Here is a 230,686-nt window from a genome sequence, read left to right as displayed (position 1 = left end):
TTAGTTTATATTTATTCTTTAAAACCTACTAGTACAATTGAATTCTTAGCTGAAGTTATAAAAGTAAATATACATTCTAAAGATACTTTAAATGATGAAAAATACTGGAGTAATAAAAATGAATATTTGGAAGGAAGAAAAAATGATAAATATGTTAGACTTAAATTATTGCACAAATTTAGAGAAAATAAAATACCATTATATGATCTGCAAAATCATGAACTAGAAGAAAATATTCATGTTCCTAGAAAACTTAGGGATAATTATGGTAATCTTACAAATTTAGGAGAATATATACTAAATTTTAAAAATAGTAATCAAAAAATACTGTTTTGTAATATTGCATATATGAAACATTACGATTCTATTCGTTTTAAAAATGATATTCCTAAAAATGGTGGAAAATATGTTAATGTAAATGGTGACGCATTCAAAAAAATAATTTTCATATTTGTGAAGATGGAATGGTTTATGGCTTTGTAGAAACAAAATACACTGGAGGATACGAGAATAATTTTAACAATCCTAAACAAATACATATAGAGAACATTGATCAAAATTTTAAAAATAGAGAATCAATAGAAGATGTTACAGTTGTATTTTGTACTAATAATTCAACAAAAACAGTAGTTGTTGGATGGTACAATCATGCTACCATATATAGAAATCGTCAAAAATATCATGAAAGACAATATAATATTAAAACGACAGCAACTAATGCACATTTATTATCCTCCAAAAAAAGAGATAAAGAAATCCCTCGTGCAAGAGTTAATACTCAAAATATTGGTTTTGGTCAATCAAATATTTGGTACGCAAATAAACCAGAACATAGAAAACTGGTTAATGATATTTTAAACTATATAAATAATGAAAATTATAAACATCAACAAAATATAAAACTAAATAACTTTGAAGACACCAAATTAAACGATTCTATTAAAAATATTAAAATTAACATTGTGGATTATAAATACTCCCCTTTAATAAAAAAGAAGCAAGAACCTTTGCTAACCACTAAAGGTCAACAATACTTCAAGCGTGATCGACAAGTTGCCATAAATGCTTTGAATCACGCTTCCTTTAAATGTGAAATAAATATGCTCCACCAAACTTTTAACAGAAAAAAAGATGGCTTACCTTATATGGAAGCTCATCACTTAATTCCTATGGCATATCAAGACAATTTTAAATACTCATTAGATATAGAAGAAAACATAGTATCATTATGTAGTCATTGTCATAACGAAATTCATTATGGAGAAAATAGTAAAGAACTCATAACTATTCTCTATAATCAAAGAAAAGATTTATTAAAATCTAAAAATATTAATATTGAATTAAAAGAACTACTTTCATATTATGACATATAGATAAATAAATAGTTAAAATATCTCTTATATATTATTCATTTAATCAAGCTAACTTTTGCTAAATTCTTATTAATGATAACATTTTAATAGCAACACCTTAAACAAATTATTTTTTATTCTCCTCTCAAAAAATTTTAATTCTTTAATGCTGACCTTGTAAATAAAAATATAAATTTAATATTTTATACAAAAAAAGTGCCATCTTTTAATGACACTTCTAAACCACTTGTTACTATTCGAACTTGACAAATACTAATCAATTTTGTTTAGAGATTATTCTCTGCCGAGTATGTAAATCCTTTGATTATTTGATATATCCATATTATCCTGCCTATATGAGCTAATGTTATCATTTTGTTATCGGTGTTGATAACATTTACTCTGTAACTGCGGATAATAGCTATATGTTGTGACCTAAATTATAAGCGATTTTGCTAAGAAAAACAATATATTTCTTTCCCAATGTTTATATTCACTTATCGCAAATGTATCGTTATAGATTTTTTCGATTTCTGCCAATTATTCGTTGTTCCGCTCCATAAGTTTCAGTTTAATAATTGAATTAAATATTTTCTTTTCAACTCAGAGAAACCTAAAACTATTCTGGCTTTGCTACTAATTCATGTAATACTGCTTCGCCTTTTTTGTAAATTGTTTTATTATCTTTATATTCTTCTCATCAAACAAATCGATTTGTTTATTAAAAATATCACAAACGAACCTAAGTATCTTCTTTCTATCACGCATTTCCATATCAACTTTTCCAAAATCAAGTTGTATTGCAGAAACTAATTCAACTATTTTGCTATCATCCAAGAAATAATCACATAATAATATAAGTATTTTTTCAATTTCATCACAATTATCAAGTTTCACCTTTCGACAAATTAGATAGAATTTCTCATACTGTTTAAGATTTGTTTCTTTAAGCAAAGTGATTAATATATTATCTACATTATAAAATTTAGGTTCATATTGATGTTTAACCAATACATCAATTGCTGACTTCAATGAAATATCCGATAAAATTTCAAAAACTAGTTCATCAATCCTTACATCTTTTCTATCAAGCATTTTAGCAAATCCTGTAACATCATCTACAGAATTAAAGACGTTTGTTACATTATAGTCAACAGAAACCTTCTCGAGCAGAGCCAAAATAGAATAATTATCTAGATTATTTACTATATCCCATATTTCAGATCTTGGGAAAATATACTCCAATTCTTCTGTTACAAATAATGCACATACTAAGTCTGCATTAAGCAAATCATCTTCCTCACTAAACGCCTCCAATATGATTTTTTTGAATTCATCCCTTAGTCTTGGACTTCTTATATAAAATGATGTCAATTCCACTTCTGAACCAAGTGCAGAAAAAACAGTAACGATTTGTTTTTTGTTAAAATCATCTGACTCCGAATATAATTTTACAATTCGGCGAACTCCATCATCATCCCCAAATTGATACAAAATAGTTTTAATGAGGGCACTAAAAATTTGTCTATTAGAATTTTTTTCCAACAAAGAATCCATCACTTCCAACAGTTCATCTCTTTCACTATATATATAATAACTACCAAAATATTGCAGACAGGCAATAATAGTATTTTTGCTAGTTGATTTTTCAAGTATATTTATAATCTTAGCCACTATATCTTGATTAGTAACTTTATGTACGACTATTGAATGGATAACTGCATCTAATAATTTTTCATTCTCTGTGTCCAATAGCGATAAATAGCAGGGATTCAGCAAATTATCTTCATTTGTACACCGATCATAAAATTTTAATAATTCAATCAACTCTTCTGTACTTATATCTTCTTTTTGTAAATACTTAATAATAAAAGCCCTAAATTCATCAAGCATAAATATTTGTTTATCAGAGTATGACAAACTTTTCCATACATCTATTCTCAAATTCATTTTTTCGTCAGACAACTTATTAATAATTTCAACCAGAGACAATTTTGATGGTGTAAAAACAAGTTTGTCCTCTGGCAAAATATTCTCTATATTAAATCTTGCTAAAAGTTTGGGTAAGTTTTTTGAAAAATTTCTTGCAGTTGACATATCAACATAAAGCTTACCTTTTAGAAAACCAGGCAAATCACATTTTCCTGCTAAAACAGGCAAAACAATTACTTTTTTTCTTTCAATTTCTTTATTCATTGCTATATCTAGTTCTTTCAGTACCCATTCCGACTCAACTGAATATTTAGAAATTAACGCAATCAAATAATCAACATCATCAATTCCTTTACGAATTTTAGCAATAAGCGAATCTCCAACTTTAATTTCCGATTCATCAATCCAAGTTCTAATACCATAATAATTCAAATTATTGGAAATCTTTCTAGCCAATGGCTTATCCATGTAGTTATGACTAATAAAAACACTTGTCATTTTCATGACTCCTTTCTAATGTATTTTAACCAGCTATCTTAAAAATTTTTCTTTAGCAAAGTTTTTAAACCATTTTACTATTATCCATAGAAAAATGTTTATCTGTTCCGAGCAAAAATTCGTTAAAATTGGTGTGACACCCCTTCCCTAATGACAAAAATAAGCATTGCAATCGTAGTTAAAACATAGTATATGCCGTATTCAAGGGGATGGTTTGCTATTTTGACACAAAATTATCTTTAATATACACACTTAGCGAGCAATTTGATGTGATAAAAATATATTTTCTTCTCCAAACCCAAGTAAAATATTACAAATTTCTAAAATAATTATACTAAAACGCTTCGCGTTAATTCAATTCTTTCTTTATGTTTTCTATATTTTTTTGTTTGCCATCTTTCTTATGATGGCTTTTTTTTATTTATAATTTAGTTGAACTTTATAATTCCAGTAATAATCGTATTATTCTTCGTGATGAACCATATAAATCCCTTATTGAAGAACTTTATTTATTTAAAGGAATGGGTTGTCTATTCAAAGAAGCCTTTAGGAAACAATCAGGCAGTCTTAAACTATATTGGAAGATATTCTCATAGAATCGCTATCTCCAATTCAAAAATCTTGAATTATAATCAAAATAATCATATGGTTACATTCAGATATAAAGACCATAAGGACAATTCCAAACAAAAAAGAAATGACTCTTGATGCATGTGAATTCCTTAGAAGATTTATGCAACACATACTGCCATCTCATTTTATCAAGATTCGACATTATGGTTTCATGTCCAATGGTAACCGAAAGACAAAGATTCCATTATGCCGAACATTACTGAATCAGACCCCACCACAGGTTGATTCACATAGCGGTGACCAAAAGGTTCAGTCTGCGTGCCAATGCCCAAAATGTCACGGAAAACTGATTTTGAAATATAGAATTCCTCACAAAAGTTCTATATTTCCTTTACTGAATTCATCCTGATTAACTCCACAATAGAATACCGCTTCATTTGAGGAGGGGCCACCATGTTCATTTTACCACTAAAACATTAAAGATTAACAGTACTTACTAAAATATTTTGATTATTAATACTCAAACAGTCATTCTTATAAAAAGAAGCCATCATAAGAATTACATACGTTTTAGTACAATGCGTTTATACTATGAAATTCAATGTGGTTATTTTAATTTTCATTAGATTTTGTTATAATTACTATATATTTTATATATTTCAAGAAAGGTTAGTCTATTTATTAAAATAATTAATCTAGGTAAAAAACTACAAACATTGAGAAAAGAAATGAAAATGTCACAAAAGGAATTTGCTTTATTATTAAATATTCCTCAATCATTATTATCTGCTTATGAAAATAATCGTAATTCCCCTACTATGGAAGTTTTAATAAACATTGCTCAAAATGTAAAGTTTCTCTAGATTGGCTATGTAGTATATCTTCATCTAAATACAATATTTCTTCATTAGCTGATATCGATGATATACTCTATGCTTTAATGAAATTGGATTTAAAATTGATATACACGATCAATTAGTAAATGATCTAGAAGCATAAGATGATAAATGATATACAAGTCTTATAGTTTATGGAGATGATCCTAACTATCCTTTTAATGCTGACTTATGTAATCTAATTAAGAAAATTGTTAGTGACTACAGTGATCTAGAATCATATGCTGTTTCCAAAGAAATGTATGAATTTGCCAAAGAAAAAATAAGAACTTACTATACTTTGCCTCTAACACAAAAAAAGTTCCCAGATTTTTCTCAAGAGAAACGTTTAAAAAACATATTGATTTTCTTAAAAAACTTGATAAATAATTATTAACTTCTTAGATTATATTATATGTATAATTATATATTTTATTTTCTAAACATTCATTACATGAGAGGTGAGTTACAAGAAATATGAATTTTGAAACAATCTATACATTGATATTTTTAATAATGCTATTAATAACTAGTATTATTAGTTACAATTTAAGAACTGCATTAATCAACATATTCAAAAGTATGTTCCACATATCAATTATTTTGACATTATTTATTTTTATTATTATTTTTTTCCTTTTTGACAACACATCATTCAAAATATTTGAAACAGGATTTTTGTCACCGTTTTTTTATATTGCTTCATATATTGAATTTGTGTATTCTTTTGATTTATTATATGAAAACGATAAAATAAAGTTAAAAAATATTTTTTCTTATGCAAAATCGATTTTTACAATCTCTATATATTCATTTTTTTTAGATGTTTTATTCACAATGTCAATTAATACGATAGTCATGATCATTACAGCTTTAATTTGTATTTTTCTTTTTATTATAGCAAATTTTACAAATAAAAAAGATTATCCTGATGAAGTTTCAATGGGATATGACGGATTAATTGCATTGGCATATTCCTTGAATTTTTATATTCCATATGGGTTAATTGCTTTCAACTTTAAAATTTATAATTTCAGTTTTTTCTTTTATATTATTATATTAATAATAACAGTTTTCTTTGATTTTTGTGTTTCAATAATAAAAAGTAAAAAAGCAGAAAAACTTGCTAAAACAATAAAAATATTTTACATAGTACTATTTATACTTCATATTCCATCACATATACTTTTAAATGATATTATAGAACCAACTTTTGTTGGTAATATTGCTATTTTTATAGCATCGATGATATCTTTATTTATAATTGATTTGCAAAATAGAATTTATCACTATAAATATAAGAAACAATAATAATTTTTTGTAAGTCCTCTATAATTCACACACTAACAAACCTCACTTTTTTATGGGATAATAATGTTGTCTTAAAAAAAGGAGGTTTTCTATTATGAGTAATGAAATTAACTGGAATCACATACTAGATGAATTTGATCAGCTACCTTGTCATGAATCTATCCAGTCATTCTGTTCAAAAAAACATATAGAAATTAGTGAACTTAAAAAGCGTTTTAATAATCGACATAATAAGCCATTGATTGTTGACTTAAAACACAGTCAAAAAAGAACAGCTCAAAACTATATACTAATTGATGTTAATAGAATGAAACTAAAAGTTGGAAAGGATTTTGATCATAATCATCTTGCAGATGTTTTAAAGGTGATGAAGAGTATATGTTAATTGATACAAAAAATATAGATCATCTTTATTTGATATGTGGTCCAACTGATGGACGTAAATCAATTAATGGTCTAGCCAGTGAAGCCATGAATACCTATCGACTTGATCCCTTCTCCAATTCACTCTTCCTGTTTTGCAATAAGAAGAGAACAGTATTGAAGGTTCTTCACTGGGATGATAATGGTTTTGAATTATTGACAAAGAAATTATCAGAAGATAAGTTTCAATGGCCGAAAGATGAAAATGAAGCAAGAATCATTGATAAAAAACAGCTGAACTGGCTTCTTGATGGTCTGTCAGTCGAGCAGAAATTTCGGATTAACAAAGTGCAAGGAACAGGGTCGCATGATACAGGTAAGTATTCCTGCCACAGTTCCGCTAAAGGAGTTTGACTACAACGCAGAGGTGGAAATCATCAACCCTGTGGCTGATACGGTGGCAACTGCTACTTTTCAAGGAGCAGACGTTGACTGGTATATCAAGGCAGATGATATTGTCTTGAAGAACAAACAGGTTGGAAATAACCATGCTCCAGACAAATCAGAATCGAAAACCAAATAGAACCCGATTGATTGTATAATATGGATTAAAGTGATATAATATGCTATATTTTATAAGGGGGGATAAACGAAGTGGATAGTGCATTAGATAAAGTTGGATTATATGATTTTTTCGGGGTATTTTTATCTGGAATGTTGGTGGTTGTTGTAAGTTTTTATCTTGATTTACCATTGGTGAATTTAATAGAAAATACGGATAATGATATTATCAATGTTATCCTATTTATGTTAGAGAGTTATTTCTTGGGGTTGATTTTACAAGAAGCTAGTTCAGCTATTGATAAAAATTGTTTTAAATTCCGAGAAAAAGCAAGGTCTGATTTTCTAAATGATGATAATAAAATTATTGATAATGAATTAGAATTAAAATCTTTTAGAGAGCTTGCAAACAATATATTAAGTATATAAGTCAATAACCACGTTTATAGTAAAAATGAAAATGAGTATGTATATTATCAGTGCAAAACTTTTTTAGAAACCTGCGGAAAAAATGATAAAGTCAATAGAATAAACTCACTGTATGCTATGAGTCGTAGTTTAATAGTGTCACTTCCTTTATGTCTAATTGCCTATTTTATATGTAATATGAAATCCCTCGGCGTTCAAAATTTTATAGTTATATTTATTATGGTTTTGTTGATTCTTATCTTTTACAGAAGAACCAAAAGATTTTCTACATATAAAGTACGTGTAATTTTACGTCACTATAAAATATTAAATGAGAAAAATACATAAATCATTTTACTATGAAGCAGTAAATCTACAAGGTTTGCTGCTTTTTTCATGTAGAATTTTAAGATTGGAGGACAACATGAAAACGTAAACGTCAAATTATGTTAATATTAACATAATTTGACACTGACACACTCAATGAATTAAAGATTTGGAAAAAGGTTCAGCAGCAGGTTCTTCCAAAATGTGAATTGGTATTAAGCTACAACGGTACACCTACCAGCAAGACCACACTTCCCAGAGCGTTAGAAAAATTGGCTGGACTGGCTGACGTACACCGTATCAAGATTCATGCGTTACGACACCCGTATGTCAATCCCACGACAAAAAAATTTCTATCTTTTTTCAGAGAATTTAGGCATGCCGCAGCGGATTCTCCATTCTAAAGACAGATTGGGCGAGTAATTACAATTATAATTCATTTAATTGCTGAAAATGAAGTATTTGGAATACCTAAGACGAGTATGGGAGGAAGCAGCATATACTAAACGTTTTTCTTCATTATTGATGAAATTACTGTCAGGAAGGAACCTGTCACACTAGCGTGCTGAGCTGTCTGATATGCTCCAGCAGTGTTCTAAGGTGGTACACCTGTGATAAAAGGGTGTGATCCCGGATTGCTCCCTTTTACTCCGGCTTCTGGCCACACTAATCAGAAGCTAGAAAAACTTATTCTGATGTAAATTAAAAACGTTTGTTTTGGTGCCACTCAATAATTCCCCATATTATTCCCAGTACAAAGAAAATCAAAATTACCACACTAAAACTATACTCAAACGGTATGCTTAGCTGATCCTCCAAAGTATCAAGCGTACCAATAGCTCCTATCAGCGAAACAATGTAAAGAAGAATATTGAGAAGTACACCGTTCCTATTTTTCTTTGAGTCATTCTCAGCGGTCATATATGAAATTTTCAACTTTGTTGCTTCCTTTTGATGCTGAAAGGTATTTGTTTTATATATGTAGTTGAGTAAATTATGGGTTTCTATCGGAACATGAGGGGCAAAAAACAAATTTTCTAAATACAGATCGTTGCGCATTACCCTATTTATGCCTGAGGTTATTTCTAAATTAATAATTTGTGTCAAATATACATACATTTTAATAGATTCAAGTATAATTCCATTGTATAAGGGAATATCAACATCATTTGAGTTATATTTTGTAATAACACAACTTCCATCTTGTGGATAGTATTGATAGTTCTCTGTTGTGCTAATATTTACAAGTGGGGATGGTATTTCCTTTGTACCTATGAGTTTACAAAAATAGCCTGCGATATCATCAATATCATTTGATAGTACAAGTGTATTATGGATGAAAGAATAGTTTTCAGGTATGAACTTTTTCCCAGTCATTTCAGAAAAGAAACTGCTAATATTATTATATACGATCTCGGATATTTTGTTGTTGGCTGGTGTTATAGATGCTTCACCAAAATATTGATACCCATTAACAGTCAACAGATTATAATTGCCCAGCTTTCCCAAAACATCATCTTTTTTAAGTGGATTGCCCGTTTCAAAATCTATGACCTCAAAAGCAACAATTAATGCTCTGTTTAATGAGAATATAACTGGATCAATTTGAAAAATATGTTCCCCGATATACACCAGAAATTGCTCCATCAAAATAAAAAAGTCAATGTTAAAATACACCAGATCAGACAGCACAGATTGAGCATGAAGCAATTTAATACATGAACCAGTTTGCTTTACAATTTCTTCAAAACTCCCAATATCACTTTTTTTATTGATAGGAGAGAAAGAAAAGGCGGTGCTTTGTTGAACATAGTCGTACTCAGCACATAATTCTAATGCTCCTTTGGATGATATCAGCTTATCATCTTTCAATATGTAGGAAAGATGATATTTGTCTAATAATGTAGTGTTAAACTGCAAACTCTCCCCACTTTGCAACTGCAAATTAAAATAATCAGATTTTTATACTTTTTGAATTGTAACCGCAAATTATTTTAACTTGTTATCTGTTAAATAAAAAAAGAATGCAATTATGCATTCTCTTGTTTTTTCATATATCGCTTTTATTCCATATGCTATTTTTAAACTTATTTCAATATCTTCAAATACTTCATATATCGCTTTCATATTCCAATAGACATCTCTTGGATGTGCAAGTTCTACATTTTTTCTAATATCAATAAAATGTATGCACCATTCATTTAATAAATGCTCCATCTGACACCATATTATTTTATCTTTTATTTTTATTGAAAAATCATATACTGGTGTTATTACCAGTCCTTCTATTGTTCCTACACACTTTTCTTCTTGTGAATTTCTATATATAATCCATAATCATTACCCAATCATCAATTCCTTGCTTGCTTTCATTATTAATTCACTATCTATTACATCTTTTTGTTGTTTAGCGAATTAATTTAACTAACTTTTTTCAAATTAAATTAGACAGTATTAAATGTAAAATCATCACGATTAATTAAATTTGTTATACTATTTTAGACAATATCCGCACTTTATTTTATACTTTAACAGTAACAAAAATGCAGCTTTACACTGCATTTTCATATATTAATTTTAATCCTTCTGCAATCATTACACCATCAATTATGCTGTGCATGATATTTCCAATCCTTTCACTGTTCCAAAAAATATCATCTAACGTACTTAATGGACTTGATACATTTATCTCTGGTATACCAATCCAACGCTCTTGTCCCAGCTGAATTAAATATATGTCATACCTGCTCTTTCTTCCGCTTATACTGAATGATGTTATTTCATTGATTTTTTTTATATTTCTTATTTCACATTTCCATACCTGCTTTTTATATCTGCAGTTATATCTTATTGTTTTATCCGATTTCATTTGCTGCCTCCATTACTGTTTCATTATCGATTACCATTTTCTCTCTGGCTGCTCCTATTATTAAACAGTGGGTCAATAAATTATTCAGCTTTCTTGATGATCCCTGGCTTGCATTTGATAATGCCTTGAGCGCATCTGGCATTATCAGCGGCTGTGTTCTTCCTGCTTTTTTTAGCTTTTCAACCACATACCTTTCGATATCTTTCTCATTCATTCCAGAAGTTTCATACTGAATTACAATTCGCTGTTTCAATGCTTCATGCACAGCTCTGTTGACAGTGTGATTTAATACTGGTGTTCCTGACAGGATCAAAATTACATAATTATTTGAATCAAAATTAAAATTTAAAAGCATTATAAGATCATTAAGAATATCAGTTTTTAAAAACTGAGCTTCATCCAGTATGATCACTGGTACGATCCTTTTTTCATCGACAGTACTTTTTATATAGCTCTGTATATTTCTGAAATTATCTATTTTTTTATGCTGTGGTTCCAGCCCAAGCTGACTGCTCAGCTCACGATAAAATTCAATCGTTGTCAATGTAGACATTGGCATATAGATAACCTTATACAGTCCTGGGTTTAGTGTCTCACTGAATTTTTTCATGATAAATGTCTTGCCAGTTCCACTGCGTCCTGTGAAAAGTCCAATTCCTCGAACATCTTTCAGATAGTTAAGCCGACCAAGTGCTTCTTTAAAATCATTTGTAGATATTTCTATATCAGGCTGTCCTTTTTCAAACGGATTGAATTCAAGTCCGTAATAAATCTTAAAATCCTTCATCATGAATCCTCCTGTGCAAATAATGGTTTATTTCTTTTTATTCTGGAATTGTCAACCTTTCTGACTTCAAAGATTTCTATATAACTGTCATTTTCATATATATAAACGTTGCTTAAATCCGGTTTGTATTTAACTGTTATTCTTGTGCCGATATATTCCTGTTTTGTTTCATAAATTCTGGTATTGAGTCTGATTGTTGCATCATTGGCTACCTTTCTGGTAACCGTATGATAAAATATCTTTTCAAGTAAATTTGAATCGATTCTCCTGATTAAGTTTGAATCATCCATAAATACATTCAATGGTGTTTGACCGTTTAATGATGCATGTGGAGAATTGTTTTTTTGATTGACATATATACCAAAAGCAGCATCTATATCCTCGATACTTTTAAACTGGCTGAAATCAGTATTGTACATCCACTGTTCCTTTACTGATTTAAAGGCCCGCTCCACCTTTCCTTTCTGGTTGCCATGAAAGATTTTTGCACGACTTATCTGAATCTGCAGCTGAGCACAGATAAGTGGCAGCTGTTCATTCTTGTACGGTGTGCCGTTGTCAGTAAAAATTCTTTTTGGTATGCCGTATTTAGTTACAGCTCTCTTTAATACGGTTTGAACATTTACTGCATTGTCTTCGAGAAAAAATCCATAACCAACAATCATCCTTGAATGATCATCAATAATCATGATCAGATATGTTCTGAGCTTATGCCCGCTGTCATCGTTAATATAGGAACAGTAAGTAGTATCCATCTGCCACATGTCATTGGAATGTTCCATTTCAAAGGCCCGCATATCTTCAACAGGTATTCGGTTAAGTTCGGGTTTTGAGGCAATAAATCTTGATACTGTTGAAAGTGATACATCTTTTTTCAATATATCGCCATCTTCTATCAGTTTTAGATAAATGGAAGTGGCGGTCATCCTGGAGTTGTTTGCTTTCATATCAATGATTTTATTTTTTACATCTTTGGTCAGTTTGCGTGAATGCCCCTTGTCTTCACGTGTTTTTGGCATCAGCCCATTAAATCCCTCCCTGCGGTACAGGTCATACCAGTACCGTACAGTCTGGAAAGAGAATTCTTTAGAAGTGCCGTCAGGATACCGAAACGGAGTAGACGTAATTCTTTTGTAGTACTGCAGCGCAGAACGGTCAGGATATGTTTCATTAAGAACGGGAACGATCAGTTCATACCTGAAAAGTGCAATTTGAATGTTTAAATCTTCTTTTTTACTGTTATTCATATAGAATACACCTCCTGACCTAACCATATAACAGAGTGGAGGCATATTCAAAGGAAGGGGTATGGGAAAAAGAAATCATGTAAAAATGATCATATTTTTAGTTGAAATATGCTGCATAAACATAACATGATATTCTGAAAAATAATTTATTATGAAATCAAAACATTCAAAGTCACACCTACCAAAAAAAGCCAAAAAAGAAGTGAGACGTTCTTTGTGAAATTTAATATAAAAGGCAATAATTTTTTTGACCAGTTCTCTAGAAAAACCAGTTATTTTAGAAATAACAGAAGCAGAATCACTGACATTGCGATAGGACTGGATTATTTTTATTATACAGGGATTGGACAAAATCCGGTAAGGAATGATAATACTGGGCAAAAGAGCATGAGTACAGTTACAGCTTTCGCATTTGATTCTAACGATAGAAATTAAAATAGTATTGTCAGAATCAAGAGTTAAATAACGGGGATAGACAGCATGTCTGTGAAAATGACCAGTAGAACCGCATGTACATTTGATTTTAGTAAGAGCAAGAGATGAAATATCAAGGTCATATGAATCTTGAGAATAATTGTTGAAATTGAAGGTTTGAAATGTTATCATAATCTTGTACAAAACATACGTTTTGTTTTTTGGGAAAAGAAAGGCAGGAAGGCGAACCGATGACCCTTTCTTTTTTCGTATGTTTAACTCCTTTATATAATAATAAAACAGTTAGAATAACTTGCATATAATTTTATCAAATTATTCTAACTGTTTTGTTGCATTTATTAATTTTAATTGACTGGATGGTATTGTTTTTATTTTATATAATGTGCTAATCAACATCTTTTTTATAATGCATTCCCAGTATCAGACTCTTGTTTATTAAAAGGTTGAGTATTCTTACAGAAGTATTCATTAATGAATATAGTGTATGATAACATTCTTCTTTGAAAAGATCGCTTCTGCAGTTAACTGATTTGAGTCTTGAGACAACATAGTTTTTGACCTCTTCTTCATTGAAGCCAGTAAATGTATAATTCATATTGATGCGTTGTCTAAATGGTTCAAGTGATTTGAGTCTTAATGTTCTTAAAAATTCATTCTGCCCTACAAATATAAGTGTGCAGTAATCTTTAGAATCATAATCAAAATTCATAAGCATGATGAATTCTCTGAGTACTTCTTTTCTTAAAAACTGTGCCTCATCAACAGCTATGATGACTTCCATCTTGTTTTCTGATGTCAGTCTTTTGAGTTCTTCCTGTATCTGATTGAACATTTGCGATTTCTTCGTTGTTTCTTCCAGACCAAGTGCATCATTAAGCATACGATAAAAATCAATCGCTGTTATAGTTGTCATGCATATATAGATGACGACATAACGATTTGGATTGAGTGATTCAAGTGTCTTTCTTAAACATGTCGTCTTTCCCATTCCTGGACTGCTTAAAAATACACCAATACCCCTTGAACGTATGATAAAATCCAGTCTATTTGTCATCTGATTGAAATCATTCGATGCATAAAGTGTTGAAACTGTTGCATCCTTGGTAAAAGGATTTTTATCCATTCCATAATATGTTGTCATTTCCATCAGTAAATGATCTCCTCTCTTCTTGTTTTTCCATTTTCAACTCTATCTGTTCTCTTTAGGAATACTTTTTTCTTTTGTGATGTATCATAAAGATATGTTCCTTCAAAAGTACGAGGATTATAACGAATAATAACTCGAATCCCTATATAAACAGAAGGAACATCAAATAATACATTCTCTATAAGAACTGTTGAATCTCCATTAACCTTTCTTGTCGTTTCATGAAGAAATACATCATCAAGCCATGAAGAATAATCAGCCGGTGATTTATTGGAAAGTCTTGATACTTCAATATCTCTCATATCATACATATACCTTTCAAATGGTGTATGATTATCGTGTTCATCATCTTTCATGGATGAATGGACCGTTCTGTTGTATTCATTGATCCATTTATTGAGATCATCATTCAATTGATGGAGTGACTGATAATCACTTCCTTTATGTACATCTAAAAATCTCATTTTCATGGTATGAAAAAATCTTTCAATAACAGCTTTTCCCGTTGGAGAATAAGGGGGATTATAGATAATCTTAGTTCCCAATTTTGCTTCTATTTCTTTTGTGCTCTTATTTTTATAGCTGCTTCCATTATCTAAGATAATGACTTTGCTTCTCCCATACCTTAAAACAGCATCATGCCACACTTTTTGAAAGTTGACTGCATTATCATTGAAAAAGAATTCAGCACCAACGATCATCCTTGAATGATTATCAATAATAGCTATCAGATATGTTTTTCGATATTCTCCATTTTTATCAAAAATATAAAATGTATGACATGTATCAGCTTCATATCCATCACATGAATGGGCAAATTCCCAAGCCCTTCTTTCTTTGGTCAGTGTTTTACCCTGTCCGTTTCTTAAACCACTGTTTTTGATATAACGCTGAACCGTATCTACCGAACAGTCTCCTTGATTTAACACACCATCTTCGATCATTTTTTCATAGATCATAACTCCTGTTATTTTAGGATATTCTTTAATGAGATTAGCGATATATTTCTTATGTTCCTCATCAAGTTTCCTGACTCTCCCAAGATCGAGTCTATCTTTAGGCATAAGTCCTTCAAAGCCAAATTTTCTGTAAATATGGAGCCAGTATTTCATTGTCTGTCCAGAAAAGTGGCGTTTTGTACCATCAGGCCATTCAATTTCACTGTTTCCAATGCGCTTGAAATAGGCAGTTATAGAATCATCAGTAAATGTATGTGAAACAACTGGCGCAATCATCGAAAATTTGACCTGTGCTACAAGCTTTCGATACTCATAGCTGTCTGTTTTTTGTATATTCATATTATTTTACCTCCTGATTTGAGTATAGAACAGACAATCATGAAATGACATTGCCAACATATTTATTTGATTATCTTTCAAGAACGATCAGGATATTGATTGAAACAGCTTGCGACTGTTTTGAAAAAGAGTATGAAGAGTCATACCGAAAATATCACTGATGAGACTTTCGTAGTCATAGATCAAATGAATGAAGAAATGCATATGATATTTATTTTTTAAAAAGCTGAATATCCTTAAATAATATGAATATTTTTTTATCCAGCGGTAAAGTGTTGAAACAGATATCTGAAATATATTGACGATTTTTTCAATGGTCAATGAAGAAAACATCTTCAAAGAGAGGACATGAAGTACAAAAAATATGGAATATGATGAATGAGGTATGATAAAAGAAGCAGGCAAAATAGAATGAAAATGACCGTCATTACGGCAGTACATCACAGGGACTTCAAGCATCTGATCATCAATTTGGCCATTATGAAAAGAGATATAATGTCTCTGATAGGACTGATAATATTTGATATTGGAAGATTTACAGACGATGCCGTTATGAGTATGTAAAGATGACAGCTCCAAATGATTGAGACAGTAGAATTCGAAATCGCGGATTTGTGAAAAAGAAGGTTCATTATAGAATTTAATATTTTGAGAATCAAAAGCTGACTTGATATTGAGTATAAAATCCTGTATCATATAATTTGTATCATCAGTATCAACTGACGATTGAAAAGGGACAGTGTTAGAGGGTGAGAAGCTTTAACGGGCTGTTTCTTTTCTTTTTCCTTTCATAATATTGATCGATAGATATCATACACTATTCTGCAAATAAAAAACAGATTAAGGTTGATGCAGTGCAGTTTGAAACGGCATCTTTCTTAATCCGTTTGTTTTTTTTATTTGCAGTTTTTGTATTATTTTTTTTGTAGAGAATTTGCGGTTTAACAATGTAGACAAGGCTGATGTTTTCCTAAAAATTTGCCTAGACTTTGAGTATTTGGTCGTTTCGTATGCACTCATAAAAATAATTGTATCAGTTTTATTCAAGCAATTATCACCTCTCTATGTTTATAGAGTGTATCATACCTCTTTGTTTAGCACAAGCATTATTGCTCCAGACATCATTGTGCCTAATTTTGAGAAATGGAGGAACGCCCATGGCCACGGCATATATCAAGCCCTACAAATAGGCCGCCAAGCGGACGGCCATCCAAAGTTTGAAATGATAATGTTAATATAAAGATAACCAATTTGGTTAGTTTAATTTTCACCAATTATGGTGAAATATAAATAATCAAATGACGTTATCTTTTTGTTTTGTTAAACTTCCTTTGGAAAGGAGGTGCAACAAAATTGATGGATGATAATTTATTAGGAGAATTAAGAATTATGGATGATTTTCATATAAAACCAAATTATAGTGATTTGGCCAGAAAATATAAAATGGATAGACATACTGTTAAAAAATATCATATAAATGGTAAAATTCCTGACAGAAAAAAGTTAAGCGAAAAAGTAAGTGGGATAAATATTATGATGAGATTCTGTCTTTGATGGCTTTACCATCTATTACAAAAATGGCTGTTTTCAATCTCTGTATTATCAAAATAACGGTGATCTTCCTGGTGATTATTCCAGTTTTAAATCTTATACCTGGCGTAAGAATTTGACATGTAAAAAAACAGATAGTACGCCTCATGTTCTTTATAAAACTGCTCCTGGCGAACAATTACAATGTGACTGGAAAGAAAAGTTACATACACATTCTAAAGATGGCGTATTATATGAATATGATGTATTTTCTGCTACTCTTGGATATTCCAGATAACATGTATTCATTTATTCACGTGGTAAGACTTCTGTAGACTTTATGCGCTGTCTTCTTGAAACTTTTAAAAGGATTGGTGGTAAAACAAAGACTGTTAAGACAGATAATATGAGTGCTGTTGTTTCTTTTCAAGATGGTGAAAGGAATATCCATCCAATCATCAAAAGTTTCTTTGATGATTTGGAAGTTAAACTGAAATTATGTGATGTCAGAACTCCTGAAACCAAAGGTAAACGTGAAAGTGCTAATCGATTTGTCAACTGGATCAGAGCCTTTGATCGTTTGTTTTTGTAAAAAGCAGATGTTGATATATGATTTGTTTTGCAGTAAATGCTTATAGGCAAATTGCTTGCTTCCCAATCATCAAAAACTGCTTTCCAGTTTCTTCTTTGTGTCATTTAAAAAGCCACCTCCATTTATAAGATGACTTTATTTTATTACTGAATTCCATTCACTACAATTGCCTATTGCTTTGACGTTTACATCTATCATAGAGAAGTTGATGAAAAATAATGCAATCGTAATGCAATTCTATAAAGGAAAAGCTGTAAAACCCTTATAAGTAAAGGCTTTACAGCTTAGCTCCGACTATTCGAATTCTATTGTCCCTGGTGGTTTTGAAGTAATATCATACATTACTCTGTTTACCCCACGAACTTCATTTATAATTCTAGACATAACTTTATTTAATATTTCATATGGGATTTGAGCTGCTTCAGCAGTCATGAAATCAATTGTGTTAACTGCACGTAATGCAACAGCATAATCATAAGTTCTTTCATCACCCATAACCCCTACAGAACGCATATTTGTTAAAGCTGCAAAGTATTGACCAATTGATCTATCTAAACCAGCTTTAGCAATTTCTTCTCTATAGATGGCATCGGCATCTTGAACAATTTTAACTTTTTCACCCGTAACTTCACCAATAATTCTAATTCCAAGTCCTGGTCCAGGGAATGGTTGTCTAAAGACTAAATATTCAGGAATACCTAATTCTAACCCAACTTTACGGACTTCATCTTTGAAAAGATCACGTAATGGTTCAATGATTTCCTTGAAATCTACTGCATCAGGTAATCCTCCAACATTATGATGAGATTTAATTACTGCTGATTCTCCGCCTAATCCACTTTCAACAACATCAGGATAAATAGTTCCTTGAACTAAGAAATCTACTGCCCCAATCTTTTTAGCTTCTTCTTCAAAAACACGAATAAATTCTTCACCAATAATTTTTCGTTTAGCTTCTGGCTCAGTAACTCCTTTTAATTTAGCGTAATATCTTTCTTGAGCATTAACACGAATAAAGTTTAAGTCATATTGCCCATCTGGTCCAAACACTGCTTCTACTTCATCACCTTCGTTTTTACGAAGTAATCCATGATCAACAAAGACACAAGTTAATTGATTCCCAATTGCTTTAGATAATAATACTGCAGCAACAGAAGAATCAACTCCACCAGATAAAGCACATAATACTTTACCATTACCAACTCTTTCTCTAATTGCTTTGATTTGTTCTTCAACAAATGAATCCATGCGCCAATCACCACTACAGTTACATACACCTAAAACAAAGTTAGACAAAATATTTTTTCCATATTCAGTATGTAATACCTCTGGATGGAACTGAATTGCATATAACTTTTGATCAGCATTTTCACAAGAAGCTACTGGACAATCTTTTGTATAAGAAGTAATTTTGAAACCTGGTCCAATCTTAGAAATATAATCAAAATGACTCATCCAGCAAATTGATTCTTCAGGAACATCCTTAAATAACTTAGAATCTTTATCACTTACAATTAAATTAGATTTACCATATTCTCTAACATCAGCTCTTTCAACTTTACCACCTAAAATATGCTGCATCAGCTGAGCTCCATAACATAAACCTAATACTGGAACCCCTAATTCAAACAACTCTTTTTTATATGTTGGAGAATCTTCTAAATAACAGCTATTAGGACCACCAGTTAAGATAATTCCTTTAGGATTCATTTCTTTAATCTTTTCAATATCTGTCTTATAAGAATAAATCTCACAATAAACATTACATTCACGAACCCTACGAGCCACTAATTGATTATATTGACCACCAAAATCAATAACAATAACTAACTCTCTTTTCACGCATCTTCCTCCTTAAAATTCAATATCTTTTAAAACAACAGTCTGTTCACGATCAGGCCCTACTGAAAACATAACTACTGGACAATGAACTAACTCTTCAATTCTTTTAATATAATTTTGACAATTAACAGGTAATTCTTCAAATGATTTAACATTAGTAATATCTTCCTGCCATCCTGGCATTTCCTCATATACTGGTTCTACTGATTCAATTCCTTTGACAGTAGCTGGTAAACCATGAATAATTTCACCATTATATTTATAAGCAGTACAAATCTTAAGCGTTTCAAAACCACTTAAAACATCCAATAACATCAAACTAATTCCTGTTAAAGAAGACATTCTTCTTGATTGATTTACTACAACTGCATCAAACCATCCCGTTCTTCTAGCCCTTTGAGTTACTGTCCCATATTCATGACCACGTTCACGAATTAAATCACCAGTTTCATCAAATAATTCAGTTGGAAAAGGTCCTGCTCCAACTCTTGTTGTATAAGATTTAATAATTCCAATTGCCTCTTTAATATATAATGGTCCAATTCCGGCACCCTCACATACACCATTAGCACCTGGATGCGAACTTGTAACATATGGATATGTTCCATAATCAATATCAAGCATTGCTCCTTGAGCTCCTTCAAATAAAACTTTTTTGTCAGCTTGTAAATATTCATCAATCAACATACCAGTATCACAAACCATAGGAGCAATAGTTTTAGCGTATTCTTTATATTCTTCAAAAATACCTTCAACTGTAAATTTACCCTCTAATTCAGGATATTCCATAACTTTCATTGGGAAAGTTTCTTTCAATCTTTCTAAAAATAATTCTTCATCAATAAACTCACCCATACGAATACCAATACGACTATATTTATCAATATATGTAGGTCCAATTCCTCTTTTAGTTGTACCAATGCTATTAGCACCTTTACGTTCCTCTTGAATAGCATCAATTTCCATATGATAAGGTAAAATAACATGACAACGATCACTTATTTTAATTTTACTAGTATCAATTCCAGCATCCTCTAAATACTTCACTTCTTCTAAAAACGCTTTAGGATTAACAACCATTCCATTACCCATAATAACTTCATGACCACTAAAAATACCTGAAGGAATCAATTTCAAAGCAAATTTCTTTCCATCATAAACAATCGTATGACCAGCATTATTCCCACCAGCATATCGAACTACAACATCAGCCTTTTGAGCAAGATAATCGGTAACCTTACCTTTACCTTCATCTCCCCACATACTTCCTACTACGACTACTCCAGCCATTAAATTCACACCTTTCTTATTTACTCTTACATTATATACAATTAAATATAAAATTGCATCAATAATATAATATTTGACTAACTTACGTAATCATTATATTATAGAGTTAGTCATTAGTAAAATTAATATATTATAACTATGATATAAGGAGTACTTATATGTATATCAAACTAGAACAATATAAAATATTTAATGAAGCTGCTACTACCTTATCATTTTCTACAGCTGCTAGAAACTTATTCATTTCACAATCAGCCGTATCCCAAACTATTAGCAGTATCGAAAAAGAATTACAAATCCAATTATTCGTTCGTAACTCTAAAGGGGTTACTTTAACCAAAGAAGGAAAATTACTTCATCAACAAATCGATCAAGCCTTAGCACTGATTACTGGGGTTGAAAACCAGCTTTCTAACTATCATGAACTAAAAGAAGGTGAATTGATCATTGGTGCTGGAGATACATTTAGCGAGTATTTTTTAACTGCTTATATTGTTAAATTTAAACAGTTATATCCTGGGGTTAAAATTAAAGTTATTAATCGTACTAGCTTAGAAACACGAGAATTATTAAAATCTGATCAAATTGATATCGGATTTTTAAACCTGCCTATTAAAGATGATTCACTTGTAATTAAAGAATGTTTTCAAGTTCATGATATCTTTGTTTCTAAAGACATAGATGATCATATCTATTCATTTGATGAATTAGCTAATCAACCATTGATCTTATTAGAAAAATCATCAAATACTAGAAACCGTATCGACAACTATTTTGCAGAAAAAGGACTGCTATTAAAACCAACAATTGAATTAGGAGCTCATAACTTATTACTAGACTTTGCTCGAGCTGGTTTAGGAATTTCTTGTGTTATTAAAGAATTTTCGCAAGATTTACTTGACCAGGGAATTCTTCATGAAATCAAAACTACGCAACCACTCCCTAAACGAAGTATTGGTTATGCTTATCCTAAAAGACGTAGCCAGTCAATTGCTACTAATAAGTTTATTGAATTAATTGCTAAAAATAACGATTAACTATAAGTTCAAAAAAGCCGCATTATTTAATATAATGCGACTCAATAAAAACTATTTTTTAACCCTTTAATCCTCTTGACTGACGATCCATATCCTCAATAACAATATCATAAATTTCTCCAAGAGTAGCACAGTACTCTAAGATCAACCATGGTTCATTAGTATGAAAATGAATTTTAATCAACTCATCATCACCAACCGCTAATAAACAATCACCTTTAAAATTTTTTGTAATATAATCATTAATTACATCTTCATCAAGATTTTCACCTTCAATTAATAATTGAGTATCATATCTAAATTCAAGCATTCATTTCTCCTTAATTATAACTCTGCTGTGTTAAAAACTGATATACCCGACTAATGATCCTTGATTCTAACTTACTGTATGATAAAGTCGGATCTTTTAATAACGGTACTTCAAAATAATCTTTACGACCTAAATATTCAAGTTTGATTTTAACGATCACACCTAAACGATGATCTAAACAATCAATTGTCATTGTCAGTACTTCTTCACTATGATTTTCACCTAAACTAAAACCATCACGTAATTTAAATTTATCACAATTATAAATAATAAAATATGTCGGCATGATCTTAGCCAAAGCCTCTTTTAAATTAGGCTCTCTAATAATATATTTACCAATTACAGCTTCGATCCTTTTTTTAATCGGTAGCATTTTTTCATCAGCAGCTTCCTTTGAACCAGCCTTACAACCAAGACGGATACGCACCGTTTCTTCTGAAGCATACAAAGCAATACTTACTTCGCTTTGCTGATTGATTAAATCTTCTAACACTTCATCAACCTTACTTTCACCAATTCCCATAGTTAAAAAATCATAAGTATAGATAATATCTTTTTTATACTGACTTAAATAAGCTTTTAACACATGATCAACAACATATTTCATCTCTTTAGGGGGACCAGGTAAATTAACGATCATTTTTTCATCTTGAGACATTACACAGCCATTAGCAGTTCCAACTTCATTTTCTAAGACATAGCATCCTTTAGGAAAATAGGCCTGTTTAAAATTGTTTTCAGGAATTTCACCCCATGTAGTTACAAATCGACATTTCTCTGCAACCTTTTTTGCTTCATCTTCTAAATATACTAACTCCAATCCTAAATATTGAGCTGATAGTTCTTTAGTTAAATCATCCTGCGTTGGTCCTAAACCACCTGTTGTAATAACACAATCAGCCCCTCGTTTAAAAGCAATATCTAAACACTGTTTAAAGCGCTCAGGATTATCACCAACAGTAGTTTGAAAATAAACATTAAAACCTAAATCTTTACACATCTTTTGAATATATGCGGCATTGGTATTAACAATTTCACCAAGTAATAATTCTGTACCAACATTAATAATTTCTACATTCATGCATTATTCCTCCTAAAACGATATCTATATTATAAATAATTTTAACCATTTTTCCAATCATATAATCATTTTATATAAGATGATGTTATTTTCAAATACTAATATTACATATCTTTAACCTAAATTTAAATATTTATAACAAAAAAAGAAATGGCGAACCATTTCTTATTTTCTAACTTCTTTAATTCTAGCAGCTTTACCTGATAATCCACGTAAGTAATGTAATTTAGCACGACGTACTTTACCAACTTTAACTACTTCAATATGATCGATGATTGGTGTATGAACTGGGAAAGTTCTTTCAACACCTACTTGGTATGAGATTTTTCTTACTGTAAATGTTTCAGAAATACCGCTACCTTTTCTTGCAATACAAACCCCTTCAAATAATTGGACACGGAATTTGTCACCTTCTTTAATTTTTACAAATACTTTTAATGTATCCCCTGCTTTGAATTGAGGAATATCATTTCTTAATTGTTTTTTAGTAATTTGTTCTACTAATTGTAAATTCATTTCTCTTCTCCTTCTCCAAAAATTGTCTTGAATGTTCATTCGATTAACCAGCGGAACATCTGCAGTCTCACGACTTTTTCATTATAAAGAAAACACTAGTAAAAATCAATCATTTTTTTCAATTTTTTTCATCATTTCTAAACTTTCTTCATCAAATTGATATGATCGTAATAAATCTGGTCTTTTTAAATAAGTTTTTTTAAGAGCCTGATATTTTCGCCATTTACGAATATTTTCATGATGCCCACTTAATAAAACAGCTGGTACTTCATTACCATCATAACATTGTGGTCTAGTATACTGAGGATACTCTAAAAGCCCCTGACTAAAAGAATCATCCTGATGACTATCTTCCTTGATTGCACCATCTAGTAATCTAATAACAGCATCACTTACGACCATGCTGCCAAGCTCGCCTCCGGTTAAAACATAATCACCTATAGATATTTCCATATCAACATAATTTCTAATTCTTTCATCAAAACCTTCATAATGTCCACAAATAATAACTAGATGTTCCTGCTGCGACAAATCAACCGCTAAGCCATGATTTAAAGTTGATCCCTGGGGCGACATTAAAATAACCATACTTTTATCACTGCAAATTGTCTTTAAACACTCAACTATTGGTTCACACATCAACACCATCCCTTGACCACCACCATAAGGGTAGTCATCAACATGTTTGTGTTTATCATTAGAAAATTCTCTAAAATCATGTAACGTTACTTTAACAAGCTCTTTATCAATAGCTCTTTTTATAATTGATGTATTTAGAAAACCTGTAAACATTTCAGGAAACAACGTCAAAATATCAATCTTCATCAATTAACCCTTTAATTAACTGAACTCTAATTATTTGATTATCTAAATCAACATCTTTAATAAAAGCATCGACATAAGGAATAGCCACATTTTTACCATGATGATCAACATTCAATATATCATGACGTCCATTATCATAAATAGAAGTAACATTACCAATTAATTTTCCTTCCAAACTTACTACTTGCAAACCAATCAAATCACTATAAAAATATTCATCCTCATCTAACAATTCATCATCTTTTAATCCATAAACAAATGAACCAACATATTTTTCAACTAAATTTATATCTTGATTATCTTTAAACGCCACCAAATAATTACCTTTATGAATTCTAGATGAAACGATCACAAACTCTAGATCCACACCTTGATAACGAATATAAAGAGAATTACCTTTTTTAAATCTCACCGCACCAAAATCACTATTTGACCTTATTTTCAATTCACCTTTTAAGCCATGTTTTCCAATAATTTTTCCAACCTTAACTTTCTCCATCTTACCTCCAAAAAAATAGATGTGCTCAGCACATCTATCATTATTCATACGATTCAAACTTAATATCTAGTTTCTTATTAGTCTTACGACCAGCAACTGACATTAATTGTCTAATTGAATTAGCCATTGCTCCTTTACGTCCGATTAATCTAGCAATATCACTTTGCGCAGAATAAACATGTAAAACAACAACATTTTCTTCTAACGAAGGCAATTCACGAACTTCTAAATGTTCCTTATCCTCAACTAATTCAATTGCGATATCTTTAAGAATCTTAGCATAATCCATAATTACTTACCTAATTTTGAATCAGCAAATTTTTTCATAATTCCTTGTTTAGATAATAAGTTTCTAACTGTATCAGATGGTTGCGCACCGTTATTTAACCATTTTAATACTTCTTCTTCTTTGATTGTAACTTGTGCAGGATTAGTACAAGGATTATAAGTTCCTAATAATTCAATAAAACGTCCATCTCTTGGAGCTCTTGAATCTGCTGCTACAATTCTATAGAAAGGAGCTTTCTTAGCACCCATTCTGATTAATCTTAATTTTACTGCCATTTATATTTCCTCCTAATTAATTTACTTGTACACTTTAACATAACATTTTAAAGGTGTCAAGCTTTTTTACTTGACACCTTTAGTTTATTTTAATTATATAATTTTTAATCTTTTAAATCTTATATCATTTATTTAGCTCAATTCACATAATTAATAAATAGTGATAAACACACACATGCATAACAACAAAAAACATCATTTCATTCTTTTTATTTAAAACATCTAATTTATAATTATACGCTAAACATTTTTTTATAAATCTAATATATTAATAAAAATAGAATTCTTCTTTTAATAAAAAATCACCTATAAATTGATAGTACAATAAATAACTATTTGTCTTCTAAATTTTCTTTTATGATCTTCTAAAAATATGACCATACTCAACTGTATATACTCCAATTAAGCTATTATCACTAGTTTCAACATTTACTGTAACATCTTAAAATGTAAGATAATAATAAGTTACAAAAAGATTACTTGTTAAAAAGTTAAACGATGCTTTTATTTATCCTGGAAATCATCACACCAATTAATTCATATACAAATACTGCTCCAGCAAAACCAAAGATAATATCATTGACATCAAAATATCCACGCAATGTCAACACTTGTACCAGTTTGATAAAAATAATCAGGATAATAATAAATAGATAAAAGGCTTTTTGCTTATTTAACATATTAAAACTATCTCTTGATAATAAAGCTATTGGTGTATAAATAATTAATGAAATCAAGAGTGATTTTGGGGAACCAAAATTACAAAATGGCACAAAATTTGAACATTTAATTATCTTTTCTGTGTAAGAAAGACCCTCAAGTCCACCTAAATTGCTATGTGCATAAATAAAACTTAATAGTATTAAAATATATGTAAATAACAAACCTCTAAATATTAATTTTTTCATTTAGTTTTCTCCTGTGTTTAATATAATGTATGTAACAAATATGTCATTTTGATAATTGGTAAAATATGAGCCATTATATTTATCCACAATATCTTTAATTATCTCTATTCCGTAACCATGATTTTTTTTATCAGATTTGCTTGTTTTCATTTTCTTTAATAACGGATTAAAATAACACGTATTTTCTACTTTGATAATAAACTGTCCATCTTTTAATACAAAAAATGCACCGACTTTTTTTTCTTCACCAATATTTTCAATAGCATTATTCATTAGATTCATTATTACTAATAATAAATCTGTCGTCATATTATCGAAACCTGATAAATTATTACTTTCAATATTAAAATTAATATCGTTGTGATCTGCAATAACATAATTTATATATGCATCAATAATTAAATTTTTAGTAAAAACCATATTCTTTTTCTCAACTATTCTATTTGTCAAATCATTGATATAATTATGTACTTCAGTATATTTATTTTGTGCGATTAACTGCTGTATCACAATTAATTGATTTTTATAATCATGCCTTATTTTTGATAAATTGTCTTTCTCTTTTTTAAATTGATCAAGATAAATATTTGAAAAAATATTGCTTAAATTTAATTGTTTTTCTTTTTCAAATTTTTTAGCCATTGTTTGTAATGTATTTGAAATTATAATTCCAAATAAACATAATAACCCAAGTAAAATAAATATTGAAAAATTATATATGCTCCAATCTGAAAAATTTGGCATTATACTTAAACAGCACAACTCAATCAATAACATTGATATTGAGAAAAAAATAAAGAGAAGTGCATTACTGCTATTAGGTATGAAAAAACTTTTATTACAAGTATAGTACGTAACGACAAATAATATCAATGTTCCCAGCCAAGAGAATATAATCAGTGAATAATCAGTTATGTCTATACTATCTAGCGGATAACGAGATAACCTGCTAACAATAATGAACATAATATGATATGTAATTATAATTATGGATGAGTTAAAAATAATTAAATATAACTTTTCGAAATTAATAGCATATAATATACCAACTAAAATAATTAATAAAATTATCCCTAAGATAAAAATATTTATAAAAAAATACTTAAAACATATAAAATAAACAATCGATCCAATTAAAGATGAAAATAATATTTTTGGTTTATTAAGCGAGAGATTAAAATTATCCTGAAAACAAAAACAAACAGAAAACAAAATCACTGTCTGCATCAATATATATACGATTATATCAATATTTTTTAACATGTGCTAATTTCCTTTCGATAATTTTTATTTGCAGGTCTTTTGCTCTTCTTCGGCTCACCGGCAGCTTTTTTCCCATTAAATATATATTTCCATTTCTATAATCATCTGCGTATGCTAGATTAATAATGGTACTGCGATTAATTAACATAAAATCACTATTTAGCAGTATTTCAAAATCTTTTAAATTTCTATTTTTAACTACTATATCTCTTTGGTTCAAAAGATGAAAATTAATATCGTGTAAATAATATGAAATATACATAATTTCTTCAAAATAAATTTTTATCTCAGTCTGCTTATTTGGAAGCATTAAATAAGGTTTGTTTGCTTCTATACTTAAATTGTTTAATAATTTAGTTAATCCATTGTTTAGGTTGTCTTTTAAAACAAAACCAACAACATTCTTGCCAAATGCCTGGATCATTTTTTCTTCGTGTGCTGTAACAAATATGATATTAATATTATGTTCGCCGAGTAATTTTGATAACGTAATTCCATCAATATTAGGCATGTCTATATCTAAAAAGACTAATTCATATTCCATTGCTTTCTTTAAGAAAGTAAAACCATCTTCAAAGCAGGTAATATTTAACTGGTTATTTATGCCAATTAGAACATTTTTTATTATTAAAAGGAAGTCTTTGTTATCGTCAACTATTGCTGTTTTCATGAATTTTTCCTTTCAACTTAACTAATAATCTATTAATAAATTTATATAAAAGTCTAGAACAATAGATTTATATGTTCTTTTACTAAACTTCATTATTACAATCACATTATAGCATACTAACTTATTACCATCTATACCACTCATGTTGTTTACATTCCACTTACATTATACTTAATTAATATTTTCTGTTCATATGTATTGCATTGATAAAAGATGCAGACAAAAATATTTATCTCTTGAATCTGCAACAATTCTATCGAAAGAAGCCATTTAACACCCATTTTGATTAATCTTAATTTTACTGCTATTTATATTTCCTTTTAATATAATAATAATTTTAAAGGTGCCAAGCTTTTTTACTTGACACCTTATATATTTAATTATTTTTTAGAAGAAAATATCTAAACGCCCTATTAATCTTCTTTTCTTCTATAGCTTACTAGAGCAGCTGCCATGCTTAACAATCCTACTCCCGCAAAGACACCAATTAAACTATCATCACCAGTAGCTACACTTGTACTTGCTGTTTTATCACCAGTTTTGACTGGATTACTTGCTTCTAATCCGGCCATCGCTTTTGTTAATACATCTTTAGCACTATCTACTTGTTCTTGAGTTGCTTCTGGATCATTTAATACTGCTTTGGCTTCATCTAATGCTTCTGCCACCACTGACCATGTCCTAGCACTATAATTAGCTGCATTTAGTGTCTCAGCTTTATTGATCAATCCTTGTAATAGATCCTTGTTTGGAATCAATCTTAAGTCTAAATAAGCTTCAATTAAAGCTTTATAAGCACTATCTACTTCTGCTTGTGTTGCATCTGGATCATCTAATACCGCTTTAGCATTTGCCATCGGCTCTGTTAAGTTGGCAACACTTCCTTCTGTATATACACTCTTATCTAAGCCATTTACTTTGTCATATGCTTCTTGTAATCTTGTTTTATCTACTTTGATTACTAAGTTTGTCATGGCATCTTTTAAGTTATTTAACGCTTCGTTAACATCAGCTTCTAAAGCATTTTCATCAGCTGCTACTTCTTTTGCAGCTTCTAAAGCTTCTTTGAATACAGCCCATGAATCTGCAGTATAGTCATCTTCTTGATATTTTTCAGCTTCTTCGATCAAAGCATTTAATGCTGTTTTGTCACCTTTAATGAAATCTAACATATGAATTGCATTAGCTAAACGATAGAAAGCAGCATCAACTGCAGTTTGAGTTGCATTATCATCAGCTAAAACATCAGTACCTTCAGCCAATGCAGCATTAAATTCTGTTACTACTAGAGGAATTACATTATCTAAAGCTCCTTGAGCTTTTAATGTATTTGCTGTATCAACAGCTATTTGTAATGCTGTTTTATCTACTTTAACTGCTTTAACTAAACCGTCGATTGCAGATTGTAAATTATTATATGCTTCATCTACAACTTCTTGTAAAGCATTTTCATTTGCCATTACTTCGTTAGCTGTTTCTAACGCTGCTTTAAATGCAGACCATGAATCAGCTGTATAATTTTCTTCTGCATATTTTTCTACAGAATTAATCAATGCTTCTAACTCACTCTTATCGCCTTTTTCAAATCCTAACATTTGCATTACACCTGATAACCGTGCAAAAGAAGCATCAACCGTAGCTTGAGTTGCGTTTTTATCAGCTAAAATATTTGTAGCTTCAGCTAACGCTGCCTTAAATTCTGTTACTACTACTGGAACTACTTTATCTAACTGCTCTTCAGTAATATCATTAGCCATCTCAACAGCAATCGATAATGCTGTTTTATCTGCTTCAGTTTTATCTAAAAGTGAAGCATAAGTTAATCCATATCCTCTAGGATAAACAATATTATCAGTATATGTGTTATTAGAATTATCAAATTCTGGAATATTTACAGGTAATTTTCCTGTTGCTCCAAATGTTCCTAAAGCAACCTCGATTCCTGCGATAATGTTAGGACCATAAGCTGCCTTATCTGAAGTGATTCCACCGACTAATGCTTCAGTTACATCAACAGAAGAACCTTTACATCCATAAACAGCTAATATTGCATCAGCATTTGGATATAACTGCACATCATATGGTTTATCAACAGACATGATAATAGATGTTTTATTATTTTCATGACAATAATTTACATAATTATTAGGAGCTGCAGATAACCAATGATCATAAGCCATTCTCGCCGCTGACGATACTTCAGAATTAATGATAACTGTATCAGCCCAATCTAATAATCCTTGAAGTTCAGCGTTAATTGTTGCATTTGCAAATCGATAAACTTTACATTCAGCACCATCAGGTACTAAACCAGCCTCTTTTGCCCGATTCCATGCCATTACCATCTGTGCTTTTTCATTATCATAAGGACATAACATTAAAACTTTTGAATTTTCAGTAATATTTAAAGGTAATGTATTATTTTCGTTTTTGATAACTGTAACAGCTGCTGCTGAAATTTCTCGTTCTAATTCTCTGTTTGCATCAGAACCAACTGTAGCCAAAGCTTTTTCTAATGAATAATCATTAGCATCATAATCTAAAATTCCTCTGTTTTCTTTAACAGTTAAAATTCTTGTAACAGCATCATCAAGACGTGATTCAGGAATCTCACCGCTTTCAACAGCCGCAACGACACCATCGATTATCGCATCTAAATCTTTTAAATCATCTAAATTGTATAATGTACATGGCATACAAATCATATCAACACCAGCTGCAATTGCAACTTTAACAGCCTGCACTTGATCATAGATAGCTGAAACCCCAGCCATATTCATTGCATCAGTACATACGATTCCGTCAAATCCCATTTCACCTTTTAATAAATCAGTCAAAATCTTTTTAGACATTGTTGCAGGTAGAGATTCTTCTTGACCCGTTTTGTTTGAAAAGACCTTAGTATCATCTAATTGTGGATATAAAATATGGGCTGTCATGATCATTTCAATTCCTTGATCAATAGCAACTTCATATGGTTTTAATTCATTTTCCAATAATTCCTCTTTAGATTTATCAACTACAGGTAATCCGTAATGAGAATCGGTTGCTGTATCACCATGCCCAGGGAAATGTTTGGCACAACCAATAACATTATAATCAGCTAATCCTTTGATCGTTGCTGAAGCCAATGTTCCTACTAGCTCAGCATCATCACTATATGAGCGAAGTCCAATGACAGGATTGTTTGCATTGTTATTAACATCAACAACAGGAGCTAAATTTGTATTGATTCCTAAAACACTCAATTCACTACCAATAATTTCTCCTGCTGCCTGTGCATATTCAACACTTCCAGTTGCTCCTAAAGCCATATTTCCAGGTAAAGCAGTTCCAGAACCTAGACGATAAACAGAACCACCTTCTTGATCCGCACTAATGATTAGTGGGATTCCACCATCTTTAGTAGCAGCTTCTTGTAAAGCCTGTGATAGCTCAAAAGATTGTTCTGTTTCAACAATATTTTGAGCAAAATAAATAACTGCTCCAAAATCATAATCTTCAACAACTTTTTGGACCTGTGAATTCATTTTAGTAAATTCATTACCTGTTGTTTGCTCACCATCAGACAGGTCCGTATCCCAATACCTAAAATCAACCATCAACATTTGCGTCACTTTTTGACGCAATGTCATATTAGCTAGTAACTCTTCTACTCTTGAAGAAGCAGCATTAATTGGTACCACAATGGATAAAATCATTGACAGTGATAGTATACCAGCTAAAAACTTTCCCCTTTTCATCCTTATCTCCTCCATTCTACAAGCAAATTTAAAAGGGCTTGTACATATATTTTAGCAATTCTTCAATCAATAGTCAAAAAAATGCGTTAAATACAAATAAATTTTATCCAACAAAAAATAGCCTTAAAAGGCTATTAACGACAAATATTTTATTTTTTCTTTTTCTTTTTATGACGTACTTTTTTACGATTAGGATTAAACGTATTAGGATTTTTAGGTTTACCATGCATTGGCATTCCAGTATTAGGATCAAAATTACCTAGCATCTTCATCATTTTCTTAGATTCTTCAAACTGTTTCAATAAACGATTGATCGCTGCAACATCTTTACCGCATCCTTTTGCAATTCTTTCTTTACGCGATAAAGTGATAATACTAGGATCGCGACGTTCCTGTTTGGTCATCGAAAAAATAATTGACTCAGTTTCTTTTAATTTACGATCAGAATCTTCATCATTTAATTTAGGAATCTTAGGCATTCCAGGAATCATTTTTAAGACCCCAGAAAGTGGTCCTAGTTTTCTTAACTGCTGCATTTGTGAAAGCATATCATCAAGACCGAATTGACCTGACTGCATTCTTTTATATGCTTTCATTGTATCTTTTTCATCGTATACATCTTGAACTTTTTCTACTAATGAAACGACATCTCCCATCCCTAAAATACGATCTGCCATACGATCAGGATAGAATAAATCGATTGCATCTAACTTTTCACCAGTACCAATAAACTTGATTGGTACATGAGTAATATGTCTAATCGATAAAGCACCCCCACCACGAGAGTCCCCATCTAATTTTGTCAATACTGCCCCAGTAATATTTAACTGTTCATTAAATGAACTAGCAACATTAACGATATCTTGCCCAGTAAGAGCATCAACTACTAATAAAATTTCATGAGGATGAGCAATTTCTTTAATATTTGATAACTCTTTCATTAATGGCTCATCAATATGTAAACGACCAGCCGTATCAATAATAATTACATCATTATTATTTTCTCGCGCAAAACGCATTGCTTCTTGTACGATCGACTCAGCTGACTGTGAAGTTCCTTTTTCATATACGGGAACATTTAGCTGTTCTCCTAATGTTTTCAACTGATCGACAGCTGCAGGACGATAAATATCAGCAGCTACTAATAATGGTTTTTTACCATGCTTTTTACTAATTAAATTAGCGATCTTACCAGCTGTAGTGGTTTTACCAGAACCCTGTAAACCAACCATCATGATAACTGTTGGTTTTTTATTAAAATCAATTGTCGCTACTGTTGTCCCTAACAATTCTACTAATTCATCATGGACGATCTTTACAACAACTTGACCTGGTTTTAATGACCCTAAAACGTCCTGTCCTAAAGCCTTCTCTTTAGTTGAAGCGATAAACTCTTTGACAACTTGAAAGTTAACATCTGCTTCCAATAATGCTAAACGAATCTCGGTTAGCATCTCTTCCATATTTTTTTCTGTTAAACGCCCTTGTCCAGAAACTTTCTTTAAAGTACTCTGCAGACGTTCTGATAATGAATCAAAAGCCATAAATACCCCTTTCTATATCTTCCTTAACAAATCTAAGTATTCTTCTATTTTTTTATGTTCACAAGACATATCATCTTCAATTCTTTGAATTAAGTCAAGTCTTTCTTGATGTTTTTTCAATAATTGTAACTTTTCTTCATAATTTTCTAATAAATGCACTGCTTTTTTCAAATTATCAAAAACCGCATTACGACTAACATTCAAAGCCTCCGCAATCTCCGAAAGTGAATAATCATCATGATAATAGTAATCTAAATACATCTGCTGCTTCTCTGTTAATAAATCACTATAACAATCCATCAACAAATTTACCCGCTGCTTTTTCTCTAAACTAGACTCCATCATTATTCCTCAACTAGATTCTTACATAATCCATAAATATACTGATCTAGATCAAATTCTTGCAAATCATCAACCTTTTCACCTAAACCAATAAATTTAACTGGTATATTTAATTGATCTTTGATCGATAAAACAATTCCACCTTTAGCCGTTCCATCCATCTTTGTTAAAACTAGACCCGTCACATCGGTGATCTTTGAAAACTCAACTGCCTGGCTAACCCCATTTTGTCCTGTCGTAGCATCAATAACTAATAAAGTTTCATGCGGTGCTTCAGGCACTTCACGCTTAATAATACGATTCATTTTCTCTAATTCTTTCATTAAATTGACCTTATTTTGTAAGCGTCCTGCCGTATCGCAGATCAAAACATCGATATTTTTTTCTTTAGCTTGTTTTAAAGCATCAAAAACAACGGCTGAAGGGTCACCACCTTCACGCCCTTTAACGATTTCGACACCAACTCGACTAGCCCATACTGCTAACTGGTCAATAGCTCCTGCTCTAAATGTATCGCCAGCAGCAACCATAACTTTTTTACCTTCATCTTTAACTATCCGATTTGCCAATTTGCCAATCGTTGTCGTCTTTCCAGCACCATTGACACCAACCATTAAAATAACTGTTAAACCATCATTAGCATAGTTTATCTTTGTTGTCATGACACTATCATTAGCATAAATAACAAACATTTTATCGACAATGATCTCATTGATTTCTTTAGGATCCGTAATATTTTGAATGCGGACTTCGTTCTTGATTTCTTCAACAATTTTCATCACCATCGAAACCCCAACGTCTGACATGATCAAAATATTTTCTAATTCTTCAAAATACTCATCGTTGATTTCCCTAAATCTTGCAGCCAACTCATTGATTCGATCGGAAAAAGTTGTATTAGACCGATCTAACCCAGCAACATATTTTTCATTTTGTTTAGCTGATTTTCCGACAAACTTTTCTTTAACTTTACTAAAAAATCCCATTTCAAATCCCTCCTAACTTGGATCAGATAAATCAATCGCTTCTTCTAATTTAACACTAACTAACTTCGTAACTCCTTTTTGCTGCATCGTTGCACCATATAAAAGATCACATTCTTCCATTGTTCCTTCACGATGCGTTACAACAATAAATTGCGTTGTTCCAGAAAATTCTTTTAGATATTTCGCAAATCTTTCAACATTTGCAATATCTAATGCTGCTTCAACCTCATCTAAAATACACATTGGTATTGGTCTAACTCGCAAAATTGCAAATAGACACGAAATAGCGATCAAAGCTTTCTCACCACCTGAAAATAGTGAAATATTTTGGACTGCCTTACCAGGCGGCTGAACATCGATATCAATTCCTGTTTCTAAAATATTAGTCGGATCACTATACTTTATTTTAGCCTTTCCGCCTCCAAATAAACTTCTAAATACAATATTAAATTCTTCATTTATTTTTTCAAAAGTTTCTGAAAAACGTTCGATCATGATCTCATCCATCTCTTTTATAGCCTCTAAAATACTATCTTGAGCCTGTAATAAATCAATTCGCTGACGATTCATATTTTCATAACGTTCACTTACAGTTTTATACTCTTCGATGGCATCAATATTAACATTCCCTAATCTACTGATCTTAGTTCTTAATTCGTATACTTCTAATTTTGCCTGTTCAACATCAATTTCTTCTTGATACTGTTCAACGGCATATTCATAAGTCATTCGATATTCATCATTCAAACGTGTCAAATGACTATTGAGCATTGTTTCCAATTTTGTCGCTTTAATAGCATTAGCGTTAACTTCACTTTGCACCTCTTTTAGATCTTTACGATATTCGCGCAGTTCTACTTCTAAAGCTTCATTTTGATTTACATAAGACATTCTAAGTTCCCGCTTTGATTTGATTTCTTCAGTTAAATCATCACGATATTTAACAGCTTCATTTAACTGATTGATCAATTTACTTTCTGTCTTACCAGTAGCAAAATCTTCTAATTCAACGCTTTGATCAGCTAATGACTCATATTCAGATTTTGCTTTGATCAGCTCTTCGCGCTTACCTTGAACAACTACTTCCAATTTAGCATAAGCCATCTGCTTTTGTAATAAAGCATGTGATATTTCTTTGATTTCATTATCTAAAACATTATACTCATTTCTTTTTTTAGCATAATCTTTTTCTTGATTTTCTAAAGTAACAGCAACTTCTTCAAGTTCCCTTTTTTGCACTAATGATGATTTTTGACGATTAAAACTTCCTCCTGTCAAAGATCCGCCAACATTGACGATATCACCGTCAAGTGACACGATTTTATATCGAGCAAAAGTTGCTTTACTGATTTCATTAGCACAATCAATATCTTTAGCAATAATGATATTACCTAACTGATTTAAAACAACACTTTCAATTTTATCATCATAACTAACAAAATCACTTGCTAGACCAAGATAACCATCCATTGTCTTACTAACGATCAAATGTTCTTCCCGAACACTGCGCGGTTTCATTGTATTTACTGGTAAAAATGTTGCTCGTCCAGCTTTGTTATCACGTAAAAACTTGATTGTATCACGAGCTGTTAGATCATCAGTTGTGACAATGAATTCAATTGCTCCAGCTAATGCTGAAGAAATTGCCAGTTCGTATCCTTCATTTGTAGTAATTAAATCACCTAAAACACCAATAATATTTTTATTGCTTTTGGCAAGTGATAGTACTGTTTTGATGCCGTGATGATAATTAGATTTGTTTTCAACCGCATCGATCAAAATCTCTTTTTTTGATTTGTTTTTGTTGATCTCACTAGTAAGATAATCAATATCTTCCTTTAATTTAGTCAATCGATCATTGCGATTTTCCTGATTTTCAATGATCTCATTTAATTCTTTTTCAGTATTTTCTAATCGTTCCACACGATCGTTATATTCATTGACAATATCACTTAAAATAGCTTTCATATTATCAATGCTTTCTTGGAGATTTTCTTTACTTAATGTTTCTAAAGCATGCTTTCTTTTTTGGTCAATTTCCACTTTAGCTGTTTCTAACTTAGAAACATTAGATACAGCCTCTAACAGTTTTGTTTGTAAAACATTTATTTCTTGATCTAAAACAAACATCTTCTTTTTGATCTTATCATTACTATCTTCTTTTAACTGGATATCTGTTTCTAATGATACTTGTCGTTCATTTAGATCTTTAATACTTTTACTAAATTCATCCAGTGATTTTTTAGCATTACTTATCTCATGGATCAAAACATTTACCTCGATCGAAGTTAAGCGCTCTTTTAAAGTCAAATACTTTTCAGCTTTTTCTTTTTGCCGCTTTAAAGGACCAACCTGCTTTTCCAATTCGACAACAATATCACCAATTCTTTCAAGATTCTCTTTAGTTCTTTCTAATTTACGAATCGATTCTAACTTCCGTTTTTTATATTTAGAAACACCAGCTGCTTCTTCAAAAATACCTCTTCTTTCTTCCGGCTTACTATCTGCAAAACTCGAAATATTTCCTTGCGAAATAATCGATAAAGAATCTCTTCCTAAACCAGTATCCATAATCAAATCAACAATATCTTTTAAACGACACTGCTGTTTGTTGATCAAATATTCAGCTTCATTATTTTGACGATAAAGCCGTCTGGTAATTTCAACTTCATTATAATCATATTTCATAAAACGATCACTATTATCAAAGACTAAAGTTACTTCAGCTAAATTTTGGGCTCGACGATCTTCACTTCCAGCAAAAATAACATCCGCCATATTTGATCCCCGCAATGATTTTACTGACTGTTCGCCCAGTACCCATCTAACGGCATCTGAAATATTTGATTTACCACAGCCATTAGGTCCCACGATTCCGGTGATTCCTGGCTGAAATTCGACGTTAACTTTATCGGCAAATGATTTAAAACCATGCAATTCAATTCTTTTTAAATACATTTATACCCTCTTTTCATTATCTTAAAATTACCGTTCCATCTTTAAAAGCATCAACGATTGCTAAAGATTCTACCCGATATCCTTTTTCTTCAATTAATCTGCGACCATCCTGAAACCCTTTTTCAATTACGATTCCAACTCCAGCAACGTTTGCTTTTGCCTGATCAATAATATTGATCAATCCTAAAACAGCTTGTCCATTTGCCAAGAAATCATCAATGATTAAAATATTATCATCTTCACTAAGATATTTTTTACTAACGATTGCATCATAATCGATTCCTTTGGTAAATGAATGGACTTTCGCTGTGTATAAGTGGGTACTAGTCGTTTTAGCTGTCCCTTTTTTAGCAAAGACTACTGGCACATCATCAAATTCAAAAGCCGTAGCTAAAGCAATTCCAATTCCTGAAGCTTCAATTGTTAAAATTTTATTTATCTTGACATCTTTAAAACGTTCTTTAAACTCTTTAGCAATTTTCCGATATAATGAGCAGTCTATTTGATGATTCAAAAAACTATCAACTCTTAAAATATCCGGCATAATCACATTTCCATCTTTTAAAATTCTCTGTTTTAATAAATCCATCTTTAATCCTTCCTATTTAACGATAATTTTTCTTTTAGATCAAAAGATTTTCTTTCACTTGGCAATTTAACAATAAAAGTAGATCCAACATCAACCTGTGAGATAACATCTATCTTACCTTGATGCAAATCAATTATTGATTTAACGATTGAAAGACCTAAACCATTACCTTCAACAGAACGAGCTTTTTCTTCACGATAAAACCGTTCAAAAATATGCGAAATAACTTCTTTTGACATTCCGTGACCAGTATCTTCAATAGAGACTTCAACATCACGAGATGACTTTTTGATTCCGATCGTAATCAACCCGCCTTTATCAGTATATTTGATAGCATTAGATATAATATTGATCCAAACCTGTTCTAAACGCTGCTCATCACCGTATACCATAATATTTTTCCGCGGTTTTTCAAATACAATTTCAATATCTTTTAAAATAGCCTGATTTTCTTGAGTTGAAATAACTCTTGTCAATTGATCAACAATTGAAAAAGTTGTAAATTCCAAATCAACTTCTTCTCGTTCCAACAACGTCAACTGCAACATATTTTTAGATAATGTCGAAAGTCGTTTAGAATGAAATAAAATAATATCGGCATATTTTTGTCGCTGCTCTTTAGGCAGATCCTCTTCTTTTAAGATATTGGCAAAGCCCTGGATAGCTGTTAAAGGCGTCTGAAATTCATGAGAAATATCTGAAATGAATTTCTGTCGTGTCTCTTCCTGTTTAGCAAGCTGCTGAGCCATTTGATTAAACCCTTGATTTAAACGCGAGATCTCATCATCACCAACATAATTTACCCTAACATTATAATTCCCTTTTGACAATTCTTTAGTCGCTTTAGTTAAACGGGTAATCGGTTTAACAATAATATCAGCAATAGCGATAAAAACAATATTTCCTGATAAAAATACACATCCTAAAATCAATACTGCCGAATTTGCAAAAATTCCCTTTTCATAACTTGTATCTTTTTGGACATATACATATACATCCATATCTTTTATATTAGTTTTACTACCATACGATTGAATATTTTTACGGACATCATAGCAACCATTTTTACTACTATCATAATAATATTTTGTCATCGTTTCTTTAGATGGTGAATATTTACCATCGCCATATGCATAATAGCCATAACTAGGTGAAAACAATGTAATATTGACCTCAGAACTAATCGCATATTGATTCATGATATCATTAATATTATTATCATCTAAATTATTTAAAATTCCAACTACATATTCACTCGTCGCATTAAGTTCACTTTTAGCCATATCCTCAATTTGATCATAATTACTTCTCAAAGCAACATATCCAGCAACTGAAAAACTAAAAACGATCGTAATTAAAAAGCCGCAAATCAACTTCCCATAAATTGATTTCATCATTCAACTTCTACCTTATACCCTAGACCTCTTACCGTAACAACTTTAAATCCCGGTAAATGTCCTAAGTTTTCACGAATCCGCTTAATATGAACATCTACTGTTCGATCAAAGCCATCGTAGTCCATTCCCCATATTTTTTCAATTAACTGCTCTCTACTAAATATTTGATCAGGATGTTTAGCTAATTCAAAAACTAATTCAAATTGTTTCAATGGCAAATGAATCGTTTCATCAAGATAACGAATTTCATATTTTTCACCATCAAATTCGACATCATTCAATTTAATAATATTTGATGTATTGACACTATATCTTTTCAATACCGCTCTTACACGCGCCATCAATTCCGTTGGATCAAATGGTTTAACTACATAATCATCAGCCCCAACTGAAAAGCCTCTCAATTTATCTTTACTTTCACCCTTAGCAGTCAACATAATTACCGGAACATCTTTAAACTCCTTTAAGTTTTCAACTAACTCAAAGCCATCCATTACCGGCATCATCACATCAATAATTCCTAAATCAATATATTCATTTTCAAAGATTTCTAAAGCTTCTTCACCATTACTAGCTTCCAGCATTTCAAAACCTTCTTTATTTAAATAAAAGCCAATTAATTCTCTAATATCTCTTTCATCATCAACTACCAGCACTCTTGGTTTCATCATCAACACCTCAATTCATTGTAAGATTATAACATAATTTATTTTGTAAATATAGTCAAACCCCCAGCAAAAAAGCAGAAAACTACAGTTTTCTGCCTAATTAAATTCAATTGAAGTAATTACTTCACTATCATCTTTACTATTTACAAACTCAATCGTTACGATATCACCTGTTTTAGCAAGAGGAAAACGATTACTTAAACTAATATCACCAATAAAAACGGTCTCACTACCTTCAATCTTAAAATAATACGTACTATTTCCATCAACTACAGCCTCACTGATTGCACTAATAGCACCCGTTAATTTATTTGTTTCAAAATCACCAGTATCGGCTTTTTTTCCATTAGATTCAAGCAAAGCATAATATGCCTGTTCAGCCTGAGCGACACTATCGCCAGTAGCAACGATCTGATAATTTTCAACACTAACAAAAGCATATTTTTTAACTAAATTAGCATCATCTTTTAATGATAAGAAATATGTTGGCTGTCCTCCAGCATTGATCAAGATCGGGAAAGTAGCTTTATACTTAAGATTTTGGACTTGCCCCTCAGCCGATGACATTGCCGAATATTCTTCAGCTCCAGAAATATTATAATATTTACTTTCTTTAGTTCTTAAATTGATCATTGCAAAGCCGACATTTGAAGCATCTTTAGATACTGAAGTCAAGCCTGTATATAAATAAACATCATCATTGATAGCTACATAGTTATACCCATCAGTAGGCTGTAAAACGCCTTTTTGAGAAAGCAAAGTATTAAAATAACCATTAGTATATTTTCCATAATTTTCTAACTGCGTCAATACAAGATCAGCAGGATAAACACGGTCGACCCATTCAGGAACCTTTTTAATATCATAATATTTATGATCGCCATCGATTGCATTAACAAGTACAGCCCCAGTAATATCCTTACCACCAAAAACCCCGATTTTATACTCATATACTGGAGCGATCCAGTATGGTATGCCATCATCATCAATTTCAAAAGCCAGTGTATCGAACATCAAAGTAGGGTAATTAGCTCGTAAATGCCGCTCGATCTTTCTACCAAAATGCTCTGATTTAGAATATTTCATTCCTTCTTTTAACTTAACAACTTCAGATTCCTGACTAACCATATTAACTCTAATATAAGCAGGCAAGCCATCACTGCGATTAGTAAACCACTTGATTAAATCACTATATTCAAGCGGTGTAACCCGATAAGGATTATCCTTGTAATTAATCTGTTCATATGATTCATCGACATCAAATTGGGAAACATAATCTACCATCTCACCCATCTTACGATCTCCTAATTTGATGGCACTATCACGATCAACAACGGGAATCGACTGATAAGAAATCGTCTTATTATCATCGTAAAAATCTGCTTTTTTATCAAGGGTCAACTGTTTTTGATAACTTTTAGCATTAAAGACTGGTGAACTAACAAAGGTTCCCCCAGCTACATAAATTACTAAAATACCCACTAAAATTAAGCTATACTTAATAATTTTATTAAAACCGCGACTTAAAACAGAATAGATTCCATTAAAAATAAGTAATAAAAAACAAAAATAAATAATAAATTGCGGAGAACGAAAATTTAAGGGAATCAATAATAGATATTCACTGATCAATCCTACTATTAATGTTATGATCAAGGCTTTAATAAAAGCTCCTTTACTCGGTTCATTGACAATATTTTGTTGTCGATGAGTTGTAAATCCCTCAACAAAATTGGCAAATATTTCATTTAATTTATTCATTTATAAGCTCCTTTAAATCTTCAATTAATTTTGGCAGCATCTCGATAGAATTTAATTTTGCTCCACTGGCTAGAGCATGACCACCACCATTATACTTTTTAGCTACTTCATTAATAGCAAAATCTCGAGATCGAATACTAACTCGCCAATTATTATCAGCGACATTTTCCGTTATTGCTAGCCAAATTTTATATTCGATAACACCTGATAAAACATTTACAAAATCTGATCCTCGTTCTCTACTGATTCCTAGTTTTTTCAAATCATCATTTGTTAAAACATAATAAGCAACACCGCCATCAAATTTATAATTATTTAAAATAAACTTATTAACTTCTAATTCTTTAGCATTTTTTAAATAAATGCGATTATATAATTCTACAATATCGATTCCCGTCTTTAACAGCGCACTAGCAGCTTCAAAAGTTCTAACATCAGTATTTTGATATAAAAATCTTGCTGTATCGCCAACGATTCCCAAATACAAAGCGGCAGCGCCATCTTGAGATATTTTTAAAACATCATTATCTTTATATAAGCGACTCACTAATTGACTCGCTGAACTAGCTGTACTATCTTCATAGTTTATAACACCATAGCTATCAACAACGATGTGATGATCGATTTTAATAAGTTCTTTACATCTTTGATAATTTTCATCATCGATTCTTTCCCTATTAGCAGTATCTAAAACTATTCCTAATACATCATTATTATAATCAACTTCATTATAATTAACAGCAACTGTGTACTTTCCAACTAATTCTGAGCTAAAATCACCACAAACATAAATTTTTTTATCTGGATATGTGGTTTTAATTATATCATACATACCAAACTGACTTCCAAAAGCATCAAAGTCAGGATTTACATGACGGTAGATAGCAATATAATCATACTCTTCTATCTTCTCAATAATTTCTTTATCCATTTTCTCACTCCTTAATTACATATGACTATAACACATTTTTATATAAAGATAAACAAAAAGGATTTTTTGCCTTATTTTATTATGATGGATGCTTGACTACAATATAATATTATTATCATTCTTTGTTTAAAAATACAGTTAAATAAGAAAGTTATGGGAATTTGGACTTTAGAGTAACAGTAAGATATAAAACTGTTATTTTGCCTTGCAGATCAAAAATCAGATTAGAAAGATAAATAAAATCTTAAAGAAAAATTCAATCAAATAAATCAACTTGTTTCTAATTACTGGATATATTTTTTCAAACCAGCAAACATCCTGCCATTTGTACTAATATTAAAGAAACTGCAAAATTATTACAGATTTTATAAACGAACACTAGTTAGAATTACAAAAAGGAAGCATTGAACTGTTCAATGCCTCTTTTTTCATCTACTTTACTAAATATATTTACTTGCTTCTTTTATACTTAACTTATCCATTTTACCTTCATATTTACTAATAAAATTTCTGACCCAATCAGGATTTGTTTTAGAATAATCCCTTAAACTCCAGCCAATAGCCTTATTAATAAAAAATTCATCACTACCAAAATTATTAACTATTATTTGTTCTAATAATTCTATCTTTGTTTTTTCTTTTCGACACAATTGATGATCGATTGCCAGTCTTCTGATCCAAAAATCCTCATCTTTAGACCATTTTAACATTAAATCATCAACGCGATTATCTCGCAAACCTATTTTTCCAATAACTTTATCTAAAAAGTCTATCGTATCCCACCATTGTTTTGATTTAAGATATTTCTTTATTTTAAAAATATCTTCATAAGTTAAATATTTTATCATAGCATTTAAATAATCACATACAAGATATTGAAATTCGCGATGTTCATCTTCATAACATTTATCTAAAAAATCCCAATCTATTATTTTATTTTTCTTTTCATCTTTGAGAAAACTTTTATATATTTCTTTTCTTTTAGGCGTTGGAAGTCCATAAAACTTGAACTTGTTACGCATATATTTTGCCATTACAAGAGCATTTTCTTTATCTTCCCTATTTTCAAACATTGCCCTTATTTCTAAATATTTATCCATGATCAGCCTCCCTATAAAATATCATCGCTATTATAAAAGGTTATTGAACAATTTCAATAACCTTTATTGACTATAGTCCTAAAATATTTACTGTATCTCGAGCAATCATCACTTCTTCATTAGTTGGAATTACATATACTTCCACCTGAGAAAATTGATTTGAAATCACACGATTTTCTTTGCTTCTTACTTCATTTGCTTTTTCATCCAAGAAAGCTCCTAAAGCACGTGAAATATTATCAATGATCAAACGACGCAAATAAGCTGCATTTTCGCCAACTCCAGCTGTAAATGCAATCGCATCAACACCACCCATTTCTACAAAATAACTTCCAATATATTTTGAAACGATTCTTGCATATAATAAACTAGTTAATAAAGCACGTTCATCACCATCTTTAAATAAAGCATTTTCAATATCCCGTGAATCTGAAGAGATTCCAGAAATACCTAACATTCCTGATTTCTTATTATAAATATCTAATACTTCATCAGGTGTCTTATTTAATTTTTTACATAAATAAGGCATGATTGAAGGATCCACATCACCACAGCGAGTTCCCATCATAACTCCAGCTAAAGGTGTAAAGCCCATTGAAGTATCAATACATACGCCATCTTGAACAGCTGAAATACTAGCGCCATTTCCTAAGTGACAAACAATAATTCTTGAATGTTTAGGATTACCTAACATCTCATTAGCGACTTGAGAAACATATTTATGGCTCGTACCATGAGCTCCATATTTACGCACTTTTAAATCTTCATAATACTCTAAAGGTAAAGGATATAAATATCTTTCTCGATCTAATGTTTGATGGAATGCTGTATCAAAAACAAACACATGTTCTACGCCTGGTAAAGCTTCTTTAAAAGCATTATAACCAATGATATGAGCTGGATTGTGAAGTGGTGCTAATTCAGCTAATTCTTCAACCTTACGAACAACATCATCATCTACTTTTACCGAGTCACTAAAATATTCACCACCGTGAACGATTCGATGTCCACAAGCATCGATTTCATCTAAACTGTTTACTACTTTTTGATCTACTAATGCTTCTAATAATAACTGTACTGCCACACTATGATCTTTGATTGGGCATTCTTTAGTGTATTTTTCACCATTATATTTCATTTCAAAGTTACCTTGTTCTAGACCTATTCTTTCAACTATTCCAGAAGTAATAACTTCTTCACTTGGCATATTAATTAACTGGAATTTCAAAGAAGAACTTCCTGCATTTATAGCCATTACTTTTACCATCTATAATTCCTCCTTAGTTCTGTCATCTTTTATATTGTACCTAAATTATTGAGCAAACTCAACATTTTTTTAGAAGCGCTTTCAAATTTTAAACCGATTTTATTTTTCTTGACAATTTAAAACCCTAGTTAAGCTAGGGTTTTAAAATAATTATTTTGATTGATTGTAATTAGATGAACTCATTTGAGATTGTCCCATGGCAACTAATCTTTTTGTGATTTCGCCACCAACAGAACCATTCGCACGAGCAGTTGTATCAGGACCTAAATTAACGCCAAATTCGTTTGCAATTTCATACTTCATTTGATCAATTGCATTTTGAGCTCCAGGAACAACTAATTTGTTTCTGCTAGAGTTACTTTGTGACATATATTTTCACCTCCTGACACAATTATTTTGTGTCATTAATTTTAAATTATGCATTTTAATTTAAAATTTTTAATAAACTAACTAAAAGCTTAGCTAAATTAACTATAACGATTTTATGAACTCAAATAAGTTCATCAAAAATATTAATTATTAAATACGGATAAAATGTGCAAATTATACATTTTATACCTTTTTGGGAAATTTTTAAAAGTAAATAAATTCTTATATCTTTTATTATATATTATCCTAAAAAAATAAAATTTACTTCTTTTTTATATGTAATATGAATAGAGCATCTAATTTTTAAGCTGCTTATATTTATTAATTTTCCTGATAAATAAAGCTCTCATAGATGACTTATAAGTTATAATATTTCTACTTCCTACCACATAAATTATTTCTATTTTTGTAAATTTGTTAAAAATAAATTTATGAATCTAATGGGTAAAAAAATACCAAAATATGTATTGCTTGACTTTTGTACTTCGTATCAGTATTCTAATAATAGAGAGTACTTTCTTTATAATTTGTTTTGCAAAATAATAAAAGGTGGCAAGTGGAAGTCACGAGATGGAGAAAAATGAAAACTTTAAAACAATTGAATAAGAATTTTTGTAGTACATTATTAATTTTAGTAGTTTTACTTCTATCTATAAGTAGTGTTAATGCAACAAAGCCAGCACCATATGTTTTTCAATCAGTTTCCAAAGAAAGCGGCTGGATTTATAAAATTTTAGAATATAATGGTAGAAAAACAGCAAATGAGTTTGGTGGAAAAGTAAAAGCTGTCTGTACATTTAATGATGCAATCGGACAATATACTAACATTGGTAATCCATATATATCACTTACCTCTGGAAACGTAAGTGATATTAAATTAACATATAGTAAAACTGTTGCAACTAATAAAAGAAAAGTCACTTATAGTAATTTTTCATTTCTAGTTTATGATGAACAATTTGGCAATAACAGTGGAACGGGTCTATATTATGATAAATTCACAATTCCAGATAGTTTAACTTTTAATTGAAAGAGAGTAGTTTATGAAAATATCAAAAGGAACTATTATTGTAGCAATTTTTGTGATTTCAATGGTTTCAGTTATAGTATGTGCGATTATTGATGGAAATTCAAATTCTTATCCTAATACAACCAAATATCTTAAAGATGCTTTTAATAAAAATGAATATGGTGTAAAAATCATCGATTCAGATAAAGGAGAAGATGTTACAGATTCTTTTATTTCAGAAAATAAAGAACTTTATGAAAATGGAGATTGGAATGCAATTATGGAAAATTTCAATCAAAACCATTATCATTTATCAGTTGAAATCAATCCAGATGAAGAATGATTTTAATATAAAATGAAGGTTAAGATATAATGTCTTAACCTTTTTATTAAACGCAAAAAATACGTTAAAACCCTAGCTTAACTAGGGTTTTATCAACTATTTAGATTGATTATAACGATTTGATGAACTCATTTGTTTTTGTCCCATCTCGACTAATCTTTTCGTAATTTCGCCACCGACAGAACCGTTTTCACGAGCAGTTGTATCAGGACCTAAATTAACGCCAAATTCGTTTGCAATTTCGTATTTCATTTGATCGATTGCATTTTGAGCTCCAGGGACAACTAATTTGTTTCTACTAGAGTTTTGTGACATATATCTTCACCTCCTGACACATATATCTTGTGTCAAAGCTAAAAATATATACATCATTTTTTAAAAAATTTCATTATTTTGTTTATAGCTATTATCTACGACAATTTCCTCAACATTATCAACACACTCATCAATTAATTTTTTAAAATCAAAATTTTCTTCAAAAGCTTCTGCTTTATAACTTTTTGGTTTAGTTGCAGGAGCTTTAGGTGTAAAGATCGTACAACAATCTTCATGAGGCCGAATCGATATTTCATAAGTATCGATTTTATTTGCAATATCAATAATTTCCAATTTATCTAAACATAAAACTGGTCTTAATACAGGAATTTTAACAACCTCATTAATAACCTGCATGCTGTTTAAAGTTTGTGAAGCTACTTGCCCAATACTTTCACCATTAACCAAAGCCAGACAATTATTTTTATTAGCGATCATTTCACTAATACGATACATCATTCTACGCATTACTGTCATAGCATAACTTTCATCACAGTTATCATAAACTGCTAATTGCAATTTAGTAAAATTAACAACATGAACTTTGATTTTTCCATGGGTATAATGACGTAATTTATCTACTAAATCAAAAACTTTTTCTCGTGCCAATTCATTTGTATATGGTGGTGCTGCAAAATGAATACATTCAAGATCGACGCCACGTTTTAAAGTCAAATAACCCGCTACTGGCGAATCAATTCCCCCAGACATCATTAACAAGGCTTTACCACCAACGCCAACTGGATATCCACCAGCACCTTTAATAATATTATCCATTACATAAATTGCATCATAACGAATCTCAACCGTAACTAAGATTTCCGGATGATGAACATCAACTTTTAACTTTTTGGTCGTATGATGAAAAACATATCCTGCAATTTCTCGGTTTATTTCTTGAGAAGAACCAGGAAAATTCTTATCAGAACGCTTGGTATTGATCTTAAAAGTATTCCCATCATTTTTTTCAATTATTTGCATTACAGCTTTTTTTGCCATTTCTAGATCTTTATCAATTTTATATGCAACAGAAAAAGAATAGATTCCAAAAACTGTTTTTAACTTATCACAAACAGCTTGATGATCAGCACCATTTAGAATCACATACATGCGATCATGCTGTAAATCATAGCTTAACTGTTTAAAATCATTCAATATTTCTTTTGTATTTTTTAAAAGACGATTTGTAAATAATTTTCGATTTTTACCTTTTGTAGTAAGTTCACCAAAGCGAACTAATATATAATTTGCTTCCATTTTCTACCTCTGTTTCTTTAATTTTCCTAAACTGTCTTGTAAATAATAACAAAACTGGTCAATATCTTCTTTTGTTGTATGTTCACTAAAACTAATTCTAAGTGCACTTGAAGCAATAGCATCATCAAGATGCAATTGCGCCATGATTCTAGAAACATTGCTCGTTTTTGAAGAGCAGGCACTGCGGGTCGATAAATATATTTCTTTAGTCTCTAGATCATGTAAAATAACTTCTGGTTTATACCCAGGACAAGAAAAATTTAATATTGATGAAATACAACACGATTCATCACTATTAATGACAATTCCTGGTATTTGTTGTAAACATTCTCTAGCATATTTGTTAATGATATCAATATGTTTAGTTTTAGCATCAAAATTTTCTAATGCTAAGCGTAAAGTTTTTGCTAAAACAATATTACTGCAGGCATTTGAAGTTCCACCACGAAGTCCAAATTCCTGCTGACCACCGCTTATCAATGGTACGATAGTTGTGGAACGACGTTTAAATAATAATCCGCTTCCTTTTAACCCATAAATTTTATGAGCCGAAAATGAGGCCAAATCTACATCTTCTAAATTGATTGGCAATTTTCCTAAAGCCTGAACCATATCAAAATGAAGTTTAACTTTATCATGTTTTTTTACAATTTTTTTAATTTCTTCAATCGGATTAATTACCCCGATTTCATTATTTACATACATGATCGAAACAAGAATCGTATCATCTCTAATGCTGTCTTGTAACTGTTGTAAAGAAATACAGCCTTTTTGATCAACATCTAAATATGTGACTTCAAAACCAAAAACCTTTTCTAATTCTTTACAAGTTTCATATACCGATGAATGTTCAATTGCCGTTGTAATAATATGCTTACCACGATTTTGATATTGGAACGCTGTCCCTTTAATTGCCATATTATTAGCCTCACTGCCACAGCTGGTAAAAATAACTTCATCTTCTTTAACCTTAAGCATTTCACTTACTAACTTGCGAGAATGTTCCATCAAGCGATTAACTTCGATTCCTTTATCATAAATTGAATCAGCATTATAAAAATATTTTTCTAATAAATTATGGTAAGTCGTTAAAACCTCAGGATTTAACGGTGTCGTTGCTACATAATCTAAATATATCATAAATAACCCCCTATTTTATTATATGCAATTAAAACACAAAGTCCTACACCGACTTTGTGTTTTTATTAATCAACATCTCATATGACCCCGGATTTATCTTTTCAATTATATCAACAGCTGTAGATAAAGCTTTTGTATACTCACCATTTCTAAATAATAACTCCGCTTTAGTCAACTCAGTATTAACTTCTAAAAAAGAACTACGATACCGATTACCATAAATAATTGCCTCTTCAACCATTTCTGCAGTAACGATCAAATTATGAACATTATCATATAATTTATAAATCACATCACGAGCCGCATCAACTTGGAGTGACAATCTTTCTAAGTCAATTGGCCGATGACGAATAAACTTTAAGATTTCATCAGCTTTTTGATAAGAATCATCAATATAATCTTTATACGATTCATTGATCATTGGTAAGTGTTTATTTTTAATTTCTGATTTTATTTCTAAGAGAACGATATTAATATTATCCAATTCATCTAAAGCTCTTTTTTCCTGTAATCTTAATGAATTTTCTAATTCATTGTATTTTACTAACGCATCATCAAATGGCTGACAACGCTTTACTAATTGATCGAATTCTTCAATCAACGTACTATACGAAAAATCTTTAGACTCAATTACTGTCGTTATTTCTTCTAAATCATCTATAATTGGTTTAAAATTCTTATAATCTTCATCAATTGTAATATTATAATCACTCAATAAATAATTACGTTGTAATTCAGCTAAAGAATTTACTGTTCGTTTAAGCCCATCGTCTAAACGACCAATATGTCGATAACAATTATTACGCGCTTCTTCATACTGATTACAAGCAGCCTGTTCTTTTTCCAAATCAGCTCCCAGTCCATTTAATTCATCAGTCATTACTTCAATCGAAGAACCAACGTTCTCTAATCTTAGATCTTTAATAGCTTGAATAGTATTTTCTAAATCAGCATGAATCTTATTATAGCGCACTGAAGCGTTTAATTTTTCAATTGAAAAATCCTTTTCCTTCATATCTTCAATAATTGCATATAACTCTTCTAAACGCTTAGGAATATATTTCCGGACAATTGAAATATAAGTTGGTAAATCTCTAAGATTAGCTGCTAATAAATCAATATCTTTTTCGATTTTAGCAGCAAATGATTCTGCTTCATCAAAACGCTGATTATTCATCATATCTTCCAAAGAAACAAAACGACTATCAATATCATCGAAAATAGCGGGAATCGCTGGAACAAAATCCTCGATCTTAAATCTAACGGCCGCAAAATTATCACTTGCAGCTCGATATTTTTCCTTGATTTTAATAATTGCAACTCGTTGAACATTTTCAATTTCCGTAATAACTTCGATTTTTTTCAACAAATCTTGAGCTTTGTTTTCATAATTATCAATTTCATTTTTCAATTTAACTATTTTCTTACGAGCACCTGTTAATTTACGATAAAACAGCTGTTCATCTATTTCGTTTATTAAAGGCATGATATCATTATTTTGAAAAACATTTAATTTATTAAATTCAGATTCATATAATTCATATTTTTCAAGTACTTCAGGCATGTTTTTTCCAATTCCTTTTACTCTACCTAAACGATACTGAATCGGTAATGTTTTGATTGCATTCATGCGATTTTCAAGTTCAATTATTTCTTTACGATACATCTTTAACTTAATCGCACGATAAACTATCGTACCAATAATTATCACTAACACACAGACACAAGCTATGATTACATTTTGACTACCAAATTTTTTTAATATATTATCTAAAAATTCCATCTGTACATCCCTCTTTACATAAAGCTTACTTATAGAGTATACCACAACATACCAGTCATGTCTAAACAGAATCGACAATTTTTCATAATCATTTACATTATTTTCTTTCTCGATAATATATATTAATAGGAGGTTACATGAATGAATAAAAAAATCTTAGCGCCACTGCGTTCATATAATCCAAACAGAGTTTTTTATATCTATCATGAATATATTAAAATGTTCAAAAAAGCCAATCTTGATATCATTACAATTGCTCCTGCAAGTTTTGCGACCTTACAGTTTTTAGTTGATAATTGTGATGGTCTATTACTTACAGGCGGTCTCGATGTCGACCCTGCTTACTATCACAAAAGTTTACATCCCAAAACTAAAAAAGAGCTTTTCGAACTTGAGGAACTAGAATTTACGTTAATTAAAATGTTTTTCCAGCAAAACAAACCGATTTTAGGAATTTGCCGCGGCATCCAAACTATTAACGTTGCTTTTGGCGGAACCTTGATTCAAGACCTTGACTCAAATTTGCACATGCAAAAAGAAATGCAGGGCTATCGTCATTTAGTTACCACCTGTAAAAATTCTTTACTATCAAAGTATTTAGGTGATAAATTTATGACAAATTCTTTCCATCATCAAGCCCTCGATAAAGTTGCCGATGGTTTTATCATTAGCGCTAAAAGTGTTGATAATATAATTGAAGGGATCGAAAAAGATAAAATTATCGCAGTACAGTGGCATCCAGAAAAGAATAATGATAAAATACAACAAAGACTTTTAAAATTATTTAATGATTTACTGGAGGAAAAATAAATGAAAAAAATTGGATTTATCGGTGTTGGAGTAATGGGTAAAGCGATGGTATTGAATCTATGTAAAGCAGATTATGATATCTCCATATTTACTCGAAGCAAACATAAAGTTGAAGATATTATAAGTGATAAGATCAAATGGTGTGATAGTATTGAAGAATGCTGTAAAGATAAAGATATTATTATGACGATGGTTGGTTTTCCTAATGATGTTGAAGAAGTATATTTTAGTGAAAAAGGAATCATTAATAGTGTAAAAGAAAATACTATTTTAATTGATTTTACGACGTCAAGTCCCCTGTTAGCTAAAAAAATATATACTGAAGCAATAAAAAAAGGCGTTGTTAGCTTAGATTGCCCAGTTTCTGGTGGCGATATTGGAGCCATCAAAGGAACCTTATCTATTATGGTCGGTGGTGACAAAGAAGTTTTTGAAAAAGTAAAACCTGTCTTAAAAGTTTTAGGAACTAATCTCAATTATGTCGGAGCTCCTGGAAACGGTCAGCATACTAAAATGGCTAATCAAATTGCCCTAGCTGGTGCATTAGCCAGTACCTGTGAAGCCATCACATACGCTAAAAGCGTTGACTTGGATCCTGAATTAATGTTACAGTGTATCTCTAGTGGAGCTGCTGGTTCTTGGCAGTTAAGTAACAATGGTCCCAAAATGCTGACAAATGATTTCGACCCTGGTTTTTACATCAAACATTATATCAAAGATATGAAAATAGCCAAGGATGTAAATGATAGCAACAGCCTTGACCTTGAAGTACTTAATGTTGTTTTAAAAATGTTTGAGACTTTACAAGTTAATGGTGATGAAGATCTAGGAACGCAAGCTCTAATTAAATATTATCAAAGATAGCTCAGCTATCTTTTTTTACAAGTAGATTATGTTTATTGGCAATCAACATTGCTATAACCATCAAGATCATCGCCAACATCTTATTAAAAGCAAACTCTTCTTGCAGCAACAAAGAGCCAAGATACGTAAAGATTGGATTTAATCCCAGTAAAAAACTAGTTTTTATACTACCGATTTCATGAACGGCATTAAAATAAATCAACTGGATGATGGCAAATCCAATCCCAGAAAAAAGAATAAAAACGAGCCATAACATTAACGAAATATTTTCGATATCGTTATGTTGCGGAAAAAATAACGATATCAGTAATAACTGGATAAAACCATAACTCAAATACTCTAATGTAAACGACAGATTCTCTTCTTTTTTACAATTATGCTGCATCAATAAATTACCATAACTATAAAAAACAATTCCCCCAAGTAGCATCAAATGCCCCCAAGAAAGCTGATTCAATTTAAAATCAATCGAAACAAAAAAAGCTACAAAAGCTATCATCATAGCAAGCAATTGATTTTTAACGATCTTATTTTTATATATCAATAAAGCTAAAAGAATCGTTACTAACGGAGCCAGTGAATTCATGATTGCATTAGCACTGCCGCTAATTAAATTCAAGCCCTCAAAAGTTAAAATAAAATTTATTGTTATTGAAAACAAGGCAACTTTAAAGCCTAAAAAATCATGACGACGCTTAAATTTCACTTTCTTATATTTCATCACTAAAAAAATCGCTACGATTGAAAGAAAAACCTTAAGTGTCGCCAGATCATATGTCGACATATATTCCAGCATATATCTCATTACTAAAACATTGGTTCCCCATAAAAAACTTGCAAAAATCAACCAGACATACATTATATCACCACTATTAGTATATCCATCTAAAAAACTTTAAAACTAAAAATGTAGATACATTAACTATATCTACAAAATTATTTCATTTTTGATCTGTTGACGATCATGCTTTAACTGTTCAATCAACCCTTCAACACTAGCAAACTTCTTTTCCATTCTAATTTTCTTAATAAAAGCAACTGTTAAAACTTGTCCATAAATATTTTCATCAAAATCAAAAATATTTACTTCTAAAGATAATCCTGGTAATGCTGTAAAAGTAGGATTATAACCAATATTGACCATTCCTAAATAAACTTTATCTTTAAAATAGACTTTTGCGCCATACACCCCATTTTCCGGTAACAAATAATCTTTAGCATCGATATTAGCAGTTGGAAAACCAATCTTACGTCCATTTTGCCGTCCATATATCACTTTACCACTTATACAATAAGGACGACTTAATAATTTAGCTGCCAGCTCGACATCACCCTTAGTTAAAAGCTCTCTTAAGTAACTTGAAGATATTTTATGATGATCGTATTCCAGTTTTTCAATTACGGTTACCTGATAATCATTATGCCCATAAGCTTGTAAAATTTCGCTATTACCACGACCTCGATCGCCAAAATGGAAATCATACCCACAAACAACATGTTTGATTTTAGATTTGATAATAAATTCTTGAATAAATTTTTCTGGCATCAATTTAGCGATATCGTGATTAAAACGTAAAATAAATAAATAATCAAAATCATATGATTTTAATAAATTAATTTTGTCTTCTAAACTCATTAAATACTTAAACGGCTGATTAGTTAAATAAGCTCGAGGCTGAACATCGAATGTCAACAGCACTTTTTTTAAATTATCTCTTTTTGCAACCTTAATAACTTCATTAACTAACTTTAAATGCCCTAAGTGAAAACCATCAAAAAAGCCAAGCGCAACACAACTAGGTTCCATCTTCAAATCATTTTGTTCATTTAAATATATTATTTCCATTACCATAATCCTCTTATATTCTTTAAATAACCATTACCATCAGGGCCATACACTGCTAAAACCTTCTTATTTCTATTTACGATCACGACCTGCTCATTGAGATCAGATTTGATCTTCTTACCATGATAAACGATATTTTCATCTTCTACTTCTAATTGTTTAAAATCACTTAAGGCAGTTTCAATACTCAAACAATTGAACTTACCAGCTTCAATTTCTTCTAAAGTAAAACAGTCATTTAAAGCAAACTTACCTGATTTCGTTCTAATCAGATCTTGCATATGTCCAGGATAGCCTAATTTAGCAGCTATATCAAAACATAATGAACGAATATAAGTTCCTTTAGAACAGCCAACTTTAAATTTAATCAAATTTTCTTTGATTTCTAAAACATCGATATAATCAATTGTAACAACTCTAGTAGGAACTTCTACATTTTCACCACTTCTTGCATATTCATATAATTTTTTGCCCTTAATTTTGATTGCTGAATATAAAGGCGGTTTTTGTTCCTGTTTTCCTATAAAACTCTTTAAACAAGCAATAATTTTATCATCATCTATTTTTTGATATTCTTTAGTTTCTAAAACTTTACCACTAGCATCATACGTATCCGTACTTACACCTAAATTTAAGGTTGCGACATATTCTTTACTTTCACTAGTTAAAAACTGTAATACTTTAGTTGCTTTATTAATACATACAACTAAAACACCAGTTGCATCAGGGTCTAAAGTTCCACAATGCCCTACTTTTTTAGTATGTAATATTTTACGAAGTTTATTAACGACATCATGACTCGTCATCCCTGCAGGTTTATTTATTAATATGATTCCATCCATTTTTATCACCGCTTATCATTTTACAAAGGTTTGTAATAAAATGCAAATATCTTTGCATATATTCATAATTTTGTTAAAATAGAAGACGGTGATTATAAATGACAATGAAAAAAGTATTAGGCTGTATAAGAAAAGCTGATGAAGAATTTGATTTAATTCAAGATGGTGATAAAGTTTGTGTCGGTGTATCAGGCGGAAAAGATTCAACGTTACTTTTATACTGCTTATCGCTGTATCAAAAATTTGCCCGTGTTAAATTCGAGGTAGTTGGTGTTCATATTGAAATGGGCTTTCCAGATATGGATTTTAGTGAAGTAGATGCTTTTTGTAAAAAGAATCAGATCGAATTATATCATGAACCTAGCGATGTTTATGAAATCTTAAAGTTAAATAAAACTGAAGATGGTCGTTTACAATGCTCGCTTTGTTCAAAGTTTAAAAAAGCTTTAGTTATTGATGGCGCAAAAAAGTATGGTTGTAACAAAGTTGCTTTTGCTCATCATGGTGATGATGCTGTAGAAACTTTATTTATGAATATGGTCTACGGTGGTAAAATTGCAACTTTTACCCCTAAAATGTATCTAACGCGAACCGAAATGAATTTCATTCGACCTTTAGTTTATGCTTATGAATCAGATATCATTTCAGCTGTAGAAGAAGCTCATATTCCTGTTGTGACATCAACCTGCCCAGCGGATAAACATACTAAGCGCGAAGAATTTAAACAGTTATTAAATGAGCTGTATCAAAAATATCCTCAAGCTAAAAGTAATTTATTGACTTGTTTATCGAATGAGAAAAATACATTACTTTGGAAAAAAACACCTAAAGAAAAATAAATTCACAATTGTGAATAAAGTGTGAAAAAGTGGACGTTATGTCCACTTTTAAACATGTTTAATTACAAAATAGTTCTTTTTACCACGACGAATTACCGTTGCTTCATTACCAAAAGCATTAGCTTTGCAAACAGTAAATTCAACATCTTTGATTCTTTCACCATTAATTAAAATTGATCCACCATTAACAAATTCACGTGCTTCGCGTTTACTTTTAGCTGCCCCACAAGTAATCAAAGCATCTAAAATATTTAAATCTTCATTTATTTCAACACTTGGCACTCCTTCAAAACATACTTTAACTTGTTCTAAAGTCAAAGATTGAATTTGACCTGAAAATAACATTTTAGAAATATTTACAGCTTCTTCATAAGCCTCTTTACCATGTAAGAATGTGATTACTTCACGAGCTAGCGCCTGGTGGGCTTCTCGTAAATGAGGCTGGGTTTTATTCTTTTCTTCTAATTCCATAATTTCTTCAGGTGTTAAGAAAGTTAAGAATTTTAAATAATCGATTACTTTATCATCCTCTGAGTTAATAAAGAACTGATACATTTCATAAGGTGATGTTTTTTCTTTATCTAGCCAAATAGCTTTGCCATTTGTCTTACCAAACTTTGTTCCATCACTTTTAGTTAAAAGCGGCATTGTAAAACCATAAGCTTCTTTACCATCTTTTTTTCTGATCAATTCAATTCCTGCTGTAATATTGCCCCATTGATCCTGGCCTGCAACCTGCATAACACAGTTTTTATTATTATATAACCATTCAAAATCCATTGCCTGCATGATCATATAAGAAAATTCGGTATATGTAATCCCAGCATCTAGACGCCGTTTAACAATATCTTTATTCAACATATAATTGACATTAAAGTATTTACCATAATCTCTAAGAAAATCAATGAAATTTAAATCTTTAGACCAGTCATAGTTATTAACTACTTCAAATCCAAATAAGTCCTGAGCCTGTTTTTTTAAACAAGCAAAGTTATGTTCAACTGTTTCTTTCGTAATCATTGGTCTTTCAGTATCTGGTTTTGGATCCCCGATCAATCCTGTGGCTCCACCAACTAATAAAATCGGATTATGTCCTGCTTCCTTTAAACGTTTTGAAATTAAAAATGATGAAAAATGTCCAATATGTAAACTGTCTCCAGTTGGATCAGTTCCAATATAAAAAGTCATCCCACCATTATTTAATTTTTCTTCTAGATCCGGCGAACTAACATCTTTGATCAATCCTCGCCATACTAATTCATCATAAATCTTCATCTTCTATCCTCCATCTATAAAATAAAAAAGATTTCATCCTAAAGGACGAAATCTCGCGGTACCACCTTTATTCATGTATTACTACATGCTCTTAAATCGATAACGGGATGACCCGTCTAGACTTTGCATCTAGAAACTCCAGAGTGTATTCATCAGTAGTACATCCTTGTTTTCACCAGCCACAAGGTCTCTTAAATGCCTATTTTGATTACTATTTTCCTTCAACGTCGTAATTGAATTATATTCTAAAACAAAGGATAAGTCAACCTTCATTATTTGATATTATTCTACGACAACAGCTGTACCACTTGCTGTAACCATCATCATATCATTACCAGCACCTAACATTTCATAGTCAATATCAACTCCAATTACAGCATTAGCACCCGCTGCCTTAGCTCTTTCTTCCATTTCTTTTAAAGCTTCCTGACGACAAGCCATTAATTCTTCTTCATATCCAGCACTGCGACCACCAAAAATATTTCTAATTCCAGCTCCAATATCTTTAAACATATTTACTCCAGAAATTACTTCACCAAAAACTATTCCCCTATAGTCAACTACTTTTTTACCTTCAATTTGATTTGTTGTTGTAATGATCATATTATTTTCCTCCATCTATTTGATAATTTAATTTTAACCTATCTATCAAATATATGCTACTTATAGTATAATAATTCTAAAAAAACATTGCCCATTTTAAAAATATTTCCCTTTTAATATACTCAACAAAAAACAGCATAAATAATTATGCTGTAAATACTTTTATTCATTTGTTGAATCACGCTTTATAAACATGTGCTGGACAACGATTTCCTTAGATTCAATCTTTTCTTCATGCAAAAACTTTGTCAATAAACGCACTGCAAGCGCTCCCATATCATAGACAGGAACATTCATCGAAGATAGTGTTGGCTTACACATAATTGAATAACTTGTGTTCAACATTCCTACAACTTCCATCTCTTCAGGAATTTTAATCCCATTTTCCTGAGCTGCATTAATTACAGCCACACCATCTTTATCATACCCGCAAAATACTAAATCATGTTTATGATCTTTAAAATACTCTACAAAATTAGGATATGTATTCTCATAATGGCTTGAGCTGGTTAAAATCTGATTAGTTGTAAAAACTTTTTCATATTTTTTATATGTATCTTTAATACCTTCAATTATTTCATCACTTTTAATTAAATTTTGTTTAGGTAAAATATAAATTATATCATCTTTACCCTCAGCTAGATATTTATCAACAATCTCTTCTGCCGCCTTTTTAACATCAATATAAATAGAACCGATATTGTCACCTGATAACTTCTTACCTATGACAACTATTGGTAATTTATACTTAACGATCGCTTCAATTGTTTCATCAATATTATCATTGTTGAATAAAATAACACCATCCACTCTTGATTTAACCAAGCGTTCTGTTACATCAGCGACTGTATTTTCATCACCAATATCATCAGTAGTATACATATTGATATTATAATCTAAATGTCTTCCTGTATCACCGATACCACCAATCATGTCTTTAACATGGGCAAATAACGACTGGGGAAAAACAATTGCAATAGTTGTTGTTTTACTAGTTGCTAATCCTCTAGCTATATCATTCGGTTTGAAATCTAAACGTTCAATAACATCCAAGACTTTTTGTTTAGTTTTTTCTCGAACAACATTTGAACCATTAATTACTCGAGAAACTGTCGCAAGAGAAACGCCAGCTTCCCTTGCAACATCATATATCGTAACTTTTTTCATTAATCTTTTAGATCTTCAATGATGACATCTAATTCATCTTCAATATCATCCATTGCATCATCTAATTCCTTTAACGCATCAAAATCTTTGTCTTGAATCTTGTCCTTGATTTCATTTAATTTACTTGTCATTTCATCACTAATCTTTGTAACTGATGCTTTAAAATTTGCATATTCATCACTTGATTTAACAGAATTTGCCAACTCTTCTAATTTTCCCTTAACTTCAGATAATTTAGTACTTGTAGTGTCCTTAAATTCTTCCATATCAAATTCATCAATAGCAAGTTTTATTTCTTCAATTGTATTATTAACTAAAGTCTCAACATCTTCTTTTGTGATATTCTGTGCTTTATCATATAATTCCTGTGATTTTTCTTTAAGATCTTCTCTTAACTCACTACCTTTTTTTGGGGCAAATAACATTCCAACTATTGTCCCAATACCAATACCAGCTATAAATTTTCCAAATTTCATAATAATCTCACCTTTCTAAAATTTCTTTTTAAACAAACTAATAATAGCACTAATCGGATTAAACTTAGGTCGATTTGGATCAAAGAAACGGGCAATTGTTTCTACTGGAGCATTTAAAAGATCCAGTTTATAAGTTATATCATCCATAATTTTTTCTGCTTTATTAATCGTAGTTTGAGCCATTTCAACTGTGCTGCCTACCTGCTTTATTGTCGTTGAACTGCGAAGCAGTAAAATTCCTAAACAAACTAAAGCAAATGCTCCTGATAAAATTAAAACACAGTAACAAATATCTATAGCAGTCATAACTTTACCTCGACTTTCTAAAAAATATTATATCACAATTTTAAATACTTACATAGATTTTTTTATCGTGATAACTTTTTCTTCAAGTTTATAAATATCTTTACTTGACATAAACAAGAATACGACACCATCATATTTAGCTAATTCCTTAGCTGCCTCTTCATCTTCTCCAATAACTTTTGCTCTTGATAGATTTTTAGCAATATCGTAAATATCAATATCGATTCCTTCTTCTTTTACAGCATTTTCAGGGAATGGACAAAAATAAGGATAATCAGCTAAATCCATAGCTCGAGCAAATTCAACTGCAAATCTAGCCCCCCGAGAATAGCGATCCGGTTTAAATACCGCAACGATCTTTTTCCCCGGATATTTAACTCGAGTAGCTTCAATAACATATTTGATTGCTGTAGGATGATGGGCATAATCATCAACATAAACATTATTTCCCACCTCAGTAACACTATAACGGCGTTTTGTACCCTCAAAAGTTGCAAGCTTATCTTGAATATATTCACTACTCATATTTTCTAAATAGCCAAGGGTAATAATTGCAAGTGAATTATATAACATATGCATACCAAAGAATGGTAAATTAAAATGTCCAAATAATTCATCATGAATATATACATCAAATGAAAAACCTAAATTGTTTTCAATTACATTTACCGCCCTAACGTCATTATAGTCATTTAAACCAAATCTCATAACTCTTTTTTCAAATTTAATTTTTTTTATGTTCGGATCATCACCCCAAACAATAACCGTATCTTTGACTTGATTAGCAAATTTTTCAAATGATTCTATATAACGGTCTAACGTCTTAAAATAATCAACATGATCTAATTCAATATTATTGATTATTGCATAATCAGGATAATAATGTAAAAAATGATCCTGGAACTCACATGATTCAGCAATAAAATATTTACTATCTTTAGTCGCATGACCAGTTCCATCACCTATCAATACAGAAGTTTTATCAAAATCTTCAAACAAATGATATGCCATTCCTGTCGTCGTTGTTTTACCATGAGTACCGGCAACACTAATAGAAATAAAATTTTTCATAAATTTTCCTAAAAATTCAAAATAACGATAACATTTGACATTAGGATTAGCTAATGCTGCTTTAACTTCGACATGATCATCATTAAAAGCATTACCAATAATAACCGTATAACCATCTTTAATATTATCAGCATTAAATGAGTAAATTGGAATATTTCTCTTTCTTAACTCATCTTCTATAAAAATATATTTATCAATATCACTTCCACATACTTCATTTCCAAGTTCATATAGGATTTCAGCAAGTGGCGCCATCCCTGAACCTTTAATTCCTATAAAATAATACATTTCTGTCACCTCACTCCACCATTTTAGCACAAATTAAGATAAATGTGTTTAACGTATCCCAAAAAGTATAATTTTTTATCGACAAATAAAATGATTAAGAGTAATTCTCTTAATCATTAAATTACTATTAGATCTTTAGAATAACTATTTAACACTTTACAGCCGTCTTTTGTCACCATTACTAAATCTTCAATTCGAACTCCAAATTTGCCTGGTAAATAAACACCTGGCTCGATTGAAAAAATCATTCCTGCTTGAACTTCTAAATCAAAATTTACTGAAACATCTCCATATTCATGAACATCTTTACCAATAAAATGTCCTAAACGATGATTGAATTCCTTTCCATAACCTGCTTCACTAATAATATCCCGAGCCGTTTTATCAATATCACATAATCTAACACCAGGTTTGATCATCGCTTCAGCTGCCTGATTAGCACTTCTTACCAATTCATATACTTTTTTAGCTTCTTCACTAACTTCTTGATAAAAAACAGTTCTCGTCATATCTGAACAATACCCATGGTATTTACACCCCATATCAATAATGACACTATCACCAGGTGCTAAAGTGCTATCATCATTTTCATGATGGGGATTTGCGCCATTAGCACCATAGGCAATGATTGCATCAAAACTATTTCCGTCAGCACCAAGATCACTATAAATATCATTTAACTTAGCAGCCACTTCAACTTCACTTAACCCAAGAGCAACTTGTTTAATCACTTCATCCATTGCCTTATCATTAATAATGCTTGCTTCGATCATTAGTTTTTGTTCATCTTCATCTTTTACCATTCTTTGATAATCAACACATTTTGACCCATTTACTATTTTAACATCCGGTATTCTATTCATTAAATCAAGTAAAAAATTAGCTGTCCAATGTTTATCTACACCAATTTTTTTAGCGTTATCAAGATTATCAACGATCGTTTGGATCGCATCATCGACATCACTATGCCAAACTATTTCAATCCCTAAATCTTTTTCAACAAAGAATAAATCATTGAAAAATAATTTATGATCTCCTTTTGCTGATAACATCAATACATACATTCTTTCCCCAGGATGATTAACGTAATCAATCAAATAATCAATTGATGAAGGTTCACTGATCAGTAAATAATCAAGATCAGCTTCCTTCATTCTCGCAATTACACCATCGATTCGCTTTTTATTCATCTTCGATCACCGCAATTCCTAGTTCATCTAACTGCACTTTATCAACATTTCCAGGTGCTTTTGACATCGGACAAACAGCACTTGCATTTTTAGGAAACGCAATTACTTCACGAATATTATCACTATTAGTAAGCAGCATCGCTAAACGGTCTAATCCTAAGGCAAATCCGCCATGAGGTGGCGTTCCATATTGGAAGGCTTCAACAAACCAGCCAAACTGACTATCGATTCTTTCTTGAGTGAATCCTAACGCTTTAAAAGCTCTTTCTTGTAGATCCTGTTCATAAATACGCTGTGATCCACCACCTAATTCAAATCCATTTAAGACGATATCATAAGCATCCGCTAAACAGTTTGCAGGATCATTTTCAATTTTATCGATATCGCTATCTTTTGGACGCGTAAATGGATGATGAACAGCATAATAACGTTCTGTTTCATCGTCATATTCAAACATTGGGAAATCTACGACCCATAAAAATGCATACTCATCATTATTATATAATTTTAATTCTTTACCTAAATGATTTCTAAGTGCTGCTAAAGCATCACAAACAACATTATATTTAACATCACTTACAAATAACAATAGATCATCATTATTAGCATTCATTGCTGTTAATAGACGACTCATTTGTTCATCGCTAAAGAACTTTGCAATTGGTCCTTCACCTTTACCATCTTTAACTTTTAACCAGGCTAATCCTTTAGCTTTATATGTTTTAACGATATCCGTTAATTTATCGATAGCTTTACGTGAAAAATCATTTGCTTTACCTTTAACATTGATTCCTTTAACATGACCATTAGCTTCTAAAGCACTTTTAAAAACCATAAAATCAACATCTTTAACGACTTCATTTAAATTAACCAATTCTAAACCAAAACGAATATCTGGTTTATCAATTCCATATTTTTCCATAGCTTCATGCCAAGTCATTCTTGGCAGTGGCAATTGCAGATCAATTCCCTTAACATCTTTCATGACTTTAGCGATCAATCCCTCACCGATAGAAATGATTTCATCAGTAGTCATAAAACTCATTTCCACATCAACTTGTGTAAATTCAGGTTGCCGATCCAAACGTAGATCTTCATCTCTAAAACAACGAGCAATTTGATAATAACGTTCAAATCCAGAAACCATTAATAATTGTTTAAACAATTGTGGTGATTGTGGCAAAGCATAAAAAGATCCATTATGAACTCTTGAAGGTACTAAAAAATCTCTTGCCCCTTCAGGTGTTGAACGGTTTAAATATGGCGTTTCAATATCAATAAAATCATGATTATCTAAAAATTCACGAATACTGCGCGTAATTTTATGACGCATAATAAGCTTGTTTTGCATCACTGGTCTTCTAAGATCTAAATAGCGATATTGCATTCTAGCATCTTCACTAGCATCAGTATCATCAGTAGTATAGATCGGTGTTACATTAGCTGTATTAATAATATCGATTTGACTAGCTTCGATTTCAATCTCACCAGTTGGCATATTAGGATTTTTTGAACTTCGTTCAATTACTTTTCCAACAACATGAATCACATATTCATTTTTAATGTCTTTAGCTAAAGCTTCCATACTTTCACTTAAGACGATCTGCGTAATTCCATAGCGATCTCTTAAATCAATAAAAACTAAAGAGCCAAGATTTCTTTTTTTAGCTACCCAGCCTTTTAATTCAACAATTTTATTAACATCACTGATTCTTAATTCTCCATTATTATGAGTTCTATTCATGGCTATGACCCTCCATATGATTTTCAATATATGCAACAATATTTTCAATTGGTACAACATCCTGGGTTTTAGAATGCGTACATTTAATATTTACGACTTCATCTTCTACCTCTTGATCACCAATAATCATCGCAAAATGACTATTCATGCGATCAACAGTTTTAAATTGGGCTTTTAAAGAACGATCTTGATAATCCATATCAACACTAAAACCATTAGCTCTTAACATCGTCGTAATTTGTAACGCTAAATCTTTAGCCTTAGCACCTAAAGGCATAACGTATACATCTAAGCCTTCTGTTTCCTGTAATTCATCATCCATCGCAATCAATAACCGTTCCATTCCAAAAGCAAAACCAACACCTGGAGCTTCTGGACCACCTAATTCACTAATTAAACCGTTATAACGGCCACCACCGCCAACAGTTGCTCCGGCTCCTAAACGTGGATCATCAGAAATAACTTCAAAAACAGTATGACAATAATAATCTAAACCTCTAACTAAGTTAGTATCCAACTCATATTCAATTTCCAAATCATCTAATAACTCACATACTTTAGTAAAGTGGGCTTTAGCTTCATCACTTAAATAATCAATTGTTTTTGGCGCATTCGCCATCGCTGGATGATCATGATCAACTTTACAATCTAAAATACGTAATGGATTAGTTTCAAAACGGCTTTTACAATCGCTGCACAATTCATCTAAATGTGCGCTAAAGTGTTCTTTTAAAGCCTTACGATAAGCATCACGACTTGCTTCATCACCTAAAGTATTGATATGTAATTTAACCCCTTTTAAACCTAATGCTTCAACTAATGTAACTGCCATCGTCATACATTCAACGTCTAAAAATGGTGATTCATAACCAATCATTTCTACTCCAAATTGATGAAATTGACGCTGACGTCCATTTTGGGGACGTTCATATCTAAACATCGGTCCAATATAATATAACTTAGAAATCTTATCAGGACTAGCAAACATCTTATTTTCAACATATGCCCGAGCTACTCCCGCTGTTCCTTCTGGTCTAAGGGTAATTGAGCGTCCTTTTTTATCATTAAAAGTATACATCTCTTTACTAACGACATCAGTTGTATCACCAACTGCGCGGTTAAATAACTCAGTATGCTCAAAAATTGGAGTTCTCACTTCTTTAACATTATAGTTAGCACAAATCGTTCTAATTAATTGTTCCAGCATTTGCCATTTTGCAGTATTTTCTGGCAAAATATCTACTGTTCCACGTGGGGCTTTATACATCATTTTCTCTTCCTCCTTTAAAATATAAAAACGTCCTTAAAATAAGGACGTTAAAAACGCGGTACCACCTTAATTCATGTAATTATACATGCCCTCTTGTCTTAACGCGACGTACGTTTACTCCTACTAATTTCAAAGTAACTCCTCCCAAGTGTCCCACAGCATTTCTTTTTAAATACTTTCACCAACCGTATTCTCTCTATGAAAAGACTTAGCTGTTTAATCTTGTTCATTGGATTAAAATGATTATATTCGATTATTTAAAAAAAATCAATGATTTGATTGGATAAATATTGATTATTTATGAAAAAAGATTTTTTGAAAATCTTATTATTATCTTTACTTTTTCAAAAACACATAGAATATAGATATAAACTAAATATTCCATGGTATAAATTTTGATCTTGGCCCATGAAAATTTACAAATCACATAGGCCTTTCTTCCATTAAAACAACGCTTTTATTAATTAGTTTAAAAAACTTATTACTAAACAACAAAAAAGATCATCGTCTATTATCACTTAATAGAAAACGATCTTTTTATGTCTTTAAATAAATCATTTTTATATTTTATCAATAAATAATAACATTAGTGAATGACTCTTTTAACTTCAAAAATACCCTGAATTCTGTCAATATTATCAATTGCCTGTTGTAAACGAGAGGCATCTTCAACCGAAATCTTAAGCTTAATAATAGCTTTCATATCAACCACATCAGCACGAATATTTAAAATATTGATCTTTGTTTGTCCTAAAACAGTAATAACATCATTCAATAAATTTGTTCGATCTAAACCGGTAATCTCTAGATCAGCCTGGAATTTCATCGTTGAAATTGAAGCAAAATCCCAATAAACATCGATCAATCGGGCTTTGACTTCAGGAACCTGGATATTTGGACAATCTTTACGATGCACTTTAATTCCCTGCCCTTGAGAAACAAAACCTAAAATTTCATCGCCGGGAATAGGATTGCAGCATTTTGATAACTGAATTTTTAAACCATCGATTCCTTTAACAACTACACCAGAGCTGCTCTTTGCTGCCTGTTGACGGTCATTGACCTGATTATTTCTTTGCAGCATTTTTGAAATACTATCGAAAAAACCGCTTTTTTTAGGAACGACACGATCGATCAATGTCATTGCCGGCAAACTTTTTTTCCCAATAAAATACAATATATCATCAAATGAACGTGCGCCAAATGACCCTAAAAAAGTCTTATAAGTATCTGGATCAAGATACTTCTTTTCATTTAACTGTCTTTTTCTAAGCTCATCTCTTAAAATCTTACGACCATCTTCGATTGCATCTTTTTTCGTCTCAGCCTCTCTAGAAGCAATGAACTGTCTAATTTTATTACGAGCACCAGCAGTACGAACAAATTTTAACCAGTCATCACTAGGCCCCTGTGACTGTTTATTTGTCTTGATTTCTACGACATCACCTGTATTTAATTTTGTATCGATCGGAACCATCACATTATTAACTATCGCACCAACGGCCTTATGGCCAACTTCGGTATGGATCCGATAAGCAAAATCAATAGGGGTCGAACCATTGGGTAACTCAACGATCTTCCCTTGTGGTGTCAAAACATAGACATTAGCTTCAAAAATATCTCTTTTTAAAGAATCATAGTATTCTTTAGCATCACCATCTTTTATATCTTCGCTCAAAGAAATAAATTCTCTTAACCACTGTAATTTTTCACCAATTTCCTGTTGTTCTTTTTTCGATGAATAACCTTTATTTTCTTTATAACGCCAGTGCGCAGCTACTCCTAATTCTGCAAGTTCATCCATTTCTTCAGTTCTGATTTGAATTTCAAAAGTATTACCATCTTCACCAATTACCGAAGTATGCAAAGATTGATACATATTAGGTTTAGGCATTGCAATATAATCTTTAAACCGTCCGGGAATTGGGCGATAATGATCATGAATCAATCCTAAAATACTATAACAATCCATCTTATCCTTAGTAATGATCCGTAAAGCATATAGATCATACAATTCATCAAATCGTTTCTTTTTAACAAACATTTTTTTATAAATACTATAAATTGATTTAGCCCGACCTAAGATTCGATACTCATATTTATTTTCATTAAGCATTGTTTCAACCGATGCCATCATTTTTGCAACAGATTCTTTTCTTTCTTCCTGTTTTACTGCCAAAAGATTAGAGATATCGTTAAAAGCAACGGGATCTAGATACGAAAGACTTAAATCTTCTAATTCTGTCTTGATATCATTGATCCCTAAACGATGGGCAATTGGAGTATAGACTTCCAATGTCTCTCTAGCAATTCTTTTTTGTTTATGAGCAGGCATATATTGTAATGTTCGCATATTGTGCAAACGATCAGCAAATTTAATTAATATAACACGAATATCTTTTGCCATCGCAATATAAATTTTACGGTGATTTTCTGCATAAACATCTGCCTCATCTTTAAACGGCATCTTACCGATCTTGGTTACTCCTTCAACTAGTGTTGTGATTTCTTCACCAAAACGTTCTACCATTTCTTCACGACTTACATCACAGTCCTCCATAACATCATGAAGCAAACCAGCAGTAATTGTCGCAGGTCCTGTCTGTAAAGTTGCTAAAATATAAGCAACCCAGATCAAATGATTAGTATATGGTTCCCCACTCTTTCTTTTTTGCCCTTTATGCTTTTCCATAATATAATCATAAGCCTGATTAATCAAAGTAAGACTTTCTTGATTAGTAATATATTTGCCACAAACCTCAAGAACATCTTTTATTGAAACAACATCTCCTGCCCCTTTATATTCAGCCATAAATAACACCTCCCATAATTATTAAAAAAGAGCTTAGCTCTTTTTAATATTTCAATAATGAATAAACATTATAACCTTGTAATCTTTCACGTCCTTTTAATTCTTCCAGTTCAATTAAAAATGCAATTCCAATTACTTTACCACCTAATTTTTCGACCAATTTAACAGTTGCTTCAACAGTTCCACCGGTTGCAAGCAAATCATCAACAATAATAATATTTTGATTTGGCTTGATACTATCAGCATGAATATGAACTTCGTTTGTTCCATACTCTAATGCATATGTTTCACTTATTGTTTCTCGTGGTAATTTACCAGGTTTTCTAACTGGTACAAAGCCTGCATCGATCTTATAAGCTACCGGACAGCCAAATAAAAATCCCCGTGCTTCTGGTCCCGCAACAACATCAACTTTTGTCTCTAAAGTATTAGTCCAGTCAACAAATTTATTGATCGTTTCTTTAAATGCATCTTTATCCTGCATTAAAGGCGTTACATCTCTAAAAATAATTCCTTCTTCTGGAAAATCCTTTATATCAGCTACATATTTAGTTAAATCCATTTTTTATATCTTCTCCTTTACAACCATGCCTTATGATATTCAATTATAACATTTTTATACATTAATTAAAACTATTTAATTCCCTCAATAATTATATTTACAGATTCAAAATTATTAAAAACATTGATACTAAACTTCCCAACCACATTAATCTTTTCAATATCTTTATACTGTTCATACAATTCACCATGATTAAAATATAACGCTTGGCCCCGTACTTTTGGTAATTCAAGATCAAAACGAAGATGTTTCCCATTCGATAAAGGCGTTACTTTTTTAACTGATAAGTTCTTTGCATAGAAACAGACTTCTTCATTGCCATTACCTAAGGGTTCTAAAAGTTCTAACTGTTTTACAGCATTTTTACTAATTTCATCTTCTGAAACTTCTAATACCTCAACTAACGGCGGCTGATAGTTTTCTAACTGTTCTTCTAAATATCTTGTTAGCTTAGATTTAAGAATTTCTACATTATCAACAGATACACTAAAACCACCCGCAAGAGCATGACCGCCATAATTATCCAAAACATCTTCAACCTGCTTAAAAATACTGCTTAAAGATAAGCCTTCGATTCCTCTAGCACTGCCTTTATACATATTTTTTTCCTTATCAAGACTCATGACAAAACTTGGCCGATTATATTGACGAGTGTACTTGCCAGCCACCAAACCGATCAAGCCTTCATGAACTTCATTTTGATAGCTATATAAAAATTTATCATTTACGTCAACTGCGGCAAGAACCTCCTGATACTGCTTATTTGTCAATTCTTGTCTTTTAGCGTTGACTTCAACAGCTTTCGAACTTACTGCTGTTAATAGCCCGATCGATGCGTCTTGGCGAAAATATTTAACTAGATGATTAGGATTAATAATTTCACTAAGGCGTCCAAATGAATTGATTTTAGGGGCTAATATAAAGCCAATACTAGTAACGTTATATTTTTGATTACCACCAAGTAACAATTCTAATTGGGGATATTGATTTTCCTTCATAAATTCTAATGCTCTTTTAACTAATGCCCGGTTTTCATCTAATAAAGGCATCATGTCGGAAATAGTTGTTATTGCCGCTAAACAAAATAAATATTTATCATGTTTTTTTAATAACGCACTAGCTAATTTGTACGCCACGAATCCTCCTGATATTTCTTTATAAGGATAATCAGGGGAAATCTTAGCATGAATGATTGAAAAGGCATCTGGTAATTGATCATCGTAATTATGATGATCAGTGACGATTACATCGATCCCCAGTTCATTGGCTCTTTCAATTGCCTCATAGGCTTTTATTCCATTATCAACAGTAATGATAAGTGTATAACCTTTTGCTGCCATCTGTTCAACGCGCTGTTTATTTAAACCATATCCATCTTGTAAACGATTAGGGATATGAAAACCAACTTCGATGCCTAACTGTCTAAAAGCATCTACTAAAATTGATGTCGCTAGAATACCATCACAGTCATAGTCACCGTAAATACAAATTTTTTCTTTGTTGGCGATTGCTTCATTAATTCTTTCTAATGTCAGCTCTGCTTCTGAAAACAATGAAAAATCATGATATATCAAACGATTTGAAAGCATTGCTTCAATTTGTTGCGAAGAATAATTTTTATAAGCAAAAATCTTCGCTAAAAGTGAATTTATATTATATTCTTGCATATAGTGTTTGTAGTCTAAATTATTTATGATCTGCCACTCCATAAAGTCCTCCTCTCAAACAAAAATAGTTGCATCAGCAACTATTTTGAAATTAAATCTGAAAAATCATTTATACTCAAACGAGATGCTTCTTTTACTACTTGTAAACTTAAATAATCAAATATTTCCGAAAAATCAAGACTCATGATATCATCAATAATTTCACACATTGGAATAGCATCTCTTTGTTTCCATTTTCGTTCAAACAAATAATCTTTTATTTGCTGTTCAGAAATATTGTGAATATTTTGTTGTTTAAAGTCACGGGCTTTTAATTTAATTAAAAAATTAAGATCACGTTTATTAAATTTAAAATCGTTACTCGATTCCACTTACAGCCCTCCATTTCAAAGTCACTTACATATTATATGACAAAATTCATCAGAAAGGAAGTGCTTTATGAAAAGAAAACTAATAAATTCATTTATCATTCTTTCCGCTAGTTCTGCCATCGCAAAATTATTCAGTATTCTTAATAGAATGGTTTTAGCACGTCAATTAAGCAGTGATGCTATGGCGCTATATATCTTAGTTATGCCTACAGTATCTTTATGTATTACTTTAGGACAGTTAGGAATTCCTTCAGCAGTATTCAGATTAGTAGCTAATCCTAAATATAGTAATAAAAAAATTGTTATTTCTGCTTTTACGATCTGTCTTTTTACATGTGTCATTGTAATGAGCACCCTGCTATTTGCTTCAAAATTTATTAGTCATAATTTATTAAAAAATGAGGGTGCCTTTTATCCTTTACTATCATTAGCCCTGTTTATTCCTTTAGTGGGAATAAGCGGTATCATCAAAAATTATTTTTTAGCCCAGCAAAATGTTTATCTTGTTGCAAAAGCTGGTTTTATTGAAGAAATAGCCCGTTTAAGTTTCAGTTATTTAATGATCAAACAATTCTCTTTTTTGGCAGATACTTATTTAGTAAGTTTTGCCACATTAGCTATGTCAGTGGGAGAATTAAGCTCGATTATTTATCTTTCAACTCGTTTAAAAAATCATAAAATCACTACTTTTAGTAAACAAAGCATTATTAATAACTTACAAATAAAAGATATGTTGAATATTGCGATGCCGTTAACTGGTTCCAGACTATATCACTGTATTGTTTCTTTTTTAGAGCCAATTACCCTGGTTTATGTATTAACTAAATTTAATCTAAGTGAAAGTACTATTCATCAACAATATGCGATCATTAGTGGTTATGTTATTTCTTTATTGGTTACCCCGACTTTTTTTAATAATGTTGTCTATCGGCTATTTTTACCAATCATTACTGATGATGTTGTCTATAAAAAAATATTTTTGGCTAGAAAACATATATTTTTAGCTTTACTAGGAAGTTTTTTGATCAGCATCCCTTTTACCTTGATTTTTTATTTTATTCCTGAATTCTGTTTAAAGCTCTTATATAATACGACTAGTGGTGCTAATTATCTTAAATATATGGCTATTCCTTTTACGATCTTTTACCTTCAAACCCCGCTTAGCGCTTTATTACAAGCACTAAATCGTAATAAACTAATGTTTATCAGCAGTATTATTGAATGTACCAGCGAAATAATATTAGTATATGTATTGAGTCATTATTTAGGTGTCTTCAGTATCGCAATCAGTTTACTAGTCGGGTTATTGATTACTTTGATCATTAGTGCTGCTGCCTGTTATAAATATTTATTTATCTCTAATTAAAAACTGCATAATTTAGCTTATATCGATCATTATTTAAAATTAGTTGAGAGCGCTGATAAATGAATAAAATATTGCTTATTTGATCACTATCCTTGCGTCTTGAATTTTATCCCCAATGTTACTTTACCGATTTTTAATCTGATCATCTTTATACTTATAATAAATGATCATATTAAAATATTATTAAGATTTTTCTACCTGCGTAATTGTAAATAAACTACCTATATATATCTTTATTTAATACCATCATATATGTAGTATTTTTAAAAAGGACAAATTTAGCTTTTTTTAATATAAATACTTTTTATCAAAACAGATAGCTATCTATTTCTAGATTACTATCTGTTTTAAATGATACTAGCTGCATAGAACAGTTTCCAATCCAATTTAAATCTTTTATCTTCAATAAATTTTTTACGTGATGGATTACCTTCTACGCGATAAATTTTTTTATTCTTTAAATCATATATTACTGACCAGACTGTATCTTTGTTCATACTACGATCATACTGACAAATAAAACCGTACTTTCCAGACAATAGATCAGCAACATCATCAAATGTTTTAATTTGTTCATTTAATAAAGCATTTCTTATCGTTAAATAACGACGCTCAGCGTCCCAATCATCATTAATATAATTATTATAAAGCTTCATTTTATCATTATGAAATAAATTTGTTGCCCAAACATACTTACTATCGGTAATAATCTCGATTTTTTCAGCGTTACATTCAATTACAGCTATCTTTCCACTGGCATCAGCCAAAGTAAAAGTTTGACTTGAAGCAATGGGTAACGTTTTGATCAATGCAATTACTTCATCTACCGTTTTACACTTTTCTAAAAATAACCGCAATAACATTCCCGCATTCAATCCAGGCTGTTTAACAGTTGGATAAACAGAAGTCAGACCGATTGCTAAAGCATGCTCATTGATACCATCTTCTATTTCCACACATGCTGTGGTATTCCCAGTAAAAGCGTATGAATCACCATTAAATCGATAAATACAATTACTAGATAATTTTTCGATTTCTGGTAAAAAATCACTATTTCGTCCAAATAATAATTCCTGTTCATTTTTTATTACAAAACAAGAACAATGAGCTTCAGGTAAGATACAATACATACTGAACAATACTGCACATACTGCTTCAAACGAACATTGTTGACTAGCGACGATTCCTTTGATTTCTTCAATGATTTCGGGAAAATATTTTTTGATATAATGGCAAGCATTGTAAAGCAAAGTCCCTTCTTTCTTTTGTTATTTCAAATGGAACGTTGTCTAGAAAGCAACGATTATTTTTTAGTAATCTACTACCCCTATTTATACCTATTTCATAATGGGTTCCTTTAAATCTTTCATGATACATAGTTATTCTTCACTCCTTTTTTAGAGTTGCCGGTAACTCATAAATCAAGAATAGATCAATAAAAAATTATTGTCAATCATTTAATTTAAGCACAATAAAACGTAAGAAAATTCTTACGTTTTATCCTCTGTATTTAGAAATTTTTTGATTCCATCAAATACCTCATCACTGATAATGTGTTCGATCTTACAAGCATCACCTTCAGCAATTTCTTTAGTAACACTTGCTGTATTCATCAAAAACTCAGTTAAAATTTGATGCTTTTCATAAATAAAATTAGCTCTGTCTCTTCCTTTGTCTGTTAAATCGATATACCCTTTATCATTAACTGTAATATATCCATCAGTTTTTAAAATTCCAATTCCACGGCTAACACTAGGTTTACTAAAACCTAATTGTCTTGCAATATCGATTGAACGAACATACTCATTTTTATTTTTTAAAATTAGTATTGTTTCTAAATACATTTCTCCTGATTCATGCATGAATAACAACCTCCATTATTAGTATACCAATAAATCGAAAAAAATAAAACCAGATTAATCTGGTTTTATCGATGAACAATTAGGAAATTGATAATTATAATGGCTAAATTATTGATATCAATATATTGGATGTGGACCCTAATTTTGTTCATATTTGACTAAAAATAAATCATAAGACTTGAAGGTTATTTATAAATGATTTATTTTTTACTATTATGTTTTTGAAGGTTAAAACATAATAAGTTAATCAAGAAGCCTACCGATATCACAAATATTTCATACTATTTTCAACGGGAATATATATATCTTTGTGTCAAGAAAAAGGTAAGTTTAGATATTTTAGATATATATTAAAGCTGATTAATATTACTAAGATTTGAAAATTATTGTGTAGGCATTGGGATATTAATCAAACATAGATTTATTATATTATTTAACTAATTCTTTGATTTTTGTAATATCTTCGTCTGTTCCAGCATTCTCGACTTTGTATAGACAAGGAACGTTGTATTGTTCAGCGATGACATCACCTGCTTTACAGTATGCTTCACCATATCCTTGATCACCACTAACAACGACACCTTTAATATTTTGGCCATTGTTTTCTAAGAATGATTCTACTTCTGGAGGTACATCTCCAAAACCATCAGTATAAGTAAATAAAATATATGGTTCTTCTACTACTTCATCACCAGAACTGATTTCTAAAGAATCATTATCTAGTTGATCAATGATACTTTGCACATTTCCTGTTCTTGAGGCATATACTACTTTCATACTCTTCTCCTTTTCTATAGTTAGCATTAACTAACTATCTATATGTTAGCATACGCTAACTAATTATGCAAGTATTTTTTTAAATTATTTATCTAATTGATAAAATCCAGTTAATCCAGAATATTTACTTTCTTTACCTAAACGATCTTCAATTCTGATTAATTGATTATATTTAGCAATACGATCTGTTCTTGATGCAGAACCAGTTTTAATTTGACCAGCATTAGTTGCCACAGCAATATCAGCAATAGTTGTATCTTCTGTTTCTCCAGAACGATGTGAAACAACAGCTGTATAATTAGCTTTTTGAGCCATTTCAATTGCTTCTAATGTTTCTGTTAAAGTACCGATTTGGTTAACTTTGATCAAGATTGAATTAGCAACACCGCGTGCAATTCCTTGTTCTAAACGTTTAGTGTTAGTTACAAAGAAATCATCTCCAACTAATTGTACTTTATCACCTAATTTTTCAGTTAAGTAATCCCAACCTTCCCAATCATCTTGGTCTAAACCATCTTCGATTGAGATAATTGGATATTTAGCACATAATTCAGCATAAAAATCAACTAATTCTTTTGAAGTGAATGATTTGTTATTTTCACCTGGTAATACATATTTACCATCTTTATAGAATTCGCTGCTGGCAACATCCATAGCTAATTTAACATCTTCACCAGGTTTATAACCAGCTTTTTCAATTGCTTCGATGATTGTCTTGATAGCATCTTCATTTGAAGCTAAGTTTGGTGCAAATCCACCTTCATCACCAACAGCTGTATTTAATCCTTTTCCATGTAAAACAGCTTTTAAAGAATGGAAAACTTCTGCACCCATTCTGATTGCTTCTTTAAAAGTTGGTGCACTCACTGGCATGATCATGAATTCTTGGAAATCCACATTGTTATCAGCATGAGCTCCACCATTAATAATATTCATCATTGGGGTTGGAAGAACATGCGCATTAGAACCACCGATATAACGATATAAAGGTACATCTAATTCATTAGCAGCAGCTTTAGCAACAGCTAAAGAAACACCTAAAATAGCATTAGCTCCTAATTTCCCTTTATTATCAGTACCATCTAAATCAATCATCATTTGATCGATCTTTCTTTGTTCAAAAACATCTTCACCTACTAATGCAGGAGCAATAATCTCATTTGCATTTTTTACAGCGTTAGCAACACCTTTACCTAAATAACGAGATTTATCACCGTCTCTTAATTCAACGGCTTCATAAATTCCAGTAGATGCACCACTAGGTACGATTGCACTACCAAATGCACCTTTTTCTGTAGTAACTTCAACCTCTACAGTAGGATTACCACGTGAATCTAATACTTCACGAGCATAAATAGTTTTAATTTTACTCATCTATAATTTCCTCCTCTTTGATTCTTTCTTATAGGGTGACTAAGCCTATAGAAAAAATCATTTATTCACATGAAGTTAGAAAAACCTAACTACTAATAAGTTAGCACAATCTAACCTTCTTTGCAAGCAAAATATTATAAAATTTAATTTCTCCCAAGAATCATATAATAAACTATCTTGTATGTCTTTTATCAAAAAAAAATGTCGAATTTATTTTTTTATCATTGATGTTTCATTGACTTTAACTCTGCTTTATTCTATACTTTACTCAGGTGATTTTAGTTCGCCTTAAATAGTGTGACTAGCTATTTATAATCGAAAACACGAAGGGAGTTAGAAAAAATGATTTATTCACATGAAGTAGAAGAAATGTGTTGTGTCAAACAAGGTGCATCACATGGTTGTGCTCCAATTCCTGAAGAAGGAAAATGGGTATATTCTAGAGAAATTAAAGATATCTCTGGATTAACACACGGTATTGGTTGGTGTGCTCCTCAACAAGGTGCCTGCAAATTAACATTAAACGTTAAAGAAGGGATTATTGAAGAAGCACTAATTGAAACAATTGGGTGTTCAGGAATGACTCATTCTGCAGCAATGGCTTCAGAAGCATTAGTTGGTAAAACTTTATTAGAAGGTTTAAATACTGATTTAGTTTGTGATGCTATTAATACTGCAATGAGAGAATTATTCTTACAAATCGTATATGGACGTACTCAATCTGCATTCTCTGAAAATGGATTACCTGTAGGAGCTGGATTGGAAGATTTAGGAAAAGGTCTAAGAAGTATGACTGGTACTTCTTACTCTACAAAAGCTAAAGGCCCTCGTTACCTAGAATTAACTGAAGGATACATCAATAAGATCGCTTTAGATGAAAATGATGAAATCATCGGTTATGAATTTACAAATTTAGGTAGAATGATGGATATGGTTAAAGCTGGAAAAGATGCTAATGAAGCAATCAAGGAAGCTACTGGTACTTACGGTAGATTTAATGATGCTGCTAAGTACATCGATCCAAGAAAGGAATAATAGGAGGGTACTAAAATGGCATTATTTGAAAGTTATGAAAGAAGAATTGATCAAATTAACGCTGCATTAGCAAAATTTGATATCAAATCAATCGAAGAAGCTAAAGCTATCTGCGATGAAAAAGGTATTGATGTTTACGAAATCGTAAAATCAACACAACCAATTTGTTTTGAAAATGCTTGTTGGGCTTACACTGTAGGTGCAGCAATGGCTATCAAAAATGGAGATACTAAAGCAGTAGAAGCTGCTAAAACAATCGGTATTGGTTTACAATCATTCTGTATTCCAGGATCAGTTGCTGATGATCGTAAAGTTGGATTAGGACATGGTAACTTAGGTTCTATGTTATTAGATGAAAAAACTGAATGTTTTGCTTTCTTAGCAGGTCATGAATCTTTCGCTGCTGCTGAAGGTGCAATCAAAATTGCTGAAAAAGCTAATAAAGTTAGAACAAAACCATTAAGAGTTATCTTAAACGGTTTAGGAAAAGATGCTGCTAAAATTATCTCAAGAATTAACGGATTCACTTACGTGGAAACTCAATTCGATTATTTTACAGGTGAAGTAAAAGAATTATCAAGAACAGCTTACTCAGACGGACCTCGTGCTAAAGTTAACTGCTATGGTGCTGATGATGTTAGAGAAGGTGTTGCAATTATGCATAAAGAAGGTGTAGACGTATCAATTACTGGTAACTCTACTAACCCTACTCGTTTCCAACATCCTGTTGCTGGAACATATAAAAAAGAATGTATTGAACAAGGTAAAAAATATTTCTCAGTTGCTTCTGGTGGAGGAACTGGACGTACTTTACACCCTGATAATATGGCTGCTGGTCCTGCTTCTTATGGTATGACAGATACTATGGGACGTATGCACAGTGATGCACAATTTGCTGGTTCTTCATCAGTTCCTGCACACGTAGAAATGATGGGATTAATCGGTATGGGTAACAACCCAATGGTTGGTGCAACTGTTGCTGTTGCCGTAGCAATCGAAGAAGCTTGTAAATAATTGACTGCAAACACAAATCCTTAAAAAACCTTGATATAATCAAGGTTTTTTTAATTTTCTCATAGTCCCTGATTTTCGGCTTTTCTTAAAAAAACGCCCTGAAACTTTATGAAACTCCGAAGGATTTTTTCGGTTACTAACACGTTACTAACACGTTACTAACACAGTTACTAACAAATTACTAACACGTTACTAACAAATTCGATTTTAAATTATTCCCTGTTTATCAACGCTTTTTCGATTTACGAAAAACCGGTGGGAGCGCAGTGGGAGCGTTTTGGACTTCGTGGGTTGTTTTCGGTTACTAACACGTTACTAACAAATTATTTTGAACTCCTTTTTACATAGTCGGAAAATAACAAATTCAACTATGTGAAAGGAGTTTTTTATTATGCATAAAAACAAAGTTATTGCGATAACAAATCAGAAAGGAGGTGTTGGAAAAACAGTGACTTCAGTCTCTTTAGGAGCATGTCTAGCAAATGACAACAAGAAAGTTTTAATTGTAGACTTTGATCCTCAAGGCAGCCTGACAAAGGGTCTAGGATACAGAGATTCAAGTTCCTATAAGTACAGCATTAAGGATGTTCTGTTCAATGAAATCAATGAAGGAGATATGGATTACAGAGATGCCATTATTCATACAGATGAGAACTTTGACCTATTACCATCAAATATTTCATTATCTGGCGCTGATATTCAGCTATCCAGTGTCATGAGTCGAGAAACAATTTTTAAGCGTGTTCTTGATAAGGTGAAGGAAGATTATGACTACATCCTCATAGACAGCAACCCTGCCCTCAATCTCTTTACGATTAATGGTTTAGTTGCTGCTGACAGTATTATTATTCCAGTTCAGGCTGAGCCTTATGCATGTGATGGTTTAAATGACCTGCTTCATACGATTGCTACTGCAAAAAAGCAGATCAATCCTGACTTAAAGATTGATGGCATCTTAATTACCATGACAGATGCAAGAACCAATCTTTCAAAGCATATTGCAAATGAAGTAAGAGAAATCTATGGTCAGCACATTCATGTCTTTAAAACCGAAATACCACGTGTAGTAAAAACGAGTGAAGCATCATTAACTGGACAGAGTCCAGTAAAGTATGCCCCTACTTCTGAATCTACCCTAGCCTATCAAAGACTCGCAAAGGAGGTTGAACAAATTGGCAAGAACATTACCAAAACTAAACACCAATTCTCTCGATGATCTATTTACAACGGAAGAACAGCGTCAAGATGCAAAGCTTGAAAAAGTCATAAAGATACCTATTCATCAGATTAGTGATTTTAAACAGCATCCATTTAATGTAAGAATGGATGAAGAAATGAACTCATTAATCGAAAGTATACAGGAAAATGGAATTCTTGTACCCGTACTTGTTAGACCTAATAAAGACAATGATGGATATGAAATGGTATCCGGACATAGACGTAAGTTTGCGATGCAACAGCTCGGTAAGATAGAAATTGACGCTATTGTACGTGACTTGGATGATGATCAGGCAACTATTATTATGGTTGATTCCAATATTCAAAGGGAAAATATTTTACCAAGTGAGCGTGGATTTGCCTATAAGATGAAATTAGATGCAATGAAAAGACAAGCAGGTAGACCTACTAAAAATTTGTCCCAAGTTGGGACAAATATTCGTTCAGACCAATTACTAGCCGAACAAGTTGGAGAAAGTCGCAATCAAATACAGCGATATATTAGACTTACCTATCTTGTTAAACCTTTACGAGATATGATAGATGGTGTAAGTGAAGATGGATTCAAAATAGCCATGAATCCTGCCTATGAACTGTCTTTTCTGACAGTAAAAGAACAAAATGATCTGGTTCAATGTATTAATGATACTCTAGCAACCCCTTCTCTTGCTCAAAGTCAGGAACTGAAAAGACTCAGTCAAAGCGAGAAACTTGATATTGACAAGATGATGGATATGCTGCTTACTGACAAGCCAAATCAGAAAGAAAAACTCAGTCTCAAGATGGAGGAAATTAATAAATATTTTCCAAAATCTTACACACCTAAGCAAAAGAAGGATTTAATTATCAAACTGCTAGGTGACTGGGCAAAGAAGAAAGAAAAATCAATGGAAAGATAAAATGTACGATTAAAAATTTTGTACATGTGACTAGGATTTCAGTGATTTTCCGTACATCTGGGGAATGTACGCCCTTTTTCGTCCAAAAACGTGACTGTGTTTTCCCCCTAAAACCCCCTTTCTACTAACCGAAAAGAATGTTTAATATAAGTATAATTATATAGTTATAATTGTTATTTATTTGAGAAGTTATAATTATTCATACATTCGTTATTTAAAATCGATAGAAGTAAAATCAAATTAGAAATTATTTTAAATAAGCATAAAGAATGGAGGTTTTCATATGAGCAAGAAAAAAATAATTCTACTGTTAGTTTTTGCTGGTTTTTTAGTAGGCTGTCATCAGACAAATACAAATAATAAATCAGCAACTAAATCAAAAAATGCAACTGGAGAAACTGTATATGAATATGACATCAAACAAGAAAACTCTACAAGCGCCAAAGACACTTTAGAGAAGAATAAAATTAAAAATGATGATTCTTTAAATGAAAAAGTTAATACTAACAATAAAAGTTCAAAAATAAATGAAATAAATATCACTCAAAAATCAGCTGTAAATCAAGAACAACACACAAACACAAATAAAACTGAAACAAAAAAATCATCAAACACAAATCAGGTCATAGAGGCTGTTGATTCTAAAGCAAACAGTAATCAAAGTACTAATTCTAATTCAGATCAGCAAAGTGTTCCAAAAGAAAATGTTTCAGATAAAAACAGTGGAAATGCTTCTCAAGAAAAACCTAAAGAAGATACTTCTACCTCACAAAAGTATTATTTTGCTAAATGTGACTGTGGTTACATGGTAGAAAGTCATGAATCTTTTGATGATGCAGTCAGTAAATTATTTGCAGCAGGTCATGGAAATTCATATGAACATTCTGGATATGTTGCAGGTGGAGACTTAGATTAAAAAATTATACATTACAAACAAATATCAGCTAACTAGACAGAAAAATATATAATTCTGTCTTTTTTATTTTAGATCAAACTATTTATCAAAATTAAGAAAGGAAAATGATTAAAATGATTAATCAAAATTTTATAAAGCGAATCAGTAAAATATTTCTGGTATTAACGATGGTATTTACAATGTTATTTACTTCTGGAAATAGTAATACCGTTAATGCCTATGATGTTAATGTCCCAAAACAGTTTACAAGGGTCAAAGAAATAACCTATCCTGAATGGTGGCGAAGAAAATGCCCTTCTATTACAAAACAGTGGTCTACATGGATGTGCAAGTATAACGGACAATGGTCCTACTGTCTAGAAGCCAGTAAGAATACACCAGTTGCAGGTTCTTATACTTCTCAGGTTATCGAAAATAACTCAATGGTAAGAAAACTGCTTTACTATGGTTTTGGTGGACCAGGAGCAAGCGATGCTAACGGTGGTTTGGATGGGAATCCAAATGACGGCAAAGGTTGTGGTGCCTTAACTGATGACGGATTGGACTATGAAGAAACAGCCTATCTTTACACACATGTACTTTTAAGTCTGGCTTATAGTGGTGATCTTTGTGGTGCTAATCTAGATGAACTTGAAGACTTAGGTATTGGTCTTAAAGGATTATATAATTTAATTTCTACTTTACCTGAACCAAGCAAAGCAAGTTTCAACGGTCAAACAAGAGCATCTTTTAAAGCTTCTTATGATAAAGCTACTAATTCTCAAAAAACTAATACAGTGACTTTTAATGGAGGAAGTCATTCAACAATCAAGATTCCTTTACAAAACAATGTCACATTACACAATGCAACTACTGGTGATGCACAGACTGGAGGAACTGTTACTGTACGAGGAGGTCAAAGTTTCTATTTCACTGCACCATGTAAAAACAGTCCATCAAACTATCAGACTGGTAACATTGCCGGAGAAAACTGTGCAAGATTTACAGCCCTAGCTATTGTTCCTGGTGGAGATAAACAAACACATGGTTCATGGGCTATGGACCCTGCATATCTTGATTTAAATATCACATGGTTAGATTTTGGAAATATTGAAATCAGTAAAACAAACACAAATAAAGATTTGATTGATGGTGCTGAATTCAATCTAAAATCAACATCATATGAAGGATATAATGAAAATGTTACTGTAAGTAATGGAAAAATAGTTATTGAAGACTTACTGGTTGGAACATATCAGCTAAAGGAATTAAATGCTCCTGATGGATATCTTTTAAATACTGATACTTTTACAATAACAGTTGAAAAAGATAAGACATCTGTGCAGCCAGTTATGGATCAGGAACCTACAGGTCAAATTGAACTGACAAAAGAAATTGATACTTCAAAAACAAATGGTTTACTTGGTGACGCAAATGCAAAAAATGTAACATTCAAATTATATGCAAAAGAAAAAATCATGAATAAAGCAGGTACTATCACCTTTTATGATAAAGATGATGTCGTATATACTTCCAAAACAGATGAAAATGGAAAAATTATCTGGGACAATCTTCCACTAGGAAAATACTATATTCAAGAATCAAAATCCAATGATTCATTAGTCATCAGTGATGAAAAAATCAACGTTTCTATTGACTACGAAGGACAAACTGTTTCAAAAGTAACAAGAAATGCTAAAGGAACAAATCGTGTCAATATGCAAAAGATTCAAGTTTTCAAATCAGGAGAAAAAGATGGAATTTCCGGACTTGTTAAAGGACTTCAAGGAGCTGAGTTTACTTTCCGCTTAAAAAGTGAAGTTGATCATGTTGGCTGGGATAACGCTACGGTATATGCTGTCATCACTACTGATACAAATGGAAAAGCAAATACCCCTTATATTCCATATGGTAAATATATCGTAAGAGAAACAAAAACACCTGAAGATTACATTACTGCTCCTGATTTTACTGTTTCTGTAACTGATGACTACACTGAATATCAGGATGTTGAACAAGTTAAAAGAATTAACATCAACAACAGACCTTTTACTTCTCAGTTAAAGATTATCAAAACTGATAAAGAAACTGGAAAAACTGTGACTTTAAATGGTGCTTCTTTTAAAATTAAAGACAATGAAGGAAACTATGTTGTTCAAAAAGTTGCAGGAAAAAAATATGACACTTTTACAACAAATTCTAAAAATATCGTTACAGTAAAAGATACAGAACTAGGAACAGTTACTCTTCCTCTACAGCTGGACGCTGGAAACTATACAATTGAAGAAATTGAAACTCCAAAAGGCTTTCTAGACTTGGATAGTCCTGTTCAGTTTACAATTACAAATACAAGAGATTACGATATGGACGAAGATGAAGATCCAATTTTAACAGTAAAAGTTAAAAACGAACAGCCAAAAGCTGAAATTAAAATCAGTAAGACAGTGACAGATTTAGATACTGATAAAGATTTAGTGGACAGATCTGATCTTTCACAAATTCAGTTCGAATTAAAAGCAAAAGATAATATCTACAGCTCTATTGATGGTTCTCTTCTATTTAAGAAAGATCAGAACATCTCTATTAAAGAATCAGGAGCGACATTAGTAGCTGGTAAAGAAATTAAAGACGGACTATTCAGCCTATCAGAAGATGGAAAGCTAGAAATCACAAACTTACCAATGAGTTCATCTGATGCTGCCTATTATTTACAGGAAGTTAAAACCATTGACGGATGTATTCTAGATTCTAAAAAATATGATGTAACATTCATACAGACTGATACTAAAACAAAACTTTATAGCAAAACATTCAACATTGAAAACAAAACAACACATTTTGAATTTAACAAAACTGATATTACTGGTGATAAAGAAGTTCCAGGTGCTACTTTAACAGTCAAAGATGAGCTTGGAACAACTATTGATGAATGGATATCAAATGATAAACCTCATTCAATTGAAGGTCTAACTGTTGGAAAAACATATACTTTAACCGAAACAATTAGCGCTGAAGGATATGTTAAAGCTACTGATATTATTTTTACAGTTAAGAATTCAAGCGAATTGGAAACTATCACCATGAAAGATAAGCAGGTATCTTTTACAAAGACTGATATCACTGGTGAAAAGGAAATTGAAGGAGCTACTATTTCTGTAAAGGAAAAAGAAAGTAAAAAAATTGTTGATGAATGGGTATCAACAAAAGACAGTCATTTTATCAGCGGACTTGAAGAAGGAAAAACATATATCCTTACTGAAAAAATTTCTCCTGAAGAATATGTTAAATCAAGTGACATTGAATTTACTGTAACAAAAGAAAAAGTCAATCAAAAAATCACGATGAAAGATAAGCAAGTTGCTATTTCAAAAATGACACTTGGTGGCGAAGAAGTAACTGGCGCTTCAATGCAAATTCTAGATCAAGATGGAAACATCATTGATGAATGGATTTCAGAAGGAAAAGAACATTTCGCAAATAATCTTGAAGAAGGAAAATCTTATATACTTCATGAAGATCTTTCTCCTCTAGGCTTAAATCTAGCAAATGATATAGAATTTGAAGTTACTTTTGATAAGGTTAATCAAAAAGTTGAAATGACTGATACAGTCAATGAAGTTTCAAAAATAAAAGAAGATGGAAAACTTCTAAAGAATGCTGAACTTACAGTTGTTTCTAAAAGAACAAAACAGATAGTAGATAAATGGATAACTGGTCAGCACATCTTTGATGTAACAGATGATATGAAGTCTCAAATCAAGGAAAATCAAAAAGCTGAAGGAATGTATATTGATGAAGATGACTCAACTGTCAGCTACAGCATTTCTAAAAATAAAGATCGTGATGATTACAGACTTTTATTTGTTAAAGATGGAACAACTACCTATACAAATATCGACTTAAATGGTAATGAAACTGCTCATATGATTAGTGGCTTAACCGCTGGAGAAGAATATGTTTTAATGGAAACTAAAACTCCAGATGGCTATGCAACAAGCAAGGAACAAACTTTTAAAGCTGAAAAAGATGAAGATATCACTCTTACAATGATTGATGAAGATATCAAAGTTCAAATAAGTAAACAAGATATTACCAGCAAAAAAGAAATCGAAGGAGCAAAATTAAAAGTTACTGATAAAGATGGTAATACTATCGATGAATGGACATCAAGTAAAGAACCACATTTAATTAAAAACTTACATGTTGGTGAAACCTATACACTTATTGAAGAAACTGCTCCTCAAGGCTATAAGATTGCTGAATCAATTAACTTTACAATCGAAGATACAGGAAATATTCAACATGTTACTATGTATGATGAACATCTTCCAGTTAAGGTAAAAACTGGTGATGACTGCTCATATCAATATTGGGTTGTTACTGGTATTTTAAGTCTAGCAGGACTATTAATAATCAGAATCAAAACTAGAAAAGAATATGAATAGTTTTTTACAAAATAAACTGGAGAATCTTAAAGATAATAGATTCTCCTTTTCTAACTGAATATATTTAATGAAAGGAATGAATGAAATGGAAACTTTAACACTAAAACAGGCAAACAAAATGATTATTAATGAAGTTATGGAATGTAAATTATTTAATCGTCCAGAAGTAGACTTTATCTTATTTAACGATAAAGAGAATTCAAATCAGACATCTATTGGTGTACATGAACATGACACCCCTTCTTTAGCCTATATTTTTTTACTAGAAACTAAAGCTGTGATTTCTGTTCATGACATAGATTTAAATGACGAAGATAAAGCAGTCATGGATCTTTATAATAATAATCTAGAAGGATACTTTCTTTTAAGAATTGAAAGCGAAGAAAACTATATAAATTATGTATCTCTTGATTTTCATATCCGATTATGGAATTATATTTCATCCCTAGAAGGTAATATTTTCTTTAAATATTTTTCGATAAAATATTATATTTCATACTGTAAAGAAAATGGTATCAACTATAAACTGTTAAACACATACAGTAATGATGATCTTGTAGACATCATTGAAGACTTTGATTTTGTTTATAATGAAGATAATTTCTTGGATTTATTAGATAACTTAAACAGGAAAATCTTATGTACACTTTCTGAAACAAACAAATCGGTTATTAATCAGTATTTAACTATGCGTGAACAGTTAATGGGTAAAAATTATGAATAAAAATAAGGTATATAAAATAGCCTTTTCTGCCTTACAGGAAAAAGGTATTTTTGATGGAAAGATAGACTATATTCTTGAAAAAGATTCTGGTATAAATGACAAGAGATATATATGCTATCTATCAAGGAAAAATGAAATAGAAGATATGTATTCAGTAACTATAGATACAAATGAAAAAGTAAATTCATACAACGTACCAAATTGGGATTTTAATATTGATGATTTTCTATTTAATGACTTAGAAAATGATTACAGAATATTAGAAATGAGCGCTGATACTCATTATGGAGTATGGTACCAAATCGATAAACTGAGAGATGAAATAAACAATACCGATGGCTTACAGAAATATCTTGCCTACTGTAAGCAAAATCATATAGACAAGAATTTTATGAAACAGTTTTATAAGGAAATTGATGTTATGGATCTCTATCAGGAAAAAGTTAATAACTATGTCATTATTTCTTCGACTGATGTAGGAACAAACAGTGTTGTCCTTGCCTACAACAAGAATGCTCCCAGTCCATATGTTACATGGGAAACAACTCCAAACAGACAATATGGCTACTCATCAGGTCATTACTTTTCTTCATTAAAGTCTGCTTTTCACGACTATCAGAAAAGAACAAATGATTGTCTTGAATCACATTTTCAATTTGAAAAAACCAAGCTACAAATAAAAGAAAATAAAGAAAAAGCTATTGAGCGATGATTAACAATCAAAATATTATATAATCTCTGGAACTCTTTGTAGTTCCTTTTTTATTACTGTAATAATTAGGAGGTGTTTCAATGCCTAGTAAATACAAATCAATACAAAATTTATGGTTTGAGTACGCTCAAATCATCAGTTCATCCCCTGCTTCATGGATGAACTTTTTAAATACTGCATCATGGTCATTCAAATATCGTTTTGAAGATCAGATTCTCATCTACGCTCAAAAACCGGAAGCAAAGGCATGTGCTGAATATGATACATGGAACAACAAACTTAATCGCTGGATTAAGAAAAATTCTAAAGGTATTGCACTATTAAGCAATGAACCAAACAAACTTCGTTATGTATTTGATATTGAAGATACATGGAGTCCTAAACATCAGCCTATTCATCTATGGTCTATAAACTTACAACATGAAGATGAAATCATAGAAATGATTGATGATAAATATGGTCCACTAAATACGCAGTCATTAAGTGATTCGATTATAGAAATGGCAAAAATTATTGCTGAAGAAAACACTCAGGATTATGTCACATCATTAATAAAATACAATCAAGGAAGTCATCTTGAAAATCTTGAAGAACAAGAAATCAAAAGAGTATTTACTCAACTATGTGCAAACTCTATTGCATACCAAATATTTAGTCGTTGTCAACTGGATACTCAATATGACTTTACCGAGGAAGATTTTAATGACATTACCCTGTTCAATACGTTAGATACAATTGGTCAATTAGGAACTACAGTTCATGATCTGACTGAAATTGGACTAGATGATATTGCTAGACTTGCAAGACAAATTATGATTCGTACATTTGAAGAAAATCAACAAATGATACAAAATAAAAACGTAGAAAACGAAAGGAGCAACCAAAATGAAAGAAATAGCTTATTCACAAGTGGGAGATTATCAAATGCCCAATCTTCGTCCAATGCAGCAGATTCTCAACAGCTACTACGCAAGGTTGAGATACGATTACCTGCAGATGAACCATCCAGGGCACCTGTTCGCACTCAAAGCGAAGAACGAACTCAATCAGCACCTTCAACAAATAGAATCTCAAGCACAAATGAGAATGGATACACTGATGAAGAAAATGCTGAAAAAGTATCCAGCTCCAGACAAACAGACTCATCAGATGGAATGGGTACAACATATGAACAATCTCAAACAGTCAGCCAACGAGATTATTCTCAAGGAGATAATCTACAGTTAGATTTAGACATTGATGAAACAATAGAAAACATTCAATCAGGTGGTAATATAAATCAATTACCGCCTTTTGATTTATTAGACCTGCCACAACTGTTAAGAGAAGATATGTCTTTGCAACATTCAAAAGAAGAAATCGTTCTTTTTTTCAAGGAACATACCGACGAAAAGGAACGAGCTTCCTATTTAGAAGAAGCATATGATGAAACTCTTGTTCAGACATTTAGAAATCCAGAAAAGAATGATTATTCTTATATTGGCTACAAAAAAATCAATCATCAGTTTCATGTATGGCGAGGCAACTATCTTAATAAAAAAAATGAATCAGTTCTGTCATTCTTTGAACTGCAGCAACATGTTGCTAAACTTATAGAAGATGATGAATATCTCCAATCTCCAGTTGACAGAATGACTGGCATACAGCTTGCCTATCAAAAGAAAGTTATCAATCGAAATGTAGACTATCATTTATTTCAATACCGCCCGTCAATGAACTATTCTTCATCTGAAATTATTGAATTTTTTAAAACTCATTCTTTTGAAATGCAGATTGAATATACAAAAACGATTTTCAATGACCATATAGAAGAATGGGAAGTTGATGGTGTTCCTCTTGGATATGATGTTCTAAGTGATGGACTTCATATCTATTTAGGAACTTTTGATAATCAGGTTGCAAGTCAGGATTTACAATGGAGCAATGTTGCCCACTATATAGATGGTATGATACTCAATCGATATTTTGACCCTGCTGTTCAGATTCCAACTTTAGAAGAACAGCAAAATGCAGTCTACGAAAACATACAAAATCTTCAAAATGGCATTTTCTTTTCACAGGAGGAAATCAATCGTGTTCTTGTCAGAGGAAGTGGCGTTGAAAATGGTAAGTATCGTATCTATCAGGAGTTTTTGAAAAATGGTTCATTAAAAGATAAGGCTCGTTTTCTTAAAGATGAATATGGTATGGGCGGAACATATCCGGTTATAGGATCTATCAGTGAATTTCATGACAGTAAGGGACTGCAATTAACAAAAGGAAAAGAAATTGGTCAAAATGAGATTGATATCACTTTAAAATGGGAAGATGTTGCTAAAAGGATTTCTTCACTTATAGCGGCAGACAGATATCTTAACAGTAAAGAAAAGCAGTACTATCCTGAATTTCTTAAAGAACAGATGCAACGTCAGCTTGAACATGAACGCTATCTTAAAGAAAAGAAACTAGGTATTTCAACTGATTTAACAGATAACGTAGAATCTATTAATGAAAAGCCTAAAGAATATCAGTTTGATGTTGGAGATACCATTTATATTGGTGCTGGTCAGTACTGTGTTATTGAAAACAAAGAAGATGTTGTTTTACAGGACAATGACTTCCCTCTTTTGCTTGAAAACTATTCAAAAGAAGAACTTCTCCAGCTCTTAAAAGAGAATCCATTAAATGATCATCTTTTAAAACCAATCGAAAACAGTATTGATGAAAATATCATGGAATCCACTATCGTACAAAATCAGGACACAATACATGAACTTCTAGATAAATATGTACCTCTACTTGAAGAAAAAATAAAACATTCTATGATTTATCCTGCACTTCTAGATCGTGATACTTCTATAGATGAAGCGACTGACTATGTGACTGAATATCTAATCGAAAATGCTTCAAAATATGAAAAAGATGATAAAATTTTTTATGAACAGTATATTCATGATACTGATTTTAGAAATTCTCTTATCCATCATCTTGTGGATAGAACATATCAGGATTATGTATTTACTAATCATCCAAAAGCAAACAAAAAAGATTTTAAAGAAATATATCATCTCATGGAAAAGATAGCACCTAGTATTGTCAGTCATGATGTTGTTTAGCGAATTAATTTAACTAACTTTTTTCAAATTAAATTAGACAGTATTAAATGTAAAATCATCACGATTAATTAAATTTGTTATACTATTTTAGACAATATCCGCACTTTATTTTATACTTTAACAGTAACAAAAATGCAGCTTTACACTGCATTTTCATATATTAATTTTAATCCTTCTGCAATCATTACACCATCAATTATGCTGTGCATGATATTTCCAATCCTTTCACTGTTCCAAAAAATATCATCTAACGTACTTAATGGACTTGATACATTTATCTCTGGTATACCAATCCAACGCTCTTGTCCCAGCTGAATTAAATATATGTCATACCTGCTCTTTCTTCCGCTTATACTGAATGATGTTATTTCATTGATTTTTTTTATATTTCTTATTTCACATTTCCATACCTGCTTTTTATATCTGCAGTTATATCTTATTGTTTTATCCGATTTCATTTGCTGCCTCCATTACTGTTTCATTATCGATTACCATTTTCTCTCTGGCTGCTCCTATTATTAAACAGTGGGTCAATAAATTATTCAGCTTTCTTGATGATCCCTGGCTTGCATTTGATAATGCCTTGAGCGCATCTGGCATTATCAGCGGCTGTGTTCTTCCTGCTTTTTTTAGCTTTTCAACCACATACCTTTCGATATCTTTCTCATTCATTCCAGAAGTTTCATACTGAATTACAATTCGCTGTTTCAATGCTTCATGCACAGCTCTGTTGACAGTGTGATTTAATACTGGTGTTCCTGACAGGATCAAAATTACATAATTATTTGAATCAAAATTAAAATTTAAAAGCATTATAAGATCATTAAGAATATCAGTTTTTAAAAACTGAGCTTCATCCAGTATGATCACTGGTACGATCCTTTTTTCATCGACAGTACTTTTTATATAGCTCTGTATATTTCTGAAATTATCTATTTTTTTATGCTGTGGTTCCAGCCCAAGCTGACTGCTCAGCTCACGATAAAATTCAATCGTTGTCAATGTAGACATTGGCATATAGATAACCTTATACAGTCCTGGGTTTAGTGTCTCACTGAATTTTTTCATGATAAATGTCTTGCCAGTTCCACTGCGTCCTGTGAAAAGTCCAATTCCTCGAACATCTTTCAGATAGTTAAGCCGACCAAGTGCTTCTTTAAAATCATTTGTAGATATTTCTATATCAGGCTGTCCTTTTTCAAACGGATTGAATTCAAGTCCGTAATAAATCTTAAAATCCTTCATCATGAATCCTCCTGTGCAAATAATGGTTTATTTCTTTTTATTCTGGAATTGTCAACCTTTCTGACTTCAAAGATTTCTATATAACTGTCATTTTCATATATATAAACGTTGCTTAAATCCGGTTTGTATTTAACTGTTATTCTTGTGCCGATATATTCCTGTTTTGTTTCATAAATTCTGGTATTGAGTCTGATTGTTGCATCATTGGCTACCTTTCTGGTAACCGTATGATAAAATATCTTTTCAAGTAAATTTGAATCGATTCTCCTGATTAAGTTTGAATCATCCATAAATACATTCAATGGTGTTTGACCGTTTAATGATGCATGTGGAGAATTGTTTTTTTGATTGACATATATACCAAAAGCAGCATCTATATCCTCGATACTTTTAAACTGGCTGAAATCAGTATTGTACATCCACTGTTCCTTTACTGATTTAAAGGCCCGCTCCACCTTTCCTTTCTGGTTGCCATGAAAGATTTTTGCACGACTTATCTGAATCTGCAGCTGAGCACAGATAAGTGGCAGCTGTTCATTCTTGTACGGTGTGCCGTTGTCAGTAAAAATTCTTTTTGGTATGCCGTATTTAGTTACAGCTCTCTTTAATACGGTTTGAACATTTACTGCATTGTCTTCGAGAAAAAATCCATAACCAACAATCATCCTTGAATGATCATCAATAATCATGATCAGATATGTTCTGAGCTTATGCCCGCTGTCATCGTTAATATAGGAACAGTAAGTAGTATCCATCTGCCACATGTCATTGGAATGTTCCATTTCAAAGGCCCGCATATCTTCAACAGGTATTCGGTTAAGTTCGGGTTTTGAGGCAATAAATCTTGATACTGTTGAAAGTGATACATCTTTTTTCAATATATCGCCATCTTCTATCAGTTTTAGATAAATGGAAGTGGCGGTCATCCTGGAGTTGTTTGCTTTCATATCAATGATTTTATTTTTTACATCTTTGGTCAGTTTGCGTGAATGCCCCTTGTCTTCACGTGTTTTTGGCATCAGCCCATTAAATCCCTCCCTGCGGTACAGGTCATACCAGTACCGTACAGTCTGGAAAGAGAATTCTTTAGAAGTGCCGTCAGGATACCGAAACGGAGTAGACGTAATTCTTTTGTAGTACTGCAGCGCAGAACGGTCAGGATATGTTTCATTAAGAACGGGAACGATCAGTTCATACCTGAAAAGTGCAATTTGAATGTTTAAATCTTCTTTTTTACTGTTATTCATATAGAATACACCTCCTGACCTAACCATATAACAGAGTGGAGGCATATTCAAAGGAAGGGGTATGGGAAAAAGAAATCATGTAAAAATGATCATATTTTTAGTTGAAATATGCTGCATAAACATAACATGATATTCTGAAAAATAATTTATTATGAAATCAAAACATTCAAAGTCACACCTACCAAAAAAAGCCAAAAAAGAAGTGAGACGTTCTTTGTGAAATTTAATATAAAAGGCAATAATTTTTTTGACCAGTTCTCTAGAAAAACCAGTTATTTTAGAAATAACAGAAGCAGAATCACTGACATTGCGATAGGACTGGATTATTTTTATTATACAGGGATTGGACAAAATCCGGTAAGGAATGATAATACTGGGCAAAAGAGCATGAGTACAGTTACAGCTTTCGCATTTGATTCTAACGATAGAAATTAAAATAGTATTGTCAGAATCAAGAGTTAAATAACGGGGATAGACAGCATGTCTGTGAAAATGACCAGTAGAACCGCATGTACATTTGATTTTAGTAAGAGCAAGAGATGAAATATCAAGGTCATATGAATCTTGAGAATAATTGTTGAAATTGAAGGTTTGAAATGTTATCATAATCTTGTACAAAACATACGTTTTGTTTTTTGGGAAAAGAAAGGCAGGAAGGCGAACCGATGACCCTTTCTTTTTTCGTATGTTTAACTCCTTTATATAATAATAAAACAGTTAGAATAACTTGCATATAATTTTATCAAATTATTCTAACTGTTTTGTTGCATTTATTAATTTTAATTGACTGGATGGTATTGTTTTTATTTTATATAATGTGCTAATCAACAGTCATGATGCCAGTTACTGTTCATTAAAAACAGCAAATGACTACGAACAGCAGCTCATGATTTCTTTTGATAATGACAATGTCATCAGTATGTTTCATTCAGCAGAATTAAATGGAATGGAATATAATGAACCATACATGTCATTTCAAATAGATATTGAAAACAAAACATTAACACCTGCTGAATATTCAAATGATTCTTTAGGAGTATCAATAGTGCCTGAGAACAATCAAAGCAGCTATAACGAAAATCTTACTGATTTAACAAAATATGCCAAACAGTGGCTGAATAATATCATTGATAAAGGCTATCATATCAAAACAGAACAGCTTACTATGATAAACCCAGGACAGCATCTCAGTTATACTGACTACATTGATTATCATGATGATGGAACGATTGCCTATAGTACTCTTCCTTACAGCGGGCTTGTCGAATACCTGAAAAAGTATCAAAAGGCTGTCACAAAAGAATACAGACAAAATTCAGAAGTTGAACTCCTAGAAAAAATATTAAGTCATCTTCAAATAGACAATATCGACATTACATGGGATGATGAAAATGAAATGATTCTTGCCGGCAATGAAGATTCCATGTGGAGCGGAAAAGAGTTTTATAATTTTCTCAAAAAGGAAGTTTTCAACTATCAGGATGACAAAATTACTGGTATCAATGATGTAGACTATCAGAAGTTTCTTGGCTATGAATCATTACAAAAGGAACTTCCTGAAAGAGAATCTAAACAAGCAGCAAAAATAGACTATCATATTGAAGATGAACACCTTGGTGAAGGAACACCAAAGGAACGATATAAAAACAACATTGCAGCAATCAGGCTGCTTTTTTCTTTGGAAAAGCAAAAAAGAAACGCAACTAAGGAAGAACAGGATGTTCTATCAAAATATGTTGGCTGGGGTGGACTTGCTGATGTTTTTGACGATTCCAAATCAAACTGGGCAAACGAATATCATGAACTCAAAACATTACTATCCGAAGAAGAATACACAAAGGCTAGAGAGTCAACATTAACTGCTTTCTATACTCCACCTGCTGTTATTGAAAGTATTTATAAAGTTTTAAATCAACTGGGTTTCAATTATGGAAACATTCTAGAACCAGCATGTGGAACTGGCAATTTCTTTGGCATGATACCTGAATCAATGAAAGATTCAAAGCTCTATGGAATTGAACTAGATTCCATTAGCGGAAGAATCGCAAAACAGCTTTATCAAAATGCCAGTATTGCTGTAGAAGGCTATGAAAAAACAAATCTTCCTGATTCTTTTTTTGATGTAGCTGTTGGGAACGTCCCTTTCGGTCAGTTTGGCATTCTCGATAAGAAGTACGATAAATATAACTTCAATATTCATGATTACTTCTTTGCAAAAACTATAGATAAAGTCAGACCAGGAGGTATCATTGCCTTTATTACAAGCCGCTATACAATGGATAAAGCCAATTCAACAGTAAGAAAGTATATCAATGAACGTGCTGAACTGTTAGGAGCTATAAGACTTCCTGATGATACATTTTCTAAAGCTGCCAATACAAAAGCAGTCAGCGATATTCTGATTCTTCAAAAACGTGAAAGACCTGTTGTTCATGATGATATATGGCTATCAACTCAAGCTGATGAAAATGGTTTGACCTATAACTCCTATTTCATTGAACATCCGGATATGATTTTAGGAACACCTGAAAAAAACAGAAGCATGTATGGACGTGAAGACTTAACTGTAAGTCCTTTTGAGGATATATCCTTAAAAGAAAGTCTTGATATTGCCATTCAATCCATTCATGGAAATATGGACAGTATTATCTTATCCGACTCCCCTCTCTTACAGGAAAATGAAGATATCACACGTATTCCTGCTGATCCTACAGTAAGGAATTTTTCATACACTCTTGTTGATGGTGACATTTATTTCAGAGAAAACAGTCAGATGTCAAAGATTGAATTATCTAAAACTGCAAAAAATCGTATTACTGGAATGATTGAAATAAGAGACTCTGTTCGTCGACTAATCGACTATCAAAAAGAAGATTATCCGGATGACATGATTCATAATGAACAGGTCAATCTGAATCAGCTCTATGATACATTTACCTCACAGTACGGTCTTATCAACAGTCGAGGAAATGCTATTGCATTTAGAGAAGATAGTGCCTACTACCTGCTCTGTTCACTAGAAAACATTAATGAAGATGGAACTTTAAAATCAAAAGCTGATATCTTTACTAAACGTACAATAAGAAAACATGAATTAAAAAATCATGTTGAAACTTCCAATGAAGCCTTAATGCTATCCTTAAGTGAAAAAGGAAAAATTGACTTTGATTACATGCAGTCTATAACAGATTATGATAAAGATAAAATCATTGATGATTTAAAAGGTGTTATTTATAAGATACCTAACATTAATGATGGATCCATTGAAGAATATGTAACTGCTGATGAATACTTAAGTGGTAATATTCGCAAGAAACTTGAAATAGCTAAACTGTCAGCAAGTATTAATCCTCAATATCAGTATCATGTTGAACAGCTGGAACATGCCATGCCACAAGAACTCACTGCCAGTGAAATAGAAGTAAGAATTGGTGCAACATGGATTGATCCACAAGTTTATGAACAGTTTATGTTTGAACTGCTATCTACTAGTCATTTTGCAAAGGAATATATGCATGTCAACTATTCTCATGTAACTGCTGAATGGAATATTTCAAACAAGAACTATGACAGAAATAATGCCAAGGCTGAAAAAACGTATGGAACGAGTCGAGCTAATGCCTATCGACTTATTGAAGATTGTTTAAATCTTAAAGCAACAAAGATTTATGACTATTCATATGATGAGAATGGTAAAAAAGTTGCTATATTAAATAAAAAGGAAACAATGATTGCTCAACAAAAGCAGGATTCCATCAAAGAAACATTTAAAGACTGGATATGGAAAGATTTTGACCGCAGAGAACAGCTAACAAAGAAATACAATGAGCTGTTTAATTCTACACGACCAAGAGAATATAATGGTGATCATTTAGAATTCCCTAATATGAACAGTGAGATCACTTTAAGAAAGCATCAAAAAGATGCAATTGCACATATACTTTATGGCGGTAATACCCTGCTTGCTCATGTTGTCGGTGCAGGGAAAACTTTTGAAATGGTTGCTGCATGTATGGAATTAAAGCGATTAGGAATATCTCAAAAAAGTATGTTTGTTGTACCTAATCATCTTATTGAACAATGGGGTTCAGAATTTTTACAGCTTTATCCAAGTGCTAATATTCTGGTTGCAAGAAAGCAGGACTTTGAAAAAAGCAATCGCAAAAAATTCTGTTCCAGAATAGCGACTGGTGATTATGATGCCATTATCATTGGTCATTCGATGTTTGAAAAAATACCTATGTCAGTAGAAAGACAAAAAAAGCTCATAGAAAATCAAATAGAAGAAATCACCAAAGGCGTACAAGATTTGAAACAGAATCATGGAGAAAGATATTCCATCAAGCAACTAGAAAAGACGAAAAAGTCGCTCACAAAAAGATTAGAAAAACTTAATGATACTGAAAGAAAAGATGATGTTGTTACATTTGAAGAATTAGGTGTTGACAGGATTTTTGTAGACGAAAGTCATAACTACAAAAATCTTTTTTTATATACGAAAATGAGAAATGTTGCTGGATTATCACAACCCGAAGCACAAAAATCATCAGATCTGTTTATGAAGTGTCAATATCTTGATGAAATAACGAGTGGTAAAGGAATTGTCTTTGCAACAGGAACACCTATCAGTAATTCAATGACAGAAATGTATACGATTCAACGCTATCTTCAGTACAACACTCTTAAGGAACATCATCTGGAGCATTTTGACAGCTGGGCATCAACATTTGGAGAAACAACAACAGCAATTGAACTGGCTCCTGAAGGAACTGGATATCGTATGAAAACAAGATTTGCGAAATTCTACAACCTTCCAGAACTTATAAATATGTTTAAAGAAGTTGCTGATATCAAAACTGCCGATATGCTAAACTTGCCAGTACCTCATGCTCACTATCACAATATTGCAGTGAAACCTAGTAACTTACAGAAAGAAATGGTTGAATCACTTGCTGATCGTGCTCAAAAGGTACGAGATGGAAATGTTGATCCTACAGAAGATAATATGCTGAAGATTACAAACGATGGTCGAAAATTAGCATTAGACCAGAGACTCATCAATCCCCTGCTTTCTGATAATGAAGACAGCAAAGTAAACGCATGTGTTGAAAATGTCTTCAACATCTATCAGGAAAACAGAGATAAAAAAGCTACTCAGCTTATCTTCTGTGATATGTCTACACCTTCAAAATCTTCAAATTCATTAAAGGGAAAAATAGCTAATAATGAACTGAATAATTTTGAATACTCTAATGTCTATGATGATATAACAAAGAAACTGATTCAAAAAGGTATTCCAGCAACTGAAATTGCCTATATTCATGATGCACCTACTGATGCAAAAAAGAAGGAACTATTCAGTAAAGTCCGTTCAGGAAATGTAAGGATTCTTATTGGTTCAACAGCAAAAATGGGTGCTGGAACTAATGTTCAAGACTTATTAATTGCCAGTCATGACTTAGATTGTCCATGGCGTCCATCTGACCTGGAACAGCGAGCTGGTCGTATCATTCGACAAGGAAATACGAATTCAGATGTTCATATTTACAGATATGTAACTGAACAGACATTTGATGCGTATTTATATCAGCTTGTCGAAAACAAGCAAAAATTTATTTCTCAGATCATGACAAGCAAGTCTCCAGTAAGAAGTGCTGAAGATATTGACGAAGCATCGTTAAGTTATGCCGAAATTAAGGCTTTAGCTAGTGGTAATCCTAAGATTAAGGAAAAGATGGATTTAGATATTCAAGTCAGCAAACTGAAACTTGCTAAAGCTAATTATCTTTCTGAAAAGTATGATCTGGAAGATAAAATCATCAAGTACTATCCTATGAAAATATCTTCAATAAATGAAAAAGTGAAAGCATATGAACAAGATATGAAAGAAGTCGTACCAGTTAATGAATTTGCAGGAATGAAATTAAGTGGCAAATTCTATCAGGAAAAGGAATTAGCTGGTAATGCATTATTACTTCTTTGCAAGCAAGTTCAATCACTTCATCCTACACAAATAGGCGAATATAGAGGATTTCAAATGAGCTTGTCATATGATACATTTAGTAACAGTCATATGATTGAACTCAAAAAGAATGCCACATATCTTGTAGAACTGGGTACTGATGTCTATGGAAATATCACTCGTTTAGATAATCAAATTGATAATATTTCTAAAAAACTTCAAGTCGAAAAAGCTTTACTTGATACAGTTGAACATCAGTTTGAAACTGCAAAAGAAGAAGTCAAACGTCCATTTGAAAAGGAAAAAGAACTTCAGGAAAAATCAAAAAGACTGTCAGAATTAAATAAAGAATTAGATATTGGAACCAATGATGAACATTTAGAAGCTGGATTGGATGATGAAGTTGAAGATGTTTCAATAACAAAAAATGAATATTCAAGATAAGGGAGTATGCTCCCTTTTCTTCATGATACAGGAAAGGAAGTCAAACAATGACCCGTAAAAAAAGAATAAGCACAAAAGATTTAAGAGTCGTAAGACAGTTAGATTTATTAACCTATTTTCAAAATTATGAAGCAGAAGAACTCATTAAAAACGGAAGAAATGATTACAAAATTAAAAGTCATAGTTCCCTTCACCTATCCAATGGAATGTGGTGCTACTGGGCTAAAAATATTGGTGGTGTATCTGCTTTAGATTATTTTATTAAAGTTGAAGGATGGGGTTTTCTAGATGCAGCTCTGTATCTTCAGCAATTAATTAAAAATAAAACACCAATTCAATCAAAACAAACTATCAAAATATCTGCCCCTTTTCGCTTGCCCAATAGAAATGAAAATGAAAACGAGCTAATTAAATATCTTACAAAAGAAAGATGTATTGATAAAAAGATTGTTGATTATTGCATAAATAACCACTTAGTCTACGAGACTCAAAAGGATCATTCTGTTATATTTATCGGATATGATGAACACCATTTTCCTCGACATGCAACAAAAAGGTCAACAACTTCCAATTTTAAAATGGACTTAGCCGGAAGTCATAAAGAAAATAGTTTCAATATTGTTAAGGATTCTTCTTCAATATTACATGTTTTTGAATCAGCAATTGACTTACTTTCTTATCTTACCTTATTAAAAAGACAAGGTCGAGATTACTTGAATGATAACTATCTTTCGCTATCAGGAGCAACACTTATCGGTCAGTCAATTGAAGAAAGTTCAATTCCAGTTGCATTAGAATATTTTTTAAATCATCATCCAAATATAAAAACTATTCATCTATATCTTGATAACGATAAAGCAGGAAAAGATACAACATTAAAGATTATTTATCATTTAAAGGATAGATATACAGTCTTTGATAATACTCCTCAAACTGTAAAAGACATGAATGAATTATTAATTAAACGAGTTCGAACTAGGAAATATTTACATGAAAGATGATGAAAATAGATTGTTAAGTATCTTGCTAAATGAGATAATTATAAAAAGTTAAAAACATCAAAATTTAGGAAGAAGGTATATTCATGCTATGGCTTATTGCTGCTAATCCAAAAAAATATAATGTAGAATTAGCATTTAAAGAACTACAATTCGTTGACTGGAAGAAAAACTCAAACTATAAAACTGGAGATACAATTTTCATTTATGTTAGCAAGCCAATTCAAGCAATTAAATATGTCTGTGAAGTGGTAAATGACAATATAAATGGAAAAACATATAGAGATGATAGAAAATATTGGGTAGATCAAATTCAATATGAATCAGGATTAAATGGAAATGGTTATGTAAGACTTAAATTAATAAAAGAATTTGATAATGATGAACTTACATTGGAAAAGCTTGCATCTCATGGATTAAATGGCAGAATACAAGGTCCAAGAAAATTCTATAATGATAATAATAATCTTCATACATGGGCTGAATATATATTAAATTATCAAATAGAAAATACACTTATTCATAATTTAATAACTGATAATTCCTTTGATTATTTTTGGAAAAAATTTGAAGATAAAGCGTTCGCTAATAATATATTTGCTTCATTATTTTTTAAAACAAGAACACACAATAGATCCTATTATGATGTTTCATGGCGAAGTAATGATGTTCATTTGGTCATAAGATACAATTCTCAAAATAAATGGATTGAGATCTATATTAGAAGAAGTAAATCTATATTTCAATATTATCTATCTCATATCAAAGAACTTGAAAATGATTTATCTAACCATCTTGAAATAACCGAAAATTCACTTAACAATTCTACTAAACATAAGAAATTCATCTTAAAATACACACATTACAATATTGTTCAAGAACAATTCATTGATTGGTGTATTAAAGAATGTATTCAAATTAAAAATAATATCGATACTATTGATAGTAATATGAGAAATGAGATAAAAAAAGAAGAAGTAAAAATTGATACTCAGCTTCAACTAGAACTTTCTTGCGAAAAGAAGTCCGATAATGCTTTTGAATATTCAGATGAACCAATAGAAAAACCTGATTCAACAATTGTCAACAATATAATCATTTACCAAAGAGATAAACAAATTGCTTTAAATGCTTTAAATCACGCAAACTACACTTGCGAAATTGATAAAAATCATAGATGTTTCTTGAAGAAAGATGGAGAAACTCCTTATACAGAAGCACATCATTTAATACCTTTATCTTTTCAAGATGAATTTGAATATTCATTAGATGTAGAACAAAATATTGTATCATTATGTAGTAATTGCCATAATGAAATTCATTATGGGTATAACGCTAAAGAACTTATCAAAAAATTATATGAAGAAAGAAAAGATTTATTAAAAGCAAAAAAAATACCAATTACTTTAGAAAAATTATATGAGTATTATGGTTATTAAGACATTAGCAAATTAAGTTAATGTCTTTTCTTTATTATATACTTTTATAAATCTAGGAGAAAATAAATGAAAAATTATACAATAGAAATTACTGAAACTTTACAAAAACAAGTGACAGTTAAAGCAAATTCTCGTGAAGAAGCCATACAAAAAGTCAAAGAACAATATTATGATTGTTCTATCATTTTAGATTCAAATAATTATATTGATACGGAGTTTCAATATATCAAAGAAGAAAAAATCAAAAAAGAAATGGAAAGATAATTTCAAATATCTTTCTTTTTTGTTTACTGAAAAAACAAAGCTAAAGGAGAAAAATTATATGAACTTAAAAGAAAAATATCCAAAAGGCACAAAAATAAGATGCATAAACATGCAAGATTCAATTCACCCTATCCCATCAGGTACTGTCGGAGAAGTAGACCATGTTGATGATGCTGGTCAGATTCATATGCACTGGCAGAATGGTTCTTCACTTGCTTTAATACCTGGCATTGATGAATTTGAAGTTATAGAAAGAAAACCTAAACAAAAAAATAAAGGAGTTGAACGCTAAAATGCTCAAGAAAATTCTTAAAGAAATCCAAAAACAAGAAAAAGAGAAAGAAGCAAAAATTAATTTAAAAAAGCAATTAGAGCTGCAAATCAATGAACATTCTAACAAGTTAAAACAGCTCTACACACTCAAAAATGAATTTGAAAAACTTGAAAATAATCTTGATGATTATTTCAATCCTAAACAGGAAGAATAACTCACTTTTTGAGTGTCTTGTACTGTAGCAAGCACTGAATTTGTACGGACACAAATTCGCATGTTAGGGTTGCACCCTAATACCCCAATCAACAAAAAATACAGAAAAGGAGAATTAAGAAATTATGAGAGGTAATCGCAAAAGAAAGCATCGTGTTGAAGTTGCAATGAATGATCAGGAATATGAAGTATTTTTAAAACATGTTAAAGAATGTGGAATGACCAAACAGACATATTTACTTTTTCTCATTAAAGATAGAATTCCTCAACCAAGACCGTCTGAAGATTTTCAAGAAGTTATTAGACAGTTAAGAAGGATTGGAACTAACATCAATCAGCTGACAACTGTTGCCAATAAAAACGGAAGTATTGATATACTAAAATTTAATAAAGCTTTAGAAGAACTCAATCATCAAATTATTGAAATAAGAAAACAGGTCTATCTTCCAAAGGTGGTTAATAAATAATGGCAACAACAGCTATATGGGATATCAAGGATAATTTAAAAAGAGTTCTTGATTATGCTTCCAATCCAGATAAAACAGAAATTCATGAACATGACTATCAATACAACGGTTTAAATCAGGTGATTTCATATACAACACAAGATATAAAAACGGAAAAACAACTTTATGTAACAGGCATAAACTGTTCTCTCCCTACTGCCTTTGAAGAAATGCAAATTACAAAAGCAGCTTTCAATAAAACTGATGGTATTATTGCCTTTCATGGTTATCAGTCCTTTGTTCCAGGTGAAGTCACTGCTGAAACTGCTCACCAGATTGGAATTGAACTTGCACAAGCCATGTGGGGAAATCGTTTTGAAGTTCTAGTTTCAACACATTTAGATAAAGCTCACTATCATAATCACTTTGTTATTAACTCTGTTAGTTTTGTTGATGGAAAGAAATACTATGACAATAAAGAAAGCTATAAAACAATGAGAAATCTATCTGACAATCTATGTCGTAAATATCATCTGTCAGTTATTGATGAACCACAACAAAAAGGAATGCACTATGCACAATGGAAAGCCGAAAAAAATCAGGAACCAACATGGCGTACACTCATTAAAGAAGATGTTGATTTTGCTATTGGTCATTCTATGAGCATGAAACAGTTCTACAAGCATCTTCAGGAACTGGGCTACGAAATCAAGTATGGTAAACATGTTGCTATCAGACCGAAAAACAAAGAACGTTTTGTAAGACTCAGAAGTTTAGATAAATTCGGTAATTATAAAACCGACAGTATTGAAGAAAGAATATATGAACAATATTATGTTCATTTCCAGTCAATAAAGCAGCCAAAACAAAAATTGAAACATTATCACTATCAGGGATCATTAAAAGATAACAAATGTAAAATAACTGGTTTTAAAGCTCTCTACTTTCGTTATCTTTATTTACTGGGAGTGATACCCAAAAATGCACCTCAAAAAAAAAGAGTGCATTTTTTATTGAGAGATGATTTAAGACAGCTTGATACGATTACTCAGGAAGTTACTTTAATCAACAAAAAAAATATAAACAACATAACAGAATTAGAATCACATCAATATTTTGCTTCAGAAAGATTGGAAAATCTTATTAAAGAGAGACGCTGTGTTTACAACAAAATAAGAAGATGCCGTAGTGATGGTAAAAAAGTTCTGCTTCAACAGGACGTAGAATCTTTATCAGATGAAATCAAAGACTTAAGAAAGGAGGTGATGCTTTATGAGGGTATAAAAGTTCGTTCTGAATCAATCAGACAAAAACTAAAACAGATTCAAGAAGAAGAAAAACAAAAAACTAGAAAAACAAAATATAAAAACAAGGAAGTGAAATAACTATGAATACTGGTGGCGAAACTGCTGATCAAATTGTGAAGATGTCTTTAGAAGGTATAGAAGTTGCAGCCAATATTGCACTTAAAGCTGGTGGCAGTGCTACTCGTTCTCTTGCAGCAATGCTCTATGCTATTATAACCGACCAAAAGAAGGTCAAAGGTAGAACAAGACTTGATTCACTTTTAAAAAGCGGTAAAGAATTAAAAGTCTTCGCTATTAGAAATCAAGATTTAAAACTATTCTGTGAAGAAGCAAAAAGATACGGTGTCCTCTACTCTGTCCTGAAGGAAAAAAACAATACTGATGGTATTTGTGACATCATGGTAAGAGCAGAAGATGCAGCAAAAATTTCCAGAATTGTCGATAAATTTGAACTTGCGACAATTGATACGAAAGCTATTCGTGAATCTATAATTGCTGAACGAGAAAACAAATTAAAAGATTTTCCCGTCATGAATGACAAGGAACATGATGAACTTGTTAAAGCTCTCATGGATTCAACACTTCAAAATAATAAGGAAAAACTGGACGTCAAGATAAACCCGACAGAAGCTCGAACAGAGAAAAAGAGCGACAGAGTGTTCGAGCCTACTTCAAAAAATGTAAAGAACAAAGAGGATACTAAACCTTCAGTTCATAAAAAACTTGAACAATACAAAAAAGAAATTGCCCAGGAACAAAAACAAAAGGAGCAGTCTCTTTCAAAATCAGGTAAACAAGCTCATAAAAAAATCAACAGAAAGAAAACTAAGGTAAGATAATGATGAATAATGTATACGATGCACTTAATCAACAGACTCAATCAAAAAAGAATAATTCTGTACCTGCTCATAAACCACGTATGAGCAAACAGGAATATGCAAAATATATGAAAGATAAAAGAACAAGTCTTTTCCAGATAGCTAATGAAGAAACAATGAAAGTTGTGAGTTCACCTCAATCATTTCTACGCTTTTTAGATATGCAGGCAAAGATGGATTATACAGTCACAAACACCCTTCTTATCATGGCTCAGTATCCTGAAGCAACTTTATTAAAGGATTTTTCTCATTGGCAAGAATCAAAAGCATCAATAGTAAAAGGCTCTAAAGGAATTGAGATACTTGAACCTTCAGGCGAATACACAAGAAGAGATGGCAGTATTGGTATTAGCTACAACCCTAAAACTGTTTTTGATGTCAGTCAGATATTAAATGGTGAACGTTTTCTTGAACATCCACCACAATATACTTCAAACGAACTAGTCAGTGCTATAATCTACAAAACGGATATTAAACCAGAAGTGGTTGCTCAAGATTCAAAACTGCCTTCAGATGTCTTCTTTGACGAACAAAGTCAAACAGTTTTTGTTAAAGAAGGTCAACAACCTTTTAACATGATTAATGGACTATTAAGAGAATATGCATATGTAGAATGCTATCAACAAGGTCAGTCAAGAAGTGATGCCTATTTTGTTGCTGAAAGTGCTGCTTATCTGCTTTCTAAAAAATATCATCTAGAAAACTATGATATTTCATTCTCTCAAGGTTGTATGAATCACTTCAATGATATGGATCAGTTCACAACAAAAAAAGAATTGGAATCTATTAAAAGTATAAGCAGTCAAATCAACGAAAGAATTGAACATGGTCTCTATGCCTTACAACAAGCAAGACAAGATAAAAAAGTTGAAAGAAACACTTATACAAGGTAATAAAGTTTCATGAAAGAACAAAATTACTCTCTTGTTGTAACTGACATAGAAAAAAGACTTGTCATTCAGGGACTGACACTTTTAAAAAATAGACAGATTTCTGAAAACAAAAAATATGACTTTATTGATGATTTAATTATCAAAGCTTGTGATGCTCCTGCTATCCAGTCAAGAAAGAAACATTTCTATGAAGAAAGATAGTCAAAAAGAAGAACTCATATTAATTGCAGTTCTCATTGTTCCTGTTATATGGGCAGCACTGCTTGTTGCTCCTTATATTCAAAATGGACTTTTCAGCAGTATAGAAAAAATAACTCAGGCTTTAAATCATCCATTTTCAATTACTCCATGTAAAGATACACCTCGCACTATTGGCGTGTTCTTACTCATATACCTGATGTGTGTAGCAATCTATTTTTCTACTTTAAGAAACTATCGCAGGCAGGAAGAATATGGTTCTGCCAGATGGGGCAATGCAAAACAGGTCAACAAAAAATATGCAGATTCTTATTACTTTGATAACAAGATTTTATCTCAAAATGTTCGTATAGATCTTGATGGCAAAAAGCATCGTAGAAATTTAAATACGATTGTTATTGGTGGCAGTGGTGCCGGTAAAACACGATTTTATGGAAAACCTAATATCATGCAATGCAATACCTCTTTTGTAATTTTAGATCCTAAGGGAGAAATTTTAAGAGATACAGGATATCTTCTAGAAAAGGAAAGTTATGTTATCAAAATTGTTGATCTGATAAACATGGACAAGTCACACTGCTATAATCCATTTGAATATATCTATGATGACAAGGATGTGTTAAAGCTCATTACCAATCTTATTCGTAATACAACTCCTAAAGGAAGTCAGACAATGGATCCCTTTTGGGAAAAATCTGAAACAGCATTACTGGAAGCATTATGTCTTTTTCTTCTTCATGAAGCTCCAAAGGAAGAACAAAACTTTACTATGGTCATGGAAATGATTGCAGCAGCAGAGGTAAGAGAAGATGATGAGGATTATGTCAGTCCTCTTGATCGTCTGTTTAATGATCTAGAAAGACAGGAACCAATGAGTCTAGCAGTTAAACAATACAATATCTACAAACAAGCAGCAGGAAAAACCGCTAAATCTATATTGATTTCCGTCGGTGTTCGTCTTGCTGCTTTTAATTTAGACAGTATTTCCAGCATGACATCTACCGATGAACTTGAACTAGAAAAAGTTGGAGAAAGAAAAACAGCAATCTTTGCTGTCATCCCCGATAATGACTCAACTTTTAACTTTTTAGTAGGAATGCTCTACACCCAGCTTTTTCAAACACTCTACTATCAGGCAGATATTGTTCATAATGGCGAATTACCGATACCCGTTCATTTTCTAATGGATGAATTTGCCAATGTTGCTTTACCTGATGAATTTGACAAGCTTCTTTCAACAATGCGTTCAAGACAGATATTTGTATCTATCATTATTCAAAATCTTGCTCAAATCAAAGCACTCTATAAAGATGCATGGGAATCCATAGTAGGAAACTGTGATGAACTCTACTATCTTGGTGGTAATGAACAAAGTACACATAAATTTATGAGTGAATATCTTGGTAAAGAAACTCTTGATACAAACACATATGGCAAATCAAGTGGTAAAAGTGGAAGCTATTCAACGAATTATCAGCAGGCAGGACGTGAATTACTGACTGCTGATGAAGTACGTCTATTAGATAATGATTATGCATTACTTTTTATCCGTGGTGAAAGACCTATTTTTGATAAGAAATATGATATTTTAAAGCATCCAAATGTAAGATTTACAAAAGATGGAATAGCTAAAGCTTATCAGCATGGTCAAATACATCACAACATAGAAAACTGGCAGGATATTGAACTTTCTGATTATGAGTATGAACTCTATTCAGAAGAAGATTTACAGGAATATTTTGCCTTACAAGATAAAGAAAAGGAAGAAAATGAAAATGAATAAATGGAATAAAAAACTAAAAATAAAATTTATGCTCTACTCTCTCATGGTCGTGTTAATGAGCCTATCCGTTAATACATGCTATGGAGCAAATGATCCTATTGTAGTTGTCAACAACCTCAGCAACTTTATTTTTTCACTTATTAGAGCAATAGGAATGATTTTATTAGGATTTGGTGTTGTGCAAGTTGGTTTATCATTAAAATCACATGATCCTTCTCAACGTGCCAATGTGCGCCTAGTAGGTGCATTAAGTAAGTAGTTTTAGGTACTACCTTGCAAGACAACGCAAGAGTCAACCTACCTTACTGTGTCGGTGAAAATACGGCGGGACAAGCGCATGGTAGGAAAGCGATAAGTCGATGTATGGCTAACATCGCGACTGAATGAAGTTTACTTCTACAATTCGCAATGACAAGTAGATATGAGGATTAGAGTGTATTTCTCGAACATGAGGTCCCAGTTGCTTTTCGTCTGGAGCCTGAGGAAATAGTCATGATACCTCAGTCATGGAAAACATATTGTACCGTTCGCGCAATATGGGTTGTCAATTATTCTATGAAACAGGCATGAGAACATGTCATAACGGACTGAAAATGAATCCGACAATCTACACTTACCTAACTTAATGTATAAACTAGGGATTACCTAAACAAGACTCATTCGTCTTGCATGGTAACAGAGCCATCATAGTAGTCAGAGAACCTTGAATTGACAAGGAAAGCCGTAAAATCGGATGCAGAAAAAACTGCTTACAAGGCGAAGGGTGGCAGCTAATTATTATCCAAAATGTAAATTTGAAAGGGAGGAGAAACCTCAATGAAACCAACATTGGAAATTTTGGAGCGTATTCAAAAGAATTCGACAGAACACAAAGATGGAGTATATACTCGTCTTTACAGATATCTACTTAGAGAAGATATCTATTATGTAGCCTATCAAAGACTATATTCTAACAAAGGTGCAACAACCAAAGGTATTGATGAAGATACTGCTGATGGATTTGGTAAAGTATATGTAGACCAATTGATTAACGATTTAACCAATGGAACTTACAAACCAAAACCATCACGTCGTGTGTACATCAAAAAAGCAAATGGAAAAATGCGCCCTTTAAGTATTCCTTCATTTAGGGATAAATTACTACAAGAAGTGATAAGAATGTTTTTAGAAGCAATATACGAGCCTACTTTCTCGGATTTTTCGCACGGGTTTAGACCAAATAGAAGCTGTCATACGGCTTTAAAACAAGCAAAAATATATTTTACAGGTTCTAAATGGTTTATTGAAGGAGATATAAAAGGATGTTTTGACAACATTGACCATAATATCCTTATCAATATCCTAGAAAGAAAAATCAAAGACAGTAAATTCATTAATCTTATTCGCTCTTTTCTAAAAGCCGGATATGTTGATGATTTCAAATACAATGAAACATATTCAGGTTGTGGCCAAGGTGGTATTATCTCACCTATTCTTGCAAATATCTATCTTAATGAATTAGACAATAAAATCATGGAGATAAAGCAAAGATTTGATAAACCACATCAAGAAAAGATGACTAAAGAATATAGTCATATGAAAAGCAAACGAGATTACCAAAAAACAAAACTTAAAACTGCAAAAGAAGAAGATAGACCTGAAATATTAGCACTTATTGAAAAGTATACAAAAGAATTATATAAAATCCCTCGTACACCTGATGATGACAAGAATATTTATTTTGTTCGTTATGCAGATGACTTTATTATTGGGGTCAAAGGTAGTAAGAAAGACTGTGAAGAAATCAAACTAGAACTTCATAAATTTCTTAAAGAGGAATTAAAACTGACTTTAAGTGAAGAAAAGACCCTCATCACACATAGTAGTAACAAAGCATTATTCCTAGGTTACAACATATCAGTTAGAAGAAACCAAAGTATTAAACCTGTGAATCAAAACGGTAAAAAGTATAAACAAAGAACTCTTAATAATCATGTTGAATTAACTATCCCATTTGATAGAATTGAAAGATTCATGTTTGATAGAGGAATTGTAACACAGACAAAAGCAAATACTTTTAAACCAATTCATAGAAAAGGATGGTTATATCTTCCTGACTATATCATTGTAGAAAGATATGATGCAGAACTTAGAGGAATACTAAATTATTATAATCTAGCAGTAGATTATAACTATCTAGGATATTTCAGATATCTAATGGAATATAGTTGTCTTGCGACATTGGCAGGAAAACACAATTCAACAACGAGTAAAATCGTTAAACAATATAGAAATGGAAAATATTGGAGTGTTCCATATTTAACACAAAATGGTATTGAAAAAACTAAAATGTTAGCAAGATTAAAAGGCTGTAAAAATGGAACATGCAATGACAGTATTGTGAAACATCAATATATAAAAGCATCCAATGCATCTATTAGAGATAGACTACAAACCGGAAAATGTGAACTATGCGGAAAAGAAACATCTGAACCGTTAGAAGTTCATATCGTCTCAAAACTTAAAACTCTTGAAGATGATAAACCATGGAAAATCATCATGAAATCTAAGAGAAGAAAAACTCTTGTGGTTTGTCCGGAGTGCCACAAGCAAATTCATGTCGAATAAATATGTTAAATAATTAGTGGAGAGCCGTATACATCGAGAGGTGTACGTACGGTTCGGTGGCAGGGCATTCTTAACGGAATGCCCTAGCCTATGGATTTTTGACACTTGCTGGTGGAATCATCATTACATTTGCAAAGGAAATATTAAACCTCATTGTAGGTGGATAAATCAAGAAAGGAGTGATTCATTTTGGACGGAATCATTGACAATCTTCAAAATGCAATTAACACTTGGAATGAGAAGCTAGCTGAAATCTGGCTACTTCTCACTCAATCACCTCAATCCTTTAAAGGAGGTGGTATCTGGAAAGTCATTACAAAAATACATGGTGCATTACTTGCTATAGGACTGGCCTTACTCGTGTTATTCTTTGTTTATGGAGTTGCTAAATCATGTGCTAATCTTACAGAAATTAAAAGACCAGAGGCAGCTTTAAAATACTTCATCAGATTTGCGATAGCCAGAGGATTAGTTGTATACGGTATGAATTTAATGCTTTCGGTATTTGAAATTATACAAGGAATAACCCAGACAATTATGAAAACTGCAGGCATAGGAACAGCAACAAAAACAGTATTACCCAAAGTCATTATAGAAGCAGTGAATGATTGTGGATTTTTGGAAAGCATACCTTTATGGGCAGTTACACTTTTAGGTGGTATCTTCATAACAATACTGTCATTTGTTATGATATTAACTGTCTATGGTCGATTCTTTAAGCTCTATATGTACACAGCTATCTCCCCTATTCCATTAAGCTGTGCTGCAGGAGAATCTACTCAAAACATTTCAGTTACCTTTATGAAATCCTATGCTGGTGTCTGTCTTGAAGGAGCTATCATTGTATTAGCCTGTATTATTTTTTCATCTTTTGCTGCTTCTCCTCCAGTATTTGATACAGAAGCAAGTGCTATCAACATGTTATGGACATATACCGGTGAACTTGTATTTAATATGCTAGTTCTTGTTGGTACTGTCAAAATGAGTGACAGAATTGTAAAAGAAATGATGGGCTTATAATTCTATAAATCATATTGGATACTTTTAATATATAAAGGAAGTGAAATAAAAAATGCAAATTAAAGTCAATAAAGAAGTGAGAGATTACACTGAAAGTATCTTTCTAGGTTTAACAGCAAGACAATTTATATTTTCAGCAGTAGCTTGTATTGTAGCTGTAGGAACATACTTTTTATGTGCTGATACATTAGGTACTGAAACAACCAGCTGGATATGTATGCTTGGAGCTGCTCCCTTTGCAGCACTAGGATTTATAACATTTCAACATATGAACGCCGAACAGATTGCAATAACTGCGTGGCGTTCTTTTTTACTGTCAAAAAGACATCTGATAGATAAACCATATAATCTCTATCATGAGATATTTCAGGATTATTTTGAACAACAAAAAAAGGAGGCGTTAGGAAAACATGATAAAAAGCGTTTCAAGATTAAGAAAACTTAATAAAGAAAAAGTAAAGGTTCCCCATTCTGTTCAGGATACCATACCTGTTGATACCATCTATAAGGATGGTATTTTTCGTATGGGAAATAAGTATTCTAAAAGTTATCGTTTTGTAGATATCAACTTTGCGATTGCTTCAAAGGAAGAAAGAACGAATTTATTATTAAAGTATGGTGATTTGTTAAACAGTTTTGATTCATCAATGATGATAAAAATAACGATCAACAATCGAAAAATAGATTTAAAACAATTTAAAAAGGATATTCTTATACCTTTAAAGGGGAATCATTATGATAAGTACATTCAGGAATACAATGATATGCTACTGGATAAATTAAAGGAATCAGATGACATAGTTCAGGAAAAATATCTAACAATTACAGTATTTAAAAATAATATTGAAGAAGCTCGTTCCTACTTTTCAAGATTGAGTACTGAAATCAATGCGCATTTTAGTTCTCTTGGTTCTGGATGTGTTGAATTAGATGCCAATGAACGATTGCAAATTCTTCACGACTTCTATCGTGGAGATAAAGAAGAGATGATATTTAATATCAATGATTCAGCAAAAAAAGGACATTCTTTTAAGGATGCAATTTGTCCTCATTCTCCTCAATATGAACATAACTATTTTAAGTTTGATGAAAGATTTGGACGTGTACTGTATTTAAAAGAATATCCTCGCTATTTAGATGTCAATTTTGTCTCAAAACTATGTGACTTAAATAAGAATCTTATGTATTCGTTCGACCTTGTCACAGTACCAACCGATGAAGCAGTTAAAGAAATTGAAAAAAAGCTTCTGCAAGTCAATACGAATATAACAAAATGGCAGCAAAAACAAAATGAAAATAACAACTTTTCAGCTGTAATTCCTTATGATATGGAACAGCAACGTGAAGAATGTCGAGAATTCCTTGAAGATTTAACAATTCGTGACCAGAGAATGATTTTGGGCAGTATGACGATAGTCCATCTGGCTGATGATAAAAAAGAACTTGATAATGATACAGAAATATTAAAATCAATCGCAAGAGCATCAACTTGTGAACTAGAAATTTTATACTTTTCGGAAAGACAGCTGTTAGGACTGAATATGACATTACCTATAGGAGTAAAACCTTTAAATATTGAAAGAACACTGTTAACGGAAAGTACTGCTGCCTTTATGCCATTTAGAGCACAAGAAATTAGAGATGTTGGTGGTATATGGTATGGTCAAAGTGCAATTACAAACAACCCAATTCTATGTAATAAAGAACTGCTACAAAACCCAAATGCCTTTGTACTAGGTGTACCAGGAAGCGGTAAGTCTTTTATTACAAAAGAAGAAATTGAATTTATTATTATGAGAACAGATGATGATATATTGATTTGTGACCCTGAAGGTGAGTATGATCCTATCATCAAAGAATTTGGTGGTGAGGTTATTAACATTGCTGCTGGAAGTAAAGATCATATCAATGCAATGGATATGGAGGAAGGATATGGTGATAGTGGTAATCCAGTAGGTGATAAGTCTCAATTTATCATGTCACTATTTGAACAGTTAGATATGAATCATAGCCGTATCACACCAATTGATAGAAGTATCATAGACAGATGTGTTTCTCTCGTTTATTCAGAAAGCTTTCATAATCATACTACCCCTACTCTTAAAACATTGCGTTTAAAGCTGTTAGACCAACCCGAACCAGAAGCACGTTCTTTAGCATTAAAGCTTGAACTTTTTACTGATGGTTCATTAGATGCTTTCGCCTATGAAACAAATGTAGATGTCTCAAACAGAATTATATCCTACAATATCTTTAACCTGGGAAAACAGTTAAAAACAATGGGATTACTTGTTATTACTGATGCCATGATCAATCGTGTAAATTCTAACTGGAAAAAAGGAAAAAGAACTCATGTATTTATTGATGAAATACATGTCATCTTTGAAAATGAAGAAAGTGCAACATTCTTCAGTTCAGCCTGGAGACAGTTCAGAAAACGTGATGCCTACCCTACTGGAATTACACAAAACGTTAAATATCTCTTGTCCAGTCAGCAGGGAACATCAATGCTGTCAAATAGTGAATTTATCGTGATGTTGAACCAGTCTCCAAATGACAGAGAAGATTTAGCTGAACTGTTAAAAATAAGCGAAGAACAGATGAGCTATATTACCAATGCTCCTTCGGGATGTGGATTGATTAAATATGGTGCTTCACTTGTTCCATTTGTTAATAAAATGCCAAAATATATGGAACTCTATAAACTTAATAGTACAAAACCTTCAGATAGAAAAGAAATGCTATTTCAACAGACTTAAATAAAAATGGACAATCTTTGTGTTGTCCATTTATTTTGACTTATTACAGATAATTTGACTAGTCCTTTATTTCAAGTGTTCATAACTAATTCTTGAAACAACTTATTGAGTAACAAGCTAATAATAAGCCCTTATGTAAAATCATGTTGTTAATATATGCGAGAATTAGAATTATATTCATTAAACACTTCTTATATTAAGTTATTAATCACTTTTTCTGATATGTTATGTAACTGATACGTTTTCCTTTATATTTGTATCTAAATTCATCTAATCTTCATTTATGTTCAAACTATATTTTTTCAAATATTTTAAATGTTGTCTATCTTCCATGACTGACACTCTTTTATTTTACTACGATTGAATAAGATTACTGAAGATTTTCGCTTTTATTGACATCATGAAAAATATCCTTACCAGATAGCACAAAATCTATTGCTGCTGCGTTAAGTGATAATCCTAAAATAAATGCATGAACAAAATACTGTATTTTAATCTCAAAAGTAATGCTGTTATATGCTTCATATAAATCTTCAAGTAAGGTATTAATTTCATCTTCTTTTAATGATTGATCAATACAGCATTTTCTTATCTGTTCACTGATTTTTTCAGCTTTATCATTAGCTTTTACAATAGTTTCATTACTAAACTCCAGATTATTTGTTACTGTTTCATGAATGCAGTTCAGGTAAAATTCTTTTAACAGTTCTTCTATCTTGTTTTTCTTTTCCATATATAAACCTCCCTTTTTCTTGATTATATGTAAAAGTTGTAAGTAATTACCAATGTACAAAATTTCATTTTATACATTTGAAAGGACGTGATAAATATGCTATATCAAATTATTTCGAAAGGATTACATGATTAAACACATGCAAGATTTAAAAGAAAAAAACGCTGTAAAAAATATCAAAGAAAAGAAACCCGATGAACACTTTAGTCATTTCATCAAAAATCAAACCATTCATCAAAAGATGGATAATATGAAAGAAAAAAATGAAGAAAAAGAAAATTTAGGATTTAATAACAAATATGCAATTAATAAAGTACAAGAAACGGAAAAAAAAGTTGCCTTAGAAACAATCTATCGTTCTAAAAAATTTGTGAAAAATCAAAGAAAAAAGAAAAACAGGAATCAGACTGTTTCAGCTATTTCTTCTCAAACATTAAAAATGAGAGACAAAGATGATCAATTATCTTTGAACACAAAAGAGTCAGATAAATTGAGTTTAAAAAATAATACTTTATATCAGAAATCTAGGACAAACTCAAAAAATAATGTTATCAATAAGAGAACAGACTTATCTTATCAAAATAATATGAAGTCACTTTTCATGAAAAAACATAGGAAGAAATCATTTGAAAATGCAACTTCAAAATCCTCTTCTAAAATTGCTAATAAATTTGTTGAAGTATTTAAGAAACCACTTGTTGTACTATCAAAAGGAGTCAATACTATATCATCATTATGGGCATACGGGAGCGGTCTTATTCTTCTTGTCGTTTTATCACTTTTTATTGGTATATTTGGAGTTTTATCAAATGATGGAGGCATTAACGAAGAGATATCTCCATTAAGTTCTGAAGTATTAGCTTATGAAGAAATCATTATAGAATACGCAAATCAATATGGTATTGGTGAATATGTAGCAATACTAGAAGCAATTATGATGCAAGAAAGTGGCGGTAAAGGTAGTGATCCTATGCAATCAAGTGAATGCGGATTTAATAAAAAATATCCTAATAAACCAAATGCCATTACTGATGCCAAATACTCAATTGAAGTCGGTGTTCAAGACTTTGCAGACTGCTTAAAAGAAGCAAAAACTGAAAATCCAGGTGATACTGAAAAACTGTATCTCGCTTTACAGGGATATAACTATGGTAAGGCTTATATCAAATGGGCTATTGAATATTTTGGCGGATATTCTAAAGCAAATGCCAAAGTCTATTCAGATAACAAAAAAGCTGAATTGAATGTAAAAGTCTATGGTGATCCCTATTATGTAGAACATGTAATAAGGTATGTAAGTTTTAGTTTCAGAAGTAGCTCTACTCCAAATTTCAGCAACTATGATGCATGGGTAAACAAAAACCCTTATGCCCAAGCAAAATTATATGGACAATGTACTTGGTTTGCCTGGGGACGTTTCTATGAATTATATGGGTATTCACCCGGCTTTATTGGTGATGGTTATAAATGTGTAGATCAGCTATTAAAATCTCATTCTGACAAATTTGAACGTTCATACAGTCCAAAAGCAGGAGCTGTATTTTCCAGTATTGGTAAAAATCATGTTGGTATTGTTATTGCTGTAAAAGATGGAACAATAGTTATTCAGGAAGGAAATCTAGATGGAAAAACAAATACATTTAAAGACGCACAGAAAGACTGGCATACAAAAGAACTAACACTTTCAGAACTATCAAATAGAAATCAAGGTGTCGTATTTGCAAATCCCAAATAAAATAATTAAATTATTGTACTTGTCTCTCTTATTTACGCATCATGTCGATGAAGTAATAACTATATCTTAATGAAAATAGCAATATAAAACCTGCTCAAAAGCAGGTTTTATTTGCTTGTTTATTTTCTATTTATTGATTCTACTCTATTGCCATTTAATATCTTTTTTATATTCCTTTTTTCCTATTTATTCTCCATATAATTTTTTTAATAATAAATAAAATCATTGAATCAATTTAACTATTTAATAACTTATGTAATATTTATCATATAACAATTTCTATATATATTCATTTTAAATGGAAAATTAACGAATATATGATAAAAATGATTTATTGTATGAAACATAAATTATTCATTCAATTAACCATATTATGTTTATAAAGAGGTACTATATGAAAAATCTAGAAGAAGAAAACGAACTACTAAAATCCATAATAGAAGATCTAATTGAAATATTACATGATGTAACACAACCCAATTATAAACAATTTTACTATAATTTTATTGTATTAAAGTATGATATTTTCCCTACATTCAAATCACATATTGCTATAGCATGTGATTCAAAGAAGAAAAGAATGTATAACAGTATTTGTGATTCAAATATTGATCAGGTAATTATGGAAGAAAAAGATTTTATCAAAAATGAAATAATGTACATTTTAAAAAATAGTAATAATTATAATTTATCTGATCAATTAAATGAAGAGGTTAATGATTTGATACTTGAATTTACCGAAATATGCAGACAATTTTCAAAACTTAAAAAAAAGTAATATCAAAATTGATAGTTTAATATTTAGATATGATATTTTCCTTAATATAATATTTTTATTTCTATAAAATCCTATTATTACTTCAAAATGAAATATTTATTATTATTATTGCATATTGATTTAGCACTAATAATTATGCTTGGGAACAGCGTAAGTTAGAAGATGTTGTTGATTTTCTTGACACAATGAGAAAACCATTAGAGGGTGTCAAGCGAATTTCTGGACCATATCCGTATTATGGTGCGTCTGGAATCGTGGATTATGTAGATGGATATTTATTTGATGAAGAACTTGTTTTATTAAGCGAAGATGGAGCTAATATTACAGATAGAAATTATCCAGTTTGCTTCTTGGCATCAGGAAAATACTGGGTTAACAACCATGCTCATGTGTTAAGAACTAAAGATGGAAATGAAAACAATTTCATTTGTAATTCTCTTGAACGAAAAGATTATAAACAATATAACTCTGGAATGGCTATGCCAAAATTAAACCAAGAAGTATGTAGAGGTATTCCGATAAGTTGTCCAAGTTTTGATGAACAAAAGAAAATAGGGGACTATTTTAGAAATCTTGACAACCTTATCACCCTTCATCAGCAATAGTTTAGTCTTTTAATTTAGATTAGACAATGATCTCATAATTAAATCAACATCTTTATTCTCTAATTCTTGAATAATATGTAAATAAGTCTTTTGAGTTGTAGTCATACTTGCATGTCCTAATCTTCTGGCAACACTAGCTATAGTGACTCCAGAAAATAATAATAATGATGCATGAGTATGCCTTAAACCATGAATAGAAATAACTGGTATACTACATCTTTTACAATGTCTCTCTAATATATCATTTACTGTTGAATTATAAACTTTATTTTTAACAAAGATTGGTTCTTCAATTGGTAAATTTTTTATAAGTTCAGAAAATTGACTAACAGTTTTCCAATCAATTTGAACTTTTCTCATTGATGTTTTATTTTTAGTATTAGTAAAACCTCCACCATGTTTATAATCCCATGTTTTATTAATATTTAACAATTGATGTGAAAAATCAAAATCTTTCGGTGTAATTGCTAAAGCCTCAGAAAATCTTATTCCTGTTTTTGCAACTAGCAAAATAAACCAATCCCATGATATTTCACTTCCTAACTCTAAATCATTGATTAGTATATGAAGTTGAAATTGATTTAAATATTTTATTTTCTTTGTCCTAGGCTTTTTTCCTTTTATTATCGCTTTCCTTGTAGGATCTCTATCAATCAACCCTTCATCAACAGCATCTAATATTGCTCCTTTTAATTGATGATGAAAGTCCATTGTAGTTTGCCTTTCATGTGTTTTAGCATATTCATTTAATAATTTTTGATATTCAGTTCTGTCTAATTTTTTTATTTTTAAATCTGGTATAATATTTTCAACCCATTTTAGACTCATATAATACTTATATAGAGTAACATCTCTAACAGCTCCTTTTTTGTAAACATCTATCCATTCCCTATAATACTCTTTAAAAGTTTTATCATTTTCTTTGTCATTCATATATTTCTCCTTCTTTTTTTGATAAAGGGTGATAAGTCTATTAAGTTTAACAAAAGCACAATTCAATTAATTTTTTCAAAAAGTATACCATTACATTATTATCCAAAAGAAATTGAAATCTTGCTAAACGCTTTTGATCAAGTATAACAGCGCCTCCTATTCTTTGAATCAATTTCACAGGTATATCATCGATCACATTTTTTTCGTGATATTTGTTCTACTTATCCATAATTAATTTCTAATACTAATTCATGCCAATTCGTGGTATATTCATGCTTGAAATATTGTAAAAAGGAATATATTCAGTAATCCCCCAATGTTCACTACTAAAGAATCCCACTCCTGACTTACCAAATCCTATTTCTACTAACTAACGGTGTTCCTAAAAATATTATATAAAAATAAAACCAAGAATTTTTCATCAATTCTTGGCATTTATATTTTCTTTACTAATAATTGAAAATCATTTTTCATTTTATTATTTCTATTTATCCTAAAAAAATATACTTCTTCGTCATTTCTATCACTGATGAAGGGTGATAAGGTTATCTAGTTGTAATAAATAACTTCCGATTTTATCCTGTTCTTCTTCTGATGGCATTAAAAAACTGTATGCATTTAATTCATCTCTGTTTATTTTAGGCATACCTGAACGCTTTGAAACTGAAACAGAATATTTGAAGAAATCACTTGTCTGTAATAATGCGAATAAGAATTTTTGTTTTAATCCATTCTTACCATTAAAAACGTAAGCATCTGCACTTGTAAGCCCATTAACAGTAGCATAGAAGTATTTTCCAAGCTGTGGGTTTATCTTTCCATAAACAACATCATCTGGTCTAAATCGAAATTTTCCACTTATTAACTGCTCTTCTTTTACAGTCTTCACATTGTCTAATATTCTTCCTGTAAATGGCTCTATATTCCCCGGTGCAATATGTGGCATATTATCATATTCACCATTTATTGGATTTACCATCTCCGTTGAAATATCAACAACATCAATCCACTTACGCTGTTCCCAAACTTAACACAATTTTTTTAAATAAAAGTAAAATTTATTAATGATTTTGATTATTATTTTAGTAATTTCATAAATTCTTCTAATTCTTTCTTAGACTCTAACGATGTTCCTTCTAACTGATCTAACAATCCAAATAATTCGTTAGATGTCATCTCAATTTCTCGTCTTACATTATTTAATTCTTTCATTACTTCTGGTAAAGGTGTAACTTCTTCCTCTTCAAATGTATCTACATATCGTGGAATATTTAAATTATAATCATTTTTTACTATTTCTTCATGAGTAGCAACATGAGCATATTTATCTACATCCACCCTATTTTTATATGTATCAATTATTTTCTCTATATTTTCAGAATTTAATTTATTTTGATTTTTATCTTTTACAAATTCTTTAGAAGCATCAATAAATAAAATATCCTTTGTTTCTCCTCTTGATTCTCTACCTTTAAAAACTAAAATACATGTAGGTATACTTGTTCCATAAAACAAATTAGCAGGCATTCCTATAACAGCATCTAATAAGTTTTCATCCACAATATTTTTTCGTATTTTACCTTCTGTACTGCCTCTAAATAAAACCCCATGAGGCAAAACAATAGCCATTGTACCTGTTTTGTCTAAGTGATATAGTCCATGTAGAACAAATGCATAATCTGCTTTGGAGGCTGGTGCAACTCCAAAGTTTGAAAATCTCGGATCCTTTTCTCTATTAATACTTTTTATATCCCATTTTTGAGAATATGGAGGATTTGCAACAACAGCATCAAATTTTAAAGGTGTTTGAATTCCATCTTTTTCATCAAATGGCCAATCACTATCAAGAGTATCTGCCCTTCTTAGTTCCATATTACGATAATTAACATGATGCATCATAAGATTCATACGTGCTAAGTTATATGTAGTTGTATTTAATTCTTGGCCATAAAACTTTACACTACCTTTTTTATTATGATAAGGTAACTCTTTTTGTACTGTTAATAATAATGACCCAGAACCCATTGTGGGGTCATATACTCTAAACTGTTCATTTGATTCCTTGACATTATACGAAACTAATTTAGCTAATACTTGACTTACCTCATGGGGTGTATAAAATTCTCCTCCTTTTTTGCCTGCGTTAGCGGCAAATTGTCCAATTAAATATTCATAAACATCTCCCAAAACATCGTGTCCAGAATCATCTTTAAAATTAAAATCATTAATCATTAACACAATATCATTTAATGCTTTAGCACGTTCGTTTGTACTACTTCCTAATCGTGTATCTCCTAAATTTACATCAGAGAATACATTAGCAAAATCATTTTCGGCAACGGGATTACGTTTAGCATTAATGTTAAACGAATCAAACATATCTTGAAAATCACTTGCTTTAATCTTATGGTCATTAATTTTTGCTACAATTGACTCCCATCTATATTTTGGAATAATAGCATACCCTAACCCTTTACTAATTTCCTCGAGATATTCATCTAGTTCTTCTTCATCTGAAATATCATAATATTCTTCCATATAATTATCTTTTAAATAATCATCTTGATTTTTAGAAAGATATCTATAGAACATAAATGGTAATATGTAATTCTTATACTCACTTGCATCCATTGTTCCACGTAGTTTATTAGCCATAGACCATAATTTTGCAGTTATTTCGGTTGTATTACTCATTTTTTATAACTCTCCTTTATACAAACATTCTCTTTAAACACGTTTTCTTCAAATTCTTCAAGATTTCTAACTCACGCTGATGAAGGGTGATAAGGTTATCGAGGTTATTAAAATATGTACCAATTTCTTTTTGTTCTTCGTATGTAGGAACATCAATAATTAACTCTTTTACAATGCTTCCAGATAGGTTCCCTTGACCTCCCTGAAGATATGTGCCAATGATATTATCTTTACTCTTTCTAAGCCATTGCATTAAGAATTGACTATCATAATTCTGATGTGGTTGAATTGATAAAATAGCCTGATTTATCGCTCCTTTTAGCTTAGAAATACTTACTTCTCCACTTGTTGCACCATAAAGTGCATATAAAATATCTCCCTTCTCAACCATCTTCGCAGATGAGCTATTTAATCCTTCATTAGATATAAAAAGTTCTGTTTTGTCACTACTTATTTCACCAGAACGAATAAACGGAATATTGCCATCGTAATACTCTTTCTTTCCTGCTGTTGGAGTCCCTCCAGAGTATGATTCAGTGATATCACCTAACTTACGCTGTTCCCAAGCATCAGTAAATCCAGCAAATCTAATTTCTGGGACACAGCATCCATCATGAGGAAACATTTTTTTCAACATTGTCTTTTTTAATTCTTTTAACTGATCACACTCACGCTGATGAAGGGTGATAAGGTTATCGAGGTTATTAAAATATGTACCAATTTCTTTTTGTTCTTCGTATGTAGGAACATCAATAATTAACTCTTTTACAATGCTTCCAGATAGGTTCCCTTGACCTCCCTGAAGATATGTGCCAATGATATTATCTTTACTCTTTCTAAGCCATTGCATTAAGAATTGACTATCATAATTCTGATGTGGTTGAATTGATAAAATAGCCTGATTTATCGCTCCTTTTAGCTTAGAAATACTTACTTCTCCACTTGTTGCACCATAAAGTGCATATAAAATATCTCCCTTCTCAACCATCTTCGCAGATGAGCTATTTAATCCTTCATTAGATATAAAAAGTTCTGTTTTGTCACTACTTATTTCACCAGAACGAATAAACGGAATATTGCCATCGTAATACTCTTTCTTTCCTGCTGTTGGAGTCCCTCCAGAGTATGATTCAGTGATATCACCTAACTTACGCTGTTCCCAAGTATCAGTAAAACCTTTGAACCTTATGTCTGGTTTTCTTTTATTCTCATTCATTTCAATCCTCCTCATCATTAATCAATCTTTTTAATTTCATCTGCAAGGACATAAACTGCCTTTCTAAATTCTTTACGATATTTAATCCATGATAAAGTCTTTACTTCATCTGCTGCTATTTCTTTATAGTCATCTTTTGATTTTATCATAATATCTGTTATTTCATTTTGATTATCTAAATCGTCCTTACCATAATGATGCTTATTAATTAATACCACTAATTCATTTGGTCTAATAGTATTATCTAATCCCCATTTTCGCACAAAATCAGTTACTAGCTTTAAGTTTGATTCTTTTTGTGATGAATCCATAGCCTTATTCATTAACTCCACATTTCTAGGAGCTGGATATTGATTAAATACAAACTCTTTATTGTATATACGATTAACAAAGTTTTGTATTTTTATTTTTTCTTTTTCATTATCTGATTTAGCTAATTCATTATGTATTTCATCTTTTGTTTGATTTGCTTTTTCCATTTCATTTTCATGAATTTCATCTGCCATTTGAGCAATAAGTTCTGTTAAATAATCATAGTTAATTGTCACATCATGAATATGCACCATTTCTAGATTTACTTGAGAAATATCTATGTTATCACGTCTTGCTCGATTAGCTTTGATTTCATCTGAAATAACTGTTGTAAGAATTACTTCTTGATCTTCTGTAAGACCTATTTTTTCGTAAAATCCTGAAGGATCGTCATAAGCTGAGATTGCATTGCCTTCTTCATCCTCAGTATATTGTTTTAATTGACTTAGTAAATGATTATATTTTTTTAAATTTTCAAATACTTCATCTTGTTTCGTTTCGCTTTGTGGAACTCTGACGAAATCCTCAGTGAGTTCAGCTAAAAGACTAACAACTTGTTTCAGTTCATGAAGAACTTCAGAAAACGGTCTAGAAATAATACCAGCTTTCTTGTTATCTCCTTCCATTCCTGGTAAATCCAATTCTTGTTGCTCATTAGCTGATTCCCTATTGGAATAAAGATAAAACGCTTTATTCATCTCGTATTCATTTTGAACTGGCCATCTATAATTGATTACATTTCCCCATGGTTTATCTACCAAATTATGCATTCTATTTGTTCGTGAGTAAGCTTGTATTAAATTCCCACCCTTTAAAGTTCTATCTACATACAATGTATTTAATTCAGGTGCATCAAATCCAGTAAGTAACTGATCAATAACAATAACCAAGTCTAGATATTTCCTATCATCTGCTGTCTTATTCAATCTTCTCGCTAAATCTTCTGTATATTGTTTTACTGATGTCATATCAAATGTTGTTCCAAACATTCTATTGTATTCCTTTATTGCTCTATGTAGATTATTATTGGTTTGTAATTGATTATTGCCATTTGATGTATCTGTTGAAAAACTAATAGCAACCTTTAGTCTTTCATCTTCTGATTTTGTTTCATTTACTCTTTGAAATTCATCAAAATATTCCATTGCTCTTGGTGTAGAAACTTTATTACCGCCCACATGTACAGTTAGTATAGCATTGTATTTTCTATTGTTTGAACGACTCTTCCAGTTATCAAATATATCTTTAACAACTAATTCTACATGTTCACTGCTTGTATCATAAATGCTGCCTTTAATATTATCATCTATGTCATCTTCTGTTGGATTTTCTGGTGCTTTGATTGTTTCTTTAAACTCAACATTAAATCCTAACACATTTTTATCCGCTATTGCTTCTTTTATCGTATATGCATGTAATAAATCACCAAAGATTTCTCTAGTTTCAGGAAATCTAGGAGTTCCTGTATAACCAATCCAGGCTGAATTTGGGATAGCTTTTCTTATTGATTCCAGCATACCTTGGTCTTCACTTCCATCTCCTGTAGATCTATGTGCCTCATCAACAATAAAGAGAATATTATCTTTTAAAGGCTTAAAATTCTGTTTTGAAACATAACGTGACATTTTTTGAATGCTCGTTACAATAATATTTTTATCGCTTTTTACAGTTAGTTTTCTATGTAGATCAGAAATATTAGCCGTATCACTTATAACTCCTGTTTTACCCTCAAATCCAGCGACAGGATCATATGCTTTATAAGCATCAGCTGTTTGATTGGTTAAAGCAATTCGATCAACTAAAAATATAACTTTATCCACATTTGGCAGCCTACTAGCAAGCCATGCAGTTTTAAAACTTGTAATTGTTTTACCACTTCCTGTAGTATGCCATATATATCCTAATTTTCCATCATCACAACTAAAATCATGTTTTCTAACCTTGTCAAGCACACGTTTTGTGGCATAAACTTGGTATGGTCTCATTACTTTTATACTTTCTTTATTTTTTGTACCATCTAAAACCATATATCTTGTAGCTAAATCATGTGCCATTGGAATAGATAACACTTTATCAGCAAATGTTTTCCAAGATCTTACAGGTTTTGCATCTTCTTCATTTTGCCAATTAAATGCAAAAGCTTTATTAAAATTTTTTAATGTTGTATTAGCCATATATCTAATATCATATGGTGTCATACCTATTAATATCTGTAATGTTGAAAAAATACCAGAATATTGTTTTTCAGCTATATATTGTTCCATTTGATTTAAAGATTCATTTGTAGAATGCATTGCTTTTTTTAATTCGATTTGAATAATTGGTAAACCATTTATCAACAATGTTATATCAAATCTTCTATTTGGTTTACCATCAACAATTTTTGGTCTTTCAATTTGATTAACAATTTGATATACAGTATTTCCTCCACCTACTTGAGCTTGATCAAATACTGTCAAATACACATGTTGACCATTATCCAAATCTAATTCAATCTCTGAAACTCCGTTAACTCCATATAAAAATTGTCCAGCATGATAAGGAGTATCAATATCTGATATTATTTTTTTGACTTGATTAAATTCTGTAACTGTCAATGGTTCTTTTAAACGAGCTCTATTATTCTGTTCTAAAATTGACTTAAAGTTATCCCATAATTGTTCGGTTGTTTTTATTTTTTCCAAATATTCCCATTGTTTGACACCACCTATATTTGTCAAATAGTCAATAACTTCTCTTTCAAAATCTAATTCTGATTTACTTTTATACTCACTCATCTTGTCTACCTCTCTATTGATTCTTTTCGAATTTAATTAATAAATTTTCCATCATTTCCATATATAATCATCATTTATACTCAAAACAACATTGTCTCTCTAATTTTATCATCTTTTTAAATAGAATAATATTACAGGAATTTAAAAATCCATTTAATTTGTATTATTCTTTTATATTCTACATCTAACAATTGCACTATAACTTCTCACTTACCTGCATCTATAATTATATTATTATTTGACATTCATTTGTAAAATAAAGTAAATATAAAAATATTATATTAATATAAGTAATAATCATAAAAGTCAAGACTTATATTATTTATCAATCCGATATATAATTTATATCTATGAGGTGAATATTTAAAAATGGAAACAACATTATATTTTAAAGACATTTCTAACAAGGATCATAATAATTATCCAACTAAAGTATATCGTGTTGAATACTCAAAAATGCTAATAGAAGTTTTAGATAAAAACCATATACAAGGTTCAGCACAATACTTTAACAGTATACGTTCTAGAGATGATTTCATAAAAAGTATGAAAGATCATATTTTACGAATTAATTTAGATGAATTAAAAGAAATACAAAATCATTGGAAATCTAATAAAAACACTTAAATAAAATGACTATCACCACGATAGTCATTTTATTTCTTAACTTCAAAATTTTTGCTAATAATACATCACTTTACTATTAATTAACCTTAGTGGTTGATTCATCAATATAATCTAATAAATCATTAATTTGTTGATTGCATAAAACAATGTTTCCTATTTGATTATACAAAATACTAGAAATATGTTTTGGACAGTCTTTATCAAAATATATCATTTGCAAAGTTTCAGCAATAGACTCAAGCTGTTTATTAATACTTGTTTTGATGAGTTCTTTATTTTCATTAATATTCTTTTTATTCATGATACTTTTCCTTTCTATAGTTAGAAAATAGCATAGTAACAGGAAAATGTATCAAAAAAGAACAAATTGTTCATTATTATAATAATTTATATCAAATCTCTTCTTACAAATCTAGCTAACCCAATAATTCTAACTGGTAGCATTTCTACTTCCTTTTGACTGAAAAACCTTGTTTCATAATTAGGATTTGCAGCTTCTAATATTAAATAATCATTTTTATAGTATACTCTTTTAATAGTGACTTCTTCCCCTATCATAACAATCCCTATCTTTCCAGATGGCACAGAAGACGTTTGTTGAACATAAACAAGATCACCTTCATAAATATTATCATTTATCATAGAGTCACCAATAACACGTAAAAAGTAGTCACCTAATCGTGCATCTTTAACACCCACTTCAATATAACTTTCAATATTTTGGTCAGCCCATAAATCATAACCTGCCTTGACATTACCAATAATTGGTTTAAATGTCGTATCCTCATTCATCATAGCTTCTACATCAATTCCTAAACTTTTAGACACTTTTTCTAAAGTCCCTTTTTTTGGTTTTTCACTTTCACCACTTAGCCAACGAAAATATGTAGATCTTGCTATTCCTATTAAGTCTATCATATCATCATGAGATAAATTATGTTCTACTTCATATTGTATTAATATCTGTCTTAACTTCATTTTCATCACCTATTTTAAATATAAAACAAAGTCCCAAATCTAACAAGTATTTTCGTCTTTTATAATCATAAAGTCCCAAATCCATATTGAAGTCACTGATAAAAGAAATATAATTAAAAGTCACAAGGAGCTGATTTTTAATGAATAAAATTTACTTATGTATCGATTTAAAATCTTTTTATGCAAGTGTAGAATGTGTTGAAAGAGGACTTGATCCTTTTCAAATTAATTTGGTTGTTGCTGATCCTACTCGTGGTGGAGGAGCAATCACTTTAGCTGCATCTCCAGCTATTAAACAACTAGGTATACCTAGCAGAGGTCGTATATACGAAATACCTAAGGATATACAGTACATTATAGCACCACCAAGAATGAAACTTTACATGCAATATTCGGCTAAAATATATAAAATCTTTTTAAAATATATTTCTAGTGAAGATATTCATGTCTATTCTATTGATGAATCATTTATTGATATAACTTCATATTTAAAATTATACAATATGACAGCAAAAGAACTTGCTAAAACCATCTTAGATGATATCTATAATGAGACTGGCATTACCGCAACTGTAGGAATTGGTACAAATCTGTTTCTTACAAAAGTTGCATTAGATATTACCGCAAAACATACACCAGATAATATGGGATATCTTGATGAAGATTTATTTAAACAGTTGATATGGCATCACAAGCCAATTACTGATATATGGATGATTGGTCCAGGAACCGCAAGAAGATTAGCTCAATTTGGCATTGACGATCTATATGGTGTAGCACATTTCCCTGAACAAAAACTTTATAAAATGTTTGGTGTGAATGCTGAATACTTAATTGATCATTCCTGGGGTAGAGAACCTACTGAAATTAAAGACATCAAAGCATATAAGCCATCTTCTAATTCAATTTCCAATTCACAAATCTTATTTGAAGATTATAACTATAAAGATGCCTTTCTGGTGATGAAAGAAATGGTAGAAAGTAATGTATTATCTTTAACAGAAAAACACCTTGTAACTAATCATATAGCTTTATATATCGGCTATTCAAAAAATATAATCAAACCATCGAGAGGTAGCTGTAAAATCACAAACACAACAAATTCATATAAAATTTTATTGCAAGAATTTATTAATCTATATAAACGTATTATTAATCCTGACTATCCTATTAGACAAATAGCTATTTCTTTCGGTAATGTTGTTAATGAATGTTATGAACAATTAGATCTATTTGCTGATTATGAAGATATAGAAAAAGAAAAACATGTACAAGAAGCACTAGTTTCTATAAAAAATAAATATGGGAAAAATGCTGTTCTCAAAGGAATGAATTTGTGTGATAAAGCAACACAAAGAAAACGTAATGGATTGGTAGGTGGTCATAATGCCTAGAACAAGAGCACAACGAGCACAAATATTTCAGTCATTTGATGCACTCAAAGGATTTAGAGAAATATTAAAGGAACAAGAGCGAATCGTTGTTCCTAAAAAAATACTATCCGAAGATGACTTAACAGAACTTGACTACAAAATACATCAAGTCAAGGTAGGCATGATTATTCAAATTATATACTATGACAAAGGTCATTATATAAAATTTGAAGGTGTTGTATCTAAAATCAATTTAGATACCAAAATAATACAAATCGTTAAAACAAAAATACATTTAACGACCATAATAAATATTTCTTTTCCATAAATAAATCAACATAAAAATCAACGTAAGCGTCAAATTATGTTCATATCAACATAATTTGTCTTATGTTTAGAAAATAATTATGTTAAGAAACTATAGAGAAGTCCTCTTTTTTATAAGGTCTTCTCATTTTTTTTACTTCATTTTCTTAACATAATATATTTATAAAATATATGTACAACACATATTATCTCAAGGAAGGCATCAAAATTTAGGAAGTGGAGCCATTGCAGATGCAACATTAGATAGAGTAATAGCTAATTCATATCTCATCCATATTAAAGGATCATAATCAATGGGAATAAGAGAAACTGAATAAAAACAGATAGCATAAAGCAGGAAGATTGTTAGAAAGGCAAACTTCCTTTTTTAGGAGAATATAATGTCGTCAAAATAATTAACATGATGCCGTCACTTAGATTGTGACACAGTCGTCATCTGATTAATATAGTGCGTGCAGTGGACTGAAATATTCAATCAATAGAATAGTATTAAATTTAAAAGTCAAATATCCAGATAAATTTAAGGGAAAGTATCATCCGCATTCATTTCGCCACGCCAAGGCGACTCATTTATATAATAATGGAGTACCATTATTATCAATAAAAGAGTTTCTGGGGCATTCATCAGTAACTACAACAGAAATTTATGCAACACCTGACAATATTAAAATTGGAGAACAAATTATGAGTGGAAATAAAGAATTGGGAATTGATTCGGTATATACGAAAACGAAAAAAAGATTTGAAAGAATGGTTAAATAATTATGTTAAGAAAATGAAGTAAAAAAATGAGAAGTCCTTATAAAAAACGAGGACTTCTCTATAGTTTCTTAACATAATTATTTTCTAAACATAAGTCAAATTATGTTGATATAAACATAATTTGGCGCTTACAGTGGAAGAAACCGTTGTGTATATATAAGAACTTACAAAAGTTAAATAAGAAATTGCCATACCACTTTAGTGATGAGCAAATCTATTCAGTAGCAAGTACTAGATTAGGTTGGCATAAACGAGCAAATGGCAATGTAGTTAATTTTCTATTGAATGCCGATATACTAGCCATAAGAAAAGGAGAAAGACCTGGATTGGTCAATCCCCTTAAATATTATCTAGGATAGTTGTATTAACATATAGATGTAGCGCCGTATACGAGACCCGTACGTACGATGCAAAGAGAGGGGTGAAAATAGTCTTATTTTCCCTCTACTCTATTTGTCGAAAAAATCAATTCATGCAATTAAGTAGTGAACCCATAAAGTTGGACTAAAAGTTACAAGACTTGAAGGAGTAAGCATAAGTGCAATAAGGGACTGCAAAAAGGCAATCATTTGATCAGCTGAGAAATAAACTAAGGTACAATATTCAAGATTTGTAGATTGGAAAAGAGATTAATAACTCAATATAATTTGAATATAAAGGAAAGGAAGAATTAAAAATGAAAAAAGAAATAATGACAATCAGAGAATTTGCTCAAGAAACAGGTATGAAGGAATGTAGTGTAAAAAGATTTGGTGTAAAGACACTAGTAATGTTAATATAAAAACAACCTAAACATTAGAGAGTGTAAAATTAACTGTGTAAGTCAGGAGCGCGCGGCCTGACAAACACAGTTTTTATTATATCTATGATATAATTAGGAGGAAAGAAGGATATGGATATGGCTAGAATTAAACGTGACCCTAAGAAAGTCGCACTTGCGCAAGCCATTCTTGAAGCTTACAACCCTGAATCGGTTGAAGACATGAATGACGCTCTCAAAGATTTATTTGGACCTTTATTTGAATCAATGCTACAAGGTGAAATGAATAATCATCTTGGATATGAATCTAATTATAAGGGTGCTAAAAAAACAAAAAACAGAAGAAACGGTTATACAAAGAAAACTCTTAAAACATCCCAAGGTGAAATTGAAATAGAATCACCTAGAGATAGAGATGGATCATTTGAGCCAATACTGGTTCCTAAAAGAAAAAAAGATGTATCAGCTATTGAAGGAAAAGTACTGGCGATGTATGCAAGAGGAATGTCTCAAAGAGACATCTATCACGACACCATTCTTAATACAACAAACTTTTTAGAGTGAATACAATTTAACATATATAATAAGAAAAGTTTTGTAAGTGAATAGGATTTAAAGGCACAAAAATAAGAGCCTTTCGGCTCCTATTATCTTTACCCTATAAATTGTAATTTGTTGCCCTCTTTATAATTTTGATATCCAATTATTTTATCATCAAATGTTAGAAATGTTTTATCTTTGATATTTTTCTTTTTGTCTTATAACATAATTACTAATATTTTTATCATAATCTGGATATAAATAATTTAAACATTGTGCCACTTCTTTTGATACCATTCTAAAAATTCCCATACATAATTCTAAAGATTTCCACATTTCTGTATATGACCCCATATTATATGTAGCAAGAATTTTCTTCCATAATTCAGGTGAAATATATCGTTCTAAAAATTTATAGTTTTTTCCTAGACTAAAACTATAACCTTGCTCTATTCCAACCTTCCATGAAATCATTCGCAGTAATTCCATACGCACAATATTATTTAAATGGTCGATTGCAAATAAAATTTCCTTTCGACATAATCCTTTCACTACATATGTTACAGTATTCCAAAATTCATTACAGCAATCATCAAAAGAACGTGCTGTCGGATGTTCTATATAATAATCTTCATCTGTAGGTACTGGTATATTAGTAACACGATTATCCTTATCTAATAATAATTTTACTAATTTATCCCAAGTAAAATATTCATCTAAAACTTCTAATGGCAATAATGTCAAATCTATTTTAACTCCGTCCCAAAATAACATAAGATATGAATACCCTTTTTCTTCTTTTGGAAACAATTCCATATCCTCGGGTTTTTGCATAATAAGTCTCTCTCCAAAAACATTAAGCCACTCATCACTATTAATAAAACTCTGCATGTCTGTGACAAAAAAAGTAATATCATAATCTTGAAAATCATCTGGTATAATATTAATATTTGTTCTTGAACCTTCTAAAGTAACCACCCTAATTCTATCATCTGCTTTAGCAAAATTAAGTATAGTATCATATATTTGTTTCTCTGTTCTCATTTTCATATCAACTCACTTTTAAAATTATTATTACTTATATTATAACAGAAAAAAGTAAATTTTCTATTGCCTTAGATTTACCTTAAACATAAAATTATTCTTTAAATTTAACCTTGTATCTATTTTATATTTTTTCCTTTTTGGATTTCCATCAATCCTATAAATGCTATTATTTTTAATATCATAGCTTACAGACCAAATTGTATTAGCATCCTTTCTCTATCATAATCACATCTAAACAGTACAAAAATCTTTTTGATTTCTAAATACTTATCCATATCATCAACTACTTAACAAATTGTAATTTAGCGAATAGTAACTTAATTTTCTTTTTTATTAAACATATGGCGTACTTTATCTATTCGATTATTTGGTCTGCGTGATTGAATAACTGGTTCACAAGTAGCAATTTGATAATCTTTTAATTCTGTCAAAAAAACTGCTTGCCCATTTGTATATAGAGTTAAAGTATTACGATATTCATTAATACAACGTGCAGGAATATGTCCTGTAAAAATAACTTCATCATTTTTTGATTGACTTGTTTCAATTATTGCACAATGTTTTTGTGCATCATTATATGCACGAGAAAGGTATCCCTGTGGTGTAAAAAGTATAAACGAAAGATATGGCTCTAATAATTGCGTTCCCGCTTTTTTCAATGTTTGTTCAAGTACAATTGGGGCAAGAAAACGAAAATCCGAGGGAGTACTAACAGGGCTATAATAAACACCATATTCAAAACATATTTTACAATCTGTTACTTCCCAGCCATACAAACCTTGCTCCAGTCCATAATTAATACCTTCTCTTACTGCATTTTGGAAACTTTGATTTAAATAACCGAGTGAAACTTTGCTTTCGTACTGTATTCCACTGCCAATTGGAAGTGGAGTTATTGATAATCCAATTGATGCCCAAAATGGATTTGGTGGTACTTCAATATGAATAGTATAATCTGCCTTTTGTAATGGCTTTTCCAAATAAATTACGGTTGGATCTTCGATTCTTATGTTTATGTGATATTTTTCAATCAACAGAGAACAGATAACTTCTAACTGCACTGTTCCTAAAAAAGAAATGACGATTTCATGTGTTATCGTATCAACATAATAACGTAAAAGAGGATCAGTATCTGCAATTTCTGTAAGAGCATCCAATAATTTTTCTCTCTCTTCTATTTTTATCGGTTCAATTCTTGTTCGTAGTATTGGTACAGTCTTGTCATTCCATACATTGCATGGCAAAATCTTTTCATTTCCTATAATATCGTTCAATCTTAATGTATTGTTAGGTATAATAAAAATATCTCCAGAACAAACTATTTTTGTCTGTATCATTTCCCCATTTGAAGGAATATATATTTCTGTAAGTTTCACTTTCTTTTTCGATGGCAATATAATTGTATCTCGTAAGTGTAATGTTCCACTGTAAAGACGCAAATAAACTAATCTTTGCTTATGGTCTGTATATTCAATTTTAAAAACTCTTCCACATAGTTCTGAATCATTCTCATTCATTTCAGAACAAAAAAGATTTGAAATAGCTTCGATGAGTTGTTGAGTCCCTATATTATTTCTAGCACTTCCATGGTATATAGGAAACAACGAACCTTTTTTAACACACCTAGATTCTTCATACGTTAATTCTTGTATAGTCAATTTTTCTCCTACAATATATTTTTCTAAAAGTTTATCATTTTTGGAAATTACAGGATCCCAATCATCTAAATCAATGATATTTTTAATTGATATTTCTGGAGTTAATGTTACATTTTGCATAACAATAATATCATTTGAAAGTTTTTCTTTGATATTTTGATAAATATTATTTAAGTTAATTCCATACTGATCTATTTTATTTATAAAAATAATTGTTGGTATATTCATTTTTTGAAGTGCATGGAATAGTATTCGGGTTTGTGCTTGTACACCATCTTTAGCAGAAATTACTAAAATAGCTCCATCAAGAACAGATAAGGAACGATACACTTCTGTTATAAAATCTGTATGTCCAGGAGTATCTACAATATTGATTTTGTAGTCATTCCAATTAAAAGAAGTAACTGCTGCCTGAATTGTGATTCCACGCTGACGTTCTAAAAACATAGTATCTGTCCTTGTTGTTCCCTTATCTACACTGCCTAATTCTAAAATCGCTCCACTTGTATAAAGCAGACTTTCCGTTAAAGTTGTCTTTCCTGCATCTACATGAGCAAGAATACCAATGTTGATTATTTTCATGGAATTTCCCTCCCTACAAATTTATCTTTTAACTTAAAATCAATATTTACTAATTTTGTTCTTTTAAACTATTCTCAAAATCAATTATCCACTTTTCTAATGTTTCTACTAATGCTAATTGTTGTTTAAACATTTGTTTTCCAACATTAGGAATATGTTGTCTATGAGATTGTCTTTCATTTAGTAATTCTTTTAATTCTAATATCTTTGATTTTATATTAGAAACAAGAATCTTTTTTTGTTCATCATCTACTAAATCTAAATTCGTGATAATAACATTAAAATCCAAATATAGACTAACATCAGAATTTGAAATATCATTCATAAGTTTATTAAAATAATCATTACCTTTGTCAGTAATAGTATATACTGCTTTATCTGGCATATTTCTCTCTTTCTCTTTATGGCTAACAATATATTCTTTTGATTCTAATTGTAATACTTTCTTATAAATAGACTGTTCACTAATTTTTACCCATCTTGGTATATTACGATATTCTATATTTTTTTTAATATCATAAGCACTTTGTGATTTTTGTTTAATAAGTCCTAATAATACTAAATCTATATTTGACATAATCTCTACTCCTTACTTAATATTCTGTAACGCCAAGTCTATTTCCAAATGGATCTTCAAACTCGACTGCATTACCAGTTCCAATTTTAAAAGGCTCACTCAAAAACTTTATACCATTGTTCAACATTTCTTTATAGAAGATTGCAACATCTTCTACTTCAAACCATATTGTAGGCTTTAAATTCTCAAATTTATTTTTGTCTTTTAAAATTATTGCAGGTTCTTCATTTCCAATATTATAAGCAACCATTCCCTTATTAGAGAAATCAAATTTCTTTTTAACCCCAATATTTCCTCATAATATCTTTTTGCTTCTTCCATATTATCTACAGGAAGAAAATAGTTGTCATAATTTTTCATATATTTAAGCCCTTCTTTCTACTACAAACTATACTACTATATTTTATAGTAGTTATAATTAAATGTCAATAAATAATAAAAAAATAATGTAAGCGTCAAATAACGAGCATAAAAAGTACTGGATGAAAACCAACCAGATAGGATCATTCTGTTTTTTAATTGATGCTCAAAAAGGACATATCGCTATGCCTTTTTGTCCCTATATAATGTTTTTGGTAATTTCTTTGACCATGGCATGATTTCTTCCAGCATGTTTTCTGTTAATTTATTTCCTGCCATTTTTGTAAGTATGTATTCTATGTAGTCATTAGGTTTTAACTTGTTCATTTTTGCACTTTCAATAATGCTGTATGCCGCACCACTTGCCTTCGCTCCATTGATACTGTTACTGAATAGAAAGTTCTTTCTTCCTATGGCAAAGACTTTACAACATCTTTCCGCTGAGTTGTTAGAAATTTCAACACGTCCATCTTCTATGTAATATCTTAAATATTTTTCATTGTTGATGGCATAGGTCAAAGCAGTATGCAAATGTGTTTTCTCAACTGAATGAGGATAGACAGCTTTGACTTTTTGATAGAACTCATCAAGAACTGGCAATGAATTCTTTTTTCTTTCCTCAGTTATACGATCAAAATCATTTCTGTATTTTTTATCATATACCTTTTCCAGGTGGAACAGTTTGTTAAGCATCTGGTACATTTTATATGTTTCTGTTTCTTTTATTTCTGTTCCTTTTGGTGCTACATCCATGACTTCTACAAACTTCCTTCTAAGATGTGCAAAGCATCCCATGTTTTTTACATCTTCCACATTTGAATATGCCTTATAGCCATCACTTTGTATAATTCCCTGATATCCTTCTAAGAAGTTGCTCGCTCTTTCATGTTTTCTGTCATTTTCAAACTGATAGAGAACCATTTGCTTTTCTTCGCTTCTTCCTGTTTTATAAACCCATACGTAGCTGTCCTGTCTTCCTTCACTTTTTTTAAGTTCCAGTACTTCCAGGGTTGTTTCATCTGCATTGATATAGCTGCATTTGAGAAGTTCCTTATGCATATAGTCAACAAATGTCTGAAAATAAAGATCATAGAGCTTTATGATCCAGTTGGACATTGTCTGTCTTGACAGCGTGATTCCAACTCTTTCAAGTGCCTTTTCCTGTCTGTATAGCGGCAATGACAGATTGAACTTTTTATCCAGAATAGATGCAAGCAGTGATGGTGATGCAAAGCTCTTTGGAATAACAGATGCTGGCACATCACCCTTATACATTGGAGTTGTTTCTATTTCTTCATCATAATCTGCACTGTAGACATACTGAATGTTGATTAGCACATTATATAAAATAAAAACAATACCATCCAGTCAATTAAAATTAATAAATGCAACAAAACAGTTAGAATAATTTGATAAAATTATATGCAAGTTATTCTAACTGTTTTATTATTATATAAAGGAGTTAAACATACGAAAAAAGAAAGGGTCATCGGTTCGCCTTCCTGCCTTTCTTTTCCCAAAAAACAAAACGTATGTTTTGTACAAGATTATGATAACATTTCAAACCTTCAATTTCAACAATTATTCTCAAGATTCATATGACCTTGATATTTCATCTCTTGCTCTTACTAAAATCAAATGTACATGCGGTTCTACTGGTCATTTTCACAGACATGCTGTCTATCCCCGTTATTTAACTCTTGATTCTGACAATACTATTTTAATTTCTATCGTTAGAATCAAATGCGAAAGCTGTAACTGTACTCATGCTCTTTTGCCCAGTATTATCATTCCTTACCGGATTTTGTCCAATCCCTGTATAATAAAAATAATCCAGTCCTATCGCAATGTCAGTGATTCTGCTTCTGTTATTTCTAAAATAACTGGTTTTTCTAGAGAACTGGTCAAAAAAATTATTGCCTTTTATATTAAATTTCACAAAGAACGTCTCACTTCTTTTTTGGCTTTTTTTGGTAGGTGTGACTTTGAATGTTTTGATTTCATAATAAATTATTTTTCAGAATATCATGTTATGTTTATGCAGCATATTTCAACTAAAAATATGATCATTTTTACATGATTTCTTTTTCCCATACCCCTTCCTTTGAATATGCCTCCACTCTGTTATATGGTTAGGTCAGGAGGTGTATTCTATATGAATAACAGTAAAAAAGAAGATTTAAACATTCAAATTGCACTTTTCAGGTATGAACTGATCGTTCCCGTTCTTAATGAAACATATCCTGACCGTTCTGCGCTGCAGTACTACAAAAGAATTACGTCTACTCCGTTTCGGTATCCTGACGGCACTTCTAAAGAATTCTCTTTCCAGACTGTACGGTACTGGTATGACCTGTACCGCAGGGAGGGATTTAATGGGCTGATGCCAAAAACACGTGAAGACAAGGGGCATTCACGCAAACTGACCAAAGATGTAAAAAATAAAATCATTGATATGAAAGCAAACAACTCCAGGATGACCGCCACTTCCATTTATCTAAAACTGATAGAAGATGGCGATATATTGAAAAAAGATGTATCACTTTCAACAGTATCAAGATTTATTGCCTCAAAACCCGAACTTAACCGAATACCTGTTGAAGATATGCGGGCCTTTGAAATGGAACATTCCAATGACATGTGGCAGATGGATACTACTTACTGTTCCTATATTAACGATGACAGCGGGCATAAGCTCAGAACATATCTGATCATGATTATTGATGATCATTCAAGGATGATTGTTGGTTATGGATTTTTTCTCGAAGACAATGCAGTAAATGTTCAAACCGTATTAAAGAGAGCTGTAACTAAATACGGCATACCAAAAAGAATTTTTACTGACAACGGCACACCGTACAAGAATGAACAGCTGCCACTTATCTGTGCTCAGCTGCAGATTCAGATAAGTCGTGCAAAAATCTTTCATGGCAACCAGAAAGGAAAGGTGGAGCGGGCCTTTAAATCAGTAAAGGAACAGTGGATGTACAATACTGATTTCAGCCAGTTTAAAAGTATCGAGGATATAGATGCTGCTTTTGGTATATATGTCAATCAAAAAAACAATTCTCCACATGCATCATTAAACGGTCAAACACCATTGAATGTATTTATGGATGATTCAAACTTAATCAGGAGAATCGATTCAAATTTACTTGAAAAGATATTTTATCATACGGTTACCAGAAAGGTAGCCAATGATGCAACAATCAGACTCAATACCAGAATTTATGAAACAAAACAGGAATATATCGGCACAAGAATAACAGTTAAATACAAACCGGATTTAAGCAACGTTTATATATATGAAAATGACAGTTATATAGAAATCTTTGAAGTCAGAAAGGTTGACAATTCCAGAATAAAAAGAAATAAACCATTATTTGCACAGGAGGATTCATGATGAAGGATTTTAAGATTTATTACGGACTTGAATTCAATCCGTTTGAAAAAGGACAGCCTGATATAGAAATATCTACAAATGATTTTAAAGAAGCACTTGGTCGGCTTAACTATCTGAAAGATGTTCGAGGAATTGGACTTTTCACAGGACGCAGTGGAACTGGCAAGACATTTATCATGAAAAAATTCAGTGAGACACTAAACCCAGGACTGTATAAGGTTATCTATATGCCAATGTCTACATTGACAACGATTGAATTTTATCGTGAGCTGAGCAGTCAGCTTGGGCTGGAACCACAGCATAAAAAAATAGATAATTTCAGAAATATACAGAGCTATATAAAAAGTACTGTCGATGAAAAAAGGATCGTACCAGTGATCATACTGGATGAAGCTCAGTTTTTAAAAACTGATATTCTTAATGATCTTATAATGCTTTTAAATTTTAATTTTGATTCAAATAATTATGTAATTTTGATCCTGTCAGGAACACCAGTATTAAATCACACTGTCAACAGAGCTGTGCATGAAGCATTGAAACAGCGAATTGTAATTCAGTATGAAACTTCTGGAATGAATGAGAAAGATATCGAAAGGTATGTGGTTGAAAAGCTAAAAAAAGCAGGAAGAACACAGCCGCTGATAATGCCAGATGCGCTCAAGGCATTATCAAATGCAAGCCAGGGATCATCAAGAAAGCTGAATAATTTATTGACCCACTGTTTAATAATAGGAGCAGCCAGAGAGAAAATGGTAATCGATAATGAAACAGTAATGGAGGCAGCAAATGAAATCGGATAAAACAATAAGATATAACTGCAGATATAAAAAGCAGGTATGGAAATGTGAAATAAGAAATATAAAAAAAATCAATGAAATAACATCATTCAGTATAAGCGGAAGAAAGAGCAGGTATGACATATATTTAATTCAGCTGGGACAAGAGCGTTGGATTGGTATACCAGAGATAAATGTATCAAGTCCATTAAGTACGTTAGATGATATTTTTTGGAACAGTGAAAGGATTGGAAATATCATGCACAGCATAATTGATGGTGTAATGATTGCAGAAGGATTAAAATTAATATATGAAAATGCAGTGTAAAGCTGCATTTTTGTTACTGTTAAAGTATAAAATAAAGTGCGGATATTGTCTAAAATAGTATAACAAATTTAATTAATCGTGATGATTTTACATTTAATACTGTCTAATTTAATTTGAAAAAAGTTAGTTAAATTAATTCGCTAAACAACATACTGAACATGTCTGATGACTTCATAGTATTCCTTATTGTTAAACCGCAATTTCAATACCGCTAGATTTTTAATAAAACTGCACATTAACTTAACTGTATGATTAAAGATATGACGTTTCAAACCGCATATTTCTAATCTTTTTTTTATTTCTTTTTGGTGTATTATATATTTATACATGCTAAATTTATGAAAGGAAAAAAGAAAAGAAACAGCCCCTTAAAGTATCCTACCCCTTTAATACTGTTTCTTTTCCATCGTCAGTTGATACTGATGATACAAATAGTATGATACAAGATTTTTCATTAATTATCAAGTCTGCCTTAAATTCTCAAAATATCAGATTCTTTAATGAACCGTCCTTTGAACAAATTGAATGGATAGAATCTTACTGTCTCAATCATATTCATTCCTCTTCTGTTCATTGTCACAATAATATTTCCTGTAAATCCTCTAACATTGTTTATTTCCGATGCTATTCAAGACATTATGTTTCTTTTCATCAGTCTGTTCATGATGATTTAATTACGATTCCCGTTTTCTATTGCCAGAATGACAAACATTTTCATGCTGTCCTTCCTGGCTCTATTTTTATTCCTCATTGTTCTTTTTCTGTGTTTTTTGTTTTAAAAATTCTTGCCTTAAAATTTTTTTCCTCTTTTACTGTTGGTAAACTGACTTCCATGTTTGGAATTTCTGTTTCAACTTTATATCGATGGATTAAAAAATATCATACATATCTGCGTATTTTTAATTTCCTCAAAAATAAATATAAAATGTCCTTCTTTGTTCATCTGATTTATAATTACAGTTCTGTCATTCAGGATCTTTTTGACTTTAATCTTCATACTCTTTTTCAGTATGACCGCAGTTTATTTAATCGAACCTCTTAGCCTCTTTCCTGCATTTCACAATTAAATAAGATGGCAATGTTATGTATCTTTCAGTTGTTCTATACTCTGTTTGAGGAGGAATTAATATGAATACACAAAATACTGCCAGCTATGAATACAGAAAACTTGTTAGCCAGATCAAGTTTTCTTTGATTGCACCAGTGATTTCTCATACTTATACTGATACTTCTGCCGGTGCCTATTTTAAACGTGTCGCAAAAAATGAAGTGAACTGGCCTGATGGCACTAAAAGGAAATTTTCTGATCAGACTATCAAGGGCTGGCTTTATATTTACCGGAACTCTGGCTTTGATGGCCTGATGCCAAAAGATCGTCTGGATTCGGGGAGAGTTAGAAAACTTGATGAAGAACACAAACAGTATATTGCATCCTTAATAAAGGAATACCCTAGAATTACTGGTGTCATGGTTTATGAGAAAATGATTGCAGATGGAATCCTGAACAAAGGAGACTGTTCCGTAGATACCATACAGCGTTATATTAAAAACAGCGGTTTAAGGAACAGTCATGGGGAAACACTGACCAGAGAAAGAAGAACATGGGAATTTGCTCATTCCTGTGACGGCTACGAAGCAGATACCTGTCACACATTCTATATTTATGACGAGGAAAATATTTACAGGAAAACCTATCTTATCGCTATGATTGATAATCATTCCAGAATGATCGTTGGTGCAGAATTCTTTTTCAATGACAATGCGGTTAACTTTCAAAAAGTATGGCATGATGCGGTATTAAGATATGGAAGAAGCAAAGTATTAATTTTAGATAATGGAAGCAGCTACAGAAATAAAAGTACTAGGGAAATAGAAGCAAGACTTGGAACCAAGATTATTTATAATCCCCCGTATTCACCGACTGGCAAGGCTCTTATAGAGAGATTCTTTCATACAATGAAGATGCGGTTTATGGATATACATAAAGGCTCAGATTACCATTCCCTCAGTCAGTTGAATAATGATCTGAACAGGTGGATCAATGAATATAACAGAACGATTCATTCATCATTAAAGGAAGATGAAAATGACAATCATACGCCCCTTGAACGCTATCTGTACGATATGAAGGATATAGAAGTAGCGAGACTGTCAAATAAATCACCTGTTGACTATGCTGACTGGCTAGCCGACACATTTCTTCATGAAACAACCAGAAAAGTAAACGGAGATTCTACCGTGCTTGTTGAGAATCAGCTGTTTGATGTACCATCAGTTTATATTGGCATGAGGGTGGTCATCCGCTATAATCCCAGAACCTTTGAAGGAACATATCTTTATGACATATCCCAGAAGAAAAAAGTTCCTTTAAAAAGAACGGATCGAATTGAAAACGGAAAAACAAGAAGAGAGGAGATTATATACTAATGGAAATGACAACTTATTATGGAATGGATAAAAATCCATTTACTAAGGATGCAGCTGTTTCAACACTTTTTACATCCAATGATTTCAATCAGATGACAAACCGACTGGAATTTACAATCAGATCAAGAGGTATTGGAGTATTTTTAAGCAACCCGGGAATGGGCAAGACCACATGCCTCAGAAAAACACTTGAAGCACTCAATCCAAATCGCTATGTCGTTATCTATATATGTATGACAACTATTACAGCTATTGATTTTTACCGTATGCTTAATGATGCACTTGGTCTTGAAGAAACAACTAAAAAATCACAGATGTTTCATCAGATTCAGGAGGAATTAAGAAGACTGACATCTGAAAATAAAACAGAAGTGATCATAGCGATAGATGAAGCACAATTTCTAAGGAAAGAGGTACTCAGAGAATTTATAATGCTTATGAACTTTGACTATGACTCAAAAGATTACTGTACACTTATATTTGTAGGTCAGAATGAATTCCTGAGAACACTGCGTCTGAAAGCACTGGAACCATTCAGACAGCGAATCAATATGAATTATACATTTACTGGTTTCAATGAAGAAGAAGTCAAAAATTATGTCATTTCAAGATTGCAGTCTGTCAACTGTCGAAGTGATCTTTTCAAAGAAGAGTGTTATCATACATTGTATTCTCTGATGAATACATCAGTAAGAATACTTAATTTGCTTATCAACAAGAGTCTTATACTTGGAATGCATTACAATAAGGAAATTATTGACAGTGAACTTATCATGGAGGCAAGCAAAGAACTGATGCTTGGATAGGATTATGGATTATATTTACAAGAACAAGGATGGAGGTAAGCTGGTTGGTGAAATTTCATATCTTCATATCACACCGTTTTATGAATTTGAAGTTGAAGCAGGCAACCGCAAATTGAGATGTTATCTAGAACATCTGTCAAATCAATGGAACATATGCATTGCGAACTATGAAATAAATGTGGAACTGGCACATCCAACAGATATATTTTGGAATTCAGATGCACTCTGTGAAAAGGTGAAAGATGAGGATTTAAGCTTACAGATTGCATATGCCATAAAAGAAGTTTATAAAAGCAAGGACTATAGTCAAGATGTACTGTAACAGGTGCATCTTTTTTTGAATCTGTCTGTAATGGAAAAGTTGAAATAATGTGCGCTCGTTAATAAAAAGCAATAAAATAACAGTTAATATAATTTGCGGTTAAGTGATGTGGAGAATATCCGGTTTAACACTTATGATGAACAAGTTCTTTTCTTTCATTCGTTCCAATAAGTCTTAATGGTTTCCCTGTTCGAGGATCAGTTTTATCTTCTATATCATGTTCAACAACTGTTTCAGGAAGATCATCAATATTTCTTTTTCTTGATTTCTTTCTTGAATGTGATGACACCCTTACCTGAAGTTCAGGTTCTGCTTTTATGGGTGTTTCTTCAGTTTCAGCTTCATTAAAAATATTGAGTGTCAACTGATTAGGAATTTCAGTCTTTTCAGTTCTTGAGCCATAGAGAGTCTTTTTATAAAGTACAAGCTGTTCATGAATATAATTCAGTTCCTGTTTGAGACTTTCTATGACATTGTTTTTAGCTTCAAGTTCTGCTTCTAGCTGACTGATTCTTTCTTCATTTTTCATTGATCATCACATCCTTAAAACACAAAAGATTATACCATAAAATACTAGATAATAATACGATTGGAAACCGTATTTTCACATATCATGTCTTCAAATTCCAACCCTTCAATCAGCCAGTTGAGCTGTTGAGGAGTAATCATCAGAACACCAGATTCTTCATGCATTTTAAGTTTAAATTTTCCATTTTCCAGTCTTCTGGTAAAAAGCCAGAATCCATTGGCTTCATAATAGAGCATCTTGATTCGATTGCGTGAAGCATTGGTAAAGATAAACAGACTGTGATCAAGAACATTCATCTTAAATTCGGATGTGACAATCAATGAAAGACCCGCAATCTGTTTTCTCATATCACAGTATTTTTTGGAAACATAGATATTTTTGATCTCATCGGTATTGATAATCATAGCAGACTCTCCAATATTACTCTGACATGTTGCTTTGAACACGAAATATGATGATGATCAATTTCAAAATCAATCATTTCATCATCTTTATCAACAACGACAGGAAGAAAAGAAGATTCTTCTTTAATAATCCGTGACTTATATTTATAGAAACTGGAAACACAGATATGGCTCTGTTGACAGTATTTTTCTATTGACAGTCCACTTGCTTTTTGATCTTCTATAACTTCTTTCCATTGTTCCCTGGTCTTTTTCATCATAAAGATGCACCTCCTTGTTTAGTACATCCTTATTGTATTGAATTATTCTATTATTTATAAGTGCTTAATTATTTGTCGCTTACAGTATTTTCTAATTTTTTAATAAACTTCTCCATATCAAATTTCTTTAATTTGACATTTGTATCAAATAAAGACATACCACATCCAATATCATTTCCTATGAAAAACGGATAGATCATGTCTTTTGTCTTAATAGTTGTTCCAACAGGTGTTTTCCCCTGATGAAGATCAGGTAATCCAATAATATCCACAACACTATCAAAACAACTGATTTTTACTAATTGTGCACTGGCATCATCTTCCATCCACAACTTCTTATTTTTCATTATTTTAACTTTCATGTTTCCTCCTGTGTCTATTCGTCACAAGAGCATAATAAAAGCACAGTAGATACTGTGCTTGACTAATCGATACACTTGTGACCTACATTTTTTATTTTTATTCTGTTTTTGTTATGAATATTTCTTAACATGTTGATCACATCCTTTCTTAAACAGTATTAGTTTATCATGTTCGTTTTTTATGTACAAGATTTTCTTCTCAAAACCAAAAGTGTTTTATTCATTTGTTGTTTTTTCAACTATACAATTTTTATCCAATTAATATTTATATAATTATAGGTTAATAATTGAAAAAAAGGTTTATAATTAGCTTAATACAAATAGCTAGTTCGACACATCATTTTGGATACTGCCGTGGCAGATGAAAAGTACGCGTATACTCATAAAAACTCCTTTCAAAATGCGCTGTCCTGCTGCCATTTGCAGCGATTTGCGCGGTGTAAATTCTTCTTTATGTATCGGTCATTTCTGTACAAAAAATGCAAAACTTAGCAAAATATTGCAAGATGTGTACAGCAATCGTAGTAGAAACGGAGTAAAAAGCTAGTTAGATTACTACTAAAGATTTAAATTGTACCTATTGGCACATCTATTTTATCCCTTGCAACACACACATTATTTTTTATCAAAAAGCACTCCACATAATGCTCACCTTCAAACTCTGTATTTTCCGTATGATGAGTTCCGCTTTCTTTGCAAATATTACCTCGCACCATATCACGTCTTATTGCCTCTGCTCCCACATTTCTAATTTTCCAATAAACATCATACGGTTTTGGACAATCCGTATCTACAATAAAGAAATCAAGTTTTTTATTTTTTCTTATAGGAATCGCACTGTCAATAAGATATTTTCTTAAAAAGAATGGTCTCCAACCATCCTGTGTCACATTGCAATCAATATCAAGAGTATACCTTATGTCAACAGGAAATCTCTCTTCAATAAATTCCTCTGTTGAAGCTCCTCTATCATAATATCTCTTAGTAACAGAATACTGTGCAGATTTTTCTGTTTTTCCTTCAGCTTTTGGAAATGCATTTCCAAGAACTTGCCTCAATATTTTATTGGCATCCTCTGATTCTATTGTAAGATTATTTATCTTATTATACGCCTTCTTTGCCTTACCAACAAACTTTCCATTATCAGAATTATATACACACTGATTACTTCCCATTGCATACCAATAACTTCTATTTTTATCCTGATTTTTCAAAAATGCAAATAAATCTTTTAGTATTTCTAAATAATTTTTTGACGAATCACCAACAAAAAAATCATTATCTTCGAAAAAGTCATATGTCAATGTGTCAATCAATAATCCTCCCATTTTGAAACCAATATGATTTCTCCAGCTTCTTACAATATGACAAAAATCATAATACTTTCCTTCAGATTCTGATTCGCATTCAGCACATGCACTTTGTTCGCTCAATGGATCTGTATACTTCCATTTTCCTCCATCATGTGTATCAGGATACTTAAACCTATCATCCGACTGTTTAAACCCCGGAACTAATTCGACAGTATATTTATTGAAAGCAATAACTACTACTTGACCATCCCCTCTAATATCTGAATTGGGATATTTTTCTTGAAGTACTTTCTTTACATCTTGTAACAATGCAGACTGTCCGTTTTCCGTATATGCCTCATATTTACTATATATACTAGCTGGCAAATCAAATATAACATCCAGATCACTACTTCCACAAACAGCTGTATTTCTTCCCACAGAGCCAACAATATACATATGCAATTCCGTTTCACCATCTAAATTGTAGTAACTCTTATTAAGTTTTTTCGCAATCTCTCCTGTAGTTTTCTTCATATCAGCTAGATTATCTAATTGAATATTACTACAAAATGTTTCAAAGTCATTTATTAATGCCAATTATTCCTCAATCCTTCCTCTAAGTGCCTGTGGTAAAAAATTATCTATTTCTTCGTCCGTATATGTATACTCCATATTTACCTTAAGTGCTTCTGATGCTCTATCAACTGCCTCTTGAGTGGTAGATGGTGCTTCAATATATAATTCATTTAATTCATCCATAATTTTAACATAATTTTCATTAATTTCATCTACACTACATTTTTTCATATGAATATCACAAACTATATGCAATAACCTATTTCGTATAACCAAAAACTTATTCGCATATTCTTTGTTTTGCTTTTCCATTCCTTTTATATCAAAACTTTTAAAATAAGCAGTAATTGTTAACGTTATAAAAGAAAGAACTGCAGAAATTATTTTTGCCCAAATGTTATCACAAAAAATTGAACTCACAATTCCACATGAAGTTACAGAAGCAACTAAAATATTTACAGTTTCTAATTTTGCATACTTCTCATGATAAATATCCGCTTGTTTTTCTTGTATTTTATGAGTCCACACTACACTTGCATAGTTTTGTCTTACCTCATCTAGCAACATTTGATATTCATTATTCATACTAAATCTTCCTCCTAATTTTAACATTCTTGGATATAAAATTTATGTAAGTTTACACAGCATATTAAACCATATATCTTAATACTTTTCCTAACACTTCCCAACCTTTGTTTACATCAACATCCATTTTGCTACCAGGTGCTTTTATTTGTGGCGCTATATATCCGTTTAATGATATTTCATTATAATATTTCAACAATGCTTCCTCAAATGTTTCATTTCCACCAGAATGTTGTTCTCCTTCACGTAAAAAATGCCACCCTTTAATAGCATCATACATAAAGGAATCTATCAAGATTCCTGATAAATGATAACTTGAAAAATGATTATCTCTCACATATCGAATATGTTTACAAGCATCACACAGTAAACCATTTGAGTGCTCATTTTTTTCTTTAATAGCATCTTGTTCTGCTTTAGGATTCGTCGACATCCAATTTCCACCCATATGTGTATCTGGATATTTATATGTTCCATCCCATCCCCATATAGTATTATTTTTAAAAACTGGTAATATTTCAAATTTCATATCATCTGAAAATTGTACTACAACAACTTGTCCATCACCTTTTATATCTGTCTTAGGATATGTAACCAATAATGCATTTCTTACTGCTTGTAACAATCTTGACTGCCCATTTCCATTAGCAGATGAAAAGTGCTCAAATTCACTATCTGGCAATTCAATTAATACATCCAAATCACTTGTATTAATTGCCGTTCCTCTCCCATATGAACCAACATAAAAGCTATGTGCCGTTTCACTTATACTATCCCAAAAAGTCTGATTCACTGCTTTAGTAATTCTTTTATACCTTGTTGATATCAATGATCGCGTATCTGCGTTAATAATATGTGCATTTTTAGTAACCATAGAACTCATATGCCTTCACCCTTTCTACATATAAATTACAAAATTATCTAACAAAGATATTATATCGTCATCTTACCAATTTTTCCACAAAAAACGCCCTAGTCAAAACCAGAGCGTCATCATTCTTCTATATTATATCGCCTTAAATATCCTCTGCGACACCGGCTTCTCCCCTTGTGTCCGTTCTAGTTCCTTTTTGCATTCTGCAGGTCTTCCAGCCGTTTCAATTCATCTTCTGCGTCCTCAAGGCCAAGATGCGTATAAGTGTTAAGCGTAACCCCTATATCACTATGCCCCATAAGGTACTGCAGCATCTTCGGATTCATTCCGGATTTCGCCATATTGCTGCAATAGGATACTTTAACAGTCTGTTTCTTTTCTTTTTCCTTTCGTAATATTTATATTACTATCATACAATAAATCATAGAAAAAAACAGGTGGAAAATTATGCCGTTACAAAGCGCATACCTTACACCTTTTGATTATTTTATTTTGCAGTTTTATTTTATTGTTTAATGTGTTAAAAATGCGGTTTAACAGTTTCCGTTTTTTTATTTCTGTTTCTTTTGGTGCTTTAACCTATACTTCTAAAAACTTCTATCTATGATGTGCTAAACATTCCATGTTTTTACATCTTGCATGTTTAAATATACCTTGTAACCTTCAATTTATATAATTTCCTAATATCCTTCTAAATAATTGCTTGCTCTTTTATGTTTTAAGTCATTTTTATACTGATACATAATCATTTTCTTTTTTGCATCTTTTATATATTCCTGACTTTCTTTAATATCATAATCTTCCTATATACTTTCTGTTATGTCATCTTTTCCAAAAAGATATCCATTATTTCCTGAATATCCTTCTAGATAATGATATTCAATATAGACATATAAATAATATTCACTTGACTGAACCATTTTATCAATCATATATATCAATCATCATTGTTCCTTTTGATTTTTCTTTTACTTTTAAAGTTTATCTTAATTAACCACATAACACATCTTTTTGTTTAACTACGTTTTTCCCACTTTCAAAGTCAATTATGTAAACTGCCAATTCTTTAAAATATTGTATACTTATTTTAAAAAGGTGGTTACTATGTCTAAAAATCTAAAACCAAGAAAAAATTCTTTAATTGATTTAACTAGAAAATATGTTAACAATCATGATGAATGTGTTCAATTCTTTTTCAGCATGAAATGGCCTGTTAGATTTTACTGTGAAAAATGTGACTGTACACATTACTACGCTATTAAAAGAGGCGATGTTTTTCAATGCAGAGAATGTGGACATCAACATGACCTGCTTTCAAATACTATATTTCAAGATAACAAGCTAGATCTTTATAAGCTGATTTTGGGGATGTACCTCTTTTTTACGGCTAATAAAGGTCTATCAGCAGTTGAATTAGCTAGTGAACTTGAAGTAAACTACAAAACAGCTTTATTGCTTTGCAGAAAATGCAGAATACTCATGTTTCAAAGTAAAAGTGATAAAATTTTGGACAGTTTATTTTATGAAGCGGATATTGCCTATATTGGTTCAAAAATAAAGAAGAACACAAACAAGGAGTTGCTACTGAACAGCAACCCTTTTTAGTAGTGTTATCAACATACAAGGAAAACAAGTATTCAAAATTCATAAAACTGATGCCAGTAGCCGTAGATAGCACAAACAATATAGTTAGATTTATTTCAAAAAAGTAGAACTGTCAGGAGAAAGAGTTCTCAATACTGATGGAAAATCATCATTTCTAGGATTAGCTGACAAAATCACATTAAAGTCAGAAAAAATACTCTATGATGAAGATAATCATTGATTATATTGGATCAACATATTGATTGGTGATATAAAAAATAATATTACCGGTATATATCATGGTGTAACAAAGCGTGACTTGCGATTATTCTTGAAAGAGCAGGAGTGGCGTTTCAATCATAGAAATACTGGAAAAAACTTTATGAGTAAAATACAAAAATATATTTTAAAATCACATCGATGTCCTAAAAAAACAATTATTACTGTACTCAATCTGGTTGAGCCATACTATGCACATGTGTCAGATGGTTAATTAAGAAGTTTATTATAACTTGAATATTTATATAAAATGGTGATTTTTTTATGCAAATAATGATAGTTTAAGACAAATGACTTCACCGATACTGTTTAATATAGCATGATAAAAAAATAATTTTTTTAATGATTAACATGTTAGTTAAACTATCTGTTTTATCAGATTATATACACAATGGTTTGAAGAAGGTTTGCTATGTTACATAATCGATCACCACCCTGTTTTCTTCTTATTAAAAATAAAGGAGGAAACAAAGGTGAAAAATCATTTATACGATTATAAAAAGAATGATTTTAAAATAGAAAACAAATCAGGAAACAAGATTTACTATTTAAGGATAAAAGATGAATATATAGAAGTAGATGAAAAAATTTATAAAATATGCAAAGCAAGTTATAATAAATTATATTATACATATCAACAGGAAGTAGCTAAATCCGTCTTACATTATGGAGACATTGATTTAGCTGCTTCTTTTTCTTTGCCAGACAATAAAAACATAATAGATAAGCTATGGTTAAAAGATGTAGTTAATGCTATTTATCAAGAAATAGATTTATTAGATGATTTAGATAAAAAGATTGCTATTGAGGCTTTTATTTATGAATATTCTGATACACAAATAGCAAAACACTTTCATCTCACACGACAGGCAGTAACTTATAGAAAAAAGAAAATCCAGAAACTTCTTCAAAAAAAGTTAAAAAAACTTTTGCACTTTGATGAGTAATTTCTGCGTATATGCATGAAAGGACAATTTGAAGGAGGAACGTGAATGGAACAAATAAGAGCGTGGATTTATTGTCGTATAAATCCAAATACATCAAGATCATTACTGTACTTTCAAAATGATCAGCTAGAAGAAATTGCTGAAAAATGTAATATGGAAGTCATTGGTCATACACATGTTATTTCAGATGGTAAGTATCTGAATTCTTATGAAATGAAAACACTTATCACAGAAATTAAGCAAAGGAACTTTGATGTGTTATTAATTAACAGTCCAATGAGAATTAGTATTTATCCTGATATTTTTGAAGAATTTGAATTATTATGTCGATTATATAATGTCAGAGTCCTTTCATATATCGACTACATAAACAGTTAAGTCATGAATATCAGATGTAGAAGTCCCCCTCCTTTTCCTATGTTCAGGAAAGGAGAAGGAATGGCCTACAATTATAATAAGGAATATGCTAAATGGAAAAGATGGAAGGAAAAGGAAGAAGAACTGTTGAAACAGCATGATGCTTCAAATAAGATGATTACTGAATTACGTAAGTATGACTGGTCACAATTCAATGCTGATCGTCGCTATAAAAGGCATCAAAATGTTACAAATGATATCTTCTTTACAATATCCCCTCAAGACTTCAGAAAAGATTTTTATACAGTTGATGATATATTAGACTCTATAGAAGATGAGGCTCTTTATGAATATCTCAAGGAGGAAGATCCAAAGCTTCTATCTGTCATATTATTAAAGACTCAAGGTTACAGTATCAAAGAGATTTCTGAAATAATTAAGCTTCCAGTCAGTACAATTTATCAGAAAACTGCAAAAATTAAAAAAATTTTTAAAAATCTTAGAAAATAAGCCGTTTTCAAGGCCTATATAGTGAAGACAAAAAATGTTCTTCATTTGAGACCCTTGAAAACCGAATAACAACTTATCAACACTTTATAATAGATATCCTTATTCAATACGCCATGACCATTTGAATATGAATGAGAGCGAAAACTATTGAATTACCAGGTGAAAGGCAATCACTTTAATAAAGATATTTATTTGACAATGATACACCTGCACGTCAGTTGCATGAGATACCATGCGATGGTGAAATTCCAGTGAGAACTTACGCTACGGTTCTGTTGATAAGTATTCCCTAGTTTCGGGTAATCAGGGATAAATGTGAAACAAAGATTCATACTCTAAAAGCGAATAAACTAACAATAGTTTATTCGTCATACATAGGAGGAGAAAAATGAAGATTAAAAGAGGACAGATCTATTTAGCAGATTTAGGTGAAGGATATGGTAGTGAACAAGGTGGTATTCGTCCTGTTCTTGTCGTACAGAACAATAAAGGAAACAAGCATTCCCCTACCATACTGGTAGCGTGTATTACAAGCAAGGCACATTCCAAACATTATTTACCAACCCATTATGTTATTCCAAAACATGTTGGCTTAAAATATGATTCTATGGTCATGATGGAACAAATCAAGGTGATTGACGAAAAAAGAATCATCAAATACATAGGTAAGCTGTCTCCAAATTTTATGAAAATATTAGATAAAAAAATCAAAATAAGTTTTGGACTCACTTATCCCTATTATAAAAGGAGAAATAAATAAAATGATGAGAACAGACATTCTTCAATTCAGTGGTGCAAATGTACCTATTTCCGTTGTTGCCAGAATAATGAAAAAAGATAAAAATTTTGTACGAATAGGTATTCAAGAAAACTGGCTACCTATTGGTGTTGCCTACAAAAAAGATGGTTCTTCAGAATATTCATATTATGTTTCACCAAAGAAATTATATGAATATACTGGTTATATCTATGAAGAATAATTGTCAAAGGTGCAAATTCAATATTTGCACTTTTTTATTTTATTGAACTTTATCTTATGATTAGTAGCGAAAGGAGTGACAAGTGATGAAATTACCTAATGGATTTGGAAGCATATATAAGTTAAAAGGAAATAGGAGAAATCCCTATATGGTCGTTCTTACAACCGGATATGTTAAGGTTAAGAACAACATGAAAAGAGAAAAAATGATTTTAGGTTACTACTCTACCAAGAAAGAAGCATTAGTTGCCCTGACAGAATATCATGAAAATCCTTATGACATTAAAATACACACTATAACTTTTGCTGAAGTATATGAAAAATGGAGCGAAGACCATTTTAAAACATTAAAGAATAAATCATCAATGAGAACTTATACAGCAGCCTTTAAACACTCTGAACCACTTCATAACATGAGATTCAGGGACATAAGACCCAATCATCTTGAAAAGGTTATTGAAAATGCAAATGTTGGTCAGGCAACAAAATCAAGAATGAAGTCTATGTATAACCTTTTATATAGATATGCATTAAAATACGATATTGTAGAAAAAAACTATGCAGAATTATGTAAGTCTGTGCGTGTTGAGAAATTAAAAGATAGAATTCCTTTTTCTGGAGAAGAAATCGAAAATTTATGGTCACGTTCTGATGATCTGCCTTTCGCTGACATGATTCTGATAGGTATTTATACTGGTTTAAGACCAATTGAATTAATCAGCATTAAAAATGAAAATATTCATTTAAAAGAAGGATACCTGATTGGTGGTACGAAAACAAAAGCCGGAACTAATCGAGTTGTCCCCATACGTCAGGAAATAAAACCTTTAATTGAAAACAGAATAGATATGAATAATGAGTATCTTTTTAATGACTACAATATGTTTACCCATGACAAAACCCCTCTTTCATATGATAAATACAGAGGCAGATTTAGAAAGGTAATGACAGCTTTAGAAATGACACATTCTCCTCATGAAACAAGACACACATATATAACGTGTGCTAAAAAAAGTAAACTTAATGACTATGTATTAAAAAAAATAATTGGACATGAAATAAGTGATGTGACTGAAAAGGTATATACACATAGAACAATAGAAGAACTCATTAAAGAATCAGATAAAATTAAGTTTCTTTAAAAGATAAATCAAATAAAAAAAATAAAATTGAGGTAAAGCAAAATGATTAAAAATTATGAAATAGTTGAATTCCAAAATGGTGAATTCAAACTTGATGTGTCAGTAACTCCTAACAGTGAAACTGTATGGTTAAGTGTCTATCAAATGAGTAAATTATTTAACAAGAATAAATCGACCATTTTAAGACATATCAAAAATATATTAGAAGAAGAACTCGATGAAAAAAAGGTAGTTGCAAAATTTGCAACTACCTTTTCTCATGGAGCAGGAAAAGGAAAAACACAGATTCACAATGTCAAATACTATAACCTTGATGTCATTATATCAGTCGGATATAGAGTCAAATCAAAAGAAGGAATTATTTTTAGAAAATGGGCAAATAATATTCTTAAACAGTATTTGCTGAAAGGTTATGTAATCAATGCAAGAAAATTTGATGTTCCTTCTATCGAAAATATTACCAGTTTACTTGAACAATCCAGATACTCTTCTGGTAATCTTCAACTCAGTGGTGATGATATGCTAGATTTTTTAATAGCATACAACAAAGGATTATCTATTTTAGATGACTATGATCATCAGACCATGGATATAGAATGTTCTTTGGATACTATTTATAGAATCAGCTACGAAGAATGTATTCATATAATTCATGAAACTACATTTTATGAAAAAGGCTGTCTCTTTGGACTAGAAAAAAATGATTCATTTAAGTCAGCAATTGAAAACATTTATCAGACATTTGGAGAAAAAGACTTATACCCTACTCTAGAAGACAAGGCTGCTAACCTTCTTTATCTGATTACCAAGAATCATGCATTTGCTGATGGGAATAAAAGAATTGCTGCAACAGTATTTCTATATTTCTTAGAAAAAAATAAAGTACTTTTTTACGATGGTAAACCAAGGATATCAAATACAACTTTAGCCACTTTGACAATACTTGTTGCATCAAGCCATCCCAATGATAAGGAAAGCATAATCAATCTTATTAAACTGATTTTATTTAAATAGATAGTTATTTTATTAACATCATTGTTGCAACAACAATTATGGTATCCTGCTGTCTTGAGATTTACAAAGACTTACTCAGTTGAAGAAAAACTTTGTGGGTTACTAACACATTACTAACAAAGCTTATAACTATATTTCCTTATTTATTACTTCATAGATGTACTGAGATGTCTTGAAACTTGTTGAGATTTGTTAAAACTCGAATCAAAAAATTACCAAAAAAACAGGCAACTTCAATCGAAGAAGCTTGTAAATAAGCACAAACAAATACAAGATTTTAAAAAGTTCTGATTTTATGATCAGAACTTTTTTATGTGATAACTTATTATCATGTAATTAATCCATAAACTGGAATTTACCACGTATATTGTTTTATTTGACGAATTGCTTTTTGCCGGTCCTTATAGACTAAGTTTTGCATACTATCATCATATATCCTATTGAATTTTTTTAATCTTTCAAGAATAATATCTATAAGTTCTGGCTTATTTTTAGCTATAATAATGGTATCCTTAATACATTGCCTTGCTGTTATTGGTTTTTCATCTTCAATATGTTCAAGCCATTGCTCAATAATAGATTCCATTTTATTGTTAATATCCCATTTTGAATTGTATGCAATGAGGTGAAGTCCTCTAGTACGAATATAAGAATTATCCTGATTGTTCATCATTTCAACAAATGTATCAAAATATTGATATAAATCATTACATTGTTTGCTTACCTCTATTAATTCTTTTAAGACATTATATGCCTTCTTATTATCTGAACACACTAACATATCTATTTGTTTATCAATATCCATTTCAATGACTCCTATACACAATAAATTCCAATTTATCTATGAATATACATTCTTGTCATATTAGGCTCATTATCCCCTTGAACCATACACAAAAATTCCCATCCATATCTTTCATAAAAACCTGTATGATCAGTAATCAAATAGATTGGAGTTATTCCTTTGGACTTTGTATCTTTCACAACTATGTCAAGTAATCGTCCTGCAATTCCTTGACAACGATATTCCTTTTCAATATATACTGCACATACATTGGGGGTAAGGTCTTTCCTGTTATGAAAATCATTTTCGATTACCCCAAGCCCACCTACGATTCGTCCGTTGTCTAAACAAAGATACCAACCATATTCTGTTTCATTATTAAGATAAGTTTCCATACATTCAAGATACGACTCTTGTGGCACATGCCATTTATCATGAAACCATGACACTGCTTCATCTTTCATTTCCGGCTTTTGTCTTAAAGTAACATAGATATACCTGTTAATATTTACCACCTCAATTTCTAATTTAAAAAACCCCTTTATTATACTTCCGTTGTGTTGCAACAATAAATCCTATCCCAATACTAATACCTATTATAAGTACAACAATTGCAATAATCGTCATCATATGACAATCACCTAATAAACCAATAATACCACTAATCAATGGTGTTATACTGACAATAAACATTGACTTTCCAAACGCTTTTCCATAGCCTGACTTATCTGTAACTTTTGTTTGATGGTAAGAATGTATCAAATCAGTGTTTCCTTTATAAATTTTTATACTAATTACTAGCAAAACGAGCGCTGTTATAAACATAATAACAAAATACACAACCATACAAACACCTCCCTAAATTAAAATTTTTATCTTGCAACTTATAAAATCATTCAAAACTCATTTTTATGATTACAGAATACAAAGAAATTCACATAATAATCTCTCATTTCATTATATAGCTAAAATACTAAGTTTGTCATTCCATAAATTACAATACACACATTTTCTTAATTATAACGTATATTATATATAAAATAAATTTATGGAATTTAGCGCTAAAGTACCTTTTGGAAAAGTGCAATATCATTAATTTAATACCTCTTTAAAATATTCTCTATTTCTAAGAGCTTTTGATTATTTACAAAACCTTTTTCATATATCCTTTAATTATATTAGTACCTCAAATTCTAAGTTGAGCACAGCTTGATACCGGCACCAAGATTATAGTAATCATCCATAAAAGTTATTATTTCAAAATTTACAACAACGAATTTCTTTTCAATTCCCTTTTTCAAATACATTTTAATATGTCTAGAAATAATAGACATATTTCTATCATATTGCGTTGTCATTTAATCAACTGTATAATCAAATTATTTCCTCTATATGAAAAATAAAAAATTAAAACTTTACTACTCTCCAAAGATGTTGTTCCTATCTTTTAACTTTCATCAATAATCAAACTATCTGATCCTACACTGATATTTCTTTGAGTTCAATAAAAATAATAACAAGAATACCAACTATTAAAATAACTTTTCCCATTTTAACGTAATTATTATCTTTTTACTGATCATCTCATAGTTTTTAATTATCTACATACTTGTATAAAGCGCTAATAATCAACTACAAAAAGTTAAAATATCTTTTTATTTTCATCTTCCCTATTCCCTATATATAATAACGATATTTACTAAAAATCTCAGTTATCTTTAATTACTCTACTATTTATATTTCAATTTTATAAAAACAGTAAAGAAAAGTACAATATCCATATCTCATTATGATATAATTGTAGTGCATACTAAGACGAGGAGTGAGTTATATGATTGAAATGTACCAATTAGAACAATTGCTTACTATCTATAAAGCAGGTACTATATCAAAAGCTGCTGAAGAAATGCATATTTCCCAACCTGGACTAACACGCTCTATTCAAAGATTGGAAGAAGATCTTGGACTTCAATTATTCAATCGTAAAAAAAATAAAGTTATCTTTAATAATAATGGCATAATGGCTGTAAAATATGCAAAAAAGATACTTCAAACTAAAGAAGAAATGGTTATACAATTACAAAGATATGATCGTAGTCAGCGAATAATCAGCATTGGTTCATGTGCCCCTGCACCAGTATGGGGACTAAATTATATTTTCAATAAAATATACCCTGAAATGCAAATAACAAGTGATATTAATTCTGATGAAAACACATTACGAAAAGGACTTGATGATTTAAAATATTCTATTATTGTCCTTAATCATTCAATCGATGATGAAAAATATATATGCATTGATTTATTTGAAGAGTATTTATATTTGTCTGTACCTCCAGCTCATCCATTAGCATTATTTAAGGAAATTTCTTTTAAAGAATTAGATGGTGAAAGTATATTATTACTGTCACGAATAGGATTTTGGAATGAAATATGTTTAAAAATGATTCCTAATTCTCATTTACTTGTTCAAGAAGATAATGAAGTTTTTAATGAATTAACAAAGTTATCTGCATTGCCTAATTTCAGAAGCAACATTACAATTCAAAGAGAAAATAATGATGGAAACAGAATAGCTATCCCTATTACTGATGATAGTGCTCATATTCGTTATTATGCTGTATTTAAAAAAGAAGATAAAAAAATATTTGAGCCTATTAAAGATGAAATTACAACTATTGATTGGAAACAAACTTATTAACAATAATATTAATTAAAAAAGATACAAACATTTTTTATAGATGAGATAGAACTAAAATTTCTATCTTTTTTCTTTTTATAATAATTTTTACAAAATAATACCTTATACTTAAAACCAAAACTTAACTGATAACAAATTTCCTTGTCAGATTATAAAAAATTAATTAATAGAATAATTTCAAGATTTCTTATACACGCAAAATAAAACCAGCAGCAAATATTTTCATCTTGCTCCTGGTCATATTTTAATATCGATTAATTACTCAGCCACATCATAATATTACTTAAGACAGCCAACTTTTTAATAATTTATCCATCTTTTCTTCTATTTATAATATATTTGTATTCTTCACATAATTAAGCCATAAACCAGAATGATGAAGAATTTGCGTTTTTATCAGATGATAATTAGATAATCTTATAGCAGGATGTTTCAATGTTCCAGATTCAAATGATGTTGGAACATTTGATTCACCATCAATAATCGGTGCAATAATCAAACTTATTTCATCAATCAGCCCCTCATTTGCAAATGATTCATTGACTATGCCACCACCTTGTAATAAAACCTTTTCAATGTGAAATTCATTTCCTAATTTTTCTAAAACAGTTTTCATACTTAAATATTCTTTACCAGCAAAGATATAAGAAACTCCAAGCATCCTTAAATAAGCTAAATACTCATCTGATACTTTTTCACTTAAAACCTCTATTACATTTTTATCTTTCAATCTTTTGTGAGATAATGATTGACTATTCCAGGCAAGACTTCCCATTGGATCAATAACTACTAGCCACTTACTCTTTCCATTGAAAGAGATAAAATCCTTTCTTTCAATCTGCTGATTTGAAAAAGCCCTTAAATCAACAGATTGATCATGAATAAATATTTCATTAGCAGTCACACTGCCATAAACTAATGCATCGGCATTATACTCTTGACTCATTTTTCCATAAAGTTGAGACAATGATCGTATAACCGGTTCTTGAAAAAACTTTCCAGAAATCTTTCCATCTATCGATTGCAACATATGACAAATAACATATGTTTTTTCATTTACGTCAATAATTTTCACTTCCTTTTTCAATCCAGCTAAATAATTTACTCTGTAATTCCTAAATCATTTAACCATTCCTGAACATCTGAACTAGCAGCACTTGAACGAAATCTCTGGCCTTCCTGCCAATCACCTGTACCAGCCATTTCTGCCAAAAGTTCACCACTTTGACCTAAACCAGAAGATGATGATGTACAAAATGGTATAACCATTTTACCTGTAAAATCATTATTCTTTACAAAATTATCAACTGGCCACGCTGCAATGCCCCACCAGATTGGATAGCCGATAAAAACTGTATCATAACTATCCCAGTTATCTGCTGTTGTCGAAACAAGTTCTACATTTCTTTCATCTTCATTTTCATGTTCTTTTGATACACGGCTATTATCATCACTCCAATTCAAATCATCATCACTATATGGTTCTTTTGGTTCGATTTCAAACAATGTACCATCTGTTTGCTCAGCAATCATTTTAGCAACATCTTCCGTGTTTCCTGTTGCTGAGTAATAAACAACTAATGTATTTCCAAATTCTTTTGATGTATCTGTTGTTTGTGATTGTTCATTTTCATTGGTTTTATCTATCTCTTCATTATTCGATTGACACCCAACTAATAAACTTAAAGCAACTACACCACTTAAAATCATAACTAGTCTCTTTTTTAGCTTCATTTTATTACACTCCTGTTAATTTATTTTTTATTAAATAACCAACTCATAATTTTATCATCTTCAATAAATAAACCATTACCAAAATAACCATTTGCATAAACCTACGCTTGGTCGACTGAAGTTACACCCCAATCATTTAATTGCGATGCAACAATGATTATTTGAGAGTTATATTTTTGCGCTGCAAAATCAAAATCTTTTGTTTTAACGTTTTCACCAAGCCAGCCTTTAGCAACTGTATTAGTTCCTAAAGATCTAATCCTTTATATTTACTGTCATATATTAAGCGTCTATAAATAGTTTAATCTACTTTCAATTACACGATTATCAGCAGTATGATTATTTGTTATTGAATTATTGTCTTTTCATTGATCGTTATCTTAATTTCTTTAATGTCCTCCAAAAACATCAAAATCAATCGTATCCAACAATGATTCGATTTCCTTGATTTCAGCTTCAGTCATTTCAATATTTCCAGCTTGAAAATTTTCTTCCAATCGTTTTAACTTTCGGCTTCCTGGAATGGGGATAATAAAATCTTTTTTACATAACATCCAAGCCATTGAAAGTTGAGCCCTCGTGCAGTTTTTCTTTTTCGATAATTCTTCTAATAGATTTAATAATTTTTTAGCTTTACGATAACCTTCTTCTTGATACTGAGGCATTTCACTTCTATAGTCACCTAATTCAAAAGCTGATTGAGGTGTAAACTGACCAGAAAGAAATCCATTAGCAAGCGGCGAAAAAGCAACATACGTGATTTTTAATTCTTGACAAACGTCAAACAAATTTTCATGCCATCTTGCCATCATCGAATATCTGTTTTGGATAGCTGTAACCGGACATATTGCATGAGCACGTCTTAAATATTCTTCATTAGCTTCACTAATGCCTCAGGCTTTGATTTTTCCTTCTTCAATAAGTTCTTTCATTACCATAGCAACAACTTCTGGTTCCACCTTGGGATCAATTCGATGTTGATAATATAAATCAATATAAGAAGTTTGTAATTTCTTTAATGAACCTTCTATTGATTTTCGAATTGTCTCAACTGATGAATCTAATTTTAGCTTCTTTCCTTGATGTTCTACACCAAACTTTGTTGCAATAATCACTTGATCTCTGACATCTTTTAATGCTTCACCAACTAATTCTTCATTATAGGAAATTGTTCCATCTACATTTTGACCAGTATAACATTCAGCAGTATCGAAAAAATTATATCCTAATTTATAAGCTCTTCTTATTGTTTCTATAGCCGTTTGCTTGTCTTGCGGTAATCCATATGCGTGTGAAAAACCCATACATCCTAATCCTATTGGATTTACATACATATCCGTTTTACCAAGTTGTCTTTTTTTCATTACTAACTTCTCCTATTTTGTTATCATGCCTTTGTAATTCATGTTATATAAACGAGCAAATCTTGCCATTGTATAATCACCAGCATCTAATTGCTGTTTTGTCGGCGCATATCCCTGAAAAGCAAAATACATATCTTTTCCTTTCAATAAATTTTCATCAACATGCTGGTAAAAACGATCTAATAAATTACGAATAGCCCCTGACATACTATGCCAATATAATGGGGAACCGATTATAATCGTATCAGCTTTAGCCATCTGTAAGACGATTTCATCAAACTGATCATCATTAAAATGCTGCCCATAGCTATAAATTTTATAATCAACTAAATTTAAAGTGTCATATTCTTTATTCTTTAAAAAATTTTTAACTAACGTTGCGGTATTTCCATTTTTATTCGGACTGCCATTAATAAATAATATTTTCATTTATAACCACCTTTTACCTACATTAAATTATTATCTTTTTAATCCACAGATCATTTCAACTACTGCCGGATCATAATGTGAGAAAAAAGAACTTGTATCTTTATTCATAGCCGCAATTTTTTGCATATCTGCCTGACTTAATACAAAATCAAAAACATCAATATTTTCCAGCATTCGTTCTTTTCTAACTGTCTTTGCTAGCGGTACGATTCCTCTTTGAATTAACCATCTTAAAATAACTTGTCCATTTGATTTATTGTATTTTTTACCAATTTCACTTAATACTTCATTTGTAAAAATACCATTTTTTCCTTCGGCAAATGGCGCCCATGCTTCAAGCTGTACACCATATTTATTATTGTATTCTAATGCTTTGTTTTGTTGGTGAAATGGATTAACTTCTACCTGGTTAACTGCTGGAATAACTTTGGTATCTAAACATAGATCAACTAAACGATCAGGATAAAAATTAGATACCCCAATAGCTTTAATTTTGCCTTCTTGATATAAATCTATCAATGCTTTATAAGCACCGTGATAATCTTTGAATGGTTGATGTAATAATACTAAATCAAGATAATCTAACTGCATTTTTCTTAAAGATTCTTCTACCGACTTTTTAGTATTTTCATATCCATAATTAGAGATCCATACTTTTGTCGTAATAAATAATTCTTCTCTAGGTAATGATGTTTTTTTAATAGCTTCTCCCACTGCTTCTTCATTACCATAAGATTGTGCCGTATCAATTAAACGATAACCACTTTCGATTGCATCTAAAACAACTCTAATACATTCTTCTTTGTCTTCAATTTGAAATACGCCAAACCCCACTGCTGGCATCTTTATTCCATTATTTAAAGTAATATATTCCATTTTTATCTCCTTTTATCTTAATCATGAATTTTCATTTCCATTAATCTTTTTTCATTAATCTGATTATCAGGATCATGAGTTGGTTTCCCTGTATCTAATGCTTCTATTGCTTTCATTTCTTCATCAGTTAATTCAAAATCAAAAATATCAATATTTCCTCTCATTCTTTCTAAATTCGTTGATTTAGGAAGAGAAATTACACCTTCTTGATAGATCCATCTTAAAATGATCTGTCCAGCATTCTTATTATACTTACGGGCTAATGAAACAATTATTTCATTTTCTAATAAATCTTTATTTCCATGTCCTAATGGATACCATGCTTCTAAACGAATATCATTTTCAGCCATAACTTTTCTTAATTCTTTTTGTTGCGTAAATGGATTAAATTCTACCTGATTAACTACTGGCATCATCGTCATCCCATCTTTAAACTTATTCCATGAATTTACGGTAACATTCGAAATACCAATAGATTTAATCTTTCCCTCAGCAACTGCTTCTTCTAACGCTTTCCAAGCACCTAAATAATCACCATATGGTTGATGCAATAAATATAAATCAATATAATCTGTATCTAATGCTTTTAAAGAATTAGCAATTCCTTTTTTAGCATTTTCATATCCATAATCTTGTAACCATAATTTAGATGTAATAAATATTTCATTTCGATTTATTCCACTATCTTTGATTGCTTTACCAACATCTGTTTCGTTCATATAAGCTGCTGCTGTATCAATATGACGATAACCAGCTTTTAAAGCAGCTAGTGTTGCTTCATATGTAGGTCCATTATTAGGAATTAAGAAAACCCCAAAACCTACTGCCGGAATCGTTTGTGTGTTATTAAGTTTAAATACTTCCATTTTTCATCTCTCCTTTTCTTTACAGCTACATTCTATTATTTAATTTCAAAAAAGTACAATATCAATACTTCATCACACTATGCTTTCAAGTTATACTGATTATTTGTGTATTTTATATTGATTCAACCATTTAGCAGTTTTATAATTTTGATGATCAATAATTTCAGAATATCCCAAATTTAAAGTTGCAATAATTGTCAAATCTTCTTCATCAAGTTCAAAATCCCATATATTCATATTTTCCTTCATTCTTTCTTTATGAATCGTTTTAGGAATAGCAATTATATGATTTTGTATATGCCATCTTAAAATAACTTGAGAAATTGTTTTATGATGTTTTTTAGCAATTTTCATTAAGGTCTTATTTTGAAATATTTGTCTTTGCCCTTCAGCCAACGGTCCCCACGCCTGCATTTGACATCCATATTTTTTTAAAACATAATATAATTCTTTTTGTTGGAAAAAAGGATGCATTTCTACCTGATTAATCATTGGTGGGATAGAAGAATTCATATATAGATCAACAAACCGTTCTGCTGAAAAATTACAGACCCCAATTGCTTTAACTTTTCCTTGTCGATATAATTCTTCTAATGCACGCCATGATCCATAATAATCACCATACGGTTGATGAATCAAATAAAGATCAATATAATTTACTTTTAGTTTTTTTAATGATATTTCAAAAGCATTTAATGTTTTTTCATACCCTGAATCTTGAATCCATACTTTTGTCGTAATAAAAAGATCTTGGCGATTGATTTTTGATTCTTTAATGGCTTCACCAATCTCATTTTCATTAAAATAAGATGCTGCCGTATCAATTAATCGATATCCTTCATGCAAAGCATCTAAAATGCACTGCTTTGATAAGCTTGGAGCAATCTGTAATGTTCCATAACCTAAAACTGGCATTTTAACGCCATTTCTCAATTCTATATATTCCATACAAATTCACCTCTTTATTTATTCTAAAATTAGAATTGTTTTTCTAGACATCATAAAAAGAAGAATAACTAATCTAATAACCAAACAATAAAACTTATACTCTCTTTTATCAAAAAATAAATAATTTATGTAATAACATTACTAATCATAACAACCATCAAATCAAAAATATTAGTTTTAACCACTAGTACCAGCGTAGTCCTTGATAAAAGATACATTATAAATCTAAAATATATAAGATTTTTTATTCCATACTTTCTTTTTACAATTTTATTTTAGTAAACATTATTATAGATGTACAATACCAATACTTTATCCTACTATAACTCAAAAGCATAATAAATATAAAAAATGTATGCCTCTACATACATTTTTTAAATCACGATCAACTTTATAAAAGATAATTCATAATAATATCAAATCCTAAATCATTAATTAAATATTTTCACCAATTTCCTGTTTTAATAAAATATATCTATCACATAACTATTCATAAAATTGCTAATTGTTTATAGATATAATTTAAATGCCATATCTGCCCTATTAAATGGGAACTTTTTTCTATCGACTGGCATTTCCATAAATCCAAATTTCTTATAAAGATGTACAGCCGAAGCACATTTATGATTGGTTACAATTATTATTTTTCCACTTTTTCTTTTTTTAGCATATTCAATACATGCTTTTAAACAAGCACTCCCAGCACCAGTTCCAGTATAAATTGTTTTAGCTGCAAATTTCATGATTTCCCAATCACCATCTTCTCTTGGTGCGATCATACAACAAGCCATTACTTGATCATCATCATTAAGTGCAAAAAAATCTGACCACCTTTTTCTATATAAAATTCAATATTTCCTAATTCTCTTATATCCTCTTTTTCATATTTGACAATAATTTTACTTAAATAACTTTTATCAATATTCATCACTTTCGCAACACGTGCTGCATGACACCCTTCATTTTCATATATTTCAAAAAAACTCGAGCTTCCGTTACAGAATATTCTGATCCTAAATAATGATACCAAGTAAATTCATCTTAGGCATATAAAATCTATTAAACTCTCTTACTTTAGATACAATATCTTTATTGTCCATCTTGTCACCTCTAATCAAAATAGTAGATAAATTCCACTATTTATAAAAATTTATGTAAGTTTACCAATTATAATAACTTTTTCATTGTAGATAATAGTTTTAAAAATAAATAATCTATTATTGAAAAAATAAAATATATTTCATATAATTTTTAAAAGAATACATTTATTTAAATTAATTAAAGGAGACAAAACAATGGTTGTATTTTTAACAAGTAGTCCTACAGGACCTTTAGATGGCAGTCGAAAAGTAGATGGTTTAGATGAAAAAAATAATTTTGTTGGACATCTAAAACAATATTGGAAAGAAAATAGCAGATGTTGCCTGATTGCATCTGATCCAGATAATTTTGCTATGAATGATGAAATGACTAATTTCTTTAAAAAAACTTTTTTAAAAGAAAAATTTTCTATTCAGGATTTTAATATTATTGATAGAAGAAATTATAATTTTACTCAAGCTGATCTTCATCAATATGATGTTATTATATTAAGTGGTGGTCATGTTCCAACACAAAATATTTTTTTCAAAGATATTCAATTGAGAAATAAAATTGCTGGTTTTACAGGAATTGTTATTGGCATAAGTGCCGGAAGCATGAATAGTGCAGATATTGTTTATTGTCAGCCCGAAAAAAACGGCGAAGCAATTGATGAAACATTTGAAAAATGGTTACCCGGCTTAAATCTTACAAAAATGAATATTTTACCTCATTATCAAATGATCAAAGATAGTTATTTAGATGGTATGCGATTGTTTGAAGATATTACTTATAAAGATAGTATGAATCATCAATTTATTGCTTTAGTTGATGGAAGTTATGTACTTATTGATAAGTGTGAAACGATTTATGGTGAGAGCTATCTTATTTCTGATGGAAATATAAAATTATTATGTCACGAAGATGAATCTGTGATAATATAGTAATCTCTATAATAAAATATATGATAGATTTTTTGTAAACATCATAGGATCAAAAAAACATGTCATAGTCTCGACTATGACATGTTTTTATATAATATTTATCTTGCCTACAAATTAAGCACAGATGTTTTATTTAGTACCTCATCAATTTTTTTATTTTAATATATTCTTAACCTGTAATGATCATTTATGATATCAAATATTTCTAGTTATTGATCAGTATCAATAACTACTTAAAATATAGATTTTTTGTCTTTAGCATTTTCTAAGTTTTTTTATTGATAATTTGTTTGTATATTTTATCATTAAAACAATAGCATAAATAGCAACCAGTGCTTCTGTTATCGGCATAGCTAGCCATAATGCATTTACATTGATCAATGGTAAAAACATAATACAAATTCCACTAATTACAAGTCCTCGAGCAATTGATACAACAAATGCTGCTTTGGGTTTCAATATTGCTTGAAAATAATATGTTGAAAATATATTCAATGGTAATAAAATAAATGACATTCCATACATTCTAACAATATTTGGAGCAATTGCAACAATTTCTTCTGTTGGTGTCATAAAAATATTAACAAATAACATTGGTTTTACAAGTATTAAAATGACCCACATAATACTAAAAAAAGCAACTGTTTTTAATGCATATTTTAATATTTCTTTAATACGTTCAGCATTATTAGCACCATAATTTACAGATATAATTGGCTGCGATGCTTGCCCTACACTATATGCACAGCACTGTACGAATGTTGAAATATTAACAATCATCCCATAAACCGATAAAGCATTTGCACCTAAATATTTCATGATTTGTCTATTAAACAAAATTGTTAAAATTCCCATAGCTACATCGATAAAAAATGTTGAAAAACCAGTAACAAATATTTTTGCCATTTTTTTTAATATTTGTCGTGGTCTAACGAGTTTTAAAGTATTTTTCTTGCTGATAAAATGTGTCATCATTACCCCAAAAGAGAAATTTGTCCCTAATGCTGTAGCTAAACCGGCTCCAAAAATTCCTGTATCTAAAACAAAGACAAAGAAATAATCACCAAAGATATTAAAAATTCCTCCTGATAAAACAACAATTGTAGCTCGTGTTGGATCATTATCATTTCTTAAATATGCTGCAAACATTTGGTTAAATAAAAATAATGGCAAAACGAACTTGATTGGTAATAAATATCTTTGTCCTAATGAAAGTAGATCGCTTGATGAGCCAAATAAAGTTAATAACTGTTTATCAAAAAATATAATAATAATCCAAGCAAGACCCGCCAAGATAATTGAACCTATAACTGATATTGTAAAAAACTCATTAGCAGAGCGTTCCTCAGAATTTTTTCCTTTAATTGTACTAAAAATAACGGAGCCGCCAATTCCCATTAATAATCCTAAACTATAAATGATATTCCATATTGGTGCAACAACAGCTAATGCTGCTGTTCCATTTGGTCCGTGATATTGGCCTACCATAGCCATATCTACAACCGAATAAATCGATCCGATTAAGGCACTGCCAAAAGCTGCTGTTAAATATTTAAAATATATCGGTCTAATCTTCCCATTTAAAAAATCCATAATTTTCCTCCTTATTTTATCTGAGATTTTTTAATCAAAAATAAAAAAAGTGCCCTCAGTTATAAAACCGAGCGCACTCGACATCTTATCGACATTACAATTCCGATCGTAAGTCCTCCGATGAACTATCTAATATTTTTGTGCTTGTATCATCCCAAAATCATATTTAGAAATTCTAAAAACTATTTTCTTTACTTTGCCACATCATCCTCAAGTTTAGATATATTTTTCAATTATTTAAAAGCAAAATTACCATTTATATACTAATTGTCTATAAATGCTATATTACAAATTAATTTCCAAATATAACATGCTCTTTGTCAAATGTTCTCTTCTTAAAAGATCGTAGATTTTAAAAATTCATTATAGATACTTTAAACAATTAATATTGTATGGAAATTAAAAATAATGTCAAGCCTTTCTTAAAATTTATCGCCATACAAAATTGAATTCCCTTTTTATACTATTTGTAACCACTAAACATAATACTACTTCTTTCAAACCTTAAAATAAATACAAAAAGAGATTTTTTATCCTACTAACAACTACAGTAGTTTATAAAATCTCCTTTTTTAATTCCTCATTATAAGTAAAAACTTAACACTTTCTATTTCAATTAAATTTCTTTTTTCAAACAACAATCATTCCAACTTAATTCAAACTAAATTAGTCTTTAAACATCTCGAGCAAGTCGATATGCTTCACCAATAGCATCTTTAATATTTCCAACCTGATGAGCATCACCGATAAGATGATATGACATCTTTAATTCTTTAAGCATATTTTCAAAAGCTGGATCAGTTTGATATCCGCAGGCAAAAATCAAAGTATCCGCATCATCAATAACACCTTCAACTCCATTTTGCAAATATTTAATTTTATCTTTTTCTACTGCTACTACTTTAGTATTGACTAATATTTTCACACCCTTTTTCATCATCCTTTGCACAAGCAAAGAACGACCTGGTCCTGATTCATTCATCATTACTTCCTGAGCCATTTCTATGACAGTAACATCTCGATTTCGTGGGAAACGATCATTAATTAACGGTGCTAAATAGTCTGCTGTCTCACAACCAACTGAACCGCCACCAATAATCACGATCTTTCTACCAGGAAATGCTCTACCAGCTAAAACATCATCAGCACTCATCCACTGTTTAAATTGGGTAAATGCATTGATTATAAGGGGTTTTGCTCCTGTTGACACGATAACCTCATAATCTTTAAATTTCGTTTTTAATAATTCAAGAGTTACATTCGTATTCGTTTGAATATTAACATTTTCCTTTTCTAAACGATGTCGCATCCATTTTATAACTTGACAAAGATCCTGTTTTCCAATAGGAACACAGGCTACTTTTAAGGCTCCACCTAAATCTGAATCTTTCTCACATAAAACTACATCATGACCACGTTTTTTAGCAATATAGGCAGCTTCCATTCCGGCTGGTCCACCACCGACAACAAGAATCTTTTTCTTGATATCAGCTGGTAAAATCGTATCTTCATTTTCCAACGAAAAAGAAGGATTCATCGTACAAGCAATCGGTTTTCCAAACATAATTCCATTTAAACAGCGTAAACAGCCTATACATGGTCGAATATCTTCCGATTTTCCAGCTTTTGCTTTATTAGAAAATTCAGGATCACAAAGATTAGCCCGCCCAATCATACAGGCATCTGCCATACCATTTGCAATTAATTCCTCAGCTATCCAAGGTTCAATAATCCGCCCTACTGTTGTTACCGGAATAGAAACATATTTTTTTATTTTTGCAGATAATTGAGAATGCGAACCCATTTTAGTTCCCGCAGCCGGAATCGAACTGCCCCTAGCGATTGTGGTTCCACCTGATACATGAATCATATCAACCCCATGGTTTTCTAATTGTTTAGAAACATAGATCATGTCATTAATATTTAAGCCACCATCACTGTACTCATCACCAGATATACGAACATCAATAATAAATTCTTCGCCACATCTTTTACGAACCGCCTCAATAACTTCTAATGTTAATTTTAATCGTGCATCAATATTTCCACCATATTCATCAGTACGTTTATTATATTGGGGTGATAAAAAACCACCAAGTAATCCATGGGCATGGGCCGCATGAATTTCAACACCATCTGCTCCTGATTTTTGTACTCTTTGTGCCGCATCCGCAAATTGTTCAATGATTACTTTTAATTCTTCTTTAGTTACTGATCTTGGAGCTTCTTTAGCATAATATGGTCCAACATTAGATGGCGCAATAAGTCTAGGGGTACCAGGAATCGGAAAAGCCATATATGCTGGATGAAATAACTGGGGTAATATTTTAGCCCCATATTCATGAACAGCAGCAGCCAGCTTTTTCCATCCTTCAATAAATGAATCGTCGTAAATAGACATATCACCTGGTAAATAAACATATGTCGGTTCAATCGTAACAACTTCTGTTACAAATAATCCTACTCCACCTTTAGCACGAGCTCGATAATGTTCGATCAATTCATCAGTTACATAACCTTTATTTCCTAAATTAGTCGATAAAGGTGGCATGAAAATGCGATTTTTAACAACTTGTTTTCCTATCTTTATAGGACTAAATAAATGTGGATATCTATTCATATTTGTTGCCTCCCTTATAATTTAAATATAATTGAAATTATATTTAAATAGCATTAGCTGCTAGATATCCTTCCTCAATTGCTCGATTAATATCAGCGGCTTTTTCATGACAGTCACCAACAACATGAACCTCAATCCCTTTTTCAACTAATGGTGTGATATCAAAAGCATTTGGTTTTGCACCTACAGCTAAAACAACATAATCACAAGGAAGTGAGACTGTTCCTTCTTCGTTTTCAGCTTCTACAGTAGTAGATGTAATTGCTGTCACTTTTGTTTTAGTAAATTGTTGGACATGATGTTTTTCAAAATCAGCCATCATGGTAGGTCTTACTGTTGATGATTCTTCTTTAGCAATCGTATCCATCATTTCAACAATTGACACCTCACAGCCATTTTGAGCCAATAATTCAGCTGTTTCAGCACCAACAAGACCACCACCGATCACAACAATTTTACCACTTGGTAATTGTTCATGATTTAAAACTTTCCAAGCATCATAAACATGAGGTAAATCACAGCCTTTAATAGCAGGAATAACATTAGATGCTCCCACAGCAACAATTACCGCATCAGGATTTTCTGCCATGATACATTTTGAACAAACTTCTTGTCCTACTCTTAAATCAATATCTAAAACTTTCATCTCATTTGTTAAATAATGAATGCCACGATTCATTTCAGATTTTCTTGGTGGTACTGCTGCAATATTCAACTGTCCTCCTAAAGTTGTCTCTTTTTCAAATAAAACAACTTCATGCCCTTTTACTTTTGCAACTCTAGCGGCTTCCATCCCTGCAGGACCGCCACCTACAACAACAACTTTTTTCTTCTTTATAGCAGGAGTAATCACTCTTTCATATTCATAACCATTTTCAGCATTCAAAACACAGCTTAAGAATTTTCTGTTTTGAATAGCATCTGTACATCCTTTATTACACATCATACAATGGCGAATGCGATCTTTTTCACCTAATTCTAATTTTTTAACATAATCAGGATCAGTTAATAATGAACGTCCTAATCCAATAATATCACACACTCCAGTTTCTATTAGCGCTTCTCCATTTTCTGGTGTCAAAATACGTCCGACTGAAGATACTGGAATAGATACAGCTTCTTTAATTTGTTTTGTATATTTTGACATGAAACTATATGAGATCGTACCCATTGCTGGAATTGTATCATTCATATTTCCAGTATGATTAGCTTGTCCAACGTGGATCATATCAACACCAATTTCTTCTAAAATCTTTGCAAATTGTACTGCTTCATCAATTAGTAGACCGCCTTTCCCTCGAAGAGAGCCATCTGGATTAATAGTAATTACTGGCAATTTATAATCGATACAAATATCAGGTGCATTTTCTTTAATTGTTTCTACAACTTTTAAAGCAAATCTAATTCTATTTTCAAAAGCTCCACCGTATCGATCTGTACGAGTATTTAAAATTGTTGAACATAAAGATCCTATTAATCTATCACCATGAACTTCAACAACATCAACTCCAGCTTCATAAGCGCGTTTAACACAAGCACCCATCTTATCTAAGATCGTATTTAATTGTTCTTCTGTAACTTCACCAATGTAATGAAGCATATCATGATGTAATTTTGCTCGAGCTGCCTGCATATCACCTTTTCTAAATAATTCGGCTAAGGCATCAACATCGTATTCAGGATGAAATAATTGGATTCCTAGTTTACAATCATATTCATGTAATGCATCTGCCAAATTTTTATATGCTTCAATCTGACCATCATGAAATAATTTTGGGGTTGGTGAAACTGTGTTGACTGGTGCAACATCACCTAAAACAATGTAAGCTACTCCCCCTTCAGCTATTCTCTTATAAAAATTAAAACTTTGCTTTCCTATTGTTCCATCTCTTTCTTCGTATCCCGTTGTCATTGGTGGAAACATAATTCTGTTTTTTAATGTGATTTTTCCAACTTTAATTGGTTCTAATAATTTCATAACCTTCTCCTTTATATTTTTATCTTAGTTCTTGACACCAATATGATAGCACTTACATATATATAAAACATACTCTTTTAATGAAAAAACATATACTTTTATGTATATGTTTTCAGACTGTTGACAAAATCAGATTTTTTCAAATTAGTATTTAATTAATTTTTGCTTTCCCATTTTAGTATTAAAAATGATGTATTTATAACATCTCTAAACTAAAAACATCTTATTTTAATTACTTTTCTCACTTTTTAATATTAATTTTAAACTTTTAAAATTATAGGGCATTTGTTAATCCCCTAAAACAATTAATAGGATTGTTCATAATATTTCGAGACATCTTATGTTGTTATTAAACTGGGTCCTACTCTACCAATTATCAAAATGCTGGTCGATTTCAATACATCTTATGTTGTTATTAAACTTCAAGACCTAAAAGTTTATACTCCATGGCAACACCATTTCAATACATCTTATGTTGTTATTAAACCGTTTGCCATTCAATTATCTCACCTTTTGTGGTTGCATTTCAATACATCTAATGTTACTATTAAACTTTTAGAATTCTTACAAAGGGTGAAAAGATTTCGTTATTTCAATACATCTAATGTTACTATTAAACAAAAACGACAAGAAAAATTGTTAGCACTTAAACGCAATTTCAATACATCTAATGTTACTATTAAACACGAAATGGAACATTTTAGTGATTTATACAGACTGCAATTTCAATACATCTAATGTTACTATTAAACAAAGCAGAAAGAAGCCATGGTTGAGGCTCAAAAACGATTTCAATACATCTAATGTTACTATTAAACAATTGCTTAAACTCTATGACCACCAACGCTTTTAGCATTTCAATACATCTAATGTTACTATTAAACAATAGCAGAAAGTACATTTTTAGAGTCGTATACAGGATTTCAATACATCTAATGTTACTATTAAACTCGCCCAGAGCAGTAGTAGTATTAGTTCCAGATTATTTCAATACATCTAATGTTACTATTAAACATACATTATTGCAGCAATAAAATTAAGTGTTATGTCATTTCAATACATCTAATGTTACTATTAAACGTACATATTTTGAGTTGGGGTGTATGTGAATGGTTGATTTCAATACATCTAATGTTACTATTAAACTTTCCTCGTCTATTCCGTATCTATCACATAGATATTATTTCAATACATCTAATGTTACTATTAAACTTTTTGCTGAGACAAAAGTAAATCTTTAGGATATATTTCAATACATCTAATGTTACTATTAAACCCTTTACATAACCACCTTGAGCTAACATAGGGATTATTTCAATACATCTAATGTTACTATTAAACTTCTTGTACATTCCTAACAATCTTAGCCGTTTTTGTTATTTCAATACATCTAATGTTACTATTAAACGTTAGATAGAAAACCATCTATATTTGTGCTAATTAAATTTCAATACATCTAATGTTACTATTAAACCTCCTTCAACGTGCGCCTCTTGAGAACTGTCACCGTATTTCAATACATCTAATGTTACTATTAAACCAGGAAGCAGTTGCTAAAAAGGCAGTCGAGACAGCATTTCAATACATCTAATGTTACTATTAAACCCTAGTAAATTAGCCACTTTACATTTTCCATTATACCTCAAAGCTTATATATATCAACAACTTTCTATTTTTTTACCAGCTAAATTCTTCTTTTTATAATTTTCTATCATATTCTCCTGAACCCTTACTCTGACAAGAGGTTTAGACATTTTATTAAAAATTTCACCTGGTAAAATTATATAATTAAACTATCTGTATTCTCTTCTTTTTAACATCCTAATATCTCTTCATCAAAAGAACTTTCACTTTGTGATTTAATTATACTGACACTATCTTCTTTATTTATAGCTTTTTAATTATTTCTTTAATAAAATTAACGATGCTAAGGTTATCTTTCAAAAATTATTTTAATCAATTTATATCCATCATATTTATCGATATTTTACAATTTTATATGCTGGAATTTAGTATCTAAAGAAATCTATATATACTATTTTTATCTTTAAATTCTATTTTTTAAACTCATTACTTTTTTATACTCTCTTGGACTCATCCCAACTACTTGTTTAAAAACTTTTGATAAATGATATGCTGAAGAATATCCCAACTCTTGAGCAACTTCAGTTACTGTCTTATTAAGAAGCAATCTTTTTTGAGCATATTGAATTTTTTGTTGATGAATATATTTTGCTGGTGGAATATTCAACACATTAGTAAAAGCTTTATATAAAACACTATTAGATACTCCAATTACTTGTGACATCGTGCTTAATCTAATTGATTCAAATAAATGATTTTGAATATAAACTATAGCCTCATTAACTACTTGAATGTACGGTGAATCAATTATTTCGATATGATTATCTTGACTACGTTTTAATTGAGCTCTCATCATTTGGACAATCAAACGAATCAGTGCTGAAGTAATAATACTAGAATAACCAATTTCTTTTCTCTGAGCCTCCAAATATAGCCTATCTAGCATTTCTGTATAATCCAACATTTCATGGGCTTCGATCATATGTCCATGTTTTGTTAATAATGAAAGAAACTGATGCTTTAAATAAACAGGTTCAATATCAAAATGAAAGTGATAAAATGAATATTTTTCATAGCCTTCATTAATAGTGGTAATCAGTCGTGATGGCTCTAATACTAAAAAACTTCCTGGTTTACAATGATATTTCTTATTACCGATAATCGTTGTAGAACCACCTTCACGATAACATACGATCTCTATATCATCATAAATATAACTTGCTCTTGTATCATGACTAGATACCCATTTATCAAAACTATGAATTTGAAAAGTCATTTTCCCAAGCATATCTGTCAATTCATCACTTTCAAAAATAATGGATTGATTTTGTGTTTGAATATACATAAAAATCACCTCTTTTTATTTTAACCCAAATTAAAGAAAGTTACAATTAACCTATACTTTTATTAAAAAATGCAGGCTGATACCTGCATTTATATTAATAATTTTTATATTTAAAATTAATTAAGCGATTTTTTCTTCTTTCCATGAATATAAGCCGCAGTAGTTCCTAATGTAACCACAGCCATTATCCATAAAGCAATATTTTGATAATCTCCTGTATTAACTGTATCTGGTGATTTTTTAGAATCATCTGACATTGCTACCCGATCAGGTGTCCCTGGTTTAATAGAATTAGCAGGATCATTAGGATTGATAGAATCACTATTTCTACCTTCGCCTTTCATCCTCCATAACTGAGTACCATAAAATGGGTTTGCTGTTCCTACAACCATCCAATCATCAGATGTTGCAAAAATTCTTAATCCATGATTATATGGATCATTAAAACCATCTGTTGTAATAGTTTCAAAATTAGTTCCATCATCAGTTACGTACATGTCAAATCCTCTTGTAGCTGTTGAAAGATATTCTAAACATTCTTTAAAAGCTTTAAGATTATCTAATGTCATCATATTTAATAATTTATCATATAACTCATCAAGTATATTTGGAAGACCTGAAATCTTGTCTTCAATAGTTTTGTAAATTTGATAAAGCTCTTCATATATATTTATAAATTCTTCACTACCTTTTTTATTTAAATAATCATCACAAAGTGCTAATTTTGCATTTAAGACTGCTAATTCTTCAGCAGTTTTTGCTTCTAATGAATCAGTAGCAATAGTCCCATTAAGAATATCATTAGCAAGCTGCTCTTTTTGTTCATTTGATAAAGCTATACTATTTTGACTTGATTTTTTATTTTGACTATAAGGACTTATAGCCATATTTTTATAACGATCGTTTGCAAGTTCAATAGCTTCTTCTACCATTGCATAAGCTTTTTCTTGAGAATTAGATTCTCTCATTAGTTTAAAATTAGAACCACTATCATTTTTTTGTGCCAACAATTCTAAAAGAACTTTAATATACGCAATTTGTGACTGCCATTCTTCTGGTTCACGATTAATTAAATCACCATTAGTAAACTGCCCAATTGGTTCTAATAAACTACTACTATCAAACGTTCCTAAATAAAGTTTCCCGTCATATACAACTGACTGCCAAATGTATTGATTTTCATGATGTCCAAAACCAGAACTAATACCTGAAACGCCTCCATCAGGAAACATATCTGTAGCATCTCCTACAACAAGTTCAATATTTTCATTTTTATCCATACGATAAAGATTAACTGATTGTTCCAAATTTTTGGCTAAAAACTCAACGTTAGTATTAAATATAGCATCTTCTAAAGCTATTTCAATATCTTCATATTCACCAATGTAAAGATAATCATTATAAATCACCATATTACAAGCACCAGCTCGAGTTCTTTGCGGATCAATACCAAAAGTATATTTAGCATTATCCTTTTCTTTGTCACCAATAACACTTGTCCACTGCCATGTACCATCAGACTTTTCATCACCTCGAACGATTGCAAAAGATTGCATTGTATGTTCATCTGGCTTATTATCTGGGGTCCCTGTACACATTGCAACATAAAGACTTCCATTATATGAAGCTATTTCCCAGATAGAACCGCCATAAATACTATCTTCATAGTGATAAGCAGGATAATTAAATAAATCATCTTTATCTGCAATTACTTTAAAAGAATTGCGATCAGAAGGATTCGATGTAATCATAATATAAGGGCCATTTAAACCAACACAGCTAACAACTAACTGGTTATCATAAACTGTCATCCCACGAATTCCTGTACAAATACCTTCTTTATAAGCTTGACCATATTCCTGCAAAGTTAAACCAGTGTAAACTTCCTGAATTTTATCAGTTTTAGGATCTATTTCATAAATACTAGGTAACCCTACTCCATTTGAACTTACACTACCACAAAAATATAATTTATTATTATATTCAATTGCATTTCTGAATAGCGGTGCTTGTCCAGTAGTATTTTTAGACATCAATAATTCAGTTTCACCAGTATTGATATTAACTTTCACTAAAATCCCTTGAGAATCCACACCATCTTCTTGCCCATAGAAAAATGTACCATTAAAAAGGGTATTTAAAGTAGCTCTCATGACTTCAATATCAAATTTATTACCTAAGATACCATCCATCAATTTTAAAGTATTTCCCATTGCAGCATAACAAGTACCTACATAAACATAATCACCATAAGTAATTGCTGCCCAAGAATAACTTTGACCACGATCACCATAGGACTCATCTTCACTTTGACCAGGTGTATATGTTTTTACATCACCATTACCAACATAATCAACAATTCCATCTGGTGATTGTCTTGGTTTATCAGCATGAGAAAATTTTTCAAATGTATAGTCTCCTGACGTGTACTTATTAAAATCAGGAACAACTAATTCATCATCTTTTGCCCATACAGCTTTATAAGGCAACATACTAATACAAATCATTGCACTTATTATACAAATTATAAACTTTTTTATCCCGTTTTTCTTTTCCATTTCCTTTCCATTATATTATAGATAATTCACTAATTTATTATCATCTACAATATATTTTCTCCTTTCCAAAATATATTCCTGATTATACGCTGATAAATTGTATTATAAAATAGACAAAATAACTAAAATGTCTAAAACAAAAAATCAATAAAAATACTAAGATTAATTTTTAATTATTCGTAATTTTAGAATTAAATATAATATTAGATAAATAAAATAAAAATCCTTCATTTTCAAATAAAGGATTAAGTGCTATTAAAATCATTATATCTAATCAACCATTTTACGCTGATAAACAAAACTAAAAACAGCAATTCCAATTATAATTACATATCCTATAATACTAAATAAATCCGGAATTTGTCCCAAAACAAAGAAACCTAATAACGCAGCAAAAAGAATTTGCGTATAATCATATACAGAAATATCTTTACCTGGCGCATGAGTATAAGCCGCAGTAATTGAAAATTGTCCACCTGCCGCCATTAATCCCGCTCCAATTAATAAAAGCAATTGTTGTAAAGACATTGAAACATAATTTAGTGCAATATAAGGTAAAACTGAAATACATGAAAAACATGAGAAAAAGAAAACGATCTTTGCACTATTTACACCTTGTTTTCCTAATTGTCTAACACAAGTATAGGCAATTCCCGCTCCTAATGCGCCACAAACACCAATTAAAGAATTAATATTATTCATAAAATCAAATGATGGTTTGATAACAAATAAACTCCCAATAAAAGCAACTATAATTGATATCTTTTGAATATAATTAGCTTTTTCTTTAAGAAATAAAGCTGAAAAAATAATTACAAAAAATGGTGATAATTTATTGAGCATCGAAGCATCACTAACCAAAAGATGATCTACTGCATAAAAATTACATAATATTCCCAGTGTTCCAAACATAGAACGCAATAATAGCATCGGAATATCTTTTTTTTGATACTTAAAATCCTCTTTATTTTTAATCAAAACACCTAAAGCAAATATCGCAGCCAATAAATTTCTAAAAAAACTTTTTTGAATTGAGGGAATATCCCCAGATAATTTCACAAAAACATTCATGGCTGCAAAAAAGAAAGCTGCCAAAATAATATATATAATTCCTTTTTTCGTATTATTCATAATATCTCCTCTCTTAAAATGGTAAAAATGCAAATATAACCGCAAAAATAAGTGTTGGAAGCATATTTGCTACTCTAATATTTTTCTTCCAAACAAGATTCACACCGACAATAAAAATCATGATCGAACCAGTTAATGAAAGATTTGATAATGCCTGCATCGTCATAACTGGTTCCACGATTTTAGCAAAGATAGTTATTGCGCCCTGAAAAATCCCCACCGGTATTGCTGCAAAAATACATCCTTTACCTAAGGTTGTTGTCATGATCATAATAATTACCATATCAATGATTCCTTTTGCCATCAAAGTAGAATAATCTTTCATAATACCATCTTGTAAAGCACCAATAACTGCCATTGCACCAACACACACAGTTAAAGAAGCAGTAACAAAACCATTGATAAATGAAGCGTCGTCATCATTATTAGTTTTTTTCTTTAACCAATTTCCAAATTGTTCAATATGTTTTTCAATTCCTAGCCATTCACCTATTAATGATCCTATAAAAAAACTGCTGATCATCATCATTGTCCCTGTAGTATTAATAACACCATTATCAATTATCAGCATTTCTTTTAGTGCTCCAGATATTCCAATGAAAATAACACATACTCCCATTGCCATCATCAAAGTATCTTGATAATGATTTTTCATTCCTTTTCTAACTAAAAAACCAACAGTTCCCCCAATAACAATAGCTATGATATTAAATAATGTACCCAATCCAATCATCTAATTTAAAATCCTCCACACCTACTACAACTCTCATTTTTAATATCCTAGCAAATAATATCTTATATATCAATATTTTAACTTTAAATTCTTTTTTCTAAAAATCTAACCATTAATAATTAGATATTGTATTATTTAAACTTTTTATATTCAAATTTTTTGCTTATTTTACCCTTTTCATCCATTTTATATTATATTTATAAAATAATTCACCACCTATAAAATCAAAAAATAAGCCAGCAAATTAGATTTTCATTGCTGGTAATATATGAAATCATTATAATAGAATATAAAAATAAATAATTTAGTATTTAATGAGGTGAAAAATGAAAAATCCATGGAAAGAAATACCATTAACTGATTATGAGAGTCATATGAAGCTTGATTCAGTTATGCAATTACAAGCTATGAACAAAATGATGAAAGGTCAATTTGATACTTATCCCATTTCTAGTGTAATGATATTTGGTATTGCTGGCGGGAATGGTCTTGAACATATTCAAAAAGACAGATTTGAAAAAGTATATGGAATTGACATCAACTCTACTTATCTGCAAGCGGTTGTTCAAAGATATCCAGAATTAGGTGACCTTCTAAAATGTCTGTGTATTAATTTGATAGACGAAACTGATAAGTTACCAAAAGCAGATATGGTTATTGCAAATCTGTTGATTGAGTATATTGGATATGAATGTTTTCAAAAAGCAATCAAGCAGGTAGATCCAAAATATGTTTCATGCATTATTCAAATCAATATAGAAAATAACTGGGTGTCTGACTCCCCTTATCTTCATGTATTTGACGATTTGGAGCAGATACATCATCAAATGGAAGAACACGTATTAGAAAACACAATGTATGAAATCGGTTATCATCCTATCAAAACTCTGGAGTATCTATTGCCTAATGAAAAAAAACTGGTACAAATAGATTTTGAAAAATAACTCCTGTTAAAAAATAAAATATTTTATGAAATTTTCTAAATATAAAAACAATCATGTTAACTATTATGATTAGTTAAGCATGATTGTTGTATCGATTATTTTGAACGATAAAAACTACTTATAATCAAATTAGTAATAACAAAAACATCCTATAAAAGAATATATTCTACTTTTATAAATTTATCGTAATTAAAATTTATTCTTTTTCTTCATCCGTATCTTACCTGTAACATTTTCAACGACTAGTTTCATTACTGTTGTTTTAGGCATTACTGCCAGATTAAATTGAAAATCTTCTTGATGATAATGTTTCATCAAAATGCATAAAGCCTCATATTTTTCTTCTTCTGAAAGTATCTCTATTTTCCCTTTACCAATAACACTTTCATATTCCATTGTACAATTACCCTGATCTACATCCATCACCAATCTATGTGAGCAATCCATTTCAAAACTCACTCGATTATCTTTGGCAATCAATGCATATTTTCTTCCCTCAGTTGCGCCATGAAAATAAAGAGTGATCTTATCATCTTTTACCTGCATCCCAAAATTAAGTGGCAAAATATAAGGATATCCTTCATCGTTCAACGCTAATCTGCATACATCACATTTTTCCATCACTTTGATTATTTCTTTGATATCTGTTATTTCTCTATCACTTCTTCTCATATCATCTTACCTGCCTTCATTTATTATTTGTTTTCTTATGAGGGATATTATATCATGGATTTAAATTTTAATCATTATTTTCGATTTCAAGAGCTATCTTTATTGATTTTTGGATATTTTTTTATTTTTAAAATATTTCTAAAAATAATATCGATTTTTATTCCTTAATATACAGAGCTAATTCGTTGATTTTAGAATAGTAATGTACTATAATTTTAATGATTATTAAATAAGGTAAGGAGAGAACTATGGAAATTTCAAAAGATATTCGTTATGTAGGTGTTAACGATCATAATGTCGATTTATTTGAAGGACAATATGTTGTTCCTAATGGAATGGCATATAATTCATATGTAATTATGGATGAAAAAATTGCAGTAATGGATACTGTAGATATTAATTTTACTCATGAATGGCTAGATAATCTAGCTGATGTTTTAAATGATAAAACTCCAGATTATTTGATCGTTCAGCATATGGAACCAGATCATTCTGCAAACATTAAAAATTTTATTAAAATATATCCTGATACTACAATTGTTGCTAATGCAAAAACATTTGCTATGATGGATCAGTTTTTTGATTTAGATTCATCTGTAAAAAGACTTGAAGTAAAAAATGGAGCAACTCTATGTTTAGGTGAACATACTTTAACATTTGTATTTGCACCAATGGTACATTGGCCAGAAGTAATGGTTACTTATGATGCAAAAGATAAAGTTTTATTCTCTGCTGATGGATTTGGAAAATTTGGAGCAAATGATGTTAAAGAAGAATGGGCTGATGAAGCACGCCGTTATTATATTGGAATTGTTGGAAAATATGGTGCTCAAGTACAAGCATTATTAAAAAAGGCTGCTGGTCTAGATATTCAAATAATTTGTCCACTTCATGGTCCCGTATTGACTGAAAATTTAGGTTACTATATTAATTTATATGATATCTGGTCTTCATATAATATTGAAAGTGAAGGAATTGTAATTGCCTATACTTCAGTTTATGGAAATACTAAAAAAGCTGTTGAAATTTTAGCTGGAAAATTAGAAGAAAAAGGATGCCCGAAGGTTATTATTCATGATTTAGCACGTGATGATATGGCTAAAGCTGTTGAGAATGCTTTTCGTTATGGTAAATTAGTTTTAGCAACGACTACATATAATGCTGATGTATTCCCTTTTATGAAAGAATATATCCATCACTTAACTGAAAGAAACTTCCAAAATCGTACTGTTGCATTTATTGAAAACGGTTCTTGGTCACCACTTGCAATAAAAGTGATGAAAGAAATGCTATCAGGATGTAAAAAAATTACTTATAGCGATAATTCAGTAACTGTTAAATCTGCAGTTAAAGCTGATACTATCGAAGCAATTGATAAGTTATCCGAAGAATTATGCCGTGACTATATTGCACAATCTGATGAAAAAGCAAATAAACATGATATGAGTGCATTATTTAGAATTGGTTATGGTTTGTATGTAGTTACAAGTAATGATGGAAAAAAAGATAATGGTTTAATTGTTAATACTGTTACTCAAGTTAGTGATTCTCCAAATCGTGTAGCTGTAAATATCAATAAACAAAACTATTCACATCATGTGATCAAACAAACAGGTAAATTAAACGTAAACTGTTTATCAGTGGATGCACCATTTAATGTTTTTGAACGTTTTGGTTTTAAAAGTGGTCGAACAACAGATAAATTTGCTGATTTTAAACCTTTATACTCTGATAACGGACTTGCTTTTTTACCTCGTTATATTAATGCGTTTATGTCACTTGAGGTTGAAAACTATGTTGATTTAGAAACTCATGGTATGTTCATTTGTAAAGTAACTGAAGCACGTGTTATGTCTGATAAAGAAACAATGAGCTATACTTATTATCAAGATAATGTTAAACCTAAACCTAATACTGAAGGTAAAAAAGGATTTGTATGTAAAGTATGTGGTTTTGTTTATGAAGGTGATACATTACCTGATGATTATATTTGCCCATTATGTAAACATGGTGTTGCTGATTTTGAACCAATTGAAAATTAATAATTTGGGACTGTTAATAACAGTTCCTTTTATTTATAAAAATAGACAACTTTACTAGCTGTCTATTTATTTTGATCAATATCAATTAATTCATATTCACGACTACCAATTTTTAAAGCTGCAGCAGCTTCAACTGTATGCACACCATTTCTTGACTCGATTCGTTCTAATAAATGTTGTTTACCAGGATCATTTGATGCATAAACTAAATCTAAACAAGCTTGATCTAACGCCACTGGATCAGTTGAACAAAGGATTCCAATATCAGCAATTGCAGGATCTTCAGCCACTGCACAGCAATCACAATCAACTGACATATTACACATAACATTTATAAAAACAATATTTTCTTGATAATAATTAACAATTGTCTGAGCTGCATCAGCCATTGATTCTAAAAATGAATCATGATCAGCAGTCCAAATTTCTTCAGGAACACCTGCACCATGAATATGAGCTTTACCATGTGACGAAGCAATTCCAATGGAAATATTTTTTAATGCACCACCAAAGCCACCCATTGGATGCCCTTTAAAATGACTTAATACTAACATAGAATCATAATTTTTTAAATGATCACCAACATAATTTACTTTTAAATGATAACCTTTTTTTACTGGTAATTCCATTTCTCCATCTTCATCTAGAATATCAACACTTGCAATATCACACCAGCCATGTAATTTCATCGTTTCCCAATGTTCCTTAGTTGTATTTCTTTTCCCTTCGTACGCTGTATTACATTCAACAATCGTCCCATTTACATATTTAATTATTGGTTCCATAAAATCAGGTTTAATAAAATTTTGGTTACCAACTTCACCAGAATGAACTTTTACAGCCACTTTTCCAGAAAGTTCAACTTTTAATATTTCATACATTTTGATCATTGCCTCAGGGGTAATCTCTTTTGTAAAATATACTTTTGCTTTTTCCACTTTCACCACTCCTCGTATTCTTACTTGTTATATATAATTATTATAATCCTTAAAGTTAACTTTAGGTCAATAATATTTTTCTCAATCTTTTATATTCTCGCTTAAAGATATCAAAAAAATCTATCTAAAAATAGGCTCTTTCTTGTTTTTTAATAAAAATATAAAAGGAAGAGTCAAAATTATCGATAAATTTCAATTCTTCCTTATTTTTAATTATCGAGTAAGAACTAGATAAATCTTTTTATTTTCATTGCTTTTTCTTTCTAGATAAATACGCAATTGCACTTAAGGAAACAGCTGTCCCTAATACTGCTGTTAGATTAGTATTATCACCAGTAGCGACACTTGTTGTATCTCCTGTTTTTACAACTGATGTACTTTCTAACCCTTCGATTGCTTTTGTTAAAGTATCTTTGGCTTTATCTACTTCACTTTGCACTGCTTCAGGATCATTTGCTACTGCTTTAGCTTCTTTTAACGCTTCTTCTACTACTGCCCATGTCTTTGCACTATAATTTACTTTATTTAGCTCCATCGCTTTAGCAATCGTTCCTGTCAACAATTCTTTATTTGGGATCAACCGCAAATCTAAATATGCTTTCAATAATCCATAATATGCATTATCTACCTCATCTTGTGTTACATTTGGATCATCTAATACTGCTTTAGCTTTTGCCATTGGTTCTGCTAAGTTTGTAACACTTGCTTCTGTATATTTACTCTTATCTAATCCTTCACACCTATCATACATTCCCTGTAGTAATGTCTTATCTGCTCTTAAGATTAAGTTTTCAACTGCATCGATTAAATTATTGTATGCATCGATTACTTCTGCTTCTGTAGCTTCTTCATTTGCCAATACTTCTTTTGCTGCTTCTAAAGCTTCCTGTAATCCTGCCCACGATCCTGTTGTATAGTCTTCTTCATTATATTCTTCTACTCTATTGACCAACTCTTCTAAGAATCCTTTATCGGCTTTCTTTGTTAAAGCATTGATTGCTTCTTGTAAATCATTGACTGCTTTTTCTACTTCAGCTTCTGTAGCATTTTCATTATTCATTACTTCTTTAGCTGCTTCTAAAGCTTCCTCTAATACATTCCATGTACTTGGTGTATATTCTTCTTCATCATAGCCTTCTGCTTCTTTTATTAATGCTTCTAACTCAGTTTTATCTACCTCTTCTACTGGTTTGAATCTTAAATTCAAGAATGCTGTTACTAATTCGATATATACTTTATCGACTTCGCTTTGACTAGCTTTTTGATCCGCTAAAACATCCTGTGCTTTCTGTAATACTGGTACCATCGCATTCCATGATTCTTCAACATACTTATCTTTATCTAGTCCTAGAATATGATTTACTAATCCTTCTAATAATGTCTTATCTGCCTTAGCTGCTGTTTCTAAGTTATTGATTGCTGTCTGTAAATCAGCATAAGCTGCATCTACTTCTTCCTGCATTGCATTTTCATCATTTACTACCGCATTAGCTGCTTCTAAGGCTTCTTTAAATGCTGTCCATGAAGTGACTGTATAGTTTTCTTCTGCATAACTATTTGCTTCATTGATCAAAGCTTCTAAAGCACTCTTATCACCTTTTACAAATTCTAACATCTGCATCGCAACTGATAAGCGGGCAAATGAAGCATTGATAGTTTCCTGACTGGCACTATCATCAGCTAAGATTACTGTTGCTTCTTGTAGTGCTGCTTTAAATTCATTAACGACAGCTGGAACGACATTAGCTAACTGTTCTTCAGTTACATTATTTGCCATTTCAACAGCTATTGATAATGCAAATTTATCAGTAGTTATAATTTCTTTTTCTACTAAGTTATCTTTTGCAAGCTGTAATTTTTCAATAGCACTATCAATATCATTTTGGCTAACAGCATTTTCTAAAACTGTTCTAGCTTCTTGGCGTATTTCAACAAATTCTAACCAGCTTTCTTCAGTATAATCATTTTCTTGTAATTGATCACAAATATCCAATAATTGTTGTAACTTAGAAAAATCTAAATCAACAGCTGATTTAATTGTATAAATAAATTCTTGATCACGAATATCTTTTACAACAACTTTATCGTTTCGAGTAACTATATCATTACTATTTTTTATAATTCCTTCATTAGTTTGAATTTCTACAGTACAATTTCCTTTTGGTTGCAGCATAGCTATAAGCTTAGCGACACTAATTGAAGTATCATCAAGTTTAACTGTTGCATTACTTTCATCAACAATATTTCCTCCAAGTCGCCAACCAAATACTTTTATTTCCTTTACAACAGCTGGAATATATGCTAGCTGTAAGCTAGAACTATTTACTGTTAAATTCATATCTTTAATTTGTGATGTTTTTCCTTCAACCCAATGCTCTGTATGATCCTGAATTGTATTATCATTATTAACTAGATCATAACCACCAGCTATTCCTACTGGATTCAAGGCATGTAATTCATATTGATAAGAGCGTTTTGAAGCTGAATTAAACCAGTCAATCGTAACTCCAGTAAGATAGAACCAATCATTTGTATCTGCTTTTTCAGTAAGGTCTATATGAACTGTTGCTGGATAATAGCTTTGAGTTCGAGCAGCATTCATTACTCCACTCCATCTTGTATCGATATTACCATCATTGATATTAGTAACAACAAAACCTTTAGCCACATCTTCATTAGCAACGATCTTACCATCTACCTCTTCTTCGGTAACTAATGCCTGTACTGGCTGATTTTGAGATATCGGAGTAGTACTATGATCAGCAAATGATAAAGTATAGGTATCTTTAATTTCTTGATTTAAACTTTCAATAATTAAAGAAACACCTTCATAAATAACATCTTGATCATCTAACTCATTATTACCATCAACAACACTTATTTTTGCATTTCCATCAATTTCTAATTGATTCAATAATTCTGCTACCGTAGTTCCAATACTTAAACCACTAATAATATGATTACTTTCATCAACATTATATACTGCTGAATTTATTTGATAACCTTCTATTTCCATCTCCCAAACACTCGGAGCATGGTATGCATAACTTGTGCTTTTACCATCAATTTCTAATAGAACATATCGTCCCTTAGCATTTAAATCTTCTATTACATGATTTTCTTTTTTCTCAATATTATCACTACCATCAACAATTAAATATTTTTCATCAATTGTTTCTTGCTGTAAAACATCTAAGTTATCTGCAGCATAGATTTTATATGTATAATAACGATTTACATTATTTTCATTATGTGGCGTCGTTCCACCATAGAAAGTTAAATCTATATGATTTAAATGATAATCAGCACCTAAATCAATGCATACTTTAGCAGGATAAATTGCTTTATCATGAGCAGCATTCATCGCACCGCTCCATCTTGTATCAAGTTTGCCATCGTTAATATAATGAGCAGGTGCATAATTCTTACCATGAACAAGATCATTTTCGCCTTCTAAAACATCTTCATTAGGTTTAGTTACACCATCACTATCTACACCTTCAAAAGCAATTACTTTTTTGTTTTGTGAAACTGGCGTAGTATCTAAACCGCTCTTTTCTAGAGCATAAATAATTTCTTCATCTCCTGTGCTAATAACAACTTTCATCTTAGCATCAAGTTCACCACTACTAACAGTATTACCATCTTGATCAATGATCGAAATCTTATCAAAGTTTCCATCAACTATTAGATTTCCTAATAAATCTTCAACATTATCACCTGACCAGCCTTTTATTTTAGCATTGGCATTATCAATGCGATAGATATCACTCTTTAACATAAAACCATGTACTTCAACTTCACGAATATACATTGAGGCTACTGAATTAGTTGCCGAAAGTCCTTCAATTTTTACATATCGAGCTAGTTGTGGTTCAAAATTACGATTAGACCAGCTCATTCCACTGCTTTGATCACTACTCTTAGTTGAATCAATAACTTTAGTCCAATTTACATTATCCTGGCTTAAATAAACCGAATATGTAAATGTACGATGACTAGTGTCATGATCCCACCATAATACATTAGTATCATAAACATAATAAGTATCTTGTAAATCAATAATTGCATTTTGTGGTGACTGTGTAGATAAAGCTATTCCTGAATTCCATGCCGTATCTGTTTTACCATCAACCATATTTTCTTTTGGTTCGCCACTTTTTTCATTTTCTACGATTACTGGCTTATTTCGTGATATTGGCTGAACGATTACTCTATACCAAACCGCATGTTCTTGATCTTCACTGATTGCTTTGATCCACATATCGTAGCTAATCGATATATCATCATCTAATAAAGTACTCTTATCACTATCATAAACTTCAACACTAGTACCATTTGATAAAGTTACATTTGCTTTAAAATCTTGTACTTTAGTTCCTGCCGGAATTCCTGAAACAGTACTATTTTCATCATTTACATATGCAAAATTATATAAATTTGAAGAGATTGAAACTGTATCGTATAATTTTCGATTCCATGTTGTTTCATCAACATATGTTTTACCGTCTTTTCTACCAATTGCAACAATATGATTTTCACCTGATTGTAAAGTTATATCCCACATAAATTTATGCTGTTCAACTTCACTTGCTGTTACAATACCCTGAGAAACACCATTTACGATTAATTCAACTTCATCCATATTGGCATATACTTTTGCTGAAATAACATCCTGATAACGATTTTCAAATCTTTTACTTGTGATATGTAAAGTTGGATCTTTTGACCAGGTAGCCCGATAAAAATAATATACATCTTTTTTCAAAGTACGGTCATATGAAACCATTCCTTTGTTATTAATTCCTTTTCTACCAGCTTCACTGCGACTATCAGAACCAAACTCAAACATATTCCATACAAAAGTTCCCCACAACCATGGCCGCTCTTCTATTGCCTGATAATAGATTTCGTGCCACTGTGCTTGGAATTCTTCGGTTTGATAAGCATCAAAGCTAGTTCCTACTCGATATCCAGGATTTTCTTCATGATATTCAACATTACTTCCAACCCCGTATTCACTCATTCCAATTTTTCCATTTACATTAACGGTAATTGTCTCACCAGTACTTTCATCGGTAACATCAATAGTATCATGACTCTGAGCATATTCTTTTACTTGATCAAGCCAAGTTCCAAAATAACGTACATCCTGTGATTCGTATAAACCAAAATATTTATTCCATGCACTAACATCAGACTGCCAGCTTAAAGCAGCACTTTGACTTTGTGCTGTCGCTACAGTAACTAAACGCGAATTATCTAATTCATGAGATAATTCATATAAATCACGTAAGAGCGTATTTATCCTTCCACCATTATTTGGCTATTGTTCATTATGAATTCCCCATACAACGATCGATGGATGAGATATATTTTGCTTTATTAATTCCTCTAAATTATTTTTTGTACTTTCAGTAAAATGTTCACTTGCTGTCATACTATTAACTAACGGAATTTCTGCCCATGCACAGATACCGTATATATCAGCTAATTCATAAGCATATTCATCATGTTGATAATGAGCCAAACGCAAAGCATTAGCACCAATATCTGCAATCATTGCCATATCTTCTTCCTGATCTTTTTTACTAACTGCATATCCTTTATCCATGCGGTCCTGATGCTTATTTACACCACGTAATGGATATGATTCACCATTTAAGAAAAATCCTTCATTTTCATCAACATAATAAAATCTAAAACCAATTTTTTTATATACAACATCTTTGATATCATTATTTTCATCGTATAAGAACACTTTTACATTATATAAATATGGATCTTTAACCCCATTCCATAAATGAGGATCATCTACGATGATTTGTTCATTTACATTTTGGATTTCGCCAGTACCGTTAATTTCAATTTTTTCATTTCGAGAAACTTCATCCCAATTTGCATCATACACAACTGTTTGCATATATGCCTTTTCCTCATTATTAACAGCAACTCTAGCATCAATATTAATCTTACCACCAGCACCAAAAACATCTGTAACTGTAGAATCTTTAGTTACATTATCAATTACAGCCTGATTAATTAAGACCCCTTCACTTCCATGATCTAATAAATCAAAATGACTATCATCAACAGCAATAATATTAACATCACGGTATAAACCACCAAATACTGTAAAATCTCCTGACAAAGGCATTAATGAATTAACTCGGTTATCTACACATAACGCTATTTGCGTTAAACCATCTTTTTTTACATAATCAGTAATATCAAATCTAAAATTAGAATATCCACCTTCATGCTGACCAAGATATTTTCCGTCTACATATACGTCAGTAATCTTACAAGCACCCTGTACTTCTAAAAATACATTTTTATTTTCATAAGTATTACTCGTAAAATCTACATCAGTGATATACCATCCTTTACCTTTAACATAATCATTATTACCATCAGCACCATCTTCACTGTTCCAGCAATGTGGTACTTGTACATGTTCCCAATTATTATCAATAGTAGGAACCGTTTGACTGTCAGGTACTTTTTCCATATCTTTTTCTAATTTAAACCGCCAGTCATTATCATTAATATTTACTTCTGTATGAGCAGTTTGTTTATATACCGGCTCAATTACTTGAACATTAAATTGTCCATTTTCTATTTTACCGTCTTTTTTTGCAGTTACTTCTATTGTTGTAGTTCCAGCTTTTTTAGCTTGTACAACTATTGCATTTTCTTCTAAAGATACCTCAGCTATTGATGAATCTTTAGAATCAACCAATAATTCTACGCCTTCTTCTGGATATGTAGTTACAAATACATGGGTCTTTGTATCTACTTCCAAATTTTTTACATCCCGTAATCCTTGAATTGAAAGATCACTAATAACTGTACTTTCAAATTCTTTTCCCTGAACTGATAATGGTGTCATGACGGAAAATAACATTGTCATTACCAGCAGCACAGAAAATAGCTTTTTCATAAAAATCCTCACTTTCTTTAATATTCTTTCCCCACATAGAGTTTTAATTATATTTAAAAAAGACATCATAGAAAGCTGATATCTTAATTAAGATATAATTGTAAAACTTCTATATTAATAATATGATAAAGCGCTTACATAAATTTGTCAATGATTATTAAAACAATAATTTAATATCCAAAAAAAATAAAACTTTAATGAAATAAAGTTTCTAGGTTAATTCTTTTTCAAATATCTTTTTACTAATTATAAAAGTAACTACAAGAATTGCAAAAAATATCAAAAGGTTTTTTAAAGTCATAATTACAATAAATAATCCTACCAGAAGTCCAAAGATCTAAAAAATGATTTTATCAAAATATCATTTTCTTTAATCAACCGAGATTGATTAATCAAATTCTGTTGTGGTGTTATTACTGAAATCAGAGTTCAATACATCTTATGTTGATATTAAACACGTAGGTTGATGTTAGCAACATTAAAAACTGACAAATTTCAATACATTTTATGTTGATATTAAACGTAATTAAATCGCAAGTATTTCTTTCAGCTTGGTTTATTTCAATACATCTTATGTTGATATTAAACTATTATATCCTTTAATTCTATTTTATTCATAATCTCATTTCAATACATCTTATGTTGATATTAAACTTTAAATATTCTGAAATAAAAAACGCAAATTTATAATTTCAATACATCTTATGTTGATATTAAACCATCTAACGGGATCTATGATGATTTGTTCTAAATCCATTTCAATACATCTTATGTTGATATTAAACTCTGGAAGTTCAAGCAATCCATTTTCTCTTAATATCTATTTCAATACATCTTATGTTGATATTAAACTGTTATTTTTTAACTTATTCATCATCAAAAACAAATATTTCAATACATCTTATGTTGATATTAAACGATAAACATCTTTAGAAACAACGATCGTCGCTGGGCTATTTCAATACATCTTATGTTGATATTAAACAATTTTTTTCGTTTTTCTATCTTATTTGCAAATAAATTTCAATACATCTTATGTTGATATTAAACTACATCTAATTTTTATACGTCAGCGATTATGTCAATATTTCAATACATCTTATGTTGATATTAAACCTAATAATTTACGAGGGTCAAATCCTTTACCTTCTAAGATTTCAATACATCTTATGTTGATATTAAACATTCTTTGATCGCCATTATTGGTGTTTTCCATTAAAATTTCAATACATCTTATGTTGATATTAAACCTGCATATGGCGAATCTATAAGACCCGATGAATTAAATTTCAATACATCTTATGTTGATATTAAACAAGAAAGCACAAGAGAAAAAAATAAAATCATATCATCATTTCAATACATCTTATGTTGATATTAAACCTTATATGGGCTTCGACAAGCTTACTTTTAGCAAAAATTTCAATACATCTTATGTTGTTATTAAACCTTTAACTTATGTGTATAAGCAGGATTATGATTTAGGATTTCAATACATCTTATGTTGTTATTAAACGTAGAAAGAAATTTTATTTCCTACTGTTAAATAGGAATTTCAATACATCTTATGTTGTTATTAAACGAAGATTGTAGAGACCATGGTGATTACTATATATGATTTCAATACATCTTATGTTGTTATTAAACTAGACGTAGCGGTAAGGTGTTGTGTGTTAGAAGAACATTTCAATACATCTTATGTTGTTATTAAACTTGATTTTTATTGGCCTGTTTTCGCGAATATCGGATTTCAATACATCTTATGTTGTTATTAAACCGATGTAAAAATGGAGGAGTACCATCACCGATATTGATTTCAATACATCTTATGTTGTTATTAAACAAATCAGGCTAAACGAAGTAAGCGACAAGAAAATATATTTCAATACATCTTATGTTGTTATTAAACTAGGGCAATTCCAGAAGAAACCGCAAAATTTTCATCGTATTTCAATACATCTTATGTTGTTATTAAACGTTGTGAGCGCCAATGGTGTTGAGCTTACAAACAGGAATTTCAATACATCTTATGTTGTTATTAAACATGTTGCTGGAGCCAAAGACATGGCCTCTTGATCAATTTCAATACATCTTATGTTGTTATTAAACGTCACGCTCATCACAAGAGATATAGCGCACGTTTGAAATTTCAATACATCTTATGTTGTTATTAAACCTCATGGCGTCACCAGGTATCATCCATCCTGTTTGATTTCAATACATCTTATGTTGTTATTAAACCTTTAAATGCAAATCTAAATCTCCAAACATCTTTAGATTTCAATACATCTTATGTTGTTATTAAACATACCTTTTTTAGAAATAGGTTCTCTAGCATATGCGATTTCAATACATCTTATGTTGTTATTAAACCCGACATCAACCGGACCATTTGTCAACATCCCAAATTTCAATACATCTTATGTTGTTATTAAACATGGAAGTAGTATTAAATAATGTGTATATGGCAAATACATTTCAATACATCTTATGTTGTTATTAAACTCCACTTCATTAGAATTAATACGATTTATAATAGTCATTTCAATACATCTTATGTTGTTATTAAACAATGCCTTGACTCATCGCATATGCCTGAAGATTTGTCATTTCAATACATCTTATGTTGTTATTAAACTCATAATGTCCAAATTCCCAATCACTAATATTATTATTTCAATACATCTTATGTTGTTATTAAACAAGTCGAAACAGCATTAGCAATAGAATTAGGGTCAAATTTCAATACATCTTATGTTGTTATTAAACCCTAGTAAATTAGCCACTTTTCATTTTCTATTATACCTCAAAGCTTATATATATCAACAACTTTCTATTTTTTTACCAGCCAAATTATATTTTTATTAATTTCTTGTTTGAATCCCTTAAACTCTTACTCTACCAACCGGTTTGAGCAATTTATTAGATTTTGTAGCTGGTAAAATAATTCTTATTTGTTATAAATAAAAGAAACTTTAAATTAATAAAGTTTCTAACTTAGTTCATTTTCAAACATTTTATTATTTGTTATAAAAGTAACTACAAGGATTACAAAAGAAATATCAAAAGGAGTTTTTAAAGTCATAATAGATATAAATAACCCCAAGATAAAACCAAAGATTTGAAAATAAAATGGTTTCATTGAAATATCGTTCTCTTTAATTAATTTATATTGATTAATCAAATTATTTAATGTTATATAAAAAGCAATAATTGCAACTAACACATCAATAGAAAAGTTAATTAAATAATTGTTTGTTAATAGTTCTTTTATAAATAATAAAACTATATAACCACACATCGTCTGCCATAATCCTGATATTACATATTTTTCAAGTACTTCCTTCTTTAAATTATTTTTTCGCATTACTTAGTAACCTTTAATTCATGTGCACTTGTTTCTTCGATATGACTATTAAAGAATTCTTCCATAACTTTGATCATATAATATGTATCTTTGATTCCTGCTGTTTCATATGAAGAATGCATTGCTAATTGTGGTAATCCAATATCAACACAATTCATAGAAACTTGAGCCATAGCTATATTTCCTAACGTACTGCCTCCTAAAGCATCCGAGCGATTCGCAAAAAATTGTACTGGCACATTAGCTTTTTTACATAAGCCTTTAAACACTGCTATACTAAGAGCATCACTCGTATATTTTTGTCCCGCATGCGATTTAACTACAACACCTTCATTTAAATACACACAATTATTAACATCTGTTTTTTCAGGATGATTAGGATGAACTGCATGAGCATTATCGGCGCTTAACATAAAACTAGAAGCTAATGCCTGATAAAATTCTTCATCATTTTTCCCTAACGCATTATTCACACGTTTTAAAATATCGTATAAGAATGTTGAGCCTGCCCCTTGTTTTGTTCCCGAACCTACTTCTTCATTATCAAAACAAGCAAAAACATTAATAGACTGGTCATTGCTTCCTTTTAAAAATCCTTGTAAAGAAGCATACGCACATTGTAAGTCATCTAATTGTGAACATGAGATAAATTCCTCATTAACACCCCAAATAGATGGTTCCATACGATTATATAGATATAGATCCATCCCATAGATATTTTCATCGGCAACATTTAATTGCTCAGCAATTAAATGTTTTAAATCACCAGCTTTACTATCACTTCCACCAAATAATGGCAGCATATCAATTTGTTTATTATAAGCAAAACCATCATTTACTGCACGATTCATATGAATTGCAACATTAGGAATCATCACTAAATCACGATCGATATTAACAAGTTTCGTAATATAGCTATTACCTTCTTGAATCAACACTCTTCCGGCAATTGATAATGGTCGATCAAACCAGGTAGCACACAACATTCCACCATAACCTTCAGTATTTAACTGTGTATATTTTCCTTTGATTTCAATTTCAGCATTTTCCTTGATTTTAAATGTTGGTGAATCGCTATGTGAAGCAGCTACATTGAAACTATATTTATCTAATTTTGATCCTAAATTAAAAGCGATGATACTTGAATTATTTCTTGATACAAAATATCGTTTACCGGGTTTAATTTTCCAAGCCTGTCCTTCTAATAATTCTTCATAATCATTTTCTTTTAACATTTTTTTCATGTTATCTACAGCGTGAAATGCTGTAGGACTCTGTTTTATAAAAGCCATTAATTCTTGAGATATTTTTTTATCCATCAGCATGTCCTCCTCATTCTTTGCCAATTATAACATATCCTTTAACAGTTTGTTAAAGGATATGTTTATATTAATTTGATTTATTACGTTTTGCCAGTGCAGGCATAATTGCTCCTAAACCAACTAAAATAATTGGTGTAATAATATTCATCGCAATTTCAAAAGGTGTTCCTTTAAACATTCCTAGACCACAACAAACTGCGGTAACCACAAAACACCACCAGCCAAAGAATTTTGCTAATATTTGATTTTTGGTAAAACGATATTCAGCTGGAAATTTATCAATTGCTTTACGTAAAGCGATATAAGCAATAAATACCCATAAATAACGTAGTGGCATACAAACTGAATTTAATTGAGTTAAAAATTTCAAAAATGAAGTAACACTTTTAATTCCCATTGCCGGTACTAAAATCAATGGTGTAACGATGACAACTACCAGCCAGATACCATTTACGTAAGCACCATTTTTGTTTTTCTTCAATAATTTTGAAGGGATAAATTGTCTTGCATCTTCATTATCCAATAACATTCTAAGTGGCGCATCAATAGAAATAACTAATGTTGATAATTGACCAATCATATTGCAAATAGCATAAATAATTAAGAAAGTATTACCAATACCATAATACTCACCTAATTTTTGAAATGACCAATATGCTCCATTTGCTACATATGAATCAAAATTAGCATTAATATCAGCCACATTAAACATCATCCCCATTGATATTGTTCCCAAAATTGCACAAACAATAACCATGATTGCCAGCGTGATCATTCCTTTAGGAAAACCTTTTGAAGGATTCTCTACTTTGTTTACATATGGGGATATTTTTTCACAGCCGCCAACTGCAAAAACTAAAATAGATAATGACGTAAAATACTCTAATCTAAATGATGGAATTAAGTTTTTAAAACTCCAGTCCATTGTTTGATAACCACCATCAGGATTAAGTACTGGGGCTGCTATCATCAAGATAATAAATAAAATTGACATTACAAACATTGATGATCCGGCTAAAGTAGCTAATGATTTTAATGGATTCAAACCTCGTGAAGCTACCCATGCAAAAAATAAAAAGACAATAAGGGTAATGATTTGAACTAAACTTATATCTAATGAATCATAAAATGTTGAATTTTGAAAAAGAACCCAACTTAAAGCTTTTAGTCCTCCAGATGCTTTAGATGCAATATATGGCATATGAACGACCCAGTATGTCCACCCTGCATAATATGCAAGTTTTGATCCCATTGTTTCATGTATCCATGAACTAACGCCACCACCAGCGTTTTTAAATGCTGACCCTAATTCTCCAACCATTAAAGCATATGGTACAAAATATAGAGCAAACATCATGATCCAGCTAAAAATAACCTGGATACCATTAAAGTATACAAAACCGTTAACAACATTTCCAAATCCCCATACGGTTGAAAATGCCATAAAGGCTAAATTATACCAAACGATTTTTTTTGATTTTGTCATAAATAACCTCCATAAATCGATAATACTTTTTACAAGAAAATTAAATAACTTTTTAAACTGTTTTAATTTAAAAACATTTCCTGCGTTTTCCATTATAACAGACTATTCTAACTTTCCCTACATTTTTCTACATCGATCATTAAGCATATATCATTAAAGGTCATCTTCTATAATTATAAGCATAAAATAAAAATCTTTTACGTAAAATGCAAAAGATTTGATCTATCTAAAATCATATTTTTCTTAAATAGCGATACTTCACCCAACCAACTTCTTCACCATAAATAATATAGGCATATATACCATATACTCCAATTACCTTAACGACATCTCCTTTATTTAAAGATATCCGATGATCGATATAATCATCTAAACAATAAAGCTTATCATTTCGATAGTATAGAAATTCGTTTTTTATATCTAAAATATTATTTGTATCTAATTGTTTGCACTTGGAAAAATTCCTGTTTCTTTTCAATAATTCAACTTCAAAATGCGGCCAGGAAATTTTTACTGGTTCTTCAGGTGATGTTTTTATATCTACTAAGACTTCATATTGTGGTAAGGGCTGAACATATTCTTTATCAAAACTAAATTTATCTCCATCACCATTTATTATTAATACATTGAGCTGACTAATTGATTTTACTCCAATACCACCATCAATGCTAATGATCTTTTTATCATTATCAATGATAATATTATTGTTGATGGCATTACGATATTGATTAGAAACTGGTAAATGTCCTACTATAACATAATTATTTAAGCAATGACCATCACGGTAAAACGTTTGCATTTCAATCATCGAAGTAAGTTTTGAATTCCACCAGTCTTTTCTTTTTTCAATTCCTGCGTGAACAAAAATAAAATCATTAAATTTTAAGGTTGTATAAAGAGTTGCAAAATAATCAAAATAAGGTTGTAAAAACACTTTTATTTTTCTTTGAATCTCTTCAGGCTGATCTGTTTTTATATCTAATGAGAGTTTCTTTATTGCCTGGCGAATCATTCCGCCTTTACCAATACGATTCAAGTAATTAATTACTTGTTTAGCTAATTTAGGATTTGAAACCATCTCTTCAACTGCATATTCACAGTTACCAAGTAATACATATACGCGATCACTTTGGCTTTGCAGAGTCATTAAATATTCGATCGTTTCAATTGTTTGGGTACCTTTTTCAACAAAGTCTCCCACAATTATTAAATAATCATCTTGACAATAATGCACTTTCTTCAATAATTGTTTCAACAAATCTAAATGACTATGAATATCACTAATAACAAGACAGCGATATGGTCCTTTTACCACCTTATTAGCATGTTGCACCTTTAACATAATCTCACCTCAAAACTACTATATCATAAACTAACATCATATTATAACAGTTTTATCTTAAATATTTTATATTCCTGAGCTATAATGATTTCAGGAGGTATTTGAAATGTTAAAAGAAATTAAAAAGCGGCAAAGTATTCGAAAATATAAAGATACTGCTGTTGAAAAAGAGAAAATTACAGAAATTTTAAAAGCCGCAATGAATGCTCCAACTGCTAGAAATAGTCAAGAATGGGAATTTAAAGTTATTACTAATAGAACAGCACTAAATAATATGGTCAACCTTTCCTGCTACATGGCTATGATGCAAGAAGCCCCATGCGCTATTTTAGTTATAGCTAATCTAGACAAAGCCAAAAATGTTGAATACGGCTTAATCAATTGTGCTGCAGCTATCGAAAATATGTTGATCGAGGCAGTCAATCAAGGTCTTGGCAGCTGCTGGTGCGGGATTGCTCCTGTTGAACAAAGAATTAAAAATTTTAAAAATTACTATCATTTAAAAGAGCATGAATATCCAGTTGGAGTAGTTGCTTTAGGTTATAGTAACGAAGATAAACCATTAATTGACCGTTATGATCCTAAAAAAGTTTCATATTTTGAATAATCATTCCTTTTAAATTAAAAAGCCTAATCATTGAAATTAGGCTTTTTAGATATAGAACTACATCTAATATAAGATTATTTATCAATATACTACCCGCTTTAAAATATCATTAACATAAGCAATAAAAATACCATAATTAGTCATTGCAATTCCTTGTGCTTTAGCCCGATCAATTCTTGACATAATATAACGACGATTAAACATACAGCCGCCACAAGTAATAATTAGATCATAATTAGTTAAATCATCCGGAAAATCTGTTCCACTAACAACATCAATATTTATTTGCGGATAACGCTTTTTTAATAATCTAGGAATTTTTACGCGGCCAATATCTTCGCTTAATGGCGCATGACTACAGCACTCAGCAATTAAAATATTAGATTCATTAGATAACTCTTCTAGTTTTTTAACACTATCAATATAATATCTTAAATCACCTTTATATCCTGCCATTAAAACTGAAAATGACGTTAATTTACTTTGTTTAGATATATTTTCATCAACATATTTAAATACCTGAGAATCAGTAATAACTAAATCAGGATCTTTATTTAAATTAGCTAAAGCATTTAACAGCTGATCAGTAGTAACTGCGATTACTTGGCATTTTTTATCAAGTAATTCCCGCAATACTTGTACCTGTGGTAAAATCAGTCTCCCTTTAGGCGCCTGAATATCTTGAGGCATAACTAATAAAACTAAATCACCACTTTTTACTAAATCGCCAGTTATACTTTCTTTTTCATGATCTGCAGGTAAATTATTGATCAAAGCTTCTTTTAATTCTAAAATTCCTTGCTTGGTAACAGCACTAATTAAAAGCGGTTCTTTTTTTGTGTGCTCAAAAATTGATTTATTTAAATTATCATTGATTCCTTGATCTATTTTACTAATTACCAATATTACAGGAATATGACGATCATTAAAATAATTATACCATGTTAATTCCTGATCGATGTTTTCGTCATAAAAAAGAATAACTGCAATATCTATTTTTTCTCTAGCTTTTTTTGTTTTATCATTTCTTTGTTTACCTAAGTCTCCTAAATCATCAAAGCCAGCTGTATCAACTAATAAACACGGTCCCAGTCCATGAATTTCCATAGCTTTATAAACAGGATCAGTAGTCGTTCCAGCTTGACTGGAAACAATTGAAACATCCTGATTTACAAAAGCATTTATTAATGAAGATTTACCACTATTACGTTTACCAAAAAAACCAATATGAAGACGATTTGCGCCAGGGGTCTGATTTAATCCCGCCATAATTAAAACCTAAAATCCCGTTTTCCTTCTTCAATCATCGATAAACGTTCCTGGCAAATTTTTCTGACTTTATCACTGCTAACATTATTTAATTCCTTTTTAATCAATGCTTCTGCTTTAGCTTTAGTATCCTCACTAGCATAATCTTGTAAATATTCTTTTAAAGTCATCAAAGCATTAGGATGACAACAATTAGAGATTTGACCAGACTTACATAACTGCATAAAACGGTCACCAGTTCTTCCTTCGCGATAGCACGCTGTACAAAAACTAGGAATAAAGCCTAAAGAACATAACCAGTTAACAACTTCATCCAAGCTGCGATTATCACTAATATCAAATTGGGCTGACGTTACTTCATCTTCCTTTTCTGGTTCAACATATCCCCCAACACTTGTCTTTGAACCACCGCTGATTTGTGATATTCCTAATTGTAATACACGTTCCCGCACTTTCTTAGATTCCCGAGTTGAGATGATCATTCCGGTATATGGTACCGCCATTCTAATAATCATAACGATCTTTTCGAAAATTTCATCACTTATTGCATTACTAAAATCATCTTTATCGATATCGTCAGCTGGACAAATTCTTGGCACACTAATAGTATGTGGTCCAACCCCCTTCGCTGCTTCTAAGTGTTCAGCATGCATCAATAAACCAACAAAATCATAACGATACATTTCTAAACCAAATAAAACACCAATTCCTACATCATCAATTCCGCCATCCATAGCTCGATCCATTGCTTCCGTATGGTAAGCGTAATCATGTTTTGGTCCGGTTGGATGCAAAGCTTCATAATTTTTCTTATTATAAGTTTCTTGGAAAAGGATATAAGTACCGATTCCTGCTTCTTTTAATTTTCGATAGTTTTCTACTGTTGTTGCAGCAATATTGACATTGACACGACGAATAGCTCCGTTTTTATGTTTAATACTATAAATTGTTTTAATACTTTCTAAAACATATTCAATTGGATTATTTATTGGATCTTCTCCAGTTTCTAATGCTAATCGCTTATGTCCCATATCCTGAAGCGCAATTACTTCTTTTTTTATTTCTTCCTGCGTTAGTTTTTTTCTTGCGATATGTTTATTTTTTAAATGATAAGGACAATAAACACAGCCATTTATACAATAATTAGATAAGTATAAAGGTGCAAACATAACAATTCGATTACCATATAATTTTTCTTTGATCATCTTAGCAACTTTTTCCATCTCTTCAATTGCTTCAGGAATCTCACATTCTAATAGCAACATTGCTTCACGATGATTTAATCCTTTACAATCTTTTGCTCTTTCAATCAAAGAAAAAATTAATTCGCGATTATTTTTATTCTCTTTTGCATATTCAATTGTATCTAAAATTTCTTGATCATCAATAAATTCTTCAGCCTTATTTGATTTTACATTATACATATTCCTACTCCTTCTTTTACTCAGGTATTACCCCTTGTAATCAAATTTACAATAATCTCCACGCTGATACACTATTTCATAACCTTCTTTACTCAATGTATCAACCAATTCCTTAAGTCCTTCACTAGCCTCTTGTCCAGAAGATGCTTTATTGTCATACAACAAATATTTTTTCCTAACTTCATTTGGTGATAAATTAGGCATAACAACATTACAGCCATGCTTGATTCCCTCAATTCGTCCTTTTGGATCAAGAGTTGCTAAAGCTGTAGTTGAAGGTAAAAGAACATCTTTTGTCATAATTCTAATTAAACTCAATAAAAATAAAGTTAGCTTTAAATCACCATTTTTCAAATCTTTAAATGGTGTGTCGTGATGAACCATATATGGTCCAATTCCGACCATTTCTGGTTTAAGCTTTTTAATAAACAACAAATCATTAACTAAGTGATCTATTGTTTGATGGTAGCTGCCTACCATGAATCCACATCCGGTTTGAAAACCAATTTCTTTTAAATGATGCAAACATTCAATTCGCTGTTTAAATGACATTTCTTGAGGGTGTAACATATAGTAATGATCTTCATTATATGTTTCATGTCTTAATAAATAACGATTAGCACCTGCATCATAATATTTTTGATAAGTTTCTTTACTTTTTTCACCAAGTGATAGCGTAATTGCACAATCAGGATATAATGTTCTAATTGATTTAATAATATCAACCATTAAATCATCCTGATAATATAAATCTTCTCCACCTTGTAATACAAAAGTCCGAAAGCCAAGTTTATAACCTTCTTTACAGCTAAGCAATATTTCTTCTTTACTTAGTCGATAACGTAAAGCATTTAAATTGCTTTTTCTAAGTCCACAATAATAACAATCATTTTTACAATAGCTGCTAATTTCTATTAAACCTCTAATATATATTTTATTACTAAATATTTGTTTAGTAATTTTTGCAGCTGTTTCTTTAGCATAAGTAAAATCCTCTTGGTTATAAGTAGATAATAATTGCTTAAATTCATCAAAATCTAATTCACCTTCATGATTTAGTTTATCAATCAATTCAATGTTATTCATTTTATACTTTTGAATATAGTGTTTTAACACTAACTCCTTTAATCATTCCAATCTTACCAGTAAGAGCTCCGATAACATCATTAGGACCATCTACAATAACCGAAATAACAGAAACTTTCTTATCTTTATATGGAATTCCCATACGTCCAATAATATATTGACTATACTCATGTAAAAGATTATTAATTTTATTTGCACTTTCTAATTCATAAACAAATACACCAATTATCGCAATTCTACTATCCATCTTGCCTCCTTAAATAAAAAACCATTAGAAAACATACTAATGGTTAAACATAATAAAATATCGTCCACCCTTTGACTTAGAATTATCCTTATCATTAGCTGTAATACATATATTTTATCACACTTTTATTGAAAACGTTATCATTTTACACTTTTTCTTAAAATATTATCTTAGAATATTAATGTTTTTATACATTTCATGTTGATATTAAACTCCAATATAAGAACTAGTTATACTGTTAAAAAATCTTATACATCCAATGTTATTATTAAACACTCCAGTTTCAGGTAATTATGCTGCACAAGTTATATTTCAATACATCTTATGTTGTTATTAAACAGGGAAGTAGCAAGGTCACTTCAATATTTTGAAGATATATTTCAATACATCTTATGTTGTTATTAAACTTATTCCATGATGGAATTTCTGCATAGCTGCATGTGATTTCAATACATCTTATGTTGTTATTAAACGGACTGGTTGAAATAATTAAGTCTTATATAGAAGTATTTCAATACATCTTATATTGTTATTAAACGAAAATAGTTACTTTGGTAACGAAGTTCTTTTACAGAGATTTCAATACATCTTATGTTGTTATTAAACGTTCCAAAGGAGTGGCTTGGAGAACAGTTTATCATATTTCAATACATCTTATGTTGTTATTAAACGGGCACTGGGTGGCAACAAATTTAAGCCAAGTAATGCATTTCAATACATCTTATGTTGTTATTAAACTTGCTTGTTTGTATTCTTTAGCGAAATAATTATCTTTAATTTCAATACATCTTATGTTGTTATTAAACTTGCTTGTTTGTATTCTTTAGCGAAATAATTATCTTTAATTTCAATACATCTTATGTTGTTATTAAACCAGCTAAATCATCACCAGATTTAACATTAGAAACATTTCAATACATCTTATGTTGTTATTAAACTATAAATCTATGGCTCGGCAAAATGGAAAAACATTATTTCAATACATCTTATGTTGTTATTAAACATGTCGCTGGGGCCAAAGACATGGCCTCCTGATCACATTTCAATACATCTTATGTTGTTATTAAACTAGTATCTGCAATGATGCTAAAGTCTGCGATGATGATTTCAATACATCTTATGTTGTTATTAAACAATCAAACCGTAAGCTCTAAACGGAAGAGCATTTACATTTCAATACATCTTATGTTGTTATTAAACAAATATGGCGAAATTGAAGATTGTTAAAAATATGATATTTCAATACATCTTATGTTGTTATTAAACCCACATCGTCAATTATCGCATTCTTTGCGACACGTGATTTCAATACATCTTATGTTGTTATTAAACAAAAAAGAAACACCCCATCCGAAAGAACCATAATGCATTTCAATACATCTTATGTTGTTATTAAACAAGAGATTTCTTCGACAATAGGATCTAGTTGATATATTTCAATACATCTTATGTTGTTATTAAACCTTCGTATTAGTTTTTCCTTTTATTTTAAGCTCACATTTCAATACATCTTATGTTGTTATTAAACGAAGCAGTCTACTTAGGGGGTGTGCACAAATAATGGAATTTCAATACATCTTATGTTGTTATTAAACATAGTATATTGTTTTCCATTTTCTATCTTAATCAATATTTCAATACATCTTATGTTGTTATTAAACGTAATGCAGGAACGGTTAGAGCTGGTGCTAACTCAAAATTTCAATACATCTTATGTTGTTATTAAACGGATAAGAACACGCTCACAATTTAGAGCAAAAGATTATTTCAATACATCTTATGTTGTTATTAAACGAAAATCAACCGCCTCAGCTACACTACCTCCGCCGCCATTTCAATACATCTTATGTTGTTATTAAACATTCCTACGACCTGAAACACTGTTTGGATCTAAGTTATTTCAATACATCTTATGTTGTTATTAAACCAGTAGTAGTACTAGTACCACTTTGTTGAACGACCATTTCAATACATCTTATGTTGTTATTAAACAGAAAAGCTTCTAAATATAGTGCAGATAGATTTTAATTTCAATACATCTTATGTTGTTATTAAACCCTAGTAAATTAGCCACTTTTCATTTTCTATTATACCTCAAAACCTATATATATCAACAACTTTCTGTTTTTTACCAGCCAAATTATATTTTTATTAATTTCTTGTTTGAATCCCTTAAACTCTTACTCTAGCAACGGATTTAAGCAATTTATTAAATTTTGTAGCTGGTAAAATAAATCTTATTTGTTATAAATAAAAGGGGCTGTAACGAATGAATAGTTTTTGGCTATTCATTCGCTTTTTTTATGTCCCGTTTTTAATTTCTCCTCATTCATAACAAAAAAATATCCAAATATTTATTTACTTGGATACTTTCAGGTATTTTTGACGCACTTAAAAAGAACTAGCTTTCTTTTTTTTTAAAATTTCTAGCTTATTGATTTTTTTTCTTCGTATTCTTTGTTTTTTTGTTTATATCTGTGATATTTCCTCAGATTATGTCCTATTCCGACTAACAGTATCTCTTCTTTTACACCATTTTCTCCCCTCCGTCGTAATCTTCCATATCCCTGATTTGTTTTTATATCACCAAATGTTCCTTCTGTTTCACTGCTTCTCTTATTTATTAGTTTTTTTCCTTCTTCGCTTTCCAGATTCTCTCTGACCTCTTTTTGATATTCCTCTAACTGGTAGTTATGATTAATTGTTCGTCCTGATTTTGATTTTGTACATCTGCTTCTTAGTGGACACCCTTCACAGTTTTTATTTCTAAACAGAAAATTTAATTTCTCATAATCACTTCGTTCATCAATTGTGACTTTTTCTAATTCAAATTCATGTCCTGCCGGACATATGAATCCTCCTTCTTCTGTCCTTTTCATATGGTTTTTTTTAAATCTGTTTTTATCATTTGTTTTTTCTTTCTCTTTGTAATATCCACTATATTTCATATACAACTCGATATTATGTTCTTTACAGTATGCATAATTTTCATAACTTCCGTATCCTGCATCAGCCGGTGTTTTCTTAGGATAACATCCATATGCTTCATAATATTTTTCCATAAATGGTATATATGTATTTATATCATTACCGTCACTGCTGATATAAATATTTCTAATTATTCCATCGCTCACGCCTATTTGGATATTATATCCCGGTTTAAATACATTTGTATGATTATAATAATCATATTTCATATGCATAAAGGTTGCATCAGGATCTGTCTTGGAAAAACTGTTCCTTTCTCCCAGAATGTCCATATGAATTGTATATTCAAACATCTTCATCGCGTGTTCTTTTAATTCATCATATAATTTTTGAATATCACTTCTTCTTTTGCCCCTGCCATGTACAAAATCAATATCTTCATCTTTCATGTATTCTTCTATCCTATCACTGATATTCAATAAATAATCGATACTTGGCTCTTTTAGTAATGAATATCTTAGATTGATATTATTTTTCTTAAAATATCTATTGATTCTGTCAATACACTGATTAGTCTTTTTCCAGCGTTTAGTTCTGTTTCTGATCGTATTAGCACGCCAAACAAAAGTATTTTTATTAGCATTAGCTTCATATTTAGTCCCGTCGATACATAGGACATCAGTATTGATATTCATCTTTTTTACAATATACCTGTTGATTTCATAAAAAATATCATCGATAGACATCTTTAAATCATCATTGATGAATCTTTGGAAAGCCATATGGCTGGGACACTGATTCTTAGCGATAAACATATATCTAATATCAGTTTTACAAAGACGTTCAAGGCGTCTGGTAGAAGCATAGCCGTATTCAGCTTTAGCAAGCAGAACTAAAACGAACATCATAAAGGAATCATAACCATGTGTATTTCTGTGAGAGAAGTCGACATACTTATTTATATTTACCTCCCGAGCGACTTCTAAAACAGTTCTACAAATATCATCATGGGGAACATCTTTTTCAAAAGAAAAAGAAAAATCCAGTAGCAAATAAGATTGAAATGAGTTATAATTTGAAGTGTTAATATTAATATTTGACATGAAAATATTATACCAAAAAAACGCTCGCTTGAGCGCTTTTTTTGTTTTATGAAGCTGTAAAATAATTATTTACTCGTTACAGCCCCTTAATTACCACCTGGACCATCTTGACGTTCCCTATTATCTGGATAATATTTTGTATTATTATTTGTCCATTGATTATTGACTGCAGTTTTTTGAGTTTCATTTGATTTAGTTTGTTTTCTGTTTTTCTTCAATATTATCACCCCAATAATAGTTTGTAACAAAAAACATAAATTATTCAAAATTAATTTTTTTAACAAACTCTAAATTTATTTTCTTTACCATCTCTTGAAGCAACAATACTTGCAATTGAATGTTCAACCATATCACTTACTGCCTGTTCTGTATAAAAAGCCATATGTGGTGTAAGTAAGACACTTGGCATATCACGCAAAATAGATAATTCATGATTACCAATATTTTCATATTTATAATCATCATAATATAAACCTAATTCATTTTCGATTACATCTAGCGCACATGATCCAATTTTCCCTTTTTCTAATGCATCAATTAAATCATTAGTATTTATTACACTACCTCTAGCTGTATTAATGATAATAACATTATCTTTCATTTTATCAATTGTTTCTTTTCTTACAATATGATATGTATCTTTAGTTGCAGGAACATGGAATGTTAAGATATCACTTTTTTCAAATATTTCATCTAACGATACATATTTAGCGTATTTTTTTACTTCTTCTTTGATAAATGGATCATAAGCTAAAATTTCACAACCAAAACCACTAAGATTTTTAATAACTTTTTGACCGATAGCACCTGTACCAATTACTCCGACCGTCATATTTTCTAATTCTAAACCAATACTATCCTTTAAAGAATAGTCCCAGCCATCAGCTCTTTTCATGATCATTTTCATTTTTCTAAGTACCATTAGCATTATCATAACTGTGTAATTAGCTACACTAGCAGTTGAATATGTAACATTACTTACTTCCATACCATATTTTTTAGCTGCTTGAAGATCAATATGATCATAACCAATTGTTCTTGTTGAAATATGCTTTACTCCTAATTGATGCCAACTTTTAATAATATCTTCAGTAATTGCTGACGTTATTACACTAACTCCATAGCAATCTGATGCTAAACTGGTATTTTCAATATTTGGTGTTTCGTAACATTTAACAATTTCAACATCATATTTTTCACTAAATTTTTGAAAATATTTTCCTTCATCAAATTCCCGATAATTATATACTACTATTTTCATTATTTCCTCCATTCCCCACACTTCGTCGTGTGGCACAAATATTTTTTGAAAGGCAATCCACTTCTTCCTATTTTTTCCTTTCCACCACTGTTATAATGTAAGAGAGGTGGTATACTACAGAGCACGTGGAGGTGAGTAGATAGTCTTTTATCTTTTTGATTTAAGTCTAATCTGAATTATTATAAGTTGCCGTCATTCTTTCAAGCACAAATAATTGGGACTGAGAGCCCGAACACTTATCATTGATATATAATCAATTTGGTCATATCGCTGAATGACAGTCAATGCCACTTCTCCTTTCTTTGAAAGGAGGTTTTTATTTATGAAAGTTGTTCGTAAAATTTGTTGTGGCATGGATGTTCATAAGGACACTATCGTTGCGACTATCGCTTCTACTGATGAAAACAATGTGACAACTTATCTTCAAAAACAATTTTCTACTTTTAACTATGACTTGTTGAATCTTTTAAACTGGCTTAAGCAAAACAACTGTTATGATGTCTGTATGGAATCAACTGGCAAGTATTGGATTCCTATCTTCAACGTTCTTGAAACAGAACTTAATGTTTTCCTAACACATCCTAAATACGTTAAAGCTATAAAAGGCAAGAAAACTGATAAAAAGGATTCCAAATGGATTGCAGATATTTTTAAGCATGATCTTCTCAAGTTTTCTTTTATTCCACCTAAACCTATTAGAGAACTTAGAGAAATTTCACGCTATCGTATCAAACTTGTTGGCATGCGTTCTTCTGAAAAGAATCGTTATCAAAACTGCTTAACTGTCTCAAATATTGGTCTTGGTTCTGTTTTCTCAGATTCTTTAGGAAAAAGCAGTCGTGCTGTTCTAGAAGAAGTTATGCATTCTGACATCATCACTGAAGAAAATATCAAGAAGTTGCTTCTTAAATCCGCTTCAAAAAAATCCGAACAGGTTATGCAAGCTATTCAACATTCACGCATTGAAACTGACCAACGCTTTAAATTAGAACATGCCATGAAACACCTTGAAAATCTTGATAAATATATTCAAGATTGTGAAGTTGAAATGATTAAACGCTGTGCACCTTTCATTGACATCGTTAAACATATTACTCAACTTCCCGGCATCTCTCTTGTATCAGCAATGATTATTCTTTCGGAAATTGGCATTGATATGAACCAATGGGCATCAGACAAGGAAGTTGCTTCTTGGGTTGGGGTTACTCCTCAAAATAACGAAAGCGCCAATAAGAAGAAATCAGTTCGCATATCTAAAGCAGGTCAATATATCAAACCCATCCTTGTCCAATGCGCCTTAGCTGCCATAAAATGTAATAGTGAACCATACTTCAAAATCAAATATAACAGAATCAAGAAAAGACGTGGTCATAAGAAAGCCATAATAGCTATTGCCAGAATGTTACTTGTTTCCATCTATCATATGGTTAAGACAGGTGAAAACTTTAATCCTTCAGATTATGATTCCTTTAACAATCCAAAACATAATCAATCAAAGATTACAACAAAACAAGCCCTTGAACACTTACAATCTTTAGGTGTAGATATTTCTCAAATTCAAATACCAGAAATTCAACAAGATAGTTAATCATTCATTATTATATTTTTAAAAAATTCTCTTAACGACTTGTTTTTAAGTCGGCCCTTTTTTACCTTTTTCTTTCACACTTTTCTCCTTTTACTCATAAGTTCCTTTAATAATTATTTGTTTATTTTTAATACGACACTTTCCATTAATAAATACATCATTTATTATTAAATCTTTATCTATAAGCAATAAACCCACTTTTATTATTCCTTTATTTTTTAAACATAAAGAATCCGTTACATTACTTATAAAAAAGGTAAAGCCTGTTCAATAGAAAATCCATCTTTAACAAACAACAAAAATTGTTTATATAAAGATAAGACATCCATAACCCCAATCTTATCAAGTTTTTCCTGACTATCATAAGTCGATTAGCTGCCTTGTCCATCTGAAGAAATAGTTACTCTTTTAGTTGACAAATTTAAATCCATTATCTTTTTTATTGCTGGTAAACAATTATCATCTACATTTAAATCTATATAGCCACCTATTTTCAGTAACTTAATTGCATCAGTTAATAATTTATCATTTCTTGTAACATGAGTTGGATGAAATAAAGCAACCGATAAATCCGTTTTATCTAATATCTTAAAAATCTTTTTTAAACCACTTTTTTCATCTCCCATATGAAAGATTAATATTCCTGGTTTATTAGAAAGCAATGCACTAACACAAACTTCACTAGCAAACATAGTTAATTGTGTTGTGGAAATATGAGTGCTTCGATAATCGCTCAAGGCTAATTTACAGCCAATTATCTCATCAATAAACATAATATCTTTTTTAATATCGCCTGTTATTGTTGTTGAGGGATATTGATATGAACCACTTAAAATATAAACATTCATTCCTTCTTGTTTTAGGGCTTTTGCTTTAGAAAGTAAATTTTTCACTGATCGACTGATTCCATCAGTCCCAAAAAGACCTACAACTGTAGTTATACCACTAGTCGTTAATTTGGACAATATTATTTCTGGTGTTTTTTAAAGTGAATCCACTTTCACCATATGGACATGTCCGTCAATAAAACCAGGTATTAAATATTTATTAGTTCCATCAATGATCTTAAATTCCTTAAAATTAAATTCATCACTGATTAAAACATCTTTTATTCCTAGATAAGCTGGACTATATACTGTAACATTTTAATTAAATGCATAATTTCACCTCATCTATTTTAGTTTAGTACTTATTTATTGATTTGTATATAATTTTATTGCATTATATTGTTATAGGAGTTGATTGAAATGAAAATTAGAAAAGCTAATCGTAGTGACTGCAAAGAAATTTTTAAGATAATTAATGAATTGGAATATAATACATTAAATTATTCCAAATTTAAAAAAATTTTTGATCTACTTATTGATAGTAAAATACTAACTATGTTTGTGGCTGAAATTGATGGCCAAATTGTTGGAACTTTAAATCTTCGAATTGAACCACAGTTACATCATATGGCTAATGTTGCTGAAGTAATAGAATTGGCTGTCGATCCTAATTATCGCAATCAAAAAATAGGGTCAAAGCTTTTTACTCATGCTGTTGAATACGCTAAAAATAAGGACTGTTTCGTTATTGATGTTTCTAGTAATATTAAACGCAAAGATGCCCATCGTTTTTATCAACATCAGGGCATGGAAATAACTCATTATACATTAACAAAGAAAATCGGCTAACTGCCGATTTTTCCAGGATTTACATGTATATTACAATGTTTAACAATTGGATAGACATCTTCAATAACATCATGAGTTTTATGAGCAATCAAATGAGCATGCTGGAAAGTATCATCACCAGATACCCTAATTTCAATATCAACATATATTTTATTACCAAACATTCTCGTTTTAAAATCATCAATACCTAGTACACCATCTTGATTTTTTATTAAAGCAATTAATTCATTTTCAAATTCTTCACTACATGCATGATCGATCATCTTATTAATAGCATCATTGAAAATATCATAGGCAACTTTAAAAACGCAAAAACAAATCATAATTCCTGCAATACAATCTAATATATAATAACCACAATAAAAACCAATTACCCCAATTAAACTACCTATTGATGAAAAAGCATCACTACGATGATGCCAGGCATCTGCTAATAAAGCATTGGAATTAATTCTATCAGCATTTATTTTTGTATACCAGTACATCGCTTCTTTTGAAATAATTGATATTACTGCAATAAATATCGCCAAGCTTCCTAAATAAATTTTATGATTACTGATAAATAGATTTTTTATTGCTGAATAACCAATGATACCAGCTGTTAAAAAAAGCATGACTGATAAAATAATTGCAGCTACACATTCAAATCGTTCATGACCATAAGGATGTTCTTTATCACTTTCTTTACTTGATAGCTTAACTCCAATCATGACCACAACTGTACTTAAAACATCTGAAGCACTATGAATACCGTCAGATATAATCGCGTTTGATCTACAAATAAATCCAATTAATATTTTAAAAAACGATAAAACTAGATTACCAATTAAAGTTATTGTAGATACTTTAAAAACCGTTTTTTCATAATCTTCCATACTATCACCTATAATTAATGTATGAAAAAATTATATATTAGTTCTATTTTACAGGATATCTAATAACTGTTTTTAAATTTTCAACTTTTGTTTTTCTTGGATCACTTAAATATATTTCATGATGTCGTCTTTTTTCATTAATATCAATTTTTAGATTATTTTCCGTGATAAAATCTTGAATTTTTTTAATTGAAGCTGATTCATTATCATAACTTCCTACATGCATTATTTGAACACATTTTCCTTCATCGATTTCTTCATAGTTTACTTTATCAAGATTTAAATTAGGTTTTTTGGCTTTTAAAACTTCTTTAGCGTGTTCAAATATATCAATAGTAACAAACTCTGGTAAACGAATCATTGATTTCCAGTTAAATTTATTTTTATCACTTATCATCAAATCATCTGTTTTTTCATCTAACCACCATAAACCTTCAAGAGGCGGTATAACATATTCAAAGTAGCCATCAATTTTATCATCTGTCATTTTAGACATTTTAATCGTATAAGATATTCCATACAATAATTCTAACGCTTCCTTATACTCACTACTAATATTAGGATCCCCTTTACCATTTACCGTGACATATATTATTTTTGGTACTTCTATTAACATTGGTTTTTGTTTTGGTAAGTACAGATCTTTATATTCCTTTTTATAATCCATTTTTTTCATCGTATTTCACCTACAATCTTTTCGAATTTTTTTACTGAAAGTATCTCATTAGTGATAAATCTGCCATTATAAAATAGACTGTATGTAGTAAATATAGTTGGTGCTGTTTGTGCCATATCTCTATTATTGATATGGATAACTTCTATATCAATCTTATTTTCTTGACAATATTTCACTATTAAATCAACATATTTGGCTGTAAACGGACATTGATGACTATAATATAAAACAAAACCTTTTTTCTCTAAAGTTAATTGCTTAAGTTTAAATTCTGGCTTATTTATATTATCATTAAAAGCTAAAAACATTAATTCATATTTATCATCAATACAATCAATTACTTCAAAACCATGTTTTAATAAAAACCTTTTATCCATTAAAAAAGATAACTTTTTCTTTGCAGAAATTATTACTAACCCATCCTTCTGCTTTTTCTTACTATCCTTAATACAACTTTCTAATAAACCTTTTGCATACCCATGTCCCTGATATTTTCCTGATATCCATAAACAGTCTATATACACTAAATTATTACCTTTAATTGGAACCCAGGCATTTTCAATTGGTATATATTCAATAAAACATTTTCCTCTAATATTAATCTTTTTAAAAACCAATCCATCCTTAAATCGATCTTTTAACCAATTTTTTTTAGCTTTTACCCGAATATCGTTATTCGATGAAATCGCACAGCAAATATGCTCTTGATCAATATTATGTTCATCTAATGTTATTATTTCCATTTATCCATCTCCTTTCATTAACATTATAGCAAAACAAACCTGACATCATTTGTCAGGTTTGTTATACAATTATATTATCTATATTTCTTCATGATCAATTCTACTTCTTTTAATAACTTTTCTTTTATTTCGACTGGCTCGATTATTTCAATTTGACTACCAAACGAAAGAATAAAACTTAATAACCAAAAATTATTAGATACAGTTGTCTCCACAATATAATTACCTAAATCATCTAATGTAATCAAAGAATTACTAAATTCATCATAAACAACACTTCCTAGACTCTTATCAAATTTCAATTTAACTTTGATTACTGGTGAATCATCATGATAATTAATAATTTTATGTGGGATATTATTAATATCATTAATTTTTTTATTAGTTAAAATTAAATCATTAATTCTACTTAGTCTAAATACACGATAATCTTCTTTATCTAAACAATATCCTTGGATATACCAGGTATTACTTTTAAAAAACAACTTATTAGGTAATACATGTCGTTTAGACTTTTTACCATAAGAATCAATATACTTAAATTCAACAACTTGATTATTAAAAATAGCTTCTTTTAATAAATTAAATTTATCATTGAGTTTATTGTCCTGATGCCAAGTACTAAAATCAACTTCAATCCAATCACGATGCTGAGTATTAAATAAAGCTGTTAATTTGGTAATTAAGGCATTTTGATTATTTCCCTGTAAATTTTCAATTGTTTGAATTGCTGCTAAGATCTGTTCCTGCTCTTGAAAATCAAAAAAATTTTTTTCAATAATAAACTTTTCATCAAGTGCTATCCCACCATTACTCCCAGGAAATGTATTGATAGGAAAACCTGCCGCTAGCAAACGATCTAGATCACGATAAATAGTACGAATTGACACTTCAAAATGCTCCGCTAATTCTTTAGCTGTTGTCTGTTTATGTTCAATTAAATAATAAACTGTCTCAAATAAACGGCTGACTGACATTAATCGATCCACCCAAAGTGTTTACAGGCATTATAGATACCATCTTTATCACAATCATCAGTAACATAAGTTGCCTTTTGTTTTAATGTATCAATTGCATTGCCCATAGCAATACTTGTCCACTCATCTTTAAACATGCTTAAATCATTTTTTTCGTCACCAAAAACAACAACATCTTGATAATCACCATTAAAATGATCGACCATCATTTTAATTCCTACTGATTTATCACCAGGTTCAACAAAAAGATATTCTTTATGGAAACGACACCATGGTAATTGTTTTAAAGTTTCTAATTTTTCCTCTTCTGGAGCATAACAAGCTACATATACTTTATATATTTCTTTAAAATCTAAAGGATTTAGATTTTCTTGAACAACTGTATCCATATAGATATCATGAGTAAAATCATAAAAACGATTATCTGGAGCTAATCGCCTTTTAGTATTATCAGGGGAAATGGCCCAAATATAATTTTTTTCAATACATTCATCTATTAATGCTACGCATTTATCATAATCTAAGGGCTTAATTTTAATTAATTGATTATCAATCGTAATTCCATTACCACCATCACTAACCATATTTTCAAATCCTAACTGTCTCATATGTTCTACTGCCATTGCATAACTACGACCCGTTGCAATAGCAACAAAATGCCCTGCTTCTTTAAGTTTAGAAATAGCTAACTTAGTAGACTCTGGTATATATTGTTTACCAGGAACTCCTACTGCTAATGTTCCATCGATATCAAAAAAGAAAAATTTACGTTTCATCATCTTACCTCCGCTCTTATCTTATCATAATCTTTTTACCAATTAATTAATTTACAAAATAAGAAAAGGATAAACCTAATTAGATTTACCCTTAATATATGAATTATGATAAAACGAATATAACAATTGACTACACATCAAACACCAAATAACTGGTTCACAAATTATAACCCCAAAATATTCTAACTTTGGTATAAAGAACCAAACAAAAATTATTTTACCAATAAATTCTATAACACTAGAAATAAGAGGTATAATCTTCTTACCTAAACCTTGTAAAGAATTACGTAAAATCAATAGAATTCCTAAAACAGCATAAAATGGTGCATTTAATATTAAATATTTAGAACCATTATCTATAACAACTGCTTGAGATGAACCTGATAATAAAGAAACTAAAGGTCGAGCCGTAAAAAACAGTAAAATTGTTGCAATCACACCCCAAATAACGACCATCTTATACCCTGCTTTAACACCCTCAATGATTCGTTTACGATTATTTGCACCTCTATTTTGAGAAACAAAGGTAGCTAACGAAGAAGCAATAGTTGATGATGGCATCATACAAAAAGAATTGATTTTTCTAGCTGTAGTATGACCAGCAATCGTTAAATAACCAAAACCATTAATTGCTTTTTGTAAAATTACTGTTCCTGAAGAAACAATTGCCATCATAAATCCCATTGAAAAACCTTGTCCAGCTAACTCCTGATATAATTTTTTATCAAGTTTGAAATGTTCTTTTTTAGGAATCAAAATAGCTGTCTTTTTCAACATATAAATGATACAAAGAACAGCAGAAATTCCTTGAGCAATAACAGTTGCTATTGCTGCTCCTTGAATTCCTGTTTTAAACTGAGTAATAAAGGCAATGTCCAGAAAAATATTAATTAGTGAAGAAATAATCAAGAAAACTAATGGCATAAAACTATTACCAATTGCTCGAAGTAATCCAGCACATAAATTGTAAGCAAACATCACGCCTACAAAAATAGTAATTATTGATATATAGGAATATGATTCATCAATAATATTTTTAGGAGTATCTAATAATTCTAATAATGGATATAAGCCAAATTGACATATTAAAACAATTAACAAAGTCAAAGCAATCCCAATTACTATTGCTCCAGCAACTGAGCGTTTTAATAACGATTTATCACCAGCTCCATAACTACGAGCTACTACGATACTAAATCCATTTCCTACTCCCAAAGCAAATCCAACAAGTAATTCGTACACAGCATTGCAAGCTCCAATTGCAGCTAAAGAACTATCACCTAAATAATTACCAACGATCATTGTATCTACTGTATTATAAAATTGTTGAAAAATATTTGAAATAAAAATTGGAATCGCAAATATTAATATAGCTTTTAATATTTTATCTTTAGTTAAATCTACTTGAAAACTAAACATCTTATCTCCTGTTCATTAATTTTACTAAAATTAAAAATTGCATTTTCATATTCCAATTTCAAAATACAGCAATTATAAAATTTCTCAATCCTTTTTACTTTAGAACATTGTTTAGATTCCCCATAAGATACCGCTAAAACAGTTTCATGATTTTCTTTATCCATTATTTCTGTTAAAGTCTTGAACATACGTTCACGAAGTTTCAATTCACTTTCACCACTTAATTGTTTAAAAAAATCATCTTTTGCTTCAAAAACTCTAAAATTCAATTCTTTTAATTCTTTAATTCGAGTATAAAACTTCTTATGATCAATATCTAGCGTATCACAAGCTCCTTTAAAAGTGGAGGAGTAAGAATGATTAAAAATAATATTTTGTTCTTTAAAATATTTTCCAGTGATTTTTGCCTGTTCAATTCCTAATTTAGTTAACGGAGCATCACACCAGCCTTGAATTTTATGTTGTAAATTAAATAATGTTTTCATCACTACCAACCCTTTATTTTGATACATATCTTAATACAGAATTAATTCTATATCAATAATTAGAATACAAATTCCAATTATATTTTAACAATTTTTTTGTAGAAACTTCTTATTTTTAATATTTGAAAAACTTGTTTTAAATATATTGAATATTTCATTACAAAACCATATTTACGTAGTAAGCTAAATCATTATTATGAAAACTATATTAAACATAAAATTGAGCCATCAATAAATGATGACTCTTTTTGTTAGTATATTTTTTAATAATAATCCGAATTTCTAAGTTTGAATTATTAAAGTAGCTATCATTCTTCCTATCTACTTTAAATAACCTAATGATTTTGAATCAGATATCAGTTTTTTCATTAGTTTTAATTTACTCGTTTTGGTATTTAATACATCAACTTAGTATCATTTACTTCCATTTCCATTACACATTTTTTTAACCAGCCATATTATTGTAACATATTATCAAGAATATGCCCTAACTTTGTCATAGATATAAAATTTTTAAAAACATATTCTGAATACTGTTGATGAATAAAATCTTGTTCTTCCAAATATTTTTGAATATCTTTTCAACTATTCTTATAATTATATGAAGGATAATAGAGTTTAAAAAGATGATCACTTAAATCAAAATTAATAGCTTTTCTGCTTTTTACTTAGTCTTTCATTATGGTTTTTAACTTCATTATAAGATTCTAATGCATCTTCTCGATATTCGATCGTATCATCTTCATATCGACAATACCATTTATCAACTATTTTTAAAAACCAGTCTGTCTTTGGTAAGTCCCATTGAGCTGACATAATCGTGGTAAAAACATCATTATTATTTTCACCTTTATATACACCCTGTGCTATTTTTTAACACCATGACCAGTAAAATATTGATCCATCATTTCATAATATTTAACAACGTTATACCCATATTTTTTTGCTTTTTCTTCACTTAAAAATACTTCCATCATCATATAAATCACATCCTTTTATTGAAATTATAATATATAAAGTAATACCTATTATTATATGATTTAGTTAATATTCTCAAATTTATTTATTGATGTATTATTAATCCTTTGAATAAAACTATATTCATTACCTATAATTGTAACATCAAATTCTTTAATACACTTTTTAAGCCATTTTATCTGATATGACATTTCATCAATTATAATTCCTACTTCAGCCATTGTTATAGCTTCTTTAGAAACATATCCAGAATATTGACGATGAATAAAATTATTATTTTCTAAGTATCTTTTAATATCTCTCCAACCTTTCTTGTAATTTTTAGAAGGATAATATCTTTTTAGAAGATTATCGTTTAAATCAAAGTTAATAGCTTTTTTGGTCTTTGAAAAAGTTTGCATTTCTAGCTTTTACGCGATAATAAATTTCTAATACATCTTCCCGATATTCTATCGTATCACCTTCATACCGACAATACCACTTATCAACTATTTTTAAAAACCATGATGTTTTAGGTAAATCCCATTGAGCAGTCATAAAAGTATCAAAATGATTATCTGTTCCTTTATAGATACCTTGTGATAACTTTTTTACCCCATTACTAATAAAATAATTATCTAATATATTATAATATTTTTGGATATCATATCCATGCTTTTTTGATTTTTCTTCACTTAAAAATACTTCCATCATCATATAAATCACATCCTTTTATTGAAATTATGATACATATAGTAATTCCACTGAATAATATTCTTCTATTATTATATACTCCAACAAAAATGTTTTTTCTTTTTATTTCATAAATAATTTTTTAATTAAAAGAATATCATTTAAATCAAAGTTTACTGCTTTTCTACCATGGATAGTTGGCATATCTTTCTTCTACTCGATAATATGATTCTAATGCATCTTCTCGATATTCTATCGTATCGCCTTCATAACGAAAATACCATTTATCTACTATCTTTAAAAACCATGGCATTTCTGGTAAATGCCATTGAACTGCCATAAATATATCAAAGTCACTTTTGACTCCTCGATATACTCCTTTAGATATTTTTTTGATCCCACGTTTTTCAAAAACACGATCTACTTTTTCGTAACATTCATCAATATCAATATTATTTTCTTTAGCCTTTTGCTCACTTAATACCATTTCCATCATCATCTTTATCACTTCCTATCAAGTATATAATACCCAAATTGGTCTATTATTACAATACAATATTTTATCCTTCATTATTATATACTTCTTCATGATATGTATCGGTAATTTATTGTATATTAGTAACATATATTCTACAATTGCTTTTGAATATCCTTTAATTCATTAAGGACTTGTTCTTTTGTATAACCTTTATTATAAATAAACGAGGAATTTATCCCATTTTCACGAATTAAATCAATCCACTTTAATACCTGCTCTTTACTATAACCACTATCTAACAATAATTGTTCGATATAGCCAAATTGATTACTTAATGTAGTAGAAAATATTCCTGGATTATCAGTATTAATAGTAGAAATAATATGATTTGAAACACCGCTGTCTTTATAAGTATCATTTATATTTACTATAGGATGATTAAATATCGAATTAAAATTTCCAATAAGATAATTTGAAATTGGGTTTGTTTCAACTACTATTCCTCTGTTTGCAATCTTCTTTAACAAATATTTTTGGGCCTCACGATATATCATTCTTTTAATATCATCATCAATTTCAACTTGAATAATGCTATTCATTTTTTTTAAATAACATATACAATGTCGTGAATAGAAAAGCATTCTTGAACTCCAGTCATTTTCTTCTTTTGCAAAATAGCATGGATAGTTCTTTTGTCCAAAATTACACTCCTCATAAAATTTTTGATCAAAATCATATTCTTCAAACTGTAATTTATAAGCATCATATAACTTATGAATATTAATTTCACCAGGTATATGATGACTATTATCTTCATAAATATAATGAACTATCTTCCATATTTTTTCTTCAATATATGTTGGTGATATTTCATTAAAAAGATTTTTTTCAGATTTAATATGATATAACCATAACCAATTATCGAGTAATTCAATAACTGGTAAAGAAATTATTTTTTTAACTTTAGAATATTGATCCGTATCTATTCCCAGAATAGACGCATGCCCTAATCTTTCTCCGTTTTGAAAACCATAAAACTCTACTACTTCATCAACATGTCTTAATCCACTAACAATACTATTAAAAACTTCTCCTACATGATAAGTAATATTTAAAGGCATTGAACGATTATATTCTAAATCATAATAATTCATTTTTTCTTTTAAAGTATCGATATAACGATCTTTTACACTTCTAAAAACAGGTGCTAAAACCCATGGTTCCATATTTAATTCATTACTGGCAGCATCAATTGCTAAAAGATATTTATCCGCATTCTTATATTTGCTGCGCAGATTATAGAATACAGCTAAATTTAAAAAACATTCTTCTCGGTATAACTTATATCGTAATAATTTTTCATCTTTTGTTAAAACATAGTCATACCAGCATTTTTTATTTGCTGCCTTTACGTCATCTAAGTCACTATTAGAATAATCTACTTTTTTATTGAAATGCATTATTAATCCTGCATGCACCATTGTAGACGAATTTTCTAAGAAATTTATATAAGTGTCTATAAATTTCTTAAATGTTTTTTCCATACTATTAATAACTTTATTAATAGGTACCAATTCATTTTTTTGGTTAGCCTGAACATGACCGATACGAATTTCTAAATATTTAACTTTATCATACGCATAAGTTTGAAAAATTGGTGTAAACATTACTGAATTACTATCAATCATTGAATGCTGACTTTTAAAATACATTTGAAACTCAAAAAATCCTTTAATATCCGATGATTGATTTATTAGCGAATGTAATATATTTTTATACCTGATATACTGCAAAAAAAACTTTGCAAACATTTCATCTTCAAGATTATCTTTATATCTTTCATAACATAAATATAAAAATAAAAACTCTAAACGATTGTAATCCCTATTGCTATTAGTCTCTTGTTTCTCTTCTAGAGCCCTTAAATCATCTAAAGATAATGCATTATTTAAACATAATCTAAAATAATCAGTATTATTACTTATTATTTTATTAAGAACTCCATAATGTAAAACAAAATTGTTTTCTCCATAAAATTTACTTTCAAGAAAACATCTAATTACCTTTACTAAATAATTACATTCCTCATTATTTAACTTTTTTATCTTATAAACAGCATTTAAATATCTATCAAAAAAGGTATCTATTCTACCTTTTGTACTGGCAATAAATTCTATCATCAATATTCTAATAATTGACGTATATAAAATCATTTTTCCTAAATTAGCATTTATCTGCAAATAGTTTTTATGAAATTTTATCCCCTTATTTTCATCAATTCCATTAAGTAGATCTTTAACAACAAGACAATTTTCATCATATAATTTATCCATAATCCAAGACCATTGCACTTCATATGGTGTACTACCAAAAAGATGTGTATGAGTTTCGGCGATACCTTTATTTAATACTGTTTCTAATTGAAAATTAACAACGGAAATAGGCTTTATTAAATCGTTTCTTAAAATATATTCTAATCTATAATTATTCTCGTAATTATATATTACAGTTAACAAATTATCTGATATAAGTCTATTAATTTCAATAAAAGGAATAATTTTATTATGAAAAGGTGATAAAATATCATTTAATTCCTTATTTTTATGAAAGATATCAACCATAATATGATTATGATGATATGTTAATAATGAATCTGATAAATCAACTAATATACTAATCAAATCATAAACACTATATTTCTCGTTATAATAATAATATTGGATAATATTTTTTTATTTCATCAATATCATTAAACTGTCCATGATATTTTATTGATAACAAAATAGTTTCTTCTAATTCTTTGTAACTAAAATCTGTTTTATTAAAAAAATTAAAATCCAGAAACGGCAATAATAAAATCAACATCCGTAAATAAGTCTCATTATTCATCTATAACCATTCCCTCTTTTAAATTTGAAAAAAACATAGTATCAATCATATCATAAGAAACTACATATTCTATGATAAAGACTAATAAATAATATATTTCAATATCTCTTTCAATTATATTTTTTAGATCTTTTGATTTATAATTGATACCCATTTTATTTCCAGTTGTTACTGCATTTAAATATGACTTTAGTTTTATTTCAAATCTTCGTTTAAATTTCATTAATAATTGATAATAACTATCAACCTCATTATCAATGTCACTGCGTTTACCCATAAACCCATCTAAAAAAAGAGCTTTTAATTTTTCGTATTCAATTTTTTTTTTGATTAACGCTACCTTTTTAGAACTATTTAATAAAATACAATTATATTCTATTTTTTCCTCTAATAGAGTAATCAAATCAGAAAAAATATTTCCATTATCTTTTAATCTATATATAGTTTTTTTAATATTGATTATATGATCAATTGCAAATCTACCAATATCTTTCAAATAATCGTCTAAATATTTTTTCTCAATATTTGACATAATTGATTCAATAGAAGGATACATATTTTCAACATAAATAACTTTATCATTGAACCAGTTAATATCGCGATAAATATCAAAAACCTTGTTTAAATATTGAATAATTATTTTTTCAAAATCATTTCTTTTTATTTCAATTGTTTGATTATTTTTTATACATAAAATCGATTCTTGATAAGTACTTTTTTCATATAAGTCATATAATTCATTAACTTTTACATAATTTGTTAAGTCATCTGTTCCTATATCAATTGATTCATTAACCCTGATATCTTTTAATAAACTTTGTTTCTTTTCACCAGCAGTAACTAATAATATAACAGCATAATATAATTGAACAAAATATTTTTTTGTAGTTATTCTAGATACACTATCCATATTATTAAAATCAGGATATACTATCTTATTAAGGGTCTCAATTCCCATTCTTGAAATGATTCGATAATATATACACAATGTTCTTCGCAAATCTAATGTCGTAGGAAGTAATTGAATATTTTTATTTTGAGCATTGATAAGTACTTTGCATAAAATATTTTTTAGCTTATAAACAATTCGATTATAGCGATGCTGATAATTTTTACGATGAATATGATAAAAAACCTCATTAATAAATATTGCCAGCATAATCAAAGAATTGATTTCTCCTTGTTTGTCATTTAATACAGTTTTCTTTTCTCCACCAAGAATTTTATTAACTAATATTTCTAATTCTTCACAATCAATTCTTAGGTTACGAACATTATTTTCACTATCATTGGAATTATCGATTTTATCATACTTAATTGATAAAAATTTATTTATATCACTTCGATATTTTAAATATGTGAATTTTGATTCAATAATAATATTAATAAATTCGCTAAATCTATCAGTATTCCAATATTCACTAATTGTTTGTTTTTCACCACTCTTTTTATTTTGATTTTGGCAAACACTAATTGCTTCGCTATAAAGATAATTATATACATTCACAAAACTTCTAACATTCTTACCAAAAACTGATAAATATGCATAAACATAGTTAGTTTTTATTTCACTATCACAAATATAATAATCACTAATACTAGCATTATTATCAGAAAAAGAAAACTCATCATCATCAACTTTAGGGATAATAAACGATTTTAAATATCCACCCATTTGTTTTTTTTCATCATCTATAAATCCTAATCCAAAAACAAAGCTGATTAATTGTAAAATATTGAATTGTTCTAATTCTTTAGGATTAGTAGATGTTTTACAACTATAACTCATATTGAATAAAATTTCATTTGTATAATTTACAATTCTATATCGATATGAAGACGGCAATGCTTTTTTTAAAAAGAATTCACTTCTTCCCTGTGCTAATTCTAATTCTTTTTTATAATCTTTTTGTAAGCGTATATCAGTATCCAATAAATAGCTAGTTACACTTCTTTCAAAAATTTCATAATCACCACTTACACAAACTACAATATTAGGATGACACAAAAATGTTAATATATTGATCAATATTTCTGGACAATATTTTGAAGATGTATCAACATCATCAAAGAAAAAATAAATTAATGGTTCTGCTTCAATTTCTTCATAGCCTAATCTACCATTTTCTTCTCTTTTAAAGTTAATGATTTCAGTAATTAGATTACGAAAATTTTGGCTGAACTGATAATCATTAGTGAGCATTGTTTTAAATTTATCACTGTATTCATTTAATGAATTACTTTTAGAATAAATTAAATCGCTATATTCCTTTTTTGATGATGTATACAATTTATGTATATTATTTAACTTAGTATTAAGATCAGAAGTCATTTGATGCATTCCTTGCAAATGAATACATTCTTGATAATATTTATCTTCACTTATATTACTGTTTGAATAGGTATCCAAATATTCACTAATACATGCCATAACCCATCCTAAAAAATCCGAACTTTCTCCAATTTCATCAGGATCTATTATTCTAGTAACAATATCACATCTATTAAAGTTATCTTTTTTATCATCATTATCGTTTCTAAAATATGTGCCTTTTTTTATTTCTTCAATAAAAGTCATCATAGCTGAAGTTTTACCATCACCTCTTTGCCCAATAATAGATATAGTATTATTAAATCTTTCAGGCGCTAAATTATTTAGTTCACTAGAACGTTTATCTGATTTTAATTTTTTATTATGATTATAAGCAACACTTCTAAATTGTCTAATATCATTTCCAATATTATCAATTCCAGGAATAAGTTGTGAAATTGATTTTGCATCAATAAATCTAGCTCCATGGTGAACATTTTTATTTTGAATTTTCATTTTCCCTCTCCTAACCATTTTTATTTTTCATTAAATCAATAAAATATGTTGCAGTTAAAATATTAGTTTTGTTTTCAAATGATTTATAGCGAAAATACAAGACTATAAATGATATGAAAGTTATGGTTATTAAAATTATATATAAGTAATCATACTTAGTACTATTATTTAAAATAAAATGATATGATAAAATTATTGTTAAAAAAAGACACGTTCCTGATAAATTCTTAGAAAATGATTTTGATGAATTATAATTATGTAATCGATTATATTTGGGATTTGTCTGGATCAACATATAACAGCTTGTTGACATCTGCTTTATTGCTTTTTCTATTTTTTCTTCACTTTGATTTTCCAATTCAAAAAATTCATCAAAATCATCATAAAATTCAACTATATATTTATAACAATTTTTTATTAAAAATCGTTTTTCACTTAATTTATTATCTTCTCTTTTCTTAGAGCTATGATAATTAATCAAAGGAATAGTATATATAAATAAAACATATAATAATGCACATTTAACAAATCTATCTACTTCAATAAAGTTACAGAATAAACATATTAGACCAATTAAACTAACAACACAATTAAAAATAGCGACAATATATATACAATTGTTTTTCTCAAAAAATAATTTGAAAATATATTTTGTTAGTTGTGATAATATCCATCCAGTACAATAACTTACAACATAAAATAAACCAAATATAAACCATGCATTATTTATATATTCATAAAGATAACTAAATTCATTTGGGATGATAGATATTATACCTAAAACAACAATTAACCCTGGTAATGTCGTCGAAATAATATCATATAAAGTTATTTTACTAATGAAGCTATCCATATAAATATCCCTCCTATTAAAACGCTTACATTTATCTAATAAAAAACAACCTAGTTAATTTACTAGTTTAATAAATCTCAAAGAAACATTTTTAATATTTCAATAACAGCTGCAGATGATAAATCGCTTAATACATTAATACTATAATTACTTATATGTTTTTTTAATAGATTTTTAAAAGATGAAACTGATTTATTTTGAACAGCTTCTTTCAATTTTATATTTTTTTCAATACCAGTTATCTTAGGATATTCTTGATTAAGAATATCCCAATTAATATTTTCAGTAATATTTATTTCTTGTTGAAAAATATTGTTATTACCACATTGAATATTACTATTTTCCAGCTTACCCTTAAAGTTAAATTCCATATTATTTCACCACTGTATTATTATCACCATATTGAATATTACTATTTTTCATATCAATAAAAACACTTGGATTCTTATCGTTAAAACAATTCTCCATAACACCTACAATTTTAACTAAGAAGTTTTTATCATCAGCATTAAAATATATATTTGCGCCAGAATTTAATTCTATCTTCAAATAAAATCCTAAAGAATTATTATTAGAAATAATTTTAAAAATCATAAATAATGCAGCTCCAACAATTATTAAACCTAATGGCGGCATAAATGCAAGACAAACCAAACCTATTAAAACTCCCATATATAGTTCATTTGGTATTTTCTGTTTTTCCATTGGAGAAACAGAAACACTAGATATATTAGATAACTGAATAACATGATCATTAAATTTTAAAATATTATCTCTTATTTCTAAATTACTATCTTTATATACATTATTTTCTTTATCCATTTTTACTCTCACTTTCATTTTAATATCTTTTATTTAACCATTAATATTTTCTCCATACCATCTTGTTTACTACCCCAGTATACGACTGAATTAGTTTTACTACCTTTGTACTTACATTTCCTTCTATATAATCTGGTACTGGTATTCCATAATCTCCTTCCAAATTCATTGTTACTGCTGTTTCTACTGCCTGTAATAATGATCTTTCATCTATTCCTGCTAAGACAAAACATGCTTTATCTAATGCTTCTGGTCTTTCCGTACTTGTTCTAATACATACTGCTGGAAAGGGATTATCTATACTTGTAAAGTATGAACTTTCTTCTGGTAACGTTCCACTGTCACTTACTACCGCAAAGGCATTCATCTGTAAATGATTATAATCATGGAATCCTAATGGTTCATGCTGGATTACTCTTGCATCTAATTTAAATCCACTTTCCTGTAATCTTTTCTTACTTCGCGGATGACATGAATATAGTATTGGCATGTCATATTTTTCAGCCATTTTATTGATTGCATTGAACAGTGATAGGAAATTCTTTTCAGTATCAATATTTTCTTCCCGATGCGCACTTAATAAGATATACCCCTTAGCTTTTAGATTTAATTTATCTAAAATGTTTGAAGCTTTTATTTCCTCTAAATTATTGGCTAATACTTCTGCCATTGGTGATCCCGTTACATATACTCTCTCTTTTGGTAAACCGCATTCATGTAAATATTTTCTTGCGTGTTCACTATATGCTAGATTGACATCTG

General features: G+C 30.5%; 207 protein-coding genes, 10 pseudogenes, 3 CRISPR repeat arrays and 2 other annotated features (2 of these 222 only partly in view). Of the genes and pseudogenes, 78 read left to right on the top strand and 139 right to left on the bottom strand.

Annotated elements, in window-relative coordinates; translation table 11 throughout:
- A protein-coding gene (locus tag OC535_RS04335; RefSeq protein WP_498823256.1) for a hypothetical protein crosses the window boundary here: on the top strand, positions 1-483 show its 3' portion. 108 nt of this gene lie to the left of the window's left edge; the window shows 483 of its 591 coding nt (coding positions 109-591); its start codon lies off the left edge, out of view; the stop codon is at positions 481-483.
- Complete coding sequence (locus OC535_RS04330) at positions 465-1,373, top strand: HNH endonuclease (protein ID WP_498823255.1); 909 nt, start codon at positions 465-467, stop codon at positions 1,371-1,373. Before OC535_RS04335 ends, OC535_RS04330 begins: the two co-directional genes overlap by 19 nt.
- A gap of 615 nt (positions 1,374-1,988) precedes the next feature.
- On the opposite strand, the gene OC535_RS04325 is transcribed toward OC535_RS04330, so the two are convergent.
- The gene (locus tag OC535_RS04325; protein ID WP_498823254.1) at positions 1,989-3,782 is read right to left on the bottom strand and encodes a toll/interleukin-1 receptor domain-containing protein; all 1,794 of its coding nucleotides are present in this window, start codon (positions 3,780-3,782) and stop codon (positions 1,989-1,991) included.
- A gap of 474 nt (positions 3,783-4,256) precedes the next feature.
- Between OC535_RS04325 and OC535_RS04320 the strand changes: the two genes are divergently transcribed.
- The 8 genes and pseudogenes from OC535_RS04320 to OC535_RS04285 all read left to right on the top strand — a co-directional run bounded on the left by OC535_RS04320 (position 4,257) and on the right by OC535_RS04285 (position 7,894).
- Positions 4,257-4,490, top strand: a complete 234-nt coding sequence (locus tag OC535_RS04320) for a transposase (protein ID WP_498823380.1) — start codon at positions 4,257-4,259, stop codon at positions 4,488-4,490.
- Entirely contained in the window at positions 4,480-4,764 is a 285-nt protein-coding gene (locus OC535_RS04315) for a transposase (protein WP_498823253.1), read from the top strand. The genes OC535_RS04320 and OC535_RS04315 overlap by 11 nt, the downstream gene beginning before the upstream one ends.
- Before the next feature lie 238 nt (positions 4,765-5,002).
- Positions 5,003-5,218 (top strand): helix-turn-helix domain-containing protein, encoded by a 216-nt coding sequence (locus OC535_RS04310; RefSeq protein WP_498823379.1) that lies wholly within the window; start codon positions 5,003-5,005, stop codon positions 5,216-5,218.
- Between the two features lie 489 nt (positions 5,219-5,707).
- Entirely contained in the window at positions 5,708-6,541 is an 834-nt protein-coding gene (locus OC535_RS04305) for a hypothetical protein (RefSeq protein WP_498823252.1), read from the top strand.
- A gap of 94 nt (positions 6,542-6,635) precedes the next feature.
- Positions 6,636-6,926 (top strand): hypothetical protein, encoded by a 291-nt coding sequence (locus OC535_RS04300; protein ID WP_498823251.1) that lies wholly within the window; start codon positions 6,636-6,638, stop codon positions 6,924-6,926.
- Positions 6,920-7,318 carry an IS66 family insertion sequence element accessory protein TnpB gene (gene tnpB, locus OC535_RS04295; RefSeq protein WP_498823250.1) on the top strand — a complete coding sequence of 133 codons (399 nt, stop codon included), beginning with the start codon at positions 6,920-6,922 and terminating at the stop codon, positions 7,316-7,318. Before OC535_RS04300 ends, tnpB (OC535_RS04295) begins: the two co-directional genes overlap by 7 nt.
- Positions 7,251-7,487 (top strand): annotated as a pseudogene (locus OC535_RS04290) (DUF961 family protein); the annotation flags it as partial. The gene tnpB (OC535_RS04295) and the pseudogene OC535_RS04290, both read left to right, overlap by 68 nt.
- A gap of 71 nt (positions 7,488-7,558) precedes the next feature.
- Entirely contained in the window at positions 7,559-7,894 is a 336-nt protein-coding gene (locus tag OC535_RS04285) for a hypothetical protein (RefSeq protein WP_498823249.1), read from the top strand.
- A 1,008-nt stretch (positions 7,895-8,902) separates the two neighbouring features.
- Here the strand turns inward: OC535_RS04285 and OC535_RS04280 are convergent.
- The 8 genes from OC535_RS04280 to OC535_RS04245 all read right to left on the bottom strand — a co-directional run bounded on the left by OC535_RS04280 (position 8,903) and on the right by OC535_RS04245 (position 15,983).
- Positions 8,903-10,120 carry a hypothetical protein gene (locus OC535_RS04280; protein WP_498823248.1) on the bottom strand — a complete coding sequence of 406 codons (1,218 nt, stop codon included), beginning with the start codon at positions 10,118-10,120 and terminating at the stop codon, positions 8,903-8,905.
- Between the two features lie 69 nt (positions 10,121-10,189).
- Positions 10,190-10,528, bottom strand: a complete 339-nt coding sequence (locus OC535_RS04275; RefSeq protein ID WP_498823073.1) for a DUF6618 family protein — start codon at positions 10,526-10,528, stop codon at positions 10,190-10,192.
- A 223-nt stretch (positions 10,529-10,751) separates the two neighbouring features.
- A complete protein-coding gene (locus tag OC535_RS04270) occupies positions 10,752-11,069 on the bottom strand; it encodes a DUF6618 family protein (RefSeq protein WP_027088811.1) in 318 nt (105 codons plus the stop codon).
- The gene (locus OC535_RS04265; RefSeq protein ID WP_498823190.1) at positions 11,056-11,856 is read right to left on the bottom strand and encodes an ExeA family protein; all 801 of its coding nucleotides are present in this window, start codon (positions 11,854-11,856) and stop codon (positions 11,056-11,058) included. The genes OC535_RS04270 and OC535_RS04265 overlap by 14 nt, the downstream gene beginning before the upstream one ends.
- Positions 11,856-13,103 (bottom strand): DDE-type integrase/transposase/recombinase, encoded by a 1,248-nt coding sequence (locus OC535_RS04260; RefSeq protein ID WP_027088813.1) that lies wholly within the window; start codon positions 13,101-13,103, stop codon positions 11,856-11,858. The genes OC535_RS04265 and OC535_RS04260 overlap by 1 nt, the downstream gene beginning before the upstream one ends.
- Before the next feature lie 75 nt (positions 13,104-13,178).
- The gene (locus OC535_RS04255) at positions 13,179-13,709 is read right to left on the bottom strand and encodes a DUF6431 domain-containing protein (protein WP_222704623.1); all 531 of its coding nucleotides are present in this window, start codon (positions 13,707-13,709) and stop codon (positions 13,179-13,181) included.
- A gap of 214 nt (positions 13,710-13,923) precedes the next feature.
- On the bottom strand, positions 13,924-14,685 hold the full coding sequence (locus tag OC535_RS04250) for an ExeA family protein (RefSeq protein WP_498823247.1): 762 nt from the start codon (positions 14,683-14,685) through the stop codon (positions 13,924-13,926).
- Positions 14,685-15,983, bottom strand: coding sequence for a TnsB C-terminal domain-containing protein (locus tag OC535_RS04245; protein WP_027089463.1), 1,299 nt, complete (start codon positions 15,981-15,983; stop codon positions 14,685-14,687). Before OC535_RS04245 ends, OC535_RS04250 begins: the two co-directional genes overlap by 1 nt.
- 1,356 nt (positions 15,984-17,339) lie before the next feature.
- Here OC535_RS04245 and OC535_RS04240 point away from each other — a divergent pair.
- The 3 genes from OC535_RS04240 (at position 17,340) to OC535_RS04230 (ending at position 18,105) form a co-directional block, all read left to right on the top strand.
- A complete protein-coding gene (locus OC535_RS04240) occupies positions 17,340-17,537 on the top strand; it encodes a hypothetical protein (RefSeq protein WP_498823246.1) in 198 nt (65 codons plus the stop codon).
- A gap of 112 nt (positions 17,538-17,649) precedes the next feature.
- A complete protein-coding gene (locus OC535_RS04235; protein ID WP_498823245.1) occupies positions 17,650-17,811 on the top strand; it encodes a hypothetical protein in 162 nt (53 codons plus the stop codon).
- A 42-nt stretch (positions 17,812-17,853) separates the two neighbouring features.
- Positions 17,854-18,105, top strand: a complete 252-nt coding sequence (locus OC535_RS04230; RefSeq protein WP_498823385.1) for a hypothetical protein — start codon at positions 17,854-17,856, stop codon at positions 18,103-18,105.
- Positions 18,106-18,143: 38 nt separating this feature from the next.
- Here the strand turns inward: OC535_RS04230 and OC535_RS04225 are convergent.
- The 3 genes and pseudogenes from OC535_RS04225 to OC535_RS04215 form a co-directional block, all read right to left on the bottom strand.
- Positions 18,144-18,209: pseudogene (locus tag OC535_RS04225) on the bottom strand (hypothetical protein); the annotation flags it as partial.
- 190 nt (positions 18,210-18,399) lie between these two features.
- Positions 18,400-19,947: a glutamine-hydrolyzing GMP synthase gene (gene guaA, locus OC535_RS04220; protein WP_498823244.1), complete on the bottom strand. Its 1,548-nt coding sequence runs from the start codon at positions 19,945-19,947 to the stop codon at positions 18,400-18,402.
- A 12-nt stretch (positions 19,948-19,959) separates the two neighbouring features.
- Positions 19,960-21,237, bottom strand: coding sequence for an adenylosuccinate synthase (locus tag OC535_RS04215; RefSeq protein ID WP_498823243.1), 1,278 nt, complete (start codon positions 21,235-21,237; stop codon positions 19,960-19,962).
- Between the two features lie 158 nt (positions 21,238-21,395).
- Between OC535_RS04215 and OC535_RS04210 the strand changes: the two genes are divergently transcribed.
- Positions 21,396-22,274 (top strand): LysR family transcriptional regulator, encoded by an 879-nt coding sequence (locus tag OC535_RS04210; protein WP_498823242.1) that lies wholly within the window; start codon positions 21,396-21,398, stop codon positions 22,272-22,274.
- 58 nt (positions 22,275-22,332) lie between these two features.
- Here OC535_RS04210 and OC535_RS04205 read toward each other — a convergent pair whose 3' ends face one another.
- From OC535_RS04205 to OC535_RS04095, 23 genes are all read right to left on the bottom strand, one after another.
- On the bottom strand, positions 22,333-22,584 hold the full coding sequence (locus OC535_RS04205; RefSeq protein WP_024720806.1) for a fatty acid kinase subunit FakA-related protein: 252 nt from the start codon (positions 22,582-22,584) through the stop codon (positions 22,333-22,335).
- Positions 22,585-22,594: 10 nt separating this feature from the next.
- Positions 22,595-23,665 carry a competence/damage-inducible protein A gene (locus tag OC535_RS04200; RefSeq protein ID WP_227051796.1) on the bottom strand — a complete coding sequence of 357 codons (1,071 nt, stop codon included), beginning with the start codon at positions 23,663-23,665 and terminating at the stop codon, positions 22,595-22,597.
- 165 nt (positions 23,666-23,830) lie between these two features.
- Complete coding sequence (rplS, locus tag OC535_RS04195; RefSeq protein ID WP_024720808.1) at positions 23,831-24,181, bottom strand: 50S ribosomal protein L19; 351 nt, start codon at positions 24,179-24,181, stop codon at positions 23,831-23,833.
- 105 nt (positions 24,182-24,286) lie between these two features.
- Positions 24,287-25,006 carry a tRNA (guanosine(37)-N1)-methyltransferase TrmD gene (gene trmD, locus OC535_RS04190; RefSeq protein ID WP_227051798.1) on the bottom strand — a complete coding sequence of 240 codons (720 nt, stop codon included), beginning with the start codon at positions 25,004-25,006 and terminating at the stop codon, positions 24,287-24,289.
- A complete protein-coding gene (gene rimM / locus OC535_RS04185) occupies positions 24,996-25,505 on the bottom strand; it encodes a ribosome maturation factor RimM (RefSeq protein WP_024720810.1) in 510 nt (169 codons plus the stop codon). Before rimM ends, trmD begins: the two co-directional genes overlap by 11 nt.
- A gap of 40 nt (positions 25,506-25,545) precedes the next feature.
- Complete coding sequence (locus tag OC535_RS04180) at positions 25,546-25,794, bottom strand: KH domain-containing protein (RefSeq protein ID WP_024720811.1); 249 nt, start codon at positions 25,792-25,794, stop codon at positions 25,546-25,548.
- Between the two features lie 2 nt (positions 25,795-25,796).
- On the bottom strand, positions 25,797-26,069 hold the full coding sequence (gene rpsP, locus OC535_RS04175; protein ID WP_024720812.1) for a 30S ribosomal protein S16: 273 nt from the start codon (positions 26,067-26,069) through the stop codon (positions 25,797-25,799).
- Positions 26,070-26,560: 491 nt separating this feature from the next.
- Positions 26,561-26,977, bottom strand: a complete 417-nt coding sequence (locus OC535_RS04170; protein ID WP_024720813.1) for a hypothetical protein — start codon at positions 26,975-26,977, stop codon at positions 26,561-26,563.
- Positions 26,978-28,240: a GHKL domain-containing protein gene (locus OC535_RS04165; RefSeq protein ID WP_081721099.1), complete on the bottom strand. Its 1,263-nt coding sequence runs from the start codon at positions 28,238-28,240 to the stop codon at positions 26,978-26,980.
- Entirely contained in the window at positions 28,224-28,910 is a 687-nt protein-coding gene (locus OC535_RS04160; RefSeq protein WP_024720815.1) for a LytR/AlgR family response regulator transcription factor, read from the bottom strand. Before OC535_RS04160 ends, OC535_RS04165 begins: the two co-directional genes overlap by 17 nt.
- A gap of 413 nt (positions 28,911-29,323) precedes the next feature.
- Positions 29,324-32,653 carry a glycoside hydrolase family 3 N-terminal domain-containing protein gene (locus OC535_RS04155; protein ID WP_498823241.1) on the bottom strand — a complete coding sequence of 1,110 codons (3,330 nt, stop codon included), beginning with the start codon at positions 32,651-32,653 and terminating at the stop codon, positions 29,324-29,326.
- 149 nt (positions 32,654-32,802) lie between these two features.
- Positions 32,803-34,197 carry a signal recognition particle protein gene (gene ffh, locus OC535_RS04150; protein ID WP_227051805.1) on the bottom strand — a complete coding sequence of 465 codons (1,395 nt, stop codon included), beginning with the start codon at positions 34,195-34,197 and terminating at the stop codon, positions 32,803-32,805.
- A 12-nt stretch (positions 34,198-34,209) separates the two neighbouring features.
- Positions 34,210-34,542, bottom strand: coding sequence for a YlxM family DNA-binding protein (gene ylxM / locus OC535_RS04145; RefSeq protein WP_498823240.1), 333 nt, complete (start codon positions 34,540-34,542; stop codon positions 34,210-34,212).
- A complete protein-coding gene (gene ftsY / locus OC535_RS04140) occupies positions 34,542-35,525 on the bottom strand; it encodes a signal recognition particle-docking protein FtsY (RefSeq protein WP_024720820.1) in 984 nt (327 codons plus the stop codon). The genes ylxM and ftsY overlap by 1 nt, the downstream gene beginning before the upstream one ends.
- Before the next feature lie 12 nt (positions 35,526-35,537).
- The gene (locus OC535_RS04135; protein WP_498823239.1) at positions 35,538-38,483 is read right to left on the bottom strand and encodes a chromosome segregation protein SMC; all 2,946 of its coding nucleotides are present in this window, start codon (positions 38,481-38,483) and stop codon (positions 35,538-35,540) included.
- A gap of 16 nt (positions 38,484-38,499) precedes the next feature.
- Positions 38,500-39,072, bottom strand: coding sequence for a xanthine phosphoribosyltransferase (locus tag OC535_RS04130; RefSeq protein WP_024720821.1), 573 nt, complete (start codon positions 39,070-39,072; stop codon positions 38,500-38,502).
- A gap of 2 nt (positions 39,073-39,074) precedes the next feature.
- The gene (locus OC535_RS04125; RefSeq protein WP_498823238.1) at positions 39,075-40,469 is read right to left on the bottom strand and encodes a sensor histidine kinase; all 1,395 of its coding nucleotides are present in this window, start codon (positions 40,467-40,469) and stop codon (positions 39,075-39,077) included.
- A complete protein-coding gene (locus tag OC535_RS04120; protein WP_498823237.1) occupies positions 40,466-41,140 on the bottom strand; it encodes a response regulator transcription factor in 675 nt (224 codons plus the stop codon). The genes OC535_RS04125 and OC535_RS04120 overlap by 4 nt, the downstream gene beginning before the upstream one ends.
- 93 nt (positions 41,141-41,233) lie before the next feature.
- Positions 41,234-42,898, bottom strand: coding sequence for a hypothetical protein (locus tag OC535_RS04115; RefSeq protein WP_024720823.1), 1,665 nt, complete (start codon positions 42,896-42,898; stop codon positions 41,234-41,236).
- Positions 42,891-43,829: a DHH family phosphoesterase gene (locus tag OC535_RS04110; protein WP_227051810.1), complete on the bottom strand. Its 939-nt coding sequence runs from the start codon at positions 43,827-43,829 to the stop codon at positions 42,891-42,893. Before OC535_RS04110 ends, OC535_RS04115 begins: the two co-directional genes overlap by 8 nt.
- A 440-nt stretch (positions 43,830-44,269) precedes the next feature.
- On the bottom strand, positions 44,270-44,929 hold the full coding sequence (locus OC535_RS04105; protein WP_227051812.1) for a DNA alkylation repair protein: 660 nt from the start codon (positions 44,927-44,929) through the stop codon (positions 44,270-44,272).
- A 70-nt stretch (positions 44,930-44,999) separates the two neighbouring features.
- On the bottom strand, positions 45,000-46,196 hold the full coding sequence (locus tag OC535_RS04100; RefSeq protein WP_024720826.1) for an acetate kinase: 1,197 nt from the start codon (positions 46,194-46,196) through the stop codon (positions 45,000-45,002).
- Positions 46,197-46,346: 150 nt separating this feature from the next.
- Positions 46,347-46,565, bottom strand: coding sequence for an alpha/beta-type small acid-soluble spore protein (locus OC535_RS04095; protein WP_024720827.1), 219 nt, complete (start codon positions 46,563-46,565; stop codon positions 46,347-46,349).
- A gap of 580 nt (positions 46,566-47,145) precedes the next feature.
- Here OC535_RS04095 and OC535_RS04090 point away from each other — a divergent pair.
- Together OC535_RS04090 and OC535_RS04085 are read left to right on the top strand one after the other, a co-directional pair.
- Positions 47,146-47,595 (top strand): hypothetical protein, encoded by a 450-nt coding sequence (locus tag OC535_RS04090; RefSeq protein ID WP_498823236.1) that lies wholly within the window; start codon positions 47,146-47,148, stop codon positions 47,593-47,595.
- Positions 47,596-47,608: 13 nt separating this feature from the next.
- The gene (locus OC535_RS04085) at positions 47,609-47,917 is read left to right on the top strand and encodes a hypothetical protein (protein WP_227051818.1); all 309 of its coding nucleotides are present in this window, start codon (positions 47,609-47,611) and stop codon (positions 47,915-47,917) included.
- Between the two features lie 96 nt (positions 47,918-48,013).
- Here OC535_RS04085 and OC535_RS04080 read toward each other — a convergent pair whose 3' ends face one another.
- Genes OC535_RS04080 through OC535_RS04065 form a run of 4 tightly spaced genes read right to left on the bottom strand, consistent with a single transcriptional unit; the run spans position 48,014 to position 52,412 of the window.
- The gene (locus tag OC535_RS04080) at positions 48,014-48,232 is read right to left on the bottom strand and encodes an alpha/beta-type small acid-soluble spore protein (RefSeq protein WP_024720830.1); all 219 of its coding nucleotides are present in this window, start codon (positions 48,230-48,232) and stop codon (positions 48,014-48,016) included.
- Positions 48,233-48,292: 60 nt separating this feature from the next.
- Positions 48,293-49,489, bottom strand: coding sequence for a tRNA uracil 4-sulfurtransferase ThiI (thiI, locus tag OC535_RS04075; RefSeq protein WP_227051820.1), 1,197 nt, complete (start codon positions 49,487-49,489; stop codon positions 48,293-48,295).
- A 3-nt stretch (positions 49,490-49,492) separates the two neighbouring features.
- Positions 49,493-50,629, bottom strand: coding sequence for a cysteine desulfurase family protein (locus OC535_RS04070; protein ID WP_027089015.1), 1,137 nt, complete (start codon positions 50,627-50,629; stop codon positions 49,493-49,495).
- 43 nt (positions 50,630-50,672) lie between these two features.
- Positions 50,673-52,412 (bottom strand): septation ring formation regulator EzrA, encoded by a 1,740-nt coding sequence (locus OC535_RS04065; protein ID WP_024720832.1) that lies wholly within the window; start codon positions 52,410-52,412, stop codon positions 50,673-50,675.
- 141 nt (positions 52,413-52,553) lie between these two features.
- Here OC535_RS04065 and OC535_RS04060 point away from each other — a divergent pair, with 141 nt between their 5' ends.
- A complete protein-coding gene (locus OC535_RS04060; RefSeq protein WP_227051823.1) occupies positions 52,554-53,222 on the top strand; it encodes a gamma-glutamyl-gamma-aminobutyrate hydrolase family protein in 669 nt (222 codons plus the stop codon).
- Positions 53,223-54,086: an NAD(P)-dependent oxidoreductase gene (locus OC535_RS04055; protein ID WP_024720834.1), complete on the top strand. Its 864-nt coding sequence runs from the start codon at positions 53,223-53,225 to the stop codon at positions 54,084-54,086.
- Position 54,087: 1 nt separating this feature from the next.
- On the opposite strand, the gene OC535_RS04050 is transcribed toward OC535_RS04055, so the two are convergent.
- From OC535_RS04050 to truB, 3 genes are all read right to left on the bottom strand, one after another.
- Positions 54,088-54,945 carry a DMT family transporter gene (locus OC535_RS04050; protein ID WP_498823235.1) on the bottom strand — a complete coding sequence of 286 codons (858 nt, stop codon included), beginning with the start codon at positions 54,943-54,945 and terminating at the stop codon, positions 54,088-54,090.
- Between the two features lie 69 nt (positions 54,946-55,014).
- On the bottom strand, positions 55,015-55,932 hold the full coding sequence (locus OC535_RS04045; protein WP_498823234.1) for a bifunctional riboflavin kinase/FAD synthetase: 918 nt from the start codon (positions 55,930-55,932) through the stop codon (positions 55,015-55,017).
- A complete protein-coding gene (gene truB, locus OC535_RS04040; RefSeq protein WP_227051827.1) occupies positions 55,932-56,774 on the bottom strand; it encodes a tRNA pseudouridine(55) synthase TruB in 843 nt (280 codons plus the stop codon). Before truB ends, OC535_RS04045 begins: the two co-directional genes overlap by 1 nt.
- A gap of 98 nt (positions 56,775-56,872) precedes the next feature.
- Between truB and OC535_RS04035 the strand changes: the two genes are divergently transcribed.
- Positions 56,873-57,613 carry a tRNA 2-thiocytidine biosynthesis TtcA family protein gene (locus tag OC535_RS04035; protein WP_498823233.1) on the top strand — a complete coding sequence of 247 codons (741 nt, stop codon included), beginning with the start codon at positions 56,873-56,875 and terminating at the stop codon, positions 57,611-57,613.
- A gap of 48 nt (positions 57,614-57,661) precedes the next feature.
- Here the strand turns inward: OC535_RS04035 and tyrS are convergent, their stop codons facing one another.
- From tyrS to OC535_RS03970, 13 genes are all read right to left on the bottom strand, one after another.
- Complete coding sequence (gene tyrS, locus OC535_RS04030; protein WP_024720838.1) at positions 57,662-58,888, bottom strand: tyrosine--tRNA ligase; 1,227 nt, start codon at positions 58,886-58,888, stop codon at positions 57,662-57,664.
- Positions 58,889-58,926: 38 nt separating this feature from the next.
- Positions 58,927-59,122, bottom strand: a binding site (T-box leader).
- 48 nt (positions 59,123-59,170) lie between these two features.
- Entirely contained in the window at positions 59,171-59,491 is a 321-nt protein-coding gene (locus tag OC535_RS04025; RefSeq protein WP_024720839.1) for a putative heavy metal-binding protein, read from the bottom strand.
- Positions 59,492-59,653: 162 nt separating this feature from the next.
- Positions 59,654-60,658 (bottom strand): LacI family DNA-binding transcriptional regulator, encoded by a 1,005-nt coding sequence (locus OC535_RS04020; protein ID WP_227051829.1) that lies wholly within the window; start codon positions 60,656-60,658, stop codon positions 59,654-59,656.
- On the bottom strand, positions 60,658-61,134 hold the full coding sequence (locus OC535_RS04015) for a YtxH domain-containing protein (RefSeq protein WP_024720841.1): 477 nt from the start codon (positions 61,132-61,134) through the stop codon (positions 60,658-60,660). Before OC535_RS04015 ends, OC535_RS04020 begins: the two co-directional genes overlap by 1 nt.
- Before the next feature lie 15 nt (positions 61,135-61,149).
- The gene (locus OC535_RS04010; protein ID WP_024720842.1) at positions 61,150-61,440 is read right to left on the bottom strand and encodes a DUF948 domain-containing protein; all 291 of its coding nucleotides are present in this window, start codon (positions 61,438-61,440) and stop codon (positions 61,150-61,152) included.
- A 48-nt stretch (positions 61,441-61,488) separates the two neighbouring features.
- Positions 61,489-62,799 carry a UDP-N-acetylmuramate--L-alanine ligase gene (locus OC535_RS04005; protein WP_498823232.1) on the bottom strand — a complete coding sequence of 437 codons (1,311 nt, stop codon included), beginning with the start codon at positions 62,797-62,799 and terminating at the stop codon, positions 61,489-61,491.
- 116 nt (positions 62,800-62,915) lie between these two features.
- Complete coding sequence (locus OC535_RS04000) at positions 62,916-63,989, bottom strand: M24 family metallopeptidase (protein WP_024720844.1); 1,074 nt, start codon at positions 63,987-63,989, stop codon at positions 62,916-62,918.
- The gene (gene aspS, locus OC535_RS03995) at positions 63,982-65,733 is read right to left on the bottom strand and encodes an aspartate--tRNA ligase (RefSeq protein ID WP_227051833.1); all 1,752 of its coding nucleotides are present in this window, start codon (positions 65,731-65,733) and stop codon (positions 63,982-63,984) included. Before aspS ends, OC535_RS04000 begins: the two co-directional genes overlap by 8 nt.
- Positions 65,726-67,003: a histidine--tRNA ligase gene (gene hisS / locus OC535_RS03990; protein ID WP_024720846.1), complete on the bottom strand. Its 1,278-nt coding sequence runs from the start codon at positions 67,001-67,003 to the stop codon at positions 65,726-65,728. Before hisS ends, aspS begins: the two co-directional genes overlap by 8 nt.
- 37 nt (positions 67,004-67,040) lie before the next feature.
- Positions 67,041-67,242, bottom strand: a binding site (T-box leader).
- 347 nt (positions 67,243-67,589) lie between these two features.
- Complete coding sequence (locus OC535_RS03985) at positions 67,590-69,815, bottom strand: RelA/SpoT family protein (protein ID WP_227051835.1); 2,226 nt, start codon at positions 69,813-69,815, stop codon at positions 67,590-67,592.
- A 43-nt stretch (positions 69,816-69,858) separates the two neighbouring features.
- A complete protein-coding gene (locus OC535_RS03980) occupies positions 69,859-70,377 on the bottom strand; it encodes an adenine phosphoribosyltransferase (RefSeq protein ID WP_498823231.1) in 519 nt (172 codons plus the stop codon).
- A 71-nt stretch (positions 70,378-70,448) separates the two neighbouring features.
- Complete coding sequence (gene recJ, locus OC535_RS03975) at positions 70,449-72,086, bottom strand: single-stranded-DNA-specific exonuclease RecJ (RefSeq protein ID WP_498823230.1); 1,638 nt, start codon at positions 72,084-72,086, stop codon at positions 70,449-70,451.
- A gap of 38 nt (positions 72,087-72,124) precedes the next feature.
- Entirely contained in the window at positions 72,125-72,415 is a 291-nt protein-coding gene (locus tag OC535_RS03970) for a post-transcriptional regulator (protein ID WP_024720850.1), read from the bottom strand.
- Positions 72,416-72,482: 67 nt separating this feature from the next.
- On the opposite strand from OC535_RS03970, the gene OC535_RS03965 reads away from it, so the two are divergent.
- A complete protein-coding gene (locus OC535_RS03965; protein WP_024720851.1) occupies positions 72,483-73,781 on the top strand; it encodes an oligosaccharide flippase family protein in 1,299 nt (432 codons plus the stop codon).
- A gap of 347 nt (positions 73,782-74,128) precedes the next feature.
- Here the strand turns inward: OC535_RS03965 and OC535_RS03960 are convergent, their stop codons facing one another.
- The 4 genes from OC535_RS03960 to eno all read right to left on the bottom strand — a co-directional run bounded on the left by OC535_RS03960 (position 74,129) and on the right by eno (position 77,794).
- Entirely contained in the window at positions 74,129-75,031 is a 903-nt protein-coding gene (locus tag OC535_RS03960) for a C45 family autoproteolytic acyltransferase/hydrolase (RefSeq protein WP_498823229.1), read from the bottom strand.
- A 240-nt stretch (positions 75,032-75,271) separates the two neighbouring features.
- Positions 75,272-75,643 (bottom strand): metal-dependent transcriptional regulator, encoded by a 372-nt coding sequence (locus OC535_RS03955; RefSeq protein WP_498823228.1) that lies wholly within the window; start codon positions 75,641-75,643, stop codon positions 75,272-75,274.
- Between the two features lie 429 nt (positions 75,644-76,072).
- Entirely contained in the window at positions 76,073-76,420 is a 348-nt protein-coding gene (nrdI, locus tag OC535_RS03950) for a class Ib ribonucleoside-diphosphate reductase assembly flavoprotein NrdI (protein ID WP_024720854.1), read from the bottom strand.
- Between the two features lie 84 nt (positions 76,421-76,504).
- The gene (eno, locus tag OC535_RS03945; protein ID WP_024720855.1) at positions 76,505-77,794 is read right to left on the bottom strand and encodes a phosphopyruvate hydratase; all 1,290 of its coding nucleotides are present in this window, start codon (positions 77,792-77,794) and stop codon (positions 76,505-76,507) included.
- A 342-nt stretch (positions 77,795-78,136) separates the two neighbouring features.
- Between eno and OC535_RS03940 the strand changes: the two genes are divergently transcribed.
- The 9 genes from OC535_RS03940 (at position 78,137) to OC535_RS03900 (ending at position 91,831) form a co-directional block, all read left to right on the top strand.
- Positions 78,137-78,829, top strand: coding sequence for an iron-sulfur cluster assembly scaffold protein (locus tag OC535_RS03940; protein ID WP_024720856.1), 693 nt, complete (start codon positions 78,137-78,139; stop codon positions 78,827-78,829).
- A gap of 15 nt (positions 78,830-78,844) precedes the next feature.
- Positions 78,845-79,843 carry a GGGtGRT protein gene (locus OC535_RS03935; protein WP_024720857.1) on the top strand — a complete coding sequence of 333 codons (999 nt, stop codon included), beginning with the start codon at positions 78,845-78,847 and terminating at the stop codon, positions 79,841-79,843.
- A gap of 391 nt (positions 79,844-80,234) precedes the next feature.
- Complete coding sequence (locus OC535_RS03930) at positions 80,235-81,059, top strand: ParA family protein (protein WP_498823227.1); 825 nt, start codon at positions 80,235-80,237, stop codon at positions 81,057-81,059.
- Positions 81,016-81,960, top strand: a complete 945-nt coding sequence (locus tag OC535_RS03925; RefSeq protein ID WP_498823226.1) for a ParB/RepB/Spo0J family partition protein — start codon at positions 81,016-81,018, stop codon at positions 81,958-81,960. The genes OC535_RS03930 and OC535_RS03925 overlap by 44 nt, the downstream gene beginning before the upstream one ends.
- Before the next feature lie 283 nt (positions 81,961-82,243).
- Positions 82,244-82,876, top strand: coding sequence for a hypothetical protein (locus OC535_RS03920; RefSeq protein ID WP_498823225.1), 633 nt, complete (start codon positions 82,244-82,246; stop codon positions 82,874-82,876).
- Positions 82,877-82,989: 113 nt separating this feature from the next.
- On the top strand, positions 82,990-87,300 hold the full coding sequence (locus OC535_RS03915) for a SpaA isopeptide-forming pilin-related protein (RefSeq protein ID WP_498823224.1): 4,311 nt from the start codon (positions 82,990-82,992) through the stop codon (positions 87,298-87,300).
- Between the two features lie 85 nt (positions 87,301-87,385).
- Positions 87,386-88,024 carry a hypothetical protein gene (locus OC535_RS03910; protein ID WP_498823223.1) on the top strand — a complete coding sequence of 213 codons (639 nt, stop codon included), beginning with the start codon at positions 87,386-87,388 and terminating at the stop codon, positions 88,022-88,024.
- Positions 88,017-88,736, top strand: coding sequence for a hypothetical protein (locus OC535_RS03905; RefSeq protein WP_498823222.1), 720 nt, complete (start codon positions 88,017-88,019; stop codon positions 88,734-88,736). The genes OC535_RS03910 and OC535_RS03905 overlap by 8 nt, the downstream gene beginning before the upstream one ends.
- Before the next feature lie 80 nt (positions 88,737-88,816).
- A complete protein-coding gene (locus OC535_RS03900; protein ID WP_498823221.1) occupies positions 88,817-91,831 on the top strand; it encodes a hypothetical protein in 3,015 nt (1,004 codons plus the stop codon).
- Between the two features lie 140 nt (positions 91,832-91,971).
- On the opposite strand, the gene OC535_RS03895 is transcribed toward OC535_RS03900, so the two are convergent.
- From OC535_RS03895 to OC535_RS03880, 4 genes are all read right to left on the bottom strand, one after another.
- Positions 91,972-92,289, bottom strand: coding sequence for a DUF6618 family protein (locus tag OC535_RS03895; protein ID WP_027088811.1), 318 nt, complete (start codon positions 92,287-92,289; stop codon positions 91,972-91,974).
- Positions 92,276-93,076 (bottom strand): ExeA family protein, encoded by an 801-nt coding sequence (locus OC535_RS03890; RefSeq protein ID WP_498823190.1) that lies wholly within the window; start codon positions 93,074-93,076, stop codon positions 92,276-92,278. The genes OC535_RS03895 and OC535_RS03890 overlap by 14 nt, the downstream gene beginning before the upstream one ends.
- Positions 93,076-94,323, bottom strand: coding sequence for a DDE-type integrase/transposase/recombinase (locus OC535_RS03885; RefSeq protein ID WP_027088813.1), 1,248 nt, complete (start codon positions 94,321-94,323; stop codon positions 93,076-93,078). The genes OC535_RS03890 and OC535_RS03885 overlap by 1 nt, the downstream gene beginning before the upstream one ends.
- A gap of 75 nt (positions 94,324-94,398) precedes the next feature.
- Entirely contained in the window at positions 94,399-94,929 is a 531-nt protein-coding gene (locus tag OC535_RS03880) for a DUF6431 domain-containing protein (RefSeq protein WP_222704623.1), read from the bottom strand.
- 211 nt (positions 94,930-95,140) lie between these two features.
- Between OC535_RS03880 and OC535_RS03875 the strand changes: the two genes are divergently transcribed.
- From OC535_RS03875 to OC535_RS03790, 18 genes and pseudogenes are all read left to right on the top strand, one after another.
- A complete protein-coding gene (locus OC535_RS03875) occupies positions 95,141-100,729 on the top strand; it encodes a helicase-like domain-containing protein (RefSeq protein WP_498823220.1) in 5,589 nt (1,862 codons plus the stop codon).
- Positions 100,730-100,776: 47 nt separating this feature from the next.
- Positions 100,777-101,730, top strand: a complete 954-nt coding sequence (locus OC535_RS03870) for a DUF3991 domain-containing protein (protein ID WP_498823219.1) — start codon at positions 100,777-100,779, stop codon at positions 101,728-101,730.
- Positions 101,731-101,813: 83 nt separating this feature from the next.
- The gene (locus OC535_RS03865; protein ID WP_498823218.1) at positions 101,814-103,166 is read left to right on the top strand and encodes an HNH endonuclease; all 1,353 of its coding nucleotides are present in this window, start codon (positions 101,814-101,816) and stop codon (positions 103,164-103,166) included.
- Positions 103,167-103,232: 66 nt separating this feature from the next.
- On the top strand, positions 103,233-103,430 hold the full coding sequence (locus OC535_RS03860) for a DpnD/PcfM family protein (protein ID WP_498823217.1): 198 nt from the start codon (positions 103,233-103,235) through the stop codon (positions 103,428-103,430).
- Between the two features lie 58 nt (positions 103,431-103,488).
- Positions 103,489-103,722 (top strand): DUF4314 domain-containing protein, encoded by a 234-nt coding sequence (locus OC535_RS03855; RefSeq protein WP_498823216.1) that lies wholly within the window; start codon positions 103,489-103,491, stop codon positions 103,720-103,722.
- Position 103,723: 1 nt separating this feature from the next.
- A complete protein-coding gene (locus tag OC535_RS03850) occupies positions 103,724-103,918 on the top strand; it encodes a hypothetical protein (RefSeq protein WP_498823215.1) in 195 nt (64 codons plus the stop codon).
- Between the two features lie 124 nt (positions 103,919-104,042).
- Positions 104,043-104,384, top strand: coding sequence for a plasmid mobilization protein (locus OC535_RS03845; protein ID WP_498823214.1), 342 nt, complete (start codon positions 104,043-104,045; stop codon positions 104,382-104,384).
- Positions 104,384-105,748, top strand: a complete 1,365-nt coding sequence (locus tag OC535_RS03840) for a relaxase/mobilization nuclease domain-containing protein (protein WP_498823213.1) — start codon at positions 104,384-104,386, stop codon at positions 105,746-105,748. Before OC535_RS03845 ends, OC535_RS03840 begins: the two co-directional genes overlap by 1 nt.
- Positions 105,749-105,750: 2 nt before the next feature.
- Positions 105,751-106,509 carry a PcfB family protein gene (locus tag OC535_RS03835; RefSeq protein WP_498823212.1) on the top strand — a complete coding sequence of 253 codons (759 nt, stop codon included), beginning with the start codon at positions 105,751-105,753 and terminating at the stop codon, positions 106,507-106,509.
- Positions 106,510-106,511: 2 nt separating this feature from the next.
- Positions 106,512-107,441 (top strand): hypothetical protein, encoded by a 930-nt coding sequence (locus OC535_RS03830; RefSeq protein ID WP_498823211.1) that lies wholly within the window; start codon positions 106,512-106,514, stop codon positions 107,439-107,441.
- Between the two features lie 9 nt (positions 107,442-107,450).
- Positions 107,451-107,642, top strand: a complete 192-nt coding sequence (locus OC535_RS03825) for a hypothetical protein (RefSeq protein ID WP_498823210.1) — start codon at positions 107,451-107,453, stop codon at positions 107,640-107,642.
- Positions 107,629-109,422, top strand: a complete 1,794-nt coding sequence (locus tag OC535_RS03820; protein ID WP_498823209.1) for a VirD4-like conjugal transfer protein, CD1115 family — start codon at positions 107,629-107,631, stop codon at positions 109,420-109,422. Before OC535_RS03825 ends, OC535_RS03820 begins: the two co-directional genes overlap by 14 nt.
- A 28-nt stretch (positions 109,423-109,450) precedes the next feature.
- Positions 109,451-109,681, top strand: a complete 231-nt coding sequence (locus OC535_RS03815; RefSeq protein ID WP_498823378.1) for a hypothetical protein — start codon at positions 109,451-109,453, stop codon at positions 109,679-109,681.
- Positions 109,682-110,238: 557 nt separating this feature from the next.
- Complete coding sequence (locus tag OC535_RS03810) at positions 110,239-112,029, top strand: reverse transcriptase domain-containing protein (RefSeq protein WP_498823208.1); 1,791 nt, start codon at positions 110,239-110,241, stop codon at positions 112,027-112,029.
- Between the two features lie 86 nt (positions 112,030-112,115).
- Positions 112,116-112,196, top strand: a pseudogene (locus OC535_RS03805) (glutamyl-tRNA amidotransferase); the annotation flags it as partial.
- Positions 112,197-112,218: 22 nt separating this feature from the next.
- Positions 112,219-113,049, top strand: a complete 831-nt coding sequence (locus OC535_RS03800) for a VirB6/TrbL-like conjugal transfer protein, CD1112 family (protein WP_498823207.1) — start codon at positions 112,219-112,221, stop codon at positions 113,047-113,049.
- Positions 113,050-113,101: 52 nt separating this feature from the next.
- Positions 113,102-113,494: a PrgI family protein gene (locus OC535_RS03795; protein ID WP_498823206.1), complete on the top strand. Its 393-nt coding sequence runs from the start codon at positions 113,102-113,104 to the stop codon at positions 113,492-113,494.
- The gene (locus OC535_RS03790; RefSeq protein ID WP_498823205.1) at positions 113,460-115,808 is read left to right on the top strand and encodes a VirB4-like conjugal transfer ATPase, CD1110 family; all 2,349 of its coding nucleotides are present in this window, start codon (positions 113,460-113,462) and stop codon (positions 115,806-115,808) included. The genes OC535_RS03795 and OC535_RS03790 overlap by 35 nt, the downstream gene beginning before the upstream one ends.
- Before the next feature lie 370 nt (positions 115,809-116,178).
- On the opposite strand, the gene OC535_RS03785 is transcribed toward OC535_RS03790, so the two are convergent.
- On the bottom strand, positions 116,179-116,541 hold the full coding sequence (locus OC535_RS03785; RefSeq protein ID WP_498823204.1) for a hypothetical protein: 363 nt from the start codon (positions 116,539-116,541) through the stop codon (positions 116,179-116,181).
- A gap of 139 nt (positions 116,542-116,680) precedes the next feature.
- Between OC535_RS03785 and OC535_RS03780 the strand changes: the two genes are divergently transcribed.
- The 3 genes and pseudogenes from OC535_RS03780 to OC535_RS03770 form a co-directional block, all read left to right on the top strand.
- Positions 116,681-118,276: a lysozyme family protein gene (locus tag OC535_RS03780; RefSeq protein WP_498823203.1), complete on the top strand. Its 1,596-nt coding sequence runs from the start codon at positions 116,681-116,683 to the stop codon at positions 118,274-118,276.
- 394 nt (positions 118,277-118,670) lie between these two features.
- Positions 118,671-119,054 carry a hypothetical protein gene (locus tag OC535_RS03775; protein ID WP_498823202.1) on the top strand — a complete coding sequence of 128 codons (384 nt, stop codon included), beginning with the start codon at positions 118,671-118,673 and terminating at the stop codon, positions 119,052-119,054.
- 152 nt (positions 119,055-119,206) lie between these two features.
- Positions 119,207-119,659 (top strand): annotated as a pseudogene (locus OC535_RS03770) (restriction endonuclease subunit S); the annotation flags it as partial.
- 9 nt (positions 119,660-119,668) lie between these two features.
- Here the strand turns inward: OC535_RS03770 and OC535_RS03765 are convergent.
- From OC535_RS03765 to OC535_RS03745, 5 genes and pseudogenes are all read right to left on the bottom strand, one after another.
- The gene (locus OC535_RS03765; RefSeq protein WP_498823201.1) at positions 119,669-120,592 is read right to left on the bottom strand and encodes a site-specific integrase; all 924 of its coding nucleotides are present in this window, start codon (positions 120,590-120,592) and stop codon (positions 119,669-119,671) included.
- 523 nt (positions 120,593-121,115) lie between these two features.
- Positions 121,116-121,604: pseudogene (locus OC535_RS03760) on the bottom strand (restriction endonuclease subunit S); the annotation flags it as partial.
- Between the two features lie 65 nt (positions 121,605-121,669).
- Complete coding sequence (locus tag OC535_RS03755; RefSeq protein ID WP_498823200.1) at positions 121,670-123,286, bottom strand: type I restriction-modification system subunit M; 1,617 nt, start codon at positions 123,284-123,286, stop codon at positions 121,670-121,672.
- A 16-nt stretch (positions 123,287-123,302) separates the two neighbouring features.
- The gene (locus OC535_RS03750; protein WP_498823199.1) at positions 123,303-124,502 is read right to left on the bottom strand and encodes a restriction endonuclease subunit S; all 1,200 of its coding nucleotides are present in this window, start codon (positions 124,500-124,502) and stop codon (positions 123,303-123,305) included.
- A 17-nt stretch (positions 124,503-124,519) separates the two neighbouring features.
- Positions 124,520-127,591, bottom strand: a complete 3,072-nt coding sequence (locus OC535_RS03745; RefSeq protein ID WP_498823198.1) for a type I restriction endonuclease subunit R — start codon at positions 127,589-127,591, stop codon at positions 124,520-124,522.
- A gap of 369 nt (positions 127,592-127,960) precedes the next feature.
- On the opposite strand from OC535_RS03745, the gene OC535_RS03740 reads away from it, so the two are divergent.
- A complete protein-coding gene (locus tag OC535_RS03740) occupies positions 127,961-128,218 on the top strand; it encodes a hypothetical protein (RefSeq protein ID WP_498823197.1) in 258 nt (85 codons plus the stop codon).
- Between the two features lie 76 nt (positions 128,219-128,294).
- Here OC535_RS03740 and OC535_RS03735 read toward each other — a convergent pair whose 3' ends face one another.
- Together OC535_RS03735 and OC535_RS03730 are read right to left on the bottom strand one after the other, a co-directional pair.
- Positions 128,295-128,519 carry a hypothetical protein gene (locus tag OC535_RS03735; protein ID WP_498823196.1) on the bottom strand — a complete coding sequence of 75 codons (225 nt, stop codon included), beginning with the start codon at positions 128,517-128,519 and terminating at the stop codon, positions 128,295-128,297.
- 86 nt (positions 128,520-128,605) lie between these two features.
- Positions 128,606-129,196, bottom strand: coding sequence for a LexA family protein (locus OC535_RS03730; protein ID WP_498823195.1), 591 nt, complete (start codon positions 129,194-129,196; stop codon positions 128,606-128,608).
- A gap of 140 nt (positions 129,197-129,336) precedes the next feature.
- Between OC535_RS03730 and OC535_RS03725 the strand changes: the two genes are divergently transcribed.
- The 4 genes and pseudogenes from OC535_RS03725 to OC535_RS03710 form a co-directional block, all read left to right on the top strand.
- Positions 129,337-130,590 carry a Y-family DNA polymerase gene (locus OC535_RS03725; protein WP_498823194.1) on the top strand — a complete coding sequence of 418 codons (1,254 nt, stop codon included), beginning with the start codon at positions 129,337-129,339 and terminating at the stop codon, positions 130,588-130,590.
- Positions 130,583-130,897 carry a YolD-like family protein gene (locus tag OC535_RS03720; protein ID WP_498823193.1) on the top strand — a complete coding sequence of 105 codons (315 nt, stop codon included), beginning with the start codon at positions 130,583-130,585 and terminating at the stop codon, positions 130,895-130,897. Before OC535_RS03725 ends, OC535_RS03720 begins: the two co-directional genes overlap by 8 nt.
- A gap of 461 nt (positions 130,898-131,358) precedes the next feature.
- Complete coding sequence (locus tag OC535_RS03715; protein ID WP_498823377.1) at positions 131,359-131,658, top strand: tyrosine-type recombinase/integrase; 300 nt, start codon at positions 131,359-131,361, stop codon at positions 131,656-131,658.
- Positions 131,659-132,550: 892 nt separating this feature from the next.
- A pseudogene (locus OC535_RS03710) lies at positions 132,551-132,940 on the top strand (transposase); the annotation flags it as partial.
- Positions 132,941-133,150: 210 nt separating this feature from the next.
- On the opposite strand, the gene ant(6) reads toward OC535_RS03710, so the two are convergent.
- The 5 genes and pseudogenes from ant(6) to tnpC all read right to left on the bottom strand — a co-directional run bounded on the left by ant(6) (position 133,151) and on the right by tnpC (position 138,457).
- The gene (gene ant(6) / locus OC535_RS03705) at positions 133,151-134,002 is read right to left on the bottom strand and encodes an aminoglycoside 6-adenylyltransferase (RefSeq protein ID WP_024388621.1); all 852 of its coding nucleotides are present in this window, start codon (positions 134,000-134,002) and stop codon (positions 133,151-133,153) included.
- Between the two features lie 320 nt (positions 134,003-134,322).
- Positions 134,323-136,245, bottom strand: coding sequence for a tetracycline resistance ribosomal protection protein Tet(44) (tet(44), locus tag OC535_RS03700; protein WP_198604521.1), 1,923 nt, complete (start codon positions 136,243-136,245; stop codon positions 134,323-134,325).
- A gap of 49 nt (positions 136,246-136,294) precedes the next feature.
- A complete protein-coding gene (locus OC535_RS03695) occupies positions 136,295-136,822 on the bottom strand; it encodes a PadR family transcriptional regulator (protein WP_498823192.1) in 528 nt (175 codons plus the stop codon).
- Positions 136,823-136,838: 16 nt separating this feature from the next.
- Positions 136,839-137,182 (bottom strand): annotated as a pseudogene (locus OC535_RS03690) (VOC family protein).
- Between the two features lie 183 nt (positions 137,183-137,365).
- Complete coding sequence (tnpC, locus tag OC535_RS03685; protein ID WP_498823191.1) at positions 137,366-138,457, bottom strand: IS66 family transposase; 1,092 nt, start codon at positions 138,455-138,457, stop codon at positions 137,366-137,368.
- Positions 138,458-138,731: 274 nt separating this feature from the next.
- Between tnpC and OC535_RS03680 the strand changes: the two genes are divergently transcribed.
- From OC535_RS03680 to OC535_RS03650, 7 genes are all read left to right on the top strand, one after another.
- Positions 138,732-139,262 (top strand): DUF6431 domain-containing protein, encoded by a 531-nt coding sequence (locus OC535_RS03680; RefSeq protein WP_222704623.1) that lies wholly within the window; start codon positions 138,732-138,734, stop codon positions 139,260-139,262.
- Positions 139,263-139,337: 75 nt separating this feature from the next.
- On the top strand, positions 139,338-140,585 hold the full coding sequence (locus tag OC535_RS03675; RefSeq protein WP_027088813.1) for a DDE-type integrase/transposase/recombinase: 1,248 nt from the start codon (positions 139,338-139,340) through the stop codon (positions 140,583-140,585).
- Positions 140,585-141,385: an ExeA family protein gene (locus OC535_RS03670; protein ID WP_498823190.1), complete on the top strand. Its 801-nt coding sequence runs from the start codon at positions 140,585-140,587 to the stop codon at positions 141,383-141,385. The genes OC535_RS03675 and OC535_RS03670 overlap by 1 nt, the downstream gene beginning before the upstream one ends.
- A complete protein-coding gene (locus OC535_RS03665) occupies positions 141,372-141,689 on the top strand; it encodes a DUF6618 family protein (protein WP_027088811.1) in 318 nt (105 codons plus the stop codon). Before OC535_RS03670 ends, OC535_RS03665 begins: the two co-directional genes overlap by 14 nt.
- Positions 141,690-142,817: 1,128 nt before the next feature.
- Positions 142,818-144,116 carry a TnsB C-terminal domain-containing protein gene (locus OC535_RS03660; RefSeq protein WP_498823189.1) on the top strand — a complete coding sequence of 433 codons (1,299 nt, stop codon included), beginning with the start codon at positions 142,818-142,820 and terminating at the stop codon, positions 144,114-144,116.
- A complete protein-coding gene (locus tag OC535_RS03655; RefSeq protein ID WP_498823188.1) occupies positions 144,116-144,922 on the top strand; it encodes an ExeA family protein in 807 nt (268 codons plus the stop codon). The genes OC535_RS03660 and OC535_RS03655 overlap by 1 nt, the downstream gene beginning before the upstream one ends.
- 4 nt (positions 144,923-144,926) lie before the next feature.
- Complete coding sequence (locus tag OC535_RS03650) at positions 144,927-145,244, top strand: DUF6618 family protein (protein WP_498823187.1); 318 nt, start codon at positions 144,927-144,929, stop codon at positions 145,242-145,244.
- 124 nt (positions 145,245-145,368) lie between these two features.
- Here OC535_RS03650 and OC535_RS03645 read toward each other — a convergent pair whose 3' ends face one another.
- The 9 genes from OC535_RS03645 to OC535_RS03605 all read right to left on the bottom strand — a co-directional run bounded on the left by OC535_RS03645 (position 145,369) and on the right by OC535_RS03605 (position 151,061).
- Positions 145,369-145,773 carry an IS66 family transposase gene (locus tag OC535_RS03645; RefSeq protein WP_498823186.1) on the bottom strand — a complete coding sequence of 135 codons (405 nt, stop codon included), beginning with the start codon at positions 145,771-145,773 and terminating at the stop codon, positions 145,369-145,371.
- Positions 145,774-145,817: 44 nt separating this feature from the next.
- Positions 145,818-146,177: an IS66 family insertion sequence element accessory protein TnpB gene (gene tnpB, locus OC535_RS03640; RefSeq protein WP_498823185.1), complete on the bottom strand. Its 360-nt coding sequence runs from the start codon at positions 146,175-146,177 to the stop codon at positions 145,818-145,820.
- Entirely contained in the window at positions 146,174-146,437 is a 264-nt protein-coding gene (gene tnpA, locus OC535_RS03635; protein ID WP_498823184.1) for an IS66 family insertion sequence element accessory protein TnpA, read from the bottom strand. The genes tnpB (OC535_RS03640) and tnpA overlap by 4 nt, the downstream gene beginning before the upstream one ends.
- Positions 146,438-146,505: 68 nt before the next feature.
- Complete coding sequence (locus OC535_RS03630; RefSeq protein WP_498823183.1) at positions 146,506-146,799, bottom strand: RtcB family protein; 294 nt, start codon at positions 146,797-146,799, stop codon at positions 146,506-146,508.
- 566 nt (positions 146,800-147,365) lie between these two features.
- Positions 147,366-148,691: a nucleotide-binding domain-containing protein gene (locus OC535_RS03625; protein ID WP_498823182.1), complete on the bottom strand. Its 1,326-nt coding sequence runs from the start codon at positions 148,689-148,691 to the stop codon at positions 147,366-147,368.
- Positions 148,692-149,255: an SLATT domain-containing protein gene (locus tag OC535_RS03620; RefSeq protein ID WP_498823181.1), complete on the bottom strand. Its 564-nt coding sequence runs from the start codon at positions 149,253-149,255 to the stop codon at positions 148,692-148,694.
- A gap of 64 nt (positions 149,256-149,319) precedes the next feature.
- Entirely contained in the window at positions 149,320-150,138 is an 819-nt protein-coding gene (locus OC535_RS03615; RefSeq protein ID WP_498823180.1) for an SMODS domain-containing nucleotidyltransferase, read from the bottom strand.
- A 176-nt stretch (positions 150,139-150,314) separates the two neighbouring features.
- The gene (locus OC535_RS03610; RefSeq protein WP_498823376.1) at positions 150,315-150,443 is read right to left on the bottom strand and encodes a hypothetical protein; all 129 of its coding nucleotides are present in this window, start codon (positions 150,441-150,443) and stop codon (positions 150,315-150,317) included.
- Positions 150,444-150,932: 489 nt separating this feature from the next.
- Positions 150,933-151,061 (bottom strand): hypothetical protein, encoded by a 129-nt coding sequence (locus OC535_RS03605; RefSeq protein WP_498823179.1) that lies wholly within the window; start codon positions 151,059-151,061, stop codon positions 150,933-150,935.
- Between the two features lie 172 nt (positions 151,062-151,233).
- Between OC535_RS03605 and OC535_RS03600 the strand changes: the two genes are divergently transcribed.
- From OC535_RS03600 to OC535_RS03565, 8 genes are all read left to right on the top strand, one after another.
- Positions 151,234-151,734 (top strand): transposase, encoded by a 501-nt coding sequence (locus OC535_RS03600; protein ID WP_498823178.1) that lies wholly within the window; start codon positions 151,234-151,236, stop codon positions 151,732-151,734.
- Positions 151,735-152,465: 731 nt separating this feature from the next.
- Positions 152,466-152,939, top strand: a complete 474-nt coding sequence (locus OC535_RS03595; protein ID WP_498823177.1) for a hypothetical protein — start codon at positions 152,466-152,468, stop codon at positions 152,937-152,939.
- Positions 152,940-152,984: 45 nt separating this feature from the next.
- A complete protein-coding gene (locus OC535_RS03590) occupies positions 152,985-153,317 on the top strand; it encodes a hypothetical protein (RefSeq protein ID WP_498823176.1) in 333 nt (110 codons plus the stop codon).
- A 60-nt stretch (positions 153,318-153,377) separates the two neighbouring features.
- The gene (locus tag OC535_RS03585) at positions 153,378-153,806 is read left to right on the top strand and encodes an RNA polymerase sigma factor (RefSeq protein WP_498823175.1); all 429 of its coding nucleotides are present in this window, start codon (positions 153,378-153,380) and stop codon (positions 153,804-153,806) included.
- Between the two features lie 388 nt (positions 153,807-154,194).
- Positions 154,195-154,566 (top strand): type II toxin-antitoxin system PemK/MazF family toxin, encoded by a 372-nt coding sequence (locus OC535_RS03580; RefSeq protein ID WP_498823174.1) that lies wholly within the window; start codon positions 154,195-154,197, stop codon positions 154,564-154,566.
- 1 nt (position 154,567) lies between these two features.
- Positions 154,568-154,786: a hypothetical protein gene (locus OC535_RS03575; RefSeq protein ID WP_498823173.1), complete on the top strand. Its 219-nt coding sequence runs from the start codon at positions 154,568-154,570 to the stop codon at positions 154,784-154,786.
- 85 nt (positions 154,787-154,871) lie between these two features.
- Positions 154,872-155,927 carry a tyrosine-type recombinase/integrase gene (locus OC535_RS03570; protein ID WP_498823172.1) on the top strand — a complete coding sequence of 352 codons (1,056 nt, stop codon included), beginning with the start codon at positions 154,872-154,874 and terminating at the stop codon, positions 155,925-155,927.
- Between the two features lie 42 nt (positions 155,928-155,969).
- The gene (locus OC535_RS03565) at positions 155,970-156,941 is read left to right on the top strand and encodes a type II toxin-antitoxin system death-on-curing family toxin (protein ID WP_498823171.1); all 972 of its coding nucleotides are present in this window, start codon (positions 155,970-155,972) and stop codon (positions 156,939-156,941) included.
- Positions 156,942-157,296: 355 nt separating this feature from the next.
- On the opposite strand, the gene OC535_RS03560 is transcribed toward OC535_RS03565, so the two are convergent.
- From OC535_RS03560 to OC535_RS03545, 4 genes are all read right to left on the bottom strand, one after another.
- A complete protein-coding gene (locus tag OC535_RS03560) occupies positions 157,297-157,746 on the bottom strand; it encodes a hypothetical protein (RefSeq protein WP_498823170.1) in 450 nt (149 codons plus the stop codon).
- 32 nt (positions 157,747-157,778) lie between these two features.
- Positions 157,779-158,291 (bottom strand): GNAT family N-acetyltransferase, encoded by a 513-nt coding sequence (locus tag OC535_RS03555; protein WP_498823169.1) that lies wholly within the window; start codon positions 158,289-158,291, stop codon positions 157,779-157,781.
- The gene (locus OC535_RS03550) at positions 158,254-158,571 is read right to left on the bottom strand and encodes a hypothetical protein (protein WP_498823168.1); all 318 of its coding nucleotides are present in this window, start codon (positions 158,569-158,571) and stop codon (positions 158,254-158,256) included. The genes OC535_RS03555 and OC535_RS03550 overlap by 38 nt, the downstream gene beginning before the upstream one ends.
- A 347-nt stretch (positions 158,572-158,918) precedes the next feature.
- Positions 158,919-159,083 carry a hypothetical protein gene (locus OC535_RS03545; RefSeq protein WP_498823167.1) on the bottom strand — a complete coding sequence of 55 codons (165 nt, stop codon included), beginning with the start codon at positions 159,081-159,083 and terminating at the stop codon, positions 158,919-158,921.
- 473 nt (positions 159,084-159,556) lie between these two features.
- On the opposite strand from OC535_RS03545, the gene OC535_RS03540 reads away from it, so the two are divergent.
- Positions 159,557-160,426 (top strand): LysR family transcriptional regulator, encoded by an 870-nt coding sequence (locus OC535_RS03540; RefSeq protein WP_498823166.1) that lies wholly within the window; start codon positions 159,557-159,559, stop codon positions 160,424-160,426.
- Between the two features lie 328 nt (positions 160,427-160,754).
- Here OC535_RS03540 and OC535_RS03535 read toward each other — a convergent pair whose 3' ends face one another.
- From OC535_RS03535 to OC535_RS03495, 9 genes and pseudogenes are all read right to left on the bottom strand, one after another.
- On the bottom strand, positions 160,755-161,501 hold the full coding sequence (locus tag OC535_RS03535; RefSeq protein WP_227051861.1) for a dihydrofolate reductase family protein: 747 nt from the start codon (positions 161,499-161,501) through the stop codon (positions 160,755-160,757).
- 26 nt (positions 161,502-161,527) lie between these two features.
- Entirely contained in the window at positions 161,528-162,160 is a 633-nt protein-coding gene (locus tag OC535_RS03530) for a flavodoxin (protein ID WP_227051862.1), read from the bottom strand.
- Between the two features lie 389 nt (positions 162,161-162,549).
- Positions 162,550-163,494: pseudogene (locus tag OC535_RS03525) on the bottom strand (aldo/keto reductase).
- A 42-nt stretch (positions 163,495-163,536) separates the two neighbouring features.
- Positions 163,537-163,953: a flavodoxin family protein gene (locus tag OC535_RS03520; protein ID WP_227051869.1), complete on the bottom strand. Its 417-nt coding sequence runs from the start codon at positions 163,951-163,953 to the stop codon at positions 163,537-163,539.
- A 30-nt stretch (positions 163,954-163,983) separates the two neighbouring features.
- Positions 163,984-164,829 (bottom strand): aldo/keto reductase, encoded by an 846-nt coding sequence (locus OC535_RS03515; protein ID WP_498823165.1) that lies wholly within the window; start codon positions 164,827-164,829, stop codon positions 163,984-163,986.
- Between the two features lie 17 nt (positions 164,830-164,846).
- On the bottom strand, positions 164,847-165,695 hold the full coding sequence (locus tag OC535_RS03510) for an aldo/keto reductase (protein WP_227051871.1): 849 nt from the start codon (positions 165,693-165,695) through the stop codon (positions 164,847-164,849).
- A gap of 99 nt (positions 165,696-165,794) precedes the next feature.
- Entirely contained in the window at positions 165,795-166,643 is an 849-nt protein-coding gene (locus OC535_RS03505) for an aldo/keto reductase (protein WP_227051872.1), read from the bottom strand.
- 509 nt (positions 166,644-167,152) lie between these two features.
- Entirely contained in the window at positions 167,153-167,422 is a 270-nt protein-coding gene (locus tag OC535_RS03500) for a GNAT family N-acetyltransferase (RefSeq protein ID WP_264467693.1), read from the bottom strand.
- An 11-nt stretch (positions 167,423-167,433) separates the two neighbouring features.
- A complete protein-coding gene (locus OC535_RS03495) occupies positions 167,434-167,571 on the bottom strand; it encodes a hypothetical protein (protein ID WP_498823164.1) in 138 nt (45 codons plus the stop codon).
- 367 nt (positions 167,572-167,938) lie between these two features.
- Between OC535_RS03495 and OC535_RS03490 the strand changes: the two genes are divergently transcribed.
- The gene (locus OC535_RS03490; protein ID WP_227051875.1) at positions 167,939-168,667 is read left to right on the top strand and encodes a Type 1 glutamine amidotransferase-like domain-containing protein; all 729 of its coding nucleotides are present in this window, start codon (positions 167,939-167,941) and stop codon (positions 168,665-168,667) included.
- 255 nt (positions 168,668-168,922) lie between these two features.
- Here OC535_RS03490 and OC535_RS03485 read toward each other — a convergent pair whose 3' ends face one another.
- The 7 genes from OC535_RS03485 to OC535_RS03455 all read right to left on the bottom strand — a co-directional run bounded on the left by OC535_RS03485 (position 168,923) and on the right by OC535_RS03455 (position 182,209).
- Positions 168,923-170,260, bottom strand: coding sequence for an MATE family efflux transporter (locus OC535_RS03485; protein WP_498823163.1), 1,338 nt, complete (start codon positions 170,258-170,260; stop codon positions 168,923-168,925).
- A gap of 673 nt (positions 170,261-170,933) precedes the next feature.
- Positions 170,934-172,880 (bottom strand): oxidoreductase, encoded by a 1,947-nt coding sequence (locus OC535_RS03480; protein ID WP_227051888.1) that lies wholly within the window; start codon positions 172,878-172,880, stop codon positions 170,934-170,936.
- A gap of 43 nt (positions 172,881-172,923) precedes the next feature.
- Positions 172,924-174,858 carry a bilirubin reductase, long form gene (bilR, locus tag OC535_RS03475; RefSeq protein ID WP_227051891.1) on the bottom strand — a complete coding sequence of 645 codons (1,935 nt, stop codon included), beginning with the start codon at positions 174,856-174,858 and terminating at the stop codon, positions 172,924-172,926.
- 325 nt (positions 174,859-175,183) lie between these two features.
- Positions 175,184-176,463: direct repeats of the CRISPR family, unit length 30 nt; unit sequence ATTTCAATACATCTTATGTTGTTATTAAAC.
- A 442-nt stretch (positions 176,464-176,905) separates the two neighbouring features.
- Positions 176,906-177,787, bottom strand: coding sequence for a helix-turn-helix domain-containing protein (locus OC535_RS03470; RefSeq protein WP_227053800.1), 882 nt, complete (start codon positions 177,785-177,787; stop codon positions 176,906-176,908).
- A gap of 116 nt (positions 177,788-177,903) precedes the next feature.
- Entirely contained in the window at positions 177,904-180,345 is a 2,442-nt protein-coding gene (locus OC535_RS03465) for a hypothetical protein (RefSeq protein WP_498823162.1), read from the bottom strand.
- Positions 180,346-180,615: 270 nt separating this feature from the next.
- Positions 180,616-181,476, bottom strand: a complete 861-nt coding sequence (locus OC535_RS03460) for a DMT family transporter (protein WP_227053736.1) — start codon at positions 181,474-181,476, stop codon at positions 180,616-180,618.
- 13 nt (positions 181,477-181,489) lie between these two features.
- The gene (locus OC535_RS03455; protein WP_227053735.1) at positions 181,490-182,209 is read right to left on the bottom strand and encodes a DUF554 domain-containing protein; all 720 of its coding nucleotides are present in this window, start codon (positions 182,207-182,209) and stop codon (positions 181,490-181,492) included.
- Positions 182,210-182,535: 326 nt separating this feature from the next.
- On the opposite strand from OC535_RS03455, the gene OC535_RS03450 reads away from it, so the two are divergent.
- Positions 182,536-183,153, top strand: a complete 618-nt coding sequence (locus OC535_RS03450) for a class I SAM-dependent methyltransferase (RefSeq protein ID WP_227053734.1) — start codon at positions 182,536-182,538, stop codon at positions 183,151-183,153.
- Positions 183,154-183,342: 189 nt separating this feature from the next.
- Here the strand turns inward: OC535_RS03450 and OC535_RS03445 are convergent, their stop codons facing one another.
- The gene (locus tag OC535_RS03445; RefSeq protein ID WP_024722693.1) at positions 183,343-183,825 is read right to left on the bottom strand and encodes a pyridoxamine 5'-phosphate oxidase family protein; all 483 of its coding nucleotides are present in this window, start codon (positions 183,823-183,825) and stop codon (positions 183,343-183,345) included.
- 248 nt (positions 183,826-184,073) lie between these two features.
- Here OC535_RS03445 and OC535_RS03440 point away from each other — a divergent pair.
- Together OC535_RS03440 and OC535_RS03435 are read left to right on the top strand one after the other, a co-directional pair.
- Positions 184,074-185,225 (top strand): annotated as a pseudogene (locus OC535_RS03440) (FprA family A-type flavoprotein); the annotation flags it as partial.
- A gap of 42 nt (positions 185,226-185,267) precedes the next feature.
- Positions 185,268-185,867, top strand: a complete 600-nt coding sequence (locus OC535_RS03435) for a flavin reductase (protein WP_498823375.1) — start codon at positions 185,268-185,270, stop codon at positions 185,865-185,867.
- 62 nt (positions 185,868-185,929) lie between these two features.
- On the opposite strand, the gene OC535_RS03430 is transcribed toward OC535_RS03435, so the two are convergent.
- From OC535_RS03430 to OC535_RS03400, 7 genes are all read right to left on the bottom strand, one after another.
- Positions 185,930-186,805 (bottom strand): DUF362 domain-containing protein, encoded by an 876-nt coding sequence (locus OC535_RS03430; protein WP_498823160.1) that lies wholly within the window; start codon positions 186,803-186,805, stop codon positions 185,930-185,932.
- 247 nt (positions 186,806-187,052) lie between these two features.
- A complete protein-coding gene (locus OC535_RS03425) occupies positions 187,053-191,831 on the bottom strand; it encodes a discoidin domain-containing protein (protein WP_498823159.1) in 4,779 nt (1,592 codons plus the stop codon).
- A gap of 300 nt (positions 191,832-192,131) precedes the next feature.
- A complete protein-coding gene (locus tag OC535_RS03420) occupies positions 192,132-193,748 on the bottom strand; it encodes a glycoside hydrolase family 2 protein (RefSeq protein WP_498823158.1) in 1,617 nt (538 codons plus the stop codon).
- Positions 193,749-194,174: 426 nt separating this feature from the next.
- A CRISPR array of direct repeats spans positions 194,175-196,517; the repeat unit is 30 nt; unit sequence ATTTCAATACATCTTATGTTGTTATTAAAC.
- Positions 196,518-196,740: 223 nt separating this feature from the next.
- On the bottom strand, positions 196,741-197,115 hold the full coding sequence (locus OC535_RS03415) for a hypothetical protein (protein ID WP_027090442.1): 375 nt from the start codon (positions 197,113-197,115) through the stop codon (positions 196,741-196,743).
- Positions 197,115-198,434, bottom strand: a complete 1,320-nt coding sequence (locus OC535_RS03410; protein WP_227052599.1) for a M18 family aminopeptidase — start codon at positions 198,432-198,434, stop codon at positions 197,115-197,117. The genes OC535_RS03415 and OC535_RS03410 overlap by 1 nt, the downstream gene beginning before the upstream one ends.
- Positions 198,435-198,504: 70 nt before the next feature.
- Positions 198,505-199,923, bottom strand: coding sequence for an amino acid permease (locus tag OC535_RS03405; protein ID WP_498823157.1), 1,419 nt, complete (start codon positions 199,921-199,923; stop codon positions 198,505-198,507).
- A gap of 232 nt (positions 199,924-200,155) precedes the next feature.
- Complete coding sequence (locus OC535_RS03400) at positions 200,156-201,265, bottom strand: metallophosphoesterase (protein WP_227052601.1); 1,110 nt, start codon at positions 201,263-201,265, stop codon at positions 200,156-200,158.
- A gap of 106 nt (positions 201,266-201,371) precedes the next feature.
- Here OC535_RS03400 and OC535_RS03395 point away from each other — a divergent pair, with 106 nt between their 5' ends.
- Positions 201,372-201,872: a nitroreductase family protein gene (locus tag OC535_RS03395; RefSeq protein ID WP_498823156.1), complete on the top strand. Its 501-nt coding sequence runs from the start codon at positions 201,372-201,374 to the stop codon at positions 201,870-201,872.
- An 81-nt stretch (positions 201,873-201,953) separates the two neighbouring features.
- On the opposite strand, the gene hydF is transcribed toward OC535_RS03395, so the two are convergent.
- From hydF to OC535_RS03360, 7 genes are all read right to left on the bottom strand, one after another.
- On the bottom strand, positions 201,954-203,141 hold the full coding sequence (gene hydF / locus OC535_RS03390; protein ID WP_498823155.1) for a [FeFe] hydrogenase H-cluster maturation GTPase HydF: 1,188 nt from the start codon (positions 203,139-203,141) through the stop codon (positions 201,954-201,956).
- Between the two features lie 2 nt (positions 203,142-203,143).
- Positions 203,144-204,565 carry a [FeFe] hydrogenase H-cluster radical SAM maturase HydG gene (gene hydG, locus OC535_RS03385; RefSeq protein WP_227052603.1) on the bottom strand — a complete coding sequence of 474 codons (1,422 nt, stop codon included), beginning with the start codon at positions 204,563-204,565 and terminating at the stop codon, positions 203,144-203,146.
- A gap of 27 nt (positions 204,566-204,592) precedes the next feature.
- Complete coding sequence (hydE, locus tag OC535_RS03380) at positions 204,593-205,651, bottom strand: [FeFe] hydrogenase H-cluster radical SAM maturase HydE (RefSeq protein ID WP_264467727.1); 1,059 nt, start codon at positions 205,649-205,651, stop codon at positions 204,593-204,595.
- A 1-nt stretch (position 205,652) separates the two neighbouring features.
- Positions 205,653-205,898, bottom strand: a complete 246-nt coding sequence (locus OC535_RS03375; protein WP_024722420.1) for a TM1266 family iron-only hydrogenase system putative regulator — start codon at positions 205,896-205,898, stop codon at positions 205,653-205,655.
- 309 nt (positions 205,899-206,207) lie between these two features.
- A CRISPR array of direct repeats spans positions 206,208-207,955; the repeat unit is 30 nt; unit sequence ATTTCAATACATCTTATGTTGTTATTAAAC.
- Between the two features lie 369 nt (positions 207,956-208,324).
- A complete protein-coding gene (locus OC535_RS03370; RefSeq protein ID WP_498823154.1) occupies positions 208,325-209,929 on the bottom strand; it encodes an IS1182 family transposase in 1,605 nt (534 codons plus the stop codon).
- Between the two features lie 86 nt (positions 209,930-210,015).
- A complete protein-coding gene (locus tag OC535_RS03365) occupies positions 210,016-210,147 on the bottom strand; it encodes a hypothetical protein (RefSeq protein WP_264467724.1) in 132 nt (43 codons plus the stop codon).
- 59 nt (positions 210,148-210,206) lie between these two features.
- The gene (locus OC535_RS03360; protein ID WP_498823153.1) at positions 210,207-211,190 is read right to left on the bottom strand and encodes a D-isomer specific 2-hydroxyacid dehydrogenase family protein; all 984 of its coding nucleotides are present in this window, start codon (positions 211,188-211,190) and stop codon (positions 210,207-210,209) included.
- A gap of 322 nt (positions 211,191-211,512) precedes the next feature.
- Between OC535_RS03360 and OC535_RS03355 the strand changes: the two genes are divergently transcribed.
- Positions 211,513-212,778 (top strand): IS110 family RNA-guided transposase, encoded by a 1,266-nt coding sequence (locus OC535_RS03355; protein ID WP_498823152.1) that lies wholly within the window; start codon positions 211,513-211,515, stop codon positions 212,776-212,778.
- 371 nt (positions 212,779-213,149) lie between these two features.
- On the opposite strand, the gene OC535_RS03350 is transcribed toward OC535_RS03355, so the two are convergent.
- The gene (locus tag OC535_RS03350) at positions 213,150-213,743 is read right to left on the bottom strand and encodes an amidohydrolase family protein (RefSeq protein ID WP_498823151.1); all 594 of its coding nucleotides are present in this window, start codon (positions 213,741-213,743) and stop codon (positions 213,150-213,152) included.
- A gap of 282 nt (positions 213,744-214,025) precedes the next feature.
- Between OC535_RS03350 and OC535_RS03345 the strand changes: the two genes are divergently transcribed.
- Positions 214,026-214,454 (top strand): GNAT family N-acetyltransferase, encoded by a 429-nt coding sequence (locus OC535_RS03345; protein WP_498823150.1) that lies wholly within the window; start codon positions 214,026-214,028, stop codon positions 214,452-214,454.
- On the opposite strand, the gene OC535_RS03340 is transcribed toward OC535_RS03345, so the two are convergent.
- From OC535_RS03340 to OC535_RS03255, 18 genes and pseudogenes are all read right to left on the bottom strand, one after another.
- Positions 214,451-215,329 carry a cation diffusion facilitator family transporter gene (locus tag OC535_RS03340; protein ID WP_498823149.1) on the bottom strand — a complete coding sequence of 293 codons (879 nt, stop codon included), beginning with the start codon at positions 215,327-215,329 and terminating at the stop codon, positions 214,451-214,453. The two genes, OC535_RS03345 and OC535_RS03340, sit on opposite strands and share 4 nt — an antisense overlap.
- 43 nt (positions 215,330-215,372) lie before the next feature.
- Positions 215,373-216,005 (bottom strand): GyrI-like domain-containing protein, encoded by a 633-nt coding sequence (locus tag OC535_RS03335; RefSeq protein ID WP_498823148.1) that lies wholly within the window; start codon positions 216,003-216,005, stop codon positions 215,373-215,375.
- A complete protein-coding gene (locus tag OC535_RS03330) occupies positions 216,002-216,748 on the bottom strand; it encodes an N-acetyltransferase (RefSeq protein ID WP_498823147.1) in 747 nt (248 codons plus the stop codon). Before OC535_RS03330 ends, OC535_RS03335 begins: the two co-directional genes overlap by 4 nt.
- A gap of 74 nt (positions 216,749-216,822) precedes the next feature.
- The gene (locus OC535_RS03325) at positions 216,823-217,725 is read right to left on the bottom strand and encodes a helix-turn-helix transcriptional regulator (RefSeq protein ID WP_498823146.1); all 903 of its coding nucleotides are present in this window, start codon (positions 217,723-217,725) and stop codon (positions 216,823-216,825) included.
- The gene (locus tag OC535_RS03320) at positions 217,725-218,501 is read right to left on the bottom strand and encodes an HAD-IIB family hydrolase (RefSeq protein WP_498823145.1); all 777 of its coding nucleotides are present in this window, start codon (positions 218,499-218,501) and stop codon (positions 217,725-217,727) included. The genes OC535_RS03325 and OC535_RS03320 overlap by 1 nt, the downstream gene beginning before the upstream one ends.
- 75 nt (positions 218,502-218,576) lie before the next feature.
- On the bottom strand, positions 218,577-219,920 hold the full coding sequence (locus OC535_RS03315; protein WP_498823144.1) for an MATE family efflux transporter: 1,344 nt from the start codon (positions 219,918-219,920) through the stop codon (positions 218,577-218,579).
- Positions 219,902-220,405, bottom strand: coding sequence for a phosphoglycerate mutase family protein (locus OC535_RS03310; RefSeq protein ID WP_498823143.1), 504 nt, complete (start codon positions 220,403-220,405; stop codon positions 219,902-219,904). The genes OC535_RS03315 and OC535_RS03310 overlap by 19 nt, the downstream gene beginning before the upstream one ends.
- Before the next feature lie 645 nt (positions 220,406-221,050).
- A complete protein-coding gene (locus OC535_RS03305; RefSeq protein ID WP_498823142.1) occupies positions 221,051-221,221 on the bottom strand; it encodes a hypothetical protein in 171 nt (56 codons plus the stop codon).
- A 224-nt stretch (positions 221,222-221,445) separates the two neighbouring features.
- Positions 221,446-221,784: a VapD family protein gene (gene vapD, locus OC535_RS03300; RefSeq protein WP_498823141.1), complete on the bottom strand. Its 339-nt coding sequence runs from the start codon at positions 221,782-221,784 to the stop codon at positions 221,446-221,448.
- On the bottom strand, positions 221,750-222,079 hold the full coding sequence (locus OC535_RS03295) for a hypothetical protein (protein ID WP_498823140.1): 330 nt from the start codon (positions 222,077-222,079) through the stop codon (positions 221,750-221,752). Before OC535_RS03295 ends, vapD begins: the two co-directional genes overlap by 35 nt.
- A gap of 160 nt (positions 222,080-222,239) precedes the next feature.
- Complete coding sequence (locus OC535_RS03290; protein ID WP_498823139.1) at positions 222,240-222,554, bottom strand: hypothetical protein; 315 nt, start codon at positions 222,552-222,554, stop codon at positions 222,240-222,242.
- 131 nt (positions 222,555-222,685) lie between these two features.
- On the bottom strand, positions 222,686-225,214 hold the full coding sequence (locus tag OC535_RS03285; RefSeq protein ID WP_498823138.1) for a hypothetical protein: 2,529 nt from the start codon (positions 225,212-225,214) through the stop codon (positions 222,686-222,688).
- Between the two features lie 22 nt (positions 225,215-225,236).
- Entirely contained in the window at positions 225,237-225,422 is a 186-nt protein-coding gene (locus OC535_RS03280) for a hypothetical protein (RefSeq protein WP_498823137.1), read from the bottom strand.
- Positions 225,415-228,249, bottom strand: a complete 2,835-nt coding sequence (locus OC535_RS03275) for a hypothetical protein (protein ID WP_498823136.1) — start codon at positions 228,247-228,249, stop codon at positions 225,415-225,417. Before OC535_RS03275 ends, OC535_RS03280 begins: the two co-directional genes overlap by 8 nt.
- A gap of 10 nt (positions 228,250-228,259) precedes the next feature.
- Positions 228,260-229,102: a hypothetical protein gene (locus OC535_RS03270; RefSeq protein ID WP_498823135.1), complete on the bottom strand. Its 843-nt coding sequence runs from the start codon at positions 229,100-229,102 to the stop codon at positions 228,260-228,262.
- A gap of 77 nt (positions 229,103-229,179) precedes the next feature.
- A complete protein-coding gene (locus OC535_RS03265) occupies positions 229,180-229,473 on the bottom strand; it encodes a hypothetical protein (RefSeq protein ID WP_498823134.1) in 294 nt (97 codons plus the stop codon).
- A gap of 1 nt (position 229,474) precedes the next feature.
- Positions 229,475-229,924, bottom strand: coding sequence for a hypothetical protein (locus OC535_RS03260; protein WP_498823133.1), 450 nt, complete (start codon positions 229,922-229,924; stop codon positions 229,475-229,477).
- A gap of 40 nt (positions 229,925-229,964) precedes the next feature.
- Positions 229,965-230,686 (bottom strand): annotated as a pseudogene (locus OC535_RS03255) (UDP-N-acetyl glucosamine 2-epimerase); its annotated part runs 151 nt beyond the window's last position; the annotation flags it as partial.

It is taken from the genome of Clostridium sp. Marseille-Q5894 (assembly GCF_946902305.1).
In the GTDB taxonomy this organism is placed as follows: Bacteria; Bacillota_I; Bacilli_A; order Erysipelotrichales; family Coprobacillaceae; genus Thomasclavelia.
The sequence above is the reverse complement of the archived record's forward strand: the minus strand, read 5'-3'. Positions and strand labels throughout refer to the sequence as shown.

What these genes read in the sequence shown, in the direction of transcription:
- OC535_RS04330 (WP_498823255.1), top strand. Translation starts at nt 465, where the DNA reads ATGGTTTATGGCTTTGTAGAAACAAAATACACTGGAGGATACGAGAAT.
- OC535_RS04325 (WP_498823254.1), bottom strand. Translation starts at nt 3,782, where the DNA reads ATGACAAGTGTTTTTATTAGTCATAACTACATGGATAAGCCATTGGCT.
- OC535_RS04320 (WP_498823380.1), top strand. Translation starts at nt 4,257, where the DNA reads ATGAACCATATAAATCCCTTATTGAAGAACTTTATTTATTTAAAGGAA.
- OC535_RS04315 (WP_498823253.1), top strand. Translation starts at nt 4,480, where the DNA reads ATGACTCTTGATGCATGTGAATTCCTTAGAAGATTTATGCAACACATA.
- OC535_RS04305 (WP_498823252.1), top strand. Translation starts at nt 5,708, where the DNA reads ATGAATTTTGAAACAATCTATACATTGATATTTTTAATAATGCTATTA.
- OC535_RS04300 (WP_498823251.1), top strand. Translation starts at nt 6,636, where the DNA reads ATGAGTAATGAAATTAACTGGAATCACATACTAGATGAATTTGATCAG.
- tnpB (WP_498823250.1), top strand. Translation starts at nt 6,920, where the DNA reads ATGTTAATTGATACAAAAAATATAGATCATCTTTATTTGATATGTGGT.
- OC535_RS04270 (WP_027088811.1), bottom strand. Translation starts at nt 11,069, where the DNA reads ATGAAATCGGATAAAACAATAAGATATAACTGCAGATATAAAAAGCAG.
- OC535_RS04265 (WP_498823190.1), bottom strand. Translation starts at nt 11,856, where the DNA reads ATGAAGGATTTTAAGATTTATTACGGACTTGAATTCAATCCGTTTGAA.
- OC535_RS04260 (WP_027088813.1), bottom strand. Translation starts at nt 13,103, where the DNA reads ATGAATAACAGTAAAAAAGAAGATTTAAACATTCAAATTGCACTTTTC.
- OC535_RS04255 (WP_222704623.1), bottom strand. Translation starts at nt 13,709, where the DNA reads ATGATAACATTTCAAACCTTCAATTTCAACAATTATTCTCAAGATTCA.
- OC535_RS04250 (WP_498823247.1), bottom strand. Translation starts at nt 14,685, where the DNA reads ATGGAAATGACAACATATTATGGAATGGATAAAAATCCTTTTACCAAG.
- OC535_RS04245 (WP_027089463.1), bottom strand. Translation starts at nt 15,983, where the DNA reads ATGAATATACAAAAAACAGACAGCTATGAGTATCGAAAGCTTGTAGCA.
- OC535_RS04240 (WP_498823246.1), top strand. Translation starts at nt 17,340, where the DNA reads ATGGATGATAATTTATTAGGAGAATTAAGAATTATGGATGATTTTCAT.
- OC535_RS04230 (WP_498823385.1), top strand. Translation starts at nt 17,854, where the DNA reads ATGCGCTGTCTTCTTGAAACTTTTAAAAGGATTGGTGGTAAAACAAAG.
- OC535_RS04215 (WP_498823243.1), bottom strand. Translation starts at nt 21,237, where the DNA reads ATGGCTGGAGTAGTCGTAGTAGGAAGTATGTGGGGAGATGAAGGTAAA.
- OC535_RS04210 (WP_498823242.1), top strand. Translation starts at nt 21,396, where the DNA reads ATGTATATCAAACTAGAACAATATAAAATATTTAATGAAGCTGCTACT.
- OC535_RS04205 (WP_024720806.1), bottom strand. Translation starts at nt 22,584, where the DNA reads ATGCTTGAATTTAGATATGATACTCAATTATTAATTGAAGGTGAAAAT.
- OC535_RS04200 (WP_227051796.1), bottom strand. Translation starts at nt 23,665, where the DNA reads ATGAATGTAGAAATTATTAATGTTGGTACAGAATTATTACTTGGTGAA.
- rplS (WP_024720808.1), bottom strand. Translation starts at nt 24,181, where the DNA reads ATGAATTTACAATTAGTAGAACAAATTACTAAAAAACAATTAAGAAAT.
- trmD (WP_227051798.1), bottom strand. Translation starts at nt 25,006, where the DNA reads ATGAAGATTGATATTTTGACGTTGTTTCCTGAAATGTTTACAGGTTTT.
- rimM (WP_024720810.1), bottom strand. Translation starts at nt 25,505, where the DNA reads ATGGAGAAAGTTAAGGTTGGAAAAATTATTGGAAAACATGGCTTAAAA.
- OC535_RS04180 (WP_024720811.1), bottom strand. Translation starts at nt 25,794, where the DNA reads ATGGATTATGCTAAGATTCTTAAAGATATCGCAATTGAATTAGTTGAG.
- rpsP (WP_024720812.1), bottom strand. Translation starts at nt 26,069, where the DNA reads ATGGCAGTAAAATTAAGATTAATCAGAATGGGTGCTAAGAAAGCTCCT.
- OC535_RS04170 (WP_024720813.1), bottom strand. Translation starts at nt 26,977, where the DNA reads ATGAAAAAATTAATATTTAGAGGTTTGTTATTTACATATATTTTAATA.
- OC535_RS04165 (WP_081721099.1), bottom strand. Translation starts at nt 28,240, where the DNA reads ATGTTAAAAAATATTGATATAATCGTATATATATTGATGCAGACAGTG.
- OC535_RS04160 (WP_024720815.1), bottom strand. Translation starts at nt 28,910, where the DNA reads ATGAAAACAGCAATAGTTGACGATAACAAAGACTTCCTTTTAATAATA.
- OC535_RS04155 (WP_498823241.1), bottom strand. Translation starts at nt 32,653, where the DNA reads ATGAAAAGGGGAAAGTTTTTAGCTGGTATACTATCACTGTCAATGATT.
- ffh (WP_227051805.1), bottom strand. Translation starts at nt 34,197, where the DNA reads ATGGCTTTTGATTCATTATCAGAACGTCTGCAGAGTACTTTAAAGAAA.
- ylxM (WP_498823240.1), bottom strand. Translation starts at nt 34,542, where the DNA reads ATGATGGAGTCTAGTTTAGAGAAAAAGCAGCGGGTAAATTTGTTGATG.
- ftsY (WP_024720820.1), bottom strand. Translation starts at nt 35,525, where the DNA reads ATGGGATTTTTTAGTAAAGTTAAAGAAAAGTTTGTCGGAAAATCAGCT.
- OC535_RS04135 (WP_498823239.1), bottom strand. Translation starts at nt 38,483, where the DNA reads ATGTATTTAAAAAGAATTGAATTGCATGGTTTTAAATCATTTGCCGAT.
- OC535_RS04130 (WP_024720821.1), bottom strand. Translation starts at nt 39,072, where the DNA reads ATGGATTTATTAAAACAGAGAATTTTAAAAGATGGAAATGTGATTATG.
- OC535_RS04125 (WP_498823238.1), bottom strand. Translation starts at nt 40,469, where the DNA reads ATGATGAAATCAATTTATGGGAAGTTGATTTGCGGCTTTTTAATTACG.
- OC535_RS04120 (WP_498823237.1), bottom strand. Translation starts at nt 41,140, where the DNA reads ATGATGAAACCAAGAGTGCTGGTAGTTGATGATGAAAGAGATATTAGA.
- OC535_RS04115 (WP_024720823.1), bottom strand. Translation starts at nt 42,898, where the DNA reads ATGAATAAATTAAATGAAATATTTGCCAATTTTGTTGAGGGATTTACA.
- OC535_RS04110 (WP_227051810.1), bottom strand. Translation starts at nt 43,829, where the DNA reads ATGGATAAAGAAATTATTGAGAAGATAGAAGAGTATGATTATATTGCT.
- OC535_RS04105 (WP_227051812.1), bottom strand. Translation starts at nt 44,929, where the DNA reads ATGGATAAATATTTAGAAATAAGGGCAATGTTTGAAAATAGGGAAGAT.
- OC535_RS04100 (WP_024720826.1), bottom strand. Translation starts at nt 46,196, where the DNA reads ATGGTAAAAGTAATGGCTATAAATGCAGGAAGTTCTTCTTTGAAATTC.
- OC535_RS04095 (WP_024720827.1), bottom strand. Translation starts at nt 46,565, where the DNA reads ATGTCACAAAGTAACTCTAGCAGAAACAAATTAGTTGTTCCTGGAGCT.
- OC535_RS04090 (WP_498823236.1), top strand. Translation starts at nt 47,146, where the DNA reads ATGAAAACTTTAAAACAATTGAATAAGAATTTTTGTAGTACATTATTA.
- OC535_RS04085 (WP_227051818.1), top strand. Translation starts at nt 47,609, where the DNA reads ATGAAAATATCAAAAGGAACTATTATTGTAGCAATTTTTGTGATTTCA.
- OC535_RS04080 (WP_024720830.1), bottom strand. Translation starts at nt 48,232, where the DNA reads ATGTCACAAAACTCTAGTAGAAACAAATTAGTTGTCCCTGGAGCTCAA.
- thiI (WP_227051820.1), bottom strand. Translation starts at nt 49,489, where the DNA reads ATGGAAGCAAATTATATATTAGTTCGCTTTGGTGAACTTACTACAAAA.
- OC535_RS04070 (WP_027089015.1), bottom strand. Translation starts at nt 50,629, where the DNA reads ATGATATATTTAGATTATGTAGCAACGACACCGTTAAATCCTGAGGTT.
- OC535_RS04065 (WP_024720832.1), bottom strand. Translation starts at nt 52,412, where the DNA reads ATGGAATTTTTAGATAATATATTAAAAAAATTTGGTAGTCAAAATGTA.
- OC535_RS04060 (WP_227051823.1), top strand. Translation starts at nt 52,554, where the DNA reads ATGAATAAAAAAATCTTAGCGCCACTGCGTTCATATAATCCAAACAGA.
- OC535_RS04055 (WP_024720834.1), top strand. Translation starts at nt 53,223, where the DNA reads ATGAAAAAAATTGGATTTATCGGTGTTGGAGTAATGGGTAAAGCGATG.
- OC535_RS04050 (WP_498823235.1), bottom strand. Translation starts at nt 54,945, where the DNA reads ATGTATGTCTGGTTGATTTTTGCAAGTTTTTTATGGGGAACCAATGTT.
- OC535_RS04045 (WP_498823234.1), bottom strand. Translation starts at nt 55,932, where the DNA reads ATGGAAATAATATATTTAAATGAACAAAATGATTTGAAGATGGAACCT.
- truB (WP_227051827.1), bottom strand. Translation starts at nt 56,774, where the DNA reads ATGGATGGAATCATATTAATAAATAAACCTGCAGGGATGACGAGTCAT.
- OC535_RS04035 (WP_498823233.1), top strand. Translation starts at nt 56,873, where the DNA reads ATGACAATGAAAAAAGTATTAGGCTGTATAAGAAAAGCTGATGAAGAA.
- tyrS (WP_024720838.1), bottom strand. Translation starts at nt 58,888, where the DNA reads ATGAAGATTTATGATGAATTAGTATGGCGAGGATTGATCAAAGATGTT.
- OC535_RS04025 (WP_024720839.1), bottom strand. Translation starts at nt 59,491, where the DNA reads ATGATCATTACAACAACAAATCAAATTGAAGGTAAAAAAGTAGTTGAC.
- OC535_RS04020 (WP_227051829.1), bottom strand. Translation starts at nt 60,658, where the DNA reads ATGAAAAAAGTTACGATATATGATGTTGCAAGGGAAGCTGGCGTTTCT.
- OC535_RS04015 (WP_024720841.1), bottom strand. Translation starts at nt 61,134, where the DNA reads ATGAAATTTGGAAAATTTATAGCTGGTATTGGTATTGGGACAATAGTT.
- OC535_RS04010 (WP_024720842.1), bottom strand. Translation starts at nt 61,440, where the DNA reads ATGACTGCTATAGATATTTGTTACTGTGTTTTAATTTTATCAGGAGCA.
- OC535_RS04005 (WP_498823232.1), bottom strand. Translation starts at nt 62,799, where the DNA reads ATGTATTATTTTATAGGAATTAAAGGTTCAGGGATGGCGCCACTTGCT.
- OC535_RS04000 (WP_024720844.1), bottom strand. Translation starts at nt 63,989, where the DNA reads ATGAATAAAAAGCGAATCGATGGTGTAATTGCGAGAATGAAGGAAGCT.
- aspS (WP_227051833.1), bottom strand. Translation starts at nt 65,733, where the DNA reads ATGAATAGAACTCATAATAATGGAGAATTAAGAATCAGTGATGTTAAT.
- hisS (WP_024720846.1), bottom strand. Translation starts at nt 67,003, where the DNA reads ATGATGTATAAAGCCCCACGTGGAACAGTAGATATTTTGCCAGAAAAT.
- OC535_RS03985 (WP_227051835.1), bottom strand. Translation starts at nt 69,815, where the DNA reads ATGGCTGAATATAAAGGGGCAGGAGATGTTGTTTCAATAAAAGATGTT.
- OC535_RS03980 (WP_498823231.1), bottom strand. Translation starts at nt 70,377, where the DNA reads ATGGATTTAACTAAATATGTAGCTGATATAAAGGATTTTCCAGAAGAA.
- recJ (WP_498823230.1), bottom strand. Translation starts at nt 72,086, where the DNA reads ATGGAGTGGCAGATCATAAATAATTTAGACTACAAACACTATATGCAA.
- OC535_RS03965 (WP_024720851.1), top strand. Translation starts at nt 72,483, where the DNA reads ATGAAAAGAAAACTAATAAATTCATTTATCATTCTTTCCGCTAGTTCT.
- OC535_RS03955 (WP_498823228.1), bottom strand. Translation starts at nt 75,643, where the DNA reads ATGCATGAATCAGGAGAAATGTATTTAGAAACAATACTAATTTTAAAA.
- nrdI (WP_024720854.1), bottom strand. Translation starts at nt 76,420, where the DNA reads ATGAAAGTAGTATATGCCTCAAGAACAGGAAATGTGCAAAGTATCATT.
- eno (WP_024720855.1), bottom strand. Translation starts at nt 77,794, where the DNA reads ATGAGTAAAATTAAAACTATTTATGCTCGTGAAGTATTAGATTCACGT.
- OC535_RS03940 (WP_024720856.1), top strand. Translation starts at nt 78,137, where the DNA reads ATGATTTATTCACATGAAGTAGAAGAAATGTGTTGTGTCAAACAAGGT.
- OC535_RS03935 (WP_024720857.1), top strand. Translation starts at nt 78,845, where the DNA reads ATGGCATTATTTGAAAGTTATGAAAGAAGAATTGATCAAATTAACGCT.
- OC535_RS03930 (WP_498823227.1), top strand. Translation starts at nt 80,235, where the DNA reads ATGCATAAAAACAAAGTTATTGCGATAACAAATCAGAAAGGAGGTGTT.
- OC535_RS03920 (WP_498823225.1), top strand. Translation starts at nt 82,244, where the DNA reads ATGAGCAAGAAAAAAATAATTCTACTGTTAGTTTTTGCTGGTTTTTTA.
- OC535_RS03915 (WP_498823224.1), top strand. Translation starts at nt 82,990, where the DNA reads ATGATTAATCAAAATTTTATAAAGCGAATCAGTAAAATATTTCTGGTA.
- OC535_RS03910 (WP_498823223.1), top strand. Translation starts at nt 87,386, where the DNA reads ATGGAAACTTTAACACTAAAACAGGCAAACAAAATGATTATTAATGAA.
- OC535_RS03905 (WP_498823222.1), top strand. Translation starts at nt 88,017, where the DNA reads ATGAATAAAAATAAGGTATATAAAATAGCCTTTTCTGCCTTACAGGAA.
- OC535_RS03900 (WP_498823221.1), top strand. Translation starts at nt 88,817, where the DNA reads ATGCCTAGTAAATACAAATCAATACAAAATTTATGGTTTGAGTACGCT.
- OC535_RS03895 (WP_027088811.1), bottom strand. Translation starts at nt 92,289, where the DNA reads ATGAAATCGGATAAAACAATAAGATATAACTGCAGATATAAAAAGCAG.
- OC535_RS03890 (WP_498823190.1), bottom strand. Translation starts at nt 93,076, where the DNA reads ATGAAGGATTTTAAGATTTATTACGGACTTGAATTCAATCCGTTTGAA.
- OC535_RS03885 (WP_027088813.1), bottom strand. Translation starts at nt 94,323, where the DNA reads ATGAATAACAGTAAAAAAGAAGATTTAAACATTCAAATTGCACTTTTC.
- OC535_RS03880 (WP_222704623.1), bottom strand. Translation starts at nt 94,929, where the DNA reads ATGATAACATTTCAAACCTTCAATTTCAACAATTATTCTCAAGATTCA.
- OC535_RS03870 (WP_498823219.1), top strand. Translation starts at nt 100,777, where the DNA reads ATGACCCGTAAAAAAAGAATAAGCACAAAAGATTTAAGAGTCGTAAGA.
- OC535_RS03865 (WP_498823218.1), top strand. Translation starts at nt 101,814, where the DNA reads ATGCTATGGCTTATTGCTGCTAATCCAAAAAAATATAATGTAGAATTA.
- OC535_RS03860 (WP_498823217.1), top strand. Translation starts at nt 103,233, where the DNA reads ATGAAAAATTATACAATAGAAATTACTGAAACTTTACAAAAACAAGTG.
- OC535_RS03855 (WP_498823216.1), top strand. Translation starts at nt 103,489, where the DNA reads ATGAACTTAAAAGAAAAATATCCAAAAGGCACAAAAATAAGATGCATA.
- OC535_RS03850 (WP_498823215.1), top strand. Translation starts at nt 103,724, where the DNA reads ATGCTCAAGAAAATTCTTAAAGAAATCCAAAAACAAGAAAAAGAGAAA.
- OC535_RS03845 (WP_498823214.1), top strand. Translation starts at nt 104,043, where the DNA reads ATGAGAGGTAATCGCAAAAGAAAGCATCGTGTTGAAGTTGCAATGAAT.
- OC535_RS03840 (WP_498823213.1), top strand. Translation starts at nt 104,384, where the DNA reads ATGGCAACAACAGCTATATGGGATATCAAGGATAATTTAAAAAGAGTT.
- OC535_RS03835 (WP_498823212.1), top strand. Translation starts at nt 105,751, where the DNA reads ATGAATACTGGTGGCGAAACTGCTGATCAAATTGTGAAGATGTCTTTA.
- OC535_RS03830 (WP_498823211.1), top strand. Translation starts at nt 106,512, where the DNA reads ATGAATAATGTATACGATGCACTTAATCAACAGACTCAATCAAAAAAG.
- OC535_RS03825 (WP_498823210.1), top strand. Translation starts at nt 107,451, where the DNA reads ATGAAAGAACAAAATTACTCTCTTGTTGTAACTGACATAGAAAAAAGA.
- OC535_RS03820 (WP_498823209.1), top strand. Translation starts at nt 107,629, where the DNA reads ATGAAGAAAGATAGTCAAAAAGAAGAACTCATATTAATTGCAGTTCTC.
- OC535_RS03815 (WP_498823378.1), top strand. Translation starts at nt 109,451, where the DNA reads ATGCTCTACTCTCTCATGGTCGTGTTAATGAGCCTATCCGTTAATACA.
- OC535_RS03810 (WP_498823208.1), top strand. Translation starts at nt 110,239, where the DNA reads ATGAAACCAACATTGGAAATTTTGGAGCGTATTCAAAAGAATTCGACA.
- OC535_RS03795 (WP_498823206.1), top strand. Translation starts at nt 113,102, where the DNA reads ATGCAAATTAAAGTCAATAAAGAAGTGAGAGATTACACTGAAAGTATC.
- OC535_RS03790 (WP_498823205.1), top strand. Translation starts at nt 113,460, where the DNA reads ATGATAAAAAGCGTTTCAAGATTAAGAAAACTTAATAAAGAAAAAGTA.
- OC535_RS03785 (WP_498823204.1), bottom strand. Translation starts at nt 116,541, where the DNA reads ATGGAAAAGAAAAACAAGATAGAAGAACTGTTAAAAGAATTTTACCTG.
- OC535_RS03780 (WP_498823203.1), top strand. Translation starts at nt 116,681, where the DNA reads ATGCAAGATTTAAAAGAAAAAAACGCTGTAAAAAATATCAAAGAAAAG.
- OC535_RS03775 (WP_498823202.1), top strand. Translation starts at nt 118,671, where the DNA reads ATGAAAAATCTAGAAGAAGAAAACGAACTACTAAAATCCATAATAGAA.
- OC535_RS03765 (WP_498823201.1), bottom strand. Translation starts at nt 120,592, where the DNA reads ATGAATGACAAAGAAAATGATAAAACTTTTAAAGAGTATTATAGGGAA.
- OC535_RS03755 (WP_498823200.1), bottom strand. Translation starts at nt 123,286, where the DNA reads ATGAGTAATACAACCGAAATAACTGCAAAATTATGGTCTATGGCTAAT.
- OC535_RS03750 (WP_498823199.1), bottom strand. Translation starts at nt 124,502, where the DNA reads ATGAATGAGAATAAAAGAAAACCAGACATAAGGTTCAAAGGTTTTACT.
- OC535_RS03745 (WP_498823198.1), bottom strand. Translation starts at nt 127,591, where the DNA reads ATGAGTGAGTATAAAAGTAAATCAGAATTAGATTTTGAAAGAGAAGTT.
- OC535_RS03740 (WP_498823197.1), top strand. Translation starts at nt 127,961, where the DNA reads ATGGAAACAACATTATATTTTAAAGACATTTCTAACAAGGATCATAAT.
- OC535_RS03735 (WP_498823196.1), bottom strand. Translation starts at nt 128,519, where the DNA reads ATGAATAAAAAGAATATTAATGAAAATAAAGAACTCATCAAAACAAGT.
- OC535_RS03730 (WP_498823195.1), bottom strand. Translation starts at nt 129,196, where the DNA reads ATGAAGTTAAGACAGATATTAATACAATATGAAGTAGAACATAATTTA.
- OC535_RS03725 (WP_498823194.1), top strand. Translation starts at nt 129,337, where the DNA reads ATGAATAAAATTTACTTATGTATCGATTTAAAATCTTTTTATGCAAGT.
- OC535_RS03720 (WP_498823193.1), top strand. Translation starts at nt 130,583, where the DNA reads ATGCCTAGAACAAGAGCACAACGAGCACAAATATTTCAGTCATTTGAT.
- OC535_RS03695 (WP_498823192.1), bottom strand. Translation starts at nt 136,822, where the DNA reads ATGTCAAATATAGATTTAGTATTATTAGGACTTATTAAACAAAAATCA.
- tnpC (WP_498823191.1), bottom strand. Translation starts at nt 138,457, where the DNA reads ATGTATAAGGGTGATGTGCCAGCATCTGTTATTCCAAAGAGCTTTGCA.
- OC535_RS03680 (WP_222704623.1), top strand. Translation starts at nt 138,732, where the DNA reads ATGATAACATTTCAAACCTTCAATTTCAACAATTATTCTCAAGATTCA.
- OC535_RS03675 (WP_027088813.1), top strand. Translation starts at nt 139,338, where the DNA reads ATGAATAACAGTAAAAAAGAAGATTTAAACATTCAAATTGCACTTTTC.
- OC535_RS03670 (WP_498823190.1), top strand. Translation starts at nt 140,585, where the DNA reads ATGAAGGATTTTAAGATTTATTACGGACTTGAATTCAATCCGTTTGAA.
- OC535_RS03665 (WP_027088811.1), top strand. Translation starts at nt 141,372, where the DNA reads ATGAAATCGGATAAAACAATAAGATATAACTGCAGATATAAAAAGCAG.
- OC535_RS03660 (WP_498823189.1), top strand. Translation starts at nt 142,818, where the DNA reads ATGAATACACAAAATACTGCCAGCTATGAATACAGAAAACTTGTTAGC.
- OC535_RS03655 (WP_498823188.1), top strand. Translation starts at nt 144,116, where the DNA reads ATGGAAATGACAACTTATTATGGAATGGATAAAAATCCATTTACTAAG.
- OC535_RS03650 (WP_498823187.1), top strand. Translation starts at nt 144,927, where the DNA reads ATGGATTATATTTACAAGAACAAGGATGGAGGTAAGCTGGTTGGTGAA.
- OC535_RS03645 (WP_498823186.1), bottom strand. Translation starts at nt 145,773, where the DNA reads ATGAAAAATGAAGAAAGAATCAGTCAGCTAGAAGCAGAACTTGAAGCT.
- tnpB (WP_498823185.1), bottom strand. Translation starts at nt 146,177, where the DNA reads ATGATTATCAATACCGATGAGATCAAAAATATCTATGTTTCCAAAAAA.
- tnpA (WP_498823184.1), bottom strand. Translation starts at nt 146,437, where the DNA reads ATGATGAAAAAGACCAGGGAACAATGGAAAGAAGTTATAGAAGATCAA.
- OC535_RS03630 (WP_498823183.1), bottom strand. Translation starts at nt 146,799, where the DNA reads ATGAAAGTTAAAATAATGAAAAATAAGAAGTTGTGGATGGAAGATGAT.
- OC535_RS03620 (WP_498823181.1), bottom strand. Translation starts at nt 149,255, where the DNA reads ATGAATAATGAATATCAAATGTTGCTAGATGAGGTAAGACAAAACTAT.
- OC535_RS03615 (WP_498823180.1), bottom strand. Translation starts at nt 150,138, where the DNA reads ATGAGTTCTATGGTTACTAAAAATGCACATATTATTAACGCAGATACG.
- OC535_RS03610 (WP_498823376.1), bottom strand. Translation starts at nt 150,443, where the DNA reads ATGCTGCAGTACCTTATGGGGCATAGTGATATAGGGGTTACGCTTAAC.
- OC535_RS03605 (WP_498823179.1), bottom strand. Translation starts at nt 151,061, where the DNA reads ATGATTGATAAAATGGTTCAGTCAAGTGAATATTATTTATATGTCTAT.
- OC535_RS03600 (WP_498823178.1), top strand. Translation starts at nt 151,234, where the DNA reads ATGTCTAAAAATCTAAAACCAAGAAAAAATTCTTTAATTGATTTAACT.
- OC535_RS03590 (WP_498823176.1), top strand. Translation starts at nt 152,985, where the DNA reads ATGGAACAAATAAGAGCGTGGATTTATTGTCGTATAAATCCAAATACA.
- OC535_RS03585 (WP_498823175.1), top strand. Translation starts at nt 153,378, where the DNA reads ATGGCCTACAATTATAATAAGGAATATGCTAAATGGAAAAGATGGAAG.
- OC535_RS03580 (WP_498823174.1), top strand. Translation starts at nt 154,195, where the DNA reads ATGAAGATTAAAAGAGGACAGATCTATTTAGCAGATTTAGGTGAAGGA.
- OC535_RS03575 (WP_498823173.1), top strand. Translation starts at nt 154,568, where the DNA reads ATGATGAGAACAGACATTCTTCAATTCAGTGGTGCAAATGTACCTATT.
- OC535_RS03570 (WP_498823172.1), top strand. Translation starts at nt 154,872, where the DNA reads ATGAAATTACCTAATGGATTTGGAAGCATATATAAGTTAAAAGGAAAT.
- OC535_RS03565 (WP_498823171.1), top strand. Translation starts at nt 155,970, where the DNA reads ATGATTAAAAATTATGAAATAGTTGAATTCCAAAATGGTGAATTCAAA.
- OC535_RS03560 (WP_498823170.1), bottom strand. Translation starts at nt 157,746, where the DNA reads ATGGATATTGATAAACAAATAGATATGTTAGTGTGTTCAGATAATAAG.
- OC535_RS03550 (WP_498823168.1), bottom strand. Translation starts at nt 158,571, where the DNA reads ATGGTTGTGTATTTTGTTATTATGTTTATAACAGCGCTCGTTTTGCTA.
- OC535_RS03545 (WP_498823167.1), bottom strand. Translation starts at nt 159,083, where the DNA reads ATGACAACGCAATATGATAGAAATATGTCTATTATTTCTAGACATATT.
- OC535_RS03540 (WP_498823166.1), top strand. Translation starts at nt 159,557, where the DNA reads ATGATTGAAATGTACCAATTAGAACAATTGCTTACTATCTATAAAGCA.
- OC535_RS03530 (WP_227051862.1), bottom strand. Translation starts at nt 162,160, where the DNA reads ATGAAGCTAAAAAAGAGACTAGTTATGATTTTAAGTGGTGTAGTTGCT.
- OC535_RS03520 (WP_227051869.1), bottom strand. Translation starts at nt 163,953, where the DNA reads ATGAAAATATTATTTATTAATGGCAGTCCGAATAAAAATGGAAATACC.
- OC535_RS03515 (WP_498823165.1), bottom strand. Translation starts at nt 164,829, where the DNA reads ATGGAATATATTACTTTAAATAATGGAATAAAGATGCCAGCAGTGGGG.
- OC535_RS03510 (WP_227051871.1), bottom strand. Translation starts at nt 165,695, where the DNA reads ATGGAAGTATTTAAACTTAATAACACACAAACGATTCCGGCAGTAGGT.
- OC535_RS03505 (WP_227051872.1), bottom strand. Translation starts at nt 166,643, where the DNA reads ATGGAATATATAGAATTGAGAAATGGCGTTAAAATGCCAGTTTTAGGT.
- OC535_RS03500 (WP_264467693.1), bottom strand. Translation starts at nt 167,422, where the DNA reads ATGATCGCACCAAGAGAAGATGGTGATTGGGAAATCATGAAATTTGCA.
- OC535_RS03495 (WP_498823164.1), bottom strand. Translation starts at nt 167,571, where the DNA reads ATGAATATTGATAAAAGTTATTTAAGTAAAATTATTGTCAAATATGAA.
- OC535_RS03490 (WP_227051875.1), top strand. Translation starts at nt 167,939, where the DNA reads ATGGTTGTATTTTTAACAAGTAGTCCTACAGGACCTTTAGATGGCAGT.
- OC535_RS03485 (WP_498823163.1), bottom strand. Translation starts at nt 170,260, where the DNA reads ATGGATTTTTTAAATGGGAAGATTAGACCGATATATTTTAAATATTTA.
- OC535_RS03480 (WP_227051888.1), bottom strand. Translation starts at nt 172,880, where the DNA reads ATGAATAGATATCCACATTTATTTAGTCCTATAAAGATAGGAAAACAA.
- bilR (WP_227051891.1), bottom strand. Translation starts at nt 174,858, where the DNA reads ATGAAATTATTAGAACCAATTAAAGTTGGAAAAATCACATTAAAAAAC.
- OC535_RS03470 (WP_227053800.1), bottom strand. Translation starts at nt 177,787, where the DNA reads ATGTATATTCAAACACAAAATCAATCCATTATTTTTGAAAGTGATGAA.
- OC535_RS03465 (WP_498823162.1), bottom strand. Translation starts at nt 180,345, where the DNA reads ATGGAAAAGAAAAACGGGATAAAAAAGTTTATAATTTGTATAATAAGT.
- OC535_RS03460 (WP_227053736.1), bottom strand. Translation starts at nt 181,476, where the DNA reads ATGAATAATACGAAAAAAGGAATTATATATATTATTTTGGCAGCTTTC.
- OC535_RS03455 (WP_227053735.1), bottom strand. Translation starts at nt 182,209, where the DNA reads ATGATTGGATTGGGTACATTATTTAATATCATAGCTATTGTTATTGGG.
- OC535_RS03450 (WP_227053734.1), top strand. Translation starts at nt 182,536, where the DNA reads ATGAAAAATCCATGGAAAGAAATACCATTAACTGATTATGAGAGTCAT.
- OC535_RS03445 (WP_024722693.1), bottom strand. Translation starts at nt 183,825, where the DNA reads ATGAGAAGAAGTGATAGAGAAATAACAGATATCAAAGAAATAATCAAA.
- OC535_RS03435 (WP_498823375.1), top strand. Translation starts at nt 185,268, where the DNA reads ATGAGTGCATTATTTAGAATTGGTTATGGTTTGTATGTAGTTACAAGT.
- OC535_RS03425 (WP_498823159.1), bottom strand. Translation starts at nt 191,831, where the DNA reads ATGAGTGAATACGGGGTTGGAAGTAATGTTGAATATCATGAAGAAAAT.
- OC535_RS03420 (WP_498823158.1), bottom strand. Translation starts at nt 193,748, where the DNA reads ATGAAAAAGCTATTTTCTGTGCTGCTGGTAATGACAATGTTATTTTCC.
- OC535_RS03415 (WP_027090442.1), bottom strand. Translation starts at nt 197,115, where the DNA reads ATGCGAAAAAATAATTTAAAGAAGGAAGTACTTGAAAAATATGTAATA.
- OC535_RS03410 (WP_227052599.1), bottom strand. Translation starts at nt 198,434, where the DNA reads ATGGATAAAAAAATATCTCAAGAATTAATGGCTTTTATAAAACAGAGT.
- OC535_RS03405 (WP_498823157.1), bottom strand. Translation starts at nt 199,923, where the DNA reads ATGACAAAATCAAAAAAAATCGTTTGGTATAATTTAGCCTTTATGGCA.
- OC535_RS03400 (WP_227052601.1), bottom strand. Translation starts at nt 201,265, where the DNA reads ATGTTAAAGGTGCAACATGCTAATAAGGTGGTAAAAGGACCATATCGC.
- OC535_RS03395 (WP_498823156.1), top strand. Translation starts at nt 201,372, where the DNA reads ATGTTAAAAGAAATTAAAAAGCGGCAAAGTATTCGAAAATATAAAGAT.
- hydF (WP_498823155.1), bottom strand. Translation starts at nt 203,141, where the DNA reads ATGGCGGGATTAAATCAGACCCCTGGCGCAAATCGTCTTCATATTGGT.
- hydG (WP_227052603.1), bottom strand. Translation starts at nt 204,565, where the DNA reads ATGTATAATGTAAAATCAAATAAGGCTGAAGAATTTATTGATGATCAA.
- hydE (WP_264467727.1), bottom strand. Translation starts at nt 205,651, where the DNA reads ATGAATAACATTGAATTGATTGATAAACTAAATCATGAAGGTGAATTA.
- OC535_RS03375 (WP_024722420.1), bottom strand. Translation starts at nt 205,898, where the DNA reads ATGGATAGTAGAATTGCGATAATTGGTGTATTTGTTTATGAATTAGAA.
- OC535_RS03370 (WP_498823154.1), bottom strand. Translation starts at nt 209,929, where the DNA reads ATGTCAAATATTAATATTAACACTTCAAATTATAACTCATTTCAATCT.
- OC535_RS03360 (WP_498823153.1), bottom strand. Translation starts at nt 211,190, where the DNA reads ATGAAAATAGTAGTATATAATTATCGGGAATTTGATGAAGGAAAATAT.
- OC535_RS03355 (WP_498823152.1), top strand. Translation starts at nt 211,513, where the DNA reads ATGAAAGTTGTTCGTAAAATTTGTTGTGGCATGGATGTTCATAAGGAC.
- OC535_RS03345 (WP_498823150.1), top strand. Translation starts at nt 214,026, where the DNA reads ATGAAAATTAGAAAAGCTAATCGTAGTGACTGCAAAGAAATTTTTAAG.
- OC535_RS03340 (WP_498823149.1), bottom strand. Translation starts at nt 215,329, where the DNA reads ATGGAAGATTATGAAAAAACGGTTTTTAAAGTATCTACAATAACTTTA.
- OC535_RS03335 (WP_498823148.1), bottom strand. Translation starts at nt 216,005, where the DNA reads ATGAAAAAAATGGATTATAAAAAGGAATATAAAGATCTGTACTTACCA.
- OC535_RS03330 (WP_498823147.1), bottom strand. Translation starts at nt 216,748, where the DNA reads ATGGAAATAATAACATTAGATGAACATAATATTGATCAAGAGCATATT.
- OC535_RS03325 (WP_498823146.1), bottom strand. Translation starts at nt 217,725, where the DNA reads ATGTCAGTCAGCCGTTTATTTGAGACAGTTTATTATTTAATTGAACAT.
- OC535_RS03320 (WP_498823145.1), bottom strand. Translation starts at nt 218,501, where the DNA reads ATGAAACGTAAATTTTTCTTTTTTGATATCGATGGAACATTAGCAGTA.
- OC535_RS03315 (WP_498823144.1), bottom strand. Translation starts at nt 219,920, where the DNA reads ATGTTTAGTTTTCAAGTAGATTTAACTAAAGATAAAATATTAAAAGCT.
- OC535_RS03310 (WP_498823143.1), bottom strand. Translation starts at nt 220,405, where the DNA reads ATGAAAACATTATTTAATTTACAACATAAAATTCAAGGCTGGTGTGAT.
- OC535_RS03305 (WP_498823142.1), bottom strand. Translation starts at nt 221,221, where the DNA reads ATGTCAGCTCAATGGGACTTACCAAAGACAGACTGGTTTTTAAAAATA.
- vapD (WP_498823141.1), bottom strand. Translation starts at nt 221,784, where the DNA reads ATGCAAACTTTTTCAAAGACCAAAAAAGCTATTAACTTTGATTTAAAC.
- OC535_RS03295 (WP_498823140.1), bottom strand. Translation starts at nt 222,079, where the DNA reads ATGATGATGGAAGTATTTTTAAGTGAAGAAAAATCAAAAAAGCATGGA.
- OC535_RS03290 (WP_498823139.1), bottom strand. Translation starts at nt 222,554, where the DNA reads ATGATGATGGAAATGGTATTAAGTGAGCAAAAGGCTAAAGAAAATAAT.
- OC535_RS03280 (WP_498823137.1), bottom strand. Translation starts at nt 225,422, where the DNA reads ATGAATAATGAGACTTATTTACGGATGTTGATTTTATTATTGCCGTTT.
- OC535_RS03275 (WP_498823136.1), bottom strand. Translation starts at nt 228,249, where the DNA reads ATGAAAATTCAAAATAAAAATGTTCACCATGGAGCTAGATTTATTGAT.
- OC535_RS03270 (WP_498823135.1), bottom strand. Translation starts at nt 229,102, where the DNA reads ATGGATAGCTTCATTAGTAAAATAACTTTATATGATATTATTTCGACG.
- OC535_RS03265 (WP_498823134.1), bottom strand. Translation starts at nt 229,473, where the DNA reads ATGGAATTTAACTTTAAGGGTAAGCTGGAAAATAGTAATATTCAATGT.
- OC535_RS03260 (WP_498823133.1), bottom strand. Translation starts at nt 229,924, where the DNA reads ATGGATAAAGAAAATAATGTATATAAAGATAGTAATTTAGAAATAAGA.